The following is a 180,000-nucleotide window of genomic DNA, read 5'->3' as shown; positions in this document are numbered from 1 at the left end:
CTCCAGCGCCCGGGAGGACAGGCGCAGATAGACCGAGCCGCCGGTCTCGTCGCGCAGCCAGTTGCGCTCGTTCGGCGCCCCCTCCCCGTCCCGCTGCATGTAGTCGAAGGCCCAGCGCATCACCACCGCCAGTTCGTCGGCGAATGCCGGTTCGAAATAGGCAAGGCCGTCCTGGGCCATGCCAACCAGCGGCGTGGCGATGGACTGGTGCGCCCCGCCTTCCGGCGCAAGCGTGATGCCCGAAGGCGTCGCCACCAACATGAAGCGGGCATCCTGGTAGCAGGCGTAATTCAACTGGTCGGCGCCGCGCATGATGAAAGGGTCGTAGACGGTGCCGATGGGCAGCAGCCGCTCCCCGAACAGGCTGTGCGACAGGCCCAGCGCCGACAGCAGGATGAACAGGTTGGATTCGGCGATGCCCAGTTCCAGATGCTGGCCCTTCGGCGAAAACTCCCAGCTGTAGGTGGAGGGGATGCGCTCCTTCTTGAAAAGGTCGGCCATTTCGCTCTTGGCGAACAGGCCGCGCCGGTTCACCCAGGCACCCAAATTGGTGGAAACGGTGACGTCGGGGGCGGTGGTGACGATGCGCTCGGCCAGTGGCGAACGCTCGCGCCCGATCTCGTTCAGGATCAGACCGAAGGCGGCCTGGGTCGACAGGTTCTTTTGCGTCGGGGCCGGCAGGACCGCAGGCACCCCGACCGCCGGCGCCTCGTAGCGGCGGCGGCCCTTCTGCGCAAAGGGCACGCGGCGCAGGAACTCCTCAAGCGCCGCCCCGGGCAGGCCCAGCCCCTCGAAACGCTCCCACTCATGACCGGGCCGGACCTTGTTGGCGGCGCGGAAGCCGTCCATCTGCTCGCGGGTCAGCAGGCCGGAGTGGTTGTCCTTGTGGCCGGCGAGCGGCAGGCCGAAGCCCTTGACCGTATAGGCGATGAAGCAGACCGGCCGGTCATGCGTGCGTGCCCCGGCGAAAGCCTCCAGCAGGGACGGCAGGTCGTGGCCGCCGAGATTGCCCATCAGCCGGGCCAGTTCCTCGTCGTTCCGGCGCTCGATCAGGCGGGTGACGTCGCCCTGGTCGCCCAGATCGTCCATCAGGCGCCGGCGCCAAGCGGCGCCGCCCTGGTAGGTCAGGGCCGAATAGAGCTGGTTGGGACAGTTGTCGATCCAGTCGCGCAGGCGCTCGCCGCCCGGCTCGCGGAAGGCCTCCTGCATCAGGGTGCCGTATTTCAGGATAACCACGTCCCAGCCGAAGGCACGGAAGATGTTCTCCAGCCGCTCCCACAACCCTTCGCGGATCACCGCGTCGAGACTCTGGCGGTTGTAGTCGACGATCCACCAGGTGTTGCGCAGGCCATGCTTCCACCCCTCCTGCAACGCTTCGAAGATGTTGCCCTCGTCCATCTCGGCGTCGCCGACCAGCGAAACCATGCGGCCCTCGTCCAGACCGGGAGCCCAGCCCTTGGCCTTCAGGTAATCCTGGACCAGCGAGGCGAACAGCGTCTGTGCCACCCCCAGCCCGACCGAACCGGTGGAGAAATCGACGTCGTCCACGTCCTTGGTACGCGACGGGTAGGACTGGGCCCCCTTGTAGCCGCGGAAATTCTCCAGCATCCCGCGCGTCTGGTTGCCCAGCAGATACTGGATGGCGTGGAAGATCGGGCTGGCATGCGGCTTCACCGCCACCCGGTCCTCCGGCCGCAGCGCCGAGAAATAGAGCGCGGTCATGATGGTGGCCAGCGAGGCGCTGGAGGCCTGATGGCCGCCGATCTTCAGCCCGTCGAGGTTGGGGCGGACATGGTTGGCGTTGTGGATCGTCCAGGACGCGAGCCAGAGTACCTTGCGCTCCAACTCGGCCAGGCAGGCGAGGTCGGCGGAGGACGGCAAGGTCGCGGTCATGGGTCTGCTCCCGGACTGGGGGGTTATGGTTCGCAGAGCCTATCATTTGCGATCCGGCAGGTGCTTGCGAAGTGGCGCCGCCCTCGCGTTCGTTTTAGCATCGGATGTCGAATCACAGCCGGGAACGGCATCCAATGCCAAAGCATGCCCTCGATCGCATCGACCGGAAGATCCTGGCCGCCCTGCAGGAGGATGGACGCCTGCCCAACAACGAGTTGGCGGAGCGTGTCGGCCTGTCCCCGTCGCCCTGCCTGCGGCGGGTCAAGGCGCTGGAAGAGGCGGGCGTGATCGGCCGCTATGTGGCGCTGGTCGATCCGGCCTCCGTCGAGCTGCCGGTCAACATCTTCGTCAGCGTCAGCCTGGAACGGCAGGTGGAGGCGCGGCTCGATGGGTTCGAGGCTGCGGTGATGGCTCGGCCGGAGGTGCTGGAATGCTACCTGATGACCGGCGACGCCGATTACCTGCTGCGGGTGGTGGTGCCGGACCTCGTAAGCTACGAACGCTTCCTGAAGGAACACCTGACCCGCATCCCCGGCGTCGCCAACATCAGATCGAGCTTCGCGCTGAAGCAGGTCCGTTACCGCACGGCGCTGCCGCTCGACCATCTGGGGGGATAAGAGCCTCACCCCCGCGCGGCGGCCGGCTTGACGCGCCCGGCACCGCGCCCCAGCATCGGCACCAGCAGGGCGGCGACCAGGCACAGGGCGCCGGCGATGGCAAAGGCCGGCAGGTAGCTCTGCAGGACGGTGCGCGACAGGCCTGCACCGAAGGCTGCGGCGGCGGCGCCGAGCTGGTGGCCGGCGAAGACCCAGCCGAAGACGAGGTTGGCACGCTCCCGGCCGAAGCGTTCGGCGGTGAGGCGCACCGTCGGCGGCACGGTGGCGATCCAGTCGAGACCGTAGAAGACGGCGAAGACCGACAATCCGTACAGGGTGAAGTCGGAATAGGGCAGATAGAGCAGCGACAGCCCGCGCAGCGCATAGTACCAGAATAGCAGCCAGCGGTTGTCATACCGGTCGGACAGCCAGCCGGATCCGACCGTGCCGATGAAATCGAAGATCCCCATCAGCGCCAGCAGTCCGGCAGCCTGGACCTCCGGTACGCTGAAATCGACGCAGAGCGGGATCAGGTGGGTCTGGATCAGGCCGTTGGTGCTGGCACCGCAAATGAAGAAGGTCGCGAACAGCACCCAGAAGGTCCGTGTCACCGCGGCGTCGCGCAGGGCACCGAAGGCCGCCGGCAGGACCGAGCCGGCCGGGGGAGGAGGCGGGGCGTCCTTCGCCTCGCCCAGGGCGGCGAGCCCCAGGTCGGCAGGGCGGTCACGCATCAGCGCCAGCATGGCGAGCGCGGCCGTGGCGATCAGCCCGCACAGCAGCGCGATGGCGGTCCGCCAGCCATAGGCCTCCGTCAGCATCGACAGGAGCGGCATGAAGACCAGTTGCCCCGTGGCCGAACTCGCGGTCAGCAACCCGATCACCAGCCCGCGGCGGGCAACGAACCAGCGCGTGGCGATGGTGGCGCCCAGCACCATGGCGGTCAGGCCGGTGCCGAAGCCGACGACGAACCCCCAGAGGACGATCAGCTGCCACACCTCGCGCATCGCCAGCGAGGCCAGCAACCCCGCTCCGACCAGGGTCAGGGAGGACAGAACCATGCGGCGGACGCCGAAACGGTTGATCATCGCCGCGGCGAAGGGGCCCATCAGCCCGAACAGCAGCAGTCGGATCGCCATGGCGGTGGAAATGTCGGCGGTATCCCATCCGAACTCCCGCTGCAACGGCAGCAGCAGGACGCCGGGGGCGCCGACCGCGCCGGCCGAGACCAGCATCGACAGGAAAGTGACGGCGACGACGACCCATCCGTAATGGATGTTCCGCCGCGCCAGGGCGGAGGCGAGAGGGGTGGACAGCATGAATTGGCGTCTCCGTCGGCCGGCGCGCAGTCGATCCGGGGGTTACTGGGCGGTCACGCCACCGTCGATGTTGATGGATTGGCCGGTGACGAACCCGGCAGAATCCGAGCAGAGCCAGAGCACCGCGGCAGCAACCTCCTCGGGCCGGCCGACGCGGCCGACAGGATGGAGCCGCCCCAGCACGGCTTCGACCTGCTCCGGTCCACCGAGGGAGCCCTGGGTCATCGGCGTCTGGATGATCGCCGGGCAAACGGCATTGACACGCACACCGGAAGCCGCGACCTCGATCGCCGCGGTGCGGGTCAGTCCTTCCACCGCCGCCTTGCTGGCGGAATAGGCGGCATTGCCGGCCATGCCGATCTGGCCCAGCACCGAACCGGTGTTGACGATGGAGCCATGCCCCTGGCGCTTCATGATCGCCAGCTCATGCTTCAGGCAGAGCCAGACGCCCTTCACGTTGACGGTCAGTATGCGGTCGAAGGCGGAATCGTCCATCTCCGTCAGCGGGGCGACCTGATGGATGCCGGCATTGTTGAAGGCGGCGTCCAGGCGGCCATGGTCGCGCTCGATCCGTCCGAACAGGGCGGCGACCTCCGCCGCATCGGCGACATCGGCCGCCACGAAGCTGCCGACTCCGCCGGAATGGCCGATCTGCGCCACCGTCTCCTGCCCCTCCGCCTCGCGCCGGCCGGTGACGATCACGGTCGCCCCAGCCTGGCCGAAAGCCAGCGCCGTCGCCCGCCCGATGCCCGAGGTGCCCCCGGTGACCAGGACCACCCGTCCGCCCATATCCGTCGTGATGCTCATCGCTCTTCTCCCTGTTGAACTGCAGAATCCGCTACGGGCCAACCGGTGCGCACCACCGGCGCCAAGCGCCTATAAATTATGATCATAATGAATAAGAAATATGATGACGTCCATCATGATTGTTGACGGCAGGCCCGGCCCGCCGGCGCGGCAGCCATGCATGCATCGAATGAAGACGGATCAGGGAAAACCCTCAGGAAATGTGCCGGTCCAGACATACGCAGGATCCGTTTGCCTCCCTTGCATAAGGACTCCCTTGACCGGTCGTCCTTATCGGATCATGTAAGCGGCGCCCGAACCCGCATGTATCCGCATGTATCCGGGCCGGCAGGTCTTTTAATTTCTTCTGGTCGGTGCGAATCGTGCTCTTGCAGCGCTTGGTCGGCCCAAGACTTGCCATATCCCAACGGTACAGGTACCCGCCTGACCGATGGAAAGCTTTCGTTAACCATAAAGTCCCACAACATGTCGGCGGCACATGGCCGCATTCAGCCGACCGCCGGGACCGGGCACCGCTCGGGTCCGTTGGGCGCCACCGCGCTGATCCCTATCGGAAGGCTGATACAGCGTGACCCTGCTGAATACGCGGGCGAATGGCCCGATCGACGTCTCCCCGGCCGGTCAATCGACGATTTCCTCCAGCAGCGCCGCCGATGGTCCGGTGACGATGCTGCGCGGTCCCGTCGACCCGACCCTGCTGCGGGACGAGCTGCTGTCCGACATTCCACAGACAACCGCCGCTGCCCATCCCGACCGTACGGCCATCATCCATGAAGGGCGGCGCGTCAGCTACGCCGAACTCGATGCACGGGCCAACCGGGTCGCCCGCGGCCTGCGGGCGCGCGGAATCGGCCCCGGCTGCTTCGTCGGGTTGTGGATGGCACGGTCGCTGGACCTGCATGTGGCACTGCTCGGCATCCTGAAGGCCGGCGCCGCCTATCTGCCCTTCGACGCCGATGCCCCGGCAGAGCGCGTGGCGGTCAGTTTGACCGACTGCGCCGCCCCGGCCATCCTGGTCGACCTCGTCACCGGCACCAAGGCGGCGACCCTGGCCGTCCACGGCGCGGCGGTGCAGACCCTGCGCATCGGCGACGTGCTGGGCGACGACGCCCGTCCGCTCGACCTGCGCGCCGACGGGGTCACGCCGGACAGCCCGGCCTATGCCATCTACACCTCGGGCTCGACCGGAAAGCCCAAGGGCATCGTCATCAGCCACCGCAACATCTGCCATTACCTGCGCGCCGCCAACAGCGTCTACGGCATCGCCGCCGACGACGTGGCGTTCCAGGGCGCATCGGTGGCCTTCGACCTGTCGCTGGAGGAGATATTTGTCCCCTATCTGGCCGGTGCCACCCTGTGGGTCGCCAGCCGCCAGGTGCTGGACGAGGCCGACCGGCTGGCCGACGTGCTGAACGACGCCGGCGTCACAGTGCTGGACACCGTGCCGACCCTGCTGGCGATGCTGCCGAAGGACGTGCCGTCGCTGCGCGTCGTCATCCTGGGCGGCGAGGCCTGCCCGCCGGCAGTGGCGGCGCGCTGGTGCCGGCCCGGCCGGCGCCTGTTCAACAGCTACGGCCCGACCGAGGCGACCGTCGTCGCCACCGTGGCCGAGGTGCTCCCCGACACCCCCGTCACAATCGGCCGCCCGATCCCCAACTACACCTGCTATGTGGTGGACGAGGCGCTGAACCCGGTTCCTCCCGGCACCCAGGGCGAACTGCTGATCGGCGGCCCCGGCGTCGCGCAGGGCTATCTCGGCCGGCCGGAGTTGACGGCGGAAAAGTTCATCGCCAATCCCTTCCGGCCGGATGGCGCCGGAGCCGGTCCCGATCCGCTGCTCTACCGCTCCGGCGACGCGGTCAGCCTGGACGCCGACGGGAACCTGCGCTTCCACGGCCGCATCGACGATCAGGTGAAGATCCGCGGCTTCCGTCTTGAGCTTGGCGAGATCGAGGCGAAGCTGACCGAGTTGCCGGGCGTCGCCCAGGCAACGGTGGTGCTGCGCAACGACAACGGCCTGGACCGGCTGGTCGCCTTCCTCGTTGCCCGACCCGGCGCCGCACCGGACAGGATTGCGCTGCGCGATGCCCTGCGCGCCCAGCTGCCGGCCTACATGGTGCCCGCGCATTACGAGCTGGTGGAGGCGCTGCCGCGCCTGACCTCGGGCAAGGCCGACCGCAAGACGCTCCAGGCGATGGCGCTGACCGGGGATGCCGGTGCCGCCGAACAGGAGGAGCCGGGCAACCCGACCGAGGCCGTCCTGCTGGATGCGGCGCGGCGGGTCTTCCCCGGCCAGTCGATCCCGCTGGAGGCAGACTTCTTCCTCGACCTGGGCGGCCATTCGCTGCTGGCGGCGCGCTTCGTGTCGGCGGTGCGCGAAACCGCGGGCCTGTCGGGCCTGACGCTCCAGGACGTCTACGGCGCCCGCAGCCTGCGGGCGATGGCCGAGCGGCTGGACGCCAAGGCGCCGGCCGGGCGCGGCGCCAAGCCGGCCGACCTGTCCTTCGAGCCGCCGCCGCGGCGTCGCCGCCTGCTGTGCGGGCTGGCCCAGGCCGCGGCGCTGCCGGTCATCCTGGCGCTGATGACCGTCCAGTGGCTGGGCGTCTTCGTCAGCTACATGCTGCTGTCGGGCGAGGACGCGACGCTGCTGGGCGAGATTTCCACCCTGTTCGGCGTCTATGTCGTCATCAACATCGCGACGATCGCCATCGCCATCGCCGCGAAATGGCTGATCATCGGCCGCACCAAGCCGGGCCGCTACCCGCTGTGGGGCGTCTATTATTACCGCTGGTGGCTGGCGCAGCGCTTCATCAGCCTCGTCCACCTGAAATGGTTCCAGGGATCGCCGCTGATGCGGCTGTTCCTGCGGGCGCTGGGCGCCCGGATCGGCGACGACGCCATGATCGGCGAGTTCGAATCCGGCGCCATCGATCTGGTGTCGATCGGCCGCGGCGCGTCCACCGGCGGCAAGGTGAAGCTGGCCAATGCCGAGGTGATCGGCAACGAGCTGGTGATCGGCACCATCGAGATCGGCGACGATGCCTATATCGGCACCTCCTGCGTCATCGGGCACGACGCGGTGGTGGCACCCGGCACCGAGCTGGCCGACCTGACCGCCCTGCCCGCCGGCACCCGCACCGGGGCCTATGAATCGTGGGACGGCTCGCCCGCGCGCAAGGTCGGCACGGTCGACCGCGCCGCCCTGCCCCAGGCGCCCGCCGCCGGGGTCTTCCGCCGGATGACCCAGGGGCTGTTCTATCTGGTCGCCGTGGTCGGACTGCCGCCGGTGGCGCTGATCCCGATCTTCCCGGCCTTCTACCTGTTCGACCGGCTGGACGCCTGGATGGGCGGGGTGTTCAAGGTCAACTATCTCTACTACGTCCCCGCCATCGCCTGGCCGACCGCCATGTTCCTGGTGGCCTTCACCGTGCTGCTGATCGCCGCCATGCGCTGGATCGTGCTGCCGAAGGTGGAATCCGGCTCCTATTCGGTCCACAGCTGGTTCTATGTCCGCAAATGGATCGTGGCCCTGGCGACCGAGGTGATGCTGGAGACGCTCAGCTCGCTCTACGCCACCGTCTACATGCGGGCCTGGTACCGGCTGATGGGCGCCAAGATCGGCCGCGACGCCGAAATCTCGACCAACCTCGCCGGCCGTTACGATCTGGTGGAGATCGGCGAGAAATGCTTCATCGCCGACGAGGTGGTGCTGGGCGACGAGGACATCCGCCGCGGCTGGATGGTTCTGAAGCCGGTGAAGACCGAAGCCCGCGTGTTCGTCGGCAACGACGCCGTGGTCCCGCCGGGGGCGGTCATCCCCACCGGCACGCTGATCGGCATCAAGTCCAAGCCGCCGGCGAATGCCGAGATGCAGCCGGGCGACACCTGGTTCGGCAGCCCGCCGATCAGGCTCCCGGTCCGCCAGAAGTTCGACAACGTCGCCTCCAGCTGGACCTTCGAGCCGTCGCGCGCGCGCCGTCTCGGCCGCGCGGTGTTCGAGGCCTTCAGCCTGTCGATGCCGTCGATGCTGTTCATCACCTTCGGCACCTTCGCGGTGGAAATGTTCGCGCCCGCGATCCTCGACGGCCGCTGGGGCGCCTTCGCCTGGCAGTTCCTGGCGGTCAGCGTCGCCATCCCGGTCGCGATGGTGCTGGTGGTGGCGCTGGTGAAGTGGCTGCTGATGGGCCGCTACGTCCCCACCATGAAGCCGATGTGGTCCTGGTGGGCGATGCGGACCGAGGCGGTGGCCGTGCTGTACTGGGGCCTCGCCGGCAAGGTGCTGCTCGACCATCTGCGCGGCACGCCGATGCTGCCCTGGGTGCTGCGCCTGTTCGGCACGAAGTTCGGCCGGGGCGTCTACATGGACACCACCGACATCACCGAGTTCGACTGCGTGGCGGTGGGCGATTACTCTGCGATCAACGCCCTGTCGGCGCTGCAGACCCATCTCTACGAGGACCGCGTCATGAAGGTCGGCCGGGTGAGCGTCGGCACCGGCGTCACCGTCGGGGCGGGGGCCACGGTGCTGTACGACACCCATGTCGGCGATTTCGCCCGGCTGGGTCCGCTGACCCTGGTGATGAAGGGCGAGGAAATCCCCGCCCATGGCGAATGGGCCGGTGCCCCGGCCGAGCCGGTGACGCATGGCCATGCGGCGGTCGCCGGACAGGTGAAGGCGGCGGCGTAGGGAAGTTATCGCCGGGGAAGCGGCACTGGTCTGACCACTTCCCCGCGCGCCTTCCAAGAAAATCCTCCGAACTGTCCCAAGTCAAACCGCCGCGCCGCCTTCCGTGCGGCCGACGGTTGTCTTCGTCCCGCAGCGGTGTATAAGGGGGCCGAGCGCGGCTTGTTCCCCTTCGCGCGCCCGGCCGGGCGCGTTCCGCGAAGGCGAGCGGACGCAGTTGGATCGTCATGCCAGGATCGTCACGCCAGGATCGTCATAAAGGAACGCCCCCAATGCCCGACGACATCGCCTCAGCCCGCGGAGCCGGCCTGTTTCCGCTCGCCAAGGACGACACGACCTACCGCAAGCTGACCTCCGATCACGTCTCCGTCACCGAATTCGACGGCGAACAGATCCTGAAGGTCGAGCCGGAAGGCCTGCGTCTGCTGGCCGAGGCGGCCTTCGCCGACATCAACCATCTGCTGCGCCCGGGCCATCTGGCCCAGCTCGCCAAGATCCTCGACGATCCGGAGGCGTCGGCCAACGACCGCTTCGTGGCGCTCGACCTGCTGAAGAACGCCAACATCGCCGCCGCCGGCACGCTGCCGATGTGCCAGGACACCGGCACCGCCATCATCATGGGCAAGAAGGGCCGCCGCGTCTTCACCAAGGGTGGCGACGAGCAGGCACTGTCGGAAGGTGCGCGCGACGCCTACCTGAAGCGCAACCTGCGCTACAGCCAGTTGGCGCCGATCTCCATGTACGAGGAGAAGAACACCCGCAACAACCTGCCGGCCCAGATCGACATCTATTCCGAGGGCGAGGACTATTACAAGTTCCTGTTCATGGCCAAGGGCGGCGGGTCGGCCAACAAGACCTTCCTGCACCAGGCCACGCCGTCGGTACTGGCGCCCGACCGGCTGCTGAAGTTCCTGGAAGACAAGATCCGCTATCTCGGCACCTCGGCCTGTCCGCCCTACCATCTGGCCATCGTCATCGGCGGCCTGTCGGCCGAACAGAACCTGAAGACGGTGAAGCTGGCGTCGGCCCGCTATCTCGACAACCTGCCGACCGAGGGCGGCGAGGACGCGCACGCCTTCCGCGATCTGGCGATGGAGGCCGAGGTCCATAAGCTGACCCAGAACATGGGCATTGGCGCCCAGTTCGGCGGCAAGTATTTCTGCCACGACGTCCGCGTCATCCGCCTGCCGCGCCACGGCGCCTCGATGCCGATCGGCGTCGGCGTGTCCTGCTCGGCCGACCGTCAGGCGGTGGGCAAGATCACCAGGGACGGCATCTTCCTGGAACAGCTGGAGACCGATCCGGCCCAGTATCTGCCGGAGATCGGTGACGAGCATCTGTCGGGCGAGGTCGTGAAGATCGACCTGAACCAGCCGATGGAGCAGATCCGCGCCACGCTGTCCCAATACCCGATCCGCACCCGCCTGTCGCTGACCGGTCCGCTGATCGTCGCCCGCGACCTCGCCCATGCCAAGCTGCGCGCCCGGCTCGATGCCGGCGAGCCACTGCCCGACTACTTCAAGAACCACCCGATCTATTACGCCGGCCCGGCAAAGACGCCGGAAGGCTACGCCTCGGGCTCCTTCGGACCGACCACGGCCGGCCGCATGGACAGCTTCGTCGACCAGTTCCAGGCGGCCGGCGGCTCCATGGTCATGCTGGCCAAGGGCAACCGCAGCGCGGAAGTGACGGCGGCCTGCAAGCAGCATGGCGGCTTCTATCTCGGCTCGATCGGCGGTGCCGCAGCCCGTCTCGCCCAGGACTGCATCAAGAAGGTGGAGTGCGTCGAGTATCCCGAACTCGGCATGGAAGCCATCTGGCGCATCGAAGTGGAGGACTTCCCCGCCTTCATCATCGTCGACGACAAGGGCAACGACTTCTTCAAGGAATTGAAGCTCGCCTGATCGGAGGCCAAATACAAGGGGGCGCGGCGCCGATGGGGTCCGCGCCCTTTCCCCTGTCCGCTTGCCGGGCGGCAGGGGGAAAGCCTATCTTCAATGCCGATGGTTTGCGGAGGGCTTTCCGATGGACGGGGTTCATGATCGGCGCACACACAAGCAGGACGTCATCCTCTCCCTGGACGAGGATATCCTTCAGCGTGCAAAATCCCTTCCCGGCGACCTGTCGGAGCGGGTCGAGAAGTTGCTTGTGGACGAATTGGCGAAGGCCGAGCGTGAGCGCCGCCTGGACGCCACGATAGAAGCCTGGAACATGTTCGACGAAAAGCACGGCTCCTTTGCCGAACAGTACGCCAACGACGTCCTATGAGCCAATTCGACGTCCATCGAAACACGGGCGCCCGCCGTCAGTTCATACCATTTGTCGTCGTCATCCAGTCCCGTAGATTCGATGCCGCACGCAGCCGCGTCATAATTCCGATGGTGGACAAGCGTGCCGAACCTCCGATCGATCCGGAACGGAATCCGTCCTTCGAGATCGAAGACCGCTCGGTGGTCCTTCATCCGTTGCAGACTGTTTCGGTCCGTGCCGACCAGCTCGGTGACAGAACTGGCTCCCTTGCCGACGACAGCGACCGCATCATCGCCGCCATCGACCTCCTGATTTCCCGTGCCTGGGGATGAGTTGCCCGTGACACCCGCCCAAATCCAAGAGCGCATCCTGTACCGCGACGGGCTGATGCTGATCCTCGACAAGCCCCCCGGATTGCCGGTTCATGCCGGTCCAGCCGGCGGCCCGAACCTGGAGCGGCATTTCGACGCACTCCGCTTCGGCTTTCCCAAGCCGCCGTCCCTCGCCCACCGGCTGGACCGCGACACCTCGGGCTGCCTGATCCTGGGCCGCCATGCCAAGGCGTTGCGCAAGATCGGCATCCTGTTCCAGAACGGCAAGGTCGATAAGACCTATTGGGCGGTGGTCGCCGGCACGCCGCCGCAGGAGTCCGGACGGATCGAGCTGCCCCTCGCCAAGGTTTCCAACAAGACCGGGGGCTGGCGCATCGTCGGGTCGCCCGACGGGCAGACGGCGGTGACCGACTATGTCGTGCGCGGACAGGCGGACGGTCTGACCTGGCTGGAGCTGACGCCGCACACCGGCCGTACCCACCAGATCCGCGTCCACTGCGCCTCCATCGGCTGCCCCCTGGTCGGCGACCCGCAATATGGCGGGCCGGAGGGCAAGCCGCTTCACCTGCATTCCCGCGCCATCTCGCTGCCGCTCTACCCGAAGCGCGACCCGGTGGGAGCGGTGGCGCCGGTCCCGCCGCACATGCAGGCCGCATTGGCCGCCTGCGGCTTCACCGAGGCTTCATAGAGCCTCCGCGAGGCCAGGCCGTTGCCGTAACCATTGCCGCGATGCGGCAAACCACCCCATGATGCAGCCTCATGAGGCCGCCCCATGACGGGGCCGGGGAAAAGCGCATGATACCGATCGGCACGACCACGGCCCGCTGGATGACCGTGCGCTATGCCCTGGCGCTGATGCTGATCGCGCTGGGCACCCTTGCCGGCTTCGTCATGACCGAACGGGTGATCGGCCAGCACGAACGCATGCTGGAGGTCGTCAACGTCTCCGGCCGGCAACGCATGCTGTCGCAACGGACGGCTCTGCTGGTCGAGCAGTTGAAGACCGTCACCGATCCGTCGGCACGCGCCGAGCTTGCCCAAAGGCTGTCCGAGGCTACCGACATCTTCGAAACGGCCCACCGCCGGCTGAGCGGCCGGGCCGGGTCGAAGGAAGGGCCGCCACTCGGGCCGCCGCCGGGCGACCTGTTCCACGACGGTCCCGATCCGCTCGACCCGGTGGTAACCGATCATATCGCCGCCCTGCGCCGGGTGATCGCCGCCGCAGCGGCCGGCAATCCGCCCGACCCGGCGGAAGCGGACCGCATCACCGCCCAGGCGCTCGGCCCGCTGCTGGACCGGCTGGAAGATATGGTGGCCCTGTACCAGGAGGAGGGGGAGGCCGGTTTCCACACCCTCCACCAGCTGGGGCTAGCGGCCTTGCTGGCGACCCTGCTGATCCTGGCGGTGGAGGCGCTGGCGATCTTCCGGCCGATGACCCGGCAGGTGCGCCGCCAGTTCACCGAAATCCTGCGCATGGCCGAAACCATCGAACGGGCCAACGCCACATTGGAACAGCAGGTGCGCGAACGGACGGCGGAACTGCATGCCGCCAAGACCGCCGCCGAGCAGGCGCACCGCGCCAAATCCCGCTTCCTTGCCCATGCCAGCCACGATCTCCAGCAACCGCTGCAGGCCATCGGCATGTTCACCGGCATGCTGGAACGCCAGCCCCAGAGCGGCAAGGCGGTGGCGCTGCTGTCCGACCTGAAGGCGGCGCAGCGGTCGATGCGCGACCTGCTGAACGCGATCCTCGACATCTCCAAGCTGGAATCGGGAGTGGTGACGCCGAAGCCGGCCGACCTGCCGCTCTCCCCCCTGCTCGACCAGCTGGAGGCGGAGTTCGCCGGCTTGGCGGAGGCGAAGGGACTGCGGCTGCGCGCCGTCCCGACTGGCGCGGTGGTGCGCAGCGACCCGGCGCTGCTGGAGCGCATCGTCCGCAACCTGATCGCCAACGCCATACGCTACACCGAAGCCGGCGGCGTTCTGGTCGGCTGCCGCACCCGCGGCGAAACGCTGTGGATCGAGGTCTATGACACCGGCCGCGGGATCGCCGCCCCCGACCGTGCCCGCATCTTCGAGGAGTTCGTCCAGCTCGACCGGCCCGACCGGGACCGCAGCGAAGGAATCGGGCTGGGTCTTGCCATCGTCGAACGACTGGCGCGGCTGCTGGGGCATCCGGTGACGGTACGATCCATCGAAGGGCGCGGGACGGTGTTCGCGGTGGGGGTGCCGCTGGCGGGATAAGGGGAGCGGCATAGGTCCGATATTGTGCCCACTGTAGAAACAATCTTGTGTGATTTGCCTGGATTGTTCCCCAAACCCTCCGGTGCCAAATTCTCCTCCAGACAACGAAAGCCCAATGGGCACGGAGGGTTCCATCATGATGACCATTCGCCATCGCGACGAGCGTGGGGTCGCCAACATGGGTTGGCTGAACAGCAACCACAGCTTCTCCTTCGGCCATTACTTCGATCCGGCCCATATGGGCTTCCGTGCGCTGCGGGTGATCAACGAGGACCGCGTGATCCCCGGCGCCGGCTTCCCCACCCATGGGCACGCCAACATGGAGATCGTCTCCTACGTGCTGAGCGGAGCGCTGGAGCACAAGGACTCCATCGGCACCGGATCGGTGATCCGTCCGGGCGAGGTCCAGCGGATGAGCGCCGGCCGCGGCATCCGCCACAGCGAGTACAACGCGTCCGACACCGAGCCGGTGCATTTCCTGCAAATCTGGATCCTGCCGGAGGCCAACAACCTGGCACCCGGCTACCAGCAGGCGGATTTCCCGGCGGCGGAAAAGCGTGGCCGGTTGAAGCTGGTCGGCTCGCGTGATGGACGGGAGGGGAGCGTCACCATCCATCAGGATGTCGACCTCTACGCCGCCCTGCTGGACGGGGAGGAGAGCGCCACGCTGGCCCTGCGCCCCGGCCGCCATGCCTGGGTCCAGGTCGCCCGCGGCTGGGTGCATGTCAACGGCACCCTGTTGAAGGCTGGTGACGGCGCCGCACTGACGGACGAGGAGGCGGTGACGCTGGACCGTGCCGACGAGGCCGAGGTGCTGATCTTCGACCTGGCATGACAGGTCGGGCTTGACACAAAAGCTTGATTTGAACCGGGAGCGGGGCGCGCGGCAGGATTGCCGCCGTCCCGTTCCCGTCGGCGCCCCGCCGGCGGGCCGAACCCAGGGGTGGGCCATGGCAGACCAGATGGGCACCGAGAAGATCTACAACGTCCTGTTTTTGTGCACCCATAATTCCGCCCGCAGCATCATGGCGGAATGCCTGATGCGCCGTTGGGGTGCCGGCCGCTTCAACGCCTGGTCGGCGGGCAGTCACCCGGCCGGCCAGATCAACCCGCACACGCTGGCCACCCTTCAGGCCTTCAAGTTGCCGACCGAGAATCTGCACTCCAAGAGCTGGAACGACTTCGCCCGGCCGGACGCACCGGCCCTCGATTTCGTCTTCACGGTGTGCGACCAGACCGCGGGAGAGATGTGCCCGGTGTGGAACGGGACGCCACTGACCGCCCATTGGGGCGTCGAGGATCCCGTCGCTGCGACCGGGTCGGAGGACCGCATCCGCATGGCCTTCCGCCGCACCTATGTCGAACTGGAAAGCCGCATCAAGATCTTCGCCAGCCTGCGGGTGGAACAATTGGACAGGCTGGCTCTGCAAAGCTCCCTGCATGCCATCGGCACCGTCCACGGCTCCGACATGGACATGATGGCCGACGCTCAGCAATAGAGTCGGCTTCCATCGGCTTGGACAGGTCGGCTCCAATAGGAGCGACGTGCCCGTCGCCAAAGGCATCAAGCGGTCAAGCGGTCAATCTCCGGCATCCTGAGCGGGATCGGATCGGCAACCAGACCGATCCGGTTCCTCTCTGCCTCCGGCCGCATTGCGCGAGACGGCACGAAAAAACGAACACCGGCATGGCCAAGGCGAAGGGCCGACGCCAGTCCAAGGGCGCAGAGCCTACCGGTCGCACCCAGCCTCGCCCCTGGACATTTCCAAGCCGGCTCCGATGACCCGGCACGCTCCAGCCGCCGGCATCGAGCCTTCATTCCCCGATTCCAGGCTTCCCGCTCGATCAAGCCAACGCAGCCGGCACCCCACTTTTCGGTAATTCGAAGCTCATTTCCCAAAATTCTAAAACAATAGAGCCACATCACTCATCAGACGACCGTAATCATTGATCCTGATATTGATCATTTATGATTTCAAATAATTCCTGTTTTTTATTGCAGAATATGCCTTTTCAGCAAAAGCATTGATGATAATGTTGATAGTTTTACTTTACAATTTCTCCTAAATGATTTTAATTATCTTGCTCAGTGGATAAATAATTATTAAAATTCCGTTAGGGCAGCACCCTCCATCATTGGGGACGACCCGAATATTCCCGCCTTGCGTCATATTGTAGAGATGGAGATCGAAAAGCCCGCTTGACCGGGCCGTCCTCCGATCATTGAAAGGCGCACGATGTCCGGCTTGCGCGATGCTGCAACCGTCGAGTGCTCGGGTTCCATGACACTGTCGGCGATCGAGGCCGTCCGCGACCGCTTGCAGGACGCGCTGGGCTCCACGACGCATGTCGAGGTGGATTGCCGCGGCCTCACGGATGCCGACGTCTGCTTCATACAGCTCTTGCTGTCGGCACGGGTGACCGCGGCACGGCGCGGCATCGTCCTGCAGATGAGCCAGCCGCTCGGGGCACCGCTGCGCGACGTCCTGGAGCGAGGGGGATTTGTCGACAAGTCCGGGGCGATCCGCCCCGATGATGATTTCTGGATCGGGGGGCCGTAACACAATGGCGAAAACCATTCTCAGCGTCGACGATTCGGCCAGCATGCGCCAGATGGTCAAGCTGACCCTGTCTTCGGCCGGCTATCAGGTGGTGGAGGCCGCCGACGGGCGCGAGGCGCTGGCCAAGGCGAAGACGGGCAGCTTCAATTTGGTGCTGACCGACCTGAACATGCCCAACATGGACGGGTTGACCCTGATCCGCGAGTTGCGAACGCTGGCCGCCTACCGCGGCATCCCGATCGTCTTCCTGACGACGGAATCCGATGCCGGGAAGAAGGCCGAGGCCAAAGCCGCCGGGGCCACCGCCTGGATCGTCAAGCCGTTCCAACCGGACCAGCTGCTCAGCGTCGTCCGAAAGATCATCGGCGCATGACCGGGCATGCCGATCCAGGCCAGATCTTCCGCGAGGAGTCGGTGGAACTTCTGGCCGATCTGGAAGCCGCGCTGCTCCGCCTGGAACAGCGGCCGACCGATCGCGACCCGCTCGACACCGCCTTCCGGGCCCTGCACACGATCAAGGGCTCGGGCGCCATGTTCGGGTTCGAGGCCGCCGCGAGCTTCACGCACCATCTGGAAAGTGCGTTCGACCGGATGCGCAGGGGCGAGTTGAGCGCGACGCCGGCCCTGATCGGCATCGCCTTGGCTGCCAAGGATCACATCCGCATCCTGATCGACGATCCCGCCAGCGCCGATGCCGCGACAGGGGAAGGGCTCCTGGCCCGGCTTGCGGAGCAGAGCGTCGCGTCGCCCGACGCGGCCCAACCGGCAGGGGACACGGCGGAGGAACCGGCAAGCTGGCGCATCCGCTTCCGTCTCGCCCCCGACGCGCTGGAGCGCGGAACCAACCCGCTGTTGCTGCTCGACGAACTGCAGGGGCTGGGCAAGGCCGAGATCGTCGCGCTGACCGACACGGTCCCTCCGCTGGAAGAGCTGGAGCCGACCCGCTGCCATATCGGCTGGGAGGTGGTCCTGACCACGACCCATCCGCGCTCGACCATCGAGGATGTGTTCATCTTCGTGATCGACGAAACCGAGCTGACCATCGAGCCGGTCGCCCGACCGGCCGGCGCGGCGGCACCCGATCCGGCCGCGGCACCGGCACGCCCGTCCCCTGCGGAGCCCGCCGCCGCGACCGAAGAAAGGGGCGGGACCGGACCGGCTGCCATGCCAGCCGCCATACCAGCCACGGCACCGGTCATCGTGCCGGCGAAAGCACAGCCTGCGGCCAACTCGATCCGCGTGCCTGCCGAGCGGCTCGACGATCTGATGGATCAGGTCGGCGAACTGGTGATCGCCCATGCCCGCCTGAAGCAGCTGATCGCCGACAGCCTGGACCTCCAGATCAAGTCGGTCACCGAGGAGATCGAACGGCTGTCCAACGGCCTGCGCGACATCACCATGGGCATCCGGATGGTGCCGGTCGGGTCGCTGTTCGGCCGCTTCCGCCGGCTCGTCCGCGACCTGTCCCAGGAGCTGGGCAAGGACGTCCAGCTCACCCTGTCCGGTGAGGAGACCGAGCTGGACAAGACGATGATCGAGCGGCTGAACGACCCGCTGGTCCACATCATCCGCAACAGCCTGGACCATGGGCTGGAGCCGGCGGCCGAGCGGGTGGCGGCGGGCAAGCCCGGCCAGGGACAGCTTCACCTGTCCGCGCGTCATGCCGGAACCCGCGTGCTGATGACCATCCGCGACGACGGGCGCGGCCTGGACCGCGACCGCATCCGCGCCAAGGCGGAGGAGCACGAGCTGATCCAGCCGGGCGTCAAGCTGTCGGACGCCGAGCTGTTCCAGCTGATCTTCCATCCCGGCTTCTCGACGGCACGGACGCTGACCAGCGTGTCGGGGCGCGGCATCGGCATGGACGTGGTCAAGCGCACCGTCGATGCGCTGCGCGGCACCATCGACGTGTCCAGCACGCCCGGCGGCGGGACCGAGATCACGCTAGGCCTGCCCCTGACGCTGGCGATCATCGACGGGCTGCTGGTCCGGGTCGGACAGGGCCGCTACGTCATCCCGCTGTTCGCGGTGGAGGAGTGCGTCGAGCTGCCGCCCGAGGGCCGGCGCCATTCCGGACGCAGCTTCCTCAACATCCGCGATTCCCTCGTGCCGTTCCTGCGCCTGCGCGATTGCTTCGGCGTGACCCATCCGCCCGATCCCTACCAGAAGGTGGTCATCATCTCCAATGGCGACCGGCGGGTCGGGCTGGTGGTTGACCAGGTGCTGGGCGACCACCAGACGGTCATCAAGTCGATGTCGAAGCTGCACGCCGATGTCGCCAACTTCTCCGGCGCGACGATCCTGGGCGACGGATCGGTGGCGCTGATCCTGGACATCGCCCAGGTCGTCGCCGCCGGGCAATCGCAGGACCAGCGGAAGGAAGCCTCATGAACGACGCTCCGGCAAGCCAGGGAGGCCCGACATGACAGCCAACGACAACCGCTCCTTCGAGGCGCTGACCTTGGGTCTGGGCGGCGAGATCTTCGCCATCGACGCCAATGCCGTGCACGAGATCCTCGACCTCGTTCCCCAGACCGAGGTGCCGGGCGCCCCGGCGATGGTCGGCCACCTCATCAATGTGCGCGGCAAGGTGGTGCCGCTGGCCGATCTGCGGATCCGGTTCGGCATGGAGCGCACCCCGCCGACGATCGACACCCGCATCGTCGTGGTCGAAATCGAACTCGACGGGGAGCCGACCGTGGTCGGGCTGCTGGCCGACAAGGTCTATGAGGTGACCGGCATCACCGGCGCCTCGATCGAGGACACCCCCGACATCGGCATGCGCTGGAACCCCGACCTGATCAAGGGCATCGGCAAGCGCGGCACCGATTTCATCGTCATCCCGGACATCGTCCGCATCTTCACGACCCACTGAATCACGGCCTGCCGACCGTCGGACTCCCACAGGCTCGCGTAGCGAGGAACGACCATGCGCATCTCCATAAAAACCAAAATCGTCGCGGCTTTCGGCACCGTCATCCTGCTGTCCGCCGTCACCGCGGGCATCGCGATCAACGGCCTGTCGGACCTGAGCCAGAAGATCGAGGAACTGGTCAGCGTCTCGGCGCAACGGATCAACGTTGCCCGCCAGATCCCGGCGCTGGTCTACGTCATCCAGCGCGAGGAAAAGAATCTCCTGCTGTCGAGCGCACCGGAGGATCTGGAGCGCTTCGACAAGGCGATACTGACCCGGCGCGATGAGCTGAAGGCGGCGGTGGAGCAATACCGTCGCATCGCCGACGCGGAAGGCGTGAAGAAGGCCGTGCAGGTCGAAAGCCTGATCGGAGAGTTCACCGCCGCCCAGGACAAGGTGCGCGTGCTCGGACGAATCCGGTCGAACCAGCAGGGCGTCGAGCTGCTCATGGGCAGCGGCAACGAGGTCGTCAATGCGGCATCGGAAGCGTTGCGCCCATTGCTGGACCGGGTCGAGAAGGGCGGTCAGCCCACCGCGGAACAAGTTGCAATTGCCCAGCGGGTCCGGCGGATGACGACCGACTGGACACAGGCGCGTGTCATCCTCCGCAATGCCCTGCTGGTGTCCGACGATGCCGGAACCGAAGCCGCGCTGAAGCCGCTGCCGGATCTGCTGAAGAACATTTCCCAGCAGAATGACCAGATCCGTGCCCAGCTGACCGCCGACGAGGATATCCGCGTCTTCACCGGCTTCCTCGACAAATACCGCGCGTATGAACGGTTTACCGACGAGCTGGTCACACTGGCGCGCAAGAACACCGAGGTCAAGGCACTGACCTTGTCGCTCGGCGAGGTGCGGACCGCCGCCAGCAAGCTGGCGCAGACGTCCAGCGATCTGGTCGCTTCCGCCGAAAAAGGCATGGCCGACGACAAGCAGCAGGCCGACACCACCTATACCCAGATCCGCATGATCACCATCGGCGCGGTTTCGCTCTCCCTGTTGATCGCCATCATCGCGGGCGCCTACATCGCCATCTCTATCGCCCGCGGCCTCGGCAAGGCGGTCGGTCTGGCCAACGCCGTCGCCATCGGCGATCTCGGCCAGCAGGTGGAGGTGTCGAGCGACGACGAGATCAAGGATCTGGTGAGTGCGCTGAACGGCATGACCGCCAATCTGCGGACGACCGCCGGGATCGCCGACGAGATCTCCCGCGGCAACCTGACGGTCCAGGCGAAACCGCTGTCCGACCTGGACACGCTGGGCATGGCGCTGGAAACCATGCTGGAGAAGCTGCGCATGGTCGTCACCGACGCCTCGTCGGCCGCCGACAACGTCGCGGCGGGCAGCCAGGAGCTGTCGGCCAGTTCCGAAGAGCTGTCGCAGGGCGCCACCGAGCAGGCATCGGCCGCCGAGCAGGCGTCGGCCTCCATGGAGGAGATGGCGGCCAACATCAAGCAGAATGCCGAGAACGCCACCCAGACCGAGAAGATCGCCCGGCAATCCTCCAAGGACGCCCAGGCGTCCGGCGAGGCGGTCAGCCGGACCGTGCAGGCGATGCAGACCATTGCCGAGAAGATCAGCATCGTGCAGGAGATCGCCCGCCAGACCGATCTGCTGGCGCTGAACGCCGCGGTGGAGGCGGCGCGTGCCGGCGAACACGGCCGCGGCTTCGCCGTCGTCGCCTCGGAGGTGCGCAAGCTGGCCGAACGCAGCCAGGGAGCGGCGGCCGAGATCAGCTCGCTGTCCACCGAATCGACCAAGATCGCCCAGGAGGCCGGGCAGATGCTGGCCCGTCTGGTGCCCGACATCCGCAAGACCGCCGAACTGGTCGAGGAGATCAGCGCCGCCTGCCGCGAACAGGACATCGGGGCGGAGCAGATCAACCAGGCGATCCAGCAGCTCGACAAGGTGACGCAGCAGAACTCCAGCGCATCGGAGCAGATGGCCGCGACGTCCGAAGAGCTGTCCTCGATGGCGACGCAGCTCCAGGACACCATCTCCTACTTCGTGGTGGAGGAACAGGGCGCCCGCCGCCCCGCCGCCCGGACGGCCACTCCGGCGCCGGCCCCGCGCGCCGCGGCCCATCCGGCCCCCGCCAACCGTCGCCCCGCTCCGTCCGCTGCCAACGGCCCGTCGCACAAGCCGGCAGGAAAGCCGAACGGCAAGGACCGCGGAGTGAAGATCGCACTCGAGGCCGGCAAGGGTCCGGACGACCTCGACGGCCGCTACGCCACCTTCTGACCTCCGTTCCCGACCACCACCGGGGGACGGCGCGCAGCCGGCGCCGTCCCATTTCGTCCAACCCGCTATCCCCCAGCCCGAGGAGCGGCGCCCATCCATGACCAGCGCAGCAGCGCCGCGCGAACCGGCGCAATATGTGACCATCGGCATCGACCGCGAGGTCTTCGCCATCGAGGTCGGCATCGTCCGCGAGATCCTCGACATGCAGCCGGTCACCCGGCTGCCGCACGCACCGCCGAGCCTCGTCGGCATGATCGACGTGCGCGGACAGGGCGTGCCGACGGTCGATCTGCGGATCAAGCTCGGCCTGCCGGCGGTACAGACGACACCGCACACCCGCATTCTGGTGCTGGACGTGCCGCTGGAGGGGCAGCCGCTCCGGATCGGGGTCGTCGCCGACCGCGTGTTCGAAGTGACGGCACTGGACGGCCACGCGCTGGAGGCGCCGCCCCAGGTCGGCGGGCGGTGGCGGTCGGACTGCATCCAGGCGATCGGCCGCGCCAACGGAACCTTCGTCATCGTCTTCGACATCGCCCGCCTGTTCGCCGGTGACGATGCGGTGCTGCTGAGCCTGCCGGACGCGGTGTCATGAGCGACACGGAGGATCCGTCCCCGGCACCGGCCAGGACGCTCGGCCAGGACGGCCTGACCCCCAGTGACTTCGAGCGCCTGGCGGCGATCATCGAGCGCCACTGCGGCATCCGCATGCCGGCGTCCAAGCGGACGATGGTGGAAGGCCGCCTGCGCCGCCGCGTGCGGGCGCTGGGCCTGCCGGACTTGCACGCCTACTGCCGCCATGTGCTCGACGAGGGGGCGCTGGAGGCTGAGCTGGGCGACCTGATCGACGCTGTCACCACCAACAAGACCGACTTTTTCCGCGAGATCGATCATTTCCGCTACCTGGTCGGCACCGCCATCCCCACGCTGACGCGCCTGCCCCATCGTCCCGGCATCGACCGCCCGATAAAGATCTGGAGCGCGGCCTGCTCGACCGGCGCCGAACCTTACACCGTGGCCATGCTGTTCCAGGAGCAGGAGCGGGCCGGCACGCCGATCCGCCACGAGATCATCGGAACCGACATCTGTACCGAGGCGCTGGCCGCCGCCAAGCTGGCCGTCTATCCCTTCGAGATGGCGAAGATGGTCCCGGCGCCATTCGCCTCCCGCTACCTGATGCGGTCGCGCGACGGCGCCAATCCCTCGATCCGGCTGGTGCCGTCCATCCGCCAGGCCGTCCGTTTCGGCCATCTGAACATGATGGACCCGGTCTATCCGGTCGCCACCGACATGGATGTGATCTTCTTCCGCAACATCCTGATCTATTTCGACAAGCCGACGCAGAAGGCGGTTCTGCACAAGCTCTGCCAGCATCTGCGGCACGGCGGCTACCTGTTCGTCGGCCACAGCGAAACCATCACCAACATGGACCTGCCCCTGACCCAGGTCGCGTCCGCCACCTTCATCCGGAGTTGAGACATGGGCGCCAAAATCCGCGTGCTGATCGTCGATGATTCCGCAACCGTCCGGCGGACATTGACCGACATCCTGTCTTCGGACCCGGCGATCGAGGTGATGGGCGCGGCGGCCGATCCCTACGCCGCCGTCCGGCGCATCGGCGAGGAGGCCCCCGACGTCATCACCCTCGACGTCGAGATGCCGCGGATGGACGGCATCACCTTCCTGCGCAAGCTGATGAGCCAGCACCCGATCCCGGTGGTGATGTGCTCCTCGCTGGTGGAGGACGGCAGCGAGACGCTGATGCAGGCGCTGGAAGCCGGGGCGGTCGACGTCATCCTGAAGCCGCGGATCGACACCCGCCAGAGCCTGCTCGACGCCCAGGTCCGCATCTGCGACACGGTCAAGGCCGCCGCACGGGCAAAGCCGCGGCCGCGGGCCACCGGTGCCACGGGAGCGGGAACCGGAGCCGCGCGCACCCGTTCGCCGGAACCGAAGCTCAACGCCGACGTCATGATGCCGGCCCCCACGCTGGGCGGGAAGACCGGCGGCGCGATGGCGCGCACCACCGAACGGGTGGTCTGCATCGGCGCCTCGACCGGCGGCACCGAGGCGCTGCGCGAGGTCCTGGAGGCCCTGCCGGCCGACAGCCCGGGCATCGTCGTGGTTCAGCACATGCCAGAAAGCTTCACCGCCGCCTTCGCCCGCCGGCTCGACGGGCTGTGCGAGGTCACGGTGCGCGAAGCGCGCGACGGCGACACGGTGCTGCGCGGCCAGGTGCTGATCGCGCCGGGGAACCGCCATATGCTGCTGCAGCGCAGCGGCGCCCGCTATCTGGTGGCGGTGAAGGACGGACCGCTGGTTTCGCGCCACCGGCCGTCGGTGGACGTGCTGTTCCGGTCGGCCGCGCATTGCGCCGGCGCCAACGCGGTCGGCGTGATCATGACCGGCATGGGCGACGACGGCGCCACCGGCCTGCGGGAGATGCGCGACGCCGGGGCCTTTACCCTCGCCCAGGACGAGGAGAGCTGCGTCGTCTTCGGGATGCCCAAGGAGGCGATTGCCCGCGGCGGCGCCGAGAAGGTGGTCGGGTTGACCTCCATCGCCCGCGAAATGCTGCGCCATGACCGGTCCTGACACCGCTCCGCAGCTGAACGACGATTTCCCGAAGGGTTCCGGTATGGACAGCATCTTCGCCGCCCCAGGTCCCCGCGCTGCCGAGGATTCGGTGGCCGTCCCGGACAGCACCGCCGGGCTGCTCCGCGATCTGACCGTTGAACTCCGCGAGGCGTCGGCTCCGATCGAGGCGACCTTTCTCGGCGTCGGCGACGCGCTGGGCCGGTCGCTGGGCCTGCTGAACGCAATCGGCGACCGGTTCCGCGCCCTGTCGACCCTGATCGACAGCGAGGACGGCAGCCGGGCCGTGGACATGCTGACCGGCGTCTGTTCCGGCACCGACGGGCTGGCCGGCAACGCCCGGCATACCCTGGACGGGCTGGACGGGCTGGAGCAGGCCGGGACCGGGATGGCCGCGCTGTTCACCAACCTGTCGGCGATCATCGGCGAGATCACCGCGCTGGCGATCAACGCCAAGGTCCAGTCGGTGCAGATCCGCTCCACCACCGACGATTTCAGCGTCTTCAACCGGGAGATCGACCGGCTGCACCGGCTTGCCGAAGAGACGACGGCGAAGGCATCGTCCCGGCTGGTGACGCTGCGCGCGGCGATCACGACGGCGAAGGGCAGCGCCGCCGGCTTCCAGCACGACAACCGCGCCCATCTGGACGATGCCGGAACCCGGCTCCGCCGGAGCCTCGACGCGCTGGTGGCCCGCCGGGCCGCTGTCCGCGAGGCCGCCTGCCGGTTCGCCGACCGGGTGGAGGAGATCGGCCGCCGCATCGCCCGCTGTATCGGCGACCTCCAGGTCGGCGACGTCACCAGCCAGCGCCTTGCCCATATCGGCGACGCGCTGGAGGTGCTGCGGGCCCTGACCGGCGACGCCGATCCGACCCTGCTGCGGAGCGACCGCCGCTGGCTGGCGACGCTGGAACCGGGCCGGCGGGCCGAACTGTTGGTGGCGATCTGCGAGTTGCAGGGCCGCCAGTGCCGCGATGCCAACCGCGACTTCGCCCAGCAGGTCGCATCGCTGGCCGCCAATCTGGCCGGGCTGCTCCAGGATGCCGGGGCCATCGCCGGAGAGGCGCAGCGGCTCTTCGGCTCGGGGGTGCCATCGGCGGCGCAGAGGGACGGCGAAGCCGGGCCGGCCTTCCTGCAGGGTGTCGCCGCGGAAGTCGACCGCGCCTTGCAGCTGTTGGACCGCTATTGCCGCGCGGACGAGGTGATCCGCGCCCAGGTCGTCCAGGTATCGGACGGGTTCGGAGCGATGAGGCGCGATGTCGCCGCCATCCATTCCATCGACGTCGACATGCGGCTGATGGGCCTGAACACCACCTTGAAATGCACCCGCCTCGGCCCGGCGGGCCGGGCGCTGGGGGTCGTCGCGCAGGAACTGCGGGCATGCAGCCGCCGGACCGAGGATGTGTCCGAAGCGATCGCCCAGGCGATCCGGTCGGCATCGGAGCGGGCCGGCGATCTCGACCGGCGCTCGGCCGACGATCATCTGGCCGCGGCCGGGCTGACCGACCGGATGACTGTGGCGATGGGCATCCTGCGCACGCTGCAGGCCGACCAGGAGCGCGCGCTGCAGGCCCTGATCCGCGACTGCGCGACGGCATCGGGCCTGCTCGGCACCGCGATGGCACCGCTCGGCATCGGCCCGCGCCAGGAGGAGTTCGCCGAACGCTTCGCCCAGCGGCTGGCGCTGATCGCCGGCTCACTGCCGGCCGCGGCGCATGGAGCAGACGTCGCCGGCGACCTGCACCGGCTCTTCGGCGACACCTACACCGTGGACAGCGAACGGCTGATCCATGGCGGCATCGCCCCGTCCGTCAGTCCGGCCCACATCGACGCCGACGGGGCCGGCATGGACGATTTCTTCCTGTAGGCAGCGGGGCGGCTCACAGCACCTGCTTGGGCAGCGACAGCAGCTCCTTCCTGATGCGGGTGAGGCTGGGGCGGTTGTCGGGGCCGAAGGCGATGGGCCGGCACAGATGCATGGCGGTCAGCCCGACCCGCGCGGTCAGCAGCCCGTTGATCACCCCCTGCCCCATCCGGGTCGAGATGGCCGCGGCGAGCGAGCCGCCCAGCGCCTCCACCGCCACATGATGGGCGCTTTCCGTCACCCCGGCGACGGCGATGTTGGCCAGCATCCGGCGCAGCAGCCGCAGCGACCCGACATAGCCGGGACGGGCGCCGTAGAGCGCGGCGATCTCCCGCACCAGCTTGAGGTTGCGCCACAGCACCACCGCGAAGTCGAGCAGCGCCGCCGGGCTGAGCGCCGTGGCGACCGCGGTGTCGCGCGAGGCGCGCAGCACCCGCTGATAGGCGGCGCGGTCGAGCGGGCCCAGCACCTCGCGGTCGAGCAGCCGCACCACCTCATGCTCGTCATGGGCATCGGTGACATGGTCGCGCACGCGGGCCAGCGCCGGGGCCAGTTCGCGCCGGTCGGCGTAGAGCGCCACCAGCGACCCGGCGAAGCGGTCGGCCCGGCCGCCCGCGGCATCGGCCGCCAGCCGTCCGGCCTCGTCCCGCAGTTCCTCGATCCGGCGCAGGCGGCGCAGCGACAGCAGCTCGTTCACCAGCATGGCGAGCGCGGCGATGCCGGCGGTCGCGGCCAGCAACGCGACCAGAACGCCCAGCGCCAGGCTGGCGGCGAAGGCGCGGGCCAGCAGGTCGGCGGTGTCGAAGCCCAGCGCCACCAGCACCAGCGCCGCCAGCGCCCCGAACAGCCAGCGCCCCAGCCGGCGCGTGGTGCGCACCGGGGTCGCCGGGGCCGGCAGCAGCTCGGCGGGATCGCCCGATCCGGTCAGCAGCGCCGCTTCCTCCTCCGCCGGCAGCGGCGCGGCACGGTCGAGCTCCAGCTCCATCGGCGGAATCCAGCCGGCGCCGCTGCGGGGGGGATCGCGCTCCGTCACTGCAGGTGATCCCCCAGCAGGAATTGCAGGGCCTGATCGACCCGGATGTGCGGCAGGCCGCGCGGGTCGCGGCCGAGATCGTCGGGCGGGCGGAAGGACAGGAAATTATAGGGGCGGTCGCGGCCGGGCGGGAAGGCCTCGGCATCCTCCGGGATTTCGCCGGGGAACAGCACGGTCGGGCGGTCGCGCCCGACCGGCACGCCGCGCACGCAGCGCAGCTGCCGGCCCTCATGCTCCGTCACCACGCTTTCGGTGCATTTCAGCGCGGCGATGGCCATGGTCTCGACCTCGGCGCCCTCGAAGCGGATGGCGTTGCGGGCATCGCCGACCAGCCGGTCGAGCAGGGCGCGAAGCTGGGCATGCTGGTGCGCGGCGATATGGTCGGCCTTGGTCGCGGCGAACAGCACCCGGTCGATCCTGCTGCCGAACAGCCAGTCGAGCCAGCCGGACGCGCCGTGGCGGAAGGGCTCCAGGCTCAACTCCAGCGCCCGCTTCATGTCGGCCATCCCGGCCGGCCCGGCATTCAGCGCGCCCAGCACGTCGATCAGCACGATCTGGCGGTCGAGCCTGGAGAAATGCTCGGCGAAGAAGCGGCGGACGACGTTGGTCTTGTAGGCCTCGTAGCGCTCCTCCATCAGCGCCCACAGGCTGCCGCGGCCGCGCGACCCCTGGGGCTGGCCGCCGGACAGCGGGCAGAAGGTGAGCAGCGGCGCGTCCTTCATGTCGCCCGGTTCGACGAAGCGGCCGGGCTGGATCAGGCTGAGCAGCGTGTCGGCCCGGCGGCAGGCGTGGAGATAGTCGGTGTAGAGCGCCGCGCCGCGCCGCGCCGTCTCCTCCTCCGCCGGGGCGGCCGGGTCGATGGTGGCGAGCCAGCCGCGCCAGGAGACCGACAGTTCGTCCCGCGGCGGCCGGGCGGCGAGTTCCAGGGTCAGGGCGCTCCAGTCCGCGAAGCTCTGGCGCAGCAGCGGCAGGTCGAGCAGCCATTCGCCGGGATAATCGACGAGGTCGAGGTTCAGCGTCGCCATCGGCTGCACCGCCCGCTTCAGGACCGAGTCCGGGCGGTAGCGCAGGGAGACGCGCATCTGGCCGATGCCGCGCGTCGGCTCCGGCCAATGGGGATCGGGACCGGTCAGCGCGGCCAGATGGCCTTCGTAGTCGAAGCGCGGCACGTCGGGATCGGGCTGGGGCCGCAGCCGGGCCGCCTGGAAACGCCCCGAGGACATCGCGTCGACGAAGGGCAGCCGCCCGGCCTTCAGCAGGTTGTCGACGAGCGCGGTGACGAAGACGGTCTTGCCCGCCCGCCGCAGGCCGGTGACGCCGACGCGGACCGTCGATTCGAGGAGAAGCCGGCTGCCGGCATCGTACAGGCTGTTGAGATCGGGAATGCGCACGGGCGGTCGTTCACCTCTGGCCGATGACCGGTCCTATATGGGGGCGGCGGCCCCGAATGGAACATTTGAAACCGGATGAAACATTCTGCGGCGTCTGTTCCACTGTTCCATCCGCCCGGCCGGAGGCGCCCGCGGCGGTGCGGCGCGGTTGGACGGCCGGTGCTGCGGCCAGTCCGGGAGCCGGTTTGGGAACCGGTTTGGGGGCCGTTCTGGAAACCGGTGCGGCGAACTGTCCGGGCATGACGCAAGCCTCCATGGTCGGAACGGATGTTCCATCCTATCACGGACGCTTGGCCCGGGTGACACCCGGATGAAAACCGCCGGCGGTCAGCCCCCGATATGGTTGGGCATCAGCCTCGCCTGATCGCCGACCCAGACGCTGCACCGGCTGTCCTGGCCGCGGAAGAAATAGACCTTTCCGGGCTGGCGGCGATTTTGCGGATCGATCAGGTTGGCCCCGCCGGAAAAGGCGACGCCATAGCGGCGGTCGGGCGCCGCGGCCCAATAGAAGCCGTCGATCTTCTGCAGGAAGGCGCCGCGCCGGCACAGGCGCGACAGGTCCGGGTCGGGCATGGCGAGGCCATCGATCCCCTGGGGCAGCTTGTAGACCGCCCGGCTCTCGGTGCGGAGCAGGCGCGGCCCATGGCCGGGGGGCGGCGGCTCGTAAGCGCGGAAGGGCGGACGCAGATGGCCGGGGGCGGTGCGGTCGGTGCGCAGGACCTGCTCCGCCCCGGCAGCGGCGGCCGGGAACGGCAGCGCCGCCGGAACGAGTGCTGCCGGAACGAGGACGGCCAGCGGCAGGACGAGGAGAAGGCGGGTCAGGATGCGGGGCATCGCGCCCCCGGTTCCGGCGGTCATCCGGGAGTCCGGTCAGGCTGCCGTCAGGAAACCGGCGATGGCGGCCTGGAATTCCTTGGGCTTGATCGGCTTGGAGACATGGCCGTCGAAGCCGGCCTCGGTCAGCCGGCGCTTGTCGGCAGGGGTGGCGAGGTTGGTGACGGCCACCACCGGCGTCGCGGCCAGAGCGGCGTCGGCGCGGATGCGCTTGATCAGGTCGAGCCCCGACAGGCCGGGCATGACGATGTCCATCACCACCAGATGCGGCGCGCAGTCATGCATCAGGTCCACCACGGCCATCGGATCGGCCGTTTCGATCACGGTGAAGCCGCCCTCCTCCAGGCAGCGGACGAACAGCTTGCGCATCAGCACATTGTCCTCGACCACGAGGATCGTCCGCGTCTTCCCGACCGTGTCCGCCATGTCGCCATCCGTCCCTTTGGAGCGGGGGCCGCATCGCCTATCGCCGCGCCGCCGGAGGGGCACCGGCAGGCAACACGACCGGAACGGCACGCTGCCGCAAGACGACCGCCACAAATCGCAAGTAGTCCGCCTGTGTACCGGGTTCGGATTTTCCAGTCAACCCGGCGGACGGCGCCGCTGTCATTCCGGCGGGATCCGCGCTTGTCAGGGAGCGGTTCCGTCCGGACCGTCCGGCCGTCGCTTTCCACTGGCGCATCCCCCCCGATTCGGGCCATCTTCACGGCAAATCGGGCCATCCGGCCCACCGGAAACGCCGCGCAGCAAACCCCGCGCATCAGGGAGACAGAGCCATCGTGACCGATATCTCGACCGACACCGCGACCGCGCCCTTCATTCTCTACGGCAACGTGAATTCCCAGCCGGCGGCCCGCATCGCGCTGTTCTTCCGTCTGGCCGGCATCCCCTTCGGCTACCGTCATCTCGACCTGCGCAGCGGGCAGCAGAAGACGCCCGAGTATGGGGCGATCAACCGGTTCGGCCGGGTGCCGACCCTGGTGCATGGCGAACGCTCGATTTCCGAATCCAGCGTGATCCTGACCTATCTGGCCGAACAGACCGGCCGGTTCGGCGGCCGCGATGCGGACGAGACGATTCGCATCGCCGAATGGCTGAGCTGGCTGGCCGACGTGCTGCTGCCGGTGCAGCGCGCCCGCGCGGTGCGCAAATTCCACGGCGACGCCAACGCCCTGCCCTGGATCGATGCGGCCGCGGCCAGCGGCATGGCGCTGTTCGACCGTCACCTGTCCGGCCACGGCTTCATCCAGGGCGAGCGGCTGACCATCGCCGACATCTTCGCCTTCCCCTGGATCGACCTGATGAACGAATCGGCGATGGAGGCCAAGGATTATCCCAACGTCCAGGCCTGGGCCGACCGCATCCGCGCCCAGCCCGGCTACAAGCCGCAGTACGAGCTGATGCCGCAGGCGGATGCCGAGTGCTGAGGTAAGGTACTGCAACTGTGCCCCCTCCCCATCCCTCCCCCGCTTTTCAGCGGTGGAGGGGGCAGGATGCATGTTGGCGTGACCCAACCGCCAAAATAGGGGAGGGTCAGGGAGGGGATATCCGCTGCAACACCTCAGCCCCGCGCGTCGTCGATCACCTTGCCGTCGTTGGGCAGGCTGCCCGGCGCCGCGAACTCCACGGCGCCCTTCAGCTTGGTGACCGCCGCCAGCGTCTCCCGGATGGCGGCGGCGAGCGCCTCGCCGCTTTCCTCCGCCTCGCACCGCAGGGTCATGGTGTCGCTGGCGTCCTGGCGGCCGACCACCAGACGGGCGCGGGCGACCTCCGGGTGGCGGCGCAGCACCTCGGCCACCTGGGCGGGGTGGACGAACATGCCCTTGACCTTGGTCGTCTGGTCGGCCCGGCCGAGCCAGCCCTTCAGCCGCATGTTGGTGCGGCCGCAGGGGCTGGCCCCCGGCAACACCGCCGACAGGTCGCCGGTGGCGAAGCGGACCAGCGGATAGGCCGGGTTGAAGATGGTCACCACCACCTCGCCGACCTCGCCGTCGGGCACCGGGTCGCCGGTGCCGGGGCGGACGATCTCGACGATGCAGCCCTCGTTGACCACCAGTCCCGACCGCGCCGCGGTCTCGTAGGCGACGATGCCGAGGTCGGCGGTGCCGTAGCACTGGGTGACCTCCAGCCCGCGCGCCTCGTAGAAGGCGCGGGCGTCGGGCAGGTAGGGACCGCCCGACACGCTGGCGATGCGGATCGACGAGACGTCCAGCCCGAGCGCGTCGCCCTTCTCCAGGATGATCTTCAGGAAATCGGGCGTGCCGATATAGCCGCGCGGCCTCAGCCCGGCGACGGCCTGGGCCTGCATCTCGGTGTTGCCGGTGCCGGCGGGGATGACGGCGCAGCCGATGGCGTGCGCCCCGGTCTCGAACATCGAGCCGGCCGGGGTCAGGTGATAGGCGAAGCAGTTCTGGGCGAGGTCGCCGGCGCGGAAGCCGGCGGCGAACAGCGCGCGGGCGCTGCGCCAGGGGTCGGCGCCGTGCGGCTCCGGATCGTGGATCGGGCCGGGGGAGGCGAAGACGCGGGCCAGCCGCCCGACCGCCACCGCCGCCAGCCCGCCGAACGGCGGGTTCGCCTGCTGGAGCGCGATCAGGTCCGACTTGCGCGTCACCGGCAGGGTGGCGAGCGACGCCCGGTCATGGATCGCCGCCGGGTCGATCTCCGCCAGCAGCCGGCTGAAATAGGGCGCGGCGTCCTTGGCATGGTGGAGATGGGCGGGCAGGGCCGCGAACTGCTCGGCTTCACGCCGGTCGGAGGAACGGGTTTCGAGGTCGTCGTAGAATTCGGTCATGGTCGTTCGTCCGTTCAGGGGTCGGCCGAGGTGACGCGGGGGTGTGCACGTGCTTGCGCCGGGTGGCCCCACTCGCGCTCTATGCCCCCTCCCCATCCCTCCCCCGCTCCGCGGGAGAGGGGGCAGGACGCTTGCAGGGGTACGCAACGGAGCGGCGGCAGTTCCCTCTCCCTCGAAGAGGGGGAGGGTCAGGGAGGGGGCAGCCGACGCCTCGCCACTCCCCTCAAATCCAGCGCTTGCGCCGCTTGAAGCTCTTCAGGTTCTTGAAGCTCTTGCGCTCTTCGTTGCCGCCGCCGCCGAGGTAGAATTCCTTCACGTCCTCGTTGTTGCGCAGCTCCTCTGCGGTGCCGTCCAGCACGACCTTGCCGTTCTCCATGATGTAGCCGCGGGTCGCGGCCTGGAGGGCCATGCGGGCGTTCTGCTCCACCAGCAGGATGGTCACCCCCAGATCCCGGTTGATCTGCTGGATGATGCCGAACACCTCCTTCACCATCAGCGGCGACAGGCCCATGCTCGGCTCGTCCATCAGGATCAGCTTGGGCCGGGCCATCATCGCGCGGCCGATGGCGAGCATCTGCTGCTCGCCGCCCGACAGGTAGCCGGCCAGCCCGGTGCGCTCCTTCAGGCGGGGGAAATACTGGTAGACCATGTCCAGGTCGTCCTTCACCCCGCCGTCGCGGCGGGTGTAGGCGCCGAGCCGAAGGTTTTCCAGGCAGGTCATGTCGGCGATGATGCGCCGGCCCTCCATCACCTGGAAGATGCCCTTGCGGACGATCTTGTCGGGGTCGATGCCGTTGATGCGCTCGCCGGCGAAGGTGATGTCGCCGCGCGTGACCTCGCCGTCCTCGGTCTTCAGGAGACCGGAGATCGCCTTGAGCGTCGTCGACTTGCCGGCGCCGTTGGCGCCCAGCAGGGCCACGATCTCGCCCTCCGGCACCTCCAGGCTGAGGCCGCGGAGCACGAGGATCACGTCGTTGTAGACGACCTCGATGTTGTTGACCGACAGCATCAGCTTCTTGGCGGTCGTGACCGGCGGCGCGACCGGGGCGGCGGTGGCGGTGTTCAGCATGCGGCACCTGGCAGTGAAAAACCGGCAGTGGAAGAGGCGGGAACCGCCCCCTCCGCCCGGATGGGCGAAGGGGGCGTCTCGGTGGAGCGGCTTACCAGCCGAGCCATTCCGGCTTGCGCGGCACGTCGATGGTGGTGATCTTCTCCAGCTTGATCGAGCCGTTCTTGACCAGCTCGTCGACGCTGGCGCCGGTGTCGGCCTTGACGGACGCGCGGTAGATGTTGACCGCCGTCATGCCGCGGTGGTCGGTGTCGGTCCAGGTCGAGGGGATGCAGACGCCCTCGAAGCCGGCAGGCACCCAATCCTTCTTCTGGTACATCGCCTTGCGGATGTTCTGACCGGAGAGGCCGCCGTTCTTGGCCGCCCAGTCCAGCGCCTCCTTCATGTAGAAGGCGGTGCAGACACCGGCCATGTAATGCACCGGGCGGTAGGCGGTGCCGGCCGCGTCGGAGATCTTGGAAATCTCCTTCATCGTCGCCATGCCCGGCGCGTCGCCGTTCCAGGTCACGGCGGTGCGCATCGGGAAGACGACGCCGTCGGCGGCCGAACCGGCGGCCTTGGCGGCGTTCTCGTCCATGCCCCAGACGTTGCCCATGAACTGCACCTTGGCGCCGACCGTCTGGCAGGCCTTCAGCACCGAGATGTTGGAGCCGGCGGTGTTGCCGAGATAGGCGTAGTTGACGCCGGATTCCTTCAGCGTCAGGCACTGGGCGGTGTAGTCGCCGGGCGTCAGCGCGAACTGAACCGCCGGCAGCACGTCGAAGCCGAGTTCCTTGGCGAGCTGCTCGCCGGCTTCCTTGGGCGCGTTCGGGTAGGGGTGGTTGGCGCCCATGTGGACGTATTTCGGCTTTCCCGCCCCGCCCTTCTTCTTCCAGTCCTCGGCCGCCCAGGTCAGCATGCCGCGCAGGCTGTCGGAATAGGACGGGCCGTAGAAGAAGTTGTAGGGGGCCGGCTTGGAGCCGTGCGGGCCCTTGCCGGTCGGGTCGGTCAGGTGGCCGGAGTAGGAGCCGGAATAGGCCGGGATCTCGTCCTTGCCGACGAAGGCGGTCAGCGCCTCGGTGTCGGCGGTGCCCCAGCCCTGCAATGCCACGATCTTGTCGCTGCCCGACGACCACTTCTTGTACTGGCTGATGGCGCGCGGCGCCTGATAACCGTAGTCGACGGAGTCCACGGCCATCTTGGTGCCGTTGATGCCGCCCTTGGAATTGATGTAGGCGAGCGCGTCGGAGACACCCTGCGCGTAGGGAACGCCCACGTCCGAGGTGCCGCCGGACTGGTCGGCGAGGTGGCCGATGGGAATGTCGGCCAGGGCCGGGGTGGCCGCGGCGCCCAGCAGGACGGCGGAGGTGGCGAACAGCGCGGTCTTCAGCGAGCCGGTCTTGCGCATCATCTTGCGTTTACTCCCTATTCTATTCTGTTCGTTGGGGATGCGGTGCGGGACGGGATCAGTGCGAGAAGGGGTAGAGCTTCCAGTAGGCCTTGATCTGCTTCCAGCGGTGGGCGAGGCCATCGGGCTCGAACACCAGAAACAGGATGATGACCACGCCGACCGACATCTCGCGCAGGAAGGCGATGTTCTCGCGGAGGTTCAGCGCGGTGTCGATGGCGGTGCCGCTGACCATCTTGGTGAGCGCCTGCATCAGCTCGGGCAGGAACACCATGAAGGCGGTGCCCATCAGCGTGCCCATGATCGAGCCTAGGCCGCCGATGATGATCATGCCGAGGAACTGGATCGAGAACAGGATGGTGAAGTTCTCGACCGAGACGAACTGCAGGTAGTGGGCGTAGAGCGCGCCGCCGATGCCGGCGTAGAAGGCGGAGATGCCGAAGGACATCGTCCGATACTTGGTGAGGTTGATGCCCATGATCTCGGCGGAGAGATAATGGTCCCGCACCGCCACCAGGGCCCGGCCGTCGCGGGTCCGCATCAGGTTGGTGCCGAGGATGTACATCACCACCATCGCCACCAGCACGACGTAGAAGTAGCTCTCGTCCGTGTCGAAGGCGAAGCCGAAGACGGTCAGCGGCTCGGCGATGGTGCCGGCGCTGCCGCCGGTGAACCAGTCGGCCCGCCCGAAGAAGTCCTGCAGGATGTACTGCGCCGCCAGCGTCGCGATGGCGAGGTAGAGCCCCTTCAGCCGCGCCGCCGGCACGCCGAAGATCAGCCCGACGCCGGTCGTCGCCACCCCGGCCAGCGGGATCGCCAGCGCCACCGGCACGCCCCAGCGGTTGTTGAGCCAAGCCGACGCGAAGGCGCCGAAGCCGAAGAAGGCGGAATGGCCGATGGAGATCTGCCCGGTGAAGCCGACCAGGATGTTGAGCCCCAGCGCCGCGATGCCGAGATAGCCGATCTGGATCAGCAGGCTGAGCCAGTAGCGGTCCATGAAGGCCGGGCAGGCCAGCAGCAGGACCACGCCGAGGATCGCGAAGTTGCGGCTGGTCTTCGTCGGGAAGATGGTGGTGTCGGTCCCGTAGGACGTCTTGAAATCGCCGCTCGGGATGATGCTGACATTCGCCATTTTGGCCTCACACGCGCTCGATGTCTTTGGTGCCGAACAGGCCGTAAGGCTTGATCATCAGGATGGCGATCAGGACGTAGAAGGGCGCGATCTCGTACATGTTGCCCCAGTTCAGCCACTGGCTGTCCAGGTAGTGCGCCATGTTCTCCAGCACGCCGACGATCAGGCCGCCGACCACCGCGCCGATGACGCTGTCGAGGCCGCCGAGGATCACCGCCGGGAACACCTTGATGCCGAAGAAGGAGAGCGCCGAGGACACGCCGTTGACGACGCCGACCGTGACGCCCGCCACCGCCGACACCATGGCGGAGATGGCCCAGCTCATCGCGAACATGTGGCGGACCGAGATGCCAAGCGACTGCGCCACCTGCTGGTCGAAGGCGGTCGCCCGCATGGCCAGCCCGGTGCGCGAATATTTGAAGAACCAGCCGAAGCCGGCCATGATCAGGATCGAGATGCCGAGCGAGACGACGTAGACCGTCTGCACCTGGAGGCCGAAGACGTCCATGGTGGCGTGGGCGAAGATCGGCGGGAAGGGCTTGGCGAAGACGCCGAACATCCACTTCATCGCCGCCTGGAAGACGATGGACAGGCCGATGGTCACCATGATGACCGAGATGATCGGCTCGCCGATCATCGGCCGCAGCACGACGATCTGCAGGATGACGCCGAAGGCCAGCATGAAGACCAGCGTGATCGGGAAGCCGATCCAGAAGGGCAGCTGCCAGCTGGTCAGCAGCCACCAGCAGGTCCAGGCGCCGATCAGCAGGAATTCGCCCTGCGCGAAGTTGACGATGCGGCTGGCCTTGTAGATCAGCACGAAGGACATGGCGACCACGCCGTACAGCGCGCCGACGATCAGTCCGTTGACGAGAAGCTGGAACAGAAGGGTCATGGCGTGGCCTCGTTCTTTTCCTCTCCCGCCCCGGGAGAGGGTGGCCCGAAGGGCCGGGTGAGGGTGCTGCAAGGATCAGGGCGCCTGCATCTTGCCGGCCCCCTCACCCTCCCCATGCTCCGCACGGGTCCCCTCCCTCTCCCGGGACGGGAGAGGGTTTGATTGGCGGTGTGCATCGCGCTCTCCTCACGCCGCGACCGGCTGCGGCTTCTTCGCCGCGACGGGCACGAGGTCGATGACGGTCAGCGTGGTGCGGATGCGCTGCTTCGTGCCGTCCTGGAAGGCGATCGTCGTGTCGACGTCGATCCTCGGCTGGCCGGCATAGATGCTGTCGATGATGGTGCCGTACTTCTCCGCGACCACGCCGCGCCGCACCTTGCGGGTGCGGGTCAGCTCGCCGTCGTCGGCGTCCAGCTCCTTGTAGAGCAGCAGGAACTTCGAGATGCGCTGGTATTCGGGAAGCGTCTGGTTGACCCGCTCCACCTCGCTGCGCAGCAGCTCGTACACCTCCGGCCTCGACGCCAGATCGGAATATGTCGTGAAGGCAATGCGGTTCTTCTCCGCCCATTTCGACACGATGGAGAAGCGGATGCAGACGATCGCCGACAGGTAGTCGCGCTTGTCGCCCAGGATCACCGCCTCGGCGACATAGGGGCTGAACTTCAGCTTGTTCTCGATGAACTGCGGGCTGAAGCGGTCGCCGCGGGCGGTGGTGGCGATGTCCTTGATGCGGTCGATGATGACCAGATGCCCCTTCTTGTCGAAGAAGCCGGCATCGCCGGTGTGCATCCAGCCGTCCCGCATGTCGGCGACGGTCGCGCCCTCGTTGCGGTAATAGCCGGCGAACATGTTGGGGTGGCGGGTGACGATCTCGCCGACGCCGTTGTGGTCGGGGTCGATCACCTTCACCTCGATGCCGCCGTCGAACGGCACGCCGACCGTGTCGAAATCGACGTCGGTGCCGCGATGGACGGTGTAGGCGCCCATCGTCTCGGTCTGGCCGTAGATCTGGCGCAGCGGCACGCCCAGCGCCTGGAAGAACTTGAAGGTGTCGGGACCGAGCGCGGCGCCGCCGGTCGCCGCCGATTTCAGGTTGGTGAAGCCCAGCCGGTCGCGCAGCGCCTTGAACAGGATCGCGTCGGCCACCGCCGATCGCTGCCCCTTGGCCAGCGCCTCCAGCCCCAGCTTCATGCCGAGCTCGTACATCTTCTGCTTGAAGGGCGAGGCGTCCATCATGCGGGCGCGCACGTCGGCGGCGATGGCCTCCCACAGGCGCGGCGCGAACAGGACGAAGCTCGGCCCGATCTCGCGGAAGTCGTGCATCATCGTCTCGGCTTCCTCGACGAAGTTCACGCGCATCCGCGACACCACGCCCATGCCGACGGCATAGACCTGCTCCATGATCCAGGACAGCGGCAGGACCGAGACATACTCGTCCTCCGGCCCCTTGGGATCGGCCGACAGGTAGCTGGCGACATGGCGGATCAGCCGCCCGGCCGGCAGCATCGCCATCTTCGGGTTCGAGGTGGTGCCCGACGTGGTGCAGAGGATGGCGACCTCCTCGCCCTTCGTCTCCGCAACCATGCGGTCGTAGAGGTCCGGCTGCCGGGCATGCAGCTCCTCGCCCATGCGGATCAGGTCGGTGACCGGCATCAGGCGGGGGTCATGGTATTTGCGCATGCCGCGCGGGTCGGAATAGATGATGTGCTGGAGCGTCGGCAGCCGGTCGGCGAGGTTCAGCAGCTTGTCGACCTGCTCCTCGTCCTCGGCGAACACCACCTTCACGTCGGCATAGGTGATGAGGTAGGCGACCTCCTCGTCCAGCGCGTCGCGGTAGATGCCCAGGCTGTAGCCGCGCACCGCATGGGTCGCGATCTCGCCCATTACCCAGTCGGGGCGGTTGTCGCCCAGCAGACCGACCACCTCGCCCGGCACGACGCCGAGCTTGGTCATGCCGAGCGCGAAGCCGCGGACCCGGGCCTGCACGTCGGCCCAGGTGAAGCTGCGCCAGATGCCGAAATCCTTCTCGCGCATGGCGATGTCGCCGCCATGGTCGCGGGCGTGCAACGCCACCAGCTTCGGCAGCGTGTCGTGGACGGCGAGATCGGGCAAGCCGGAGGGGGAAGCGGGGGGAGAAACGGTGTTTGCGGCCATCACGCGACCTCCTTGCGGGGGGGCTGCCGGTGGACGGCGGCGGGCGCCTCCTCCTCGTCGTCCTCGCCCAGATAGGCGCGGCGGACGCGGGGGTCGGCCAGAACCTCCTCCGGCCGGCCCTCGGCGATCTTCTTGCCGAATTCCAGCACCATCACCCGGTGCGAGATGTCCATGACCACGCCCATGTCATGCTCGATCATGACGACGGTCATGCCGAACTCCTCGTTCAGGTCGACGATGTAGCGGGCCATGTCCTCCTTCTCTTCCAGGTTCATGCCGGCCATCGGCTCGTCCAGCAGGATCAGGTCCGGCTTCAGCGCGATGGCGCGGGCCAGCTCCACCCGCTTGCGCAGGCCGTAGGACAGGGTGCCGGCGGTGGCCTTGCGGACATGCTGGATTTCGAGGAAGTCGATGATCTCCTCCACCTCGCGGCGGTGGGACAGCTCCTCCTTGCGGGCGCCGGTCAGCCAATAGAGCGGGCCGGTCAGGAAGTTGTTCTTCAGCAGGTGGTGGCGGCCGACCATGATGTTGTCGAGCACGGTCATGTGCCCGAACAGCGCCAGGTTCTGGAAGGTGCGGCCGATGCCGAGCGAGGCGCGATGGTTCGGGGTCATCCCCGTCACGTCGCGGCCCTTGAAATAGACCTTGCCGTCGGTCGGCCGGTAGCGGCCGGAGATGCAGTTGACCATCGAGGTCTTGCCGGCACCGTTCGGGCCGATGATCGAGAACAACTCGCCCTTGCGGATGCCGAAACTGACGTCGGTCAGCGCATGGACGCCCCCGAAGCGCAGATTGACGCCCCGAGCCTCGAAGATGGTCTCCGCCTGGGTGGTGGGCGAATTTTGGGCAGGGCCGGGGTGTGGTGCGACGGGCGCGCCTGACATTTCCTCCTCCGTTGCTGTTGGTACCGCTTCTCGGGGTCACGACCCGGCTCTTTGGTGGCCGGCGAGGTCCATATTGTGGACCGTTTCATGAGCAACTTCCTCACTATATACCGGGCTCCGGTCTGTTTTCAACACTGACATTCCGCCACTGCATGTTTTTTCCCGCGACAACCCGGCGCATGGTCCATATGATGGACCCATGACCCGCCATGCCGACATCGCCCCCGCTCCGGCCGCCCCGAACGCCGCGGGCGGCACCCAAAGCCTGGAACGCGCCATCGCCCTGCTGCGCGCGGTCGCCGCCGCCGGGACCGGCGGCGCCCGGCTGGCCGACCTGATGACCGCCGTCGGCCTGTCGAAGGCGACGGCGCACCGGCTGCTGACGGCGCTGGCGCGCGACGGGCTGGTGGACCAGGATGCCCGCAGCAGGCGCTATCACCTGGGCCCGGATCTGGTGGCGCTTGGCGATCTGGCGGCCTTGCGGCACAGGCCCCCTCCCCCGCTCGGCCCGCCGGAAACGGCGGCGCCGGAACCTGCCCCGCCGGAGCCGGCACTTCCGGTGCCGCTGGTCCGCGCCTCCGCCTTCCTGCGGCCGGAATATCGCGGCGACGCCATCGCGCTGGCGACGCTGCTGTGCGACCGCCATGTCCGCGCCGCCGACGGTGCGCGGGCGGCGCTGCTGCATGAAAGCGTGGCGGGGCAGACGACGGAGCTGAGCTTCGCCCGGCTGGCCCGCGATTCGGCGCGCTTCGCCAGCGTGCTTGCCGGGATGGGGGTGGGACAGGGCGACCGGGTGGCGGTGCTGCTGCCCAAGGGTCCGGAGCTGCTGATCACCGCGCTGGCGATCTGGCGGCTGGGCGGGGTCTACATGCCGCTGTTCACCACCTACACGACGTCGGCGGTCGCCTACCGGCTGGCCGACAGCGACGCGCGGGCCATCGTCACCAACGGCTTCCTGCGCCGCAAGGTGCCGCGCGACAACAGCCGCCCGGTGGTGACGGTCGAGGGCGACGAGGCGTTCGGACCCGACGCCGTGCCCTTCTGGTCGTCGCTGCACGAGGCGCCGCCGCGGGCGGAGGTGGCGCGCTACCGGGAAAGCGATGCCTTCGCCCTGATCTATACCTCGGAATCGGAGCCGACGCCGCTCGGGGTGTCGCTGCCGGTCAAGGCGCTGTCGGGGATCGAACAGTACATGCGCATCGGCCTCGACCTGCGCGACGACGACATCTATTGGAACATGGCCGATCCCGGCTGGGCCTATGGTGCCTATTACGGGCTGGTCGGGCCGCTGCTGCTGGGACGGACGACGATCTTCTGCGACGGCCCCTACGACGTGCGGCAGGGCTACCGCATGCTGACCAAGTTCGGCGTCACCAACCTGACCGCGGCGCCGTCGCAGATCCGCGCCTGGCACGGCGCCGATCCCGGCGTGTCGCACCAGCTCGCCCTGCGCATCCTGTCGGTGGTGGGCGAGCCGCTGCCGCCCGACCTGATCGCCTGGGCCAACCGGACGGTGAAGGTGCCGCTGCTCGACCAGTATGGCCAGCGCGAGACCGGCATCTTCATCGTGAACCGTTACGATCCCGAGGGGATCGGCCGTTACGACGCGGACGGGACGGAGGGGGGAGACGCCGCCCAGCCGCCCAGCGGCTCGCTCGGCCGGCCGATGCCCGGCTTCCGCGTCGTCGTCCTCGCCCCCGACGGGCGGGAGGCGCCGGTGGGCGGGGTCGGCGAGATCGCCATCGACGTCGACCACTCGCCGCTGTTCTGGTTCGAATCCTACGCCAACGATCCGGAGCGGACCGCCCGGCGCTTCCGCCACGGCCGGCGCTATTACCTGACCGGCGACTGGGCCTTCCTGGACACCGACGGCAACATCCACTATCGCGGCAGGGCGTCGGACGCGATCCAGATGCAGCAGGGCGAATAGGCAGCGGCCTCCCTTTTCGGGTATAGATCGCCGTCGGGACTGCGGCGGCGGACGCCTGGGGAGCACGAAGGACGGGTATGGAAGCCAAAACGAAGAACCGCGAGTCCTGGCTGGCCGCCGCCTTCGCGGCGCTGGCCGAAGGCGGCGTCGACAAGGTGCGGGTGGAGTTGCTGGCCAAGACCCTGAAGGTCACCAAGGGCAGCTTCTACTGGCATTTCCGCGACCGCACCGACCTGATGGGCGCGCTGCTGGACAGCTGGAAGCTCGGCCGCATCGCCGCGATCAAGGAACAGACCCGGCTGGACGGGCGCGAGCCGGCGCGGCAGCTGCGCGACATGCTGGCGCTCTATGGCGGCAGCAAGCCGCGCGGCATGGCGATCGAGCTGGCGGTGCGCGACTGGGCGCGGCGCGACCCCGATGCCGAGCGCATCATCGCCGAGGTCGACCGCGAGCGCCTGCACAGCGTCGCCGGCCTGTTCGCGGCGCTTGGCCTGCCGGCCGACCAGGCCTTTGCCCGCGCCTACCTGTTCTACGCCTTCGCCTTCGGCCAGGGCCTGCTCGCCCCCGCCGCCGCCGCCGACCGGGCCGAGCTGGTGCGGGCGATCTGCGCCGACGTGCTGGTACCGGAGGCGCGGGGGTAAGGACGGGGTCTGCCGTGCGGGTCCATGGCCTCCTTGAGGATGTTGATGCGCAGAAATTCAACTGGACAGATATGCCTGCATTGCCAACTCTCCAGGGGCGGCGGTCCCTCCCCGCCCATCACGAGAAGGTGGATGACATGGCAATCAATCCTTGGACGGCGATCGGCTACGCCATCCGCTCTGCGCATATCGTCGGTGATACGAAGGGAGCTGCGGTGCGCCTGGACAATTCCATTGCGGAAGATGAGACACGCGGCGTGAAGACGCTCTATTGCGGGCGCGCGCAGAGCAACGACGGGTCGCATAACGTCTACACCATAACGGCCGAGCCAGGGGCCCATGGCGAACAGGTCTATTGGCTTCCCTGGGGACAGAACCCGATGGCCGCGATCTCCGCGCTGAACAACAGCGGCGCGACGTTCTTCCTGACCAGCGAGTTCAGCGGGTGCTACTTCGTCGGCTGCAATGGCGTCGTCATGCATACGGCAGCGGGATACAAGCAGAACCAGGGACACCCGCTGGCCCATGCTCTTGCGGAAATGCAGGAATGGGGCGAAGAGCTTGACCAGGACACCAGCCAAAGGTTCGTGCTGGCTCCATTCTCCGAGGGAACCCGCCCCGGCGTCACCGATGTCTACGGGACTGCCGGAACCGCGCACCGTTCCGTGGTCATGGGCTGGAAGCAGCCGGGAACCCCGCCGCAATGGTGCTTCGCCTATCAGGATCTGACCATGACGACGAGCCGCTTCGGCATCTGGAGACGCCTGCGCCCGCAGTGAGCGCCGGGACCGGCGGCGGGCGCTCCGGAACCTGCCCGCCGCCCTCCGGACAAGCCCGCCGTCACGGCATGTAGGCCAGCCGCAGATTGCCCCAATGCCGGCCGCGCACGGTGATCGGCACATCGACCTCCTTCAGCCGCACCGTCTGTCCGCCGCCCATGTCGCGGCGGTAGGCCTGCAGCAGGAAGGCGCGGGTGTTGCGCGCCGCGGCAAGGCCGGAACGGTCGGCGAAGACCCGGCGGTTGCGGCAGTGGGAGGCGTTCCACACCGCGTCGCCCGGCCGCTGCGGTTCGGAATAGCGGGCGTTGTGGGTCGGCAGATAGCCGACGGCATTGACCGCCGCGCAGAACTGGAAGCGCGGGTTGGACGCCAGGACCGCCTCCTGGACCGCCGGGAACAGGCGGTCGGTCAGGTCGGTGAAGGGGGCGAGGCATTGCTCCGGCTCGCTGCCGGGGATGGTGGAGAGGTCGGTGGAGAAAAGCGCCTCCTCGCCGATGCCGCCGCTCGACAGGGCGCCTTCCAGGGCCGCCGCCAGCGCCGCCGCCGCGTCCTGCGCCTGGCGGATGATGGCGGAATCGGCCTCGATCATCGCCCGGTAGGCACGCTCCAGCCGGCCGGCCTGGGCGTCCGTCAGCTCGTCGAAGGCCAGATGCAGGCCGAGGTCGCTGGCGCCGGCGACGATGGCCGGCAGGTCGCCGGCATCGCGCAGGGTCACGGTCAGCCGCGTCTGCTCGGCCAGATCGGACATCCCCTTCAGGTCGACCAGCAGCCCGTCGAGCGACAGGTCGAGCATGGTGACGGACAGGCGCTGGCCGTCCACGGTCAGGCCGACCGGCTCCTCGCACGGGATGCGGTCGGAGACGCGGCGGTCGCCGGCCACCGACTGGCGCAGCGCGATGACAAGGCGGCGCTTCAGGTCGGCCACCGCGGTCTGGGTGTCGGTCATGCGGCGGCGGACATCGGTGGCGATGCCGGTGATCCCGTCGGTCTGGTCGCGGATGTGCAGCACGCTGCCCGACACCTGCGCGGCCCCCCCGGCGGAATTGCCGGCACTGCGCCCGATCCCGGCATTGGCGGCGGATTGCTGCTCGACCGCGACAGCGGTGGCGGACGCCGCCTCCTCGATCTCCTCGATCACGGAAATGACGGTCTGGATCGCCGACACGCCGCCGCCGACCGCCTGCCTCAGCTGGTCGATCTGGCGGGCGATCTCGCCGGTCGCCCGCGCGGTCTGGTCGGCGAGCTGCTTGACCTCGCCCGCCACCACGGCGAAGCCCTTGCCGGCCTCCCCGGCGCGGGCGGCCTCGATGGTGGCGTTCAGCGCCAGCAAATTGGTCTGGCCGGCGATCTGGTTGATCAGGCTGGCGACCTTGGCGATCTCCCCGGTCGCGACCTCCATCCGGCCGATGGCGGAGGCGGAGCCGCGGGCATTGTCGACCGCGCGCCGCGCCACCTCGCTGGAGCGGGCGGCCTGCCGCGCGATCTCCCGGCCGGACGAGTTGAGCTGCTCCGTCGCGGCGGCGACCGACTGGGCGTTGGCGCTGGCCTGTTCGGAGGCGGCGGAAACCACCATCGTGTTCTCGCGCACCACGCCGAGCGCCTCCATCAGGTGGCGGATGCCGTCGCCGGCACGGTTGCTCGCCAGCTCCACCCCGATCCAGGTGGCGTCCAGGTCGCTCTCGATCGACTTGCAGGTTTCCAGCAGTGCCTGGCGGGTCTGCGCCTTCTGGCGCTGCTCGGTTTCGTGATTCTCATGGATGTTGTAGGCGAGCTTCGCCTTCATCGCGTTCAGCTCGGTGGCGACGCGGCGGAACTCCGGCACGGCGATGGCAGCCATCGGGTCGGTGAAGGCCCCCTGGGCGATGCGCTCGAAGGTCCGTTCCAGCACCTCCAGCGGCCGGCGCACCGTGCGCAGGATCAGCAGGCCGAACAGGGCCGCCAGCAGGCAGCTCGCCAGCACCGCAGCAGCCATCTCGACGAAGCGGACGGTGTAATCGGCCTCCGCCTTGTCGAACTCCTCCTTCGCCACCCGGACCTGGAGGTCGAGCAGCGCAACCGACACCCGATGCAGGTCGGCGAAGGCCGGCCGGACAATGCCGCGCAGATGGGCGTCCAGCGCCGCGGCGTTCCGCTCCCGCGCCAGGGCCAGGGCCGGGGCAATCCCCTTCTCGAGATAGGCCGCGACCAGCGGCTTGAACCTCTCGGCAAGGACGGCCTCCTCCGGCGTCAGGTAGGTGGCGAGATACTCGGTCAGCAGCCGCTGCATGACGCCGCCGTTGGCGGCGACCTCCGCCTCCATCGCGGCAAGGTCGGCGGCGCTCCTCCCGGCCTGCAGGTCGGCTGTGAGATCGGTCAGCTGCTGCCGGCTGTCGCGGGCGCGGTTCTCGATCTCGCCGATCTGGTAGGCCGGAACGGTGCGGTCCTCATAGACCGTGCGCAGCGACCGGTTGGACCCGGCCATGCCGTCCAACCCGAGCCAGCCCGCCAGCAGCATCGCCAGGATCAGCAGCCCGAACACCGCGAACAGGCGCCCGGACAGGCTGGCGCGGGCGGTGGCGGCGGCGCGGCCGGCGCGGTTGCGCCGCACCAGCATCCCTTGGACCAGTTCCACCGTGGCAAGGCCGTCGCGCATGGCGGCATACAGTGCCTCCGCCGACCGCACCTCGTCCCGCGACGGCTTGGACCGGATGGAGATGTAGCCGGCAACGGCACCGTTCTCGATCACCGGCGTGACGTTGGCGCGCACCCAATAGAAATCTCCGGCCTTGGTGCGGTTCTTGACCAGCCCTTCCCAGGGCCGCCCGGCCTTCACCGTCGCCCACAGGTCGGCGAAGGCCTCCTTCGGCATGTGGGGATGGCGGACGATGCTGTGCGGGGCACCGATCAACTCCTGCTCGTCGAAGCCGCTGATCTCGACGAAGGCCCGGTTCACGAAGGTGATGCGCCCGCCGGTGTCGGTGCGCGACACCAGGGGAACCCCCTCGGTCAAATGGACTTCGCGGTCGGTGATCGGTGAGTTGACGCGCATGTCGCGGTTCCGCTCCAGCCAGTGTCTTGCAGGAAAAGGTCGGGCATGTCGGCTGGAGCCAGGCCACCGAACGGCGGCATGGGGCGCACACCCGGACCGGAGGCTTCGCTGCAAGCGGCATGCCGCATCATTTTGTCAGCAAACGAACAAGACGGCTCTGCCCTGCAGGAGACCGGCAGGAGGGCGGGCGGCGGAGCTCATCGCAAAATGCGTACTGAAACGGGAACGAGAGGGAAGGACTGTGCAAATCGGAAATTGTTGCAGAGTCCATCCATTCAGGGGCGCGACAGGCCGTCCAGCGGGATGGCGGTGACGCTCTTCACCTCTTCCATCACGGCGTAGGTGTGGGTTTCGCGGACGCCGCGCGCGGTCGACAGCAGTTCGCCCAGGAACAGCCGGTACTCGTTCATGTCGCGCACCCGCGCCTTGACCAGATAGTCGAAGCCGCCGGCGACCATGTGGCATTCCATGATCTGCGGCATGCGCAGCACGGTGGCCTTGAAATCGTCGAAATTGTCGGGTGTCGTACGGTCCAGCACCACTTCGACGAAGACCAGCATCCCGGCCTCCAGGCGATGCGGGTCGAGCAGCGCGACATAGCGCTGGATGACGCCGTCGCCCTGCAGCCGCTTCACCCGCTCCAGGCAGGCGGCCGGGCTGAGATTGATGCGGCGCGCCAGCTCGACATTGCTGAGGCGCCCGTCCTCCTGCAGTTCGCGCAGGATCTTGAGATCGGTGGAATCGAGGCTGCGGTCCATGGGAGGCTCGGAATGCTGTTCGGCTGGCGGCACCGATCCTCAAGGCAAAGAACGGAAGCGGCCAGCCGTGACCATAGCAGGATCGGTGCGGACGGCGCCACTCCGAAGCCTGTTCGCCGAAGGGGACGGCGGTCGGTCACGCCGCCAGCGGCAGCGCAACCGTCATCCGCAGGCCGCCGGCCGGCCGGTTCTCCGCGCGCACCCGGCCGCCGAAGGCCTCGATGTTGCGGCGTACGATCCACAGCCCGATGCCGAAATGCGCCGCCCCCGCCTGATGGGCCGCCGCCTCGTCCTCCGGCATGCCGCGGCCGGGTTCGCGGTGGGAGAAGTAGCGATCGAAGATGCGGTCCAGGTTGGCGGGATCGACGCCCGGCCCCTCGTCCTCCACCACCAGCTCGGCCCAGGGGCCGCTGCGGGTCAGCCGCACGCTGACCGCCGCATCGGGCGGCGAGAAGCTGACGGCATTCTCCACCAGATTCTCGACGATGGTTTCCAGCGTCTCCTCGCCCGCACGCACCACCAGACCGGCGTCGATGCGCGAGCGCATGTGCAGCCGCTGTTCGGCGAGCAGGCCGGTGTAGCCGCCGGCCATCCGTTCCACCAGCGCCGACAGGTCGACGCGGCGGCGCGAGGGCGCCAGCAGGTCGGCCGCCGCCTCGTCCATGCGGCGGGCGAAGGAGACGAGGCCGTCCAGCTTGTCCAGCGACTTCTCGATCATCGTCAGCGCCCGCTGGCTGCGGGCGTTCTCCGCCGGCAGGGCGCGGCGCAGCGGTTCCACCGACTGGCGGATCACGGCGATCGGCGTCTTGAAGGCGTGGGCGTTGTCCTCCGCGGCGCGGCGCAGCGACTGGGCGCTGTCGCGCAGCGTGGCGACCAGCCGGTCGAAATCCTCCGCCACCCCCGCCAGTTCCGGCACGGTGTTGCGCGCGGCGAAGGAGGCGCTGCGGCCCTTCCGGTCGGCGCAGTCCTCGCCGCCCCCATCGCCGCCCCCATCGCCGCCGACAATCCCGCGCGCAAGGTCGCCGAAGCGGTTCAGGTTGCGCCAGACGCCGGCCAGCACGGCCAGCACCAGTGCCGCCATCGCCAGATAGATCGCCGCGGCGGCCTGCACCGCCGGCGTGCTCCAATAGGGCCGGCCGAGCGAGGAGGAGATGTAGGCCTCGGTGGCGTGGCTGGTCACCAGCGCCCAGCAGCCGAAGCTGGTCTTGATCGGCGTGATGGAGGACAGCACCTCCTCGCCGCCTTCGGCATGGGGGACGCGCATCGCCAGGGTGGCATTGCCGGCGCAGCTCGACCCCAGCCGGTCGAGCACCCCCTGTTCGAGCAGCAGGCGCCGTTCGGCGTCGATGTCGGCGGTGGACAGGCTGGGGGCTGCGGCGACGTAGAAGAAGGGCTCCGGCCCGGCCCGGACGCCGGAGGAGGAGGCCCCCGGACCCGCCGCCGAGACGCGCGGCCGGACCAGCAGCTTCAGCCGGGTGCGGTCGTCACCATAGCGGGCGAGCGCTCCGCTGAGGCCGGGAAGGGCGGCGCGGTCGACGCCCAGCAGTTCGGGTTCCAGCGCACGGGCGATCAGTTCGCCCTGGCGCTGGGCGCTTTTCAGCAGGAGTTGCTGCGTCGCCTCGTCGGCCCGCTGGAACTGGTCGTAGAGCAGGACCGGAACCGCGACGAAGACAAGGGTGAGCAGCAGCAGGCGGCTCGCCATCGAGCGCCACAGCCAGAGCAGGCGGGCGGACGCCCGTCCAGGCGCCCGCATCGCCGCAAGGTCAGTCGGCAGCAGCGCCATCGATCAGCATATCCTCGCCAACACCGTCCCCGATACCGTCCTCATCGCGGCCCTGGTTGGCCGCATCGTCGCCCTTGCCCCAGCGGTAGCCGAAGCCGGGATAGTTCTCGATGCAGGCGAAGCCGGCGTCGACCGAACGGAACTTCTGGCGGATGCGCTTGATGAAGGCACGGACGTTGGCGCGGTAGCCCGACGGGCCGTATCCGGCCATGAAGCCCTTGCCATGGACGAGGTCGTAGATCTCGCGGTAGGACACGTCCTCTTCCGGGCGGGTCGACATCAGCTTGACGATGTTGAACTCGGTCAGCGTCAGGTCGATGCGCTTGCCCTTCCAGAAGGCGCGGCTGTTGTCCAGGCGCAGTTCCAGCTCGCCCAGGCGGTGGAGCGTGGCGTTGCCTGCGGCCTCCCCCTCCTCGGCCGCGCCCTTGGCGCCGTCCCCCTTGGTGCCGTCCAGGATCAGGCGCATGCGCTTCAGCAGGATCGACAGGCTGCGCGACTTCTCGACGAAATCCAGCGCGCCGCCAGCCAGCGCCGCCTCTTCATAGATCTGGTCGGACAGGACGGTCAGGAAGATGACCGGCACGTCGATGCCGCGGGCACGCATCTGGCGCAGCACGTCGATGCCGTCCAGCTTGGGCATGCGCCAGTCCAGCAGGACGATGTCGACCGCGCCGCCGCCGGCGAAGAAATCCAGCGCCGGCTCGCCACGGTCGAAGGTGACGACGTCGTACCCCTCGTCGCCGAGATTGAGGCTGAGCGACTCGCGGAACAGGTCGTCGTCATCCACCAGGGCGATGCGGGCAATGGTCGGTTCGGTCATCGCGGACATTCCCTTGTTCTGCTCCGCCCTACTGTAATCCGGGGCGGACAGGGCGCCCTGTGTCAGCTTGAGCGAGGAGCTGGGCGAAGCATCGGTGGTCGGCGTCAGGGACATTTTGGCTGCTCTTCATATCGTAGGAGAGGGCGCGGAAGTCCTGGGACGAGGTCATATCCATGAAGAAGAAGACCTTGAGGGTGCAATCGCCTTTGGCATACCGCCAGATCTTGGCGGGAGGCGCCTCTTCCCGTGCAACGGGGGACCCCAGGAGGTTGAGAGTCTGGACTTCGTCCAGCCCGACAAGGCTGTCGGGGTCGGCGTTGGAAGTTGCAGGGGCGGCGGTTGCGGGACTGGCGGCGGTTGCGGGAGAGACGGATGCCAACTGTGTGGCGGCCGTCAACTCGCCGACGGTCACCGGCGGACCGGGCTGCGGCATCGGCAGGGTCGGCGCCAGCGCGGTGGCGTCGGGCACCTTGCGGGCCGGCTTCTGCCTGGGCACCGGCGGGGCGGGCGGGCGGGCGTTCGGATTGGCCGCCGTCAGGTCCGGCCCCCCCGGGCCCGTCATGTTGGACGGGCAGCCGGCCAGCAGCAGGACCGCGACCAGCAGGCCCGCATGTCGGCCCCGGCCGGCGGCGTAGGCGCCGATCTGCGCCACATCGCGGAGGACTGCCGGCACGGTCATGGGGGCGGGCCTTTCAAATCCAGAGGAACGGTCATAACGGCATCACACGGAAGGCATCGGCACGAGGCGCAAGCCGGCTTCATCCGATTGGGAAGTCAACTTCGCACCTTGGTTGGAGTTGCCTGCGTCCGATGTCCCTAAACTCAATCCAGTCTGGTTAATGGCGCGTTAAAGCTACAGCCCGTACCCCCATTTTGCAAAAGCAAATCAATATTTTTCGAAGTTTCGTTTGAATTTCGAGCGAATCCGGTTGGACCGGCACCGTCCTTTGCTCAAAAGTGGTAGAAATTCCAGCAAGATCCATTATGCACCGGCCGCTGCCATGGTGATGTGCGGAGGGTGACAGGACGTGACGGAAATGAGGCGGGAGGATGACCGGGATTGGGCGGGACGATGGCCGGCGCCCAAAAAACACCCGGCGGGCCATATCGTGGGCCAGGGGGCGGCCAAAAACAATCGGCGGCGGAGCCACCCGGGTATGGCTCCGCCGCCGCTCAGCCGGACGGGCAACAGATGTGTCGCGACGCGCCGAGGCGGTCGGAAGATGTTGCCTCTGGAACTCCAGCCGTGGTTCCGGCCGGCTCTCAGGCCGGTCGGCGTCGTGGGAACAATGCGTTTTCGGCACCATCCATCACGCTTCCCATCATGCGCCGGACCGCCGGGCCGGTCAAGTTCGTAGCACGGACAATTTGGTAGAGCAGCCATCCGGCGGAGGAGAACGAGCCATCGGCCCGGACATTGAAAGCCGGAAGGATTTTCCTTACTGTTGGAACGGCCCTTGCCGTGAGGTACCGATGATCACCAGCAAGCTTACCAGCAAAGCGCAAACCACCATCCCGCAGCCCGTGCGCGTCGCCCTCGGCCTGCATGAGGGCGACGAGATCGCCTACAGCATCGAGGACGGGCGCGTCATCCTGACACGCGCCGTGGTGGAAACTGGTGACGATCCGTTCCGCACCTTCGCCGAATGGAACAGCGATGCGGATCGGCGCGCCTATGCCGACCTTTGAGCCCTGGGACATCGTCAAGGTCCCGTTCCCCTACACCGACAGGCCGGTGCGCCAGCGGCGGCCGGCACTGGTCATCGCGGCCGGCGACCTGCTGACGCACCACAACCTCGTCTGGGTCCTGATGATCACCAGCGCCGAAAACCGCGGCTGGCCGACCGATGTCGTCGTCAGCGATCTTGCCGTCGCCGGGTTGCCGGCCCCGTCCGTGGTCCGCACCGCCAAAGTGGCCGTCATCGACTGCCGCGACGCGGAGCGCCTCGGAACGCTGTCGAATTCCGACCGCGCCGCCGTGGCGGTTCACCTCGCCGGCCATTTGGCCGCCACCATGCACACCCCACCGGGTGCATGAGGAACCCATCAGCCGGTTGGTGTCGCGCGGCGATTTCCAGTCAGGTTGGCGATGACGGGACCGAACGCGAAAGGGCCGCGCCCCCGCCGGGAGCGCGGCCCTTCCGTTGCCGAAGGATCCCTCACGCACAACCACGAGCGCGGGCCACCTTCGATGCGGTCGGGCGGCCGATGGCGTCGCCGATGAACGCCCCGGCCGCGATCAGCCTGTCCAGATCGACCCCGGTCTCGATGCCGAGGCCGTTCAGCATGTACAGCACATCCTCGCTCGCCACGTTCCCGGACGCCCCCTTGGCATAGGGGCAGCCGCCGAGCCCGGCGACGGAGCTGTCGACCACCGCCACGCCCATCTGCAGCGCCGCCAGGATGTTGGCCAGCGCCTGCCCGTAGGTGTCGTGGAAATGGACGGCGATCTTCTCCACCGGCACCCGGTCGGCGACCGCGGCGATCATTGCTTGCGCCTTGGTCGGGGTGCCGGTGCCGATGGTGTCGCCCAGCGAGATCTCATAGCAGCCCATGGCGAACAGCCGTTCCGCCACGTCGGCCACCGCGCCCGGCGAGATCTCGCCCTCGTAGGGGCAGCCGAGCACGCAGGAGACATAGCCACGCACCGGCACGCCTTCGGCCTTGGCCCGTTCCATGACGGGCGCGAAGCGGTCCAGGCTCTCGGCGATGGAACAGTTGATGTTCTTCCGGCTGAAGCTCTCCGACGCGGCGCCGAACACCGCCACCTCGTCGGCCCTGGCCGCCAGCGCGCCCTCCAGCCCCTTCAGGTTGGGGGTCAGCGCGGCATAGCGCACGCCGGGCTTGCGGGCGATGCCGGCCAGCACCTCGGCGCTGTCGCCCATCTGCGGCACCCATTTGGGCGAGACGAAGCTGGCCGCCTCGACGACCGTCAGCCCGGCGGCGGTCAGGCGGTCGACCAGCTCCACCTTCACCGCGGTCGGCACCATGGTCTTTTCGTTCTGGAGGCCGTCGCGCGGACCGACCTCCACCATGCGGACGAATTTGGGCAACTGCATGATCACGCCTCCGCGATGTCGAGAACCAGCAGGTCGACGCCTTCCGACACCTGATCCCCTGCCGAGAAATTCACGGCGCTGACGATACCGGCCGCCGGCGCCTTGATGGTGTGCTCCATTTTCATGGCTTCCAGCAGCATCAGCGGCGCGCCGGCCTCCACGCTCTGGCCCGGTTCGACCAGCACGCGGACCACGGTGCCCGGCATCGGCGCGGTCAGGCGGCCGGAGCCGCCCTCCTGCTCCGCCGCGCGGGCGCTGGGGTCGTCCAGCGTCAGGCGGGACACCGCGCCGTCGATCAGCACGGTGATGTCGAGGCCTTGCTGGACGACGGTCGCGCGGGTGCGCATGCCGTCCAGCGTCGCGGTCAGCACGCCGTCGGCCAGCGCGACGCCGGCGACCGGGATCGCGTGGCCGCCATCCACCGCGACCTCGTAATCGTCGCCGCGGAAATGCAGCGTCACCTCGCGCGCCGTCTCGCCGTCCATCAGGCGCAGGTCGTAATGGTTCTCCTCGTTCAGCCGCCAGCCATTGGCGAGCAGCCAGGGCGAATGGCGGTCGGAGCGGGCGCGCAGCGCGGCCTGGGCCTCCTCCCGGCGCTTCAGCAGCACCGACAGGGAGGCTGCCGCCAGCGCCCGGTCGGCGACCGGGGCCGGCGGCGGCAGCAGGTCGGCGCGGTGGCGCTCGATGAAGCCGGTGTCGATCTCCACCGCCCGGAAGGCCGGATGGCCGGCGATGGCGCCGAGGAAGGCGACGTTGGTGGTGACGCCGACCACCTCATACTCGGCGAGCGCCACGCGCAGGCGGCGCAGCGCGCTGTCGCGGTCCTCGTCCCAGACGATCAGCTTGGCGATCATCGGGTCGTAGAACATGGTGACGGAATCGCCCTCGCGGACGCCGGTGTCGACGCGGACATGCTCGCTCTCGGACGGCGGGCGCAGGCGGAGCAGCCTGCCGATGGCCGGCAGGAAGTCGCGCTGCGGGTCCTCGGCATAGAGCCGCGCCTCGAAGGCGTGGCCGCGGCGGGTCAGCTGGTCCTGGCGCAGCGGCAGTTCGGACCCGGCGGCGACGCGCAGCTGCCACTCGACCAGATCGAGGCCGGTGATCTTCTCGGTCACCGGATGCTCCACCTGGAGGCGGGTGTTCATCTCGATGAAGTAGAAGCCGCCATCCTCATAGAGGAATTCCACGGTGCCGGCGCCGACATAGCTGACCGCCTTGGCGGCGGCCACCGCGGCCTCGCCCATGCGGCGGCGGAGGTCGTCGGGAAGATCGGGGGCCGGCGCCTCCTCGATCACCTTCTGGTGGCGGCGCTGGACCGAGCAATCGCGCTCGAACAGATAGACGCCGTTGCCGTGGGTGTCGCAGAAGACCTGGATTTCGACATGGCGCGGGCGGGCGAGATACTTCTCCAGCAGCAGGCTGTCGTCGCCGAAGGCGGCCTTGGCCTCGCGCTGGGCACCGGCCACCGCGTCCGCCAGTTCAGCGGCGGCGCGCACCACGCGCATGCCCTTGCCGCCGCCGCCGGCCGACGCCTTGACCAGCACCGGGTAGCCGATGCGCTCCGCCTCCGCCGACAGGGTGGCGAAATCCTGGTCGGTGCCGTGATAGCCCGGCACCAGCGGCACGTCGGCATTCGCCATCAGCCGCTTGGATTCGGCCTTGGAGCCCATGACGCGGATGGCGTCGATCGGCGGGCCGATGAAGACCACGCCGGCCTCGGCACAGGCGGCGGCGAAGCCGGCATTCTCCGACAGGAAGCCGTAGCCGGGATGGATGGCCTGGGCGCCGGTGCGCTTCGCCACGTCGAGGATGACGTCGCCGCGCAGGTAGCTTTCGCCGACCGGGGCCGGACCGATGCAGACGGCCTCGTCGGCCATCTGGACATGCATCGCCTTGGCGTCGGCCTCCGAATGGACGGCGACCGTGCGGATGCCCATCCGGCGGGCGGTGCGGATGACCCGGCAGGCGATTTCGCCGCGATTGGCGATCAGGATCTTGTCGAACATTTGGGTCAGCTCCGCCAGGACGGGGTGCGTTTTTCGAGGAAGGCGCCGACGCCCTCCTTGCCTTCAGCGCTGGCGCGCTGGCGGGCGATGCGCTCCGCCGTGTCGCGCATGACCTCCTCGGTCAGCGGCCGGCGGGCGACGGCGCGGATCAGCTCCTTGGCGGCGCTGACCGCGGTCGGGGCGCTGTCCGTCAGGCTCTTCACCATCTTCGCCACCGCGTCTTCCAGCCCCGCGGCGTCGGTCAGCTCATGCAGCAGGCCGATGCGGTGGGCTTCGGCCGCGCCGAAGCGCTCGCCGGTCAGGAAATAGCGCCGGCAGGCGCGCTCGCCGATGGCGGCGATGACATAGGGGCTGATGGCGGCGGGGATGATGCCGAGACGCACCTCCGACAACGCGAAGGTCGCGGTGTCGACGCCGATGGCGATGTCGCAGGCCGACACCAGCCCGACGCCGCCGCCGAAGGCCGGACCCTGCACCACGGCGACCGTCGGCTTCGGGCATTCGTCAAGCGTGCGCAGCATGGTGGCGAGGCCCATGGCGTCGGCCAGATTCTCCTCATGGGAGTAGCCGGCCATCTTCTTCATCCAGGACAGGTCGGCCCCGGCCGAGAAGCTCCTGCCCACCCCGCGCAGCAGGACGACGCGCACCGCCGGATCCTCGCCGACCCGGCGGAAGGCGGAGGTGAGGTCCGCGATGACCTGCTCGTTGAAGGCGTTGTGGACGTCGCCGCGGTTCATGGTGACGGTGGCGACGCCGGTGTCAGCGATGTCGACCAGAATATCGTTTCGGAGAATGTCGCTCATGCCCGCCTCCATCACATCCGGAAGACGCCGAAGGGCGTCTTCGGCACCGGCGCGTTCAAGGACGCCGACAGCCCCAGCCCAAGCACCATGCGGGTGTCGGCCGGGTCGATGATGCCGTCGTCCCACAGGCGGGCGCTGGCGTAGTAGGCGTGGCTCTCGCGCTCGAACTGGGCGCGGATCGGCGCCTTCAGCGCCTCGTCGTCCTCCGCCGACCAGGGCTTGCCCTGGGCCTCCATCGCGTCGCGCTTGACCTGGGCCAGCACGCCGGCCGCCTGCTCGCCGCCCATCACCGAGATGCGGGCGTTCGGCCACATCCACAGGAAGCGCGGGCTGTAGGCGCGGCCGCACATGCCGTAATTGCCGGCGCCGTAGCTGCCGCCGATGATGACGGTGAATTTCGGCACCTTGGCGCAGGCGACCGCGGTGACCAGCTTGGCGCCGTCCTTGGCGATGCCGCCGGCCTCGTATTTCCGTCCGACCATGAAGCCGGTGATGTTCTGCAGGAACACCAGCGGGATGCGGCGCTGGCAGCACAGCTCGACGAAATGGGCGCCCTTCAGAGCGGATTCGCTGAACAGGATGCCGTTGTTGGCGATGATGCCGACCGGATAGCCGAAGATGTGGGCGAAGCCGGTCACCAGCGTCGTGCCGTAGAGCGGCTTGAACTCGTCGAAACGGGAACCGTCGACCACCCGCGCGATCACCTCGCGCACGTCGAAGGGCTTGCGGGCGTCGCTGGGGATGACGCCGTAGAGCTCGCGCGGGTCGAAGGCGGGATCCTCCGGCTCGCGGAGATCCAGGTCGATCTGCTTGGCGCGGTTCAGGTTCGACACCACGCGGCGCGCCATCGCCAGCGCGTGCGCGTCGTTCATCGCGTAATGGTCGGTGACGCCTGACGTGCGGGAATGGACGTCGGCGCCGCCCAGATCCTCGGCCGACACCACCTCGCCGGTCGCGGCCTTCACCAGCGGCGGGCCGCCCAGGAAGATGGTGCCCTGGTTGCGGACGATGATCGCCTCGTCCGACATCGCCGGGACATAGGCGCCACCCGCGGTGCAGCTTCCCATGACCACCGCGATCTGCGGGATGCCCTCGGCCGACATGTTGGCCTGGTTGTAGAAGATGCGGCCGAAATGGTCGCGGTCGGGGAAGACCTCGTCCTGGTTGGGCAGGTTGGCGCCGCCCGAATCCACCAGGTAGATGCAGGGCAGGTTGTTTTGTTGGGCGATCTCCTGCGCCCGCAAATGCTTCTTGACCGTCAGCGGGTAGTAGGTGCCGCCCTTCACCGTCGCGTCGTTGGCGACGATCATGCATTCCTGCCCGGCGACGCTGCCGATGCCGGCGATGATGCCGGCCGACGGGATGTCGTCGGCATAGACGCCGTCGGCGGCGAGCTGCGACAGCTCCAGGAAGGGCGAGCCGACGTCGAGCAGCTGGCGGATGCGCTCGCGCGGCAGCAGCTTGCCGCGGGCGAGGTGCTTGTCGCGCGCCTTGGCGCCGCCGCCCTGCTGGATGGCGGCGACCTTCCGGCGCAGATCGTCGACCAGAAGCTGCATGGCGTCGGCGTTGGCCTGGAACTCGGCGGAGCGCGCGTTGAGGGCGCTCTTCAGGACGGTCATGCCGTCTTCCTCCCGGTTTGGCGGTCTTGGTTATTGGATGAGGGCGCGGCTGATGACGAGCCGCTGGATGTCGCTGGTGCCCTCGTAGATCTGGCAGACCCGGACGTCGCGGTAAATACGCTCGACCGGGAAATCGTTGAGGTAGCCGTAGCCGCCATGGATCTGGATGGCGTCGGAACAGACCTTCTCCGCCATCTCCGAGGCGAACAGCTTGGCCATCGCCGCTTCCTTCATGCAGGGCACCCCGGCGTCGCGCAGGGAGGCGGCATGCAGGACGAGCTGGCGGGCCGCCTCCACCCGGGTCGCCATGTCGGCGAGGCGGAAGGCGACGGCCTGGTGCTGGACGATCGGCACCCCCATGCTCTGGCGCTCCTGGGCGTAGCGGACGGCATGGTCGAGCGCGGCACGCGCCATGCCGACCGACTGGCTGGCGATGCCGATGCGCCCGCCCTCCAGGTTCGCCAGCGCCACCTTGTAGCCGGCGCCCTCGGCCCCGAGCATCAGGTCGGCGGGAACCCGGCAGTCCTCGAACACGATCTGGCAGGTATCGGAGCAGTGCTGGCCCAGCTTCTCCTCGGTCCGCGCCACCTGATAGCCCGGCGTGTCCGTCGGCACGATGAAGGCGCTGAGGCCCTTCTTGCCCGCCGCCGGGTCGGTCACCGCGAAGACGATGGCGACGTCGGCCTGCGAGCCCGAGGTGATGAACTGCTTGGTGCCGTTCAGCACCCAATGATCGCCGTCGCGCCGGGCGCGGGTCTTGATCGCCGAGGCGTCGGAGCCCGCCTGCGGCTCGGTCAGGCAGAAGGCGCCCAGCATCTCGCCGCGCGCCATGGCTTTCAGGAAACGGTCCTTCTGGGCGTCGGTGCCGAATTTCAGGATCGGCATGCAGCCGACCGAGTTGTGGACGCTCATGACGGTGGAGACGGCGCCGTCGCCGGCGGCGATCTCCTCGATGGCGAGCGCGTAGGCGACATGGTCGGTGGCGGCGCCGCCGAACTCCTCCGGCACCAGCATGCCCATCAGGCCGAGCTCGCCCATCTCGGCGAGTTCCGCCTTGGGGAAGGCGCCGCTGCGGTCGCGCTCGGCGGCGGTCGGGGCGAGCCGGTCCTGCGCGAAGGCGCGGGCCATGTCGCGGACCATGGTCTGTTCTTCGGTCAGGTGCATCGGGCGTTTCCTCGGACGATGGTTCTTTGTTGGTGCTTTGTTGGTGGCGTGCTGTGCCCCCTCCCCATCCCTCCCCCGCCTTTGGCGGGAGAGGGGGTAGGATGCTTGGGAAAGGGCGGCGGAGTTCCCTCTCCCGCCAAAGGCGGGGGAGGGTTAGGGAGGGGGCAATAGCCTCCCCTTACACCCGCTCCACCGCGATCGCCGTCGCCTCGCCGCCGCCGATGCACAGGCTGGCCACGCCGCGCTTCAGGTCGTACTTCTCCAGGGCCGCCAGCAGCGTCACGATCAGCCGCGCCCCCGACGCGCCGATGGGGTGGCCGAGCGCACAGGCGCCGCCATGGACGTTCACCTTGTCGTGCGGCAGGTCGAGGTCGCGCATCGCCGCCATGGTGACGACCGCGAAGGCCTCGTTGATCTCGAACAGGTCGACGTCGCGGGCCGACCAGCCCACCTTGTCGAACAGCTTCTGCATCGCACCGACCGGCGCTGTGGTGAACAAAGCCGGGAGCTGGGCGTGGTTGGCGTGGCCCTTGATCTCGGCGATTACGCGCAGGCCGCGCTTCTCCGCCTCGCCGCGGGTGGTGACGACCAGCGCCGCGCCGCCGTCGGAAATCGAGGAGGCGTTGGCCGCCGTCACCGTGCCATCCTTGGCGAAGGCCGGCTTCAGCGTCGGGATCTTGGCCGGATCGGCCTTCAGCGGCTGTTCGTCCCGCTCGACCAGCGTATCGCCCTTGCGACCCTTCACGGTGACGGCCGCGATCTCCGCCGCGAAGGAGCCATCCTCCGTCGCCTTGCGGGCACGGTTCAGGCTCTCGATGGCGAAGGCGTCCTGCGCCTCGCGGGTGAAGCCGTAGCTGCCGGCGCATTCCTCGGCGAAGGTGCCCATCAGCCGGCCCTTGTCGTAGGCGTCCTCCAGCCCGTCGAAGAACATGTGGTCCAGCACCTTGCCGTGGCCCATGCGGTAGCCGCCGCGGGCACGGTCGAGCAGGTAGGGGGCGTTCGACATGCTCTCCATGCCGCCGGCAACCACGATCCTGGCCGAGCCGGCCTTGAGCACGTCATGGGCGAACATCACCGCCCGCATGCCCGAGCCGCAGACCTTGGAGATGGTGGTGCAGCCGACCGCCTTCGGCAGCCCGGCGCCGAGCGCGGCCTGCCGCGCCGGAGCCTGGCCCAGCCCGGCCGACAGCACGTTGCCCATGAACACCTCGTCCACCGCGTCCACGGGCAGGCCGGAGCGCTCCAGCGCCGCCCGGATGGCGGCGGCGCCCAGCTGCGGGCCGGTCAGGCCCATGAGGTCGCCCTGGAAGCCGCCCATCGGCGTGCGGGCGGCGGCGGCGATGACGATGCTGTCGGTCATGGTGGTCGGTCCCTTTCCCTCGATGCTCTCTATGCTTTGCCGAACCGCTTTACGCGGTTTCCCGGCCTTCAGGCCGTTTCCTTGAACAGTTCGCGCCCGATCAGCATGCGGCGGATCTCGCTGGTGCCGGCGCCGATCTCGTAGAGCTTGGCGTCGCGCAGCAGGCGGCCGGTCGGGTATTCGTTGATGTAGCCGTTGCCGCCCAGGGTTTGAATGGCCTCCAGCGCCATCCACGTCGCCTTTTCGGCGGAATAGAGGATGGCGGCGGCGGCGTCCTTGCGGGTGGTCTCGCCGCGGTCGCAGGCCTTGGCGACGGTGTACACATAGGCCTTGGCGGCGTTCATGATGGTGTACATGTCGGCCAGCTTGCCCTGCATCAGCTGGAACTCGCCGATGGCCTGCCCGAACTGCTTGCGGTCGTGCAGGTAGGGGATCACCACGTCCATGCAGGCCTGCATGATGCCGAGCGGCCCGCCGGCCAGCACCGCGCGCTCGTAATCCAGCCCGGACATCAGCACGTTCACGCCGCGCCCGACGCCGCCCAGGACATTCTCCTCCGGCACCTCGCAATCCTCGAACACCAGCTCGCCGGTGTTGGAGCCGCGCATGCCCAGCTTGTCCAGCTTCTGCGCCACCGAGAAGCCCTTGAAGCCCTTCTCGACCAGGAAGGCGGTGATGCCGCGCGGCCCGGCGGTGACGTCGGTCTTGGCGTAGATCACCAGCGTGTCGGCGTCGGGGCCGTTGGTGATCCACATCTTGGTGCCGTTCAGCACATAGCGGTCGCCCTTCCTGTCGGCCCGCAGCTTCATCGACACCACGTCCGACCCGGCGTTCGGCTCCGACATCGCCAGCGCGCCGATATGCTCGCCGGAGATCAGCTTGGGCAAATAGCGGCGCTTCTGCTCCTCGGTGCCGTTCTTGCGGATCTGGTTGACGCAGAGGTTGGAGTGGGCACCGTAGCTGAGGCCCACCGAGGCCGAGGCGCGGGACACCTCCTCCATCGCCACCACATGTTCCAGATAGCCCATGCCGGCGCCGCCATACTCCTCGTCGACGGTCACGCCGAGGATGCCGAGGTCGCCCATCTTGCGCCAGAGGTCGTTCGGAAACTCGTTGGAGCGGTCGATCTCGGCGGCACGGGGGGCGATCTCGTCGGCGGCGAAGCTGCGCACCGAATCGCGCAGCATGTCGGCCGATTCACCGAGGTCGAAATTCAGGCTCGGGTACTGGTTGGACAGCATGGGCGTATCGCTCCCCTGGGAAATTATCCGCGCTTTGACCATACGTTACCGTATGGCTGGGCGCGAGGCAAGGGGCAAGCTGAGCGCTTCGGAAATCTATGCCGGCTCAAGGGATTAGGGGGATGCTCCGCTGCGGATACGGTTCCGCATCGTGGAAAGAGGCCGAAAAAGCCAATCCATTCAAGGCTGCCATGCGCCTGACCGGGCCGGATGCGGCATGGTCGCGCTTCCCAATTGCTGCGCTGCGGGGGTAGGTATTGGATACTGTATACCTGAAACACGCCCCGGGGAACACGCCGGGGAACACGCCGCGTTGAGGAGCCTGTGACGATGATCCGCGTACCGCGCCCGAACCTGGACGGCTTCACCATGGCCCTGGCGGCCACAGTCGGCGTGGCATCCGTGCTGCCGGTGCATGGGCAGCTCGCGCTCGGCGTCCATTGGCTGGCCGAGGCGGCGATCGCGCTGCTGTTCTTCCTGCACGGCGCCCGGCTGCCGCGGGAAGAGGTGGTGGCGGGCATCGGCCACTGGCGCCTGCACCTGCTGATCTTCGCCCTGACCTTCGTCGCCTTCCCGCTGATCGGCTGGCTGGTGGTGGAGACGATGCCGGAACGGCTGCTGCCCCCGGCGCTCGCCATCGGCGTGCAGTTCCTCTGCCTGCTGCCCTCCACCGTCCAATCCTCCATCGCCTTCACCTCGATGGCGCGGGGCAATGTGGCGGCGGCGGTGTGCAGTTCCACCCTGTCCAACATTTCCGGCATCCTGATGACGCCGCTGCTGGTCGCGCTGTTCCTGAAGGTGCAGGGCGGGGCGCTGTCGCTGGACACGCTCCAGACCATCGCGGCGCAGCTGCTGCTGCCCTTCGTGCTGGGCCAGCTGCTGCGGCGCTGGGTCGGCGCCTGGGCGGCGCGGCACAAGTCGGTGCTGCGGGTGACCGACCGCGGATCGATCCTGCTGGTCGTCTATCTCGCCTTCAGCGAGGCGGTGGCGAACGGCCTATGGACCCAGGTGCCGCCGGCGGCGCTGGGAATCGTGGTGCTGGTCGACTGCGCCATCCTGGCGGTGTTCCTGGTCGGCACCACGCTGCTGAGCCGCCGCCTGGGCTTCTCACGCGCCGACGAAACCGCCATCGTCTTCTGCGGCTCGAAGAAGTCGCTGGTCAGCGGCGTGCCGATGGCCGGCCTGCTGTTCGCGCCGGCCACGGCCGGGCTGGTGCTGCTGCCGGTGATGCTGTTCCACCAGATCCAGCTGATGGTCTGCGCCGTCCTCGCCCGCCGCTACGCCGACGAGGAACAGGCGCGGGACGCGCTGCCGGCGGCGTCCTGACGGACGGCGGCAGCGGCGCGCCCTTACACCGGTCAGCGGGCCTGAAGCATCCCCACTGCGCCGCGCGCCACCTCGTGCAGGTCGGCCTCACCGCCGGCCTTGACATGGGCGAACAGGCCGGCGCGCATGCGCGGATCCCAGAATTTGCGGATGTGGGTCGCCGTCTCCGTCACCGCCTCCTCGTGCGGATAGGTGGCGAAATGGACGGCGATCTGGTTCGCCATCCGGACCAGTTCCTTGGCATGGTTCGTGTGGCTCATCGGTGTCTCTCCCGTGACGTGGGGGTTGGGATCAGCGGAACAGGATGATGCCGTCGCGGCGCGACAGCGCTCCCAAAGTCAGGCCGGCGGTGCGCGCCAGCTCGAGCGCCAGCGCCGTCGGCGCCGAGATGGTCGCCAGCAGCGGGATGCCCACCGCGGCGGTCTTCTGCACCAGCTCGAAGCTGCACCGGCTGGTCATCACCACGAAGCCGGTGGCCGGATCGGCGCCGGACCGGGCAATGGCGCCGATCAGCTTGTCGAGCGCGTTGTGGCGGCCGACATCCTCGCGGGCCATCCGGATGGCACCATCCGGCGCGCACCAGGCGGCAGCGTGGACCGAGCGGTTGGCCCGGTTCATCGGCTGGTGGTCCGGCAGGGCGCGGAAGGCGGCGGCGACCGCGGCCGGCTCCACCTCCAGCGTCGCCGTGATCTTCCGGGGCTCCCGAACGGCGTGGACAAGACTGTCCACGCCGCACAGGCCACAGCCGCTCCGCCCCTCCATGGACCGGCTGCGCAGGCTTCCGCGCAGGAGCCGCAGGGGATCGACCGTCATGTTGACGACGAAGCCCAGCGGCGTTTCCCGCACGGAGGTTTTCTCGATATCGGCAGCGGTCCCGACGATCTCCTCGGCCAGGCTGAAGCCAAGCGCGAAATCCTCCAGATCGCCGGGGGTCGCCATCATCACCGCATGGGAGCGGCCATTGTATTCGAAGGCGACCGCGGTCTCCTCCGGCACCTGCCATTCGACGTCGGCGCCCTCCTCCGCTCCGACACCGGCGGGAAAGCCGGTGCCGGTGACGGCGATGGAGCACATGGAACTGTCGTCCGGACGGATCGGCCCCGAAGGCATCGCGGTCATGATTCCTTCTCCTCAGCGCGAGGCCACGGTCATTCGGCGGCGATGACGTTGGCGGCGGCGATCCGCTTGCGCTCGACGTCGTTCCTCGCGTAGTCGACCTGCCAGTCCGAGGGCTGGTTGCTGCGGGTGATCTGCACCGCCGTCACCTTATATTCGGGGCAGTTGGTCGCCCAGTCCGAATTTTCCGTGGTGATGACGTTGGCGCCGGTCACCGGGTGGTGGAAGGTGGTGTAGACGACGCCGGCCGGCATGCGGTCGGAGATGACCGCCTTCAGCGTGGTGGCGCCCATGCGGCTGGCGAGCGACACCATGTCGCCGTCCTTGACGCCGCGGATCTCGGCATCCACCGGGTTGATCTCCAGCACATCCTCCGGATGCCAGGCCACGTTGGCGGTGCGGCGGGTCTGCGCGCCGACATTGTAGTGGGCGAGGATGCGGCCGGTGGTCAGCACCAGCGGGTACATCCGCGTCGTCCGCTCGTCGGTCGGCACATATTCGGTGATCACGAAGCGGCCGAGGCCACGGGCGAAGGTTTCGCCATGCATGATCGCCATGCCGGTGTCGTCGTCCTCGAACCCGGTGCAGGGCCACTGGACGCTGCCGACGCGGTCGAGCTTCTCGAAGCTGACGCCGCGGAAGGTCGGGGTCAGCGACGCGATCTCGTCCATGATCTGCGCCGTGCTGTCGTAATGCATCGGATAGCCCATCGCCGTCGCCAGCGCGCAGGCGACCCAATGCTCGTCCCGGCCCACCTTGGACGGCATCGCCTTGCGGACGCGGTTGATGCGGCGCTCGGCGTTGGTGAAGGTGCCGTCCTTCTCCAGGAAGGAGGTGCCGGGGAAGAAGACATGGGCGAAGGCCGCCGTCTCGTTCAGGAACAGGTCCTGGACGATGACGATGTCCAGCGATTCCAGCGCCGAGGTGACATGGTGGGTGTTGGGATCGGACTGGACGATGTCCTCGCCCTGCACGAACAGGCCGCGGAAGCTGCCGTCATGCGCGCTGTCGAACATGTTGGGGATGCGCAGGCCGGGTTCCGGATCCAGCGTGACGCCCCAGGCGGTTTCGAACTCGGCGCGGACGGCGTCGTCGGAGACGTGGCGGTAGCCCGGCAGCTCGTGCGGGAAGGAGCCCATGTCGCACGAGCCCTGCACGTTGTTCTGGCCGCGCAGCGGGTTCACGCCGACGCCCTCGCGGCCGATGTTGCCGGTCGCCATCGCGAGGTTGGCGATCGCCATCACCGTGCTGGAGCCCTGGCTGTGCTCGGTCACGCCCAGCCCGTAGTAGATCGCGGCGTTGCCGCCGGTGGCGTAGAGGCGGGCGGCGCCGCGGATCAGGTCGGCCGGCACGCCAGTGCGGGATTCCAGATATTCCGGCGAGTTGCGGTGCTCGGCGATGAACGCCTCCCACTTTGCGAACTCCTTGGGATCGCAGCGCTCCTCGACGAAGGGACGGTCGACCAGCCCCTCGGTGACGATGACGTGGGCGATGGCATTCACCACGGCGACGTTGGTGCCGGGCTGGAGCTGGAGATGGTAGTCGGCCTGGACGTGCGGGCTGCGCACCAGATCGATGCGGCGCGGGTCGACGACGATCAGCTTGGCCCCGGCGCGCAGCCGACGCTTCATGCGCGAGCCGAACACCGGGTGGCCGTCGGTCGGGTTGGCGCCGATGACCAGGATGACGTCGGACTTGTCGACGCTCTTGAAATCCTGGGTGCCGGCCGAGGTGCCGAAGGTCTGCGACAGGCCGTAGCCGGTCGGCGAATGGCAGACGCGGGCGCAGGTGTCGATGTTGTTGGTGCCGAAGGCGGCACGGATCATCTTCTGGACGACGTAGACCTCCTCGTTGGTGCAGCGCGACGAGGTGATGCCGCCGATGGAGCCCCGGCCATGTTTCGCCTGCACCGCCTTCAGCCGCTCGGCGGCGTAGGCGATCGCCTCCTCCCACGACACTTCCTGCCACGGGTCGGTGATCCGCTCGCGCACCATCGGCTTCATGATGCGGTCCTTGTGGGTGGCGTAGCCCCAGGCGAAGCGGCCCTTGACGCAGCTGTGGCCCTCGTTGGCGCCGCCGTCCTTCCAGGGCGTCATGCGCACCACGGTCGTGCCCTGCAGCTCGGCCTTGAAGGAGCAGCCGACACCGCAATAGGCGCAGGTGGTGATGACGCTGTGCTCGGGCTGGCCGTGCTCGATGATCGACTTCTCGGTCAGGGTCGCGGTCGGGCAGGCCTGGACGCAGGCGCCGCAGGACACGCACTCGCTGTCCATGAAGTTTTCCTTGGCGCCGGGCGACACCGACGAGGCGAAGCCGCGGCCGTCGATGGTCAGCGCGAAGGTGCCCTGGGTCTCCTGGCAGGCGCGGACGCAGCGCGAGCAGACGATGCATTTGGACGCATCGAAGGTGAAGTAGGGGTTGCTCTCGTCCTTCGCGGCGGCCCGATGGTTGTCGCCCTCATAGCCGTAGCGCACGTTGCGCAGGCCGACCGCGCCGGCCATGTCCTGCAGCTCGCAATCGCCGTTGGCGGCGCAGGTCAGGCAGTCGAGCGGATGGTCGGAGATGTACAGCTCCATCACGCCGCGGCGCAGCTTCGCCAGCCGGTCGTTCTGGGTATGCACCTTCATGCCCGGGGCGACCGGCGTGGTGCAGGAGGCCGGGGTGCCGCGGCGCCCCTCGATCTCCACCATGCAGAGGCGGCAGGAGCCGAACGGCTCCAGGCTGTCGGTGGCGCAGAGCTTCGGCACGGTGATGCCGGCGTCCATCGCCGCGCGCATCACGGAGGTGCCTTCCGGCACGGTGATGCTGCGGCCGTCGATCTCCAGCGTCACCAGGGTCTCGGAGACGCGGGCGGGGGTGCCGAAGTCGGTCTCGTGGATGAGGGTCATCTCGGGTGCTCCTGGGATCGCTCGTTATTCGGCGGCGATGTGGGTGACGCGGACGGCCCCGGAATTCCTGGGCGTCTTGCGGAAATCCTCGGGGAAATGCTTGACGGCACTGCGCACCGGATAGGGCGTCATGCCGCCCATGGCGCAGAGCGAGCCGTCCACCATCACCTCGCAGAGATCGGCGAGCAGGGTGAGGTTCGCGTCGACATTCTTGCCGGCGATGATCTTGTCCAGCGTCTCCATGCCGCGGGTCGAGCCGATGCGGCAGGGGGTGCATTTGCCGCAGGATTCCGCCACGCAGAACTCCATGGCGAAGCGGGCCTGCCGGGCCATGTCGACGGTATCGTCGAAGACGACGATGCCGCCATGGCCGACCATCGCCTCCTGCGCGGCGAAGGCCTCGTAATCCTTGGGCAGGTCGAACTGCGAGGGCGGCAGGTAGGCGCCGAGCGGGCCGCCGACCTGCACCGCGCGGATCGGCCGGCCGCTGATGGTGCCGCCGCCATACTCGTAGAGCAGCTCGTGCAGGGTGATGCCGAACGCCTTCTCGACGATGCCGCCCTGCTTGATGTTGCCGGCGAGCTGGAAGGGCAGCGTGCCGCGCGACCGGCCGACGCCGAAGTCGCGGTAATACTCGCCGCCCTTGTCGAGGATGATCGGCACCGAGCAGAGCGACAGCACGTTGTTGACCACGGTCGGCTTGCCGAACAGGCCCTCCAGCGCCGGCAGCGGCGGCTTGGCGCGGACCATGCCGCGCTTGCCCTCCAGGCTTTCCAGCATCGCGGTCTCTTCGCCGCAGATGTAGGCGCCGGCGCCGACGCGGACGTCGAGGTGGAAGGTGCGGTCGGTGCCGTGGATGTTGTCGCCGAGCCAGCCCTCGTCATAGGCGAGCTTGATCGCGTGGCGCAGGGTCGCGGTGGCGTGCGGATATTCCGAGCGCATGTAGACGTAGCCCGAGGTCGCCCCCACCGCGATGGCGGCGATGGTCATGCCCTCGATCAGGCAGAAGGGGTCGCCCTCGATGATCATGCGGTCGGCGAAGGTGCCGCTGTCACCCTCGTCGGCGTTGCAGCAGACGAACTTCTCGTCCGCCTTCGCCTGCATCACCGTGTTCCACTTGATGCCGGTGGGGAAGCCTGCGCCGCCGCGGCCGCGCAGGCCGCTGTCGGTGACGACCTTGACGATCTCCGCCGAAGACATCGCCAGCGCGTTCTCCAGCCCGCGGAAGCCGCCATGGGCGCGGTAATCCTCGACCGACAGCGGATCGATGATGCCGCAGCGGGCGAAGGTCAGCCGCTCCTGCTTCTTGAAATAGGGGATGTCCTCGGTCGGGCCGTGGCCGAGCGCATGCCCACCGCCGGTCAGGAAGCCGGCGTCGAACAGGCCGGGCACGTCGGCCGGGGTGACCGGACCGTAGGCGACGCGGCCCTCCGCCGTCTCGACCTCGACCAGCGGCTCCAGATAGAGCATGCCGCGGGAGCCGTTGCGGACGATGCGCAGCGGCAGGCCGCGCGAGGACGCCTCGGCCCGGATGGCGGCGGCCACCGCATCGGCGCCGACCGACAGGGCGGCGGAATCGCGCGGGACATAGACGGTGATCAGATGGCCGCTCATTGCGCGTGCCCCTTCTGGCTGTCCTTGTGGGAATGGCTGAGGGTGCGGGGAATTTGCCGGTGCGCCTGCGGGTCGGCCCGCATCTCGGCCGCCAGCTCGTCGAAGCGGTCCGGCGACACCCGGCCATGCAGGTTCTCGTCGATCATGACTGCCGGCGACAGCGCGCAGTTGCCCAGGCAGAAGACCTGTTCGAGCGTGAAGGCGCCGTCGGCGGTGGTGCCGTGGAAATCGACCTGGAGCCGCTTCTTGATGTGGTCGACCAGCGCGTTGGCGCCCATCGACTGGCAGGCCTCGGCCCGGCAGACCTTGAGGATGTGGCGGCCGGGCTTCTCGCGGCGGAATTCGTGATAGAAGGACACCACGCCATGCACGTCGGCGCGCGAGAGGTTCAGCTCCGTCGCCAGCAGGGGGATGGCCTCCTCGTCGATGTAGCCGAACTCTTCCTGCAGCGCGTGAAGGATCGGCAGCAGGGCGCCGCGCAGATGCCGATTGTCTGCGACAATCGTCATGGCGCGCTCAGCGCTCCACGGTTGGCAAGCGTTCACGGGGTGTCCCTCCTTGCGATCGTCCGCGCCGCTCTTTGCGTCGGCGTCGTTCTGGCTTGGCTCTGTCGGTTCGTCCGGCCGTCAATCGTCGCCCGGCACCGTCAGAGTGACGGAGGATACGGTATACCAGCAAATTGTATTTTCTGATGGGCTGATAGCTTTTGGCTATCATGGTTGGGCGTCGGCTGACGATGCCCCCACCCCGGCCCTCCCCCGCTGGGCGGGGGAGGGGGAAAAACGCCGCCCTCAGCGGATCGCCAGCCGCCAGGGAATCATCGCGTCGGCGACGCCGATGGCGACGCGCTGGGCGATGTCGGCATCGGCCGCGGCGACCGCCAGCGCCTTGGCCAGCGGCGGCGGCGGGTCGCGGTCGGCATAGGCCAGCCCGACGACATGGCTCAGCTCCGGATCGACCAGCGGCAGCGCCACCAGCTCCGGCAGGGGCGGAACGAAGGTCAATAGCTGGCCGGGAACGATGCTGACGCAGGATCCTGCCCGCACGATGGTGTAGAGGGTGACGATGGAGTTGGTCTCCATCGCCGGTTCCACCGTCCGCCCGGTCATGCGGAAGGCGGTGTCGGCGATGCGGCGGTTCTGCATGTCGGAGGTCAGCAAGCAGAGCCGAAGGTCGGCCGCCTTCTCCCACGGCACCGCCTCCTGCGCGATCAGCGCGTCGGACAGGTCGGCGCGCCGGGCCAGCAGGTAATAGCGTTCCGAATAGAGCGGCAGGGTGCGGACGTTGTTCAGCGGCTCGTTGTCGAGATAGGTGATGGCGGCGTCCAGCTCGAACTCGTCGAGACCGCGCTGGATCTCGCGCGAACTCAGCGAGGTGACGGTGGCGCGGATGTGCGGGAAGCGCGCGGTGAAGGGCGTCAGCACATGGGGAACCGCCGGCAGCGCCGTCGGGATGGCGCCCAACCGCAGATGGCCGGTGACGCCCTGGGCCAGCGCCAGCAGCTCATGCCGCAGGCTGTCGCGCTCGCCGACGATGCGGCGGGCATATTCCAGCACCTTCAGCCCTTCCGGGGTGAAGCCCTCGAACTTCTGGCCGCGCTCGACGATGGGGACCTGAAGCTCCTCCTCCAGCTGGCGGATCGCGTTGGACAGGGTCGGCTGCGAGACGTGGCAGCTCTCCGCCGCGCGGCCGAAATGCTTCTCGCGCGCCAGCGCCAGCAGATAGATGAACTTGCGGAACATCGCCGGCCCCCCTCCCCGCTTGTCAGGCCGCCGGGTCGAACGGCGGCACCGGCAGGCCCGGCACCTCGACCGCCATGGCGAACAGGCCGCCCGATTGCGGGAACCGTTCCAGCTCGTCGGCCGGGCGGCCGGCGCTGGCAGTGGTCAGGTAGAGGGTGCGCAGGTCCGGGCCGCCGAAGGCGACCATGGTCGGGCAGCGGGCCGGCACCGGATGCTCCGACAGCAGCACGCCGTCGGGAGAGAAGCGCGCCACCCGCCCGCCCTCGTACAGCGCGGTCCAGTAGCAGCCCTCCGCGTCCACCGCGGCGCCGTCGGGCCGGCCGCGGTCGTCGGCGGTGGGCTGGAGCCGGATGAACACCTCGCCGTCAGAGATTTCGCCGGTCGCGGGATCGTAGCGGTAGCGGCGCACGGTGAAGGTCGGGGTGTCGGCATGGTACAGCGTCCGCCCGTCCGGACTGAAGGCGAGGCCGTTGGAGGTCAGCAGACCGCCGGCCAGCACCGCCAGCCCGCGATGGTCGTAGCGGTAGAGATGCGCCTTGCCGCCCGCCTTGGGCTCGTCGAGCGTGCCGGCGAGATAGCGGCCGGCCGGGTCGACCTTGCCGTCGTTGAAGCGGCTGGCCCCCTGGTCCTCGGGATTGGCGGCGAGGCAGGCGACCAACCCGCCCTCCCCGTCCAGCTGCCACAGGCCGGAGCGCAGCCCGGCGATGAAGCCGCCGCCCTTGCGTGGCGCGACGCAGCCGATCTCCTCCGGCAGCGGCAGGACAAGGGTGGCGCCGGTCGCCGGATCGAAGCGGTTCAGCGCCCGGCCCTTGATGTCGACCCAGTAGAGGGCCTGGTCGGCCGCCGACCAGACCGGCCCCTCCCCCAGCTTGGCACGGGCGTCGAGCACACAGGTGAAGGCGGGGCCGGCGGTCATCGCATGATCCTCGGTGTTCGGACGGAAACTCTCCAACGGACCGGCAGGGTCGGACAGATCGGCCGTCCGATCAACCCCGCAGGCGGGGAGGGCAGGCGGGGAAGACCGGCACAGCAGCGCCGTCAGCTGCCGCCGACCTCTCCCAGCGAGGCGAGATACTGTTCCTCCCACCGGCGGCCCGCTTCCAGCTCGCCGAACAGCCATTGGCGGAACAACCGGATCTTCGGCAGGTCGGCCGTCGATTTCAACGTCACGAAGCCGTGCCCCTGCGCCCGCAGCCCGTGGGTGGGGAAGGGAACGACGAGGCGGCCGGACTGAAGCTCCTGCCGGGCGAGCAGCAGGCTGTCCAGGCACACGCCCATCCCGTCCGCCGCGGCGCTGATCGCCATGAAGGAGCGGTCGAAGCGCAGGCCGCGTTCCATGTCCAGCTGCACGCCGCGCTGCCGCCGCGCCCAGTCGCGCCAGCCGAGGATGTTGACCTCCGAATGGATCAGGATGTGGCGGCTGAGATCCCGGGGCTCGCGGATCGGGTTCAGGCCGTTGGCCAGCGCCGGAGAACACATCGGCACGATGATGTCCTCCGGGAACTGCTCCAGCACGCAGCCGGCGGGAGGCGGGCCGGGGTTGTAGCGGATGTCGACGTCCACCGCCCCGGCCGTCAGGTCGATGGGCGACACCGATGCCTGCAGGCGGATGTCGATGGCGGGGTGCAGCGCCTTCACGCGGGTCAGCCGCGGCATCAGCCATTGGGTGGCGAAGCTGGGCATCGAGCGCACGGTGAGGATGGTGGTGCCGCTGCCGGTCGTGGTGACGTTGCGGGTGGCCGCCTCCATCCGGGCGAAGGCGCCGATGATCTCGTTGGCATAGGTCCGGCCGGCATCGGTCAGGGCGACCGACCTGTGAACCCGATGGAACAGCGGCAGGCCAAGCTGTTCCTCCAGAATTTTCACCTGATGGCTGATGGCCGAGGGCGTCAGGCCGAGATCCTCCGCCGCGGTCGCGAAGGAACCGAGCCGCGCCGCGGCTTCGAAGGCCTGCAAAGCCTTGATGGAGATCCGTTTCCGCATCGCACCATTCAGATGAATTCAGTTCATCGATGAGCGATCTTATTCGTTTGTCGAATTCATCTCAAGACCATAGGATCACCTCAATCTTCGGCTGGGCGAATCATCCGCCAGCCCCACCGAAACCACCACAACCGAGCGAAACCGACGCTCCGCCGCGGCATGCCCAGCGCCGCCACGGCGGAGCCTGCTTCGACAAGAGGGAGCGAGCATGCTGCTGTCCAACAAGGTCTGCGTGATCACCGGCGCCGCGTCGCGCCGCGGGATCGGCAAGGCGACCGCGAGGCTTTTCGCGCTGCATGGCGGCCGCGCGATCATCCTGGATCTCGACGGCGCCCAGGCCGCCGAAGCCGCCGCCGAACTGGGCGAGGCGCATCGCGGCTTCGCCTGCGACGTGACCGACCGCGACGCCTGCTTCGCCGCCTCGACCCGCGTGGTCGAGGAGTTCGGCCGCATCGACGTGCTGGTCAACAATGCCGGCATCACCCAGCCGCTGAAGTTCATGGACATCGGCCCGAAGAACTACGAGGCGGTGACCGACGTCAGCCTGCGCGGCACGCTGTACATGAGCCAGGCGGTCGTCCCCCACATGCGCGAGCGCAAGGCGGGCTCCATCGTCTGCATCTCGTCGGTCTCGGCGCAGCGCGGCGGCGGCATCTTCGGCGGCCCGCACTACAGCGCGGCGAAGGCCGGCGTCCTCGGCCTCGCCAAGGCGATGGCGCGCGAGCTGGGGCCGGACAATGTCCGCGTCAACTCCGTCACCCCCGGCCTGATCCAGACCGACATCACCGGCGGCAAGCTGACCGACGAGCTGCGCACGGAGATCCTCAAGGGCATCCCGCTGAACCGGCTGGGCGACGCCGAGGATGTGGCCCGTTCCTGCCTGTTCCTGGCGTCGGAGCTGTCCTCCTACATCACCGGGGCCACGCTGGACGTCAACGGCGGCATGCTGATCCACTGATCCCGAAATGCTGGAGACACTCCCCGTGGACACCGCAACCGACACCACCCCGCTGGGGCACAATGTGCCGCTGGCCGAACGCGCCTACCGCATCCGCCGCAACGCCCTGCTGATGGGCGAGGTGCAGGGCCAGGGCTATATCGGGCAGGCGCTGGACATCGCCGACGTGCTGGCCGTCTCCTATTTCCACGCCATGAAGTACCGGCCCGAGGATCCGCATTGGGAGGAGCGCGACCGCTTCCTGCTGTCCAACGGCCATTACGCCATCGCCCTCTACGCCGCGCTGATCGAGGCCGGAATCGTCCCGGCGGAAGAGCTGGAGACCTACGGCAGCGACGACAGCCGCCTGCCGATGTCGGGCATGGCCAGCTACACGCCGGGCATGGAGATGTCGGGCGGTTCGCTCGGGCTGGGGCTCAGCATCGCGGTCGGGATCGGGCTGGGGCTGAAGCGCAAGGCATCGGCCAGCCGCGTCTACACCCTGTTCTCCGACGGCGAGCTGGACGAGGGGTCGGTGTGGGAAGCCATCATGTCGGCCGCCCATTACAAGCTCGACAACCTGATCGCCATCGTCGACGTCAACAACCAGCAGGCCGACGGCCCGTCCACCCAGGTCATGGCGTTCGAGCCGCTGGTCGACAAGCTGGAGGCCTTCGGCTGGTTCGTCCAGCGGATCGACGGCAACGACATGGACGCGGTGGTCGCCGCCTTCGACGCCGCCAAGTCCCACCCGGCCCAGAAGCCGCGGATGATCGTCTGCGACACCAAGATGGGCAAGGGCGTGCCCTTCCTCGAAGCCCGCGAAAAGAACCACTTCATCCGCGTCGACGCGCACGAATGGCAGCTTGCGCTGGACGCGCTCGACGCCGGGAGGACCGCATGAGCACCACCACCGGCGCCACCGCCGCCGCCAATCCGGCCAAGCCGCGCCTGAAGACCTCGGCCATGATCGCCTCGATCGCGGCGGAGGGACAGCGGACCAGGCCAGCCCCCTTCGGGCATGCGCTGGTCGAGCTGGCGAGGCAGCGGCCGGAGATCGTCGGCATGACCGCCGACCTCGGCAAATACACCGACCTGCACATCTTCGCCCAGGCCCATCCCGAGCGCTTCTATCAGATGGGCATGGCCGAGCAGCTGCTGATGGGGGCGGCGTCGGGCATGGCGCATGAGGGCATGATGCCCTTCGTCACCACCTACGCCGTCTTCGCCTCGCGCCGCGCCTATGATTTCGTCCATCAGACGATTGCGGAGGAGAACCGCAACGTCAAGATCGCCTGCGCCCTGCCCGGCCTGACCTCCGGCTACGGGCCCAGCCATCAGGCGGCGGAGGATCTGGCGCTGATGCGCGCCATGCCGAACATGGTGGTGATCGACCCCTGCGACGCCCACGAGATCGAGCAGGTGGTGCCCGCCATGGCCGCCCACCAGGGCCCGGTCTACATGCGCCTGCTGCGCGGCAACGTCCCGCTGGTGCTGGACGAGTACGACTACAGGTTCGAGCTCGGCAAGGCCAAGCTGCTGCGCGACGGCTCGGACGTGCTGGTCATCTCGTCCGGCATCATGACGATGCGGGCGCTGGAGGTGGCGCAGCGGCTGGAGGCCGACAAGGTCGGCGTCGCGGTGCTGCACGTCCCGACCATCAAGCCGCTCGACACCGAAGCCATCCTGCGCGAGGCCGGGCGGACCGGCCGCATGGTGGTGGTCGCCGAGAACCACACCGTCATCGGCGGGCTGGGCGAGGCGGTGGCCGGCACCCTGCTGCGCGGCGGCGTCGCCCCGGTCTTCCGCCAGATCGGCCTGCCCGACGAGTTCCTGAAGGCCGGCGCCCTGCCGACCCTGCACGACCTCTACGGCATCTCCACCGACGCCATGGCGGCCAGCATCAGGGGCTGGCTGTAGAGCGTCCCGACCCGATACACCCGCTCGAACCAACAAACGTCCATAGGGAGAGAGAACCGATGAAGAAGCTGCTTTTGTCGCTGGTGATGGGCACCGCCCTGGTCGCCTCGCCGGCCTGGGCCCAGCAGGTCCTGCGCCTGGCCCACAACGCGGCCCCGGGCAATCCGAAGGCGGAAGCCTCGCTGAAGTTCGCGGAACTCGTCGCCAAGAAGACCGACGGGCGGGTGAAGATCGAGGTCGGCGGCAGCGCCCAGTACGGCGACGACGTCGAGGCGCTGACCAGCATGCGGCTGGGCACGCTGGCCTTCAGCGCCAACTCGCAGGGCACCACCTCGGGCGTCGTTCCGGAATATGCGGTGCTCGGCCTGCCCTTCCTGTTCCAGTCGCTGCCGCAGGCCTGGAAGATGCTGGACGGCCCGGTGGCGAAGAAGCTGGACGAGGTGTCGAAGACCAAGGGGCTGGTGCTGCTGGCGATGTGGGACAACGGCATCCGCCACGTCTCCAACAACGTGCGGCCGATCACCAAGCCGGAGGATCTGGCCGGCATCAAGATCCGCACGCCGCCGGACCCGATGACGGTGGACATCTTCAAGGCGCTGGGCGCCAACCCGACGCCTCTGGCCTTCTCCGAACTCTACATCGCGCTGCAGCAGGGCGTGGTCGACGGGCAGGAGAACCCGCTGATGAACATCCACTCCTCCAAGCTCTTCGAGGTGCAGAAATACATCTCGCTGACCGGCCACAAGTATGAATCGACCCCGCTGCTGGCCAGCAAGATGGTGTTCGACACGCTGTCCAAGGCCGACCAGAAGGCGGTGCTGGACGCGGCTGCCGAGGCCGGCAAGCTGAACCGCGAGATGTCCGCCAAGGCCGATAGTGAGCTGCGGTCGAAAATGGAGGATGCCGGGGTCAAGTTCAACACGGTCGACCCGGCCCCCTTCGTCGCCAAGACGAAGTCGGTCTATGACAAGTGGGAGAAGCAGTTCCCCGATCTGGTGGCGTTGGTCCGCAAGGAGGCTGCGGCCGGAGCGGCGCCGTAATGGCGGTTTCCCACGGGCGGGAGCAGGGGGTGGCGGGGTTTCCCGCCACCCTCCTCCAGGCGGCCGACGGCGCGATCGCCGCCGTTGCCGCCGCCGTATCGATCCTGTCGCTGGTCGTGCTGTTCCTGGCGCTGGGGGCGGAGGTCGTCGTCCGTTACCTCACCACCCAGGGTCTGGGCTGGCCGTCTGAACTGCCGAACCTGCTGTTCCCCTGGCTGGTGATGGGCGGCGTCGTGCTGGCGGCGCAGAAGGGTGCGCACATCTCGGTCACGCTGCTGCTCGACATGCTGCCCCGCGGCGCGGCGCGGGCGCTGCTGCTGGCGATGCAGGTGGTGGTGGGCGCGACCTTCTTCTATCTCGCCTATATCGGCCTCGCCGTCATCGAGATCACCGGCAGCGAGATCTATCCGGTGACCGGCATCAGCGCCCGCTGGGCCTACCTGTCGCTGATCGCCGGCTTCGTCGGCGTGGGGCTGACCGCCGTCACCACCTTCCTGCGCCTTCTGATCGCCGAGGATCCGCGGTCAGTCCGCGCCCATGTGTCGGAGGAAGAGATATGACCGCATTGATGGTCGCCGTCTTCGGCCTTCTCCTGTTCCTGTCCTTTCCGGTCGGCTATGCGCTGGTCATCAGTTCCGGCGCCGCGGTGATGACGCTGGGCTCCGTGCCCACCGTCATCTCGGTCATCAAGCTGTTCCAGCCGACCCAGAGCTTCCCGCTGCTGGCGATTCCCTTCTTCATCCTGTCCGGCGCGCTGATGATGAGCGGCACGCTGGGCCAGAAGCTGGTCCGCTTCGCCGCGGCGCTGGTCGGGCGCTACCATGGCGGGCTGGCCCAGGTCACCGTCGTCGGCTCGACCATCTTCGGCGGCGTCTCCGGCTCCGCCGTGGCCGAGGCGTCGGCGCTGGGATCGATGCTGATCCCCTGGCAGAAGCGTGAGGGCTATCCGCCCGCCTTCGCCGCCGCGGCCACCGCGTCCTCGTCGGTGATCGCCGGCCTGATCCCGCCGTCCATCCCGCTGATCCTCTATGCGGCGGTGTCGAACGCCTCGATCGCCTCGCTGTTCCTCGCCGGCATCCTGCCGGGCCTCATGCTGGCCGGCGGCATGATGATCGTGTGCTATGTCAGCGGCCGCACCCGCCACTTCCCGCTGCTGAAGAGCGAAGGCGGGCTGCGGGCGCTGGGGCTGGCCACCGTCGCCGCCCTGCCGGCGCTGCTGATGCCGGCCTTCATCCTGGTGCTGCTGCGCTTCGGCATCGCCACCCCGACCGAGGTCAGCGTCGTCGCCGTCGCCTATGCGCTGCTGGTCAGCCTCCTGATCTACCGCGACCTGACCTGGAAGCGCGTCCATGCCGCACTGATGGGCACGGTGGTGACGACCGGCGTCGTCATGCTGGTCATCGCCGCGTCCAACCTCGTCGGCTATGTCCTGATCACCGAGGCGATCCCGAACGCGGTGGCCTCCTATGCGGAAAGCGTGCTGAAGGAACCCTGGCTGATCATCCTGGCGATGAACCTGATCATGCTGGTGGTCGGCATGTTCCTCGACCTGCCGGCGGCGATCCTGCTGCTGGGCCCGACCTTCGTCGCTGTCGGCGGCGCCATCGGCATGGACCCGATCCAGCTCGGCATCGTGATGGCGGTCAATCTCAGCATCGGGCTGTTCACCCCGCCCATCGGCACCACGCTCTTCATCTCCGCCGCCATCTCCCGCGAGCCGATCGGCGCCATCGTGCGCGAGCTGTGGCCCTTCTATCTGGTCGCGCTGATCGTGCTGGGCCTCGTGTCCTACGTGCCGGCGACCATCCTGTACTGAGCCGCACGCCTTCCAATCCAAGGATTTCGACACCATGACGACAGTGGGTTTGACGACAGTGGCTTTCATCGGCCTCGGTTCCATGGGCCTGCCCATGGCGCGCAATCTGCTGGCCAGGGGCTTCGCGGTGCGGGGCTTCGACATGCGGGCGGAGAGCGTGGCGGCTCTGGCGGCGGCGGGCGGGGCTGCCGCCGCGACCGCGGCGGACGCTGCGGCAGGTACCGAGGCGCTGGTGCTGATGGTGGTCAACGCCGCCCAGGCCGAGGCCGTCCTGTTCGACGGCGGCGCGCTGGAGGCGCTGCCGGCGGGCGGGTCGGTGGTCCTGATGGCGACCTGTCCGCCGGCCGCTGTCGCCGCCCTGGCGGAGCGGGTCGAGGCGGCCGGGCGCCGCTTCGTCGACGCTCCCGTGTCGGGCGGGGTGGTGGGGGCGGTGGCCGGAACCCTGTCGATCATGGCCGCGGCCCCCGCCGCGACGCTGGACCGGGTGCGGCCGGTGCTGGCGGCGATGGGCGACAAGGTCTTCCATGTCGGCGAAAAGCCGGGACAGGGCGCCACGGTCAAGACCGTCAACCAGCTGCTGTGCGGCGTCCACATCGCCGTGGTGGCCGAGGCCTTCGCGCTTGCAGCCAAGGTCGGCGTCGATCTCGCGGTGCTGCTGGAGATCATGAGCGGTTCGGCGGCGTCGAGCTGGATGCTGAAGGACCGCGGTCCCCGCATGCTGGAGGCGGAGCCGGGAATCACCAGCGCGGTGGACATCTTCGTCAAGGATCTCGGCATCGTCCTGGAGGCCGGGCGCGACGCCAAGGCGGCGCTGCCGCTCGCCGCCGTCGCCCACCAGATGTTCCTCGCCACCTCCGGCCGCGGCGAGGGGGCGATGGACGACAGCCAGGTGATCCGCAGCTATCACGCCGTGAACGGCACCGTCGGGGGAAGGCCGTGATGGACCGCATCACCTTCCTCGACCACGACACCATGGGGGCGGACATCGCGCTGCGCCGTCCCGCCATCCCGCACGGCTGGGTGCAGTACGGCCGCACCGCCCCCGGGGACATCGTGGAGCGGGCACGGGATGCCAGCATCCTGATCGTCAACAAGGTGCCGCTCGACGCCGGGACGCTGGACCTTTTGCCCAACCTGCGCTTCGTTGCCGTCGCGGCGACCGGGACGGACAATGTCGACGTCGCCGCCTGCCGGGCGCGCGGCATCGCGGTGTCGAACGTCCGCGCCTATGCGGTCCACACCGTGCCGGAGCATGTCTTCGCCCTGATGCTGGCGCTGCGCCGCTCCCTGCCGGCCTACCGGCAGTCGGTGGCCGACGGGGCCTGGCAGGACGGCGGGCAGTTCACCCTGCTGACCCATCCGATCCGCGACCTGCACGGCTCCACGCTCGGCATCGTCGGGCGCGGCGCCATCGGACAGGCGGTGGCCGGCATCGCCCGCGCCTTCGGCATGCGCGTGCTGTTCGCCGGCCGCAAGGGGGAGACGGCAAGCGGGCCGGACCATGCGCCGTTCGACGCCGTGCTGGCCGAGAGCGACGTGCTGTCCCTGCATTGTCCGCTGACGCCCGCAACCCGCCATCTGCTGGGCGGGCCGGAATTCGCCCGGATGGCGCGCCGGCCGCTGGTGATCAACACCTCGCGCGGCGGGCTGATCGACGACATGGCGCTGGTCCGCGCGCTGGAGGGCGGGCTGATCTCCGGCGCCGCCGTCGACGCCACCGCGGTCGAGCCGCCGCCGCCGGACCATCCCTTCCTCCGCCTCGCCGGGCGCACCGATTTCCTGCTGACGCCCCACATCGGCTGGGCCAGCGCCGAGGCCCGGCAGGCGGTCGCCGATCAGGTGACCGCCTGCATCGAGGCCTTCGCGGCCGGACGGCCGATCAACCTCGTGACGTGACGGCGCCGCGGGCGATGCCCGCCGCTCCCATTTCCGAAAGGACCAAGCTCATGCCCAGCGTCGATCCGCGCCGGTTGGCGAACGCGATCCGCTTCCTGTCGATGGACGCCATCGAACGCGCGGGGGAAGGCCATCCGGGAACCCCGCTCGGCGCCGCCGACATCGTGACGGCGCTGTTCACCCGGCACCTGAAGTTCAACGCCGCCGATCCCCTGTGGTTCGACCGCGACCGCTTCGTCCAGTCCAACGGCCACGGCTCCATGCTGATCTACTCGCTGCTGCATCTGAGCGGCTACGAGACAATGACGCTGGACCAGATCAGGCGGTTCCGGACGCTGGGCGCGCACACGGCCGGGCATCCGGAAATCGACCGGTCCTGCGGCATCGAGGTGACGACCGGCCTGCTCGGGCAGGGCATCGCCAACGCCGCCGGCATGGCGCTGGCCGAAGCCTTCCTCAACAGCCGCTTCGGCGACGGCATCGTGGACCACCGCACCTATGCGCTGGTCGGCGACGGCTGCCTCCAGGAGGGCGTCGGGCAGGAGGTGATCGCGCTGGCCGGCCATCTGCGGCTGGGCAAGCTCACCTTCCTGTGGGACGACAACCGCATCACCGACGACGGCGGCATCGATCTCGCCCTGTCCGACGACATGGTCGCCCGCTTCCGAGCCAGCAACTGGCATGTGCAGGAGGTCGACGGCCACGACATCGACGCCGTGTCGGAGGCGCTGCGCCTCGCCCGGCTCGACCCGCGGCCGTCGATGATCGCCTGCACCACGGTGATCGGCCGCGGCCTGCCCCATGAGGGGCAGCGGGCCGCCCACAGCGCCCGCCTGTCCAAGGACCACACCGACGCCGCCCGGGCCGCGCTGGACTGGCCTTCGGCGCCCTTCGAGATCCCGGAGGATGTCGGCTCCGCCTGGCGCGAGGCCGGCCGGCGCGGTGCGGCGGAACAGCAGGCGTGGCAGGCGCGTGTCGAGGCGCTGCCGGCCGACCTCCGCCGCGAGCTGGACCGCCTGCGCGAGGGGCGCCTGCCCGACGGCTGGGCCGGCGCGCTCCATGCCTTCAAGCGCCGCATGGCGGAGAGCGGGCATGCCGACCATGGCTACAAGATCTCCGGCGACATCGTCGACCTGATGACGGAAGCGATCCCGGAGATGCTGAGCGGCGCCCCCGACCTGGAGGGCGCCACCCTGCACAAGCGGCGGCTCGCCGCCTTCACCGCCGACGACCGGGCCGGCCGCTACGTCCATTACGGCGTCCGCGAGCATGCCATGGGCAGCATGCTGAACGGCATGGCCGCCCATGGCGGCGTGGTGGCGAGCGGCATCACCTATCTCGCCTTCTGCGATTACGAGCGCCCGGCCATCCGCATGGCGGCGCTGATGGGGCTGCCGGTCATCTTCGTGTTCAGCCACGATTCCATCGGCATCGGCACCAACGGCCCGACCCACCAGCCGGTGGAGGTCCTGGCGGCGCTGCGCGCGATTCCCAACCTGCTGGTTCTGCGTCCGGCCGATGCGGTGGAAGCGGCCGAATGCTGGGAGATCGCGCTGGAGCACCGCTCCGGCCCGACCGCCCTGGTCTTCGCCCGCCAGCCGCTGGATCCGGTGCGTCCGGGCGCGGATGCCGAGGGTGCAGATGCCGAAAACCACTGCCGCCGCGGCGGCTATGTGCTGGCGGAGGCGGCCGGCGGCCCGAGGCGCGCCACCCTGCTCGCCACCGGATCGGAGGTTGCCGTCGCATTGCAGGCGCGCGCGCTGCTGCAGGAGGGCGGCGTTCCGACCGCCGTGGTGTCGATGCCCTGCTGGGAACTGTTCGAGCGGCAGGATGCCGCCTATCGCCGGTCGGTCGTCGACCGCTCGACCGTCCGTGTCGCGGTGGAAGCAGCGGTGGTCCAGGGATGGGAGCGCTATATCGGCGAGGACGGCGGCTTCGTCGGCATGACGGGCTTCGGCGCCTCCGGCCCGGCGCCCGACCTCTATCGCCATTTCGGCATCACGCCGGAGCGGGTCGCCGACGCGGTGCGGACAAGGCTCTAGCCCGTCCGAGCCTGGAGCATGGCGCGGGCGACCGGCCCGCCGGGCTTTGCGCACCGGAACCGATCCCAGCCTTCACCGAGCCCGCCGCACAGCCTGCGGCGGGCTCGCTTCGTCATGTGCGGACCTTCCGCCCCGCCATGACGCCCCTGCCTGCCCGGTCGGGACACTCACCGGTCCGGAACATTCGGTCCCTATCCAAAAATTCGGTCTCTATGCAAAAAGTGGATTGTTGGCGGGCCAATCACAGGATATCATATTTCAGTTGATGTAATCGAATAACGATTACAAAGACGGCACCCAAGCACAGACACCATGCAGATCAAGGAGATCGCGTGTGGACGTGATCGCAGAGCTGTCGGGCCTCATCGGCGCCGACGCCGTTCTGACATCCCCATCCGACCTGGACGCCGTGACCGAGGACTGGCGCGGCCGCTATCGCGGTCTCGCGCTGTGCCTCGCCCGGCCGGCGACCGCCGAACAGGTGTCGGCGGTCGTGCGCTGCTGCGCCCGGCACGGCGTTCCGGTGCTGCCCCAGGGCGGCAACACCAGCCTGTGCGGCGGCGCCGTCCCGTCGGAAACCGGCCCCGCCCCGGTCATCCTCAGCCTGACGCGGATGCGCGCCGTCCGCGCCATCGATCCGGTCAACAGCACGATGGAGGTCGAGGCCGGCTGCGTGCTCGCCACCGTGCAGGAAGCCGCCGCGGCGGCCGGGCGCCTCTATCCGGTCAGCCTGGGCGCGGAGGGATCCTGCCAGATCGGCGGCACCATCGCCACCAATGCCGGCGGCACCTCGGTCCTGCGTTACGGCAACACGCGCGACAATGTGCTGGGGCTGGAGGTGGTGCTGGCCGACGGCACCATCTGGTCGGGCCTGTACGGCCTGCGCAAGAACAACACCGGCTATGACCTGAAGCACCTGTTCATCGGGTCGGAAGGCACGCTCGGCATCATCACCGCGGCGACGCTGAAGCTGCACCCGCTGCCGACGCGCCATGCAATCGCCTGGGTCGGGATGGCGTCGCCCGCCGACGCGCTGACCCTGCTGACCCGCGTGCAGCAGCGCTGCGGCGCCCGGCTGTCGGCCTTCGAGATGATCAACCGGCTGCAGCTCGATCTGGTGATGGAGAATGTGCCGGGACGCCGCAGCCCGATCGGGACGCCGGCCGACTGGCATGTGCTGATCGAGCTGTCCGACAACAGCGACGGCGACGCGCTCGACGCCGAGCTGCAGGCGATCCTGGAGGATGCCTTCGGCGACGGGCTGCTGACCGATGCCGCGCTCGCCGCCAGCGACGCGCAGCGCCACGCCATGTGGGAGGTGCGCCACAGCGTGTCGGAGGCCAACAAGAAGGCCGGCGTCGGGCTGACCACCGACTGTGCGGTGCCGCTGTCGGCCGTGCCCGCCTTCATCGATGCCGCGACCGCCGCGGTGCGGGCGCTGGTGCCCGGCCTGCCGGCGATCGTCGTCGCCCATCTCGGCGACGGCAACGTGCATTTTATCCCCTTCTTCAGCTTCAAAGACTGGCAGGCGGTCGCCGACCGCGACGGGCTGGCCGTCGCCATCCGCCATGCCGTCAACGACGAGGCCGCGCGGCTGAACGGCACCTTCAGCGCCGAGCACGGCGTCGGCCGGGTCCAGCTGGCGGAAATGGCGCGCTACAAGCCCGCCGCCGAACTGGCGCTGATGCGCGCGGTCAAGCAGGCGCTCGATCCGCAGAACATCTTCAACCCCGGCCGCCTGCTGCCGCCGGGCTGAAGCCTTTCCAATCTCCGTCCCTATCCTTCCGCCGTCCCAGCCCACCAAGAGGAGTTCCGACATGAGCATCCGCCAATCCGGTTGGTCCCGCCGCACTCTGCTGAAAGCCGGCGCCGCCGGCACCGCCGCGCTCGCCATGCCCGCGATCTGGAGCCCGGCCCGTGCGCAGAACAAGCGGATCGTCGTGCGCGACGACGGCGGCATCTACACCAAGGCCTATGGCGAGATCTTCTACAAGCCCTTCACCGAGGCCACCGGCATCGAGGTGGTCGGCGTCCAGGCGAACGCCGAGCCGACGGCGCAGATCCGCTCGATGGTGGAAGCGAAGTCCTACACCTGGGACATGGCCAAGATCAGCCAGCCGGCCATCCTGATGCTGACCGGCGGCGACAAGCCGCTGCTGGAGAAGCACGGGCTGGAGGCCGATCCGGCCGTCGCCTCGATCCCCAAGCAGTACATGTCGGAATACGGCGTCGGCACCAACGTCTACACCACCGTGCTGGCCTACCGCACCGACGCCTTCAAGGGCCGCAAGGCGCCGGCCTCGTGGAAGGACTTCTACGACGTCGCCAACTTCCCCGGCCGCCGCGCCCTGCGCAAGCACCCGTTCGACACCATCGAGCAGGCGCTGATGGCCGACGGCGTGCCGACCGGCCAAGTCTATCCCTGCGACATCGACCGCGCCATCAAGGCGCTGGACCGCATCAAGAAAGACATCTCGGTGTTCTGGACCAGCGGCGCGCAGGTCGAGCAGATGCTGCTGTCGGGCGAGGTCGACATGGTGCCGACCTGGGTGTCGCGCCCGCAGGCGGCGATGGCGGCCGGCGCCCCGGTCGGCATCGTGTGGGACCAGAACATCTGGGGCCTGGACAGCTGGGCGATCCTGGCCGGCACGCCGAACGCCGACGCCTGCCGCCAGTTCATCAAGTTCGCCTCCGACCCCAAGCGGCAGGCGGCCCTGGTGAAGTTCTTCCCGGCCGGCGTCACCCAGCCGGAGGCCTTCAAGCACATCGACGCGAAGATCGCCCCCGACTGCCCGACCTTCCCCGCCAACATCGAGCGCGGCCTGAAGATCGACGCCGACTATTGGCTGAAGAACCAGCAGACCGGGCTCGAGCGCTACAATGCGTGGCTGCTGAGCTGAGGCGCCGTCGCGTTTCCCCCTCCCCAGCCCTCCCCCGCTGACGCGGGAGAGGGAACTCCGCTGCCCGGCAGCCATGCCCCCCTCTCCCACCGCAGGTGGGGGAGGGTCGGGGAGGGGGCAAAGGCACGCCTGTGCTCTCTCGACCTTTCGCATTCCCATCCTTCGGCCCACCCCTTCGCGAGGAGGCGCGCATGTCTTCTTCCAGCCTTTCCGTCCAGGGCCTCGCCAAGCGCTACGGTGATTTCGTGGCGCTCGCCCCCACGGATCTCGTCGTCGCCGACGGCGAGTTCCTGACGCTGCTCGGCCCGTCGGGCTCCGGCAAGACGACGCTGCTCAGCCTGCTGGCCGGCCTCGTCCCGCCCGACGAGGGAAGCGTGCGCATCGGGTCCCAGGACGTCACCTACGCCCCGCCCTACGAGCGCGACATCGGCGTGGTGTTCCAGAACTACGCCCTGTTCCCGCACATGACCGTCGAGGAGAACATCGCCTTCCCGCTGAAGATGCGGAAGGTGGCGGCGGACGACGCCAGGCGGCGCGCCCGCGAGGCGCTGGAGATGGTCCATCTGCCGCACATCGCCGGCCGCTACCCGCGCGAGCTGTCGGGCGGCCAGCAGCAGCGTGTCGCGCTCGCCCGCTGCATGGTCTACAAGCCGTCGATCATCCTGATGGACGAGCCGCTGGGCGCGCTCGACAAGAAGCTGCGCGAGCATATGCAGCTGGAGATCAAGCGCCTGCACCGCGAGATGGGGACGACCATCGTGTACGTCACCCATGACCAGGAAGAGGCGATGACGATGTCCGACCGCATCTGCCTGATGAATGCCGGGCGGATCGAGCAACTGGGCACGCCGGCCGACCTGTATTTCCGGCCGCGCTCGCTGTTCGTCGCCGACTTCCTGGGCGAATCCAACATCCTGCCCGCCGGCCTCGGCGCCCGCGTCGGCGACGAGGTCGAGGTCGGGGTGGGCAGCGTCGGCATCCCCGGCCGCGCGCTCGCCAACGGCCACGACCTGCCGCAGGGCACCCAGGTCCGCGTGATGGTGCGGCCGCAGAACCTGGCGGTCGCCCGCCAGGCGCAAACCGCATCCGGGGCTTCCGCGCCCGGCGTCGAGGGCCGCGTGTCGGAGGTGATGGTCACCGGCAGCCTGACCAAGGTCTACATGGAGCCGCTGGACCGCAACCTGCCGCCGCTGGTCGCCGCCTTCCCCACCCGCAACGAAGCCGACGCGGTCCGCATCGACGACGTGCTGACGCTGTCCTGGAGCGGACGCGACGCCGTGGTCATCGCCGACAGCCCGGCCGTTGCGGGAGCGGCGTGACATGAGCGGACAGTCCCTGGCCATGACCCACACCGCAGGCGCCAAGCGCCATTCCCCGCCGCCCGCCTGGCGCAAGCCGGTGCTGATGGGCGCCCCGCTCGTCCTCCTTCTCTCCGCCTTCCTGGTCTTCCCGGTCGGGCAGCTGCTGGCGCTCAGCGTCTACAACGGGCAGGGCTTCACGCTGGCGCCCTATGCGCAGCTGTTCGCCTCCAGCCTCTACGTCACCGTGCTGTGGATCACGCTGAAGATCTCGCTGGCGACGACGCTGGTCTCGGTGGTCGCCGCATATCCCATCGCCTACCTGATCTCGGTCGCCAAGGGGCCGGCGAAGAGCCGGCTGATCTTCTGGGTGCTGCTGTCCTTCTGGACCAGCTTCCTGGTGCGCGCCTTCGCCTGGGTGGTCATTCTCGGCCGCAACGGCGTCATCAACAGCACGCTGATGTCGCTGGGCATCATCGACCGGCCCCTCGACCTGCTCTATGGCTTCGGCTCGGTGCTGGTCGGCATGGTCCACGCCATGCTGCCGCTGGCGGTGATGACGATGCTGGCGGTGATGGAGAACATCGACCGCACCCTGCCGCGCGCCGCCAGCACGCTGGGCGCCAAGCCGGGAACGGCCTTCTGGACCGTCTATTTCCCGCTGTCGCTGCCGGGCGTCGCGGCGTCGGCGATCATGGTCTTCGTCTCTGCCATCGGCTTCTTCATCGTGCCGGCCCTGCTGGGCGGACGGCGCGAGACGATGATCACCCAGCTGATCATCGACCAGGTGCAGCAGACGCTGAACTGGGGCCTGGCCGGCGCCATCTCGGTGCTGCTGCTGACGGTGGTGCTGGTGGTGTTCGTGCTGTACGACCGCGTCTTCGGCTTCGCCTCGCTGACCGGGGAGAGCGCGGCGGTGCGCAACCGCGACACCGCCATGCGGCGGCTGGGCGGGCGGGTGCTCGGGCTGCTCGGCTCGGCCAGCGACGCGGCGATCGGCCTGCTGCCGCGCCGCCATCCCATCCGGGAGCGCAGCGAACAGCCGGTGGCGCTGTCGGCTGTCGTCTGGCTGCTGCTGGTGCTGATCAGCCTGCCCGCCTTCCTGATGATCCCGCTGTCCTTCGGCAAGGGCGGGCTGGCCTGGCCGCCGTCGGGCTTCACCCTGCAATGGTACGAACAGCTGCTGCAATCGCCGATCTGGATGCAGGCGCTGTGGCGGTCGATCGTGGTGGCCCTCGGCACCGGCCTGCTGGCGATGGCGATCGGCGTTCCCGCCGCCTTCCTGATGGTGCGCAGCCACATGCGCGGCAAGGGCGCCATGCTGGCCTTCATCCTGTCGCCCATCGTCGTGCCGCGCATGATCATCGCCGTCGGCATGTTCTATGTCTTCGCCCAGATGGGGCTGGTCGGCACGATCCTGGGGCTGGTCATCGGCCATACCGTGGTGGCGGTGCCCTATGTCGTGATGACGATGATGGCGGTGCTGCGCAACTACGACACCCGGCTGGACATGGCGGCGCAGAGCCTGGGCGCCCGGCCGCTGGCGGCGCTGCGCCACGTCACCTTCCCGATCCTGGGGGCCGGCATGCTGTCGTCCTTCCTGTTCGCCTTCGCCACCTCCTTCGACGAGCTGACCATCTCGCTGTTCTCGTCGGGCGGCCTCAGCGCCACCCTGCCCAAGCAGTTCTGGGACGAGGTGACGCTGCAGGTTTCGCCCGTCATCGCGGCGGTGTCGACCGGCCTGCTGCTGTTCGTCGCCGTGCTGATCTATGCCGCCGACCGGCTGCGCCGGCGCAGCCTCGCCGCCTGATCCACCTTCACCCCTCGCCTCTTCCAAGGATTAGACATGCTTGACGCCACGAAGCTTCGCGGCATTCTGCCCGCCACCCCGACGCCGGTGACCTCCGACGGCACCATCGACGTGGCGGCGTCCAAGGCGCTGTTCTCCTGGCTGTTCCGCCAGGGGATCGACGGGCTGGTCCCGCTCGGCGGCACCGGCGAATATGGCGCGCTGGCCAAGGACCAGCGCATCCGCTTCGCCGAGCTGGCGGTGGAGGCGATGGCGGGCGCGGATGGCAAGCGCGGCCCGGTGATAGCCGGCGTTCTGGACACCGGCTATCACGACGCGCTGGCCGCCGGCCGCGACTTCGCCGCGGCCGGGGTGGACGGGCTGCTGGTGCTGACCCCCTACTACACCAACCCGACGCAGGCCGGCATCCGCGACTATTTCCTGCGCTATGCCGACGAATCGCCGGTGCCGATCCTGATCTACGAGATCCCCTACCGCACCCGCATCGCCGTCGATCCGGAGATCCTGCACGAGCTGTCCAGGCACGAGCGGATCGTCGGCATGAAGGCCTGCAACACCGACATGTACCATTTCCTGCGCACGGTGGCGGGGGTGCATTCCTCCTTCGCGATGCTGAGCGGCGAGGACACGCTGTTCCCGCTGCAGGTCGCGGCCGGGGCGAAGGGCGGCATCGTGGTGACGGCCAACCTGCTGCCGCGCGCCTGGCGCCTCATCTTCGACCTCGCCTCGACCGGCAAGCTGGACAAGGCGCTGGAGATCCACCGGTCGCTGATCCCGATGATGAACCTCGCCTTCGCCGAGACCAACCCCGGCCCGATGAAGGCGGTGATGGACCTGATCGGCGTCGACGCCCCGGCGATGCTGGCGCCGCTGCGCGAGCCGGCCGAGGATCTGAAGCGCTCCCTGCGGCGCGAGCTGTCGCGCCTGCTGGTCACCTATGAAGGCGTGGCGGCGGTCCAGCCGGCCTGAGCGCCGCCCTGGACGCGCCAGGGACCCGCGATGCGCGTGGCATTCGGCTCGCCGGATGCTATGCGTAGCGCGGGTTCGCCGGACGAGAAGCCGGCCGGGTGAAGACTGCCGATGGGGGAGCCTATGACGCGAGGAGCAGGACGGATGCCGAAGACGGCTGACTCCGTGAACGGGGCGGACGGGAAGACCGTGGCGGCGGATGCGGGCGCGAAGCCGAAGGCCGATCCACGCGAATCCTCGCTGTTCGTCGGGTCCACGGAAAAGACCTTCCAGATCCTGCACGCCTTCGACGGGCCGCACCGCCAGATGCCGCTGTCGGAGATCGCCAAGGCCGCCAACCTGGACCGCAGCGCGGCGCAACGGCTGGTCTACACGCTGGAGGTCCTGGGCTATCTGCGCCGTGTCCATGGCACGCGCAACTATGCGCTGACCCCGAAGCTTCTGCAGTTCTCCTACAACTACCAGCGCGCGAACGAGCTGATCGAGAAGGCCTTCCCCTACCTGCTGGACATCAGCCGCAGCGTTGGCGAGACCGCGAACCTCCAGGAGCTGGACGGCGCCGAGATCGTCTTCGTCGCCCGCTTTCCCGGCAAGCATCTGGTCAACATCGAGTTCATGGTCGGCAGCCGCCTGCCCGCCTATTACACGGCGTCGGGCACCGCCATCCTGTCGCGCCTGTCGGAGGAGGAGCGGGAGGACATCCTGGCCCGCACCGACCTGCGCCCGCTCACCCCCTTCACCATCTGCGATCCCGACCGCCTGCGCGCCCGCGTGCGCGAGGCGGGAGAGAAGGGATATGCCCTGCTGACCAACGAGGCGGTGATGGGCGACATCTCCGTCGGCGCGGCCATCACCGACGAGCATGGCCGCGCGGTGGCCGGCATCAGCATCTCGGTCCCCGCCACGCGCTGGACGCCGGAACAGGTCGAACAGGAACTCGCCCGGCATGTGCAGGTGGCGGCGGCCTCCATCTCCGTCCACAAGTTCGGCAGCTATTCGCGATAGCGCCACACAGCGGGAGGCGATGCCGCCATGACAGGCTACCGGACGGCACGCTACCGGGCGTGCCTGAACATCGACGACCTGCGCCGGATGGCCCGGCGTTATCTGCCGCGTGGCCTGTTCGACTACATCGACCGCGGCACCGAGGACGAGACGGCACTGCGTCGCCTGCGCCAGTCCTTCGACGGCAGCGAACTGATGCCGCGGGTGCTGGTCGACGCTCACGACCGCCATGTCGGCGTGACGCTGTTCGGCCGCGAGCGCCCCCTGCCCTTCATCGTCGCCCCGACAGCCGCCGCCGGTCTGGTGCGCTATGACGGCGAGGTGCTGCTGGCCAGGGCGGCGCGCGCCGCCGGCATCCCCTTCTGCGTCTCGACCCAGTCGATCACCAGCATCGAGGCGATCGCCGAGGCGGGGGCCGAGCTGTGGTTCCAGCTCTATGTCTGGCGCGACCGCAGCCTGACCCATGCCCTGCTCGACCGTGTCGCCGCCTGCGGCGTCGACACGCTGATCCTGACGGTCGACACCGCGGTATCGCCCAAGCGCGAGTACAACCAGCGCAACGGCTTCAGCGTCCCGGTCGTCCCGAGCTTGCGCGGGGCCGTCGACGTCGCCCTTCATCCCGCCTGGCTGTGCGGCGTGCTGCTGCGCCTGCTCCGCGCCGGCGGCTGGCCGGGCTATGCCCATTACCCGCCGGAATTCCGCACCCGGATCACCGAGGCCGCGTCGCACGAGCGGATCCGGCTGTGCGACCGCGTGAGTTGGGAGGACGTCGCGGATCTGCGGCAGCGCTGGGCCGGACGGATCATTCTCAAGGGCCTGCTTGCACCGGCCGACGCGATCCGGGCGGCCGACGCCGGAGTCGATGCCATCGTCGTGTCCAACCATGGCGGGCGCAACCTGGACAGCGCACCGTCGCCGCTGGCGGTGCTGCCGCGGATCGCCGACAGCGTCGGGGACCGGCTCACCGTGCTGGCCGACAGCGGCGTCCGCCGCGGCAGCGATGCCGCGAAGCTGCTGGCCGCCGGTGCGTCGGCGGTGCTGCTCGGCCGCGTCCCGCTGTTCGGCCTTGCGGCGGGCGGCCAGCCGGGGGCCGAGCATGCCCTGGCCATCCTGCGCGACGAGCTGGACCGGACCATGGCCCTGCTCGGCTGCCGGACGGTCGGCGATCTGCGCGGCTGCGCGTAACGGCATCGCGGTCATCCCATCCGGCGCAGCGCACCGGACGTCATGGCGCACAAATGATTGGCCCGCTGAGTTCCGGGGCGCATGTCCGGCTGAGGCGCCGCTGCCGCAAGCGCTTGCAGGCGGTCGGCCAGCGCGCGTTCCGGGGCGCAGATCTCCTCGCACAGGGCACGCATCTCGGCGATGGACGGGCGCCATTTCCGGGTCCGGCGCCAGATGCGGGCAGCGGCATCCACCGTCCAGGCCGGGTATTCGCCCAGATCCTCGGCCCAATCCAACGCCATCATCCGTTCGACATCGGCGGTCAGCCCCTTGGCCGGAAAATGGCTCAGCAGGGTCAGCACCCGGCCGAGCAGACGGTCGCCGTCGACCGGGGCCAGCACGCTGGCGGAAAACTCCTCCAGTGCCTGACGCGCCTGGGCAGCCTGGGCAGCCGTGATGCCGTCCGGCGGCGTCCACAGCTCGATCATGCCGTCGAAGCCGTCCTCGCCGAAGCGCGGTCGCCGTTCGGTGCGTCCGCGGGCCAGGAGATCCTGGAGGGCGGGCGGCAGGATGGCCATAAGATGGGCCTGCCGTTCGGTCGCCGGCAATCCGGGGTCGAAGGCGGCGATGCGGGAGCGCGGCAGCGGGGTGACGGTCGCCCTGACGGTCATTGCGGAACCCTCACGACCAGGATGGCGCCGCGTCTGCGCGAGCAGCGGCGCGATTGCGCAATTCCGCAGCGGCGGCGGCCCAGGCGCCCAGGCGCAGTTCGGCCGCACCGGCACCGGACGGCATGGCCTGACGGGCGATGCGGGGGGCCTCCTGCCGGACGGCAACCGGAGCCAGGGCAGCCGACGGACGGCTGCGGTCGACAGGCGCCTTGCCGGCCGCCGCGTCCTGCGAGAGCCAGGCACGCCATGCGGCGGAAATGTCCCGGTAGCGGTAGCCATGGGCCTGGCAGCGCAGGATGAACCCCTCGACATGGCGGCCGAGGTCGATGCCCGCATGGCAGGCTGCTGCCCAGGCGAGGTCGTCGGCGTTGGGCATCCAATCCGCAGGAACCTCCCGTGCCGTCTTGCGCCCGCCCTTGGCGAGCGAGTCCGAAGTTTGTTTGAAATGGACCTGTTCCTGACTCGGGGGCGGACAGGGGGTGTGCGTCTCAGAGTCATCCCTGTCGGCGGTGGGAACAGGGCGTGCGGCAGCCGTGACTGCGGCGGCGGCGATTGCCTGGGCGCCCTCCTCCTCCAGGGGGGTGAAGCGCAGGCGGTAGAGGCAGGACAGGCGGGCGCCATCACGGCCGCGGCGGTGCTCGACCCTGATCAGCCCAAGGTCGCTCAGCCCCTGGATGATGCGGTTGACGGTGGGTCGCGACCGCTTCAGCTTGGCAGCCAGCGTCGATTGCGACGGCCAGCACAATCCGTCCTCGTCGGCGAAGGTGGCGAGCGCCGCCAGCACGGCGAACCCGTCGGCGTCCAGGCCGGGTTGGTCGAGCCACCAGGCCGGAATCCGGCCCCAGCGGCGCGTATCGGGGGCGCGGGCATCGGGGGGATTGGCGGTGGCGGGCGGCGGCGGTGACAATGGCAAGGGCAAGGGCAAGGGTGACTGCATGGGACGCTCCGGGAATCTCGTATGGCCGGCAAGGGGCCGCTTGAACTTGAGCGAAGGATTCCGCCGACTGCCGCCCCCGTCGAATCGCGGGCAAAGGGGACCGAGTCGCTTGTGTCCCCTTCACCCGCGCCTGTGTCCCATCGGCCCGCGCCTGTGTCGGTCCTGGTCGCGGATGTGTCCCCTTTGCCCGCGCCGGCGCCGCGAATCGGATTCGATCCCGTTTGCCCGCGCTTGGAGCGGGGAGAGGCTGCCGGCACTGCGGGAGCCCTGTCCCCTTTGCCCGCGTTTTGGGGCGGTTGCCTGCGGTTCGCAGGACGGATTGTCGCCGTAGGAACGGCGCCGCCGCCCGTCTCCGGCGACCGAAGCTGTCCCCTTTGCCCGCGTTTCGTCCGCTGGCCATGTGCCTGCGGCAGATGTCTGTGTCCCGAATGCTCGCGGTTGCGGGACGCTGGCTGCAGGGCTGTCCCATTTGCCCGCGCTTCGGCGCCGCCAGGCATCACCCGGCCGGCTCCCGAATCTGTGTCCCGAATGCTCGCGCTTCGCCACAGCGGTCCGATTCGCGCCGGTTGGGCGCTTATGGCCGCTCCGCCGCCCCCTCTCCGCCGGCGGCATGGTCTAAGTGCGGGCAATCGGGACACAAGCGCGGGTATTTCCTACACAGGCGCGGCCAAACGGGACACAGGCGGCGGTGCCCGGTCCGCGCCGCCGGTTGCGCCGGTACGCCACGCGCTCCTATCGTGGCGGTCGGGTGAGGAGGGATGAGCCATGAGCAAGGCGAACGCGGTCCAGCTGACGCTGTTCGAGATGGAGGACCGCAGTCAGTCCCATATGATCGCGCTTTACGACACGGCGCCGCGCTTCGTCTTCGTGTCGAAAGGCCGTGGGACCGAGCCGGAGCTGCCGGCCGCCAACGCGTTCGTCCAGTCGGTCCACAAGGAGTTTCCCTTCAAGGACTCCCTCTTCACCCTGACGCTGCAGCCCGCCCGCATCTACCGCCCGGCCAAGCCGGCACCGGGCGACGACCCCGCAGACAAGCGCATGGTCGAGTATGAGGTGTTCCCATCCGAGCGCGAGCAGATCGTCGAGCAGGTCGTCCGCCGGCTGGCGATGGACCGCTCGCGCCTGTCGCTGATGGGGGACAAGCAGGACCGCGTGCGCGTCCATTTCTCGCTGTACGAAATCCGGCGGGAGCTGCGTGCCGTCAACCGCACGATGGACACCGCCGAGATCCGCGAGGCGCTGGAGATCCTGGCCCGCACGCGCATGATCATCAGCAAGGTGCCCGAGAACGGCCGCAAATCGGCGCGGCCCGTGCTGGAATCCTCGGTCTTCCCGACCCTCTACATCCGGCCGCGCACCGGCGAAGGCGGAGAAGGCGACGAGGACGACACCTATCTGGAGTTCAACGCGCTGGTGGCCTCGGCCATCCGCAACCTGGAATTCAAGCCGATTTCCTACCAGTGGATCATGCGGCTGAAGAGCCCGGTGGCGCGCTGGCTCTACAACCGCCTGTCCATCGAGTACGGCGACCTCGATCTGACGCGCACGCCCGACGGGGCGCACGACGTGCCGCCGATGACCCTGTCGGCCGACGACATCATCAACAACAGCGGCATGAACGAGTGGAGCCGGCGGCGCGACACCCTGCGCACGGTGACGCTGGCCGTCGATTCCCTGGTGGAGGAGGGCATCCTCGACCGCGTCGAGAAGGTGGTGTCGAAGGACGGCCGGCGCATCAACGACATCGAGTATGTCATGATGCCGAGCGGCAAGTTCCTGGATCAGGTTCGCCGCGGCAACGACGTGCGGGAGGCGAACGCCGCCACCTACAGGGCCATCGTCGGCAGCGACGAACGCCCGAAGGAGTTCCTGCCGATCACCCCGGGCCAGAGCGTCGAGGTGCGCCGCCGCCGGGTCACGCTGCTGGGCGCCCGCGCCGGGAAAGGCGTGGCGTGACCATCATTCACATCTTATGCGTGCTTAAGTCGACTTAAGAGGGTCAGGCGGCCCGCCACCTGGAAGCCCGGCCCCGATACGCAGCTGACGCTGCTGGCCGGCATGGCGAAGGCCACGGGCGAGGCGGCGGCGGGATCCCGCTCCCGCCCGGCCCCCTTCCTAATCCCCGAGCAGGCCGGCGATCCGCTGCCGCAGCGCGTCCAGCGCCGCCCGCTCCGCGGCGCCGATCCCCTCGCGGTTCTCCTCCAGCTTGCCGAGCGCCTGGATCATGCCGCGCACAGCGGCGCCGGCAGCCCGGCGTTTCAGCACGATGCCGCCTGGATCCTGGCCACCTGGATCCCGCCGTTTCAGCGCCTGCCGCGTCTCGGCCACCGCGCGGGCGGTGGCACCCTTGCGGGCGAGGGCCCACAGCTTGCGCCGGCCCGCCTCGTCGTGGGCGGCGGCGACCTCCTCCAGCGTGGTGGGCGGCACGCGGTCGGTCAGGGTCAGATACTCGTCCAGCACATCCGACGGCAGGGCAAGGATGCCGAGCGCGCGGGAGATCGCGGCCGGCGTCTTGCCCACCACCTCGGCCAGCTTGTCCTGGGTGTAGCCGTGCTTGGCCCGCAGCCCGTCGAGCGAGCGAGCGGTTTCCACCGCGTTCAGCGCCTTGCGCTGGAGGTTGTCGACCAGCGCCAGCTCGTCGGGGTCGCCGCCGAGGATGCGGGCGAAGATGGTGCTGCGCCCCAGCAGCTCGAACACCCGCAGCCGCCGGCCGCCGCCGACCAGGGCATAGCCGTCCTCGCCGCTGCGCGTCACCAGGATCGGGTACATCAGCCCGTGCCGCTCGACCGACCGCCGCAACTCCTCCAGCGAGGCGTCGTCCTGCGCCGCCCGCGGCTGGTGGGCATGGCGGTCGATGCGGTCGATGTCGACCTCGATGACGGGGGGGAAATCCTCCGACACGCCGAACACCGCGTTGCGGATGGCCTGCGGCTGGCCTGCGGGAGCGGGGGCCGTCAGGTCGGCGCGGCGGGCGAGCTTACGCGACATTGAGCTTCTTCTCCTTGCGGGCCCGGGCGGCGGCGCGCACGTCGGCGGCGACCTGTTCGAACACGGCACGGCCGGGAACATTCTTGACCGCCGACAGGGTGATGACGCCGGCCGCGGCGGCCTGCCCATAGACGGTGGCGCGGGGGATCGGGTCGTAGATGCGATAGCGCTCGCCATAGGCGCGCCACAGATCCTCCAGCGTCGCCTTGTCCTGGGTCAGCCGGGCGGAGAACAGGGTGGGCAGGATGCCGATCACCTCGAGATGCGGGTTGCGCCGCCGCCGCAGCCCCTCCAGCGAGCGCAGCACATGGCGCAGCCCGACCAGCGCCAGCGATTCCGTCTGCACCGGCACCAGCAGCAGATCCGCCGCCTCCAGCGCGCCGACGGTGACCAGCCCGAGGTTCGGCGCGGTGTCGAGCACGATGTAGTCGTAGAGGTGGCGCACCTCGCCGATCCGGTGGCGGATCGTCGTCAGCTTGCCGGTGGCCAGCTCGACGTCGGCGTCGGACAGGCTGACGAAGGCCGGCACCAGATCCAGCCGCGGTTCGGAGGTCTGCAGGATATAGTCGGTGAAGGGCCGGTCGTCGGCCAGCGCGTAGTAGAGCGTCTGGCGCTCCGCCTCCATCCGGTCGATCTGCGTCGGCGAATAGCCGAGATGGACGGTCGCCGATCCTTGGCTGTCGCAATCGACCAGCAGCACCCGCGCGCCTTGCGCCAGCAGGCAATAAGCCAGGCACAGGCTGGTTTCCGTCTTGGCGGTGCCGCCCTTCTGGTTGCCGGCCATCACCACCGTGGCATGGCGCGGACGGTCGGAGCCGCGTTCGGTCTCGACCAACTCGGCCACCGTCTTGGGCGTGCGTTCCGCGGCGCTTTCCCAGCGGCTGACCTGCGAGCGGTCGTATTTCCGCCCGAGCTTCTCGTTCAGCCATGCGGCCAACTCGCCCTGGCTCCAGCCGCGTTCCTCGCGCAACCCCTTCAGGCTTTCCCCCGCCATGGTCCGCACACTCCCCCATCGAACAGACGGCGGCATCCTTCGCTGCGACCCTCAACATTGTCAACCGTCCGCTGGCCGGATGCCTCAACAGGACGGGCCGGTCTTCAGCCGGTGCGCTGCCCGGGTGCGGACGGAATGACGGCCTTCAGCCCGTCGAGCAGCCGGTCGAGCCCGAACAGGAAGCGGGCGTCGTCGTCGTCGTCCGCGATCAGCATCACCGTGGCGGCGATGTCCGGGTAGCGGGCTGCCTGCTCCGCCGTCATCTGCTGAGCGATGCGCTTCAAATCCACCCCTTCGCCACCGCCGTTGGGAGGCAAGGTCGCCTGTTCCTCGATGGTGAAGCCCAGCACGTAGTATTGCAGGGTGAGCATGGCGCGGGCGGCCGTGTGCCCGTCGGCACCGGCGGCCCGCAATCTGGCGATGATGCGGTCGCTGATCCGCAGCACATTGTCCATCATCGGAAAGGTGCCGGCATAGAACCGCGCACCGTCGCGCCGCGATTTCAGGGTGCGGCGGAACTCCACCGCCATCGCCTTCAGCCACTCGTCCCAGGGCAGCCCGTCGTCGGGCGGCAGCACCATCCCCGCCAGCAGGGCGTCGGCCATGGCGTCCAGCAGCGCCTGCTTGTTGGCGAAATGCCAGTAGAGCGACGGCGCCTGGATGTTCAGCGCACCGGCGAGCCGCCGCATCGTCAGCCCATCCACCCCGACCTCGTCCAGCAGGGCCATGGCGGCATCGATGATGTCCTGTCGCTGCACCCGCATGGCCGCTTCCCCGCCGTCCTCGTCGCGGTTGACAATCTAACGGCGTTAGTTACATCTAACAACGTTAGTTTTGCGGAAAGCCATCGAGGAAAGCCCATGGATCCCCATCGCATCCTGACCGTCGAGGCGCTGCGGCAGCTCTACGACATGCCGACCGAGCGCATGCAGAAGACGACCTTCCCGTTCCTGGACGATCACTGCCTGCGCTTCGTCGCGGAATCGCCGCTGGTCTTCGTCGCCACCGCGAGCGGCGGCGGGATGGGCGGCGGAGTGGCCGGCGGGATGGATTGTTCCCCCCGTGGCGGGCGGCCCGGCTTCGTCCATGCGGAGGACCGCCGGACGCTGGCCCTGCCCGACTGGCCCGGCAACAACAAGCTGTCGTCGATCACCAACATCCTGACCTCCGACGGGGCCTGCGGGCTGGTGTTCCTGGTGCCGGGAATGGACATCTTCCTGCGGGTGAACGGCATCGCCACCGTCACCACCGACCCTGCCCTGCTCGGACGGCTGACCGAGGAGGGACGCACGCCGAAGGCCGCCATCCGGCTGGCCGTGCAGGAGGCCTTCTTCCATTGCGGCAAGGCGCTGCGCCGGTCCCATCTGTGGCAGCCCGACGCCTGGGCCGTCCCGCAGGACATGCCGTCGCCGGGGCAGGTGGTGAAGGACCAGACGGGGCTGGCGGAGCTGTCGGTCGAGCAGATCGATGCGATGTACGAGAAGGCGCTGGACGAACAGCTCTACCGCGAGTCGAAGGTCTGAGCGGTCAGGCCGCCGCTCCCGGCCCGGGGACCGCGCCCGGCGGGCATTTGCCGAGGATGATCATGCCCAGCACCTCGTCCTTGGTGACGTCGGCGACGCTGGCGCTGCCGACCAGCTTGCCGTTCTTCATTACATGGATGCGGTCGGCAAGGTCGAACACGTCGTGGATGTCGTGGGAGATCAGGAAGATGCCGATCCCCTCCTGCTTCAGCTGCTTGACCAGCTCGCCGACCTGCCGGGTCTCGGCCGGGCCAAGCGCCGCGGTCGGCTCGTCCATGATCAGGACGCGGGCGTCGAAATGGATGGCGCGGGCAATGGCGACCGACTGGCGCTGTCCGCCCGACAGCGCCTTCACCGGTTCCTTGAAGCGGCGGAAATGCGGGTTGAGGCGGCCCATCACCTTGCGCGCCTCCGCCTCCATCGCGTGGTCGTCCAGCGTGCCCCAGGCGGTCAGCTTCTCGCGGCCCAGGAAGATGTTGGCGGCGGCGTCGACATTGTCGGCCAGCGCCAGCGTCTGGTAGATCGTCTCGATGCCGCAGCGCTTGGCGTCGCGCGGGCTGGCTATGTGGACCGGCTCGCCGTTCACCCGGATCTCGCCATGGTCGGCGGCATAGGCGCCCGACAGGATCTTGATCAGCGTCGATTTGCCGGCGCCGTTGTGGCCGAGCAGCCCGACCACCTCGCCGGCATTCAGGTCGATGCTGACGCCGTCCACCGCCTTGATGCCGCCGAAGGCGATGGAGACGTCGCGCATCTCCACCAGCGGCGTCGCCTGTGGTGTCGATCCGAGGCCGGTCATTTCATCCCCCTGCGATAGAGCGTGTCGACATAGACCGCGGCGACCAGAACCACGCCGACGACGATGTTCTGCATCGGCGCGTCCACCCCCAGCAGCACCATGCCGGACTGGAGCGACTGCATCACCAGCGCCCCCAGCATCGCGCCGAGGATGGTGCCGACGCCGCCGGCCATCGAGGTGCCGCCGATGATCGCCGCGGCGATGACATACAGCTCGTCCAACGTGCCGTTGGCGTTGGTGGCGGCGTTCAGCCGCGCGGTGGCGATGCAGGCGGACAGGCCGCACAGCGCCCCCATCAGGGCGAACACCATCACCAGCACGCGGCGGGTGTTGATGCCGGACAGCTCCGCCGCCTCCGGGTTGCCGCCGATGGCGAAGACGTAGCGGCCGAAGCGGGTGCGCCGCGACAGGAAGGTCATCCCCACCCCCACCGCCAGCGCGATCAGCACCGGGATGGCGAAGCCGTGGGCGACGAAGGGAAGCCCGCCGTCGGTGGACAGGCCTTGCGCCTCCATCATCCGGCGCACCACCGGGACGGGAAGCGGGTAGCTGTTGACCACCAGCACCGCGCCGACGATGGCGGCGGCGACCAGCAGGATCACCACCCCCTCCGCCCATAAGGGCCGGACGGGGAAGCCGAAGCCGGCCCGTCGCCGCCGCGTCACCAGGATGGCGGCGACCGACAACAGGACGGCGGCGATGCCGACCGCCCAGCTGGGGCCGGCGCCGATGGCCCCCTCGAACCCGCCGCCCAGCCGCTTGAACAGCCCGTCCATCGGCGCCACCGTCTGGCCTGTCGTCACCCACCAGGCGGCCCCGCGCCAGACCAGCAGCCCACCCAGCGTGACGATGAAGGACGACACGCCGAGATAGGCGACGATGGCACCTTGCAGCGCCCCGACCGCCCCGCCGACGGCGACGGCCGCCACCACCGCCGCCATCCAGGTCAGCGGATGGTCGAACCCCCAGAGCTCCGGCAGGATGCGGGCCTGGAGCACCCCGACCACCATGCCGGTGAAGCCCAGGATGGAGCCGACAGACAGGTCGATGTTGCGGGTGACGATGACCAGCACCATCCCGGTCGCCATCACCGCGACCGATGCCGCCTGCACCGACAGGTTCCACAGGTTGCGCGGGGTCAGGAAGGCGCCGCCGGTCAGGATGTCGAAACCGATCCAGACCACGGCCAGCGCCCCGATCATCCCGACCATGCGGGTGTCCAGCTCCAGCGCGCGCAGGGCGTCGCCGAGCCCGGCCCGGCGTGAAGCCGGGCCGGCGGTGGACAGGGTGGACGGCTCCGCCATCAGTTGCAGACCTTGACGCTGCCCGGCTTCACGCCCTGGCAGACCACATCCTTGCCGACCCAGCCGGCATCGATCACCATCCCCAGATTGTCCTTGGTGATGGCGACCGGGGTCAGGAACAGCGAGGTCATCTTCTGCTTCTTCGGCCCGCCGTCGAAGGTCGCGGCACCGGCGATGTCGGTCATCTTCTTGCCGCCGGCGAGATCCAGGGCGATCTCCGCGGCGCGGCGGCCCAGCTCGCGGGCATCCTTCCACACCGACACCGTCTGGGTGCCGAGAGCGATGCGGTTCAGCGCCGCCTTGTCGCCGTCCTGGCCCGACACCGGCACGGTTCCCGCCAGCCCCTGCGCCGCCAGCGCCGCCACCGCGCCGCCGGCCGTGCCGTCGTTGGAGGCGACCACCGCATCGACCTTGTTGGCGGTCTTGGTCAGGATCTGTTCCATGTTCTGCTGGGCGATGGCCGGCAGCCATTTGTCGGTATAGGCCTCGCCGACATTCTTCACGTCGCCGCGGTCGATGGCGGCCTTCAGCACCTCCATCTGGCCGGCGAACAGGAAGTCGGCATTCGGATCGGTGGAGCTGCCCTTGATGAAGGCGTAGTTGCCCTTGGGCTTCAGCGCGAAGACGCTGCGCGCCTGGAGCCGGCCGACCTCCTTGTTGTCGAAGGTGATGTAGAAGGCCGACGGGATCTCGATCAGCCGGTCATAGCCGACGACGGGGATGCCTTCGGCCGCCGCCTTCTCCACCGCCGGGCGGATGGCGTCGCCGTCCTGCGCCAGGATGATCAGCGCCTGGGCACCGCGGGAGATCAGCGATTCGATGTCCGACAGCTGCTTGGCCGGCGAGGACTGGGCGTCGGCTGACAGGTATTTGCCGCCCGCCTTCTCGACCACGGCCTTGATCGCCGCCTCGTCGGTCTTCCAGCGCTCCTCCTGGAAGTTCGACCAGGACACGCCGACGGTGGTGCCGGCGGCCAGCGCCGCCGTGGAGGTCATGGTCATGGCGGCGGCCAGCGTCAGGAACAGGCCGGCGGCGGTGCCCTTGATGGTGGTGGCGAGGCGGTGCTTCATCGTGTTTCCTCCCTGTGTGGCCGCATGGGTTCAGCGGCGTTATGGACGTGAAATCCCCCTCTCCCCCCCGGGGAGAGGGGCGGGGTGAGGGGGATGCACATTCTGGATTCTTGCTGGAGGGCCGCCGCGCGACCCCCTCACCCTAACCCTCTCCCCGGGGGGGAGAGGGGATATCGCCATGGGGTTCAGACGTAGCGGTTGACGATGTTCTCCAGATATTCCTGCCGGCCGGAGCGCGGCTGCGGGTTGAGGCCGCCCGCGAGCGCCCGGTCGGCGAGCGTGGCGAGGTCGCGGCCGCCGGCCAGGATCGCCCGGCCCTCCTCGCCGTCCCAGCCGGCATAGCGCTCGGCCAGCGGCCCGGTCAGTGCGCCGTCCTCCAGCATCTGCGCCGCCTGCAGCAGGGCGCGGGCGCAACTGTCGATGCCGCCGATGTGGCCGTGCAGCAGGTCGGCGGGGTCGAGCGACTGGCGGCGGATCTTGGCGTCGAAATTCAGGCCGCCGGTGGTGAAGCCGCCGCCCTTCAGGATGTCGTGCATGACGACCGTCAGCTCGCCGATGTCGTTGGCGAACTGGTCGGTGTCCCAGCCCAGCAGCGCGTCGCCGCGGTTCATGTCGAGCGAGCCGAAGATGCCGAGCGCCAGCGCCAGCCCGACCTCGTGCTGGAAGCTGTGGCCGGCGAGGATGGCGTGGTTCTGCTCGATGTTCACCCGCACGTCGGCCAGCAGGTCGTAACGCTCCAGGAAGCCGTAGACGGTGGCGACGTCGAAATCGTACTGGTGCTTGGTCGGCTCGCGCGGCTTCGGTTCGATCAGGATCGGCCCGTCGAAGCCGATCTTGTGCTTGTGCTCCACCACCATCGCCAGGAAGCGGCCCATCTGGTCCAGCTCGCGCTTCAGGTCGGTGTTCAGCAGCGTCTCATAGCCCTCGCGCCCGCCCCACATGACGTAGTTGGCGCCGCCCAGCGCATGGGTCGCCTCCAGCGCCGCGCGCACCTGCCCGCAGGCATAGAGGAAGACGTCCGGGTCCGGGTTGGTCGCAGCGCCGGCCATGTAGCGCCGGTTGGAGAACAGGTTGGCGGTGCCCCACAGCAGCCGGACCTTCGCCGTCTCCATCTTGGCGGCGAACATCTCGGTGACGGCCTTCAGGTTGTCGACGCTCTCGACCAGCGTGTCGCCTTCCGGGGCGGCGTCGAGGTCGTGGAAGCAGAAGAAGGGGATGTCCAGCAGGCGGAACATCTCGAAGGCGACGTCGGCCTTGGCGCGCGCCGCAGCCATCGGGTCCTGGCCGGGGCGCATCCATGGGCGCTGGAAGGTTTCGCCGCCGAAGGGATCGCCGCCCGGCCAGCAGAAGCTGTGCCAGTAGCAGGCGGCGAGCCGCAGATGGTCTTCCATCCGCCGGCCCAGTACCACGCGGTCCTTGTCGTACCAGCGGTAGGACAGCGGGTCGCGGCTGTCCGGCCCGCGGTAGGCCACCGGGGACAGGTCGCCGAAGAAGGGAACGGTGCTCAAGACGCGAACTCCTTGGCAAGGGGATAGAGCCGGCGCCAGCGCAGCCAGGACTGGCTGTAGGCCTCGGCGCGGGCCGGATCGGGGGTGAAGCTTTCCAGGCGGCGGGGTTTGCGGCAGACGGTGGCGGGAGATTCGCCGGTCGCGGCCATCCGGCCGAGATGGGCGGCACCCAGCGCCGCCCCGACCTCGCCGTCCTCGATGCGGTGGATGGTGACGCCCAGCGCGTCGGCGCAGATGCGCGCCCACAGCCGCGAGCGGGAGCCGCCGCCGGCAAGGTCGAACACGGTCGGAGCACCCTCGCCCAGCGCCACGAGGTTGTCGCGGGCGGCGAAGGCGACGCCCTCCAGCACCGCCTGCACCAGCGCGTCGCGGCCGGTTTCCGCCGACAGGCCGGCGAACAGGCCGCGCACGGTGGCGTCGTTGTGCGGCGTGCGCTCGCCCGACAGGTAGGGCAGGAAGGCGACCGGCGAGGGGCCGTCCACCGCGTCGCCCAGCGGCGCCAGCAGCTCCGCCTCCGGCGCGCCGAGGGTGGAGGCCGCCCAGGCGAGCGAAGCGGCCGAGGACAGCATCACCCCCATCTGGTGCCAGACGCCGGGCAGCGCGTGGCAGAAGGCGTGGACCGCCATCTCCGGGTTGGGCAGGAAGCGGTCGGTCGTCCGCCACACCACGCCGGAGGTGCCGAGGCTGAGGAAGCCGTCGCCGGGCGCGATGGCGCCGAGCCCGACGGCGCTGGCGGCGCAGTCGCCGGCCCCGCCGGCCACCACCGGCGGCTCGCGCATGCCCCAGCGCCGGGCGAGTTCGGGCGACAGCCGGGCGACCGCGTCCGAGCCTTCCGCCAGATCCGGCATGTGGGCGCGGGTCAGGCGGGTTGCCGCCAGCAACTCGTCCGACCAGCTGCGCCGGGCGACGTCCAGCCACAGCGTGCCGGAGGCGTCCGACATCTCCTCCACCATCGCGCCGGTCAGGCGCCAGCGGACATAGGCCTTGGGCAGCAGCACCTTGGCGACGGCGGCGAAGGTCTCCGGCTCCTCCTCCGCCACCCACAGCAGCTTGGGCGCGGTGAAGCCGGGCATGGCGATGTTGCCGCTGATCCTGCGCAGGTCGGGCAGCGCGACCTCCAGCGCCGCGCATTGCCGGTGGGCGCGGCCGTCGTTCCACAGGATGGCGGGCCGCAGCACCCGGTGGTCGTGCCCCAGCAGCACCGCGCCGTGCATCTGGCCGGAGAAGCCGATGCCGATGACGGCGGCGAGAGCCGCCGGCTGCCGCTCCGCCAGCTCGTCCACCGCGGCGATGGCGGCGGCGACCCAATCCTCCGGCTCCTGCTCCGACCACAACGGATGCGGGCGCGAGACGGAGCAGGGGCGCGACGCGGTCGCCGTGACCGTGCCGTCGCCGTCGGTCAGCACCGCCTTGGCGCTGGACGTACCGATGTCGATCCCGAGAAACATGACCGGCAACCTCACTTTCCAAAAACAGAACCGGCGACCCGCCGGCGGCCTGCCGCCGCTCAGGGCAAATTGTCGCGCAGGATGACCTGGACCCGGATATGTTCCTGCGCCGCGACGATCTCTTGGCCCGTAACCAGGGCGTGGAGCACCCGCGCCATCGACCGCGCCTCATGTCCCGGATCCTGCGCCACCAGGGCGGCGACGGTGCCGTCCAGCAGCATGCGGCGGGTCGCAGGTGTCAGCTCGTGCCCGATGCAGAGGATCCGGCGGGCGAGCCCGGCCTCGGCCAGCGCCTCGCCGATGCCGACGGAGCCCTCGCCAGTGTTGTAGATCGCCATCAGGCCGGGCGTGTCGGCCAGCATGCGGCGGACCAGCTCGCGGTTGCGTTCCGGATCGTCGCGGCCCTCGACCGGGGGCAGCAGGGTCAGTTGCGGATACTCCTCCGCCAGCACCTGCCCGAAGCCGAAGCGCCGTTCGGCATGGTCGCGCAGGCTGGCCGAACCGGTGACGATGCCGACCGCCCCGCCCGTCTGGCCGCCCATCTGCCCGCCCATCTTGACGGCATGCGCCGGCCCCCAGGGGCCGCAGAGGAAGCGGCCGACCAGCGATCCCGCGGTGCGTCCGGCGGCGATGTTGTCGATGCCGACATAATGCTGGCGGCGCGACGACGGCGCATCCGACACCAGCGTCACCACCGCCATGCCGCCCGCCACCAGATCGTCGATGGCCGCCCGGATCCGGGGATGGTCGAGCGCGACCACCGCTACCCCGTCGAAGCGTCCGGCCAGCCCGGCCAGTTCCGCCGCCAGCCGGTCGGGGTCGAACAGATCGGTTTCGACGATCTCCACCGCGATGCGCCGTGCGCGGAACCAGCCGGCCTGGGCGCGCACATTGTCGGCGATGTCCATCATGAAGCGGTTGCTGCCGCGCGGCAGAATCACGGCGAAGCGCCAGGACCGCGCCCGCGCCAGCTCGGCCGCCGCCGCCAGCGGGCGGAAGCCCAGCCGCTGCACCGCCTCGTGCACCTTGCGCGCGGTCTTGGCGCTGACGCCGGGGCGCCCGTTGACGACCCGGTCGGCCGTCGCGAGGCTGACGCCGGCCGCCGCCGCCACGTCGCGCAGGGTCAGGGGTGCATCGTTGACAGGATTGTTCATGTGGCGAACATATCCTGGCAAATTGAGGTGCGCAACTCAAATTGTGGCAGTCCGGCCGTGTGCGCTCAACGGCTGTCCTTCCGGCTGTGTGTTGTCATGGCTCATCCTATGAAGGAAGGCCGGTTTCAAGGTACGCACATCAGAGGGAGCAGGTGCGTTCCGCCCTTTCGAGGGGTTGCGACGCTAATCCTTTTGTGGCGCCGATACCTTCGATTGAGCTCATGACCGGACAACTCGCGGCACTTTAGGCTTGCTCCTCCGTTGCGCCACAGCACAGCAGGATGGAATGCCGCAGCTGAGGACCCACCAGCAACTGGTCGGCGCCATCGCCCAGGCGATCGGCCGGCAGCAGACGGAGGTTCGCGACGTCCTGGCCGCGGTGACGCCCGGCGGGGGGAAGTCGCTGCTTCCGGTCATCATGGCGGCGGCGCTGCACGGTGCCGGGCGGATCGACCGGGTCTGCTGGATCGTCCCGCGCGACAGCCTGCGCCGGCAGGCGGAGGAGGCCTTCGTCGATCCCCGCTGGCGCGAGGCGCTCGGCCATTCCCTCGCCCTGCGCGCGGCGGAGAACGGGCGCGACCTCTGCCGCGGGCTCAATGGCTACATCACCACCTATCAGGCGGTGGCAGCGGCCCCGGACCTGCATCTGCAGGAGTTCCGCCGCCACCGCTACCTGCTGGCGGTGGACGAGCTGCACCACCTGCCGGCGGTCTTCGACACCGACCGGATGGCCGCGGTGGAGGAGGAGACGGCGTGGAGCCGCTGCATCCTGCCGCTGCTGGAGAATGCCGCGGCGAGGCTGCTGATGAGCGGCACGCTGGAGCGCGCCGACGGCCGTCCCATCCTGTGGCTGCCCTACCGCGCGCCGCAGGGGGCGCGCAAGCTGCGGGAGATCGACTTCAAGGCGCCGGGCTGGGCGGTCGTCGGCTATTCTCGCCGGCAGGCGCTGGCCGAGCAGGCGATCCTGCCGGTGACCTTCGGCGCCATGGACGGCTCGGCCTCCTGGCTGGACGCCGAGCGGACCAACCGCTGGGCCGACGCCCTGTCCAGGGCCGGCGAGAACACCCGCGACGCCCTGTTCACCGCGCTGCGCACCGGCTTCGCCACGGCGATGCTGCGCGAGGCCTACCGCTCCTGCCGCGACCACCGGGCAAAGCGGCGGGCGGCGCTGAAGCTGCCGCCGGGGGACGGCGGCGCGGCGTCCGGCGGGGATGCCGGTGCCGCTCACGGCCTGGGCAAGCTGCTGGTGATCGCTCCCGACCAGGAGACGGCGCGCTTCTATCTCGACACGCTGCATGGCTGGATGCCGCGGGAGCAGGCCGGCCGGATGGCGCGCCTCGCCATCTCCGAGCGCCGCGACGCGCAGGAGGTGGTCGCCGCCTTCCGCCTGCGCCCCGAGCCGGCGGTGCTGGTCTCGGTCGCCATGGCCTATGAGGGGCTGGACGCGCCGTCGATCACCCATGTCGCCTGCCTGACCCACATCCGCTCGCGCCCCTGGCTGGAGCAGGCGATCGCCCGGGCGACGCGGGTCGATCCGCTGGCCGGCCCCTACGACCAGCAGCGGGCGCTGGTCTACCACCCCTCCGACGCGCTGTTCGAGCGGTTCCGCACCATGGTGGAGACCCAGCAGGGCACCCGCGCCATGATCAAGACCCGCCGCGCCCAGCAGGAGCTTCCCTTCGAGCGCACGGCGGAGCGCGAGCCGGAGATCATCCCGCTGGAATCCAATGCCACCGCATTGCATTTCGCCGTGGTGGCGCCCGGCCCCGATTTCGCGGCGCAGGCACGCGATCCCGGCGAGCTGCCGCTGACGCCGAGCGCCGCCGAGCATCACCTGCGCCAGCGCATCGGCCAGCTGGTCGCCGCCCAGGTGATCGAGGACGAGGACAACAACCTCGTCGCCGAGGGGCCGACCGGCTACCACATCTACAACGCGGTGCTGAAGCGCCTGATGAAGAAGGCGCGGTCCGAGATGACGCTGTCGGAACTGGAATCGGCCATCGGCTGGCTGGAGCGCAACCGGCTGTCAGACCACCGCCACCTGATCGCCGACGATCCCCAATTCCAATGGTCGACCCGCCGCCGCGGGCAGCCGGCCCGCCCATCGGCCCGCCAACCGGGTGCCACGAGCGCCATGGCGCCGTTCTCCCGCCGGCGCCCTGCCCCGCGGCCCTGACGGGTTAGTCCGCCGTCCTGCAGCGCCCTTCCAGCAGGTCGCGCTCGCGCGACAGCGCGTCGGCCATGAAGTCGAGGAAGGCACGGACGCGGCCCATGTGCCGCAGATCCTCGTGGGTCAGCAGCCATAGCTTGGCATCGGCCTCCGGCACCGGTGCGCCGATGCGCCGGAAGGCGGGGTCGCGGTCGACCACCCCGCAGGGCAGCAGGCCGAGCCCGACGCCGGCCCGCACCGCCTCCACCAATCCCGCCACCGAGTTGACGCGGTAGCCGATGGCCGAGGCCGGCACCGTCCGCTTCATCCAGCGGGCAAGGTTGGTGTGGTCGAAGGACTCGTCCAGCCCAACCCAGGGATGGCGGTCGAAATCCTCCGCTTCCGGCCCCTGCCCCAGCAGGCAGGCGGCGCCATAGGCGGCGAAGGCCAGCCCGGACACCGCCCGCCCGACCAGATTCTCCGGCGGCCGGTTGGTGGCGCGGATGGCGACGTCGGCCTCCCGCCGGGTCAGGCTGAGCGACGCCTCGGCCGCCATCAGGTCGACGCGCAGGTCGGGGTGGATCCGGCGGAAGGCGGCGATGTGGCGGGGCAGGATGTAGAGGGTGAGGATGTCGACGGTGGTGACGCGCAGGCTGCCGCGGATCTGGGTGTCGCGTCCCGACAGCAGCCGGTTGGCGGCGGCCAGATCCTCCTCCATCTTCTGGGCGACGCGGTGCATCTCCTCGCCTGCCGCTGTCAGTGCATAGCCGCCGGGCAGCTTGTCGAACAACTGCGCGCCCATCGCCTGCTCCAGCGCCGTGACCCGGCGCAGGACGGTGCTGTGGTTCACCCCCAGGACGCGCGCCGCCGCCGACAGCGATCCATGCCGCGCCACCGCCAGCAGATAGCGCAGATCGTCCCAATTGTTGCCGCCCACCATTTATTCCCGCTTATTCCTGCAGATGCTTTTTGCAAAACTCGCCAATTCCCGCTCACCAAAGCACAATTTAGGGTTCCGGCCCAAGCATCCCCCATTTTCGGCCGCCCGAATGTCCGACCTTCTGCAAGACCCGTTCGTCCAATCCAGCCTGCTGCCCCTGCTGGTCGGCCTCGTCCTGGTCGGTGTCCTGCACCTGCTGCGGCGCCCGCTGGCCGTCGCCGGGATCGCCGCCGGTTTCCTGGTCGTCTTCGCGATGGTGGTCGGCCTGCCCGCCCTGCCCCCGCCGTCGAGCATGGGCAAGCTGTTCTGGTCGTCCGCCGCCGGGCTGGCGCTGGGCGTCGCCGCCGATGCGGCCGGCGTCCGCGGCCGGGCCGCCTCGGCGGTGCTGGCGCTGTGGCTGGCCGGCTCGCTGGTGTGGATCGCCCTGCCGGCCCTGGATTCGGCGGCGGCGGCCCTCAGCCTGCTGGTCCTGCTCGCCACCGGCGCATGGGTCGCCTTCGGCCGCGCTTCGGCGCCCGCCGGCAGCCCGACCGCACCGGCGGCCTCGCTGCTGGCGCTGGCGCTGGCCGTCGGCGGCACCGCGCTGATCGGCTCCTCCGCCTCCATCGCCCAGATGGCGCTCGCCCTGGCGGCGTCGGCCGGCGGCTTCCTGCTGTGGAACTGGCCGGTCGAGCGCCATGGCTGGGGCCTGTCGGGCCAGGTGGCGCTCGGCATCGCGGTGCTGCTGGCCGGCGTGCTGGCCCTCTTCACCCAGGCGCAGGCCGCCGTCCTGCTGCTGGCGCTGCCGGCGCTGCTGGCGGGCCATGTGCGCCGCCTCATTCCGGCCGGCGACGGCCTCGTCGGCCGTGCCGCCTCGGCGGCGGCGGTCACGGCGGCCGCGGTCGTTCCGGCCCTGGTCGCCATCGGTGCGGCCTATGCGCTGAGCGGCGGCGAAGCGTCGCCCTACTGATCCCCATTCCCCCTCATCGACTTCCATCCCCCGGAGTTCCGTTCATGAAGAAGACCTTGTTCGCCGCCGCCCTGTTCGCCATCGCCGCGGCCGGTTCCGCCGCCCCCGCCTTCGCCGCCCCGGTCAACTACAAGATCGACCCGGCCCACACCGCGGTGAGCTTCATCGTCAACCATATCGGCTTCTCCAACGTGATCGGCCGCTTCAACACGATGGCCGGCGACGTCAGCTTCGACAAGGATGCCGTCGAGAAGAGCGCGGTCGCCATCACCATCGATGCCGCCAGCATCGACACCAACCACGCCAAGCGCGACGAGCATCTGCGCTCGCCGGACTTCTTCAACACGAAGGAGTTCCCGAAGCTGACCTTCAAGAGCACGAAGATCGAGAAGACCGGCGACAAGACCGGCAAGCTGCACGGCGACCTGACCATGCTGGGCGTGACCAAGCCGGTCGTCCTCGACGTCACCTTCAACAAGGACGGCGTCAGCCCGGCGAGCAAGCTGGAGACCGCCGGCTTCTCCGCCCGCGGCACGCTGAAGCGCACCGATTTCGGCATGAAGTACGGCGCCCCGGCCGTCGGCGACGACATCCAGCTGCTGATCGAGGTCGAAGCGGTCAAGTCCTGATCGCGGGATGCAGCGGCTGGCCGCTGCCGGCTGTCGCAATGTGGAGGGGGCCGGCTTGCCGGCCCCTTTTGCCGTATCCGCGCGGGCTGGAGGCCACCCGATGCCGCTGCCGCGCGCAAGCGCCGGGATCAGATCGACAGGCTGTTGGTCGCGCGCCATGCATCGTCCAGCGCCACCGTCACCGTTTCGCCGGCGCGGACCGGGAGCGCGGACGCGGTCGGACTGAACACCTCGGTCGACCAGATCAGGAAGTCGTCGAACCACAGTTCCTGCACCCACATCACCGCGTTCAGCGTGCCGGCGGACCGGATGGCGAGCGAAGCGTGTTTGGGCAACCGCTCGAACGACGCGCCGGTGTCGTAGCGGATTTCCTCCACCAGCGCCGGATCCCCCAGGAAGCGCCCGCCCCCGCGCCGATGGCGGTAGCCGCCGTTGGTGAAGCCCGGGGACCAGTCATAATCGCCGAAGGTCACCGGGCGGGACCGGTTGTAGCACAGCTCGGTGGTCATCGCGTCGAGCAGGGGACCGAAGCGGAGGCCGTAGCGGCTTTCCAGATCGGCAACGGAGCGCCGCAGATCGGCCAGTTCGGAGAAGGCGTCGATCTGCGGCCAGTCACAGGGGATCGCCAGGTAACGGACGCGGTTCGGCACCGTCACGCAGCCCGGCTTGCCGAAGCGGCGGCGCAGGGCGCACACGGCGGCCGAGCGCGGCTCGTCGACGATGACGTGGTTGGTGTAGATGAAGGCGAACAGCACGTCGAACAGGCCGGGCACCTGCGAGGAGTCGACGGTTGCGAGGTCCGCTTCCAGAAAGCGGATGCGGTCGCCGTAGCCGTTGGCTTTCGCAAGGGCGCGGGCCAGGTCGACATGGTCGCGGTCGACGGCAACCACCTCCGACGCACCGGCCTCCAGCGCCAGGAAAGACAGGATCCCCATGCCGCAGCCGGCATCGAGCACCCGGTCGCCGGGCTTCACGGCCGCGCGCACCGCCCGTTCGATGCTGAAGGTGCGGTCGAGCCGCAGGAGATTCCTCAGATGCATCGCGACGGAAAAATGGACGTCGCGCACCGGCGGGTTCACCGGCGTATCGGCGGAATGGTCGCTCATGGGTTGCTCGCTCATGGGATGTTCTTCGCCTCAAGCGGTTGCAGATGGTTCTCCAGGCGGTGTCGTTAAGCGCCGGCTGCCGCCGGCCTCGTCGCCTATGCCGTCATATTCCGGTCCTCCGCTTCATCCGTGATCCGGCCCGGCCCAAGAACTGCCAAGAACCGCCAGGAACCGGCCCGGCCGGGTCAGATCGCGCGCAGCCGGCTGAAGAAGGTGTTCACCTGATCGTTGAGTACCGAAGCCTCGTGCCGCAGGGAGTCCGAGGCGCTGTGCAGGTCGTTGGCGGCGGAGCTGGTGACTTCGGCCGCATCGGCGACGCCGGTGATGTTCGCCGACACCTCGCGCGTGCCGTCGGCGGCATGGCCGATGTTGCGGGCGATGTCCTGGGTCGTGGCGCCCTGCTGTTCCATCGCCGAGGCGATGCCGATCGAGATCGTCCGCATGTCGGCGACGATCGAGCCGATGGAGGAGATCGCCGCGACGGCACGCTGGGTCTCGTCCTGGATGCCGCCGACGTAGGTCTGGATTTCCTTGGTGGCCTGCGATGTCTGGTTGGCCAGGACCTTCACCTCGCTGGCGACCACGGCGAAGCCCTTGCCGGTTTCCCCGGCCCTCGCCGCCTCGATGGTGGCGTTCAGCGCCAGCAGGTTGGTCTGGTTGGCGATTTCCTGGATGACCTGGACGATGGCGCCGATCCGCATCGCCGCTTCGGCAAGCCCCTTCATGGTGACGTTGGTCTGCTCGGCCTCCTGCACGGCGCGTTGGGCGACGTCGGTCGACCGGGCGACCTGATGGTTGACCTCGCTGACCGCCGCCGACAGTTCCTCGGCGGCGCTGGCGATGGTCTGCACATTGCCGGTGGTGTCGCTGGCGGCGTGATTGACCGTGTCGATCATGCTGCGGCTTTGCTTGGCCATGACCGCCAGGTTGCCGGCATGGGAGCGGACCTGCTCGGCCGCGGCGACGACCGCCGTGACGACTTCGGACGTCCGCTGCTGGAAGTCGGCCAGGGACTGCTCGATCGCCGCCTGCCGGCGCTCCTTGGCGGCATGCTCGATTTCCTGTTCGGCGACCAGCTGATCGGCTTTGCGGCGGCTGGTCTTGAAGACCTCCATGGCACGGGCGAGCGTGCCCACCTCGTGCTTGTCGTCGATGTGCGGGATGTCGACCGACAGGTCGCCGCCGGCAAGCGCGCTCATGCGCTGGGCCATGGTCGCCACCGGGCGGCTGATGCTGCGGGCCAGAAGGAAGGCGAAGCTGCCGCCCGCCGCAAGGACGATCGCGGCGATCCCGATATAGATCACCAGGATGCGATTGTAGATCGTCTCGACGTCGTCCAGATAGAGGCCGGTGCCGATGGACCACTGCCACGGCTCGAATCCGGCGGCGTAGGCCAGCTTGTCCACCGCCTCGGTCTGGCCGGGGCGGGGAAAGCGGAAGCTGTAGAAGTCGCCGCCGCGCTGCGCCGCCTCGATCTGCAGGCGCACCGTCGGCACCCCGTCGACGGTCTTGAAGTCGATGCGGTTCTTGCCCTCGAAGGCGGGGTTGACATGCACCATGGTGACGCCGTCGAAGCGTGTGGCGAAGAAATAGTCTCCTGCCCCGAAGCGCAGCGGGCGCAGCTGGTCCCGGGCCGCCTGCTGGGCCTGTTCGCGGGTGAGCTGTCCGGACTTTTCCTTCGCGTGCCAACTTTCCACCATGCCGCGCACCACGCCGACGGTCTGCCGGAGTTGTTCCTTGCGGTCTTCCAGCAGGCTGTCCTTCAGGACGCTCAGGCTGAATCCTGCGACGACGACCAGCGTGACCAGGAGAAGGGGTATGAACAGCATCAGCCGATGGGATATGCGGAAATTCTTGAGCATGGACTTCTCTATTCTCGTGCGGATGGAGGCGAGGTTCGATGTCGCCGCCCAGGTCGGCATGCCGGCGGTGCGACGGGATGGATGTGGCGGGATGCGGCGATCAGGATGCGGCGACCGGCGATCCGGCCGGCCGCGACTGGGCGGCGAGCAGCGCGGGATCTGGCAAGCGGGTCTGGGCCACGCCCGCCGGTTCCAGAGAGATCCGGAGTTCCCGGGCACAGGCATCCGCACAGGCCCGGTAGAGGTCCTGGATGCCCATGCGGTCGAGCAGGTCGAGATCGTCATCGGTGACGGAGCCGAGACCGCGGTCCATGTAACGATAGCTGCTGCCGGCGCGATGGACTCCCGGCACGAAGTAGACGTCCGGTTCCTTGGTGAAGATCAGGCTGGACTTGTCCGAGGTGAACTCCTCGACCCCATTCCAATCGGTCACCACGCCGGTGAAGAAGCGGTCGGACAGTTCAAGGCGCCGGAAGAGGGCGGCCGCGGCCCTTTCCGGCTGGCGGCTCGCTTCGTGAACATAGTGGGTCGTCCGCACGCCCTCCCGGGCGGCATAGGCTTCGACGCGGATGGCGTTCAGGGACGCGATGATGAAATGCTTCAGCAGCCGGCTGCGCGGCACCCGGTCGCTCCATTTGGTGTACCATGACGCGAGCGACAGGGCCGGTTCGCGGTCGAGCATGATCAGATGCAGGCGGTCGGCCGGATAACCGGCCTCGATCAGGATCTGCAAGGGAATGAACAGGCATTCGGCCATCAGATAGGGGCCGGCCACCTCCTTGCTGAACAGATGGGGCTGGTCGCTGGCCGACGGCAGTACCCAAGGCGTCTGCGGGCAGTCGGTCAGAAAGTTGCGCATGACCGCCTTCACCGGCTGGAAATAGGCGGGTATCCCGGCAACGCCGAACAGGTTGGCAAGCGCCGTCGATCCAACGCGGCACCGTCCCCAGCCGTAATGCAGCATCGGAAATTCGTCCGGAGGGACTTGGCGGAAGACCTCGGCCAGCGATCCGGAGATGCTGTTCGTCATCTTATCGAGCCGGATTCGGCGCAACTGATACCTTCCATCGGGCTCAAGCCACGATTTAAGAATGGAAGCGTCATCTTGGCGCATGAGCTCTGCAAAACGATTCAAATCGCCAAAACGTGTGGTGAGGATACTCATGGCTAGGTCTCCTTTATATTGGGACATTTTGCCGTCGAGAATCTCGTGATATATTACTTTATGTAGAACAATAAAATTGATTCTATTAATTATAATAGGATTTGGTTTTTACCGTATGTTTATTCCATATGTATGAAACCATGACGGCGTTGCAAATAAACAATCCGTCTTTTCCATTAACAATTAGTTATTGCGAGCATATTTTTTTCCAGAAACATCGCATTTATGTGGAGTTATTGCATATCGTATTATGAATGTAGAAGTGCATAGCCACGTATTCACTTATAGATTTATCGATTCTGCAAGGCGGAAAAAAAGATAAATAAGCGTACTGTTAAAATCATCATGTCATAGTTGTGTCAGTAATTCGCTTAACATTATATCCGTGTCCTGCAATAATGTTTCGCAAGATAGGGTGAAGCGGGAGGCGACGTGTTGCAGGGATGTGGCCGGTGTCGCAGGGGAGGCCCCGTTTCCGCCCTGATCTGTCTCCATGCCCCATGAAACCAATGCTGTCGCCGCCGCCGCATTTGACTGCCGATGCGGTGCATGCGGCTTACTATCGCCGTCGGAGCGGGGTGGGCCTCATCCTCTCCGAAGGCATGACGATCGATTGGCCAGCGTCGCGGAATGACCCCGGGAGTCCCGTTCTTCCACGGCGACGCGGCACTGGCAGGTTGGAAGGGCGTGATCGATGCGGTTCATGATGGCGGTCCCAGGATGGGCCCGCAGCTTTGGCACACCGGAGCTCTCAAGAGCTTCCTGACGGAGTGGGTGCCGGACCCGTCCATCGAAAGCCCGTCTGGATTGGAGGCACCGGGCGTCGAGCGCGGCGTCGCCATGAGCGATGGCGACGCTCGCAGCGCCGATTCCGGGAGCCCGGGTTCCCGGACATCGATGGCGAGCAGGGACTGAATTTCGCCGGCTGGGCCAAGAAGCTGACCGGTGCGGCTAAGATCAGCGTCGGCGCGTTCGGGCGGCGAGGGCTCGTCTACGGCCAAACTCGACAAACTCGGAGAGCGGACGGAGGTCGCGGAAAAATGTGCCCGGCGGGCGCTTACGGTCCGCTGGTTTCGTTATTCTTCTTCGCTCGATCCTTCTTCGCTTGATCGTGATGCCACTTGATGGCGAAGAACATGCCCGTGCCTAAAACGATAATCTTGAACGGAAAGAAGACCAAAGGAAACCAATCGTACATTGTGACTGCCTCCAAGCTATGACGCTGTATATCGTCGATGGAACCTGACGGTAGTCAGGTCAAGTGCAGGTCTTTTTCTTCGTGTGGGGCCATAGGCGGCTGGGTTGGCGCGGCTGCACCGAAACAGGCTTCCTCGACCTTGTAGACGTACCCGCTGGCCACCAGCCAATCCTTCAACGGCCGCAAGGGCGGAATACAGGCCAGCAACAGGAATGGCAGGGTCGTGACGAGGTGCACCCGGTAAGGGGGCTCAAACCTTGCCTCGATCCAGAACGCCAGAACGACCGTGGGAATGCAGGCGAAGCAGATCAGATGACCCTGGCCGCAGCGTGGGGAGCGACCGCACAGGCCGGTGCTGAGTGGGGGAAGAGGCGGCCACTCCTGTTCGGATGACATCGCGTGTTCCTTCGGGAGGCGATGGCAAGCAATGCCTGCATGCAATGCGGGATCGTATGCTCCATTGAGGCCTACAATGTCAACCTAAATGCATGCAATGCGCCGATGTGAGTCATACAACCATGGAAGACATGGCAGGAGCCTCGGCCAGAAGGTCGGCCACTTGCCGCAATGCCTCGCGCAGATCCTGGCGGTCCTTCGGAGCGCCGAGCGCGATACGGACAGCCTCCGGCGGCGTTGACACGGCAAAGGCATCGCTGCCGACGATCCCAATCCCCGTCCCGCGCAGGCGTAAGATGAACTCGCCGCGGGTCCACTCGCCAGGCAGCCGCAGCCATAGGTGGAATGCACAAGGGCTGGCCACGACGCCCCCTGGCGGCAGCGTTTCCCTCGCGATCGCGTGCCGCGCCGCCGTCTCCTGCCTGATGCCCGCGACGATGCTCGCCGCCGTGCCATTGTCGATCCAGCGTGTCGCCAGCGCCGTGGTCAGCGGCGAGGCCATGCCCGTCGTGGCGCGCACAGCCGCTGCCAGCCGGGAAAGCTGACGGGGCTCGGCCACGGCGATATAGGCGATGCGGAGTGCCGGTGAGACGGATTTGGCCAAGCCGGAGACGTGGAAGACGGACTCGGGCGCCAGCGCCGCCAGAGGTGGCGGCGCATCGGGTGCCAAGGCGCCGTAGGCGTCATCCTCGATGATGCGCACGTCATACTGGCGCGCAATGGCCACCAACGCCTTGCGCCGTTCCAGCGGCAGCGTCGCCGTGGTGGGATTGTGCAAGGTCGGGGTGCAATACAGCGCCTTGGGGCGATGGGTCCGGCAGGCCTCCTCGAAGGCCTCGGGCAGCAGGCCGTTGCCGTCCATGGCCAGTGGCTCGAGCCGCAGCCGCAGATGCGCCGCCAAGCTGCGGAAGCCCGGATAGGTCAGTGCCTCGCAGCACACCGCGTCGCCCGGCTCGCACAGGACGCTGAGCAAGGCCAGCAAGGCGCCCTGTGCGCCCGCGCAGACCAGCACCCGCTCCGGGGGCACGGCCAAGCGGCCTTCCAGCCAACGCGCTCCGGCCTGACGGTCGGCCCGATTGCCGCCGACCTGCTGGTAGCGAAGCAGCAGCTCCAGGTCCAACTCCGCTGCGAAGGCGCCCATGTCGTGCCGCAGGTCGTCCTGCAAGCCCACCCCCATGGGCAGAGGCGGCGCGTTCATCTGGAGATCGGCGGGACGCACCGTCTGCCGGGGGGCGGGCGACATCGGCGGTGCGGCGCGGTTTGCGCACACGAAAGTGCCCTGGCCGACGCGCCCTTCCACCAGACCGCGTCGGGCCGCCTCGGCATAGGCGCGCGTAACGGTCGTGAAATCGACGCCCAGCTTCCCGGCAAGGAGACGCTGCGGCGGCAGGCGTGTCCCCGGTGTGACGCGCCCTGCCCGAATATCCTCTTCCAGGGTATCGGCGATGGAGCGGTACACCGGGCCTGCCGAGCGATCGATTGCCGGCACCCAAAGCAGATCGTCAGCGGAGTGCGACACGCCTCACCCTCATCCACATACAATGTGGCACTGTAGCCCTTGATTGTATGCAGTCAAAGAAAATATACGCTTCCGTCAGGCGTCCAGCGTCAACATCACCCGCGACACGCGGGCGAGGCGCGCCTCGTCGAACGCGCCTTCAACCTTGGCCCGGCGCACTCGCCGAGGCTGTACACTTCCTCGGCGAGCAACTCGAACTCCAAGACGCATAGCGGCGGCGGTGATGCCCGTGACCATCATTTCGCGCTTGCCGGCAAACTTTGCAGCAGAGCCCCTCCGCAAGCCACCGTCGAATTGACGATGACTGCCACGAGCTTCATAGAAACAGGTCACGCTCCCGCTCGAACATTTCGACAACCTCATCGGCGACGATCCGAATAGAGGACTCCTTCCGGTCGCGCCTGCGGGTTATTAGAAACACGTCTTTGCTTGAGGGCGTCATTTCCAGATCGCATATCCGCAAGAGCGGGTCGCTGCGACCGATGTAATGAGGAATTAGGGCTAGACCGGCGCCCGTTCGCGCAGCAATCGATTGAAGGAATTGATCTTTCGCACGAAAGGCCACGCGAGCTCGTGGAAAATGCTTGGCTACCCACATTGCTTGAGAGAGATACGCATCCGCCTCATTGAAGCCGATCAGAACGAGGTTGCCGCCCGCCTCGACTGTACGGCAAGCTTCCTCTGTTCCATAGAAGCCGTAACCGACCGTGGCAATCTGCCGTGCGATGACATCGCCATCCTGGGGAGGATCAAAACGAATTGCGATATCCGCCTCGTACCGCTCAAGGCTGATCGAGCGAAGATTGAAGGCGAGATCGATGTCGAGCCTCGGATAGCGGGCTGCCAATCCTGGCAGGCGTGAAATGAGGAAGCCGGCCGACAAGCCTGGCGACGAATTGATCCGCACCAACCCGCTGGGCGTGCCTTCTGTCATGCCCCGGCCCAAGAGCTGGGCGGCCTGTTCCATATCGCTCGCCGCTTCGAGCGCTTGCGTCCCGGCAGGCGTGAGGACGTAGCCCTCGGGTCGCCGCTCGACGAGCTTTTCTCCTAGACTTTGCTCTAGGGAATGAAGCCTGCGAGCGATCGTCGCGTGGTTGACCGAGAGCATCCGGGCGGCAGCCGACAGGCTGCCATACCGTGCAAGTGCGACAAAGATCCGGACATCCTGCCAATCGATGTCTGTGCGTTTTTTATCGGCCATTGGGCAGATATAGCAAATTTTCCGCATCCCGACAGCGCCATACAGTCTGTCTCAAGCAAGCATGAACGGAGATTGGCAATGTCGGACATCAAGAAAGTCGCCATCGTCACCGGCGCTTCGCAGGGGCTCGGCGAAGGCATTGTAAAAGGGTTCCGCGCCCGGGGTTACGGAGTTGTCGCCACGTCGCGCTCGATCCAGCCCTCTATCGATCCGGACCTGGTGACCGTCGCCGGCGACATCGGCGCCCCCGAAACGGGCAAGCGCCTGGTCGAGGCAGCGCTCGAAAAGTTCGGGCGCATCGACACGCTGGTGAACAATGCCGGCATTTTCATCGGCAAGCCGTTCACCGAATATACGGAAGAGGATTACCGGCTGAAACTGAAGACCAATCTCGACGGTTTCTTCTTCACGACCCAGGCGGTCGTTCCGGTGATGTTGAAGCAGGGTAGCGGCCATGTCGTCCAGATCACGGCATCGACGGCGGAGTTCGCCAGTTCACGCTCTCCCGCCTTTATCGCCATGTTGACGAAGGGCGGGATGAACGCCGCCACCAAGAGCTTGGCAATCGAGTACGCCACACGTGGCATCCGCGTGAACGCCGTCGCGCCTGGCGTCATCCGGACGCCGATGCACAACCCGGAGATCGTCGAGCAGCTGGCCGCCTTCCATCCCATGAACAAGTTGGGCGAGGTCGAGGATATCGTTCGGGCCGTGCTCTACCTTGAGGATGCCGTCTTCTCGACCGGCGAGATCCTGCACGTCGACGGTGGCCTGATCGCCGGGCGATAACCCAACCCGAGGAGAGCGCAGAGGGCGCTCTCCCAGTCTTCTTGGAGAGCCGCATGCCAATCGTGAACATTCTCGTGACGCGCGAAGGCACGAGTCCGGGCGCGCACCGCACGACCGCTGAGCAGAAGGCCGCGGTTTACAAGGGGGTCGCCGACCTGCTCTTCGAGGTTATGGGCAAGCCCCGTGAGGATACAACGGTGATCTTCCACGAACACGAGATCGAAGACTTGGGTCAGGGCGGCTTGCCACTGGCCGAATTCCGCAGCCTGCCGGATAACTGTGCAACAGTGCCCTCAATCGTAGCCGATCGCCGCCTGGACCGCCGCGCGGACCTTGGCAAGCGCCGGTGACGGATCGCGCTTGCGCCACGCCATGCCAAAGGCCAGCACCGGCGTTGCATCGGGTAACGCCCGGTAGGCCACGCCGGGCAGGACAAAGCGCGAAACCCACTGCGGCACAAGAGCGAAACCGAGCCCCTGTCCCACCAACTGCAGCATGGTCAGCTTCTCCGTCACCTCCTGAACCGCCTGCGGACGGTGGCCGTGCGTCTCGAATTGTTGCATGGTCAAGTCGTGCAGCAGCCGGCGGCTGTGTTTCGGGTAGCCAATGAAGGGCTGCGCGGCCAGCCACTCCCAAAACGGCACGTCGCTGGCCTGGGCAGCCAGTGCTTCCGGCAATGCCGCGATGAACGGTTCGTCGAACAAGTGGACACAGGCGAGCTCCGGGTCGCTCACCGGAGGCCTCAGGAACGCCAGATCGATGCGCTGGCGGATCAGGTCCGCCTCCTGCTCGGCAGAGCTGCCTTCAGTCAGGGTGATACTCAGCGTGGGGTGCTCGGCGCGCAGACGGGCGAGCACCGGCGGCAGAACCGCCACCAGCGCCTCGTCGATGCCGCCGATGCGCAGGCTGCCGCCGCCATCCGCCGCCGCCCGCGCCACCCGGACGGTGCGCTCCGCCTGCTCCAGCAGTTGCCTCGCTTCGGCCAGGAACGCCACGCCGGCGGCGGTCAGGCTGACCTGACGTGTGGTGCGGAACAGCAGGGGGCAGCCCAATTCGTCCTCGAGCAGCCGCACCTGATGCGACAGCGCCGCCTGGGCCATGGCCACCCGCTCGGCGGCACGACGGAAATGCAATTCCTCAGCCACCGCGATGAAGCAACGGACCTGACGCAGTTCCAAGAGCGGGCCTTCCGGCAGGAGGAAATGGATGGCGCCGAGTTTAACACGGCGCCATCCACGGTCAGCGAGTTCTGTGGAAGCGGGCATCGTCGCCGAAATGCTCCCGGTAGGCGGCATCGGCTGCGGTTTCGTCGAACTCGCCGCTCATCTTGGCGACCACGACCGTGGCAAGGCTGTTGCCGACGATGTTGGTCACCGAGCGCGCCTCGGCCATGAACCGGTCGACGCCGATCAGCAGCGCCAACCCTTCCACCGGCAGGGCGTGGGTGGCCGACAGTGTCGCGGCCAGCGTCACGAAGCCGGCTCCGGCCACGGCGCCCGCTCCCTTGGAGGTTACCATCAGCAGGACGAGCAGGCCGATCTGCTGACCGAGCGACAGGTCGATGCCGTAGGCCTGGGCGATGAACAGCGCCGCCATCGACAGGTAGATCGACGTTCCATCCATGTTGAAGGAATAGCCGGTCGGCAGGACCAGCCCGACCGTCGGCGCCGAACAGCCCAGCCGCTCCAACCGTGCCATCAGGCGCGGCAGCACGCTTTCCGACGAGGCCGTGCCGAAGACGATCATGATTTCCTGCCCGACGAAGCGCAGGAAGCGCAGCAGGCTGAAGCCGCACATCCGCGCGATGGCGTTCAGAACCACGAAGACGAACAGGGCGCAGGTGACGTAGACCGCCATCATCAGCTTGCCCAGGACCAGGACCGAACCCAGCCCGTATTTGGAAACGGCGAAGGCCATCGCGCCATAGGCGCCGATCGGGGCCAGCCGCATGATCAGCGCGATGATCTTGAACAGGATGTCCGCCAAGGCGTGCATGGCGTCGAGCGCCGGCTTCACACGGTCGCCCGCCAGGGCGGCGGCGCAGCCGAACAGGATGCCGAACAGCACGATTTGCAGCAGGTCGCCTTTGGCGAAGGCGGCCACGATGTTGTCGGGCACCAGATGGGTGAGGAAGTCGAGCATGTAATGCTCGCCCGCCATTTGGCTGTATTTCGTCACGTCCACCGCGCCGGCGCCGAAGGCCGCGCGGTCGAAGCCGTCGCCCGGACGGAGCAGGTTCATCACCACCACGCCGATGCCGAGCGCCAGGGTGGTGACCAACTCGAAATAGAGAAGCGCCATGCCGCCGATCCTGCCGACCCGGCGCAGGTCGCCGATGGCGGCGATGCCGGAGACGATGGTCAGGAAGGCGATCGGCGCCACCACCATCTTGATCAGACGGATGAACAGGTCGCCCAGCGGCTGCATCGCCTGCCCGAAAGCCGGGGCCAGGTGACCGGTGGCGATCCCGAGCAGGATGGCCAGCACCACCTGGACGGTCAGGTTTCCGTACCAGCGGCGCCGGGCCGGGTTGGCCGGCGCCGTATCGGTAAGCGTCGTCATGGCAAAATCCTCCCTGTTCCCGCGCGCGGAAGCGCGCGGGTTGTTGTTTGTTGGTTGCCGGATGGGTGCTGCGACCGCGGGGCTGCTAGGGCAGCCAGGGGATCCGAATGCGGTGCCCGGCCTCGAAGGCGGCGATGGAAGCGGCGTGGGTCATGGTGGTCGCGATGTGGTCGCGGCCGTGCAGCAGCGCCTCGCGGCGACCGGCATCGATGGCGAAGCTCCAGCTGCGGCCGTCCGCCGCCGCGATGGTGCATGCGGTGAGGTCGATGGTCAGCCGTGCCGCCTCCTGCCCCGCCGCCTCCGCCATCAGGGCATCGACGGTGGTGGGATCGAGCGTCAGCGCCAGCAGGCCGTTGCGGGCACAATTGTCGAAGAAGATGCCTGCGAAGCTGGTGCCGAGCAGGGCGCGCACGCCGCGCTGCTTGAGGCCCCAAACCGCGTGCTCGCGCGAGGAGCCGCAGCCGAAATTGGCGCCGACCACCAGGAAGGCGGCGTCGCGCCAACCCGGCCGGTTGAGGATGAAATCGGGACGCTCCCGCCCCGCGGCGTCGAAACGCAGATCGTGGAAAGCGCCCTCGCCGAGGCCGCTGCGATCGATGCCCTTCAGGAACTGCTTGGGCATGATCACGTCGGTGTCGATGTTGGGCAGCGGAATCGCGGCGGCGGTTCCGGTGACCGTGGTGAAAGGCTCCATGGGCATGGTCTCCGGTCGGGTCAGGCCAGTCTTGTCAGGCCGGTCTTGTCAGGGAAGATCGCGCGGATCGCACAGGCGGCCGGCGATCGCCGAGGCGGCGACGAGGGCGGGACTCATCAGATGGGTGCGGGCGCCGCGGCCCTGCCGGCCCTCGAAGTTGCGGTTGGTGCTGGACGCGCAGCGCGCCCCGTCCGGAAGCACGTCGTCGTTCATGGCAAGGCACATGGAGCAGCCGGGCTGGCGCCATTCGAAGCCGGCGGCGACCAGCACGCGGTCGATGCCCTCCTCTTCCGCCTGCCGTCGGACGGCCCCCGATCCCGGCACGACCATCGCCCGCACGGACGGCGCCACCCGGCGCCCCTTCGCCACGCCCGCCACCGCACGCAAATCCTCGATGCGGGCGTTGGTGCAGGAGCCGATGAAGGCGTGGTCGATGGCGATGTCTTCCACCGGGGTGCCGGGAGCCAGCCCCATGTAATCCAGCGCGCGCTCCATGGCCCGGCGGCGGGTGGGATCGGCCTCCGCAGCGGGATCGGGAACGGCGCCATCGATGACGACGGCTTGATCCGGGCTGGTCCCCCAGGTCACCATCGGGCGGACGGCCGCCGCGTCGATGCGAATCTCCCGCGCGAAAGCGGCGTCCGCATCGCTGCGGAACCTGGCCCACAGCGCCTTCCCCCGCTCCCAGTCGGCGCCGGAGGGCGCCCGCGGACGCCCGCGGACATAATCGGCGGTGACGGCATCCGGCGCGATCAGCGCCACCCGCGCGCCGCACTCCACCGCCATGTTGCAGACGGTCATCCGCCCTTCCATGCCCAACGCGGCGATTGCCTCCCCGGCGAACTCCACGGCGTGACCGGCCGCGCCGTCGGCGCCGAGGGAGGCGATCACCGCCATGATCAGATCCTTGGCACCGACACCGTCACCCGCCTTGCCGTCGAGGATCGCCCGCATCGGGGCCAGCCGCCGGTGCACCACCGTCTGCGTCGCCAACACATGCTCGACTTCGGACGTGCCGATGCCGTAGCCGAGCGCGCCGAAGGCACCGTAGGTGGTGGTGTGGCTGTCGCCGCACAGGATGGTCATTCCCGGCTGGGCGAGGCCGAGGTCGGGCACCACCACATGCTCGATGCCTTGCCGCGGGTCCATGAGATCGATCAGTTCGATCCCGAAGTCGGCACAGTTGCGCCGCAGATAGCGGATCTGAGTGGCGGCGCCTTCGTCTGCGACCTCTTCCGTCCGCTGCGGTGCCGTCGGATTGACGTGATCGACGACGGCCAGCTGTGCCGATGGTCGCCAGGGCCGCCGTCCTGCCTCGCGCAGACCGGTGAAGGCCTGGGGGCTGGTGTATTCGTTCATGACATGCAGGTCGACGTAGAGCAGCCGCTCTCCCTCGCCCAGGGAACAGACGGTGTGGGCGTCGAGCAGCTTGTCATAGAGCGTGCGCGGCCCGTGACGGTCGGAAGCGTACGGGGAGCGGGACTCTGGCGATGGCATGAGCGGATCCTGTCCTGGTTGGAAGCGCGGCTGACGCATGCCGTCATCCTACGCGCCGGACTGCGGACCGATTGAGCGGGTTCGATTGTTCAATGAAACCGCGTCGCCGCCCAGCCCACCGCCGGTCCAAGATCGGGCATTCCATTCCGATCGGGAGGCTCAGCCATGATGTTCGAGGGTTTCGACGATTTCGAAGTGCCGACGGACGGCGCAAGCATCCGCGTCCGCCGCGGCGGCCAAGGTGCGCCGCTGCTGCTGCTTCACGGCTACCCGCAGACCGGCGCCATGTGGCACAAGGTGGCGGAGCGGCTGCGCGACCGCCACACACTGGTGGTGGCGGACCTGCGCGGCTACGGCCGTTCGGCCAAGCCGGCGACCGCGCCCGACCACGCCCCCTATTCCAAGCGGGCCATGGCCTCCGACATGGTGCAGGTGATGGCGGCGCTGGGATACGAGCGCTATTCCATCGCCGCCCACGACCGCGGCGCGCGGGTGGCGCACCGGCTGATGCTCGATCATCCCGGCCGGGTTGCCGCCGCCGTCCTGTTGGACATCGCACCGACGCGGGAGATGTATGCCGGCACCACCGATGCCTTTGCGCAGGCCTATTGGCACTGGTTTTTCCTGTGCCAGGCAGCCCCGTTTCCGGAGCGCATGATCGGTGGCGACCCGCGGTTCTACTGGTTGAAGAAGTGCGGCTCCGGCAGTGCCGGCATGTCGCCCTTCACGCCGGAGGCGCTGGCGGAGTATCTCGCCGCCTGGACCCCGGAGACCATCCACGCCTCCTGCGAGGATTACCGGGCTGCGGCGACCATCGACCTTCGCCATGACGAGGAGGACGGCGGTGCAAAGGTGGAATGCCCGCTCCGTGTGTTGTGGGGTGAGCACGGTGTCATCGAGCGCTGCTTCGATGCGCTCGCCGAATGGCGCAAACGGGCCGTGGACGTCTCCGGCCGCAGCCTGCCCGGCGGCCATTACCTTGCCGAGGAGTTGCCGGATCTGGTGGCCGAAGAAATCCGCCGGTTCCTCCGTGACAGGGGAGAGTAGCGGCTCTGGACGTTGGTGCGGAAAGGCCGTGCCGGTGGCGGTCGGGGTGACCTGACGATCCGGGTGACGCCGGAGGCAATCGCCGCGTAATTGCCCGCTGCCACCTGTTGAGCCGGCTGAAGGTATGCGGTGCAATGTATGCCACGGGGCGCCGAAGCAGCGGCCAACGTCGTGCCCCACGGGGCGGTTGTCCACAGCGGGGCGGCCATCGTGGTTCTTCGGTAGAGTCTGGTCACCACACCTCAACCAGACCGAGGGGTGGCCACGATGACCGACGAGATGATGGCGCTTCGCGCGCTGCTGGAGAAGAGCCCTGACGCCGACGTGCTGCGCGAGATGATCGGTTTCGCGGCTGAGCGGCCGATGGCCCCCCCCCGACCATGGCGGCCGCCACAGACGGCGATCTATCGAAAGCACTGGCGGCGCATATCAAAGTATGTGCAAGCAATCAGTGACCATGAATATTTGCTTCCAAACAGACCGTGACATGCCCTAAGCTTCTACAGCCGATACCGGGGGCGGCGCGCCGTTAAGATTCCTTGAATCAAGGAGGGACAGTCAATGGCAGCAGATACCGAGCCGGGCGAATACATCAGCGGAACCAGGACCGCGCAAGGTTACGTGCATTTCACCCGGCAGGGCTGGGTGGAGGTCACGTATACGGTCTCGAACGGGCGTGCACTGCTCGAAGGCTGCATCTATCTCGGCAAACCCGAGGAAATCGAGGCCAACACCAAGCGGATCCAGCAGAACAAAGGCCTGCTGCAGGGAGACATCCAGCACTTCGGCGTGGCCGTCAATTCGCTGGGCCTGCTCTGGCACAACAAGACCGTTCCCTACCAGATCGACGACGGCCTGCCTAATCAGGAGCGCGTGACCGCCGCCATCGCGCACTGGCGGCAGAAGGTTCCGCTTCTCACGTTTGTCGAGCGCACGCCTTCCAACCAGCACAAGTATCGGAACTGGGTCACCTTCATCGCCGGGGACGGCTGCTCCTCCTCGGTCGGCTGCATCGGCGGCGAGCAGTTCATCACACTCGGCCGCGAATGCAGGACCGGCAACGTGATCCACGAGATCGGCCACGCCATCGGGCTGTGGCACGAGCAGAGCCGTGCCGACCGCGATCGGTTCGTGCGCATCGTGACTGCGAACATCGCCGACGGCACCGAGCACAACTTCCTTCAGCACATCAACGACGGGCAGGATCTGGGCGATTACGACTACGGCTCGGCCATGCACTACTCGTCAACTGCCTTTTCGAAGAACGGCAAGCCAACCATCGAGCAGCTGAAGCCGGGCCCCACCATCGGGCAGCGCGATGGCCTGAGCGCGGGGGATGTGGCCTCCGTCGTCACGCTCTATTCCTGACCGACACCACATCCGCACCTGGAGACTGCCGTGGTTTACGTGGTGAAGAATCTCCCAGGGGATGGCCCGCAGGTGCACGTCCTGGTCATCGGGGTCAGCGCGTACCCCTCGCTGCCGCGCCAGCACGAGGCGCCGGTGGCCGGGACCTTCGGGCTGAAGCGCCTGTCCTCGCCGGCCCTCAGCGCCCACCGCTTTCAGCAATGGATCCGGAAGGCGGGTCGCACCGGCCAGCTTCCGAAGCCCCTTGGAACGCTGCAGGTCCTGCTTTCTCCCTCTGCCCGGGAGCGGGCCGTGGAGCCGGACCTCGCCGGTTGGGAGGACAATGCGACCGCCAGGGACGTGATCGAGGCCGTGAACCGCTGGAAGGACCATGCGAAGGAGCACCCCGACGGAATAGCGCTGTTCTACTTCGCCGGGCACGGCATTCAGCGGAACCGGGATGACGCCGTGCTGATCTGCGACGACTTCGGGGCGACCCCGAACATCTCCGCCCACACGCTCGATTTCGGCAACGTGATCGGCGGCATGGCGCCGGAAAACGACGCCGATCCGATCGCCCGCAGCCAGGTCTATTTCATCGACGCCTGCCGCAAGCTGCCATCGCAGATCCTGGGGTTCGAACGCATCAACGTCGGGCAGGCCTTCTTGGCGCCGCTCGGCGGGCGCGACAACCGGAAGCGCCCGGTCTTCTTCGGTACGGTGCCCGACGATGTCGCGTACGGCTTCGACGGCCAAGTCTCGGATTTCACGGGGGCGCTGCTCCTCGGGCTGTCCAAGGCGGCGCCACGCCGCGGGCAGAACAACGAATGGCCCGTAACCGATATCGCCCTCAATGAGTTCCTGGGCCTGCACTTGGCGGAACGGTGGGAGACCACCGGACAGGAGTACCAGCTCGGCGGTGCGGGTTTCAGCGTGCCGATCTGCCATCTCCGCGCTCCGCCCGATGTCAGCTTCAAGGTGTCCATCGCGCCGGACGCCGCCATCGATTGCACGACGATCACCATACAGGATCCGGCGACCCACACCCCGGTATGGCATAAGACGGTGCCCACCCGCCCCGACCACCCCTATCCGGTGGTTCTCAAGGCGGGCATCTACGAGCTTTCCGCGGAGCCGTCGCTGCCGGACTTCGCGCGGCCGCAGCCCGCTTACGAGTCGGTCGACCATCTTCTCCGCGTCTGGCCGGTGAGCTTGTCATGAGTGAAGCCTCCATCACGTTCCGATATGCCGAAGACGCCGCCCCCCCGCCGTCCCGCCCTCTGCTTGTGCACGTCCTTGACCATTCGCTGGAGTTCGTGGCGCAGACGGTCACCGGACGCCCGGTGCCGCTGCCGGCGGACAGGCTGCTCGTGGCCGGCGCGGTCCTGCCGGACGGACGGAGGCTGCAAACGGTCTTCCACACCCCGGAGCAGCCCGGGGACATGGAGGTCGTGCTCCGCGCCGGAACGCCGGCTCCGGCTCCACGCTGGAACAGTCCGATTGGGCACCGCCGGGCCGCCGCCCCGTCGAGCGACGAAATGCTCTTCGGTGCGACCGGGGCGCGGCGGCGGCGCCCCGCCCGGACGACGTGCACGGTGCGCCTGGTCGAGGGTAACCTGCTGAAGAGCCGGAGCAAGATCACGGTGCCGGAGGACTGGAATGCGTGGCCGGAGGACTGGACCCTCGCACCGCAAGGGCCGAGCACCCGATTTGCGGTGCGGGGCACGGACACGACACGCTATCTCCAGATCATCCAGCCCGACCGGGAAGCGATCAACGTGGTGATCCCCGCCGCGCCCGGCGAGGAGGTGCGGATCAGCCTCGTGCAGGCGGAGAACGGCGCCGTCGTCCCGGACATATTGCTGCCCAACGCGGTGGCGGACACCCTGCTGCGTTCCAGCGCCAACCGGCAGATGGAAAACATCAGGCATGTGGTCGAGGATCCAGACACCGCCGAGAGCCTGCTGTGGGAGAAGATCGGGTCGCCGATCGGCGCCGCCGTCGGCGGCTATGCGCTCCTGCGCCTCGGCGAACTCGACCGCATGCACGATTGGGCGGCAAATCTTCTGGGATGGTTCCCCTGGTTGCCCGACGGCGTGACGATCCGCGCCGAGCAGTGCGCGCGGCTCGGTCAGCACGCGGAGGCGCTCGACCTGCTGCTGCGCCTGCCCGGGCGCGGGCTGCCGATGTTCAGCAGCGGGCTGGCCTACGCCGCTAACCGGACGAGGGCCTACCTGCAGGCCGCGCGCGAGTGGTATGTCCACCCCAGCAAACTCGCCGCGCTGCACCGGCTCGATCGGCAGCTCCAGCGCTTCGTGGCCTTTGTCGACTTCTCGCGGCCTATCCTGACCTTTACGGGCAGTGCCCCGCTGCGCCTTCGCGCCGGCACCAACGAGGGGAGGTCGACCATAGCGAAGCTGGGCAAGTCCGTCCGCCTGCCCCCATCCAGTCCCTGATCCGGTCTGCGTTTTCAGTGTTCCGATTTCGGCAAGTCCTGCCGGCGGCACCCGTCAGAAGGAGAGCGAGAGCATGCGTCCATTATCCGGCTCTGCCTTGGCACTTATCATGTCCGCAGCGGCGGCGTTGCCGGGCTGCACCAGCCTAGTGTCGCAGCCCCTGTCCGAATCGCCGACGGTTCCGGCGGAGGGATTCGTCTACTATCTGGCCAAGGGCGGCGTCTTGGCCCAAGTCACGCGGAAGCTGGCCTCCTGCGCACCGGTGCAGATCGAGACGACAGCCACGGTGAAGCCGCTCGTCCTGGCCGACGCCACGGAACCCCACCTCATCCGGTACGAGGACCTGAACGCGATCACCAAGATCACGGATATCGAGCTGACGAACGGGTCCAACTACATCCTGCGCAGCGTCAACGCCAGCGTCGAGGACCGCACCGGGGCGATCATCGAGAACACTGCCAAGACGGTGGTCAGCGTCGTGAAGCTCGCGGCCGGTCTGGCGGCCGACGGGACCGCTACGCCGCCGAAGCCGACGCAATGCACCGCGGACACGAGCTCCGCCCTGGATCAGTACAAGGCCAGCCGCAGGAAGAGCCAGGGGCTCAGCCGCTCCATCAGCGGGTTGGAGGAGGCGCAGGGCACGCGGCAGCAGCAGCTTGCCGTGCTGCGCGGGACCGCCGCCGATCCCGCCAGGGACACGGCCCAATCCATCGCCACCGGGATCGGCAACCTGGAAAAGCTCCGGGCGGAACTCGCCGCCGAACTGAAGAAGCAGGCCGGGCTGGAAAAGGCGCTCTCCTTCTCGCAGACCTACCAGTGGCTGCCCACGGCAAACCAGACCCGGGCATCCTTTCCGGCGTCACGCCAGCTGTTCACGGCATGGTTCGGCAGCGCAGATGTGCAGTCGGACGACTTCTTCGTCACGCTGGAGCTGCTGGAACCGGTGCAGCCAGCTGTTGCCACCGTCCGCGATGCCCCGGCCACGCCCGGCGCCGGGCCGAATCCAGAACCGGTGCGCGGCCGCGGGCTCATCTACCGGCAGCCGGCGCCGAATTACCTGAGGGCCTGCGTCGGACGGCCGAGCTGCGCCGGCGTCGGCGACGACAGCGTCCTGCTCGCCGAAACCGTGTCGATTCCGCAGCATGGCACCAAGGCGGTGCTGCCGCTGAAGAATGGCCTATTCGACAACAACAGCATCAAGGCGACTTTCGACGAGGTTGGCGGCCTTCTGACGCTGACCTTCAAGGCCAAATCCTCTCTGGAGGCGGCAAGCGGCTCGCTGGCGGCGGGAACCGAGACCCTGAGCGGGTTGCCGGCGGCGCGCCAGGACGCCCGGTCCGCGGCGATCGAGGCGAAAACGAAGCTCACCAAGGCCGAGATCGAGCGCGTCAAGGCCGAAACCGACCTGCAGAAGGCGCGGCGCGATCTCAAGGACGAGATGGCCAAGCCCACCGAATAGATGGCCACGACCGGGGCGCCGGCCGGACATTCTCGGTGCCCCTTTCGCTCCCGCACGCTCACGCCTTTCCCCTTTGCTTCCGGAAACATTCCACCAGCCAAGCTCCTCACCCGCGATCGGGCCGAGGCTTAGCAGCCGAACATTGCTCGCGCAACGCGCCGATCATCCTCAATGAGGCATCTGAAACAGCTGGCGTATCCGCGCCACCATCCTGGTGACCGATCCGTTCTCGATCGGTTCGTCGGCCGGCTGGAAACGATGCCTTCCCGTCGAGGCGTGGCGGGAAAGCGTGACGCTCAGCTCTTCGGCCATTCCCGGCCTGTCCAGCAAAAGCGGCGCCAGACTCGCCTTCGCGATCTCGTAGACGACGACGAAGGTCAACGCCCGAATCGTTCCGGGTTCCCCGGCCCCCATGAGGAGCCCGCCCTCGCCAAAGCAGTCGCCGGGGGAAAGGCGGGTCAATTCGGTTTCGCGTCGCGGCTCGTGCCGGAGCACGGCAAGGACGCCGCTGCGGACGATCATCAGCGAACCCGCGATGTCTCCCTGCCCGATGACGACCTCGTCCTTGCGGTAGGTCCGCCGGGTCATCGCCTCGGCAAGCGTCGCCTTCTCGTCCTCCGTCAAGGAGGCGAAGAGCGGAAGGGCATCGAGAAGCCGCAAGGGCGTCGAGCGCTGCAGGGGAGCCCCCTCCTCCGCCGGCCGGTCGTCGGCTCCCGAAGAACCGGGCGGCGGGGCGAGGCGCAGCCCCGACGCCTTGGCGTGGCGGTAGATCAGGTCGAAGATCTCGTTCCGCGCCGCCGTCATCCCCGACAGTTCGGCAACCCAGAAGGACAGCTTGACCTCGATCGCGTGGGCGTCGATGGCGATGATCCGCACCGACGGTTCGGGCCTGCTCAGGATCGCGTTGCAGCTCAGCAGGACGGTCCGCATCACCTCGCAGATCGCCGCTGGCCGGGTGGTGAGTTGCAGACGGACCGTCAGCGTCCCGCCATGGTTCCGGTCGGGGCTGCTGAGATTGGTGAGCCGGGCCTTCGCCAGATCGCTGTTGGGCAGGACGACGAGGTCGTTGGTGCCGTTGAGGAGGTAGGTCGCCCGCCAATTGGTTTCGACGACGCGCCCTTCGATCCCGTCGCTCAGCACGATCCAGTCGCCGATGGCGTAAGGCCGGCCGATGTTGAGCGCGATGCCGGAAAACACGTCGCTCAGCGTGCTCTGCATGGCCAGGCCCAGGATGATGGCGAACACCCCGGACGTGGCGATCAGGGTTCCCACCGGAATGCTGAAGACATTGGCGATGACCGACAGCACCGTGCCGACATAGATCATGCCGACGACCAGATCCTGGATCAGCCGCCCTTCCTGGGGTTGCCGTTCGAAGATGAGGAAGACGCGGGCGAATCCAACCAGCGCCCAGGCGGCGTTCGTCCACCAGATCACCTTGGCGAACCCGATGAGGATCCGTTGCAGGACGAAGGGTTCCGGCGGTCCGGCCTCGTAGGGCACGATGCCGTGATAGAGCAGCAGGATGGTGAGGGCCGCGAAGAACAGGATCTGGCCGACCAGGCGATGGGTCGGGTGGTGACGCAGCGCGACGCGGGTGACCAGCGCCCCGATCAAGGCCAGCGCGCCGGACTGCACGATGGGGTCGGCCAGCAGGTCCGGCAGGTTCGGATCGCTCAATCGCACGCTTCCTTTCGCCCGAGCCACCCGCGCCGGCGGCCGCCCGGCATTACGAGCGCGGTGTCAGCCATACGGTCATTCCCGGTTGCAGCCCATCCTGCCTTTCCAACGGATCCAGCCGGAGCCGGAAGCTGTTCAGGTCATGGTCGCCGACCGCCCGGGCCGCGCGCCAGGTGGCGAACTCGCCAAGCGGCCGCAGTTCGGTGACGCGGGCGTCGATGCGGCGCCCGTCGCCGGTGGCAAGCGCCAGCGTGGCCCCCGGCGTCATCCCGTCCAAGGCATCCTCGCGCAGGGTGAAGGTGAACCAGCGCTCGCCCCCGGCCTCCCCCCCGGCCTCCAGAGTCATCACGGGTTTTCCCGGCGTGACGATCTCCCCCGGCTCGGCCACCAGAAGGCCGACCGTGCCGTCGACCGGGGCCGTCAGCACGGTCTTGGCGAGCCTGGCCTCCAGATCGGCGACCGTCGCCCTGGCCAGCGCGACGCGGGCGTCCGCCAGGGCGCGCTCCTCGCGGGTCGGGCCGGCGACCGCCGCCGCGTGCTGGGCGCGCTTGAGGTCGAGATCGGCCCGCGCCTTGGCGAGGGAGGCGACGCTTTCGTCGAGCTGCACCCGGCTGGCGAAGCCGTTGGCCGACAGCGCGGCGGCGCGGTCGTGCTGCTGTTCGGCAAGCAGCAGGTTAGCCTCGGCCGTCCGCACCGCCTGGGCGGCGATGGCGACCTCCTCGGCGCGCACGCCGGACCGGACCCGGTCGCGGTCGGCCTCGGCGCTGGCGGCGGCGGCCTTCGCTTCGCCCAGGGACGCCGTGAGTTCCGGATTCTCCAGGACCGCCAGCCGGTCGCCCTTGCGGACCGTCTGGCCGGCGCCGACCGCCAGCGACAGCAGCCGCCCCGTCGTTTCCGGCGCGACGCGGATTTCCGTCTGGCGGACCATGCCGGCGACCGGGGCCGCCATCCCTCCGGCCGCCATCCCTCCTGGCAGCGCCCCCCCTGCCAATGCAAGGACGCCGACGCCCGCCAGGACCCGACACCCGACCCTACCCCTCATCGGACACTCTCCATGCGGTGATCACACGGGCGGCACCGATGGCGAGCGTCGCATAGACCGCCGCCAGACACCACAGCGTCACCCAGTTTTTCGACACGTCGGCCAGACTGGCCCCCATCTGGTTCAGCCGAACCAGCCCGTCGATCCCGGACGTGCTGGGAATGATCAGGCTGGCCTGGCGCAGGACCGCGGGAATCGCCTCGACCGGCCACGCCACGCCGACGAGGAAGAACAGCGGCAGCCCGAGGGCGATGAACAGCAGGACGGCGGTCTCGCGCCGCCTGAACCACACCCCGACGAACTGCCCGAGGAAGCTGACCGAGAGGATGAAGGGGACGGCCAGGGCGAAGAGGTCGGCCACCCCACCCTCCGCCGGGAAGCCGTAGAAACGCGGCAGGACGATCAGGTACAGCGCGAAACCCGGCAGCACCAGCAGCAGATGGGCCAGTGCCTGCCCGAGGATGGCGGACGCCGCGCCGCGGCGGCGGCGCGCCGCGTGGCTGCCCCGTTCGAAGGTGACGCCGCCGAGCGTGGCCGCCCCCATCAGCAGCGTCTGTTGCAGGATGAGGACGAAGGCGGCGGGAACGACGTAGCTGGCGTAACCGCCGGTCGGGTTGAACAGGGGTTGGTTGAGAATCTCGACCGGCGAGCCGCGCGCCAGGGCCGCCCGGTAGGGGCTGCCGTCGGGACGCGCGCCACGCGCCGCCAACTCGGCGGTGACCGCGCCGGTCGCCTCCAGGATGCCCTGGAGCGTCCGGCTGTAGAGCAGGAAATAGGCGGAATCGACATGGGCCGGCAGCCGCGCCCGGTTGCCCTTCAGCACCTCGCGTTCGGTCCCCGCCGGGATGCTGAGGATGCCGAAGACCTCCCGCCGGGCCAGCGCGGCCTGGGCCTCGGCCAGCGTCGTCGGGCGGGCGGCGACGTGGATCGCCTCGTCGGCGTCGAGCGTCTGGATCAGCGTCCGGCTCAGGTCGGAGCCGTCATTGTCGACGACGGCGATCGGCACCCCGCGGATCAGCTGCCCCAGATAGGGCTGCGGGTAGAAGACGCCGTAGAGCAGCGGCGCCAGCACGATCATCCCGAAGGCGCCGGTGTCGCGCAGGACCCGCCGGTATTCGGCGGTGAAGGCGCCGACCATGCCGGGACCGTCCTCCACCGGCGGTGGCGATGGCCGCGCGGACGCCAGTGGGCGGCGCGCGATCGACCGCAACCGCAGCCAGCACAGGCCGGACAGCCCGACCGCCATGGCCGCCAGAATCAGGAAAGGCTCGGCCGAGTCCCGTGGCAGCACCCCTCGGGAGGCCTGGTCGAACAGGATCTGGATGTACCAGCGCAACGGCAGCAGCCCGCCCCAGATCTGGGCGAACAGCCCCATCGCCAGCACCGGGAAGCCAACCCCGGCGAAGCCGAAGGCGGGCGAGCAGACGATGCCGGTCAGCGACAGCCCGGCGGCGAGATCGCGGGTCAGCAGTTGGAAGAGGGCGCCGAGCGCCAGGTAGGCGATGACGAGCAGGCAGCCGGCGGCGCCCATCATCACCGGGTCGCCCCGGAACGGAATGCCGTAGAAGCCGTGGATGATGCCCATCCCGACCGCCATCATCACGGCGAACAGGGCGAAATAGGGTGCCAGCTTGCCGACCAGCGCGGCCAGCGGGCTGCCGCCGGCGGCCTCCAGCCACGCGCCGGTGCCGCGGCCCCGGAACTCCGACCCGACGGCGTAGCCGGCGGCGATGGCGACGAGGACGTGCAGGACCGTCGGCAGGATGGCCCGCAGCAGGAACTGGCCGTAGTTCAGGGCGGGATTGGTCAGCACATAGGACTCGACGCCGAGCGACCCCGGCGCCGCCCCGCCGCCGGCGCCGCCGGTGGCCGGCAAGGCCGCCGTGGCCGCCGCCAGCGCCGCCTGCAGGGCGCTCGACGCGATGTTTCCGGGGCTGTAATACTGCTTGTTGTGGAAGATGACGATCTGCGGGCGCTTGCCCGCCATCAGGTCCCTCTCGAAGCCGCGGGGAATGTGGACGGCGGCGATCGCCTCGCCCGAGCGGATCGCGTGCATCGCGCCGGTGAGGTCGCTGGAGCGCTGGAACACGCTGACGCCGGGCGCCGCGCTGATCGCCTGCGCGTAGGTCATCGAGGTCTGCGAACGGTCCTGGTCGACGACATCCACATGAAGGTCGCGAACCACCGCGCTGCTGAAGGTCGCGGCGAGCAGCCCGAAGGCCAGCAGCGGGATGACGACGGCCAGCAACAGCGCGACCCTGTCGCGCCGCATCCATTGCCATTCGCGGGCGGCGACGCGCAGGATGCCGGGAGCGGTCGCCATCGGAGCGGTCGCCATCCTCTTCACGGCATCCTCCCTCACCGGCTTGCCATCCAGTCCGTATAGACGCTCATGCCGGGACGCAGGTCGGGGATGCGCTCGACCGGATAGGCCCGCACCTCGAAGGTGCGCAGGTCGAAATCGCCGGTCGCGCGGGTCGCCCGCCAGCCGGCATACTCGCCGCGCGTCGCGATGCTGCGGATCTCGACGGTGACAGCGCCGTCGCGCAGGGCCGGAATCCGCGCCTGGAAGCGGTCGCCCGGCTTCAGCCCCTTGACGAGATCCTCGCGCAGGTCGAAGCGCAGCCAGACATCCGCGAGATCGACCAGCGAGAGCAGCGGGACGCCGGGCGACACATATTCGCCCGGCTCCGAACCTATCTGGTAGACCTGCGCCGCCGCCGGCGCCCGCACCGTCATTTCCGCGACCTGCGCCTTCAGCGTGGCGATCGCGGCCTCCGCCTTGGCGACGCCGGCCTCGCTCACGCCGCGTTCCTCGGCGGTGAAGCCGGCCACCGCCTCGGCATAGGCGAGCCTCGCCTGTTCCAGGCTGCGCTGGGCGACGTCGAGCGCCGCCGTCGCCTCGTCGAGCTTCTGCACCGACGCGAAGTCCCGTCCGGTCAGTTGCCTGGTCCGGTCGTAGGTCTGCCGCGCCAGCGTCGCGCCGGCCTCGGCGGCGGCCACCGCCGCCTTGCGGGCGGCGACGGTCTCGGCGCGGGTTCCGGCCTGGACGCGGGCCAGATCGGCCAGCGCCACCGCCTTGGCCGCCTCGGCCTCCCGCAGCTTGGTCAGCAGCTGCGGATTGTCGATGGCGAGCAGGACTTGCCCGGCCGCGACATCGTCGCCCCGCGACACCGGGCGCTGGCCGACCCGGCCATCGACCCGCGCGGCGATGTCGATGCGGGTGGCGTCCGCCTCGCCCTGGACCAGCAGGGGCTGGGGCCGGGTCAGGTACCACAGCGACGAGCCGACGATCGCCGCCACCGTGACCGCCACGATGACGGCGGCGGCGGGTGACGCGCGGAGCGGGGGAGCGGCAAGAGCCGGATCATCCCGGCCTGGTGGAAAGGGCGGCGTCCGGTCGCTCATCCGGGCCTCCTCGTCCCAGGCTTACGGCACGGGAGGCTCGGGGCGGCGGAAACGGCACGGCAGGTCGGCATTCAGGCGCCCCAGGCCAGGGTGACGCCGACGTCGCCCGGCATGCCGCCGGGAAAGCTGATGATCTCGACCGACAGGACAAATCCCTTGGCCTTGAGATCCTGTTGCCAGAATTCGTAGAACTCCCGCGCGACTCCCTGCAGGGTATCCGGCCACCCGTCTTCGCGGGCATTGATCTTGCGCCCGCCATCCGTGCACCAGTCGCTTGGGAAATGGCCGAGCAGAATTTCGCTTTCCCCGTTCCCGGCGGCGCTGCGGACCCGTCCCATGATCCGGTCGATGGTTTCGGGAGTGAGCGAACTGGAGAGAAACAGCTCTTTCCGGTGGGTCTTCTCGTCTTCGGCGGCCTTCGCCGCCCGCTCCTTCTCGGCCAGCCTGGCCCGCCGGCCGTCCTCGATGATGCTGCGCATCTCGGCGGCCGATGGCAGGATCGCCCCCCCGGTATCCGGCCGGGCCGGATCGTCATGCGTCGTCATGGTGACACCCTTCCTGTGAGGCCCGGCGCTTCAATGGACATCGGGCCGAATGACGTTTGGACGTCAGGACGGAGTCAGGCCGTTGCCGGCCTGAAAGCCTTTCCAGTGTAATGCGTTCAGCGAGACGTTCGCCGGCAATCTTGTGCGGTGCGGCAACGCGGTTCAGGAGGCGATGGAACTGGGTTCGCCAAGGCGTCCGCGGCCTTCGATGGCGCCGCCGGCCCCGTCGGGGGCGTGGAAGAGTGCCTCGACCCGCGCCATCCGCCGTCCGGTCCCCTCCGTCGCTTCCCCGGTCGCGCCGGCCAATCGGCTGATCAGGCCGATCATCCGGTCCCGCTCGGCGGGCTCCCGGTCCAGCAGGGTGGGAATCGCCGCCATGGCGCGCTCCTCGTCCAGCAGCAGAAGCAGATATTGCTCCCGCACCAGAGCCTTGAAGCGGGCGAGGCTGAAGCGCCGGCTGCCCGGCTCCTGTTGCCGGATCCGACGCAGCATGGCGAAGCCGCGTTCGTCCGCGCCGAAATGGGGGCGGCCAAGCCCGATATGGAGCAAGGCACGGACCGCGGCCTCGGTCGCGCCACCCTGATCGACCCGCGCTTCGAGGGTGGCGATGCTCTTTGCCATTGCGGCCTCGCGGAACCGGTCGCGGCCCATCCGCCGGCGTGCCGGCGCCGATCCCGAGGCTCCGAGCCCGACCATTGCCTGTACGGCGCGCGAGCCGTAGAAAGTCAGGAAGAAACGCTCGGTGGCCTGGTCGCGCAGATCCCGGACATGGTCGAGGGTGTCGGCGATCCCTGCCGACACCGCCTCCTGCACGCCGAGAAGCGGGTTGTCCGGGGCGACCGGCTTCCGGCCGGCGCGGACATGCTCGGCCAGCGGCGCGACCGGTCCCATCAGCGGGTTCCGGTCGGAGAAGGCGGCGTAGCGTTGGCGGTAGGGATGCGCCTGGCGCAGCCAGGCCGCGCTCTGCGGCGTCGTCAGGCCGCGCACCAACGGGCCGAGCAGGGCGCGGTACAGGCCCTGGTTGATGTCGGAAAGGCGTGCCAGCGTGGCGAAGCGCCGGTCATCCTCGGCATCGTTGCCGCCGAGCGCGCGGATGTCGTCCAGCCCGCGCCGCTCGAACCGGACGACATGGTCGCCCGACACCAGTTCCGCATGGATCGTGGCCCCGGTCTTCTCCGTGAAGACAGCCTCGTAGAGGCCGGGGGGAAGAACGTCGATCAGATCCATGGTCCGCGTGAATTCGTCATGCTCCTTGGTCGCGACCTTCGCCGAGACGAAGATGCCGAGATGGCCGATGCTCTGGTGCAGGGAATAGACGATGGTCTGCCCCCCGGCGATCAACTCGCGGTCGGTGTCGTAGAGGTCGAGAATCCAGCCCAGCGCCTGCTGCGGCGGCGTGATGTCGTCGCCGTGTGAGCAGAACACGACGATCGGCGCCGTGACGTTGCGGAGATCGACGCGAACACCGTCCGAGAACCGGATTTCCCCGCTGGACAGCTTGTTCCCGAGGAAAAGCTCATCGGCGATGAACTGCATTTCCACCGCGTTCAGAAGGATCGGACTGCCCCACCATTTTTCAAAGTCGAGGAAGCGGCCCGCTTCGCTGTCGATCTTGGAATAGACGTTGTAATTCTTCTTCCACAGCGTGTTGGCCGGGTTCATCCGCTCGAAATTCGCCACCAGGGCGGCGCCGTCGAAGATCCCGGCACCAAGATCGCCGCTGAGCGCGGTGAGCCAGGTGCCGCCCAGAAGGCCGCCGAGATAGCGCAGGGGATTCTTCCCATGGACCCCGGCCCAATAGGACAGCGGCGCGCCGGCCAGCAGGAGGGGGCCGGTCGCTTCCGGCCGGGTCGCAGCCATCATCATGATCTGCCAGCCCGCCTGGCAATTGCCGATCAGGCAGGGCTTTCCCTCGGCGTCGGGGTGGAGGGCAGCGACCTTGTCGACGAAGGCGGCCTCCGCGCGGCAGACATCTTCGACGGTCTGGCCGGGCACCGGTTCCGGCAGGAACCCGACGAAGTAGCAGGGATGGCCCGCCTTCAGGACGACGCCGATCTCGCTGTCGCGCTTCATGCCGCCGATGCCGGGACCATGCCCGGCGCGGGGATCGAACACGATGAAGGGCCGCTTGGCCGGATCCGTCACGGTTCCCGGCGGCGCGGTGATCCGCACCAGGACGTAATTGACCGGCCGCTCGAAGCCGCGCCCATCCGCGACGATCTCGAAGGGGAAGCTGAGGACGTTCGGCCCGGTCCGGGCGATGTGTTCGAAATGATCGTTACCGCGCCGGCGCAGCATGTCGAGGAACAGCACCGACCGTTGCGCCGCGTCGATCCAATAGTCCTGCGCCTGCCGGGCAAACTCCAGCGCCGGCCATGGATAGGCCGGGGCGCGGCTTTGAGTCCGGTGCCCGGTATCGGCCGAAACGAACGCCGTTTCCATGGAATCTCCTTGTCATTGAAAGAGACGGCCCCGATTGAACAGCCAATCTCAAGAATACCGCTGCCGATTTCGTGGACGCCGCTCGATTCATATCTCGGCAGAAAACTAAATAACGCAGCATGTGCCGGTTTATTATTATTATTGGTTACGGTCGCTTCGCAAATGAATCTTCATCATTCATACAATGAACAGGATTCAGCAGGCTGTGAGGGCGGATTCGTCAGACGGGATCGGGGCCGGCCATGGCCGCGATGATCTCCTGGGCCAGCCATTGGGCGCCCGCATCCCGCTCCACCCGCTGGTGCCAGATCATGTCGACATTCACCCTCTGCGGTTCGTAGGGCAAATCCAGCCGCACCAGCGCGTTCTGTTCGGCAGCACGGTCGGCCAGCCGCCCCGGCAGGGTCGCCACCATGTCGCTCACGCCGAGCAGGGGAGGAACCGCCGCATAATGCGGAACCGATACCGCGACCCGCCCGACCAGCCCCTTGCCGGCGTCGTTCATCTCCAGGATCAGCCGCTCGACCCACACCCGGCGGGAGACGCCGCGATCGTCCAGGAACCCATCGAGCGCCTGCTCTTCGCTTCCGGTCAACTCGACGACGACGTGTGGATACTCGAACAGGCGTTCGCGGGTCACCGCCCCTTCGGTCAGCGGGTGGCCCTTGCGGACCAGGACGGCTTCGCTTTCCTGCAGAAGCGTGCCCCGGCGCATCCGGTCCGGCAGTTCGGCGAACCAGCCGATGACGAAATCGAGGCGGCCATCGTCGAGCTGGCGAACCACGTCCATGCGGTTGAGCGGGAAGACACGCAAATCGATTTGCGGCGCCACTGTTCCGATCCGGGCGACGACGCGCGGCAGGACCATGACCGACGCATAGTCGGTGGCGGCGATTCGGAAGGTCCGCACCGCTTCGGACGGAACGAACGTCTTCGAACTCATGGCGTCGGCGATGCGTTCGAGTCCGTTGCTGATCCCGGGCGCCAGTTGCAGCGCGCGGATGGTCGGTTCCATTCCAGAATCGCCGGAAATGAATAACTCGTCGTCCAGCGCCTGACGCAGGCGTGACAGCGCATGGCTGACGGCCGAGGGCGTCACCCCGAGTTGGCGGCTGGCACCGGTGACACTGCGGTGTTGCATGACCGCCTCGAAGACGCGGAACAAGTTCAGATCGAGCCTGCGCATCGGCATTTCACGCATCCTGGGTCGGAAGAGGTGGAGGAGGCCATTTTACGCGGACGATGACGGCGATCTCCAGCAGGCCGGTGTCCTTGGCCGAAAGGGCGCCAGCCTGCCGGAGATCGTCGTCAACGTGGTGTCGGGCTCCCGATGTCCGGGCCTTCATGGAGCGTTTCGACGGGTTCCGGCTGAGTCAGGCGGTCGGCGATCCGTTGGCGGCGCCGCGGCAAAATCGAGCTGGAGCAGACTAGCAGTCCGGACCAAGTCCGGCGGAGTCCGGAACTCTGAACTGATCTTGGCCCGGTTGGGTGGACACCTCAGCTAAGCTCCGAGTGGAGCGGGAAGGTGTCTGATGACGAAGACGAGGCGTTCCTTGACGGATGAGTTCACGCGTGAGGCCGTTGCCTTGCTGGAAGGGAGCGGCCGGCCGCTGGAGCATGTGGCGTGGGAGTTATGCCTGCAGGCCTCGGTGCTGCGGAACTGGCGGCGGGTGGCCCAAGGCCATCCGCCGCGCTCGCGATCCGGTGCCCCTGCCGTATCCGGCACCGCCATCCCGGCGAAGCCGGACGAGCAGACGGCGGAGATCGCGCGGCTGCGACGCGCAGTTGGAGCGCGCCCGGCAGGAACGCGACATTTTAAAAAAAAGGCAATCAGCATCCAACCGACAGCTTCTGGCCGAGGTCCGGCGCGTTCATGGTCGCCACCATGGCCGCTATGGCAGCCCGCGCGTGCATGCGGCCCTCCGTGCAGAGGGCATGGAACTTCCACCATCTTGACGGACGCCATCCCCAAATCGCCCCCAGCCTCCGGAACAAGCCGTTCGTCCGATATCGCCGAAGCGTCATGCCTCCAGTCTCAGCGCGGCGCCATCGACCTTGCCGGGCCGTGGCGACGGTCCGCCCACCGCCCGCAGGCGCAGGCTGCGCCATGCCGGCTGGTAACGACCGGTCGCCTCGGCGGAGACCACCATGGCGTCACCGTCGCGCGCCGTCGTGAACCGGGTCACCAGCCCGGCGCCGTCCCGCCAGCCGGTGGTATCGCCGTCGTCGTCATAAAGCAGGGCCGTGGCGCCCTCCGCATCGCCGCCGATTTCGCCATAGACGACCAGCTCGCGTTCCGTGTCGGTGGCCGGATCGACGCGCAGGTCGGCAGCCGCCAGGGGCAGCAGGGCGCCGGCCCGCACGAACAGCGGGGCGCGGCCGAGCGGAGCCGCCACCGTCACGACCGCTCCGCCCGGATGGTGCGTGCCGTCGTGGAAGAAATACCAGCCGCCGGGATGGTCCGGCAGCCGCACCGACCGGCTCTCCGCCCCCGGCTCCAGCACCGGCGCCACCAGCAGGTCGGGACCGAGCATGAAGGCATCCTCGGTCGCCACCGCGCCCGGATCGTCGGGGAAATCGTAGAACAGCGGACGGGTCACCGGCTCGTCGGCTTCCGCCGCCCGCCACATCCGGGTGTAGAGATAGGGCATCAGGCGGTAGCGCAGACGGATGGCCTCGCGGATCGGATCGATCACCTCCGGGTGCATCCAGGGCAGCGTCGTGATGCCGTCGCTGTTCCAGGAATTCATCACGAAGCGCGGCCAGAAGGAGCAGAACTCGACGAACCGGCAGAGCAGCTCCGGTCCCGGGCTCGGCCCATGGAAGCCGCCGACGTCGTGGCCGATGTCGAACATGCCGGACAGGCTCATGTTGAGCCCCTGGGTCAGGTTGAAGCGCAGCGTCTTCCAGGCGGTGGCGTTGTCGCCCGACCAGGTCTGGCCGTAGCGCCACAAGCCGGCCGCGCCGCCGCGGGTGATGGTGTAGGGCCGCTTGCCCGGGTTCCAGGCCGCCTGGGTCTCGTAGGCGAGCTTGGTCATCAGCAGCGCCTGGGCCGGCCGCGCCAGGGTCTGGGGGAAGGGCCGGCCGTCTCCGGCCGCCACGGCGTCCTCGTCCCAGATCTCGTATTCGTTGTTGTCGTTCCACACCGACACCATGCCGGGGGCAAGCAGCGCCGTCTCGATCCCGTTGCGCCACCAGTCGCGCGCCTGTCGGTTGGTGAAGTCGAGATGGTAGCCGAGCCCGTCCCAGAACTGCGCCACCGCCGGCTTGCCGGTTTCGCCGTCGCTCACCAGCCCGCCGACCGCCGTCACCTCTGCCAGGCGGGGATGGTCGTCGAGCAGGCAGGGCTTCAGGTTGGCGACCGGGTGCAGCCCGGCGGCGTTCAGCCTGGCGAGCGTCGAGGCCGGGTCGGGGAACTTGTCGCGGTTCCAGTGGAAGGCGTAGCGCCGCCCGCCGATCATGGTGTAGCCGGAGCCGAAATGGAAACTGTCGCAGGGGATGGCGTGCTCGGCGCAGCGGTCCACGAAGTCGGCGATGCGGGCGTCGGCATCGGCGGCGTCGGCGATCGCCATCGAGGTGGTGGCGAAGCCCAGCGTCCATTTCGGCCCGAAGGCATGGCCGCCGGTCAGGCGCGAGAAGGCGCGCACCACATCGGGAACGCCCGGCCCGGCGAAGACATAGCCGTCGAGGTCGCCGTCGTCGGCGCGGTAGGAGCGGAACAGGCCGTGGTAGTTGTCGATGGTCGCGCCGAGGTCGATCTCGGCGGTGGCGAGGTTGTCGTAGAAGACCCCGTGCGCGCCCATCGGCCCGGCGACCAGGATGAAGGGGATCATCTTGTAGAGCGGGTCGCTCAACTCCGCGTCGAAGCCGCAGGGATCGACCGCGTCGACACGGAACCGGCGGCCGGTGCGGTCGAGCGGACCGGCCTTGTCGCCCAGCCCGTAATGCCGCTCGTCCCCGGCGCGCTCGACGAAATGGGAGAAGGCATGGGTCTGCCGCGACACGAAATAGGCCTGGGTGCGCCGGTCCTGCAGGAAGGGCGCATCCTCGCCCGTGCGATACCAGGCGATGCCGAAGGGCTCCAGCGTCACGACGGCGCGCAGCGCCGCGCCCCGCAGCGTGACCGTGCCCTCCCCTTCCTCGATGTCGGCGGCCAACTCGACCGGGGGGCAGGCGAAGCCGGCCAGATCCTCGCGCGCGCGCCCCTCATAGGAGGGATCGGTGCCGCCGGGCGCCACCGTCCAGCCACGATCGAGCCGGTAGGCACCGTCGCGCCGCATCAGGATGCGGCCGACATCATCCTCGACGAAACCGACACGCAGGTCGACGCCATGGTCGAGATCGAACACGGCATAGATGCCGTCACGTCCGCGGAAACGGGCTCGGGTCAGGGCCTTCATGAAGGGCTCCGGGCGAAAAGGGGTTCAGGCCGGCAGGCAAGGCCGGCTGCGTCGAAATGGTGGAGATGCTCGCGGCGCAACCGCACCGGCAGCACGTCGCCCCGGGCGAGGCGGCTCTGGCCGTCGCAGCGGATGGTGAGCGGGAGGTCGCCGGGGCCGCCGGTGTTGACAGAGGCATAGAGGAAGGTCTCGCCGCCGAGTTGCTCGACGAGGTCGATCCGGACGGTCATGTCGGCATCGGCCTCCTGGCAGGGCTCGACATGCTCGGGCCGGATGCCCAGCGTCGCCGTTGCGCCGGCCTCCTCCCCTCGCACCAGTTCCGTCGGCAGCAGATTCATCCTTGGCGAGCCGATGAAGCCGGCGACGAAGAGGTTGGCCGGGCGGTTGTAGAGGTCGAGCGGCGTGCCGATCTGCTCGATCCGCCCGCCGTTCAGGACGACGATGCGGTCGGCCAGCGTCATCGCCTCCACCTGGTCGTGGGTGACGTAGATCATCGTCCCGCCGATCTCGGCATGCAGGGCGGCCAGCTCCTTGCGGGTCGCCACCCGCAGCTCGGCGTCCAGGTTGGACAGCGGCTCGTCGAACAGGAAGATCTTGGGGTCGCGCACGATGGCCCGGCCGATGGCGACGCGCTGGCGTTGGCCGCCGGACAGGGCGGCGGGCTTGCGCTGCAGATAGTCGGTCAGGCGCAGCATGCGGGCGGCGCGCTCGACCCGCGACGATATCTCCGCCTTGGCGATCCCCATATTCTCCAGCGCGAAGCCCATGTTCTGGGAAACGCTCATGTGCGGATAGAGCGCGTAGGACTGGAACACCATCGCCAGTCCGCGTTCGGAGGCCGCGGTCCGCGTCACCTCCGCCCCGTCTATGCGGATGTCGCCCGCCGTCACCGTCTCCAGACCGGCGATGACGCGCAGCAGCGTCGATTTCCCGCAGCCCGACGGGCCGACGAAGACGACGAACTCGCCGTCGGCGATGTCGAGGTCGATTCCCTTCAGGACGGCGGTGCCGCCGTAATCCTTGCGGATGCCGCGAAGCTCAAGCCCGGCCATGTCACTTCATCCCCGTATTCGCGATGCCGCTGGTGATGAAGCGCTGCAGGAAGGCGAACACGAGCGCCACCGGCAGAAGGGTCACCACGGTCATCGCCAGCAGATAATGCCATTGTGTCTGCAACTCGCCCTGGAAGGCGTTGAGGGCGATCGGCAGCGTGTGGACCTCGGTCTTGGTCAGCACGGCCAGCGGCCACAGGAACTCGTTCCAGCGCCACATGACCGAGAAGATCGCCAGCACCGCCAGCGCCGGCAACGACAGAGGCATGACGATCCGCGCATAGATGCGCCATTCCGACGCCTTGTCCATCCGCGCCGCCTCGATCAGGTCGCGCGGGATGGTCAGCATGTACTGGCGCAGCAGGAAGACGCCGGTCGGGGTGGCGGCCCCCGGCAGGATCACCGCCCACAGCGAGTCGACGAAGCCAAGCTTGGTGACCACCAGATAGACCGGCGCCAGGATGATCGTGATGGGGATCATCAGGGTGCCGATCACCCCCAGCATCGCCAGCGTCTTGCCGCGGAACTCGTAGATCGACAGGGCGTAGGCGGCCATCGAGTTGATCAGCAGCGTGATGATGGTCGCGACCACCGTCACCACCAGCGAGTTGCTCAGGAAGCGCAGGAAATCGAACTGGGTCAGCGGATCGGTGTAGTTCTCGACCGCGAAGGCCATGTGGCGCACCGGCGTCCGGCGGTCGGCCGGCACGCGGATGGTCTGGGAGGGAGCCGCCGGATCGACCATCTGGGCGACGATGCCGACGCGGCGGACCTGCGCCAGCTCGCGGACCGAGCCGTCCTCCATCGTTACCCGGAACAGCGGCAGGGGCTGCGGATACCCCTCCACCGACACCTCGCTCTGCGCCATCGGCAGCAGCGACGGCGGGAATTCCAGCAGGGCCGACGGCGTCTTGAAGGACGACAGCGCCAGCCAGGCCACCGGCCCGAACATCAGCAGCACGCCCAGCGCCAGATAGGCATAGGACGCGGCGTCGGTCCAATGCCAGGAGCGGCCACCGCGCCGCGCCAGCAGCAGGCGACGGAGTTTTCCGGTCATGATGCCCTCCGCCGGGTCAGGAAAAGCTGGATCAGGGTCAGGACGAACAGCACGGCGCCCAGCAGCACCGACGCGGCGCCGGCCAGCCCGAAATTCTGCACCTGGTTCGCGAAGGCGGTGGTGTAGATGTACTGGACGATCATCAAGGTCGCCGTGCCGGGACCGCCGCCGGTCAGCACGAACACCTCATCGAACACCTGCACCGAGCGGATCAGCACCAGCACCAGCACGACCAGCAGGTTGGGCCACAGCAGCGGCAGCGTGATGCGGTGGAAGACGCGCCAGGGACGGGTCCCGTCCATCTCGGCGGCCTCGTAGACATCGCGCGGGATCGCCTGGAGGCCGGCCAGCAGGATCAGCGTGTAGAAGCCCATATGGGACCACACCGACACGAAGACCGACCAGAACATCGCCCAGCCGGGATCGACGAAGAACAGGATCTTCTCGCCACCCGCCGTCGTCAGCACCGCGTTGAGCAGCCCGTCGCGCTGCAGGATCCATTTCCAGATCAGCGCGACGACGACCGGCGACAGCAGGACGGGGAAGAAATAGACCGCCCGGAAGAAGCCGCGGCCACGGATCGGCCGGTTCAGCACCAGCGCGGTGACGAGCGAGAACAGCACCATCGCCACCATCTGGAAGACGGTGAAGGTCAGCGTGTTCCCCACCCCGCGCCAGAACAGATCCTCCCGGCAGCTTCCGGGGTCGAGGTAGGATCCGCAGTCGAGCAGGCGGGCGTAATGCTCCGCCCCGACATAGGGCCGCTCCGCCGGGAACAGCGCCGTCCCGCCCGTCACCGAGAAGACGATGTTGATTGCAATGGGCAGGAAGACGAACAGGCCGAAGAAGACGAGGTTCGGCAACAGGAAGACATAGGGCATGCGCGCCGCGCCGATCAGGCGCTGCACCGCCCGCATCGGCGGGTCGGTGAGGCGCATCAGCAGGTTGGCGCTTCCCGTGGTGACGGCGGCCGCGGCGGCGGATGGACCGCGCGCGGGGGCTCCGTGCGATCTTAGGGTATCGGTCATGATCCACCGCCCGTTGTTTGGGGGTCGAGGCCGGACGCTACTGCTTCTTCCTGCGCTCGGCGATCTGCTGGGCGACATCGGCGGATATCCGCTGATAGGCATCGTCCAGGCTGGTTTCGCCGACCACCACCTGGCCGAGGCGGCTGATGGCGGCGTTGAAGACGATGCGGCTGCTGGGATCGCCCTGGATTCGGTAGGCGACCGGATCGAGCTTGCCCACCGCGTCGCCGAACACCTTCAGCGCGGCTGCCGCCTGCGGCGAGGCCGACTTGTAGGCGATGCCTTTCTTCGCTAGGCCGATATGGCCCGGCACGAAGAGGGTGCGCGCATAGAACTCGGCGGCGACCTCCTCGCTGGCGAGATAGTCGAGCAGGCGCCCTACCTCGGCCGGATGGCTGCCGGTCTTCAGCGCGACGAGCGCGGCGCCGCCGGGCATGGCGGAGCAGTTGGCCGGGCCGCAGGGCGTCGGCACCGCGATCCAGTCGAAGGCGTCGCCGATGGTCTTGTCGAACTGCGCGGTCTGCCAGGATCCCGATTCGTAGAAGACGACCTGGGCGTTCTTGAACTCCTCGTTGGCGCCGCGATAGGCGGTGCCGGACACCGCTCCCCACAGCTCCTTCGACATCACGCCGGACTTGTGCCAGTCGACGACGAGCTTGGCGGCGCGCTTGAACCCGTCATCGACCGGCTTCAGCTCGCCGCCCACCTCAGCCATCTGCGCGCCCTGCGAGACGGCGAGGCCGAAGAAACGGTGGCCCGACCGGTCGAAGGCAACGGGGAACGGCGCCTGCACCTTGTCGGCGACCGCCTTGGCGGCCTTGGCCCAATCCTCCCAGGTCGCATTCGCGCCCGGCATGGCGACGCCGGCCTGCTCGAACAGCGTCTTGTTGACGAAGGGGCCGGTCACCGTCAGCTGCGTCATGTAGCCGGGGATCGCCGTGCTGTTGCCGGGCACCCTCATCCACTGGAGGAACGGCCCGTAATTCTGCTCCCAATAGGCGGGGTCCTTCACATGGGCGCGGACGTCCATCAGGTAGGGCGCCAGGCCGCCCATGTCGGTGATGCGGGCGAGATCCGGCCCCTGGCCGGAGGCCAGCTGCACCGGCAGCGTCTCGTTGATCGCCTTGAAGGGAACCTGGTCGAGGACGACCTTGACGTCCTTGTTCTTGTCCTCGAACCGGCGGAGCAGGTCGTTCATGACCTCGCCCTCGTTGCCGTCGGAATACCACATGATGCGCAGCGTGGTCTGGGCCTGCGCCTGGGCCGGAACCCCAGCGGACCCGAGGACCGACAACGCCAGCGCACAGCCGGCCACCCATGCTGTCCTTTTCATTGCGTTTCCTCCTGTGGGGGCCCTCCCGGACCCATGCCGATTCTGTGCCGGATCACTGTTCCTGCCGACGCCGGCGCTTGGCGAAAGCCGTTATTTTCTCGGCGTCGCTCTTCGAGCCTTGAACATGGCAAACGTTTGCCTAAACTGTCAACGGGAATGTTCGCTGCACAAATGGAGTGGTTCATGAATGATCGGCGCCGTGAACCGGGCCAGATATCCGGACAAATATCCGGACAAATCTCGCTGGCCGACATCGCGGCCGAGGCGGGGGTATCCGTTTCGACGGTCTCGCGCATCGCCAACGGCGAGCTGGGGCGGGCGTCGCCTGCGACCGTGGCCAAGGTGCAGCGCCTGATCGCGGAGCGCGGCTATCGTCCCAATCCCATTGGCCGCAGCCTGCGCGGCGGCGAAAGCCGGCTGGTCGCCATGCTGGCGCCCAATCTCGACAACCCGGCCATGGCCGCCATCGCGGCGTCGACCGAGGCCGCCTTGCGCGACGCCGGCTATGTGATGATCCTGTGCGACACCCATGACCATCCCGACCTGCAGGACGAGTATCTGCGCGCCATGCGCTCGCGCTTCGCCGAGGGGTTCATCGTGGTGAGCGCGGTCGCCAGTCCGGAGCTGGAGGCGTCGCTGGAGCGGGGCGAGCCGATCGTCTTCGTGAACCGGCGCAATCCCTATGGCGGCGGCCCGTTCATCGGCATCGACAACCGGCAGGCCGGGGCGGATGCGGCAGACCATCTGCTCGCCTGCGACGTGCGCGCGCCGGCCGTGATCCATCCGGCGGACCTCTCCTCGACCATCCGGGAGCGGGTCGAGGGCTTTCTCGACCGGCTGGCGGAGCGGCGGCCAGGCATGGCGGTGCGGCGCTGCGACGGGCCGGGCGCCAACCATCTCGACTGCGGCTATGCCGCCGCGCTGCGGCTCGCTGCCGATGGCGGCTGGCCCGATGGAATCCTCTGCCCGAGCGACCTGATGGCCTACGGCCTCTTCCGCGCCGCCGGCGAGCAGGGGGTGCGCATCCCGGAGGAGTGCCGTCCGGTCGGCATCGACGACAACGACCTCAACGACTGGATCGCCCCGTGGCTCAGTTCGGTCAAGATCCCCTACAACCGGTTCGGCGCCGCCATCGTGGCCGGCCTGCGCGACCTGCGGGCGGGACTCGACGTCGGAGAGATCCTGCTCGACCATCGGCTGGTTCGCCGCCGGACGGGCTGATCCCTGGCCGGCTCATCCCCGGCCGGCGATCCCGCCTGAGGCGAAGCCCTCCGCCGGCGGGGCGGTGGTCCCGCGGCGGATCAGGGTCGGCACCAGCGGCGGCAGCGGCGATGGCCGGCCGCCCTGCAGGCAGTCGAGCAGATAGCCGGCGGCACGCCGGCCGATCTCGTGATTGTCGATGTGCATGGTGGTCAGCGGCGGGTCCATCTGGCGGCTGATGGCGATGTCGTCGAAGCCGGTGATCGACAGATCACCCGGCACCGCCAGCCCCATGGCGCGCGCCTCCAGAAGGGCGCCGACCGCCAGATAATCGTTGCCGCAGATCACCGCCGTCGGCCTGGGTTCTGTCGCCAGGATGGCGCGCACGCTCCGACGGCCGAAGTCGATGCTCCATTCCCCTTCGCACAGATGCTGCGGGCGGATGCCCAGCCCGCGTTCGGCCAGCGCGTCGCGCACCCCGTCCAGCCGGGCGGCGACGCGGTCGTTGCCGGCCGTCGGCTGGACGATGACGCCGATCACCTCATGGCCGAGGTCGAGCAGGTGCCGCGTGATGGTGTGGAAGGCTTGGCGGTTGTCGAAGCCGACGCAGGGGTGCGGGCTGTCCGGGCGGTGGCTGTAGGTGACGACATAGGGGATGTGCCGCGCCTGGATGCTGGGAAACAGATCCGGGCGGTGCGCCTCGCCGACGATGGCCAGAGCCTCCACCCCGCGCGCCAGCATGGCCTGGACGTCGTCGAAAGCCTGGTCGCGGTTGTAGTTGAAGCAGCTGAGCAGCAGCGTGATGCCGCGTTCGGCGAAGGCGGTCTGCATCGCCCCGACCTGGGCGGCGAAGACCTCGTTGTCGAGGGTCGGGATCACCGCCCCAACGATCGAGGTGCGGCGCCGGGCCAGCGCACTGCCGGCGGCATGCGGCATCCAGCCCATCGCCTTGGCGGCGGCAAGCACCCGTTCGCGGATCGCCGGCGCGACCTTCTCCGGGCTGTTGAACGCGCGGGAAACGGTGGCGATGGACACCTCGGCGGCCGCAGCCACATCCACCGCGCGCGGCGGGCGCTTGGGCTTCGGCTCACGCTCTGACATCGGCGGCATCTCCATTGGCCGGTGGGGGGACCGTCTGGATGAAAGCGGTTACACACCCATCACCCTGCGTCAAGTTTGCCGTTGCATCAGTTCGTGCAACGATCTATGTAAGCGCTTACATCGGTGGCGGCCGCGTGACTTCACAGCCTTTCCACCGACCCCAAATCCGAGGCATCCCGCAAGGCCCGCCCCCTGAACGGGCCACCAGAGGAGGAATGGTATGCGCAACGGTCTGTCAGCACTTCTCGCGAGCACCATCACGGCAGGCATGCTGCTGTTCGGCGCCCCCGCCACCGCGGCCGAGATCGGCGCCCACACGATGAAGCTTGCCAGCGCCGGGGCGGACGGGTCGCCGCTGGCCCTGGGCATGGCGAAGTTCGCCGAGATCGTGAAGGAGAAGAGCGGCGGCAAGATCAAGGTCCAGCTGTTCACCAACGGCGTGCTGGGCGGCGACGTCCAGATGATCTCCGCGCTGCAGGGCGGCATCGTCGAGATGACGGTGCTGAATGCCGGCCTGCTCTCCAGCCTGGACGACAGCTTCGTGCTGGTCGACCTGCCCTTCCAGTTCGACACGCCCAAGGAGGCGGACGCCGTCATGGACGGCCCGGTCGGCAAGGCCCTGCTGGACAAGCTGGCGCCCAAGGGGCTGGTGGGTCTGGGCTATTGGGAGCTGGGCTTCCGCCAGCTGACCAACAGCCGCCGCCCGATCGCCACCGTCGACGACATTGCCGGCCTGAAGATCCGCGTGGTCCAGTCCCCGATCTACATCGACCTGTTCAACGCGCTGGGCGCCAATGCCGTGCCCCTGCCCTTCCCCGAGGTCTACACCGCGCTGGAAACCAGGACGGTCGACGGGCAGGAGAACCCGGCCCCCAGCATCCTGACCGCCAAGCTGAACGAGGTGCAGAAGTACCTGACCCTCAGCAACCACATGTACAATCCCCAGGCGGTCCTGATCGGCGCCAAGTTCTGGAACAAGCTGAACGAGGACGAACGCAAGCTGATCCAGGACGCCGCGCTCGAAGCCCGCGACCACGAGCGCCGCGTGTCGCGCGAGCAGGCCGGCAAGGCGGTGGAGGAGCTGAAGGCCAAGGGCATGACCGTCACCGAGCTGGCGCCCGCGGAGATCGAGAAGTTCCGGGCGAAGATCCGCCCGGTGGTGGAGAAGTTCTCGCAGAAGGTCGATCCCGCCCTGATGGCCCAGGCCCAGGCGGAGATCGCCAAGGCACGCGCCGCCCGCTGACCGGCCCATCCGGCAGCGAAGCCCGAGTCATAACCCCGGCCCCCTTGACCCCGGTTTGCGGAGCAGAACCATGATTGTCGTCTTCGGATCGATCAACCTCGACATGATCTTCGCGATGGACGACCTGCCCGGCGCCGGTCAGACCCTGCTGGCGCGGTCGCTGGAGTTGCATCCCGGCGGCAAGGGTGCGAACCAGGCGGTCGCCGCCGCCCGCGAGGGTGCCGCGGTGACGATGGCCGGGGCGGTCGGCGGCGACGGGCTGAAGGAGACCGCGCTGAGCGGTCTGCGCGGCGCCGGCATCGATCTGTCCCGCGTCGCCGTGACCGATCGTGCGACCGGCACCGCCGCCGTCTGCACCGACGCGGCGGGCCGCAACCAGATCGTCGTCGCCGGCGGGGCCAACCTGCAGGCACGCGCCTCCCAGGTGGAGGACGCGCTGCTCTCCCCCGGCACCACCGTGCTGGTGCAGATGGAATCCGATCCCGGCGAGACGGCGGCCTTGATCCTCCGCGCCCGGCGGCTCGGCGCGCGGGTGATCCTGAATCTCGCCCCGGCAGCCCCGCTGCCGCTGCCGGTGCTCAGGGCCGTCGACATCCTGGTGGTGAACGAGGACGAGGGGGCGTGGCTGGGCGCCCATCTGGGATGCGGCGGCGACGCGCCGTCGCTCCGCGGCGTGCTGGGCGGCCGGGTCATCCGCACCCTGGGCGGCGACGGCGTCGAATGGTCGTCGGCTGACGGCAGCGGGCATCAGCCGGCCCCCGCGGTCGCCGTGCGCGACACCACCGGGGCCGGCGATTGCTTCGTCGGGGTCCTGGCTGCCCAGCTCGACCGCGGGCAGCCGCTGGCCGCCGCAATCCGCCGCGCCGCCCGCGCCGCCTCGCTGTCCTGCACGCGGGCCGGCGGACAGGCCAGCCTGCCGACCGCGGCGGAGACCGACGCGGCGCTTGCCGGGGCGGTGGCCGGTGGGCTGGCGGCCGACTGACGGTCCCTTCGCCGCGTCCCCGCCGGCATTCTCCCTTCCCTTGCTTTCGCACCCCTCCCGATTGGAAGAGTCACCCATGGCGCAGCCTGTTGACGGCATCATCCCGGTGATGCTGACCCCCTTCACCGATGACGGCGAGATCGATTACCCGGGGCTCGACCGGCTGGTCGACTGGTATCTGGTCAACGGTGCGGATGCCCTGTTCGCCGTCTGCCAGTCCAGCGAGATGCAGTTCCTGTCGCTCGACGAACGGGTGCAACTGGCGAAGACCGTCGTCGCCAAGGTCGCGGGCCGCGTCCCGGTGGTGGTGTCCGGCCACATCAACGACGACCTCGACGCCCAGGTGGAGGAGCTGACGGCGATGGCCGCCACCGGTGCCGACGCGCTGGTCCTGGTGACCAACCACCTCGACCCGAAGAACGAGGGGACGGAGGCGTTCCGCCGCCACCTGACGCATCTGCTGGACCGGCTGCCGCGCGACATCCCGCTCGGCCTGTACGAATGCCCGGCACCCTACCGCCGGCTGCTGACCGACGAGGAATTGCGGCTGTGCATCGACAGCGGCCGCTTCATCCTGCTGAAGGACGTCAGCTGCGACCTGGCGACGGTCGAGCGCCGGCTGGAGATCGCCCGCGGAACGGGCCTTGCGATCATCAACGCCAACGCGGCGATCGCGCGCGACGCGATGCGGGCGGGATCGCCCGGCTTCACCGGCGTCTTCACCAACATCCATCCCGACCTCTATCGCTGGATGCGGCTGTCGGGCGACCGCCACCCCGAGCTGGCGGACGAGCTGGCGACCTTCCTGGTCGTGGCCGCGGTGTCGGAAAGCCTGGGATATCCGGCCTTCGCCAAGATGTATCACCAGCGCATCGGCAGCTTCGGGTCGATCCGCTGCCGGGCGATCAGGTATGACGTGCGCGAAAAGTTCTGGGCGCTCGACGCGGTGCTCGACAAGATCGTCGACGGCACCGACCGCTTCCGCGCCAAGATCGCCGCACTGCCCGCCGAGTGATGCCAGCGGTCATCGATGACGACCGCTGGCATCCGCGCCGACTGGCGCGGCGGCGGCCCATGCCGCCGAAGCCCTTGATCCTGACAAGTCAGGATCGGGAGCCACCGGTATGAGTCCGGGCCGGTGGATGGACGGACAGAAAAGACCATAGGGAGGACCACATGGGCAGGTTCATCGACGGGTATGTCTTCGTTCTGAAGGTCGCGATGGTGGCCTGCCTCGCCGGCATGCTGGTGCTGGTCTTCGGCAATGTCGTGCTGCGCTACGGCTTCAACAGCGGCATCACCGTCTCGGAGGAGCTCTCGCGGCTGCTGTTCGTCTGGATGACCTTCATGGGCGCGGTCGTGGCCCTGCACCGGCACGGCCATCTCGGCATGGACAGCCTGGTCGCCATCCTGCCCAGGATGGGGCGTCTGGTCTGCTTCTGCGCCAGCCATCTGCTGATGATCTACGCGACCTGGCTGCTGCTGAGCGGCAGCTGGGACCAGACCATCATCAACCTGTCGGTGACCGCGCCGGCCACCGGGCTGTCGATGGGGGTCTTCTACGGCTCCGGCGTCATGTTCGGCGTTCTGGCGCTGGTGATCCTGGCGGTCAACCTCGTCCGCGCGCTGAGCGGCCGGATCGGCGACAGCGAACTGATCATGGTGACGGAATCCGAGGAGGAGGCCGACGCCACGCGCGACACGCACACCACGCGCGGCCGCCCGGCCTGACATCCCGGACCGAGCGCCCGGTCCGAGCGTCCGGTCCCGTGTGAAGGAGTATCCGATGACCGTCACCATCTTCCTCGGCTCGCTGTTGGGGGCCATGGCAATCGGTACGCCGATCGCCTTCGCGCTGCTGCTGTGCGGCGTCGCGCTGATGGTCCACCTCGACCTGTTCGACGCCCAGATCGTCGCGCAGAACGTCATCAACGGGGCCGACAGCTATCCCCTGATCGCCGTTCCCTTCTTCATGCTGGCCGGAGAGGTGATGAATGCCGGCGGGCTGTCGCGGCGCATCGTCGCCGTGGCGATGGCCCTGGTCGGCCATGTCCGCGGCGGGCTGGGCTATGTCGCCATCCTCGCTTCCTGCATCCTTGCCAGCCTGTCCGGGTCGGCGGTGGCCGACGCCGCCGCGCTGTCGGCGCTGCTGGTGCCGATGATGGTGCGGGCCGGCCACGACAAGGCGCGGTCCTGCGGACTGATCGCCGCCGGCGGCATCATCGCCCCCATTATCCCGCCCAGCATCGGCTTCATCCTGTTCGGCGTGGTCGCCAACGTGTCGATCACCAAGCTGTTCCTGGCCGGCATCGTGCCGGGCCTGATGCTCGGGCTGGCGCTGGTCGTCGCCTGGTGGCTGGTGGTCCGCCAGGAGGATCTGGTCCCGCCGCCGCGCGCAACGAAGGCGGAGGTCGCCGCGGCTGTCAAGGACGGCGTCTGGGCGCTGATCCTGCCGGGCATCATCATCTTCGGCCTGAAATTCGGCATCTTCACCCCGACCGAAGCGGCGGTGGTGGCGGCCGTCTATGCGCTGTTCGTCGCCGTGGTGGTCTACCGGGAACTCAAGCCGTCCCAACTGTTCGACCTGTTCGCCTCGGCCGCCACCACCACCGCGGTGGTGATGTTCCTGGTCGCCGCGGCCATGGTGTCGGCCTGGATGATCACCATCGCCAACCTGCCGGCCCAGGTCGGCGACATGCTGGAACCCTTCATGGGCAATCCCATCCTGCTGATGGCGGCCATCATGGTGCTGGTGGTCATCGTGGGAACGGCGATGGACATGGCGCCGACCATCCTGATCCTGACGCCCGTGCTGATGCCGGTCATCAAGCAGGCCGGCATCGACCCGGTCTATTTCGGCGTGCTGTTCATCATCAACAACGCGATCGGGTTGATCACTCCGCCGGTCGGCACCGTGCTGAACGTCGTGGCCGGCGTCGCGAAACTCAACATGGGCAGCCTGATGCGCGGGGTCTGGCCATTCCTGATCGCGCAGCTGGTGGTGCTCGCCCTCCTGGTCCTGTTCCCTTCGCTGGTCATGGTTCCGGCCCGCTGGTTCGCGGGCTGACGGGAGGAGGCGCCCGGCCTCCCCCGCCGGAGCCATCCGTGCAACAGCGCGGCGCCTCCTCATCCTATGTCGATCAGGCCCGCAACTCGGTCAGGAAGAGCCTGACACGGCTCTGCAGCCCGTCGGACTGGGCGGACAGCGTCTCCGTCGCCCGGTTGATCTCAGTCGTCGCCTGGTCGACGGCGGCCGCAGCCGTCGTCACCTCGGTGATGGTGCGTGAGACATCCCGCGTCCCGTCGGCCGCCTGAAGCACATGGCGGGTGATGTCCGCGGTCGCGGTCGACTGCTGCTCGACTGCGGCCGCAATCGAGGTCGAGATCACGTTCACCTCTCCGATGATCCCGGCGATCGTCTGGATGGCGCCCGCCGCCTTCACCGTTTCGGTCTGGATCCCTTCGATTTGGATGGCGATCTCCTCGGTCGCCTTTGCCGTCTGGCTGGCCAGGCTCTTCACTTCACTCGCCACCACGGCAAAGCCCTTGCCCGCCTCGCCCGCTCGAGATGCCTCGATGGTCGCGTTCAGTGCCAGAAGGTTCGTCTGGCGGGCGATCGCCTGGATCATGTCCACCACGGTTCCGACCCTGCCCGCCGCATCGCGCAACTCAGCCACCCCTTCATTGGTCCGTTGCGCCATCTCGGCTGCCCGACCGGTGACGCTGGAGGATTGCAGCACCCGCTCGCTGATTTCCCGGATCGAGACCGACAACTCCTCCGCCGCCGCGGCCACCGCCTGGACGTTGCCGCTGGCCTGTCCAGCGGCGCGGTTGGCCGTTCCGGACTGCTCGGTCACCTGGCCGGCGGCACCGGCAAGCTGCAGGGCGGCCCCGTTCATCCGCCCGACTTCGCCGGCGACCAGATCGACGACGCTGCCGACATCGGCGGCAAAGCGGTCGGCCAGCGCATCGAGTGCGCGGCGTTTGTCGGCTTCAGCCCGTTTGGCTGCCTCTTCCTTCTCGTCTTCCAGCCGGCGCACCGCCAGAGCATGTTCGCGGAACATGCGAACCGCCTGGGTCATGCGGCCGACCTCGTCGCGCCGCTCGGCGACATCGATGGCGACATCGAGCCGGCCGGCTTCCAACGCCTGCATGGCGTTGGTCAGGCGCCCCAGCGGCCCGGTGATCTGCATGCGCACCAGCAGCAGCGCGGCGGCCGTCGCCAGGATCAGGCCGGCCCCCGAAACCAGCACCAGCGTGAGCAGGGTCGCGTCGTAATCGGTCTGTGAGGCGGCCGCCTTGACGGTCAGGTTGTTCTGCCGGCCGGTGACCACGGTCCGCAAGGCCTCGTCCGCCCGGCCGAAGGCACTCGACGCCTCCTTGAGCAGGCGGTAGGCGTCACGGCTCTGGTAGGTCATCAGGGCGTTGCGCACCTGCTCGATCAAGCCGATGTAGGTGCCGAGTTCGGTTTCGATCACCTTATAGTTGGCGGCGTCCTGGCCGGCAAAGAAGGTCCGGTTGTCATGGAGCAGCTGGGACAATGTCTGCAGGCTGGATTCGGCAGCCTTTTCCAGCCGTTTGATCTCGTCCGGCTCCTCCGACGCATAATAGGTCAGGATGATCTGGTGGGTGCGCCCCATCGCCTCGGCCATCTGCATGGCCAGAAACAGGCCGCGCGTGTCGATCGAGACGATGGATTGCGTGCGCTGGTTCAGCGTGGACAGCGCATCGATCCCCCGCACGGTCACGCCGACGCTGAACACGGCGAGAAGCCCCAGCGACAGCAGGATCTTCGCCGATATGCTGATGTTCTTGATCCAACGCATCGCACTTTCCTCGTACCTGTTTGAAAAAAACGCACATCTCTGGTATTGGTAGGATATTCCGTAAACAAAAGACTTCAGAGCAGCCTCAGATTTTGATTTTCAATAAAAATGCTCAAACATAAGATTATGATATTGGAATATTGCTATGATTTTTAATTTAATTAAATGTTGTATTGGAGAATTTTCGCTGGCTATCCTGGGAGTGTGGCGCCGGCTGCTTGCGGAGACGGGCCGTGCTGATCTTCCCCGCTGCCGAGCAGCAGGCACCCAGCCGATGGCCGGGGTGTGGTCATCCGTCGGTCATCCGTCGGTCATCCGTCGGTCATCCGTCGGTCATCCGTCGGTCATCCGTCGGTCATCGGCGTCGAGAGCGCCGGCGATCATCCGCAAGATGGTCCTGCCGCAGCCAGGCGCGGCAGCGAGATCGGTGCGCCCGTCTCCACCGTCAGCGGGACGCGACCGGTCGCTGTCCGACCGGCGAAACGCTTGGCCCATCGGTCGAGACGCTGATCGGAGCCATGCCGTCGTCTTTCCATCCCCCGGCCTCTTCGCAGAGACTGCTCGCTTCCGGTGCAGCCGCCCGCGGGGGCCGCATTGGAAGCGAGCGGATGTCATACCCTCAGCGCTCGATCTCGCGGGTCCAGCGCTTGTTCCACACTTCACGGTTCTTGTTGATGGTGTCCCAGTCCACCACCAGCAGCTTGCCGACCTGCTCCGGACCATAGGGAATGCCGGCCTGTTTCTCGACGGGCAGTTCCACCGTCTTGTTCACCGGACCGAAGCCGGCGCTGACGGCCAGCGCGGTCTGCGCCTCGGCGCCCAGCATGTGCTGGATGAACTTCTGCGCCTCGGGCGCGTTCTTGCTGCCGGCGATCTGGCAGGCGGCGGAGCCGAGCACGATGCCGCCTTCCTTCGGATAGACGAAGGTGGCGGGGAAGCCGGTGTCGGCCAATGCCTTGGCGCGGCCCGACCCCCAGACCGCGATCACCGCCTGGTTGCTCTGGAACAGCTCGGTCATCTTGCCGGGCGACGGCTCGTAGGCCAGCACGTTCGGGTTGATCTTGTCCTTGAATTCCTTGAAGCCCGGATCGATGTCGGTTTCGCCGCCGCCGTTCAGGCGGGCCATCATCACCAGCGCGTGCAGGCCATAGCTGTTGTTGATCGGCGGAATCGCCAGCTTCTTCTTGAAGCGCGGATCCTCGATGTCCTTCCAGGAGGTCGGGGCGGGAATCTTGTTCTCGTCGAAATACGCCTTGTTGTAGAGGATGCCGGTGCCGACCGCGCCGAAGTTGATCGCCTTGCCCGACGGCATCTTCGCCAGATCGTAGAGCTGGTCGTAGACCGGCGCCTTCTCCAGGTCGGCGCAGAAGTTCAGCGCCACCGCCTGGTACATCGGCCCGTCGTCGAGGATGACGACGTCGATCTGCTGGTTGCCCTTCTGGGCCTGCAGCTTGGCGAGATTGTCGGTGGAGTTGCCGGCGACATACTCGACCTTCACCCCCGCCGCCTTCTCGAAGGCCGGGATGATGTCCTTGCGCATGGTCTGCTCGAAGGAGCCGCCGTAAGCAGCGACGTAGAGCGTCTTTTCCTGGGCCTCGGCCGTCTGGACCGCGGCCATGCCGCACCACAGGGCCGCCGTCGCCATCAACCCGCAAGTCACGGAGCGCATCGTCATTCTTCTCTCCACATGTCCCTGTTCATCGTCCTGAGCTTCATTGAGCCCGATCTTCGGTCCACCGGTCGTTGCACGAGGCCGGATCACCGCTTTTTTTCGTCCACCGCCTCGTCGGCCGCCCTCTTTGCGGGATGTTTTTCGCCTGGCCGCTGTCCGGATTTAGGGCAAGGGTGATGGCGCAGTCACATAACCGTCAAATCGAATTCGCGCCGTCATTCATCCGGAAATGTTATATGTCCGGGGGGCGGACAAGACGGTCGGCGTGTCGTTGCACGGATGGAACCGGCCAAGTCAGATGCAGTTACGGAGTGGATGGGACGCCGGGTGGCGAGCCTGCCGGTCCAGCCCACCGAAGAACCGTCCCCGGTCGCGCATCTTCTGCAAACCGCCCTCCCCCACCCTGCAGCGATGGAACGTGGTTCGCCGTCAAAACTCGCCATCAACTTGGACAGCCGATGGACCTGCCCGGAACCGTGGGGCACGACCCGGACCGCATGCTGAATGACGGCGGGAGGGAACCGATGGCGGGCATACGAGATCGACGACATCCGAGGAGGATAATGTCACGACCGGCGAGCCGCCACCGTTCCCGTGACAACGCCCGCCTGGTCCATCTGGCGAAGACGACATCGACAGCGGGCGCGCCGAGCCCACTGGAAACGCCGAACCCAATCCGATTGAGACCGGCTGTGGTACTGAGAGCCCGTCAGTCAATCCGATGAGGAATTTCGCCACCTGCAGCGCAATACCCATCGATGATGACGTGGCTACTGCCTTGAGAGCAGCGTTCGATCCGGGCGTCAATCCTGTAGACCCGACGCAGCAGGTCGACGGTGATGACGTCCTTGCAGGAGCCGCTGCCGCGAGAGGTTCCGCCGGCAAGCACCAGAACCTTGTCTGCGAAGCGCAGGACTTGGTTGAGGTCGTGCAGGGCGATAAAGACGAGAATCCTTCGCTCCCGCGCGAGGTCGCGGACGAGGGTCAGCACCTGCATCTGCCGGTACAGGTCCAGCGCGCTCGTCGGTTCGTCCATCAGCAGGATCTCGGGATCGCGGGCGAACGTCTGTGCCAGCGAGGCGAGCTGCCGCTGGCCGCCGCTGAGTTCACCCAGACTGCGGAAGGCGATGTCGGCAATGCCCAGAGACGCCAGAATCTCGTCGACTGCCGCGAGATCCGGGTCATGCACCACCCATGAGGCGTTCTGCTTGCGGGCAAGCAGGACGGACTCGTAAACGGTCAGCGCCGCACTCGTCGGCGGGTCCTGGGGCATGTAGCAGATGCCCGAGGCCCCGCGCTGCGTCCCCGCCACCGCGACCTTGCCGGGACCGTCGAGGAGGCCCGCCATGCGCTTGAACAGCGTCGACTTGCCGGCGGCGTTCGGGCCGATGAGCGCCACGACCTCGCCACCCGCGAAGGCCGGGGTGCTGATCCCGGAAATGGTGAGATGGCGCCCGTGAAAGGCACCGACGCCGTCGAGTTGCAGCGTCACCATGCGCGCCTCCTGCTTCCCAGAATCAGCGAGATGAAGAACGGAATGCCGATCAGCGAGGTGACGACCCCGATCGGGAAGATCGTGCCCGGAATCAGGATTTTGCTGACGACCGAACTCAGCGACAGGATGACCGCCCCCGCCAGCATCGAGGCCGGCAGGAAGAAACGCTGGTCCTCCCCGATCAGCATGCGGGCGATGTGGGGGCCGACCAGTCCGATGAAGCCTATGGTGCCGACGAAGGCAACCGGGAACGCGGCCAGCAGGCTGACCAGCACAAGCGTGTGCAGACGCAGCCGGCGCACGTCCACGCCGAAGCTCGCCGCCTTGTCGTCGCCCAGGCGCAGAGCCGTCAGCGCCCAGGCCCGCCGCAGGAAGAGCGGAAGGGTCGCCGCCAGCACCGCCGTGGTGATCGCCAGCTTGCCCCAGGTGGCCTTGGTCAGGCTTCCCATCGTCCAGAACACCACGGCGGCGACCGCCTGCTCGGTCGCGAAATACTGGACCAGCGCCAGCAGGGCGTTGAAGGTGAAGACCAGCGCGATGCCGAGGAGAACGATGGTCTCCGCCGTCACCCCGCGCCGCAGGCTCAGCGCGTGGATGATCAGGGCCGTAAGCATGGCCATGACGAAGGCGTTGAGCGGCAGCATGTACTCCGCCGCCACTGGAAGCAGCCGCAGGCCGAAGGCGAGACCCAGCGCCGCGCCGAAACTGGCGGCCGCCGAGATGCCCAGGGTGAAGGGGCTGGCCAGGGGGTTGTTGAGGATCGTCTGCATCTGCGCCCCGGCCAGCGACAGCGCCGCGCCGACGACCACGGCCATCAGCGCCACGGGCAGGCGGATGTCCCAGATCACCACGCGCGCCTGCGGCGGCACGCTGTCCGGGGACAGCAGCGCCTGCACCACCTCCCATGGGCCGAGACGCACGGACCCAAGTGCGAGGTCGAGCAGCAGGCTGCACAGCAGTGCCAGCGCCAGCAGGCCGAGCAGCAGCCGCTTGCGCCTGACAACCGCGCGGTAGCCATGGCGGGTTTGGGGTTCCGGCAATGGCGTCGATTGGGTCACGGGCTGGTCGCCTTTCCGCCGAGCGACACGAAGTAGCCGGGCCGATACGGGATGGGCAGGAAACGTTCGTGCAGCGCGCGGAAGGTCGCTTCCGGATCGAGGTCGGCGAACAGGGTGGGATGGAACCATTTGGCGAGCTGCTGGAGCGCCACGAACTGGTAGGGGCTGTTGTAGAACTGGTGCCAGATGGCGTGGAAGGATCCGGTGGCGTTCGCCCGGATGCCCGTATAGGCCGGGCGCTTGGTGAAGGCGCTCAGCTTGCGCGCGGCTTCGCCCAGGTCGGCGCCCGGCCCGACGCCGATCCAGCCGCCGCCGGGAACATAGGCTTCCCAATTGGCGCTGGTCACCACGACCTGATCGGGATCGGCTGCGATCACCCGTTCCGGACTCAGCTGGCCGAAGGTGCCGGGGATCAGATCCCTGGCGATGTTGCTGCCGCCGGCCATCTCCACCAGCCGCCCGAAATTCTCGTCGCCGAAGGTCAGGCAGCAGTCCGGCGTGTAGCCGCCGATGCGCTCGATGAAGATTTTCGGGCGCGGCGGCTTGCCGGCGGCGATCGCGTCGGTGACGCGTCGGATCTGCCCGGCGCGGAAGGCGATGAAGGCCTCGGCGCGCTCCTCCTGCCCGAACAGCCGGCCGAACAGGCGGATCGTCGGCTCGGTGTTCTCCAGCGGCCTATGGCGGAAGTCGGCGTAGACGACCGGGATGCCCAGCGCCCCCAGCTTCTCGATGACGCGCGCGTCCTCGCTGGACCGCTGCGCCTCGATGTTGAGAATAAGGACATCGGGCTGCAGGGCGATCGCCTTCTCCAGGTCGAAGGTGCCGTCCTCGATCCCGCCGAAGGTCGGAATGCGGGCGATCTCCGGGAAGGCTCGCAGATATTGGTTGTAGGTGTCCGGGTCGGCCTGGATCAGGTCCTTGCGCCAGCCGGCGATGCGGCGGGTCGGGTCCTCGCGGTCCAGCAGCGCCACGACATAGAGTTGCCGCCCCTCGCCCAGGATGACGCGCCGCACCGGCGTGCGGACCTCCACCGTACGTCCGGCGAGATCGGTCACCGATGCCGCCTTCGCCGCACCGGATGCCGTGATGTCGAACGCCGACAGGATGCAGAGGGCGCAGAGGCCCGCGAGAATCGTCGGTTTGCCGAGGAACGCCATGATGTCACCTGTGTCGGTCGCGTGCCGTCGTCCACAGGGCGGCGGCGCCCGCCGCGTAGGCCGCGGCGACGAAGAAATACGTGTGCTCGAACCCGACCGTCTGGCCCAGTCCGGCCCCCAGGGCGACGCCGGCCATGGAGGCGCCCTGCGCCGTGCTCTGCGCCACGCCGAGGAGCCGGCCCTGCCGCGCGCCGTCCGTCGCGCGGGAGACCAGCGCCGTCAGCACCGGTGTCGTGGCCCCCAGCAGGACGCCCCAGGCGAGATAGACGGCGGCGAAGACGGTGACGCTGGCGGTCAGGCCGGCGACCGCCATCAGGCCGGTGCAGCCCGCCGCCACCCAGGTCATCCGGCGAAGCGTCGCCGCCCGCGTCATGCCCTCGAAGTGCCGGGCCCAGGCGGGCGCCGCGATCACGAAGCCCAGCGCCAGCATCGCATAGCACAGACCCGTCACCCCGGTGCCGGCACCCAGAACCGACGTCACATACAGCGAGAAGGGCGCTTGCGTGACCATCCGGGCGGCGAGCAGCAGTCCCATGACGCCGAGCAGGGCGAGAACCGGCGCCGGCAGCCGGGATCCCGCCGCGGGCCGGTCCGCCGGCGCCGGGGGCTCGGGGGCATTGGCGGTGGCGGTAGCGGGCGGAGGCATGTCGGGCAGCAGCAGCGCCACGGCCGCCGCACAGGCGGCGCATATCGCGGCGGCGGCGGCGTTGATCCAGAAGAACGCCGCATGGTCGAGGATCACGCCACCCGCGACCGCCCCGACGACCGAGCCGACATTGGTGGAGACCTGCAAGTGGGCGAAGAGACGGGTCCGCGCCGCGGGAGATTCGATGCCGACTCCATAGGCCTGGGCCGGCGCGATGTATCCGGCACAGGCCCCTTGCAGGAAACGCAGCGCCAGGATGGACCAGACGTCGCCCGCGAAGGCCAGCGCCAGCTGTGTCAGCGCCAGCCCGAGCAAGGCCCGGATCATCATCAGCCGGTGCCCGAAGCGGTCGCCGACCCGTCCCCAGAAGGAACCGGTCAGCGCGACGCCCAGCATCGGCCCGACATAGACCGCAGTCCCCGCGACGCCGAACAGCCAGCCCGGCGGGTCGTAGGAGGCCAGATGGACGGGCCAGAACGGGCCGCTCATCTCCATGGCGCCCATGGAGACGAACTGGACCGCGAACAGGGTGCGGACGGCGCGCCGGACACGGTCCGGCGCCAGGGAAACGCTGGTCATCCGATTTTAGAAATCGGTCGAGACGGAGAGCAGCGCGGTGCGCGGCGCCCCCTGCGACACGCCGCCCCAGCTCGCCACGCCGGACCAGTATTCGGTGTCGAGCACGTTCTGCACCGTCGCCCGGACGGTGACGGGCCGGTTTTGAATGGTGGTGCGGTAGCGCGCGCCCAGGTCGAGCCGGGTCCAGGCCGGAATGCGCTGCGTGTTGGCGACGTTGACGTACTGCCCGCTGGTGTGCGCGACGCTGCCGACCAGGGTGAGGGCGTCCAGGAACGGCGTATCCCATTCGGCGCTGAGGTTCGCCAGCATTTTCGGCACGCCGACCGGCGTGTTGCCGCGGGTGGCGGCGCTGTTGGTCCTGGTCAGTTCGGCGTCGATGAAGGTCACGCCGGCCAGCAGCCGGACCGACGGCACCACCTCGCCGAAGACGGAGAGTTCCAGGCCACGGTTGCGCTGCTCGCCGCCGGCCGAATAGACGTTGCCGGACAGCTGCCCCGACGGCTTGGTGATCTGGAACAGGCTGGCGGCGCCGCCCAGCTTGCCGAAGTCGAGCTTCACGCCGGCCTCGTACTGCTTGGCGACATAGGGTGACAGGGCTTCGCCGGCGTTGACGGCGGTGGCCGGCGCGACGTCGCCCTTGCTCAGCCCCTCGATGTAGTTGGCATAGACGGTGACGGTATCGGTCGGCTTGAGGACGAGGGCGGCCATGGGCGTGACCGTGCTCTTCTTGTAGGATGAGGTGGTGGCGCCGGTCGTGGCGCTGAAGTTCTCCGACTTGATGGTCTGCTGCCGGACGCCCAGGACCAGCTGCACGCGGTCGTCCAGGATGCCCAGCGTGTCGGACAGCGCGACGCCGGTCAGGTCGGTTTCCGAGATCTTCGGCACCCAGCTGGGCGCCGCGACCGACTGGGCGATCCGGTCGACCGGGCTGTAGATGTTCGACGTCACCGCCCGGCCGCCGATCAGGCCGCGTGACAGCGTGTCGTGGTAACGGCTGGCCTGGACGGTCATGCTGTGGCTGACCATGGCGGTGTCGAAGCGCGCGCGCAACCCGGCATCCAGCGTCGAGCGCTCGACGTCGAACTTGTAGTGCTCCGGCGTCTCGCTGGTGTCGCCACGCGCGTTGAGGATGGTCGGCGTGCCGAAAAGCCGCTCCACGCCGGTCCAGCCGCCGCCGGCATTGGCGAACACCGTCACGCTGTCGGTCAGGTCGTATTCGCCGTGCAGCAGCACCGCGCGGTCGGTGGCTTCCGACCATGCCCAGGGCTGGGTGATGTTACGCCGGCCATCGGGGGCCGAGGGAACCGGCACGCCGGCCGCGATCAGGAATGGACGGGACGGCGCGTTGAAGTCCTCCTTCTGCTCCAGCAGGTCGAGTGAGGCGCGCAGCCGTTCGCCGCGATAGTCGAGGGCCAGCGCGCCGACGCGCGCCTCGCGCGACTGGTTGTCCAGCGGCGTGTCGCCGCCCCGGTAGCTGCCGTTGAAGCGGACGCCGAACTCGCCGTTGGGGCCGAAGCGGCGGCCGACGTCCAGCTGTCCGCCGAACTGCGAGGTGCCGACATACTCGGCCGTCACCCGCGTCAGGTCGGCGTCGGCGGCGCGCTTGGGAACGATGTTGATGCCGCCGCCGATGCTGCTGCTGGGCGACATGCCGGACAGCAGCGCGGTGGGACCCTTGATCACTTCGACCCGTTCCGCATAGTCGGCGAAGACGCGGTAGTTGGGGGCGACGCCATAGACGCCGTCGAAGCCGATCTCGCCGAGGTTGCCCTCGCCGACGGGAAAGCCGCGGATGAAGAAGGAATCGAGCATGCCGCCGGTCTGGCCGCTGGTCCGCACCGACGGATCGCCGGCCACCACGTCGGCGACGGTGGTCGCCTGATCGTCCTCGATCTTCCTGGCGGTGTAGCTGGTGACGCTGAACGGCGTGTCCATGATATCGCGGTTGCCCAGCATGCCGATGCGTCCGCCACGCGCCACCTGTCCGCCGGCGTAAGCCTGCGGCAACGCATCCGGATGCGTTGCACCGGCGGATACCGTCACCTCCGGCAGCGTCATCGCCCCGCCGGTCCCGGTCTGTCCCGCCGCCGACGCCGGCACCAGGACATAGCCGGCCGGCGTCCTGGCGATGCGGTAGCCGCTGCCTTGCAGCAGCGCCGTGAACCCCTCGTCCACGCCATAGCTGCCCCGGAGGCCGGGAGAGCGCAGCCCCTTCACCTTTTCGGCATCCACGACGATGGCGGTGCCGGACTGCTGCGCGAAGTGGTTCAGCGCGTCGGCCAACGGGCCGGCCGGAATGTCGTAGCGGGCAACGGGTTGGCCGGCGGGTTGGCCGGCGGACTGGGCGCGGGCCGGCACGACGCCCGCGGTGGTGAACAGCAGGGCTGCGGCAAGAGGGAAGACGGCGGCGCGGGCGTGCTTGAACGGCATGTTGGACGGCTTTCCATGGCGGAGGTCTCGTTTCCCTTGACGGACGAGATTCGGAAAGCCGAACCAACCCGGCGAACTTTTTTCCGCGCTCCGTTTATGGGTGGCCCGGCACGTCCACCAGCACCACCCAGGGGGTCAGGGTCCGTACCCGGATGGCCGGGAAACTGGCCGCCAGCAGACTGAGCGCCCGATCGGTATCGTCCAGCGGCAGGACGGCGGAGACCGTATAGGATTGCAGCGCGGCACGGTCGTAGTGGATGACGCCACGGCGGTAGCGGCTCAACCGCTCCAGCACGTCCGGCAGCGGTTCCCCCTGCACCACCAGCTGGCGGAAACGCCAGGCGCCCTCCACGCTGCGCACGTCGACGGCGGTCACCGGTCCAGGCCCGGCGGCGGTCAGCCGCAAGCGCTGGCCGGCCTGGACGACCAGACGGTCCGGCGACGCCGGGGTTTCGACGGAAACCTTGGATTCGATCACCGTCAACACGGTGGCCTCCTCTCCCCTGTCCGTCTCCCGGGACACCGAGAAGCGCGTGCCCAGCGCCCGCATCCGGCCCTGCGGCGTCTCCACCACGAACGGGCGGCTGGCATCGTGCGCCACATCGACGAAAATCTCCCCCCGCAGCAGTTCCACGGTGCGCCGGCTTTCGTCGAAACGCAGATCGACGGCGCTGCCGCTGCCGAGCGTCAACCGGGTGTTGTCAGCCAATGTCCGGGTGGTCCACTCCCCGGTGCCTGTGTGCGCATCGGCGGTCAGGGCGGCCATCAATTCGGCGGGGGGATAGGCCCGAACCGCCAGCCAGCCCGGCAGGGCAAGCGCCAGGACAATCGCAAGCGCCGCCCCCAGGCGGCGGGCATGTCCGCGCTTTCCATCGGCAATCGCCGCGTTCAAGGCGGCTCGGGCCGGCCGTGTGGTGCCTCCGGCACGCATGCGTTGGAGCTGTTCCACCAGATGTTCCATGCGGGCTGCAGCCTCGGCATGGCGGCAATCTTCCTTCCGCCAGCGCTCGAAGCCGGCGCGGGCCTGTTCGCGCTCGGCCGCACTGTCCGCCGTCAGCGCAACCACCCATCGCGCCGCTTCTTCGGCAATGGTGTCGTCCGCCTCGTTCCGGGCTTTCGTACTCATGTCGGGCGCCTCACAGATGCCTGTCGCGCACCCGACAGCACTGCAGCAGGCACTGCGCCAGATACTTCTGCACCATCCGCGTCGACACTCCGAGGTGGCCGGCAATCGAGCCGTGGGTCTGGTCGTCCAGATAGTGCATCAGGAAGGCCTCGCGAGCCTTGGCCGACACGGTCTGCAGAGCGGCGCCGATCTGCTCGAGCGCCTGCACCGCGGCGAGCACCTCCTCCGGCGAGGGATGGCCGGCTATCGTCTCGGCGGCGAGTGCCAGCTCGGCAAGATAGGCCTGCTCGATCGTCTGGCGGCGCGCACGATCGAGCAGCAGGTGCTTCGCCGTGGTGGTGAGGAAGGCACGGGGTTCGCGGATGCCCAGCAGCGCGTCACGTGAGGCCAGGATACGCAGGAATGTGTCCTGCGCCACGTCAGCTGCGTTGTGCCTACATCCCAACTTGCGCCGTAACCAGTTGTGCAGCCAACCATGATGCTCGCTATAGAACAGTCCAAACTGAGAGGTTCCACGGGTTTCTTCGAGTACAGGTTGTTTGATGGACATATGCTGACCCCCCGGCCCCTGGTCCGCCTGGACACAAATATGAGAATGAAAATCACTATCATATTTGTAGCATAATGTGGAAGTCGCCGTTTCATAGCTTCCCATCGGCGGCGCCCTGCTTCGGTGGAGGCCGGTTAGAACCCGGCCCTTCGCAGTGTTGGGATTCTGGGAACTTGTTTGCAGCGTGGTCGTCCCCGCCGGTGCTGGGCAGGATGCTGCTTTGAGCTGAAGAGATGCGTTGCGCCAGGTGGCTGGCCTGGTAGGGCTGTGGGCGTCGTCAACAGCCATCCGGGCGGCATTTTATGGGGGCAGTGCCCTTCGTCCTGCAAGTCTGTACCGTTGTTGCTCGCTCCCCTGGTCAGTCAGGTGATTGCGTGCACCGGAACGACGATGGGTGAAGGCGTGGCCCCGGCTCTTACCGGGTGTGCCGCGGTGTTGACCCAATCACCGGGTGACGGTTCGTCGTCTCCCCACGTCACCCGCACCATGACGAGGTGGTACCGCCCGGTCTTCAAGAGCGCCGCGTCGACCGGCAGCCCGACCGTGACCGAGTCCGTGACCTCATCCAGCCCGGCCACGCGCAATTCGGCGACAGTGGGGGGAACGGATGTCGGTCATGGTTGCGTCAATCAGACGGACGATGATGGTTGCGGACCGCAGATCCACGAGCCGGTCGAAGCGAATGGTTACGGGGAGGGGAGATGCTGCGGCCACGTGCTGACGGCCTCCCGGCCGGAGGAGCCGCTACGATACCATGGATCGTCTTCAAGGGCCATCGTACCAGGATCGCGGTGGCTGGACCACCGGGTTCCGGTGCAAAGTCTGGCCGAGAGTGATCGCGCCCCTGGTTCAGCAAAGCGAGTAGGCAACTCCGAACTGAGTGTGGTGAGCTGATGTGGTGGACGGCCCTTCCACCTTCTGGGATCGGTGGCAAGCTAATGCCGTCGAAGTGTCCAGCGGGCGAACAGGCTGTACAGCGTGCCGAACGGAATGCCGGAGAGCTGGTCAATGGCGCGCCATTGCATGCCGCAGAAAAACACGCACCAGATCGCCATGATCGCCTTGCGCAGCGCGGCTCCGGTGAGTGGCGCTTTGGGCCCGGGGCGGGCCGGTCGCGTGCCGTCGCTCGCCATCGCCGCCAGTTCGACCAGCGCCGCGTCCACGAAGGCATCGACGTCGGAGAACGCGTCCCAGGACGCTGGGGGGTGCTTGCAGGACGAAGGGCGCGGCCCATGGAATGCCGCTCGGCACCGGCGGGGACGACCACGCTGCAAACAAGTTCCGGAGTTGGCTGCCCGCCTGACGCTGCGGCCGAGCGGGCACTTGCAAAGCCATAAAGTGCGCTGGTTTCTCCAGGCCGGGCCGGTTGCCCGATCCGGAGAACCCTGCTCAGGCCCCCGCCGCGACCCGCCGCGCCCCGGCGGTGTCGTGGAAAAAGCCGTTGACCAGCGGGGCGCCGATCAGGCCGCCCAGTTCGGCCGCCACCTCCGCACCGCCGCGGCGGCCGTCGAGCACGGCGCGGAACGCCTCGGCGACCCGCACCATGTCCATCGCCTGCGGCGACAGCCGGAACCGGGCGATGCCCATGGCGGACAGCTCCGCCATCTCCTCCGCCAGGCACAGGCAGCCGTGCGACATGGTCTGGGTGCCGTTGACCGTCAGGAAGGGCTGGCCGTCCATCGTCGTCACCGCCAGCCCGTCGGGATCGTTGCCGCAGACGAACTGGCAGCCGTCCTTGTGCAGCCCGTGGGCGCGCGCGTGATAGCAGCGGGCCGAGATGGCGAGCGGCGCCCGGCCCCAGGCCTGCACCTCCACGGCCACGCCCAGTTCCCGGCCGGCCTTGGCCAGCGCCGCGACGGCGGCCGCCGGCAGCTCGGCCGGCAGCGAGACCGCCACCGCGCCGCGCCCGGCCAGCCATGCCAGCGTCGCCTCGTTATAGACGTTGATCATCGGACCGACGGCGTGGGGCCGTCCCGCCAGCAGGGCCAGCGCCCCCATGTCGTTCGCCTCGACCAGTCCGGCATCCGCCTCGACGAGGTCGCGCATCGCCGAGCGCTCGCGCTCGCTGCCGACCAGGATCGGGCTGGCGAACCAGACCGTCTTGCCGGCGGCGGTGAGCCGTTCGGCCACCTCGCCCATCGCTTGGGCGAAGAAGGGGGCGCGCTTGAAGCAGACGATCTCGCCAAGGATCACGGTGTCCACCGGCGCCTCGTCGGCGATGCGGGCGTAGAAATCGCGCCAGCGGTCGACCGGCCAGTTGAACAGCACCGGTCCCAGGGTGAGTGACGCAGTCATTCGGTAAAGCTCCTCAATGTCCGATCGGCTCGATGCCCGATCGGCTCATCGCCATGCGCGGGTATAGGCGCCGGTGGTCTGGGTGCCGCCTTCCACCATCGCCTGCAGGTCGATCCGCGGCACCGGCCGGCCGGCGGCGAAGGAGTCCAGCGCCTCGCGGTAGGCGCGGACGACCGCGCCTATATAGGCCTTGCCGCGCTGCCGCCCTTCGATCTTCAGCGCCCGGACGCCGGCCGCCTTCAACTCGGGCAGCAGATCCATGGCGTTGAGGCTCGTCGGCTCCTCGAACAGGTAGGCCGGGGTGTCGCGGGCGACGAAACGGCCCTTGCACAGGGTGGGATAGCCGGCCGGCTCGCCCTCGCCGAACACGTTGATGGTGAAGCCGCCCAGCGTCGAGGCCAGCGCGCTTCCCCGCGGCTCGTAGCGGACATGGCTGGCCGGCGAACAGACGCCCTGCTTGTTGGGCGACAGGCCGGTGGCGTAGGAGGACAGCGAGCAGCGCCCCTCCGCCATCGGGCAGAGACCGCCGAACACGAACACCTCGGTCTCGATGTCGATCTCGGCGTTCAGCTTGGCGATCTCCGGCACCGTCAGCACGCGCGGCAGGACGACGCGGCGCACGCCGAAGGCATCGCGGTAGAGCCGGATCGCCTCGACATTGGCGGCCGATGCCTGCACCGACAGATGCAGGCGCAGATCGGGGTGGTGCTTGGCCGCGTACTCCAGCAGGCCGGGATCGGCGAGGATGACGGCGTCCACCTTCAGCCGGGCCGCATCGTCCACCGCCTTCCGCCACGGGCCGAGGTTGCCGGCCTGCGGATAGGTGTTGATGGCGACGAAGATTTCGACCTTGCGCGCATGGGCGTAGGCCACGGCGTCGGCCACGTCCTGGCGGGTGAAGTTCAGGCCGGGGAAGTTGCGGGCGTTGGTTTCGTCCCGGAAGCCCAGATAGACCGCGTCGGCGCCGGCATCGACGGCGGCGCGCAGGGCGGCGGGGGTGCCGGCCGGGCAGATCAGCTCGAAATTGTCCATGGTCGTCACGATGCGACTCCCGGCCCAGCACCCGGCACGAGCCCGGACAGCCGCTCCTCCAGCCGGGCGACCCCGCGCCGCAGCGGCGGCGGCAGCAGGCGGCGTGCCGCCTCGATGCGGTCGAGCACCGGGCCGGCGTTGCGGCGCAGGACCGGCAGGACGCCGGCCAGCGGTCCGGCGAATGAGGCCGCGTCGGCCATCAGATCCATCTCCTCGCCGTCCAGCGTGTTGCGCAGGGCGAGGATCAGCGCGGTGTCCCCGGCGATGCTCAGCTCGCGGCGGAAGAACAGGGCGTCGCCGTCGATCCGGCCTTCCAGCAGGTCGAGCAGCCGGGCATAGGGGCCGCGGATGACGGCATCGGCATCGGCATCGCCGAGCCCGGCCCCGGCCGGCTCGCGGCGCAGCGCGTGCAGGGACAGGTTCGGCCCGACGCGCATCATCAGCGCGACCGGCGCATCCACCGGCTCGATCAGCACGCGGGCATCCTGCATCTCCCGCAGCGCGTCGAAGGCGCGCGGATGCCGGACGGCCAGCATGCGGAGGAGGCGGGCGAGCAGCGCGTCGCTGACCCGTTCCCCCAACCGCGGCACCAGCCCGAGCCCGACAAGGCTGAGGCCGGTCTCGAAACGGCGGGCTCGATCGTCTGCACTCACGGTCGGTGTGACATCGGGATCGCGCATTGGCGGGTTCCCTCCTTGATCGGTCATTCCGGCCCCCATGAAAACCGCTAACCGCCCGCCGTCATTGACCTCTGTCAAGTTCAAGCTGGAAATTCCAGCCTCATACCGGCGGCGCTGGTCATTGAGCTGTGCCGCTGGAGGGCCTCGACTGCGGCTCCGCGGGCTCATGCCTGCGATAGCCAAGCGGGCGGACGCCCGCGCCGGCGACTGAGGAAACGGCTTTTGATGCGTCACCATCAAAAACCGTTGCCATCGGGCGGGGCTCGCCGGCCCCGCCCGGTCGATCAGGTCGTAGAGTTCGCGGTCCTCGCGGCCGATGCGATGTTTCAGCGCAGCGACGACTGGATATGAGAACTTGTTTGCAGCGTGGTCGTCCCCCCCCCCCGGTGCTGAGCGGCATTCCATGGGCAGCGCCCTTCGTCCTGCAAGCCCCCCAGCGTCCTGGGGCGCGTTCTCCGACGCCGATGCCTTCGTGGGCGCGGTGCTGGTCGAACTGACGGCGATGGCGAGCGACGGCACGCGACCGGCCCGCCCCGGGCCCAAAGCGCCATCGATCCGCTGCGCCGCACCTGGCGGCTGGCCTGCGGCGATACGGCTGATCCAAGCACGGTGGTGACCGGCGTGACCAGCGCCATGTCGAGCGCACCGCTCTCCATCTGCTGGCTGAAGCCGGACAGGTCGACGGGGCGGACGGAAATCCGGATGCCGGGCGCCTCCCGGCGCAGGGCCGACATCAACGGCAGCAACACCGCCTTCTGTGCATAATCGGTGGCGGCGATGGTGACGGTCATCGCCGCCCTGGCCGGTACGAAGGCTTCCGGGGCCAGAAGCGCCTGAATGTCGATCAGTGCCTGCCGCAAGGGCACGGCGAGCGCTTCTGCCCTCGGCGTCGGCAGGACGCCGCGCTGGCAGCGGATGAACAACGGATCGTCGAAGGTTTCCCTGAGCCGCGTCAGCATTCCGCTGACCGCCGGCTGCGTCAGGCTGAGCCGTTCGGCCGCCGCCGCACGCGCCGCCAAGGCCTGAAGCCTGGAATGACCGCCCGGAATGGCCGGGCGGTCGGGGCATCTCGGATCGGGAATCGAAAATACATGGCAAGACTTGCAGTATTGGGACCGGGCGCGATGGGCAGCCGCATCGTCCATTAAGAACAGCCGCGCTGCGCCGGCGACCCAAGCGGGACCGGCAGAAAATGGCGCACAGGTTCCGCCTGTTACAGACCGTTACATGAAAGCCGCTACCGGACATCGACAGGTTACAGTCAAGCCTTAGCTTTTCCGGAACAGACGTGAGAGTCGCCAGTTTCAAAAGGAAGATCTGGAAATGATCGGCCAGTCCCACGATTGCGCCAGGACCCGTCCAGTCGAGAGGGGCGGTCTGCTTTCCGTCCGGCCGGGACGATTTCCGGTGCTCGGCATCGGTGCAGTGCTTCTGCTTCTTACCGCCTGCCAGGAAACAGGCGGCCAGGGAGGGAGTTCCGCCCAGGGAGCTCCGTCGGCCCCGCCGCAGGGGGTGACCGCCGTGATCCTGCATCCTCATCCGGTTCCGGTGGTGACGGAGTTGCCCGGCCGGGTCACCGCCTTCCAGACCGCTGAGGTGCGGCCGCAGGTCGGCGGCGTGATCCGCGACCGGCTGTTCACCGAGGGGCAGCCGGTGACGGCGGGACAGCCGCTCTACCAGATCGACCCGGCCAGCTATCAGGCGGCGCTCGCCAGCGCCGTCGCCGCCCAGCAGAAGGCGGAGGCGGCGACGGCATCGGCCCAGCTGACCGTCAACCGCTACCAGCCGCTGGCGAAGGAAAAGGCGGTCAGCCAACAGGATCTGGACACTGCGGTCGCCACGCTGCGCCAGGGGCAGGCCGATGTCGCCGCCGCCAAGGCGACCGTCGAAACGGCGCGCATCAACCTGGAATACACCAAGGTGCGCTCGCCGATCTCCGGCCGTACCGGCCGCTCGTCGGTGACGCCCGGCGCGCTGGTCACCGCTGGCCAGACCACGTCGATGGTCACCGTGACCCAGCTCGACCCCATCTATGTCGACGTGACCCAGCCCAGTTCCGCCCTGCTCAGCCTGCGGCGCGATCTGGCCGCCGGCCGCATCCAGGGGGCCGCCGCCGGCCAAGCGGAGGTCCGGCTGGTGCTGGAGGACGGGCGCGAGTACGACCGTCCCGGCACGCTGCAATTCTCCGAGGTGACCGTCGACCAGACCACCAGCTCGGTCACCCTGCGCGCTGTCTTCCCCAACCCGGACGGGCTGCTGATGCCCGGCATGTATGTGCGGGAAAAGCTGCGGCAGGCTACCGATCCCAACGGCTTCCTGGTTCCGCAGCAGGCGGTCGCCCGCGATCCCCGTGGCCGCGCCATCGTCCAGGTGATCAAGGCCGATGGCAGCGCGGAGGCGCGGCCGGTGACTGCCGACCGCACCCAGGGCAGCAAATGGGTCGTCACCGACGGCCTGTCGGACGGCGAGCGCGTGGTGGTCGAAGGGCTGCAGAAGATCCGTCCCGGCATGAAGCTGGCGGTGACCGACCTCACCGAGGAGCAGTTCGACCAGCGGACGGTGGCGGCCCTGCCATCCGCCGCACCGCAGGCCCGTTAGGAGACCGACATGGCCCGTTTCTTCATCGACCGGCCGGTCTTCGCCTGGGTACTGGCCATCGTGGTCATGCTGGCCGGCCTGCTGGCCTTGCGCACGCTGCCCGTGGCGCAATACCCGTCGGTGGCGCCGCCCGCCATCTCGGTGTCGGCCAGCTATCCCGGCGCATCCGCCGAAACCGTGCAGAACGCCGTCGTCCAGCCGATCGAACAGCAGCTGAGCGGCCTCGACAACCTGCTCTACTTCTCGTCCGAATCGAACAAGGACGGCAGCATCAGCATCACGTTGAACTTCGCCCAGGGCACCAATCCCGACACCGCCCAGGTGCAGGTGCAGAACAAGGTTGCGCTGGCCGAGGCCCGTCTGCCGGAGACGGTGCGCAACCAGGGCATCCGCGTTTCCAAGGCGACCAAGAACTTCCTGATGGTCGCGAGTTTCTATTCCAGCGACGGCAGGATGACCTCCAACGATCTGGCGGATTTCATCGCCTCGACTGTACAGGATCCGCTCAGCCGGGCCGCCGGCGTCGGCGATTACCAGCTGTTCGGTGCCCAGTATGCCATGCGCATCTGGCTCGATCCCGACAAGCTCAACAAATACGCATTGATGCCATCGGACGTGGAGAGCGCCATCGGCGCCCAGAACGTCCAGATCGCGGCCGGCGAGATTGGCGCCCGGCCGTCGGGTCCGGGACAGCAGCTGAACGCCACCGTCATCGGCCCCTCCTATCTGCAGACGCCCGAACAGTTCGGCAAGATCCTGCTGAAGGTGCAGTCCGACGGTTCGCAGGTCCTGCTGCGCGATGTGGCGACAGTGGAACTGGGCGGCGAGAATTATTCGGTAAACACCGCCTACAACGGCATGCCGGCAGCCGGCATCGCAGTGAAGCTGGCCAGCGGTGCCAACGCGCTGAACACCGCCACCGCGGTGCGCCAGACCATCGAGTCCCTGCGCCCGTCCTTCCCGGCCGGCGTCGAGGTGACCTATCCCTACGACACCACGCCCTTCGTCCAGCTGTCGATCGAAGAGGTGGTGAAGACGCTGGCCGAAGCGATCCTGCTGGTCTTCCTGGTGATGCTGCTGTTCCTGCAGAATTTCCGCGCGACGCTGATCCCGACCATCGCGGTTCCCGTCGTGCTGCTCGGCACCTTCGCGGTGCTGGCCGCTTTCGGCTATTCCATCAACACGCTGACCATGTTCGGCATGGTGCTGGCCATCGGCCTGCTGGTCGACGACGCCATCGTCGTGGTCGAGAATGTCGAGCGCGTGATGGAGGAGGAGCATCTGTCGCCGCTGGAGGCGACGCGCAAGTCGATGGACCAGATCACCGGCGCGCTGGTCGGCGTGGCCCTGGTTCTGGCCGCGGTGTTCCTGCCGATGGCCTTCTTCGGCGGATCGACCGGCGTGATCTACCGTCAGTTCTCCATCACCATCGCCACCTCGATGCTGCTGTCGGTCGGCGTCGCCGTCATCTTCACGCCCGCTCTGTGCGCCACGCTGCTGAAGCGGCCCGACCATGGCAAGGCCGCCCGCGGCTTCGCCGGCTGGTTCAACCGCAACTTCGACCGTGGCAACCGCGTCTACATCCGCGGGCTCGGCGGGGCGCTGAAACGGCCGCTGCGCTTTCTGCTGGTCTATGGGCTGATCGTGGGCGGGCTGACGGTCGTGTTCCTGCGCGTGCCGACCTCCTTCCTGCCGGACGAGGATCAGGGCGTGATGTTCATCCAGGTCAGCACCCCGCCCGGCGCCACCGCCGAACGGACCAACCGGGCGCTGGCCCAGGTGCGCGATTATCTCCTGAAGGACGAAGGCGCGCTGGTCAGGTCGGTGTTCACCGTCTCCGGCTTCAATTTCAGCGGCCGCGGTCAGAGTTCCGGCATGGCCTTCGTCAGCCTGAAGGACTGGTCGGTCCGTCCGGGGGCGGCCAGCAAGGTGCAGGCGCTGACCGGCCGCGTCATGGCCCGCTTCGCCGGCTATCAGGACGCGACGGTCTTCGCCCTCGCTCCGCCGGCCATCAGCGAGCTGGGCAACGCCACCGGCTTCGATTTCGAGCTGATCGCCCGCAACGGCGCCAGCCATGAAGAGCTGCTGGCCGCGCGCAACCAGCTTCTCGGCCTAGCGGCGCAGAGTCCGCTGCTGATGGCGGTCCGCCCCAACGGCCTGAACGACGAGGCGCAATACCGGCTGGTCATCGACTGGCCGCATGCCAGGGCACTGGGTCTGTCGGTCGGCGACGTGACCAGCACGATCTCCTCGGCCTGGGGCCAGAGCTACGTCAACGACTTCCTCGACCGCGGGCGCATCAAGCGCGTCTACATGCAGGGCAACGCCGACTCCCGCTCCGATCCCGGCGATCTGTCGCGCTGGTTCGTCCGCAACTCCACCGGCTCGATGATCCCGCTGTCGGCCTTCGCCCATGCAGAATGGAGCTACGGCCCGCCCAAGCTGGAACGCTACAACGGCTTCGCCTCCATGGAGATTCTGGGACAGGCCGCCCCCGGCCAGAGCAGCGGCACGGCGATGGCGGAGATGGCGCGCCTCGCCTCGCAACTGCCGCCCGGCTTCGGTTTCAACTGGACCGGCACCTCCTACGAAGAGCAGCAGTCGGGAGCGCAGGCGCCGGCGCTCTACGCGCTGTCGCTGCTGGTCGTCTTCCTCTGCCTCGCCGCGCTGTACGAGAGTTGGTCGATCCCGGCGGCGGTTCTGCTGGTGGTGCCGCTCGGCGTGTTCGGCGCGGTGATGGCCACCTGGGGCCGCGGGCTGTCCAACGACGTCTATTTCCAGGTCGGCCTGCTGACCACCATCGGCCTGTCGGCCAAGAACGCCATCCTGATAGTCGAATTCGCCAAGGAGAGCTTCGACCGCGGCGAAAGCCTGGTGGATGCCGCCATCGGCGCGGCGCGCCAGCGGCTGCGGCCGATCCTGATGACCTCGCTGGCCTTTACCCTCGGCGTGGTGCCGCTCGCCATCGCCAACGGGGCCGGGTCGGGCGGACAGAACGCCATCGGCACCGCGGTTGTCGGCGGCACGGTCGCCGCCACGCTGCTGGCCCTCCTCTTCGTTCCGATCTTCTTCGTCGTCGTGCTGAAGCTGTTCCGCGTGAAGCCGTCCCGGTCGGCGCGGTCCGGCGAACCGGCGGCGCCCCTTCCAATCGGCCCGGACACGCTGGCCGGCGGCCATCGTTGAGTGGCGGTGACAAGACCATGAACCACAGATTTGCCCCTATCGCCCCCATCGCTGCGGCACTGCTGCTGGCCGGCTGTTCGCTGGTTCCCGACTTCGCCCTGCCAGACCCGCCGGTCCCGGCGGCCTGGCCGGACGGGCCGGCCTACCGGACCCCGCCGGCCATCACGCTGGCGTCCACCGCTGCGGCGACGGGCGCCGATCCGGCGCGCTCCGCCGACGCCATCGGCTGGCGGGAGGTGATGCGCGATCCGAAGCTGCGGAAACTGATCGAGATCGCACTGGCGAACAACCGCGACCTGCGTGTCGCCATGCTCAACGTCCAGGCGGCAGAAGCCGAGTACCGTGCCCAGCGCGGCGACCTGTTCCCGACGATCTCCGGCAGCGGATCCGCCAGCTGGTCGCGCGTGCCTGCCGCGTCCACGTCAGCCGGTTCGACGCTGGGCAAGACGGCGGGGGTGGAGTCCCGCTCCTACAGCGCCGGGATCGGCTTCACCTCCTATGAATTGGACCTGTTCGGCCGTGTGCGCGCGCTGACCGAGCAGACGTTCGAGCAATATCTCGGCTACGAGGAAACGCAGCGCAGCACCCGGATCTCGCTGGTGGCGCAGGTGGCGACCGGCTACCTGACCCTGCTGGCCGACCGCTCGCTGCTGGAGCTGACCCGGCAGACGCTGGAGAGCCAGAACGCCTCCTATCAGCTGACGCGCAAGAGCTTCGATGCCGGCAACGCCACCGAACTGACCCTGCGGCAGGCGCAGACCTCGGTGGACAGCGCGCGGGCCAATCTCGCGCTCTACACCCGGCAGGCGGCGCAGGACGAGAATGCGCTGGCCCTGCTGCTGGGCCAGCCCCTGCCGCCGGAGATCGCGTCCGGCACGTCGCTCGACGCCCAGCCGGTGCTGACCGACCTGCCGGCGGGCCTTCCGTCCAGCGTCCTGCTGCGCCGTCCGGACGTGATGGCGGCCGAGCACAACCTGCGTGCTGCCAACGCCGACATCGGGGCGGCGCGCGCCGCCTTCTTCCCGTCGCTGACGCTGACCGCCAGGGCGGGCACCGCCTCCTCCGGCATCCAGTCGCTGTTCGCCCCCGGCTCCTCCAGCTGGAGCTTCGCCCCGTCGCTCAGCATCCCGATCTTCTCGGCCGGCGTGAACGAGGCGAACCTCGACCTCGCCAAGGCCAGGAAGGACATCCAGGTGGCGACCTACGAGAAGACAGTGCAGACCGCCTTCCGCGAGGTGGCCGACGCGCTGGCCGCCCGCAGCACCTACGATCAGCAGATCGCGGCACAGCAGTCGCTCGTCGATGCCTACGCCCGCTCCTACCGGCTGTCGGAGATGCGCTTCCGCAGCGGGGCCGACAATTACCTGACGACCCTGGATGCGCAGCGCTCGCTCTATGCGGCACAGCAGACGTTGATCTCCCTGAAGGCCGCGAGGCTGGAGAATCTCGTCACCCTCTACAAGGTCTTGGGTGGAGGTTGGCAGTAGGGCGTTGAACCGCAACGGGTTTCCCGGAGGCACTGTTTCTTGGGCGACTGGGGTCAACATGACGAAGCAAGCATCACCCAAATACGCCCCACGCATGTCTTTGGTGCTGTCGCTTTCCCCTGAAAACTTTCTCTGAAGTTTTTGGACGTTAAAACCAGCGATCAGCTGCGTGTGCTTTCCGGCAGGGAAGCGAGTTGCACCTCTTCCCAGTCGACGGTCAGGAGATGCATGGCCTGCCGGAGGGGGCCGGCTGGTCGTCTTCGACTGCGCTTGTGCTGTTCCGCCTGCTTCTGGAGGCGACGATGAACGGCGCCAGGTATTCCGGGGCGGGTCGGGCGACGGATCGAGATCCGGCCGACCGGCAGCGGGGGGCGCGTGGTGGTCGCCGACGATGGCCGCTGCGGCGCGTCCGACCGCCCCGGAGGCTACGGCCTTGCCAACATGCGGCGACGTGCCCTGGCCATCGATGCCCGGCTTGCCATCGTCTTCGGTCCGGGCGGTAGCCGCATCATGCTGGATCTGCCCAGACCGGCAGCCAACCATAATGCAACAGGTCAACATGTTGCATTGGAAGCGGGCGCGCTCGGTGAACGCATCGCCAGGTGCTCCGGTGAGAAGCTCCCGCCACTGCACGGATGCCAGGCTGCCTATGGGTCGCGTTGACTTTGTCCGCCCCTTTGGCGCAGCCTGCAGGCAAATTTCAGCCACGGTGGGAAGCCATGCCGATCATCACGTCAGCCAGCACGAAAGGCGGACCGGGCAAGACGACCTTGTCGCTGTGTCTTGCCGACCATTGGCGCCGGGCCGGTTATCGGGTCGAACTGTTGGACATCGATCCCAACCGGAACCTGACCCAATGGATCAAGGCGGCCGGGGCGCCGATCCCCTGCACCACCGTGGACGAGGACGATATCATCGAAGCGGCGACTGCTGCCGAGCAGCGGGCGGACTGGGTCGTCATCGACGTCGCCGGCGCGCTTGCGCGCGGGCT

The 180,000-nt window shown here is 68.4% G+C and carries 148 protein-coding genes and 2 pseudogenes (2 of these 150 cut by a window edge); 66 read left to right on the top strand and 84 right to left on the bottom strand.

The window, feature by feature from the left end; translation table 11 throughout:
• Positions 1 to 1,893, bottom strand: partial view of a transketolase gene (locus ABMY26_RS09505; RefSeq protein ID WP_372395457.1) — the 5' portion only. Its footprint begins 519 nt before the window's first position; only the first 1,893 of its 2,412 coding nucleotides appear in the window; the start codon lies at positions 1,891 to 1,893; its stop codon lies off the left edge, out of view.
• 134 nt (positions 1,894 to 2,027) lie between these two features.
• Between ABMY26_RS09505 and ABMY26_RS09500 the strand changes: the two genes are divergently transcribed.
• Entirely contained in the window at positions 2,028 to 2,510 is a 483-nt protein-coding gene (locus ABMY26_RS09500; protein ID WP_372395456.1) for an Lrp/AsnC family transcriptional regulator, read from the top strand.
• 5 nt (positions 2,511 to 2,515) lie between these two features.
• Here ABMY26_RS09500 and ABMY26_RS09495 read toward each other — a convergent pair whose 3' ends face one another.
• A complete protein-coding gene (locus tag ABMY26_RS09495; protein ID WP_372395455.1) occupies positions 2,516 to 3,805 on the bottom strand; it encodes an MFS transporter in 1,290 nt (429 codons plus the stop codon).
• Between the two features lie 42 nt (positions 3,806 to 3,847).
• Positions 3,848 to 4,612 (bottom strand): SDR family NAD(P)-dependent oxidoreductase, encoded by a 765-nt coding sequence (locus ABMY26_RS09490; RefSeq protein ID WP_372395454.1) that lies wholly within the window; start codon positions 4,610 to 4,612, stop codon positions 3,848 to 3,850.
• A gap of 568 nt (positions 4,613 to 5,180) precedes the next feature.
• Between ABMY26_RS09490 and ABMY26_RS09485 the strand changes: the two genes are divergently transcribed.
• From ABMY26_RS09485 to ABMY26_RS09405, 17 genes are all read left to right on the top strand, one after another.
• On the top strand, positions 5,181 to 9,299 hold the full coding sequence (locus tag ABMY26_RS09485) for a Pls/PosA family non-ribosomal peptide synthetase (RefSeq protein ID WP_372395453.1): 4,119 nt from the start codon (positions 5,181 to 5,183) through the stop codon (positions 9,297 to 9,299).
• 269 nt (positions 9,300 to 9,568) lie between these two features.
• Complete coding sequence (locus ABMY26_RS09480; RefSeq protein WP_372395452.1) at positions 9,569 to 11,200, top strand: fumarate hydratase; 1,632 nt, start codon at positions 9,569 to 9,571, stop codon at positions 11,198 to 11,200.
• 121 nt (positions 11,201 to 11,321) lie between these two features.
• A complete protein-coding gene (locus tag ABMY26_RS09475; RefSeq protein ID WP_372395451.1) occupies positions 11,322 to 11,564 on the top strand; it encodes a type II toxin-antitoxin system CcdA family antitoxin in 243 nt (80 codons plus the stop codon).
• Positions 11,561 to 11,878 (top strand): CcdB family protein, encoded by a 318-nt coding sequence (locus ABMY26_RS09470; protein WP_372395450.1) that lies wholly within the window; start codon positions 11,561 to 11,563, stop codon positions 11,876 to 11,878. The genes ABMY26_RS09475 and ABMY26_RS09470 overlap by 4 nt, the downstream gene beginning before the upstream one ends.
• A gap of 7 nt (positions 11,879 to 11,885) precedes the next feature.
• Positions 11,886 to 12,566: an RluA family pseudouridine synthase gene (locus ABMY26_RS09465; RefSeq protein WP_372395449.1), complete on the top strand. Its 681-nt coding sequence runs from the start codon at positions 11,886 to 11,888 to the stop codon at positions 12,564 to 12,566.
• Positions 12,567 to 12,673: 107 nt separating this feature from the next.
• Positions 12,674 to 14,122, top strand: a complete 1,449-nt coding sequence (locus tag ABMY26_RS09460) for an ATP-binding protein (RefSeq protein WP_372395448.1) — start codon at positions 12,674 to 12,676, stop codon at positions 14,120 to 14,122.
• Positions 14,123 to 14,258: 136 nt separating this feature from the next.
• Positions 14,259 to 14,957, top strand: a complete 699-nt coding sequence (locus ABMY26_RS09455) for a pirin family protein (RefSeq protein WP_372395447.1) — start codon at positions 14,259 to 14,261, stop codon at positions 14,955 to 14,957.
• 127 nt (positions 14,958 to 15,084) lie between these two features.
• On the top strand, positions 15,085 to 15,621 hold the full coding sequence (locus ABMY26_RS09450; RefSeq protein WP_372395937.1) for an arsenate reductase ArsC: 537 nt from the start codon (positions 15,085 to 15,087) through the stop codon (positions 15,619 to 15,621).
• A 738-nt stretch (positions 15,622 to 16,359) separates the two neighbouring features.
• The gene (locus ABMY26_RS09445) at positions 16,360 to 16,683 is read left to right on the top strand and encodes an STAS domain-containing protein (RefSeq protein WP_372395446.1); all 324 of its coding nucleotides are present in this window, start codon (positions 16,360 to 16,362) and stop codon (positions 16,681 to 16,683) included.
• Positions 16,684 to 16,687: 4 nt separating this feature from the next.
• On the top strand, positions 16,688 to 17,056 hold the full coding sequence (locus ABMY26_RS09440) for a response regulator (RefSeq protein WP_372395445.1): 369 nt from the start codon (positions 16,688 to 16,690) through the stop codon (positions 17,054 to 17,056).
• The gene (locus ABMY26_RS09435; RefSeq protein WP_372395444.1) at positions 17,053 to 19,074 is read left to right on the top strand and encodes a chemotaxis protein CheA; all 2,022 of its coding nucleotides are present in this window, start codon (positions 17,053 to 17,055) and stop codon (positions 19,072 to 19,074) included. Before ABMY26_RS09440 ends, ABMY26_RS09435 begins: the two co-directional genes overlap by 4 nt.
• Positions 19,075 to 19,105: 31 nt before the next feature.
• Positions 19,106 to 19,558, top strand: a complete 453-nt coding sequence (locus ABMY26_RS09430) for a chemotaxis protein CheW (RefSeq protein WP_372395443.1) — start codon at positions 19,106 to 19,108, stop codon at positions 19,556 to 19,558.
• A 54-nt stretch (positions 19,559 to 19,612) separates the two neighbouring features.
• Positions 19,613 to 21,838 (top strand): methyl-accepting chemotaxis protein, encoded by a 2,226-nt coding sequence (locus ABMY26_RS09425; protein ID WP_372395442.1) that lies wholly within the window; start codon positions 19,613 to 19,615, stop codon positions 21,836 to 21,838.
• A 97-nt stretch (positions 21,839 to 21,935) separates the two neighbouring features.
• Positions 21,936 to 22,430: a chemotaxis protein CheW gene (locus ABMY26_RS09420; protein ID WP_372395441.1), complete on the top strand. Its 495-nt coding sequence runs from the start codon at positions 21,936 to 21,938 to the stop codon at positions 22,428 to 22,430.
• Positions 22,427 to 23,311, top strand: a complete 885-nt coding sequence (locus ABMY26_RS09415; RefSeq protein ID WP_372395440.1) for a protein-glutamate O-methyltransferase CheR — start codon at positions 22,427 to 22,429, stop codon at positions 23,309 to 23,311. The genes ABMY26_RS09420 and ABMY26_RS09415 overlap by 4 nt, the downstream gene beginning before the upstream one ends.
• Positions 23,312 to 23,314: 3 nt before the next feature.
• A complete protein-coding gene (locus tag ABMY26_RS09410; protein ID WP_372395439.1) occupies positions 23,315 to 24,430 on the top strand; it encodes a chemotaxis response regulator protein-glutamate methylesterase in 1,116 nt (371 codons plus the stop codon).
• The gene (locus ABMY26_RS09405) at positions 24,417 to 26,297 is read left to right on the top strand and encodes a hypothetical protein (RefSeq protein ID WP_372395438.1); all 1,881 of its coding nucleotides are present in this window, start codon (positions 24,417 to 24,419) and stop codon (positions 26,295 to 26,297) included. Before ABMY26_RS09410 ends, ABMY26_RS09405 begins: the two co-directional genes overlap by 14 nt.
• Positions 26,298 to 26,310: 13 nt before the next feature.
• Here the strand turns inward: ABMY26_RS09405 and ABMY26_RS09400 are convergent, their stop codons facing one another.
• From ABMY26_RS09400 to ABMY26_RS09385, 4 genes are all read right to left on the bottom strand, one after another.
• The gene (locus ABMY26_RS09400) at positions 26,311 to 27,327 is read right to left on the bottom strand and encodes a TIGR01620 family protein (protein WP_372395437.1); all 1,017 of its coding nucleotides are present in this window, start codon (positions 27,325 to 27,327) and stop codon (positions 26,311 to 26,313) included.
• Positions 27,324 to 28,718: a YcjX family protein gene (locus tag ABMY26_RS09395; protein WP_372395436.1), complete on the bottom strand. Its 1,395-nt coding sequence runs from the start codon at positions 28,716 to 28,718 to the stop codon at positions 27,324 to 27,326. Before ABMY26_RS09395 ends, ABMY26_RS09400 begins: the two co-directional genes overlap by 4 nt.
• Positions 28,719 to 29,045: 327 nt before the next feature.
• Positions 29,046 to 29,576: a hypothetical protein gene (locus ABMY26_RS09390; protein WP_372395435.1), complete on the bottom strand. Its 531-nt coding sequence runs from the start codon at positions 29,574 to 29,576 to the stop codon at positions 29,046 to 29,048.
• A gap of 12 nt (positions 29,577 to 29,588) precedes the next feature.
• Positions 29,589 to 29,978, bottom strand: coding sequence for a response regulator (locus ABMY26_RS09385; RefSeq protein ID WP_372395434.1), 390 nt, complete (start codon positions 29,976 to 29,978; stop codon positions 29,589 to 29,591).
• 353 nt (positions 29,979 to 30,331) lie between these two features.
• On the opposite strand from ABMY26_RS09385, the gene ABMY26_RS09380 reads away from it, so the two are divergent.
• Positions 30,332 to 30,979: a glutathione S-transferase family protein gene (locus ABMY26_RS09380; RefSeq protein ID WP_372395433.1), complete on the top strand. Its 648-nt coding sequence runs from the start codon at positions 30,332 to 30,334 to the stop codon at positions 30,977 to 30,979.
• A gap of 134 nt (positions 30,980 to 31,113) precedes the next feature.
• Here ABMY26_RS09380 and ABMY26_RS09375 read toward each other — a convergent pair whose 3' ends face one another.
• The 7 genes from ABMY26_RS09375 to ABMY26_RS09345 form a co-directional block, all read right to left on the bottom strand.
• A complete protein-coding gene (locus tag ABMY26_RS09375) occupies positions 31,114 to 32,343 on the bottom strand; it encodes a phenylacetate--CoA ligase family protein (protein ID WP_372395432.1) in 1,230 nt (409 codons plus the stop codon).
• Positions 32,344 to 32,566: 223 nt separating this feature from the next.
• Positions 32,567 to 33,412, bottom strand: coding sequence for an ABC transporter ATP-binding protein (locus ABMY26_RS09370; protein ID WP_372395431.1), 846 nt, complete (start codon positions 33,410 to 33,412; stop codon positions 32,567 to 32,569).
• A 91-nt stretch (positions 33,413 to 33,503) separates the two neighbouring features.
• Entirely contained in the window at positions 33,504 to 34,802 is a 1,299-nt protein-coding gene (locus ABMY26_RS09365; RefSeq protein WP_372395430.1) for an ABC transporter substrate-binding protein, read from the bottom strand.
• A gap of 55 nt (positions 34,803 to 34,857) precedes the next feature.
• Positions 34,858 to 35,931 carry a branched-chain amino acid ABC transporter permease gene (locus tag ABMY26_RS09360; protein WP_372395429.1) on the bottom strand — a complete coding sequence of 358 codons (1,074 nt, stop codon included), beginning with the start codon at positions 35,929 to 35,931 and terminating at the stop codon, positions 34,858 to 34,860.
• Between the two features lie 7 nt (positions 35,932 to 35,938).
• Positions 35,939 to 36,826, bottom strand: coding sequence for a branched-chain amino acid ABC transporter permease (locus ABMY26_RS09355; RefSeq protein ID WP_372395428.1), 888 nt, complete (start codon positions 36,824 to 36,826; stop codon positions 35,939 to 35,941).
• 186 nt (positions 36,827 to 37,012) lie between these two features.
• The gene (locus tag ABMY26_RS09350) at positions 37,013 to 38,980 is read right to left on the bottom strand and encodes a long-chain fatty acid--CoA ligase (RefSeq protein WP_372395427.1); all 1,968 of its coding nucleotides are present in this window, start codon (positions 38,978 to 38,980) and stop codon (positions 37,013 to 37,015) included.
• Positions 38,980 to 39,864, bottom strand: a complete 885-nt coding sequence (locus tag ABMY26_RS09345) for an ABC transporter ATP-binding protein (protein WP_372395426.1) — start codon at positions 39,862 to 39,864, stop codon at positions 38,980 to 38,982. Before ABMY26_RS09345 ends, ABMY26_RS09350 begins: the two co-directional genes overlap by 1 nt.
• 199 nt (positions 39,865 to 40,063) lie before the next feature.
• Between ABMY26_RS09345 and ABMY26_RS09340 the strand changes: the two genes are divergently transcribed.
• The 3 genes from ABMY26_RS09340 (at position 40,064) to ABMY26_RS09330 (ending at position 43,214) form a co-directional block, all read left to right on the top strand.
• Positions 40,064 to 41,794: an AMP-binding protein gene (locus tag ABMY26_RS09340; protein WP_372395425.1), complete on the top strand. Its 1,731-nt coding sequence runs from the start codon at positions 40,064 to 40,066 to the stop codon at positions 41,792 to 41,794.
• Positions 41,795 to 41,871: 77 nt separating this feature from the next.
• Positions 41,872 to 42,435: a TetR/AcrR family transcriptional regulator gene (locus ABMY26_RS09335; protein WP_372395424.1), complete on the top strand. Its 564-nt coding sequence runs from the start codon at positions 41,872 to 41,874 to the stop codon at positions 42,433 to 42,435.
• Between the two features lie 14 nt (positions 42,436 to 42,449).
• Positions 42,450 to 43,214 (top strand): hypothetical protein, encoded by a 765-nt coding sequence (locus ABMY26_RS09330; protein ID WP_372395423.1) that lies wholly within the window; start codon positions 42,450 to 42,452, stop codon positions 43,212 to 43,214.
• A 61-nt stretch (positions 43,215 to 43,275) separates the two neighbouring features.
• On the opposite strand, the gene ABMY26_RS09325 is transcribed toward ABMY26_RS09330, so the two are convergent.
• The 5 genes from ABMY26_RS09325 to ABMY26_RS09305 all read right to left on the bottom strand — a co-directional run bounded on the left by ABMY26_RS09325 (position 43,276) and on the right by ABMY26_RS09305 (position 50,282).
• A complete protein-coding gene (locus tag ABMY26_RS09325) occupies positions 43,276 to 46,242 on the bottom strand; it encodes a methyl-accepting chemotaxis protein (RefSeq protein WP_372395422.1) in 2,967 nt (988 codons plus the stop codon).
• Between the two features lie 275 nt (positions 46,243 to 46,517).
• Positions 46,518 to 47,000, bottom strand: coding sequence for an Lrp/AsnC ligand binding domain-containing protein (locus tag ABMY26_RS09320; protein WP_045585704.1), 483 nt, complete (start codon positions 46,998 to 47,000; stop codon positions 46,518 to 46,520).
• 136 nt (positions 47,001 to 47,136) lie between these two features.
• A complete protein-coding gene (locus tag ABMY26_RS09315) occupies positions 47,137 to 48,783 on the bottom strand; it encodes a sensor histidine kinase (RefSeq protein WP_372395421.1) in 1,647 nt (548 codons plus the stop codon).
• Positions 48,764 to 49,603, bottom strand: coding sequence for a response regulator transcription factor (locus ABMY26_RS09310; protein ID WP_372395420.1), 840 nt, complete (start codon positions 49,601 to 49,603; stop codon positions 48,764 to 48,766). Before ABMY26_RS09310 ends, ABMY26_RS09315 begins: the two co-directional genes overlap by 20 nt.
• A 28-nt stretch (positions 49,604 to 49,631) precedes the next feature.
• Complete coding sequence (locus tag ABMY26_RS09305; protein WP_372395419.1) at positions 49,632 to 50,282, bottom strand: hypothetical protein; 651 nt, start codon at positions 50,280 to 50,282, stop codon at positions 49,632 to 49,634.
• Between the two features lie 794 nt (positions 50,283 to 51,076).
• Between ABMY26_RS09305 and ABMY26_RS09300 the strand changes: the two genes are divergently transcribed.
• Together ABMY26_RS09300 and ABMY26_RS09295 are read left to right on the top strand one after the other, a co-directional pair.
• Positions 51,077 to 51,292 (top strand): type II toxin-antitoxin system PrlF family antitoxin, encoded by a 216-nt coding sequence (locus ABMY26_RS09300; RefSeq protein ID WP_372395418.1) that lies wholly within the window; start codon positions 51,077 to 51,079, stop codon positions 51,290 to 51,292.
• On the top strand, positions 51,279 to 51,641 hold the full coding sequence (locus ABMY26_RS09295; RefSeq protein ID WP_372395417.1) for a type II toxin-antitoxin system PemK/MazF family toxin: 363 nt from the start codon (positions 51,279 to 51,281) through the stop codon (positions 51,639 to 51,641). Before ABMY26_RS09300 ends, ABMY26_RS09295 begins: the two co-directional genes overlap by 14 nt.
• 121 nt (positions 51,642 to 51,762) lie before the next feature.
• Here ABMY26_RS09295 and ABMY26_RS09290 read toward each other — a convergent pair whose 3' ends face one another.
• From ABMY26_RS09290 to ABMY26_RS09260, 7 genes are all read right to left on the bottom strand, one after another.
• Entirely contained in the window at positions 51,763 to 52,662 is a 900-nt protein-coding gene (locus ABMY26_RS09290; RefSeq protein ID WP_372395416.1) for a hydroxymethylglutaryl-CoA lyase, read from the bottom strand.
• Positions 52,663 to 52,664: 2 nt separating this feature from the next.
• Positions 52,665 to 54,668, bottom strand: coding sequence for an acetyl-CoA carboxylase biotin carboxylase subunit (locus ABMY26_RS09285; protein WP_372395415.1), 2,004 nt, complete (start codon positions 54,666 to 54,668; stop codon positions 52,665 to 52,667).
• Positions 54,669 to 54,673: 5 nt separating this feature from the next.
• Entirely contained in the window at positions 54,674 to 55,471 is a 798-nt protein-coding gene (locus tag ABMY26_RS09280) for an enoyl-CoA hydratase/isomerase family protein (RefSeq protein WP_372395414.1), read from the bottom strand.
• A gap of 11 nt (positions 55,472 to 55,482) precedes the next feature.
• The gene (locus ABMY26_RS09275; RefSeq protein ID WP_372395413.1) at positions 55,483 to 57,090 is read right to left on the bottom strand and encodes a carboxyl transferase domain-containing protein; all 1,608 of its coding nucleotides are present in this window, start codon (positions 57,088 to 57,090) and stop codon (positions 55,483 to 55,485) included.
• Positions 57,091 to 57,120: 30 nt separating this feature from the next.
• Complete coding sequence (locus ABMY26_RS09270; protein WP_372395412.1) at positions 57,121 to 58,254, bottom strand: acyl-CoA dehydrogenase; 1,134 nt, start codon at positions 58,252 to 58,254, stop codon at positions 57,121 to 57,123.
• 178 nt (positions 58,255 to 58,432) lie between these two features.
• Positions 58,433 to 59,614 carry an acetyl-CoA C-acyltransferase gene (locus ABMY26_RS09265; protein ID WP_372395411.1) on the bottom strand — a complete coding sequence of 394 codons (1,182 nt, stop codon included), beginning with the start codon at positions 59,612 to 59,614 and terminating at the stop codon, positions 58,433 to 58,435.
• Positions 59,615 to 59,682: 68 nt separating this feature from the next.
• Positions 59,683 to 60,855 carry an isovaleryl-CoA dehydrogenase gene (locus ABMY26_RS09260; RefSeq protein WP_372395410.1) on the bottom strand — a complete coding sequence of 391 codons (1,173 nt, stop codon included), beginning with the start codon at positions 60,853 to 60,855 and terminating at the stop codon, positions 59,683 to 59,685.
• A 330-nt stretch (positions 60,856 to 61,185) separates the two neighbouring features.
• Between ABMY26_RS09260 and ABMY26_RS09255 the strand changes: the two genes are divergently transcribed.
• Entirely contained in the window at positions 61,186 to 62,181 is a 996-nt protein-coding gene (locus ABMY26_RS09255; protein ID WP_372395409.1) for a bile acid:sodium symporter family protein, read from the top strand.
• A gap of 32 nt (positions 62,182 to 62,213) precedes the next feature.
• Here the strand turns inward: ABMY26_RS09255 and ABMY26_RS09250 are convergent, their stop codons facing one another.
• The 8 genes from ABMY26_RS09250 to gcvA all read right to left on the bottom strand — a co-directional run bounded on the left by ABMY26_RS09250 (position 62,214) and on the right by gcvA (position 71,524).
• Positions 62,214 to 62,441 carry a formate dehydrogenase subunit delta gene (locus tag ABMY26_RS09250; RefSeq protein WP_045585716.1) on the bottom strand — a complete coding sequence of 76 codons (228 nt, stop codon included), beginning with the start codon at positions 62,439 to 62,441 and terminating at the stop codon, positions 62,214 to 62,216.
• 31 nt (positions 62,442 to 62,472) lie between these two features.
• On the bottom strand, positions 62,473 to 63,300 hold the full coding sequence (fdhD, locus tag ABMY26_RS09245; RefSeq protein WP_372395408.1) for a formate dehydrogenase accessory sulfurtransferase FdhD: 828 nt from the start codon (positions 63,298 to 63,300) through the stop codon (positions 62,473 to 62,475).
• 29 nt (positions 63,301 to 63,329) lie between these two features.
• The gene (fdhF, locus tag ABMY26_RS09240) at positions 63,330 to 66,185 is read right to left on the bottom strand and encodes a formate dehydrogenase subunit alpha (RefSeq protein WP_372395407.1); all 2,856 of its coding nucleotides are present in this window, start codon (positions 66,183 to 66,185) and stop codon (positions 63,330 to 63,332) included.
• Positions 66,186 to 66,209: 24 nt separating this feature from the next.
• Entirely contained in the window at positions 66,210 to 67,799 is a 1,590-nt protein-coding gene (locus ABMY26_RS09235; protein WP_372395406.1) for a formate dehydrogenase beta subunit, read from the bottom strand.
• Positions 67,796 to 68,344, bottom strand: coding sequence for a formate dehydrogenase subunit gamma (locus ABMY26_RS09230; RefSeq protein WP_372395405.1), 549 nt, complete (start codon positions 68,342 to 68,344; stop codon positions 67,796 to 67,798). The genes ABMY26_RS09235 and ABMY26_RS09230 overlap by 4 nt, the downstream gene beginning before the upstream one ends.
• Positions 68,345 to 68,590: 246 nt before the next feature.
• Positions 68,591 to 69,541, bottom strand: a complete 951-nt coding sequence (locus ABMY26_RS09225) for a LysR family transcriptional regulator (RefSeq protein ID WP_372395404.1) — start codon at positions 69,539 to 69,541, stop codon at positions 68,591 to 68,593.
• A 22-nt stretch (positions 69,542 to 69,563) separates the two neighbouring features.
• Positions 69,564 to 70,457 (bottom strand): SMP-30/gluconolactonase/LRE family protein, encoded by an 894-nt coding sequence (locus ABMY26_RS09220; protein WP_372395403.1) that lies wholly within the window; start codon positions 70,455 to 70,457, stop codon positions 69,564 to 69,566.
• 122 nt (positions 70,458 to 70,579) lie between these two features.
• Positions 70,580 to 71,524, bottom strand: coding sequence for a transcriptional regulator GcvA (gcvA, locus tag ABMY26_RS09215; RefSeq protein WP_082109377.1), 945 nt, complete (start codon positions 71,522 to 71,524; stop codon positions 70,580 to 70,582).
• Positions 71,525 to 71,732: 208 nt separating this feature from the next.
• Between gcvA and ABMY26_RS09210 the strand changes: the two genes are divergently transcribed.
• The 16 genes from ABMY26_RS09210 (at position 71,733) to ABMY26_RS09135 (ending at position 90,342) form a co-directional block, all read left to right on the top strand.
• Complete coding sequence (locus tag ABMY26_RS09210; RefSeq protein ID WP_372395402.1) at positions 71,733 to 72,482, top strand: SDR family NAD(P)-dependent oxidoreductase; 750 nt, start codon at positions 71,733 to 71,735, stop codon at positions 72,480 to 72,482.
• Positions 72,483 to 72,507: 25 nt separating this feature from the next.
• Positions 72,508 to 73,365, top strand: a complete 858-nt coding sequence (locus ABMY26_RS09205; RefSeq protein WP_372395401.1) for a transketolase — start codon at positions 72,508 to 72,510, stop codon at positions 73,363 to 73,365.
• Positions 73,362 to 74,381, top strand: a complete 1,020-nt coding sequence (locus ABMY26_RS09200; protein ID WP_372395400.1) for a transketolase family protein — start codon at positions 73,362 to 73,364, stop codon at positions 74,379 to 74,381. Before ABMY26_RS09205 ends, ABMY26_RS09200 begins: the two co-directional genes overlap by 4 nt.
• Before the next feature lie 59 nt (positions 74,382 to 74,440).
• Positions 74,441 to 75,421 carry a TRAP transporter substrate-binding protein gene (locus tag ABMY26_RS09195; RefSeq protein WP_372395399.1) on the top strand — a complete coding sequence of 327 codons (981 nt, stop codon included), beginning with the start codon at positions 74,441 to 74,443 and terminating at the stop codon, positions 75,419 to 75,421.
• Positions 75,421 to 75,981: a TRAP transporter small permease gene (locus ABMY26_RS09190; protein ID WP_372395398.1), complete on the top strand. Its 561-nt coding sequence runs from the start codon at positions 75,421 to 75,423 to the stop codon at positions 75,979 to 75,981. Before ABMY26_RS09195 ends, ABMY26_RS09190 begins: the two co-directional genes overlap by 1 nt.
• Positions 75,978 to 77,237, top strand: a complete 1,260-nt coding sequence (locus tag ABMY26_RS09185; RefSeq protein WP_372395397.1) for a TRAP transporter large permease — start codon at positions 75,978 to 75,980, stop codon at positions 77,235 to 77,237. Before ABMY26_RS09190 ends, ABMY26_RS09185 begins: the two co-directional genes overlap by 4 nt.
• A 34-nt stretch (positions 77,238 to 77,271) precedes the next feature.
• Entirely contained in the window at positions 77,272 to 78,177 is a 906-nt protein-coding gene (locus tag ABMY26_RS09180; RefSeq protein ID WP_372395396.1) for an NAD(P)-dependent oxidoreductase, read from the top strand.
• Positions 78,177 to 79,133, top strand: coding sequence for a D-2-hydroxyacid dehydrogenase (locus ABMY26_RS09175; protein WP_372395395.1), 957 nt, complete (start codon positions 78,177 to 78,179; stop codon positions 79,131 to 79,133). The genes ABMY26_RS09180 and ABMY26_RS09175 overlap by 1 nt, the downstream gene beginning before the upstream one ends.
• 50 nt (positions 79,134 to 79,183) lie before the next feature.
• Positions 79,184 to 81,175: a transketolase gene (gene tkt / locus ABMY26_RS09170; RefSeq protein WP_372395394.1), complete on the top strand. Its 1,992-nt coding sequence runs from the start codon at positions 79,184 to 79,186 to the stop codon at positions 81,173 to 81,175.
• Between the two features lie 334 nt (positions 81,176 to 81,509).
• Positions 81,510 to 82,931, top strand: coding sequence for an FAD-binding oxidoreductase (locus ABMY26_RS09165; protein ID WP_372395393.1), 1,422 nt, complete (start codon positions 81,510 to 81,512; stop codon positions 82,929 to 82,931).
• 61 nt (positions 82,932 to 82,992) lie between these two features.
• The gene (locus ABMY26_RS09160) at positions 82,993 to 84,075 is read left to right on the top strand and encodes an ABC transporter substrate-binding protein (RefSeq protein WP_372395392.1); all 1,083 of its coding nucleotides are present in this window, start codon (positions 82,993 to 82,995) and stop codon (positions 84,073 to 84,075) included.
• A gap of 191 nt (positions 84,076 to 84,266) precedes the next feature.
• Positions 84,267 to 85,394: an ABC transporter ATP-binding protein gene (locus tag ABMY26_RS09155; protein WP_372395391.1), complete on the top strand. Its 1,128-nt coding sequence runs from the start codon at positions 84,267 to 84,269 to the stop codon at positions 85,392 to 85,394.
• Between the two features lies 1 nt (position 85,395).
• Complete coding sequence (locus tag ABMY26_RS09150) at positions 85,396 to 87,183, top strand: ABC transporter permease subunit (protein WP_372395390.1); 1,788 nt, start codon at positions 85,396 to 85,398, stop codon at positions 87,181 to 87,183.
• Between the two features lie 36 nt (positions 87,184 to 87,219).
• The gene (locus tag ABMY26_RS09145) at positions 87,220 to 88,152 is read left to right on the top strand and encodes a dihydrodipicolinate synthase family protein (protein ID WP_045585734.1); all 933 of its coding nucleotides are present in this window, start codon (positions 87,220 to 87,222) and stop codon (positions 88,150 to 88,152) included.
• A 144-nt stretch (positions 88,153 to 88,296) separates the two neighbouring features.
• Positions 88,297 to 89,157 carry an IclR family transcriptional regulator gene (locus ABMY26_RS09140; protein WP_372395389.1) on the top strand — a complete coding sequence of 287 codons (861 nt, stop codon included), beginning with the start codon at positions 88,297 to 88,299 and terminating at the stop codon, positions 89,155 to 89,157.
• A gap of 27 nt (positions 89,158 to 89,184) precedes the next feature.
• Complete coding sequence (locus ABMY26_RS09135; RefSeq protein ID WP_372395388.1) at positions 89,185 to 90,342, top strand: alpha-hydroxy-acid oxidizing protein; 1,158 nt, start codon at positions 89,185 to 89,187, stop codon at positions 90,340 to 90,342.
• An 11-nt stretch (positions 90,343 to 90,353) separates the two neighbouring features.
• On the opposite strand, the gene ABMY26_RS09130 is transcribed toward ABMY26_RS09135, so the two are convergent.
• Together ABMY26_RS09130 and ABMY26_RS09125 are read right to left on the bottom strand one after the other, a co-directional pair.
• Complete coding sequence (locus tag ABMY26_RS09130) at positions 90,354 to 90,992, bottom strand: hypothetical protein (RefSeq protein WP_372395387.1); 639 nt, start codon at positions 90,990 to 90,992, stop codon at positions 90,354 to 90,356.
• A gap of 10 nt (positions 90,993 to 91,002) precedes the next feature.
• On the bottom strand, positions 91,003 to 91,929 hold the full coding sequence (locus ABMY26_RS09125; RefSeq protein ID WP_372395386.1) for a helix-turn-helix domain-containing protein: 927 nt from the start codon (positions 91,927 to 91,929) through the stop codon (positions 91,003 to 91,005).
• Positions 91,930 to 92,694: 765 nt separating this feature from the next.
• Here ABMY26_RS09125 and ABMY26_RS09120 point away from each other — a divergent pair.
• Positions 92,695 to 93,885 (top strand): plasmid replication protein, encoded by a 1,191-nt coding sequence (locus ABMY26_RS09120; RefSeq protein ID WP_372395385.1) that lies wholly within the window; start codon positions 92,695 to 92,697, stop codon positions 93,883 to 93,885.
• A gap of 159 nt (positions 93,886 to 94,044) precedes the next feature.
• Here the strand turns inward: ABMY26_RS09120 and ABMY26_RS09115 are convergent, their stop codons facing one another.
• The 3 genes from ABMY26_RS09115 to ABMY26_RS09105 all read right to left on the bottom strand — a co-directional run bounded on the left by ABMY26_RS09115 (position 94,045) and on the right by ABMY26_RS09105 (position 96,675).
• The gene (locus ABMY26_RS09115) at positions 94,045 to 94,917 is read right to left on the bottom strand and encodes a ParB/RepB/Spo0J family partition protein (RefSeq protein WP_372395384.1); all 873 of its coding nucleotides are present in this window, start codon (positions 94,915 to 94,917) and stop codon (positions 94,045 to 94,047) included.
• A complete protein-coding gene (locus ABMY26_RS09110) occupies positions 94,907 to 95,911 on the bottom strand; it encodes an AAA family ATPase (protein ID WP_372395383.1) in 1,005 nt (334 codons plus the stop codon). Before ABMY26_RS09110 ends, ABMY26_RS09115 begins: the two co-directional genes overlap by 11 nt.
• A gap of 104 nt (positions 95,912 to 96,015) precedes the next feature.
• Positions 96,016 to 96,675: a TetR/AcrR family transcriptional regulator C-terminal domain-containing protein gene (locus ABMY26_RS09105; RefSeq protein WP_372395382.1), complete on the bottom strand. Its 660-nt coding sequence runs from the start codon at positions 96,673 to 96,675 to the stop codon at positions 96,016 to 96,018.
• Between the two features lie 96 nt (positions 96,676 to 96,771).
• On the opposite strand from ABMY26_RS09105, the gene ABMY26_RS09100 reads away from it, so the two are divergent.
• On the top strand, positions 96,772 to 97,434 hold the full coding sequence (locus ABMY26_RS09100) for an MSMEG_1061 family FMN-dependent PPOX-type flavoprotein (protein WP_372395381.1): 663 nt from the start codon (positions 96,772 to 96,774) through the stop codon (positions 97,432 to 97,434).
• A gap of 4 nt (positions 97,435 to 97,438) precedes the next feature.
• On the opposite strand, the gene ABMY26_RS09095 is transcribed toward ABMY26_RS09100, so the two are convergent.
• From ABMY26_RS09095 to ABMY26_RS09070, 6 genes are all read right to left on the bottom strand, one after another.
• Entirely contained in the window at positions 97,439 to 98,233 is a 795-nt protein-coding gene (locus tag ABMY26_RS09095) for an ATP-binding cassette domain-containing protein (RefSeq protein ID WP_372395380.1), read from the bottom strand.
• On the bottom strand, positions 98,230 to 99,537 hold the full coding sequence (locus ABMY26_RS09090; protein WP_372395379.1) for a sugar ABC transporter permease: 1,308 nt from the start codon (positions 99,535 to 99,537) through the stop codon (positions 98,230 to 98,232). The genes ABMY26_RS09095 and ABMY26_RS09090 overlap by 4 nt, the downstream gene beginning before the upstream one ends.
• Entirely contained in the window at positions 99,537 to 100,607 is a 1,071-nt protein-coding gene (xylF, locus tag ABMY26_RS09085) for a D-xylose ABC transporter substrate-binding protein (RefSeq protein WP_372395378.1), read from the bottom strand. Before xylF ends, ABMY26_RS09090 begins: the two co-directional genes overlap by 1 nt.
• Before the next feature lie 185 nt (positions 100,608 to 100,792).
• Positions 100,793 to 102,115, bottom strand: coding sequence for a xylose isomerase (gene xylA, locus ABMY26_RS09080; RefSeq protein ID WP_372395377.1), 1,323 nt, complete (start codon positions 102,113 to 102,115; stop codon positions 100,793 to 100,795).
• Complete coding sequence (gene xylB / locus ABMY26_RS09075) at positions 102,112 to 103,563, bottom strand: xylulokinase (protein ID WP_372395376.1); 1,452 nt, start codon at positions 103,561 to 103,563, stop codon at positions 102,112 to 102,114. The genes xylA and xylB overlap by 4 nt, the downstream gene beginning before the upstream one ends.
• Before the next feature lie 59 nt (positions 103,564 to 103,622).
• Complete coding sequence (locus tag ABMY26_RS09070) at positions 103,623 to 104,717, bottom strand: LacI family DNA-binding transcriptional regulator (RefSeq protein WP_372395375.1); 1,095 nt, start codon at positions 104,715 to 104,717, stop codon at positions 103,623 to 103,625.
• A 286-nt stretch (positions 104,718 to 105,003) separates the two neighbouring features.
• Between ABMY26_RS09070 and ABMY26_RS09065 the strand changes: the two genes are divergently transcribed.
• Entirely contained in the window at positions 105,004 to 106,893 is a 1,890-nt protein-coding gene (locus tag ABMY26_RS09065; RefSeq protein ID WP_372395374.1) for a DEAD/DEAH box helicase, read from the top strand.
• Positions 106,894 to 106,897: 4 nt separating this feature from the next.
• On the opposite strand, the gene ABMY26_RS09060 is transcribed toward ABMY26_RS09065, so the two are convergent.
• A complete protein-coding gene (locus ABMY26_RS09060; RefSeq protein ID WP_372395373.1) occupies positions 106,898 to 107,806 on the bottom strand; it encodes a LysR family transcriptional regulator in 909 nt (302 codons plus the stop codon).
• A 109-nt stretch (positions 107,807 to 107,915) separates the two neighbouring features.
• Between ABMY26_RS09060 and ABMY26_RS09055 the strand changes: the two genes are divergently transcribed.
• Positions 107,916 to 108,755, top strand: coding sequence for a hypothetical protein (locus tag ABMY26_RS09055; protein ID WP_372395372.1), 840 nt, complete (start codon positions 107,916 to 107,918; stop codon positions 108,753 to 108,755).
• Positions 108,756 to 108,799: 44 nt separating this feature from the next.
• Complete coding sequence (locus ABMY26_RS09050) at positions 108,800 to 109,384, top strand: YceI family protein (RefSeq protein WP_372395371.1); 585 nt, start codon at positions 108,800 to 108,802, stop codon at positions 109,382 to 109,384.
• A 128-nt stretch (positions 109,385 to 109,512) separates the two neighbouring features.
• Here the strand turns inward: ABMY26_RS09050 and ABMY26_RS09045 are convergent, their stop codons facing one another.
• The 6 genes from ABMY26_RS09045 to ABMY26_RS09020 form a co-directional block, all read right to left on the bottom strand.
• Positions 109,513 to 110,505, bottom strand: a complete 993-nt coding sequence (locus ABMY26_RS09045; protein ID WP_372395370.1) for a methyltransferase domain-containing protein — start codon at positions 110,503 to 110,505, stop codon at positions 109,513 to 109,515.
• Positions 110,506 to 110,675: 170 nt separating this feature from the next.
• Positions 110,676 to 112,352 (bottom strand): methyl-accepting chemotaxis protein, encoded by a 1,677-nt coding sequence (locus tag ABMY26_RS09040; protein ID WP_372395369.1) that lies wholly within the window; start codon positions 112,350 to 112,352, stop codon positions 110,676 to 110,678.
• Between the two features lie 100 nt (positions 112,353 to 112,452).
• On the bottom strand, positions 112,453 to 113,517 hold the full coding sequence (locus ABMY26_RS09035) for a sulfotransferase family protein (RefSeq protein ID WP_372395368.1): 1,065 nt from the start codon (positions 113,515 to 113,517) through the stop codon (positions 112,453 to 112,455).
• 1,252 nt (positions 113,518 to 114,769) lie between these two features.
• Positions 114,770 to 115,111: a DUF983 domain-containing protein gene (locus tag ABMY26_RS09030; protein ID WP_372395935.1), complete on the bottom strand. Its 342-nt coding sequence runs from the start codon at positions 115,109 to 115,111 to the stop codon at positions 114,770 to 114,772.
• Positions 115,112 to 115,223: 112 nt separating this feature from the next.
• The gene (locus ABMY26_RS09025; RefSeq protein WP_372395934.1) at positions 115,224 to 116,630 is read right to left on the bottom strand and encodes a PLP-dependent aminotransferase family protein; all 1,407 of its coding nucleotides are present in this window, start codon (positions 116,628 to 116,630) and stop codon (positions 115,224 to 115,226) included.
• A gap of 316 nt (positions 116,631 to 116,946) precedes the next feature.
• Entirely contained in the window at positions 116,947 to 117,858 is a 912-nt protein-coding gene (locus ABMY26_RS09020) for a LysR family transcriptional regulator (protein ID WP_372395933.1), read from the bottom strand.
• A gap of 51 nt (positions 117,859 to 117,909) precedes the next feature.
• On the opposite strand from ABMY26_RS09020, the gene ABMY26_RS09015 reads away from it, so the two are divergent.
• Together ABMY26_RS09015 and ABMY26_RS09010 are read left to right on the top strand one after the other, a co-directional pair.
• Positions 117,910 to 118,620, top strand: coding sequence for an SDR family NAD(P)-dependent oxidoreductase (locus ABMY26_RS09015; RefSeq protein WP_372395932.1), 711 nt, complete (start codon positions 117,910 to 117,912; stop codon positions 118,618 to 118,620).
• 53 nt (positions 118,621 to 118,673) lie between these two features.
• Entirely contained in the window at positions 118,674 to 118,970 is a 297-nt protein-coding gene (locus ABMY26_RS09010) for a 4-oxalocrotonate tautomerase family protein (protein ID WP_372395931.1), read from the top strand.
• On the opposite strand, the gene ABMY26_RS09005 is transcribed toward ABMY26_RS09010, so the two are convergent.
• The 4 genes from ABMY26_RS09005 to leuC form a co-directional block, all read right to left on the bottom strand.
• Positions 118,914 to 119,798 (bottom strand): LysR substrate-binding domain-containing protein, encoded by an 885-nt coding sequence (locus tag ABMY26_RS09005; RefSeq protein ID WP_372395930.1) that lies wholly within the window; start codon positions 119,796 to 119,798, stop codon positions 118,914 to 118,916. The genes ABMY26_RS09010 and ABMY26_RS09005 overlap by 57 nt on opposite strands.
• A 61-nt stretch (positions 119,799 to 119,859) precedes the next feature.
• The gene (gene dctA / locus ABMY26_RS09000; protein WP_372395929.1) at positions 119,860 to 121,182 is read right to left on the bottom strand and encodes a C4-dicarboxylate transporter DctA; all 1,323 of its coding nucleotides are present in this window, start codon (positions 121,180 to 121,182) and stop codon (positions 119,860 to 119,862) included.
• A gap of 85 nt (positions 121,183 to 121,267) precedes the next feature.
• Positions 121,268 to 121,876 (bottom strand): 3-isopropylmalate dehydratase small subunit, encoded by a 609-nt coding sequence (gene leuD / locus ABMY26_RS08995; protein WP_372395928.1) that lies wholly within the window; start codon positions 121,874 to 121,876, stop codon positions 121,268 to 121,270.
• 48 nt (positions 121,877 to 121,924) lie between these two features.
• The gene (gene leuC, locus ABMY26_RS08990) at positions 121,925 to 123,373 is read right to left on the bottom strand and encodes a 3-isopropylmalate dehydratase large subunit (RefSeq protein ID WP_372395927.1); all 1,449 of its coding nucleotides are present in this window, start codon (positions 123,371 to 123,373) and stop codon (positions 121,925 to 121,927) included.
• Between the two features lie 165 nt (positions 123,374 to 123,538).
• On the opposite strand from leuC, the gene ABMY26_RS08985 reads away from it, so the two are divergent.
• From ABMY26_RS08985 to ABMY26_RS08960, 6 genes are all read left to right on the top strand, one after another.
• Positions 123,539 to 124,420, top strand: coding sequence for an alpha/beta fold hydrolase (locus tag ABMY26_RS08985; protein WP_372395926.1), 882 nt, complete (start codon positions 123,539 to 123,541; stop codon positions 124,418 to 124,420).
• Positions 124,421 to 124,687: 267 nt separating this feature from the next.
• On the top strand, positions 124,688 to 124,906 hold the full coding sequence (locus tag ABMY26_RS08980; protein ID WP_372395956.1) for a hypothetical protein: 219 nt from the start codon (positions 124,688 to 124,690) through the stop codon (positions 124,904 to 124,906).
• A 75-nt stretch (positions 124,907 to 124,981) separates the two neighbouring features.
• Positions 124,982 to 125,788, top strand: coding sequence for a M12 family metallopeptidase (locus ABMY26_RS08975; RefSeq protein WP_372395925.1), 807 nt, complete (start codon positions 124,982 to 124,984; stop codon positions 125,786 to 125,788).
• A 30-nt stretch (positions 125,789 to 125,818) separates the two neighbouring features.
• Positions 125,819 to 126,988, top strand: coding sequence for a caspase family protein (locus tag ABMY26_RS08970; protein ID WP_372395924.1), 1,170 nt, complete (start codon positions 125,819 to 125,821; stop codon positions 126,986 to 126,988).
• On the top strand, positions 126,985 to 128,223 hold the full coding sequence (locus ABMY26_RS08965) for a hypothetical protein (protein ID WP_372395923.1): 1,239 nt from the start codon (positions 126,985 to 126,987) through the stop codon (positions 128,221 to 128,223). The genes ABMY26_RS08970 and ABMY26_RS08965 overlap by 4 nt, the downstream gene beginning before the upstream one ends.
• A 73-nt stretch (positions 128,224 to 128,296) precedes the next feature.
• A complete protein-coding gene (locus ABMY26_RS08960; protein WP_372395922.1) occupies positions 128,297 to 129,682 on the top strand; it encodes a hypothetical protein in 1,386 nt (461 codons plus the stop codon).
• 168 nt (positions 129,683 to 129,850) lie between these two features.
• Here the strand turns inward: ABMY26_RS08960 and ABMY26_RS08955 are convergent, their stop codons facing one another.
• The 7 genes from ABMY26_RS08955 to ABMY26_RS08925 all read right to left on the bottom strand — a co-directional run bounded on the left by ABMY26_RS08955 (position 129,851) and on the right by ABMY26_RS08925 (position 139,991).
• Positions 129,851 to 131,362, bottom strand: coding sequence for a mechanosensitive ion channel family protein (locus ABMY26_RS08955; protein ID WP_372395921.1), 1,512 nt, complete (start codon positions 131,360 to 131,362; stop codon positions 129,851 to 129,853).
• A 49-nt stretch (positions 131,363 to 131,411) separates the two neighbouring features.
• Positions 131,412 to 132,311 (bottom strand): HlyD family secretion protein, encoded by a 900-nt coding sequence (locus ABMY26_RS08950; RefSeq protein ID WP_372395920.1) that lies wholly within the window; start codon positions 132,309 to 132,311, stop codon positions 131,412 to 131,414.
• An 82-nt stretch (positions 132,312 to 132,393) separates the two neighbouring features.
• Positions 132,394 to 134,742, bottom strand: a complete 2,349-nt coding sequence (locus ABMY26_RS08945) for an ABC transporter permease (protein WP_372395919.1) — start codon at positions 134,740 to 134,742, stop codon at positions 132,394 to 132,396.
• A gap of 20 nt (positions 134,743 to 134,762) precedes the next feature.
• Positions 134,763 to 135,812: an HlyD family secretion protein gene (locus ABMY26_RS08940; protein ID WP_372395918.1), complete on the bottom strand. Its 1,050-nt coding sequence runs from the start codon at positions 135,810 to 135,812 to the stop codon at positions 134,763 to 134,765.
• Positions 135,813 to 135,883: 71 nt separating this feature from the next.
• On the bottom strand, positions 135,884 to 136,357 hold the full coding sequence (locus ABMY26_RS08935; protein WP_372395917.1) for a hypothetical protein: 474 nt from the start codon (positions 136,355 to 136,357) through the stop codon (positions 135,884 to 135,886).
• Positions 136,358 to 136,519: 162 nt separating this feature from the next.
• Positions 136,520 to 138,799: a DUF3141 domain-containing protein gene (locus tag ABMY26_RS08930; protein WP_372395916.1), complete on the bottom strand. Its 2,280-nt coding sequence runs from the start codon at positions 138,797 to 138,799 to the stop codon at positions 136,520 to 136,522.
• Between the two features lie 220 nt (positions 138,800 to 139,019).
• Entirely contained in the window at positions 139,020 to 139,991 is a 972-nt protein-coding gene (locus tag ABMY26_RS08925; RefSeq protein ID WP_372395915.1) for a LysR family transcriptional regulator, read from the bottom strand.
• A 340-nt stretch (positions 139,992 to 140,331) separates the two neighbouring features.
• Here ABMY26_RS08925 and ABMY26_RS08920 point away from each other — a divergent pair.
• Both ABMY26_RS08920 and ABMY26_RS08915 read left to right on the top strand, forming a co-directional pair.
• Positions 140,332 to 140,467: pseudogene (locus ABMY26_RS08920) on the top strand (IS3 family transposase); the annotation flags it as partial.
• A 159-nt stretch (positions 140,468 to 140,626) separates the two neighbouring features.
• A pseudogene (locus ABMY26_RS08915) lies at positions 140,627 to 140,734 on the top strand (IS3 family transposase); the annotation flags it as partial.
• Between the two features lie 86 nt (positions 140,735 to 140,820).
• Here the strand turns inward: ABMY26_RS08915 and ABMY26_RS08910 are convergent.
• Genes ABMY26_RS08910 through ABMY26_RS08890 form a run of 5 tightly spaced genes read right to left on the bottom strand, consistent with a single transcriptional unit; the run spans position 140,821 to position 147,669 of the window.
• Entirely contained in the window at positions 140,821 to 143,199 is a 2,379-nt protein-coding gene (locus ABMY26_RS08910; RefSeq protein WP_372395914.1) for a TIM-barrel domain-containing protein, read from the bottom strand.
• Positions 143,196 to 144,251 carry an ABC transporter ATP-binding protein gene (locus ABMY26_RS08905; RefSeq protein ID WP_372395913.1) on the bottom strand — a complete coding sequence of 352 codons (1,056 nt, stop codon included), beginning with the start codon at positions 144,249 to 144,251 and terminating at the stop codon, positions 143,196 to 143,198. Before ABMY26_RS08905 ends, ABMY26_RS08910 begins: the two co-directional genes overlap by 4 nt.
• A 1-nt stretch (position 144,252) precedes the next feature.
• Entirely contained in the window at positions 144,253 to 145,308 is a 1,056-nt protein-coding gene (locus ABMY26_RS08900; protein WP_372395912.1) for a carbohydrate ABC transporter permease, read from the bottom strand.
• Entirely contained in the window at positions 145,305 to 146,336 is a 1,032-nt protein-coding gene (locus ABMY26_RS08895) for a carbohydrate ABC transporter permease (RefSeq protein ID WP_372395911.1), read from the bottom strand. Before ABMY26_RS08895 ends, ABMY26_RS08900 begins: the two co-directional genes overlap by 4 nt.
• Positions 146,337 to 146,373: 37 nt before the next feature.
• Complete coding sequence (locus ABMY26_RS08890) at positions 146,374 to 147,669, bottom strand: ABC transporter substrate-binding protein (RefSeq protein WP_372395910.1); 1,296 nt, start codon at positions 147,667 to 147,669, stop codon at positions 146,374 to 146,376.
• A gap of 183 nt (positions 147,670 to 147,852) precedes the next feature.
• Between ABMY26_RS08890 and ABMY26_RS08885 the strand changes: the two genes are divergently transcribed.
• Positions 147,853 to 148,890 carry a LacI family DNA-binding transcriptional regulator gene (locus ABMY26_RS08885; RefSeq protein WP_372395909.1) on the top strand — a complete coding sequence of 346 codons (1,038 nt, stop codon included), beginning with the start codon at positions 147,853 to 147,855 and terminating at the stop codon, positions 148,888 to 148,890.
• Positions 148,891 to 148,902: 12 nt separating this feature from the next.
• On the opposite strand, the gene ABMY26_RS08880 is transcribed toward ABMY26_RS08885, so the two are convergent.
• Complete coding sequence (locus ABMY26_RS08880) at positions 148,903 to 149,970, bottom strand: substrate-binding domain-containing protein (RefSeq protein WP_372395908.1); 1,068 nt, start codon at positions 149,968 to 149,970, stop codon at positions 148,903 to 148,905.
• A gap of 220 nt (positions 149,971 to 150,190) precedes the next feature.
• On the opposite strand from ABMY26_RS08880, the gene ABMY26_RS08875 reads away from it, so the two are divergent.
• The 5 genes from ABMY26_RS08875 to ABMY26_RS08855 all read left to right on the top strand — a co-directional run bounded on the left by ABMY26_RS08875 (position 150,191) and on the right by ABMY26_RS08855 (position 155,262).
• On the top strand, positions 150,191 to 151,213 hold the full coding sequence (locus ABMY26_RS08875) for a TRAP transporter substrate-binding protein (protein ID WP_372395907.1): 1,023 nt from the start codon (positions 150,191 to 150,193) through the stop codon (positions 151,211 to 151,213).
• A 70-nt stretch (positions 151,214 to 151,283) separates the two neighbouring features.
• On the top strand, positions 151,284 to 152,195 hold the full coding sequence (locus tag ABMY26_RS08870; RefSeq protein ID WP_372395906.1) for a ribokinase: 912 nt from the start codon (positions 151,284 to 151,286) through the stop codon (positions 152,193 to 152,195).
• 76 nt (positions 152,196 to 152,271) lie between these two features.
• Positions 152,272 to 153,210 carry a dihydrodipicolinate synthase family protein gene (locus tag ABMY26_RS08865; RefSeq protein ID WP_372395905.1) on the top strand — a complete coding sequence of 313 codons (939 nt, stop codon included), beginning with the start codon at positions 152,272 to 152,274 and terminating at the stop codon, positions 153,208 to 153,210.
• A gap of 161 nt (positions 153,211 to 153,371) precedes the next feature.
• Positions 153,372 to 153,926 carry a TRAP transporter small permease gene (locus ABMY26_RS08860; protein ID WP_372395904.1) on the top strand — a complete coding sequence of 185 codons (555 nt, stop codon included), beginning with the start codon at positions 153,372 to 153,374 and terminating at the stop codon, positions 153,924 to 153,926.
• A 55-nt stretch (positions 153,927 to 153,981) separates the two neighbouring features.
• Entirely contained in the window at positions 153,982 to 155,262 is a 1,281-nt protein-coding gene (locus tag ABMY26_RS08855; RefSeq protein WP_372395903.1) for a TRAP transporter large permease subunit, read from the top strand.
• A 73-nt stretch (positions 155,263 to 155,335) separates the two neighbouring features.
• Here the strand turns inward: ABMY26_RS08855 and ABMY26_RS08850 are convergent, their stop codons facing one another.
• From ABMY26_RS08850 to ABMY26_RS08780, 15 genes are all read right to left on the bottom strand, one after another.
• Positions 155,336 to 157,021 carry a methyl-accepting chemotaxis protein gene (locus ABMY26_RS08850; RefSeq protein WP_372395902.1) on the bottom strand — a complete coding sequence of 562 codons (1,686 nt, stop codon included), beginning with the start codon at positions 157,019 to 157,021 and terminating at the stop codon, positions 155,336 to 155,338.
• Positions 157,022 to 157,640: 619 nt separating this feature from the next.
• Positions 157,641 to 158,696: an ABC transporter substrate-binding protein gene (locus tag ABMY26_RS08845; RefSeq protein WP_372395705.1), complete on the bottom strand. Its 1,056-nt coding sequence runs from the start codon at positions 158,694 to 158,696 to the stop codon at positions 157,641 to 157,643.
• 706 nt (positions 158,697 to 159,402) lie between these two features.
• The gene (locus tag ABMY26_RS08840) at positions 159,403 to 160,188 is read right to left on the bottom strand and encodes an ABC transporter ATP-binding protein (RefSeq protein ID WP_372395901.1); all 786 of its coding nucleotides are present in this window, start codon (positions 160,186 to 160,188) and stop codon (positions 159,403 to 159,405) included.
• The gene (locus ABMY26_RS08835) at positions 160,182 to 161,246 is read right to left on the bottom strand and encodes a FecCD family ABC transporter permease (RefSeq protein WP_372395900.1); all 1,065 of its coding nucleotides are present in this window, start codon (positions 161,244 to 161,246) and stop codon (positions 160,182 to 160,184) included. The genes ABMY26_RS08840 and ABMY26_RS08835 overlap by 7 nt, the downstream gene beginning before the upstream one ends.
• Entirely contained in the window at positions 161,243 to 162,403 is a 1,161-nt protein-coding gene (locus tag ABMY26_RS08830) for an ABC transporter substrate-binding protein (protein ID WP_372395899.1), read from the bottom strand. Before ABMY26_RS08830 ends, ABMY26_RS08835 begins: the two co-directional genes overlap by 4 nt.
• Before the next feature lie 4 nt (positions 162,404 to 162,407).
• Positions 162,408 to 163,628: an MFS transporter gene (locus ABMY26_RS08825; RefSeq protein WP_372395898.1), complete on the bottom strand. Its 1,221-nt coding sequence runs from the start codon at positions 163,626 to 163,628 to the stop codon at positions 162,408 to 162,410.
• Between the two features lie 6 nt (positions 163,629 to 163,634).
• Positions 163,635 to 166,058 carry a TonB-dependent siderophore receptor gene (locus ABMY26_RS08820; RefSeq protein ID WP_372395897.1) on the bottom strand — a complete coding sequence of 808 codons (2,424 nt, stop codon included), beginning with the start codon at positions 166,056 to 166,058 and terminating at the stop codon, positions 163,635 to 163,637.
• A 94-nt stretch (positions 166,059 to 166,152) separates the two neighbouring features.
• Complete coding sequence (locus ABMY26_RS08815; RefSeq protein ID WP_372395896.1) at positions 166,153 to 167,184, bottom strand: FecR domain-containing protein; 1,032 nt, start codon at positions 167,182 to 167,184, stop codon at positions 166,153 to 166,155.
• Between the two features lie 10 nt (positions 167,185 to 167,194).
• The gene (locus ABMY26_RS08810; RefSeq protein ID WP_372395895.1) at positions 167,195 to 167,734 is read right to left on the bottom strand and encodes a sigma-70 family RNA polymerase sigma factor; all 540 of its coding nucleotides are present in this window, start codon (positions 167,732 to 167,734) and stop codon (positions 167,195 to 167,197) included.
• Between the two features lie 362 nt (positions 167,735 to 168,096).
• On the bottom strand, positions 168,097 to 168,312 hold the full coding sequence (locus tag ABMY26_RS08805) for a hypothetical protein (protein WP_372395894.1): 216 nt from the start codon (positions 168,310 to 168,312) through the stop codon (positions 168,097 to 168,099).
• A gap of 357 nt (positions 168,313 to 168,669) precedes the next feature.
• Complete coding sequence (locus ABMY26_RS08800) at positions 168,670 to 168,897, bottom strand: hypothetical protein (RefSeq protein WP_372395893.1); 228 nt, start codon at positions 168,895 to 168,897, stop codon at positions 168,670 to 168,672.
• A gap of 226 nt (positions 168,898 to 169,123) precedes the next feature.
• Complete coding sequence (locus ABMY26_RS08795) at positions 169,124 to 170,029, bottom strand: U32 family peptidase (protein ID WP_372395892.1); 906 nt, start codon at positions 170,027 to 170,029, stop codon at positions 169,124 to 169,126.
• Between the two features lie 45 nt (positions 170,030 to 170,074).
• Positions 170,075 to 171,061 carry a peptidase U32 family protein gene (locus tag ABMY26_RS08790; protein ID WP_372395936.1) on the bottom strand — a complete coding sequence of 329 codons (987 nt, stop codon included), beginning with the start codon at positions 171,059 to 171,061 and terminating at the stop codon, positions 170,075 to 170,077.
• Positions 171,062 to 171,066: 5 nt separating this feature from the next.
• On the bottom strand, positions 171,067 to 171,741 hold the full coding sequence (locus tag ABMY26_RS08785) for an SCP2 domain-containing protein (RefSeq protein WP_372395891.1): 675 nt from the start codon (positions 171,739 to 171,741) through the stop codon (positions 171,067 to 171,069).
• Between the two features lie 326 nt (positions 171,742 to 172,067).
• Positions 172,068 to 172,760 (bottom strand): LysR family transcriptional regulator, encoded by a 693-nt coding sequence (locus ABMY26_RS08780; RefSeq protein ID WP_372395890.1) that lies wholly within the window; start codon positions 172,758 to 172,760, stop codon positions 172,068 to 172,070.
• Positions 172,761 to 173,262: 502 nt separating this feature from the next.
• Here ABMY26_RS08780 and ABMY26_RS08775 point away from each other — a divergent pair.
• The 4 genes from ABMY26_RS08775 to ABMY26_RS08760 form a co-directional block, all read left to right on the top strand.
• Positions 173,263 to 174,339 (top strand): efflux RND transporter periplasmic adaptor subunit, encoded by a 1,077-nt coding sequence (locus tag ABMY26_RS08775; RefSeq protein WP_372395889.1) that lies wholly within the window; start codon positions 173,263 to 173,265, stop codon positions 174,337 to 174,339.
• Positions 174,340 to 174,348: 9 nt separating this feature from the next.
• Positions 174,349 to 177,522 (top strand): efflux RND transporter permease subunit, encoded by a 3,174-nt coding sequence (locus tag ABMY26_RS08770; protein ID WP_372395888.1) that lies wholly within the window; start codon positions 174,349 to 174,351, stop codon positions 177,520 to 177,522.
• Positions 177,523 to 177,539: 17 nt separating this feature from the next.
• Positions 177,540 to 179,009 (top strand): efflux transporter outer membrane subunit, encoded by a 1,470-nt coding sequence (locus ABMY26_RS08765; RefSeq protein WP_372395887.1) that lies wholly within the window; start codon positions 177,540 to 177,542, stop codon positions 179,007 to 179,009.
• A 719-nt stretch (positions 179,010 to 179,728) separates the two neighbouring features.
• Positions 179,729 to 180,000: the beginning of a ParA family protein gene (locus tag ABMY26_RS08760; RefSeq protein WP_372395886.1), read on the top strand. Its footprint extends 364 nt past the window's final position; 272 of the gene's 636 nt are visible here — the first part of the coding sequence; it begins with the start codon at positions 179,729 to 179,731; its stop codon lies beyond the right edge, outside the window.

Origin of the sequence: Azospirillum sp. HJ39 (genome assembly GCF_041507355.1) — a bacterium.
GTDB classification, from domain to species: Bacteria; Pseudomonadota; Alphaproteobacteria; order Azospirillales; family Azospirillaceae; genus Azospirillum; species Azospirillum thiophilum.
This window is presented reverse-complemented; position numbering and strand designations above follow the sequence as displayed.

Coding starts and splice junctions, on each gene's coding strand:
- ABMY26_RS09500 (WP_372395456.1), top strand. CDS start 2,028: ATGCCAAAGCATGCCCTCGATCGCATCGACCGGAAGATCCTGGCCGCC.
- ABMY26_RS09495 (WP_372395455.1), bottom strand. CDS start 3,805: ATGCTGTCCACCCCTCTCGCCTCCGCCCTGGCGCGGCGGAACATCCAT.
- ABMY26_RS09490 (WP_372395454.1), bottom strand. CDS start 4,612: ATGAGCATCACGACGGATATGGGCGGACGGGTGGTCCTGGTCACCGGG.
- ABMY26_RS09480 (WP_372395452.1), top strand. CDS start 9,569: ATGCCCGACGACATCGCCTCAGCCCGCGGAGCCGGCCTGTTTCCGCTC.
- ABMY26_RS09475 (WP_372395451.1), top strand. CDS start 11,322: ATGGACGGGGTTCATGATCGGCGCACACACAAGCAGGACGTCATCCTC.
- ABMY26_RS09470 (WP_372395450.1), top strand. CDS start 11,561: ATGAGCCAATTCGACGTCCATCGAAACACGGGCGCCCGCCGTCAGTTC.
- ABMY26_RS09460 (WP_372395448.1), top strand. CDS start 12,674: ATGATACCGATCGGCACGACCACGGCCCGCTGGATGACCGTGCGCTAT.
- ABMY26_RS09455 (WP_372395447.1), top strand. CDS start 14,259: ATGATGACCATTCGCCATCGCGACGAGCGTGGGGTCGCCAACATGGGT.
- ABMY26_RS09450 (WP_372395937.1), top strand. CDS start 15,085: ATGGGCACCGAGAAGATCTACAACGTCCTGTTTTTGTGCACCCATAAT.
- ABMY26_RS09445 (WP_372395446.1), top strand. CDS start 16,360: ATGTCCGGCTTGCGCGATGCTGCAACCGTCGAGTGCTCGGGTTCCATG.
- ABMY26_RS09440 (WP_372395445.1), top strand. CDS start 16,688: ATGGCGAAAACCATTCTCAGCGTCGACGATTCGGCCAGCATGCGCCAG.
- ABMY26_RS09435 (WP_372395444.1), top strand. CDS start 17,053: ATGACCGGGCATGCCGATCCAGGCCAGATCTTCCGCGAGGAGTCGGTG.
- ABMY26_RS09430 (WP_372395443.1), top strand. CDS start 19,106: ATGACAGCCAACGACAACCGCTCCTTCGAGGCGCTGACCTTGGGTCTG.
- ABMY26_RS09425 (WP_372395442.1), top strand. CDS start 19,613: ATGCGCATCTCCATAAAAACCAAAATCGTCGCGGCTTTCGGCACCGTC.
- ABMY26_RS09420 (WP_372395441.1), top strand. CDS start 21,936: ATGACCAGCGCAGCAGCGCCGCGCGAACCGGCGCAATATGTGACCATC.
- ABMY26_RS09415 (WP_372395440.1), top strand. CDS start 22,427: ATGAGCGACACGGAGGATCCGTCCCCGGCACCGGCCAGGACGCTCGGC.
- ABMY26_RS09410 (WP_372395439.1), top strand. CDS start 23,315: ATGGGCGCCAAAATCCGCGTGCTGATCGTCGATGATTCCGCAACCGTC.
- ABMY26_RS09405 (WP_372395438.1), top strand. CDS start 24,417: ATGACCGGTCCTGACACCGCTCCGCAGCTGAACGACGATTTCCCGAAG.
- ABMY26_RS09390 (WP_372395435.1), bottom strand. CDS start 29,576: ATGACCGCCGGAACCGGGGGCGCGATGCCCCGCATCCTGACCCGCCTT.
- ABMY26_RS09385 (WP_372395434.1), bottom strand. CDS start 29,978: ATGGCGGACACGGTCGGGAAGACGCGGACGATCCTCGTGGTCGAGGAC.
- ABMY26_RS09375 (WP_372395432.1), bottom strand. CDS start 32,343: ATGACCGAATTCTACGACGACCTCGAAACCCGTTCCTCCGACCGGCGT.
- ABMY26_RS09370 (WP_372395431.1), bottom strand. CDS start 33,412: ATGCTGAACACCGCCACCGCCGCCCCGGTCGCGCCGCCGGTCACGACC.
- ABMY26_RS09365 (WP_372395430.1), bottom strand. CDS start 34,802: ATGATGCGCAAGACCGGCTCGCTGAAGACCGCGCTGTTCGCCACCTCC.
- ABMY26_RS09360 (WP_372395429.1), bottom strand. CDS start 35,931: ATGGCGAATGTCAGCATCATCCCGAGCGGCGATTTCAAGACGTCCTAC.
- ABMY26_RS09355 (WP_372395428.1), bottom strand. CDS start 36,826: ATGACCCTTCTGTTCCAGCTTCTCGTCAACGGACTGATCGTCGGCGCG.
- ABMY26_RS09350 (WP_372395427.1), bottom strand. CDS start 38,980: ATGGCCGCAAACACCGTTTCTCCCCCCGCTTCCCCCTCCGGCTTGCCC.
- ABMY26_RS09345 (WP_372395426.1), bottom strand. CDS start 39,864: ATGTCAGGCGCGCCCGTCGCACCACACCCCGGCCCTGCCCAAAATTCG.
- ABMY26_RS09340 (WP_372395425.1), top strand. CDS start 40,064: ATGACCCGCCATGCCGACATCGCCCCCGCTCCGGCCGCCCCGAACGCC.
- ABMY26_RS09335 (WP_372395424.1), top strand. CDS start 41,872: ATGGAAGCCAAAACGAAGAACCGCGAGTCCTGGCTGGCCGCCGCCTTC.
- ABMY26_RS09325 (WP_372395422.1), bottom strand. CDS start 46,242: ATGCGCGTCAACTCACCGATCACCGACCGCGAAGTCCATTTGACCGAG.
- ABMY26_RS09320 (WP_045585704.1), bottom strand. CDS start 47,000: ATGGACCGCAGCCTCGATTCCACCGATCTCAAGATCCTGCGCGAACTG.
- ABMY26_RS09315 (WP_372395421.1), bottom strand. CDS start 48,783: ATGGCGCTGCTGCCGACTGACCTTGCGGCGATGCGGGCGCCTGGACGG.
- ABMY26_RS09310 (WP_372395420.1), bottom strand. CDS start 49,603: ATGACCGAACCGACCATTGCCCGCATCGCCCTGGTGGATGACGACGAC.
- ABMY26_RS09305 (WP_372395419.1), bottom strand. CDS start 50,282: ATGACCGTGCCGGCAGTCCTCCGCGATGTGGCGCAGATCGGCGCCTAC.
- ABMY26_RS09300 (WP_372395418.1), top strand. CDS start 51,077: ATGATCACCAGCAAGCTTACCAGCAAAGCGCAAACCACCATCCCGCAG.
- ABMY26_RS09295 (WP_372395417.1), top strand. CDS start 51,279: ATGCCGACCTTTGAGCCCTGGGACATCGTCAAGGTCCCGTTCCCCTAC.
- ABMY26_RS09290 (WP_372395416.1), bottom strand. CDS start 52,662: ATGCAGTTGCCCAAATTCGTCCGCATGGTGGAGGTCGGTCCGCGCGAC.
- ABMY26_RS09285 (WP_372395415.1), bottom strand. CDS start 54,668: ATGTTCGACAAGATCCTGATCGCCAATCGCGGCGAAATCGCCTGCCGG.
- ABMY26_RS09280 (WP_372395414.1), bottom strand. CDS start 55,471: ATGAGCGACATTCTCCGAAACGATATTCTGGTCGACATCGCTGACACC.
- ABMY26_RS09275 (WP_372395413.1), bottom strand. CDS start 57,090: ATGACCGTCCTGAAGAGCGCCCTCAACGCGCGCTCCGCCGAGTTCCAG.
- ABMY26_RS09270 (WP_372395412.1), bottom strand. CDS start 58,254: ATGCACCTGACCGAAGAACAGACCATGGTCCGCGACATGGCCCGCGCC.
- ABMY26_RS09265 (WP_372395411.1), bottom strand. CDS start 59,614: ATGACCGACAGCATCGTCATCGCCGCCGCCGCCCGCACGCCGATGGGC.
- ABMY26_RS09260 (WP_372395410.1), bottom strand. CDS start 60,855: ATGCTGTCCAACCAGTACCCGAGCCTGAATTTCGACCTCGGTGAATCG.
- ABMY26_RS09255 (WP_372395409.1), top strand. CDS start 61,186: ATGATCCGCGTACCGCGCCCGAACCTGGACGGCTTCACCATGGCCCTG.
- ABMY26_RS09250 (WP_045585716.1), bottom strand. CDS start 62,441: ATGAGCCACACGAACCATGCCAAGGAACTGGTCCGGATGGCGAACCAG.
- fdhD (WP_372395408.1), bottom strand. CDS start 63,300: ATGACCGCGATGCCTTCGGGGCCGATCCGTCCGGACGACAGTTCCATG.
- fdhF (WP_372395407.1), bottom strand. CDS start 66,185: ATGACCCTCATCCACGAGACCGACTTCGGCACCCCCGCCCGCGTCTCC.
- ABMY26_RS09235 (WP_372395406.1), bottom strand. CDS start 67,799: ATGAGCGGCCATCTGATCACCGTCTATGTCCCGCGCGATTCCGCCGCC.
- ABMY26_RS09225 (WP_372395404.1), bottom strand. CDS start 69,541: ATGTTCCGCAAGTTCATCTATCTGCTGGCGCTGGCGCGCGAGAAGCAT.
- ABMY26_RS09220 (WP_372395403.1), bottom strand. CDS start 70,457: ATGACCGCCGGCCCCGCCTTCACCTGTGTGCTCGACGCCCGTGCCAAG.
- gcvA (WP_082109377.1), bottom strand. CDS start 71,524: ATGCGGAAACGGATCTCCATCAAGGCTTTGCAGGCCTTCGAAGCCGCG.
- ABMY26_RS09210 (WP_372395402.1), top strand. CDS start 71,733: ATGCTGCTGTCCAACAAGGTCTGCGTGATCACCGGCGCCGCGTCGCGC.
- ABMY26_RS09200 (WP_372395400.1), top strand. CDS start 73,362: ATGAGCACCACCACCGGCGCCACCGCCGCCGCCAATCCGGCCAAGCCG.
- ABMY26_RS09195 (WP_372395399.1), top strand. CDS start 74,441: ATGAAGAAGCTGCTTTTGTCGCTGGTGATGGGCACCGCCCTGGTCGCC.
- ABMY26_RS09190 (WP_372395398.1), top strand. CDS start 75,421: ATGGCGGTTTCCCACGGGCGGGAGCAGGGGGTGGCGGGGTTTCCCGCC.
- ABMY26_RS09185 (WP_372395397.1), top strand. CDS start 75,978: ATGACCGCATTGATGGTCGCCGTCTTCGGCCTTCTCCTGTTCCTGTCC.
- ABMY26_RS09180 (WP_372395396.1), top strand. CDS start 77,272: ATGACGACAGTGGGTTTGACGACAGTGGCTTTCATCGGCCTCGGTTCC.
- ABMY26_RS09175 (WP_372395395.1), top strand. CDS start 78,177: ATGGACCGCATCACCTTCCTCGACCACGACACCATGGGGGCGGACATC.
- tkt (WP_372395394.1), top strand. CDS start 79,184: ATGCCCAGCGTCGATCCGCGCCGGTTGGCGAACGCGATCCGCTTCCTG.
- ABMY26_RS09160 (WP_372395392.1), top strand. CDS start 82,993: ATGAGCATCCGCCAATCCGGTTGGTCCCGCCGCACTCTGCTGAAAGCC.
- ABMY26_RS09155 (WP_372395391.1), top strand. CDS start 84,267: ATGTCTTCTTCCAGCCTTTCCGTCCAGGGCCTCGCCAAGCGCTACGGT.
- ABMY26_RS09150 (WP_372395390.1), top strand. CDS start 85,396: ATGAGCGGACAGTCCCTGGCCATGACCCACACCGCAGGCGCCAAGCGC.
- ABMY26_RS09145 (WP_045585734.1), top strand. CDS start 87,220: ATGCTTGACGCCACGAAGCTTCGCGGCATTCTGCCCGCCACCCCGACG.
- ABMY26_RS09140 (WP_372395389.1), top strand. CDS start 88,297: ATGCCGAAGACGGCTGACTCCGTGAACGGGGCGGACGGGAAGACCGTG.
- ABMY26_RS09135 (WP_372395388.1), top strand. CDS start 89,185: ATGACAGGCTACCGGACGGCACGCTACCGGGCGTGCCTGAACATCGAC.
- ABMY26_RS09130 (WP_372395387.1), bottom strand. CDS start 90,992: ATGACCGTCAGGGCGACCGTCACCCCGCTGCCGCGCTCCCGCATCGCC.
- ABMY26_RS09125 (WP_372395386.1), bottom strand. CDS start 91,929: ATGCAGTCACCCTTGCCCTTGCCCTTGCCATTGTCACCGCCGCCGCCC.
- ABMY26_RS09120 (WP_372395385.1), top strand. CDS start 92,695: ATGAGCAAGGCGAACGCGGTCCAGCTGACGCTGTTCGAGATGGAGGAC.
- ABMY26_RS09115 (WP_372395384.1), bottom strand. CDS start 94,917: ATGTCGCGTAAGCTCGCCCGCCGCGCCGACCTGACGGCCCCCGCTCCC.
- ABMY26_RS09110 (WP_372395383.1), bottom strand. CDS start 95,911: ATGGCGGGGGAAAGCCTGAAGGGGTTGCGCGAGGAACGCGGCTGGAGC.
- ABMY26_RS09105 (WP_372395382.1), bottom strand. CDS start 96,675: ATGCGGGTGCAGCGACAGGACATCATCGATGCCGCCATGGCCCTGCTG.
- ABMY26_RS09100 (WP_372395381.1), top strand. CDS start 96,772: ATGGATCCCCATCGCATCCTGACCGTCGAGGCGCTGCGGCAGCTCTAC.
- ABMY26_RS09095 (WP_372395380.1), bottom strand. CDS start 98,233: ATGACCGGCCTCGGATCGACACCACAGGCGACGCCGCTGGTGGAGATG.
- ABMY26_RS09090 (WP_372395379.1), bottom strand. CDS start 99,537: ATGGCGGAGCCGTCCACCCTGTCCACCGCCGGCCCGGCTTCACGCCGG.
- xylF (WP_372395378.1), bottom strand. CDS start 100,607: ATGAAGCACCGCCTCGCCACCACCATCAAGGGCACCGCCGCCGGCCTG.
- xylB (WP_372395376.1), bottom strand. CDS start 103,563: ATGTTTCTCGGGATCGACATCGGTACGTCCAGCGCCAAGGCGGTGCTG.
- ABMY26_RS09070 (WP_372395375.1), bottom strand. CDS start 104,717: ATGAACAATCCTGTCAACGATGCACCCCTGACCCTGCGCGACGTGGCG.
- ABMY26_RS09065 (WP_372395374.1), top strand. CDS start 105,004: ATGCCGCAGCTGAGGACCCACCAGCAACTGGTCGGCGCCATCGCCCAG.
- ABMY26_RS09060 (WP_372395373.1), bottom strand. CDS start 107,806: ATGGTGGGCGGCAACAATTGGGACGATCTGCGCTATCTGCTGGCGGTG.
- ABMY26_RS09055 (WP_372395372.1), top strand. CDS start 107,916: ATGTCCGACCTTCTGCAAGACCCGTTCGTCCAATCCAGCCTGCTGCCC.
- ABMY26_RS09050 (WP_372395371.1), top strand. CDS start 108,800: ATGAAGAAGACCTTGTTCGCCGCCGCCCTGTTCGCCATCGCCGCGGCC.
- ABMY26_RS09045 (WP_372395370.1), bottom strand. CDS start 110,505: ATGAGCGAGCAACCCATGAGCGACCATTCCGCCGATACGCCGGTGAAC.
- ABMY26_RS09040 (WP_372395369.1), bottom strand. CDS start 112,352: ATGCTCAAGAATTTCCGCATATCCCATCGGCTGATGCTGTTCATACCC.
- ABMY26_RS09035 (WP_372395368.1), bottom strand. CDS start 113,517: ATGAGTATCCTCACCACACGTTTTGGCGATTTGAATCGTTTTGCAGAG.
- ABMY26_RS09030 (WP_372395935.1), bottom strand. CDS start 115,111: ATGTCATCCGAACAGGAGTGGCCGCCTCTTCCCCCACTCAGCACCGGC.
- ABMY26_RS09020 (WP_372395933.1), bottom strand. CDS start 117,858: ATGCGGAAAATTTGCTATATCTGCCCAATGGCCGATAAAAAACGCACA.
- ABMY26_RS09015 (WP_372395932.1), top strand. CDS start 117,910: ATGTCGGACATCAAGAAAGTCGCCATCGTCACCGGCGCTTCGCAGGGG.
- ABMY26_RS09010 (WP_372395931.1), top strand. CDS start 118,674: ATGCCAATCGTGAACATTCTCGTGACGCGCGAAGGCACGAGTCCGGGC.
- dctA (WP_372395929.1), bottom strand. CDS start 121,182: ATGACGACGCTTACCGATACGGCGCCGGCCAACCCGGCCCGGCGCCGC.
- leuD (WP_372395928.1), bottom strand. CDS start 121,876: ATGGAGCCTTTCACCACGGTCACCGGAACCGCCGCCGCGATTCCGCTG.
- leuC (WP_372395927.1), bottom strand. CDS start 123,373: ATGCCATCGCCAGAGTCCCGCTCCCCGTACGCTTCCGACCGTCACGGG.
- ABMY26_RS08985 (WP_372395926.1), top strand. CDS start 123,539: ATGATGTTCGAGGGTTTCGACGATTTCGAAGTGCCGACGGACGGCGCA.
- ABMY26_RS08980 (WP_372395956.1), top strand. CDS start 124,688: ATGACCGACGAGATGATGGCGCTTCGCGCGCTGCTGGAGAAGAGCCCT.
- ABMY26_RS08975 (WP_372395925.1), top strand. CDS start 124,982: ATGGCAGCAGATACCGAGCCGGGCGAATACATCAGCGGAACCAGGACC.
- ABMY26_RS08965 (WP_372395923.1), top strand. CDS start 126,985: ATGAGTGAAGCCTCCATCACGTTCCGATATGCCGAAGACGCCGCCCCC.
- ABMY26_RS08960 (WP_372395922.1), top strand. CDS start 128,297: ATGCGTCCATTATCCGGCTCTGCCTTGGCACTTATCATGTCCGCAGCG.
- ABMY26_RS08950 (WP_372395920.1), bottom strand. CDS start 132,311: ATGGCGGCCCCGGTCGCCGGCATGGTCCGCCAGACGGAAATCCGCGTC.
- ABMY26_RS08945 (WP_372395919.1), bottom strand. CDS start 134,742: ATGGCGACCGCTCCGATGGCGACCGCTCCCGGCATCCTGCGCGTCGCC.
- ABMY26_RS08940 (WP_372395918.1), bottom strand. CDS start 135,812: ATGAGCGACCGGACGCCGCCCTTTCCACCAGGCCGGGATGATCCGGCT.
- ABMY26_RS08935 (WP_372395917.1), bottom strand. CDS start 136,357: ATGACGACGCATGACGATCCGGCCCGGCCGGATACCGGGGGGGCGATC.
- ABMY26_RS08930 (WP_372395916.1), bottom strand. CDS start 138,799: ATGGAAACGGCGTTCGTTTCGGCCGATACCGGGCACCGGACTCAAAGC.
- ABMY26_RS08925 (WP_372395915.1), bottom strand. CDS start 139,991: ATGCCGATGCGCAGGCTCGATCTGAACTTGTTCCGCGTCTTCGAGGCG.
- ABMY26_RS08910 (WP_372395914.1), bottom strand. CDS start 143,199: ATGAAGGCCCTGACCCGAGCCCGTTTCCGCGGACGTGACGGCATCTAT.
- ABMY26_RS08905 (WP_372395913.1), bottom strand. CDS start 144,251: ATGGCCGGGCTTGAGCTTCGCGGCATCCGCAAGGATTACGGCGGCACC.
- ABMY26_RS08900 (WP_372395912.1), bottom strand. CDS start 145,308: ATGACCGGAAAACTCCGTCGCCTGCTGCTGGCGCGGCGCGGTGGCCGC.
- ABMY26_RS08895 (WP_372395911.1), bottom strand. CDS start 146,336: ATGACCGATACCCTAAGATCGCACGGAGCCCCCGCGCGCGGTCCATCC.
- ABMY26_RS08890 (WP_372395910.1), bottom strand. CDS start 147,669: ATGAAAAGGACAGCATGGGTGGCCGGCTGTGCGCTGGCGTTGTCGGTC.
- ABMY26_RS08885 (WP_372395909.1), top strand. CDS start 147,853: ATGAATGATCGGCGCCGTGAACCGGGCCAGATATCCGGACAAATATCC.
- ABMY26_RS08880 (WP_372395908.1), bottom strand. CDS start 149,970: ATGTCAGAGCGTGAGCCGAAGCCCAAGCGCCCGCCGCGCGCGGTGGAT.
- ABMY26_RS08875 (WP_372395907.1), top strand. CDS start 150,191: ATGCGCAACGGTCTGTCAGCACTTCTCGCGAGCACCATCACGGCAGGC.
- ABMY26_RS08870 (WP_372395906.1), top strand. CDS start 151,284: ATGATTGTCGTCTTCGGATCGATCAACCTCGACATGATCTTCGCGATG.
- ABMY26_RS08865 (WP_372395905.1), top strand. CDS start 152,272: ATGGCGCAGCCTGTTGACGGCATCATCCCGGTGATGCTGACCCCCTTC.
- ABMY26_RS08860 (WP_372395904.1), top strand. CDS start 153,372: ATGGGCAGGTTCATCGACGGGTATGTCTTCGTTCTGAAGGTCGCGATG.
- ABMY26_RS08855 (WP_372395903.1), top strand. CDS start 153,982: ATGACCGTCACCATCTTCCTCGGCTCGCTGTTGGGGGCCATGGCAATC.
- ABMY26_RS08850 (WP_372395902.1), bottom strand. CDS start 157,021: ATGCGTTGGATCAAGAACATCAGCATATCGGCGAAGATCCTGCTGTCG.
- ABMY26_RS08845 (WP_372395705.1), bottom strand. CDS start 158,696: ATGACGATGCGCTCCGTGACTTGCGGGTTGATGGCGACGGCGGCCCTG.
- ABMY26_RS08840 (WP_372395901.1), bottom strand. CDS start 160,188: ATGGTGACGCTGCAACTCGACGGCGTCGGTGCCTTTCACGGGCGCCAT.
- ABMY26_RS08830 (WP_372395899.1), bottom strand. CDS start 162,403: ATGGCGTTCCTCGGCAAACCGACGATTCTCGCGGGCCTCTGCGCCCTC.
- ABMY26_RS08825 (WP_372395898.1), bottom strand. CDS start 163,628: ATGACCAGCGTTTCCCTGGCGCCGGACCGTGTCCGGCGCGCCGTCCGC.
- ABMY26_RS08820 (WP_372395897.1), bottom strand. CDS start 166,058: ATGCCGTTCAAGCACGCCCGCGCCGCCGTCTTCCCTCTTGCCGCAGCC.
- ABMY26_RS08815 (WP_372395896.1), bottom strand. CDS start 167,184: ATGAGTACGAAAGCCCGGAACGAGGCGGACGACACCATTGCCGAAGAA.
- ABMY26_RS08810 (WP_372395895.1), bottom strand. CDS start 167,734: ATGTCCATCAAACAACCTGTACTCGAAGAAACCCGTGGAACCTCTCAG.
- ABMY26_RS08795 (WP_372395892.1), bottom strand. CDS start 170,029: ATGACTGCGTCACTCACCCTGGGACCGGTGCTGTTCAACTGGCCGGTC.
- ABMY26_RS08790 (WP_372395936.1), bottom strand. CDS start 171,061: ATGGACAATTTCGAGCTGATCTGCCCGGCCGGCACCCCCGCCGCCCTG.
- ABMY26_RS08785 (WP_372395891.1), bottom strand. CDS start 171,741: ATGCGCGATCCCGATGTCACACCGACCGTGAGTGCAGACGATCGAGCC.
- ABMY26_RS08770 (WP_372395888.1), top strand. CDS start 174,349: ATGGCCCGTTTCTTCATCGACCGGCCGGTCTTCGCCTGGGTACTGGCC.
- ABMY26_RS08765 (WP_372395887.1), top strand. CDS start 177,540: ATGAACCACAGATTTGCCCCTATCGCCCCCATCGCTGCGGCACTGCTG.